The sequence below is a fragment of the Paenibacillus sp. FJAT-27812 genome, assembly GCF_001273905.1.
In the GTDB taxonomy this organism is placed as follows: Bacteria; Bacillota; Bacilli; order Paenibacillales; family Paenibacillaceae; genus Pristimantibacillus.
In genome coordinates this window covers 5502047-5732732 of record NZ_LIGH01000001.1, presented here as the reverse complement: position 1 = coordinate 5732732, position 230686 = coordinate 5502047, and the positions used below count along the sequence as shown (strand labels likewise).

Below are 230686 nucleotides of genomic sequence, written 5' to 3'. Positions count from 1 at the left end.
TCCTGTCAGCTGTAAGCTATTCCTTGTTCATTTTATTCAGCGGCAAAGCCGTTCCTGCCGTACATCCGGCTTATCGCAGCGTATGGATGATCACAGGCGGCATGGTACTTGTGTTTATATTATTCCCGCCGGCGTTTTTGTTTAATGGCCTCATCTTTGGAGATTTGATGCTCTACGGTTTCCTGCTCGGCATGTTCGGCGCTTTTATTCCGCCTGTACTATTCGCAGTAGGAGTGCCTCATATTGGCGAGGGAATGGCAGGCATACTTGGCGCTTCGGAGCTTCCGGTAGCGGTGCTGCTTTCCTCGTTCGTCCTTAATGAGCATGTGAGCGCCTTGCAATGGACCGGCGTAATTGTCGTCCTCGTAGGCATTGCGCTTCCGGAGCTGTTGAAACGAAGAAGAAAACTAAGCCTTCAATGAATAAGAAAGCCAGCTTGCTCTTTTCACAAGAGCAGCTGGCTTTTTTTTGATCCTATGGATTGAATAACAAGGGCTAATTCCAACAATAATAAATAATCATTCGATCGTGCATACAAATGCTGGCTTGGCAGGAGGAGCAACCATGCAATATGACTGTATAATTGTAGGCGGTGGGTTTGCGGGCTTGCAAGCGGCTATCCAACTAGGAAGATATCGTCATAACGTAGCTGTCATTGACGCAGCCGAAGGACGATCAACGATGTGCAGAAGCTATCATAACCTGATCGGTTTTCCAATTGGAATTGGAGGTGCCGAGCTTCTCGCGTTAGGGAGACAACAGGCGGAGCAGCTGGGCATTCGTTTCATTAAAGCAGTTGTAGACCGTGCAGAGAATGCGGAAGACGGCCTGCTGCTGCGCACGGCTGATGAGGTAAGTTTTCGCTGTAAAAGGCTGTTGATTGCTACTGGCGTGAAGGACCGAATTCCGAGTTTCCCCGAGCTAATCCCTTGCTTAGGGATCAGCGCCTATATTTGTCCGGATTGTGATGGATATGAGGTAGCAGATCGACAAACGTTAGTGCTGGGAGCAGGAAATGCCGGTGCGCGCATGGCGCTCACGCTTACACATTGGACCTCGGATCTGATCTATATCAATCATGAACGTTCACCGGTCGATCGTGAACTGCTCGATCTACTAGCGGACAAAGGCATTCCATACATAGAACAAGCGATCCAATCGGTGAATGCAGAGCAGGCGCAGTTCAATGGCATTGTGTTGGAAGATGGTTCAGCATTAGCTTGCGAGCGATGTTTTGTCGCATTCGGCGGCAACGAAGTGCGCTCTGGTTTTGCGAAGCAGCTTGGCGTAGAGCTAATGGACAATAAGCATATCATTGTTGATCCGCGAACGAAGCTCACAAGCGTGAGGAATGTATGGGCGGCTGGAGATGTCGCCGCCCACTCCGAGATGGTAACCATAGCGATGGGAGACGGCAGTCAAGCCGCCATTTGGATTCATAAAAGCTTAATCGCTACATCGATGTAATCACCTTGTCGATGATTCCGTATTCGAGCGCTTCCTCCGAAGTCATAAAATAGTCCCGATCCATGTCCTTTTCGATTTTTTCTAAAGGCTGGCCGGTTTTCTCAGCAGAGATCTGATTTAATTTTGCCCGAATGTTCAATATCCGATTGGCACTGATCGCTATGTCGCTGGCTTGGCCTTGAACGCCGCCATGCGGCTGATGGATCATGATTTCACTGTTTGGCAGAGCGGAGCGATGTCCTTTCTCGCCAGCGAGCAAGAGGATAGCCGCGAAGGAAGCGGCAAAGCCGGTACAAATCGTATGCACGGGCGGCTTCACGAATTGCATCGTATCCAGGATAGCGAAGCCGGCCGATGTGGAACCGCCAGGACTGTTGATGTACATCGATATTTCTTTGCCTGGGTCCTCCGCCGTTAGAAACAATAATTGGGCGATGATGCTATTAGCAACGTTATCGTCAATGGCCGAGCCCAAGAACACAATTCGATCTCTTAGCAGCCTGGAATAAATATCGTATGACCTTTCGCCTCGGCTCGATTGCTCTACAACATAAGGAACATAATTACTCATCATTTTAACCTCCTGCTTAGTTTTGGATGCTTACGACTTGTAAACGATTAGCTGCCGCCAAAGGATACGGGTGAAAATATTTTTAATATCGCGTATCCTTTAAGTAGCTTCATTCGTTTACTAATGTAAGGAGAATTCCCTTTACCTAGCGTAAGGCGGGTTAGAGCTGAGGAGGCAGGATGAGATGATTGTTGCGAATACAAATCAAAATACGAAACAACAAAACACCGAAGAGCGCACCCAGAAGCTGCAGGAAAGCGTCCTTCGGTATTGCTTGTCGCTTACAGGATCAAAGTGGGATGCTGAGGATTTAGCCCAGGACACATGGCTCAAAGGAATGCGGGCCGCAATCCATTCCGATACCGCGCATACAAACCCTGAAGCTTTATTGCTGCGAATTGCTAAAAATACTTGGATCGACCAAATACGCCGGCAGAACCACTATGAACGTATCATCAAACAAGATATGCAGGAGGAATCAAAGCCAGATACAAGCACATTGGAGCTAGAGGAAGCTCTTCTTGCGCTCATGCGCCACTTATCGCCACTCCAGCGAACCGTATTTCTGCTGCGGGATGCTTTGGATTATTCAATTGCAGAAACGGCTGAGCTGCTGCATACGACTACTGGAGCGATCAAAGCAGCGCTTCATCGTGCGAGGGAGGCCTTGCACGCGGTTAGGCGCGAGCTGGCATCCGTTTCACAGGATTTCAAAGTGGATGAGGATATGGGTTTTCTGCTGAGAGAGATGGCAATGGCTTATCAGACAGGCGATCTGGAGCTGCTCGTCGAGCTTGCGCAGCGTGATGTTACAGACACCGCTATCATTACGGGAATCGTCCAAAACCGCAGGCTGCAAGCCGTCAGCCGCAAACAACAGACCCTTGTCCAAGCTAGAAGCCATTACAGCGTTCAGATGGCTGCATAAGTTTTGTTCTAATCAAATAAACCGATGCCGATTGGCGTTGGTTTATTTTGTTTTTCCGAATGTGACGCGCCTTCCGCCTATGGGCTATAATAAAAGGAAAGACAATAGGATTGAGGCAAAAAACTTATGACAAAGAAGCTGGTTTTTTTTGATATAGACGGGACATTGGTTGATCATGCGAAAAAAATTCCTGCATCAACGGAGCAAGCGATTGCGGAATTGAGAGAGGCTGGCCATGACATCGTGATTGCGACAGGCAGGGGTCCGTTTATGCTGAAGCCAATAAGCGAAGCGCTTAACATCCATTCTTACGTGAGCTTTAATGGCTCTTACGTCGTCTATAACGATGAAGTGGTATATAGCCATGCGATAGAACCCGCACGCTTAGCCGAGCTTTCCCGCATCTCGATAGCGAACAAGCATCCACTCGTATATATGACGCCAGACGGAATGCGGTCAAGCACGGACCAAACCGCGTATTCGGATGACAGCGATGAAGCCTTAAAGTTAAAGCTTCCGCCATTGGATCCGGATTATTACATTGGAAAAGAGATTTATCAATGCCTGCTTTATTGCAAGGAAGAGGATGAGGGCTACTACAAAGAAAACTTCTCTGAGCTCGGATTTATTCGCTGGCATCTGTACGGAAGTGATTTGCTGCCGCCTGGCGGCTCAAAGGCCAGAGGCATCCAAGCGATTATTGAACGTGCAGGATTCAAAAATGAGGATGTATATGCTTTTGGCGATGGGGTCAACGATCTCGAAATGCTGCAATACGTCCATCATAGCGTTGCGATGGGCAATGCGTCTGACGAAGTGAAGCGAGCGGCTCGTTACGTAACGAAGGATGTTACGGAGGATGGGATTATGCATGGCTTGAAGATGCTGGGCTTGCTGAAGAGCTAGGTCTCAGGCTACTTTGGTAAAGTTTATTTATAAATGTTCTTACACTTTCAGGGGAAGCGGCAGACGGTATATACTGATGAAGTCGGGCCGACAAATGATAAGGAAAGGAGCTGATCGATTTGATTAACAACATGGAGGTGATCTCCGTTTAAACGGAGATCACCCTGATGGAGGAGACCGCAAGGTCTCCTTTTTATAAATATAAATAACGCACATAACTTAAATGGAAATATTGTTAAACATTTCTTGTCATCTGTAAATGCTTACAATATACTTATAGAGTGTCATCGTGAAAGAAGCTTCTATGGGAGTTAAGGCATCCATAGCTTTTTTTGTTTCTGACATGCACAGGGTTTACCAAAAATCGAAGGGAGGCAGGAAAGATGTTGATGAACAAAGGAACGAATAACCTAATCAAGCTGAGCCTGTACGAGGAGGACGTTTATTGTGAACTACAAAAATGGGAGAGATGTGCTTCCCCCTAGTTTATTAATGGAACTGCAAAAATACATCCAAGGGGATTTGATTTACGTTCCAAAAGCTGCTGAGAAACGCGCGCATTGGGGTGAGGTCAGCGGAACACGGAAGCTGCTGGCCGAGCGTAATAAGGAGATCTTTCTTTATTACTCGAATGGCTGGACCGTTGCTGATCTGGAGCGAAAATACCATTTGTCGGGTGAGAGTATACGCAAAATAATTGTTAAAGCACGCTGAAGAGCAGAAAACATAGAAGCAGGCCGCTTGAAGGGCACTGCTTCTATGTTTTTTTATTGCCAATATAGCCTTAAACCTCATTAAAACCGCTAATAATAAAGGATTTTATTGTCGAATGTCGAATAGTTACGATGTAGTTTTATGACATAACATGTCGAAAGAAACATACGAGTACATAGCAGCGGAGGATTAGAAAATGAAATCATTATTAATTGCAGAAGATGAACCTATACTGCGCATGCTGATCATGGATACGCTCGAAGACGAGGGATACTCGCTTGAGGAAGCAGCAGATGGGGAAGAAGCATTGGAGAAAATTAAGGCAACCGATTTTGACTTGATTATTCTCGATTACATGATGCCAAAAATGACGGGAATTGAAGTTATCGAAAAAACGCGGCAGCTTGAAGAACGGTTGCAATCCAAAATATTAATGCTCTCTGCCAAAAGCCAGCAAGCCGAGCAGGAGAAGGTACGCCTAGCTGGCGCCGACGGATTCATGTCCAAACCTTTTAGTCCATTAGAGCTGATCGACAAGGTAGAGGAGATGCTTCGTGGCTAAGCTTCGGCATTATTACAAAAAAAGCATAACGCGACGTTATATGTCGATGATGATTATTGCATTAACGCTCATTTTGGTTGGTGCTATTTTTGTGCTGCTCAGCACCGTTTCGATTTTAAGAGACTATCAAGCCAAAACCTCTCAGATGAGGATGAAGCAGGAGCTTGTCTCGCAAGTTGCGGATCATTCCAATGAAATTATTTTGCGAGCACGCGGCTATTACGTTTATTTATCGGATTTTGAATACAAGCAAATTTTTAGCGAAAAGGCATTGCTGGACAAAGCTTTGGATGAAATCAAGAAGTTCCCGCTTAGCGCATCGGAAAAAGAGGTTATGAAAAATATCGAATCCTTCTTCACGAATTACTTCCAAAACTTATTGCCAAAAGCGATTGAGCTGTCCAAGGCCGAGGATTACGCAGCGCTTCGCGTATTTGTATCGGCGGGAGAAGACAATCCCGTCAATAAGCTTATTAGCTATTCCCGTGATTTTGAGACGCAAGCCCGGCTAATCAGCGAGGAGAAAAGCGATAAGCTCATTCAAAGCCTCTCCTTCCAAGCCGTATTATTTATTGGTTATATCATTCTCATTCTCATTTTATCGTTGTTCATCACAAGGAAGGTCGCTACCGATATCGGAGTGCCGCTAAATAAGCTGACTTTGCATGCTCGCCGCTTTGCAGAAGGAGAACATATTGAGCTCGATGATTTGTCGAGAGAGGATGAGCTTGGCGAGCTTTCGCGCACGTTCCAAAGCATGATGACCCAAATTCAAAGTAAAGAGGAAGAGCTGCTAGCTCAGAATGAGGAGCTGATCGCGCAGCAGGACGAGCTTCAGGCACAGCAGGAGGAGCTGCAGTGCGCGGTTGGTCTAATGGAACAAAACGAGAAGTATTTGGAGAAGCGCAATCAACTTGTGCAATCTCTCTCCAATACGCTTGATCAGCAAGAGCTGCTGCAGAGCATTATTTCAAACATTGTTGCCATTACGGAGTCCGATAAGGGCTTGATTGTCATGATGAACAGGGAGCATCATTATGCTGCTGTCGGTATTTCCGAGGCAGCTGCCTTACAATTTATTGCTAGCATTGATGAGGGCATCGTGGTGCGCGCAGCCCAGACGAAGCAGTCGTACAGCATGGTTCGGGAATGTTCGTTCGCTGAACAAGGCTATCATAAGGAGCAGATGCGGGCAACCGATCTGATCTTGCCTATTTTAAACGCCGGCGAAGAGATGGTGGCCTGCCTGGTTATTACGAAAGTGAACCGGGCGATTGCGAAGCAGGAAGAGGATGAAATCGTTGGCATGATGACGCAGGTCTCGCTCGCCTTCGATAAGCTGCAATTATATGAGCAATCCGAGAAGCAGCGGCTAATGACGAGCGATATGCTGAACACGATTCAGGAAGGCATACAGTATGTAGATTTGGATGGAACGACGCTGCAAATCAATCGTAAAATGTCGGAGATTTTCGGATTTTTCAATCAGGATGAAGAGTCGATTCATTTGCCATTCGGTCAATTTAAATCGCTCATCCAATCCTCGATTGTGGATTCGGAGCCGCTTCTTCAATTTATGGATGCGCTCCTAACACATGGTCATTTAAATGGACAGCACAGCATTAATTACGAGATTACGGAGCCGGAAAGAAGATTTATTCAAATTTATTGCGAGCCTTTGTACCGCAACGGTGAAAAATTTGGTTTATTGCTTGTTCATCGCGATATTACGAAGGAATATGAGGTTGATCGGATGAAGTCCGAATTCGTCAGCACGGTAAGTCATGAGCTGCGGACTCCGCTCGCCAGCGTGCTGGGTTTTGCTGAGCTTCTGCTGCATCGTGAGCTTAAGCCGGAACGCCAAAGAAAATACGTGACGACCATTCATCAGGAAGCAAGACGTTTAACGACATTAATTAATGACTTCCTCGATTTGCAAAGGATGGAGTCCGGTAAGCAAACCTATGAACTCAAACGCATTCATTTAACGCCATTAATTAAAGAAGTTATTGATATGCAGCGAATGGCAACTGACCAGCATCAAGTTACGTGGCAAGATGAAGCACAAGAAGCGATTGTTGTCGCTGACCGCGACAAAATGCAGCAGGTATTTATTAACTTGCTAAGCAATGCAGTCAAATATTCGCCTAACGGCGGTGAAATCAAAATATTTAGCGGCATTAAAGATCAAAATATCGTCATTCGATTAGAAGATCAGGGGCTTGGCATTCCTAAGGATGCGCTGCCGAATCTATTTAATAAGTTTTACCGAGTCGACAACTCGGACCGGAGAGAAATCGGCGGCACGGGACTGGGGCTAGCGATCGTCAAAGAGATTGTCACTAGACATAATGGCAGCATTGAGGTTCATTCTGAGTTTGGCCAAGGAAGCACGTTTGTCGTTACCATACCAATTGCGGAACAGCAAGTACAGCTGCCAAACGAGGAACAGCGGGAGCTTTCGGTCACCGAATCTTCCATTCATGTAATGTTAATCGAGAACGATCATAACTTATCAGCCTTGCTTAGCGATGAATTGCGATCCAGCGGCTATCAAGTCCATCTGTTCACTGAGGGCAAAAAAGCAATAGAAGCGATCGAGCAACTCAATCCGGATATTGTTGTGATCGATCTTATGCTTGAGCCAGGAATAACGGGCTGGGATATTATCGGCAAAATCAAAAAATCAGATGTGCTCCTGAACAAGCCAATCATTATTTCCAGCGCTTTTGAGGAGAAAGAGAAGGCCGCGCAATGGGGAATTAAGGAATTTTTAGTGAAGCCTTATTTACCCGGCAAACTAAGTGCAGCCATTTCGCACATGCTGCGTTAATTAAGGAGCTTTTTTCATGAAAACCGAGAAATATAAACAGCTGATTCATCAACGCATTTTACAAACGATTGAGGATTGGTCTGGCCAAGAGACTGTGGAGGAGCAGGAGATTCACCGTTTTTTCCACAATCTCAAGGGGACCAGCGGGACGATAGGTTTATTGGAGGTTGAGAAGTTTTCCGAAGCGAAGGAACTGTTGTTTTCCGAGAAGAGCAGCAAGGAGCTCCCGCGCGAGGAATGGTCGCAGCATCTGCTGCCTTTAACGGTTTTGTTTCCTCATGTACCAGAGCGGTTAGTGGGGGTGGAAGACACATCTCCTGTATGTTCGACTACATTTGAAGACCAAAGCATCTACCGCGATCGGGTGCTCGTCATTGATGATGACGTTGATTTTGTGACTTACGTCAAAGAGGTTTTGGAGCAGCAAAACTATCCGGTGAGCATCGCTCTTAATGCAGAGCGGGGTTTAAAGCTATTTTACGAATGGAAGCCGAGTCTCATCCTGCTTGATATCGTATTGCCCGACAAAAGCGGCATGTATGTGCTAAACCAAATTGTCGACAAAGCGCGGCAGGAGCATATTCCCATCATTATGATCAGCGGTAATTTCTCGGTCGCAAATCAAATCCATGCTTATCGCTCCGGCGCGATGGATTTTCTTGCAAAGCCCTTCGACATTGAGCTTCTCACTGCCCTGATCGACAATCGTTTCGCCATGAAGAAGGACTGGGAGCGCTCAATTATAATCGACGAATTGACTGGCGCCTACAATCGGAAACATTTTAACCAAATGATGCGGCATCATATAGAGAGCTTTAAGCGAGAGCGGCAGATTTTCACGCTGGTCATGCTCGACCTAGATTATTTCAAGCAGGTAAATGATAATTACGGCCACATCAAAGGGGATGAAGTGCTGCAAGCGTTCGTCGCTACAGCACAAGCTGCTATTCGGCCGCAGGATATTCTTTGTCGATATGGAGGAGAGGAGTTTGCCCTAATTCTTCCTAGCACGGATGCTTTGCAGGGAGCGCTTCTTGTCAAACAGTTGCGAAAGAAATTTAATGCGATTAAATTCGAAACGAACGACGATTGCTTCCAAGTTACGTTCTCTTCCGGCATCACCGAAATATCGAACGCGAACAGCCATACCGAGTCCCTCGTAGAAGAAGCCGATCAAGCGCTCTACTGCGGCAAGCGGGGGGGCAGAAATCAAACCGTCGTCTACTCTGATGAAATGAACGAAGCCAAAATCGATACGTTCTTAAACGTAATCATTGTTGATGATGACGCGCTCATTAGAGAAATTGTGATCAACCGATTCTCCAGCTGGAAGCCGGCAAACCATGCGAAGGTGCAGGCATTTGAGTACGCCGATGGCATGTCCTTCCTAAACTCGGATTGGTATAAAGAGGGCGAGAAGTATATCATTTTGCTCGATGGCTCGATGCCGGATTTGGACGGTTTAGAGGTATTGACCCGGCTTCGTGAAAGCTATCCCGAGCAGCAGCTGTTGATCGTTATGCTCACGGCCCGCAACAATAAAGCGGATATCGTTCAGGCTCTGCAAATCGGCGCGGACGATTACGTGGTTAAGCCGTTCCATATGCAGGAGCTGGTGCTCCGTATAGAACGGCTGGCAAGCCGTATACTAGGTTAATGGAATCTAGTTATCTACCAAACCGCATATCGCAACACAGACTAAACGATCCTTAGAAGCGATTCTAAGGATCGTTTGTCGTATAGCGAGAGTAAGCATTGGTAGATTAGATTTAGCAGGAAAAGCTCCATCTAATTTTCTACTGACAAGGCAAAAACAGCATTTAGATGGAAAATCTCCCGATAATCGGATCATATCCACCGAGATTGGGCGAATAACGAATAATTAACGGGAGAAATTCCTTCAAATTATAATTTTCAGTAGTTTTAGCTTAAATTAACGGGAGTTTTTCCTGTTAACTAGCTTTAAAAGGTTTCAACGCACTTAAATAAAGTTGCAAAGACACCAAAAAGGCACTGAAAACTCCACTTTTCAGTGCCCTCTCAGTCAGAGCGCGGTTTTTTATGTGATAAATCTTCTTTCAAGTAAAGAATCCTGATTAGCGCGTCGTCACGACGGGCAGTTCTACTACGGTTTGCGGGTATTTGTAATCGTTCCGGTAGCAATTTGTCTCTGAATCGTACGTAGATTGCGAGAGCTTATGGGAGATAGCAAAAATAGACAGATTCGGATTGACATGAAGGGAAGACTCGAAAAATGAGCATCTCTCGAAATTGAATTCCAGCGTTGTAATAATAATGACACAGTTCGTAAACGTACAGCCGATAAAGCTAAATCCGTCAAACACAATCGTTTCGTTCGTAAAATGTTCATTCGCTATTGTATTCATAATCAGCGCTCCTATTCTGTGGTGGGACAACCTAACAAAAATACTAACAGATACTAGACGTGATGTTTGTCGGTTGATGCAGCCCAAATGAAATAATTAACGACATAAATAGCGATCATCCGATTCCGCAAAAAATGTCTATTGCCGAGGTGTTCATTCTTCTAGCTGACCGTTATAATATTTGGGAGGAGGAATCGTAGAATGAGAGCGGATATTTTAAAGCCAGGCGACGAAATTCGGATTATATCACCTTCACAAAGCCTTTCCTTAATAGCGCCAGAACATATAGAGCTTGCTAAGCTGCAGCTTGAGCAGCTTGGTTTTGTCGTTACCTTCTCCAAAAATAGCTCAGAATCCGATGCCTTTATTTCTTCTTCCATTCCATCGAGGATTGAAGATTTGCATGAAGCGTTCCTTGATCCAAGCGCGAAGGGGATACTCACAACGATAGGCGGATACAACTGCAACCAGCTGTTGGATTACATTGACTATTCAATCATTGCTGCTAACCCTAAGCGGCTTTGCGGTTATTCGGATATTACAGCTTTAAGCAACGCCATCTATGCCAAAACAGGTTTAATTTCATATTCGGGTCCACATTTCTCGACATTTGCCATGAAGCATGGCAACGCGTATACAATTGAATATTTTCAGAGGATTATGAACGGCTCGCAGGCGATCGCTGTCCAACCGACTGAGCTGTGGAGCGATGACGCCTGGTATTTGGATCAGGAGCAGCGAATCTTTGATCGCAACGATGGTCCCTATGTCATAAATAGCGGGCAAGCAGAAGGTAAGATCATTGGCGGAAATCTCGGCACGTTTAATCTGCTGCAAGGCACTTCCTATATGCCGAGCCTTGAAGGCTCGATATTATTTTTAGAGGACGACTATGAATCGGTGCCGGTTGCGTTTGATCGTTACTTGCAATCCCTCATTCATCAACCAGGCTTTGATCAAGTGAAGGGAATTGTTATAGGCAGATTCCAGAAGGCGTCCAATATGACGAGAGAATTGATGACCTTAATTATCGCTTCCAAAAAAGAGCTGGCACATATTCCTGTTATTGCTGATGCCGATTTTGGACATACTTCGCCAATGATTACGTTCCCAATTGGTGGACTAGCGATTATAAACGCAGAGGAATCCGGCATTTCCATTACGATATCCGATCAGTAGTGAATGCTAGAAATAGAAGGAGGAATAACGATGGATATCACGGTTTTCCAAGCATCGCTTGAACACGTAGAAGAAGCGGCAGTCTTATTTGATCAATACAGGTTATTCTATAAGCAGCAATCCGACCTTGCGGGGGCAAAAGCTTTTATGGCTGCCCGTTTGGAAAAGAATGAATCCGTCTTATTTATAGCAAAGGATCGGACAGCGAATCAGGCCATCGGCTTCACGCAGCTTTATCCGTCGTTTTCATCGATATCGATGCGGGCATCCTACATCTTAAATGATTTATATGTGCTCGATCAGTATCGCGGCCAAGGCGTTGCTCAGCTTCTCCTAGGCAGCGCCCAGCAATATGCCATTGCCGCGGATGCAAAAGGACTAGAGCTTGCAACAGCAATCGATAACGTAACGGCGCAGCGATTGTACGAACGAAATGGTTACGAGAAGGATGAAGCGTATTTTCATTATTATTTAACGCTATAAAATAGGCTCATTAAACGAAATGGCAGAGGTGCACAGATGGAATCAAAAAGAATAGCTGCTGAAAAAGCGGCAGAGTTTGTTAAGGATGGCATGATCGTTGGACTCGGAACAGGCTCAACCGCCTATTTCGCTATCCAAAAGCTCGGGCAGAGAGTAAAGGAAGGGCTATCGATCAAAGCGATCGCAACGTCCAAGCAGTCTGAGGAATTAGCGAAAGAGGTTGGAATAAGCTTGCTTCCGTTTGCGGAAATCGAAACGATCGATCTTACGATTGACGGTGCTGACGAGGTAGATGAGGAGTGGAATCTCATCAAAGGTGGCGGAGGCGCGCTGCTTCGCGAGAAAATCGTTGCATCCGCAAGCAAGCAGCTGATCATCATCGTTGACGAAAGCAAGCTGGCTCGACAGCTTGGCGCATTCCCATTACCGGTGGAGATCGTGCAGTTTGGACATGAATTGACAATTAAAAAGCTGCGCAAGCTCGGTGCTGATCCCGTTCTTAGGCAAGCTGGGAATGAACCGTATCTGACGGATAACGGGAATTACATCGCGGATTGCCATTTCGGCACGATTGCACAAGCGAAGGAGCTTCATCAAACGCTCAACCTCATCCCAGGAGTCGTAGACAACGGTTTATTTGTTGGGATGGCAACGCATGTTATCGTAGGTTATCAGGACGGGACCGTTCAAGAGATTCTAAAATCATAACGTCTTTCTGGGAAAAACCTTGATTGACCACGTTAGTGGCCGTTCAAGGTTTTTTTGCATTTTAGCTGCGGAACGACTGTCTGGATGATTAAACCGGCTGCGAGATGTTAAAGCTTAAGATTGAGTAATATTGTAAAAAAATAGGATCAAAAATCATCTTATGTCGATTGGTCGGTGGAGAAATGGCGTTTAGAGGGATTAAAAAGCTGAAAGCGAAGCCGATTCTGTCGGGTCCAAGTCAAACATTGGACAAGCATAAGGGTGAGAAAATTAGTGTCCGCATCGAGGATACGATTACGTTTATCAAAAGTATTTTGGGATCAAATGAGGATTTGACGATCCGAAATTTTCATGTATTTGGGCAGCATCCGGCAGCCATTATCTATTACTCAAATATGATCAATCAAAACACGGTGAATTCCGATATCGTTAAGCCTCTCATGTATATTCCTCCGCATCTGATCGGTCGATCGATCGAAATAACTGAACTCAAGGACGTCTTGCTTAACGATGCGCTCTATCATAGCGAAAGCAAACTGGAAGGCGCGCTCACCACTCTCATCGAGAGCATTTTGAAAGGCGAGACCGTCATAATCGTTGAGGGATTAGAAGAAGCTTTATTGATCGGCACACGAAACATCGATAAGCGCGCTATTGATCAGCCAGCGACTGAGCAGGTCATCAGAGGGCCGCGCGAAGGATTCATCGAACCCCTCGGCACGAATATATCGCTTATTCGTTACCGGCTCCAGTCGCCTGATCTGCGCATCCAGACGATGGAAATCGGGCGCAGAACCAAGTCGAAGGTCGCTATCTGTTACATGGATGGCATTACGAACCCTGAGCTTGTTAAGGAGGTTAATACGCGACTGTCCAAAATCGATATCGACGGGGTGCTGGACTCAGGTTATCTTGAGCAGTTTATTGAGGATAATCATTATTCACCATTTCCTCAAGTCCAATATACGGAGCGTCCGGATAAAGTCGTAGCGAATTTACTCGAGGGCAGAGTTTCGATCCTAGTTGACGGTTCTCCGCTGGCACTGGTAGTCCCAACCGTCTTCAGCCAGTTCTATCAAACGGTAGAGGATTACACCGAACGGTTCGTTTTGATGAGCTCGATTCGGTTTGCCAGGCTGATTGCTTTAATGTTCTCCTTGATCTTCCCGTCCATCTATGTCTCGATTATCTCTTTTAACCCAGAGCTTATTCCGACGGAGTTTGCGGTTGCCGTAGCTGGAGGAAGAGCAGGGGTACCATTTCCGGCTGTAATTGAAGTCATGATCATCGAAATTTCAATGGAGGTACTGCGGGAAGCAACGATTCGACTGCCGCAGCAGGTAGGGGGCGCGCTATCCATCGTTGGCGTGCTGGTCATCGGGCAAGCAGCCGTAGCAGCTGGATTTTCGAGTCCCATTACGATCGTTATTATCGCCTTAACGACAATTGGCTCATTCGCTACTCCTGCTTATAATGCGGCGCTCGCACTTCGGCTGCTGCGGTTTCCGCTTATTATTATGGCGGGGACCTTTGGCCTTTACGGCGTAATGATTGGTCTAATCCTGATAGCCAACCATCTGCTTTCGATGAAATCTTTTGGCGTGCCTTATCTAAGCCCGCTGATCCCAGCAGAAATTCAAGGCTTCAAGGATCTGCTCGTTAGAGGACCGTTATGGGCGATGAGCAAGCGGCCTTCTTTCCTTCAGCCCGTAGATCCAACCCGAATGGATAAGAGTACGAACGAGGAGCTAAAAAACTCGAACACCAATGTGCTTGATACAAAGAACGATAAAGATCAACAGGAGGGGTAGCTTATATGGAATCTCGCCAGATTACCGTCATTCAAGCCGCTGCCATTCTCGTCAGCACCATTATCGGCGTAGGCGTGCTTGCGCTGCCGCTGTTTGCCGTAAAAGCGGCAGATTCAGCTGCTCCGCTTGTAACGCTGCTCGGGATGCTGCTTGCTTTTTTTGGTTTAGTGCTCATTACGATATTAGGGATGCGGTTCCCAGATAAATCGGTGACGCAATACAGCGAAGAAATTATCGGTAAAGGACTCGCTTGGATCGGAAGCATACTAATTATCGCGTTCTTTGCGGTGCTAACCTCATTGACGGCGCGGGAATTTGGCGAGGTGGTCGTGACTTCGGTTCTGCGCTCAACGCCAGTTGAAGTGACGGTTATCGTCATGCTTCTGCTCGCAGCTATTTCTACTCGAAATGGAATAATAACGTTTGCTTATATTCATACGTTTTATTTTCCGCTGCTTATTGTTCCGGCCCTGATAATCGTTGCGCTTTCGCTGAAAAATGCTGACTTGATCAACTTGCTGCCCGTATTGGGGAACCAGCCAACTGGGATGGTGACGGGTACGCTAACTATTGCCGCATTGTTTCAAGGGTCATTCGTATTAACGGCTGTTATTCCAGCGATGAAAAAACCTGAGAATGCGATGAAGGCAAGCGTGTGGGGCATGGTTATTGCCGGAGGCTTGTATTTTGTCATCGTGATCGCAGCGGTAAGCGTCTTTGGAGCAGAAGAGATCAAGCAGCTGCTTTGGCCAACGCTCGAGCTCGCAAAGGCGACTTCATTGCCTGCAAACATTTTGGAACGGCTGGATGCGGCATTTTTGGCTGTTTGGGTTACGGCTGTTTTTACAACGTTGTTTTCGAGTTATTTTTTGACCATTCACTCGATGAGCAAGCTATTCCGACTGCGTGAGCATAAATTGTTCTCGTATTTCCTGCTGCCTATCGTATTCGTCATGGCAATGCTTCCACAGAGCATCGTAGAAATGTATGAAATCATTGAAAATGTCGGCCGAATCGGGCTATACATTACGATCATCTATCCAGGCCTATTACTGCTTATATCGATCCTTCGCAAGAAGAGAGGTAATCGTGTTGAGGACAAAAAAGTGGATCAAAACGGGTAAACTGTTTTGCTGTGTGGTTATGATAGTCCCCTTCATAACAGGCTGCTGGGATCGATTGGAAATTGAAGAGCGAGCCGTTGTGCTTGGGGTATCGATTGATACCGCAAACACCGAGGAAGCAAGCCAAGAGGAGGACGAGGTTGCGCATGTGAGCGGATCGATACCGGCACCCGCAGTAGGGATGGTGCGCGTTGCTGTGCAAATCGCCCTTCCGGGCAGAATTCCGCTGGGTCCAGGTGAAAGCGGAGGAAGCAGCGGCTCCGCCGAGCAGACCGTCTGGGTCATTGATGTCGTTGGCCACAGCATTGATGACGCGTTCATGAATTTGCAGCAGCAGGTTTCAAGCAGACTCTTTTTTGGCCATCTACGGGTTATCGTGGTTTCGGAAGCCGTAGCCAAAAAAGGATTGGAAAACGTAAATGATTATTTTCGGCGCAATCCCGAGGTCCGAAGAATGGCTTGGATGATGATCTCCAAAGGAAGAGCGATTAAATTTATGAAGGCTGCTCCTAAGCTTGAGCGAGTGCCAACGCTTTATTTGATGTCTACCCTTGATGAAGGGATGAGAATGGGGAAGTTCCCGAAAGATTATATCGGAATTTTTTGGAGCAATGTTTCGAAGAAGGGGCAAGAAGGATTTTTGCCATATGTTGAAATGAAAAAAGAGCAAAACGTGGAGATAAAAGGACTTGCTTATTTTGTTGGCGAACATTTGGTTGGGGTAACGAAGCCGCTTGAAATCGCCGGATACTTAGGAATAAAAGGGGTGAATCCTGCCGGTTATCGCGTGTTCATTCAGCTTGATAATTCATCGGATACCATTATGACCAACACGACGTATCGAAAATCAAAAATTAAGGTTCACATTAAAGATAATATTCCTCATTTCACGATTAAAGTAGCGGTCGAGCTGAATATAGAGGAGAAGCTAAGCGAGAAAAGCAAACTAAATAATCCAGCTATCTTGAAATTGTATGAGAAAAAGCAAGAAGAGGTATCCGTGAAGTTTTATTCGGATATCATTAAAAAAACGCAGCAGAAAGGTTCCGATATATTCGGATTTGGTGAATACATTAGGGCCATGCAGCCGCAATATTGGAATAAACATATCAAAACGAACGAGAAATGGCGAAGCGTATACAAGGAATGCGAGTTTGACATTCACGTGTCGATGAAGCTGCGCCGGATTGGGATGAAAGCTCAATAGCGGCTTTGACGGAAAAATAATGGAGGCTGCCAACGTATGATTGCCAATGGGTATACGATCAGTTATCTCAACTACGCTATTTTCCTATGGATCATCAGCGGGATCCTTATCCTTCTATATGACGTAAAAGGGTTCAAACTAGCGGGATTAATCAAGGAACGCAAAGTTTCTAGTTTTATCGGCTGGTTTAATCTGGTGACGGGCTGCGTTTTGTTGTTAGGCGAAATGGTGCTGCAATAAAAACGAGTTCATGTCATAATGAAACGAAAAAGGAGGAATTCAGAGTGAACGATACGATCAAAATGCTGTTGAACCATCGCTCCATTCGTTCTTATAAGGACGAGTCCCTTACGGATGAGCAAATTCATCACATCGTACAAAGCGCGCAATCAGCAGCCACGTCGAGCTATGTGCAAGCATATACGATAATTGGCGTAAAAGATGCTTCCAAGAAAGAGAAGCTCGCTGAGCTTGCCGGAAACCAAGCTTATGTCGCCAAAAACGGGCACTTTTTTGTATTCTGCTTGGATCTGCACCGACTGGAATTAGCCGCTGAGCTGGAAGGGGCTGCAGCCGAGCAAATCGAGCAAGCATTAAATTCCACGGAAATGTTTATGATCGGCGTTATCGATACGGCGCTTGCCGCTCAAAATGCCGTGATAGCCGCGGAATCGATGGGTCTTGGCATTTGCTACATAGGCGGATTAAGAAATCAGCTGGATGAAGTATCAAAGCTGCTGCAAACGCCGAACCGGGTTGTTCCGCTCTTCGGGTTAAGCGTCGGCTATCCCGCCAATCTGTCGGATACGAAGCCGAGATTGCCGCTTGCGAACGTCTATCATGAGGACGGCTATAATCAGGATCAAAGCGAGCTTGTTGATCAATTGCAAGCTTACGATCAAGTCATTTCCAGCTACTATTCCGAGCGGACGGGCGGTGCCCGCAAGGATCGCTGGTCGGAGGCGATGGCAAAGCTGCTTCAAAATCCAAAACGGCTTTATATGAAACGTTTCTTAAACGACAAGAACATACCCTTAGAATAAGCGTTGCAGCCTATTCTAAGGGTATTTGGCTTTGGATCTTCTAGCGGTATAAATCCCTATTCGTATTGTGGATGGAGAATGGGTAGAGGTTACCTCGCGCAGCGGCAGCTTCAACGTGCGAAGCCGCATCACAGATAAAATCAGGGAGGATACCTTATTTGTTCCCATGCACTGGGGCGGCGTACAGAACGTTAACAAGGCGACGAGTCCCGAGCTTGATCCCCACTGCAAGATGCCTGGCTTCAAAACCTCGGCCGTTGCGATAAGTTCGCTCCGCATTCAGAAGTAGAGAAAGGACCATTAGGTGCAGCCATTATAGGCGCCTAGCGGTCCTTTCTTGCGGTCAGGCTTGACACATGGGTCGCGCGTGGTTTACAACCATATACAGAGGTGATAGGCATGAGCGTGATTCGACTCGAAAACGTAACGAAAAAATATGAGGATACTCTTATTTTTCGCGATATTTATTTTCGTATAAGCAAAGGGGAACGGATCGGACTCATCGGTCGGAACGGAGCAGGAAAATCGACTGTTTTTAAGCTTATTCTGGGCAGGGAAGAACCTACGGCGGGAAAAGTGGAAGTAGATCCTCAGGTCAAAGTGAGCTATTTCTCCCAATTCTCAGAGCTAAGCGGCAATCGATCTGTCCAGCAGGAGGTAGAGCAGTGCTATGAGCATATTTGGAGCATTGAACGTGAGCTGGCTGAGATCGGAGAGAAACTTGGCGCCGTAGAAGACGATGGTGAAATGACACGTCTGCTTGATCGCCAAGCGGAGCTGTTTGAGCAAATGGAGCATCATGATGGGTGGAACGCTGCGATCGAGATCGATACGGTGCTGACTAAGCTTGGATTCGACGAGCATTCGCGGAAGCAGCCAGTTGACCAGCTATCCGGGGGCTGGCGCAACCGAGCCGCATTAGCCAAAATGCTGATTGAGCTGCCGGATGTCGTTTTGCTCGATGAGCCAACAAACTTTTTGGACATTGAAGGGCTGACGTGGCTGGAGCAATGGCTGCATCGCTTTAACGGCACGATGGTGCTTATTTCTCATGATCGGCAGTTTATCGACCGGGTGGTTACCCGCACCATTGAAATCGAAAACTATCGTTTCCAAGAGTATGAAGGAAATTATACCGATTATATTCGCAAGAAAAAGCTGCGCAAGAAAGAGCTTGACCGGCAGTTTGAATGGGAGGAAGAGCTTCTGCTCATGGAAGCGGAGGAGATCGACAACAAGTCGCAGAGGAAATCGTCCAAGGATCGTCTCTCGCGCAAGCTGGCTGATATGAAGAAGCGAGTGGAGCCCCATCCGGTAAATGTTCTCATTACCGATATTTATGAAAATTTGCGTTTCCCTGACCAGCTATGCCAAGTGGAAGCGATCAGCAAGAGCTATGGAGATCGCGGGATATTTCAAAATGTCAGCTTTGATATTCAGAAGGAGGACCGCATCGCCATTATCGGCTCCAACGGCAGCGGGAAATCCACTTTAATCAAGGTGTTCACGGGTCAAGAGCCTGCGGATTCAGGCGCGGTACGCTTTAGCAAGGGCGTCAATTTTGCTTTTTTCAACCGGATGTGGGACGAGCTGGATCAGAAGGATACCGTCAGCCATGCCGTTAACGTCTATGGCCTTGGCCTTGACGCTCCGCGAAAAAAAGTAAATAAATTTTTGTCGATGCTCCAGTTCTCGGAGGCTGATCTTCATAAAGTCATCGGAAATCTGTCGGGCGGTCAGCAAGCGCGGGTCGCATTAGCGAAATGCCTGCTCTCGGGAGCTGAGATTATCGTGCTGGACGAGCCGACTAACCATCTCGATCTGACTAGCATTCAAGTTATGGAGCAGGCTTTGATTCATTTTCCGGGGGCCGTGGTCACCGTAAGCCACGATCGCTTCTTTATCGATAAAATAGCGACCAAGCTCCTTACCTTTGAGCAAGGCGGCACGATCTCGCAGCAAAATGTATAACTAGGTTGAAGCATGAGCAATGGAGATGAGGATGCTTGACGACTTTTTATCAATTAAATACGATCTTTATCAGCATGGTGATGGAAGCTATTCCTTTCGTCTTAGTCGGCGTCCTTATTTCCGGATTTATTCAAACGTTCTTGAAAGAGCAATGGATTGCTCGTATCATGCCGCGTAATCGATATCTGGCTACAATATTGGGCTGTGGGATCGGCATTTTCTTCCCTTCCTGCGAGTGCGGGATCGTGCCCATTACCAAACGATTAATCAATAAGGGGATGCCCTTGCATGCCGGCATTGCCTTTATGCTGACCGGACCGATCATCAACCCAATCGTGTTGTTCTCTACCTACATTGCCTACGGGAATGATTGGCAGATGGTCGGCATTCGCGCAGGCTTATCGATCGTCGTAGCCTTCACCGTTTCGATCGTTCTCTCCTTTATGTTCAAGCAGCTTCCATTTCGCGTGCAGGACGGCCAAGCTGCAGCAGCTATCGAGCAGGGGACGGAAATGGCGCTCGGCGCTCGCATGCCGCTAGGCAAGAGGCTTTATGAGGTTGTCGTTCATGCCATCGAAGAGTTTTTCTCCGTCGGAAAATATTTGGTGCTCGGAGCTTTCATCGCCGCATGCATGCAGACATTCGTGCCAACTTCCTATTTGCTTCATCTAGGCAGCAATCCGGTTACTTCATCGCTGGTCATGATTGCCCTTGCCTTTATCATTTCGCTTTGCTCGGAGGCGGATGCTTTTATTGCGGCTTCCTTCAGAAGCACATTTACGGTAGGGTCACTATCTGCATTTCTCGTATTTGGGCCAATGATCGATATTAAAAATACGCTGATGCTTCTCGGGACATACCGCACTAAGTTTGTTGTAGTGTTAATCGCGCTCGTAGCGCTCTTTACGCTCGCCGGCTCGTTAATCGTAGGGAGGTTATTCGGATGATTCGATTTTTTATATTGTTCGGATTTTCTTTCATGTTTTTCATGCTGCATTATACCGGAGATATCAATAAGTATATCAATATGAAATATGCCTACCTATCGATTAGCGCCGTTGTCATTATGGGACTGTTAAGCATTTTTGAATTTGTGCGCGTCTCACGCCAGCAAATTGCCGAAGAGAAGAAGCAGGCAGCCGCACCTGAGAAGGAATGCCGTCACGATGAGCATATGGAGCATGACTCGCATGCGGATGAACTCGCTCACCATGATCACAATCATCAGCATGGGCACGCTCATGATCATGGCCACTCGCATGGCAATGATACGAGGCTCAAACGGTTTTTCAGCTATCTCATCTTATTCGTGCCGATCTTTACGGGCCTTTTCCTTCCGGCAGCTGCGCTAGATTCAAGCTTCGTAAAAGCAAAGGGCTTTTCCTTCCCGAGCTTTGAGGAAAACATAGAGAAAAACGTTGGCGCCCATCAATTTCTAAAGCCCGACTCAAGCGTCTTTTATCGCAAGGACGATTATATCAACGTAAAAAATAAGGAGCTGGCACAATTTATCGACCGTCCTTCCGTCATTCTGTCCGATTCGGATTATTTGAAAGGGATGGAGGTCATCTACAATGCACCGGAGGACTTTATGGACAAAACGATCGGATTTGATGGATTTGCTTATAAAGGACAGCAGGTAGACGGGAATCATTATTTTATTTTTCGGTTCGGCTTCATTCATTGCGTTGCGGATTCAGGCGTATTCGGGATGCTGGTTGAGTTTCCAAAAAATACGCAAATCAAGGACGATGATTGGGTGCATGTAACAGGCAAGCTAACCTGGGAGCTTTACCAGCCTTTTAAACAAACGATACCGGTATTAAAGGTAACCGATTGGAAGTCCATTGAGGAACCAAAGGACCCTTACGTTTATCGCACAACTTAAATAGGAAAAGACATGAATAAGCCAGCCTGCATAGGCTGGTTTTTTTTTGTGCCTATATGGTTTTATTTTACATATTAAGCTTATTTAAACCTTGTTTGGAAAGTCATTTTTAAGACAGTCGCCTTCATATACTACGGTAACCGCGTATACCGTCGAACTTTGTCCACCATGCTTGACCTGCCAAGAGAAGGGGAGGGAGGGTGATGCAATTTTGTATATCCGAGGAGCTGGAGCTGACAAGATCGGTCATCAGGGAATTTGCAGAAAGCGAGGTAACAAGGCGAGCAGGCGAACGGGATGAGCTAGAACAATTTGAAAGGAAGCTGTTTAATCGGGTAGCGGAACTCGGATTAACAGCTATTCCAATCGATGAAAGCAGCGGCGGCGCCGGGAGCGATTGGTTGACGTATGCCGTTGTACTAGAAGAGCTTTCCCGGGTGTGCGCATCGACTTCCGCTTCATTAGCTGCACATACCGTTTATGCGGCGTGGCCCCTATATAAATTCGGCAGCAAGGAAACCCATTCGTTATTTCTTAAAGAGCTTGCGAGCGGTTCTAGGCTTGGAGCATGCGCGCCTCTGAGTAAGCAAGGAAACAACAGCATAAGAGCTCACAAAACCGGGCGGGACTGGGAGCTGAACGGCGGACATTCCTTAGTTCTGCAAGCGGAGGCTGCAGATCACTGCGTGGTCTATGCCCAAACCGGATCGGGAAAAAGGAAAAACGATTATAGTGTGTTTCTAGTCGAGAGCGGCACGTCCGGCTTCATTGTAGGCAATAAAGTGAGCAAGCTTGGCTTGCGCTCTTTTATGACCGCGGAAGTTACATTTGAGCATTGTATCGTTACGGCAAACCATCGAATAGGACACCTTGGGCAAGGACAAGAAATAGCAACATCCTTAATCGATATAAGCCATATTAGCGCGGCTGCGCAAGCTGTAGGGATCGCTCAAGGGGCGCTAGAGGCTGCTGCTGCTTATGCCAAGGAGCGCAAGCAATTCGGATTGTTGATCGGAAATCAGCAGGGCATTTCATTCAAGCTGGCGGATATGTCCGCCAAAACCGAAGCTGCACGGCTGCTCACCTATCAGGCAGCATGGCGCATGGACGAGGGCTTAAGCTGCCGAAGGGAAGCGGCGCTTGCCCGTAGATTTGCGGCAGACACGGCAGTCGCAGCAGCAATTGAGGCGATTCAAATTTTTGGCGGTTACGGCTATATGCAGGAATACCGGATGGAGCGTTACTTAAGGGATGCCAAATGTTTGGAAACGGAAGTCGGAACCGGCGGGATGGAGACCGATTTGTTTTACCGCATGCTGACGGAATAAGGAGGCGGTTCCACCATGCGTCAAACGTTCATTGTCGGCGGGAGAAGAACGGCATTTGGCAAGTTCGGCGGCATGTTCAAGGACGTGAAAGCCGTCCAGCTGGGAGCAGCTTCAATAAAGGGAGCTATCGAAAATAGCGGAATCACAGCTGATCAGGTCGATGGCGTCATCATGGGGATGGTTCTCCAAGCAGGCTGCGGGCAAAACCCGGCGCGACAAGCCGCAAGGCTGGCGGGCCTCGATTGGAGCGTACCCTCGGAAACGATCAACAAAGTATGCGCCTCTGGACTTCGTGCCATCACCTTGGCGGATCAAATGATACGTGCGGGAGAGGCCGATACGATTGTGGCTGGCGGAATGGAGAGCATGAGCCATGCTCCATTCGCGATCCAGAAAGCGAGATGGGGAAGCAGGCTTGGACATACCGAGCTGACCGACCTTTTGATCTTTGATGGCTTGCTCTGTCCGTTTGACGATGTACAAATGGCGGTTCATGCAAACCGGGTTGCAGCAGAATTTGGCATAAGCCGGTCGGAGCAGGACGAATGGGCTTTGAGAAGCCATATGCGCGCGTGCTCAGCGATTTCAAATCATTTGTTCGAGGAGGAAATCATTCCTTATTCAACTGCTGCAAGCGCTATTATCAGCTTGGATGAAAGCCCGCGCGCCGATACAAGTAGCAACAAGCTGGCTCAGCTTAAGCCTCTGCACGGTCCAACGGGTACGATCACCGCAGGCAACGCGCCCGGCTTAAATGATGGAGCTGCTGCATTCGTATTGATGTCTGACGAGGTGGCGCTGCAAGGCGGGTATCAACGGCTTGCCAAAATCATCGCTCATGCCGCGATTGCAACCGAGGCTCCGTACTTAGCGACCGCCCCCGCGATTGCTATACAGAAGCTTTTGCGGAAAACGGGTCTTTCGCTGCCGGACATCGATTTATTTGAGGTAAATGAAGCTTTTGCCTCCGTCATACTGACTTGCGGCAAAATACTCGGCTGGGATGAGGAGAAGGTCAATGTAAATGGCGGGGCAGTTGCACTCGGCCATCCGATTGGGGCAAGCGGCGCCAGAATTGTGCTTACGCTCATTCACGAATTGAAGCGCCGGGGCGGCGGACTCGGCATTGCCGCCATTTGCAGCGGCGGCGCGCAGGGAGATGCAGTACTGATTCAGGTGGACGGCTGAAGATGAGGTGATACGATGACTTTTCGCAAGGTTACTGTAATTGGAGCTGGGCAAATGGGAAGCGGCATCGCTCAGACGCTTGCCCGAAGCGGCCATCTGGTGACGCTTTACGACATCGAGACGGATGCCGTTGCGCGAGGTATAGCTTCCATCAACTCGGCAGTGTCCCGCTTAGTCGCAAAAGGGAAAATGAACGATGAGGAGCGATTGAAGCTGCTTGGCAATTTGGAATGCTCAGTGGATCTTGCTGGCGCTTCGAATGCGGAGCTTGTCATTGAAGCAGCACCGGAGCGAATGGAGACGAAGAAGGTTTTGTTTAAGCAGCTGGACCAGATCTGCGGTCCGGATACGATTTTGGCGACGAATACCTCATCCTTATCCATCACCGATATTGCAGCCTCAACGAAGCGGCCGCAGCTCGTTATCGGCATGCATTTCATGAACCCCGTTCCCGTGATGCCGCTTGTTGAGATTATTCGAGGGCTTGCGACATCGGACGAAACGTTCGAGAAAATTAAAGCTTTGACGCATATACTGGGCAAAACGCCGGTTGAGGTGCATGACTTTCCAGGCTTCGTCTCCAACCGCATCTTAATGCCGATGATTAATGAAGCGATTTACACCGTGTATGAGGGAGTGGCAGAGCCGGAAGCGGTGGACCAAGTCATGCGTCTTGGCATGAACCATCCGATGGGGCCGCTTACGCTGGCTGATTTTATTGGACTCGATACTTGCTTAGCTATTATGGAGACGCTGCATCAGGGGTTTGGCGATTCAAAGTATAGGCCGTGTCCTTTGCTGCGCAAATATGTGCAGGCCGGATGGCTGGGATGCAAGACGAAACGTGGATTTTACAATTACGATTGAAGGCGGGGAACGGTTTTACCGAGAGGGGGCAAGGAAGTGGAGGTCCGGTATACACAGGAACAAGCAGAGCTTCGGAGAGCGGTCCAACAATTTGCTGAGACAGAAATTGCCCCAGCCGTACCGATCATGGAACAAAGCGATAAATTTCCCGGCTCATTGATTCGCAAGATGGCTGCCGCAGGATTAATGGGCATTCCGATTCCGAAGCAGTGGAGCGGCGCTGGCGCTGACTTTGTATCCTACATCATTGCGATTAATGAAATAGCTAAGGTGAGCGCGGCGGTTGGCGTCATTTTGTCCGTGCATACTTCAGTCGGCACCTTTCCGATTTATCAATATGGCACACAGGAGCAGGTTGAAAAATATGTGCGCAGCCTTGCGGCTGGCAATAGCTTAGGGGCATTTGCATTAACCGAGCCTCATGCTGGCTCAGATGCCTCATCCATCCGAACATCGGCCGTGCGAGACGGTGATCATTATATTTTGAACGGGACGAAGCTGTTTATTACAAATGCGGGAGCAGCAGACGTCTATGTCACCTTCGCGGTTACCGACTCTTCCAAGGGAGCTCGCGGCATTACCGCATTTATTATAGAGAGCGACGCCCCTGGACTTACGGTCGGCAAAAAAGAAAAGAAGATGGGGCTGCATGGCTCTAACACCTGCGAATTGATATTTGATCAGTTGAAAGTGCCGGTCTCGCAGCGCCTTGGCGAGGAAGGAAACGGGTTTGCGATTGCCAAAGGCTCGCTTGATGGCGGCAGAATCGGTATCGGGGCGCAAGCGCTCGGGATTGCGCAAGCCGCGCTCGAGGTGCTGAATCGCCGATTTAATCCATATGTTACGGGCGAGGCTAAACCATTTGATAAGCTTCAGAATCGGCATGCTAGACTAGCCGATTTGACCGCACAGGTGGAAGCGGCTCGTTTACTCGTCTATCATGCCGCTTATTTGCGTCAGGAAGGGCTGCCTTGCACGAAGAATGCTTCTATCGCCAAAATGTTCGCCTCCGACACAGCCGTTGCGGTCACTAGCGCGGCGGTGCAAATGCTGGGAGCAGAGGGCTGCATGAAAGAGCAATCCGTGGAACGTTTTTTTCGCGATGCGAAGGTTACTCAAATTTACGAAGGAACGAATGAGATTCATAGAATCGTAATCAGCAGCCAATTGCTTAAATAGACGACTTCTTATCGAAAAGGCGGTGGCGAAATGGATCTATCTCCCGGGCAGCGTCTTCGCGAGGCGCTTAACGTCGAAAAACCTCTGCAAGTCGCGGGTACGATACATGCCTATTCAGCTCTATTGGCGGAACGGGCCGGATTTCGAGCCTTATATTTATCTGGCGCAGGCGTCGCTAACGCCTCATTTGGGCTGCCTGATCTCGGCATTACGTCGCTGCAGGATGGTTTGGAGGAAGTAAGAAGAATTACGGGCGCGACCGAGCTGCCGTTGCTCGTTGATGCGGACACAGGCTTTGGCGGAGCGTTCCAAATCGCCCGCACGATTAAGGAAATGAATCGCGCAGGCGCCGCAGGCGTTCATATCGAGGATCAAATTTCGGCTAAACGATGCGGGCACAGGCCTAATAAATCCATCGTTAGCAAAGCGGAAATGGTTGATCGCATTAAAGCAGCGGCAGACGCAAGAGCGGATGAACAGTTTATCATTATGGCGCGTACGGATGCGCTTGCCAATGAAGGCTTACAGTCGGCGATAGATCGGGCGTGCGCTTGCGTCGAAGCCGGGGCGGATATGATTTTCCCGGAAGCTGTCACTAAGCTTGAAGACTATCAGGCGTTCGCCGATGCGGTTAAGGTGCCAATACTGGCCAACATTACCGAATTTGGCCAAACGCCGCTGTTCACAGTCGATGAGCTGGCTAAGTCCGGCGTAAGTCTGGCTCTTTACCCATTATCAGCCTTTCGTGCAATGAGTGCCGCGGCTAAGCTCGTATATGAGACGATCCGGCAGGAAGGCACGCAAAAAAATGTCATTAGCCATATGCAGACGCGTGCAGAGCTTTATGATTACCTAGACTATTTCAGCTTCGAGAAAAAGCTTGATCAGCTGTATGGCAGACGGGAGGAGGAGAAAAGCGATGGCGACTAAAAAACCGGGCGGCCTCGCCGAGGTCATTGCTGGACAAACCGCGATTTCAACCGTCGGCAAGGAGGGAAAGGGGCTTACTTATCGCGGGTATTCGATCGGTGATCTCGCAGGAAAAGGTTCCTTTGAGGAAACCGCCTATTTGCTCCTATACGCCAAACTCCCGAATGAGACGGAATTGAGGCAGTATAAGCACAAGCTGCTTCATCTGCGCAAGCTGCCCCAAAGCTTGCTCACGATCTTGGAGCAGCTGCCTGGGAGCACGCATCCGATGGATGTTCTTCGTACCGGTATTTCCGCGCTTGCCGCCTTTGAACCGGAGTCCGATTCTAATAATCAATTCGATATCGCCGACAGACTAATCGCAAGCTGCGCTTCCATCCTGCTGTACTGGCATCATTACAGCAGAGATGGCAGCCGGATCGATACGGCTACGGATAATGACAGCATTGCCGGGCATTTTCTCCAGCTGCTGCATGGTAACAAGCCAAGCGAGCTTCATGAGAAGGCTTTGGATGTTTCTCTCATCTTGTATGCGGAGCATGAGTTTAACGCATCCACATTCGCAGCGCGCGTGACGACCTCTACTTTGTCCGATATATACTCTGCCGTAACGACCGGAATCGGGACGCTGCGCGGAAATCTGCACGGCGGCGCAAATGAAGCGGCAATGGCATTAATCGAGCAATATACGAGCCCGGGTGATGCGGAAAACGGCGTTAAGCAATTGCTGAAGGACAAAAAATTGATTATGGGCTTTGGCCACCGCGTATATTCGGTCTCTGATCCAAGATCGGATTTGATTAAGGCATGGTCGAGAAAGCTTTCTGAGAACGATGGCGATATGACGCTTTATCATGTCTCTGAGCGAATTGAACAGATCATGTGGAAGGAGAAAAAGCTCTTTCCGAACCTTGATTTCTATAGCGCATCCGCATACCGGCTAATGGGCATTCCAACAGCGCTCTTCACCCCAATCTTTGTTATTTCTCGGCTGAGCGGCTGGTCTGCGCATATTACCGAGCAGCGTGCCAACAACCGGCTCATTCGTCCAAATGCGGATTATATCGGACCCGAGCCTGCGCCTTGGCTTCCATTCGAGCAACGATCCTAAGAAAAACGGGGAGGAGGAGCTTCATATGACCACGCCAACCAGCAATAACAGACCCGAGCCCGATCAAGTGCTAGTTGAAATCGCTATGTATGCTGCTAATCATACAATCAATAGCGAAGAGGCGTACCAAACGGCGCGGCATTGCCTTATGGACACGCTCGGCTGCGGACTGCTCGCGCTTCGTTATCCGGAATGCACGAAGCTGCTAGGGCCTACCGTTAAAGGAACGTATGTGCCAAACGGGGCACGCGTACCCGGCACCGCCTATCAGCTCGATCCAATTACTGCCGCCTTTAATATCGGCTGCATGATTCGGTGGCTTGACTATAACGATACTTGGCTGGCAGCCGAATGGGGGCACCCTTCCGATAATTTAGGCGGCATCCTTGCTGTTGCAGATTATATAAGCAGAAATAACATCGCGGAAGGAAAAGCGCCTTTAACGATGCGCGACGTACTGACTGCCATGATCAAAGCCCATGAAATCCAAGGCGTCCTCGCCCTTGAAAACAGCTTTAACCGGGTAGGGCTCGATCATGTCATTCTCGTAAAAGTCGCCTCGACGGCAGTCGTGACGGCTTTGCTCGGAGGAACGCAGGAAGAGATTATCGCAGCCGTATCGCAGGCATGGCTAGACGGCCATTCGCTGCGCACCTACCGGCATTCCCCAAATACGGGGAGTCGCAAATCATGGGCAGCAGGCGACGCGACAAGCCGCGCCGTTCGGCTTGCGCTTATGGCGGTGCAGGGCGAAATGGGTTATCCTTCCGCGCTGAGTGCGCCGGGGTGGGGGTTCTATGATGTGCTCTATAAAGGAAACTCCTTTGCGATCAATCGCGGCTTTGATTCATACGTAATGGAGAATGTATTGTTCAAAATCGCATATCCTGCAGAATTTCATGGGCAAACAGCCGTCGAATGTGCCATGCAGCTGCACCCGTTCGTCAAAGATAGACTGCATGAAATAGATAAAATCATCCTCACAACGCATGAATCCGCCTTGCGCATTATTGATAAGACGGGGACGCTCCACAATCCGGCGGATCGCGACCATTGTCTGCAGTACATGGTGGCCATCGGCCTGCTGTTCGGAAATTTGACAGCAGATCATTATGAAGATGAGGCTGCGCAAGACCCGCGTATCGATGAGCTTCGCCTGAAAATGGTTACCGCCGAGGAGCCGGCCTATTCGCAGGATTATCTAGATCCTAACAAACGCTCGATCGCAAACGCGATCCAGGTTTATTTTACGGATGGAACGACGTCAGAGAAGAAAGAAGTCGAGTACCCGATCGGCCATCGGCGCAGGCGCACGGAAGCGATCCCGCTTCTTCAGCGTAAATTCGAATCCAATCTGAGAACCCGTTTTCCCGCCAAGCAAATCCAGCGAATCATCGAGCAATGCGGTGACCAGCAGACGTTGGAATCGACTCCCGTGCATCAGTTTGTGGACCTTTTTGTCATATAAGCGAATGCCTGCGTGAAGCGCAGGTTTTTCTTTTTATATTTAAAAATTTTTGTAGCTTTTCTGTAACTTATTGCCCCCCGCAAACGTTATAATCTATAAGTAAGCCGAATAAAAATATACACCATATAGAAGGAGCGTCTGCGCTATGAAAAAATATACATTAATCGCTGTTGCTGCGATAGCTTGTCTCACGGCCTTTAGCTTTGCGCCGACGGGAGGCCGTGAATATACACCGGTAGAGCAAACGCCGAACATGCAAACGGGCTACATCGAAAGCGTCCATAAGCAAAATAATCATTACGTGTTGTCCATTGATCAAATCGATTGGTTTGAGGGTCAGCAAGCGATTGATAAATTTTTGGAGCTTGAAGGGGATTCAGGCCTTGATGGCCCGCCGGATGGCTATTATATCGTCAATGATGATGAAACCCTTCATGACTTGCCAATCGCTGACGATGCCAAAGTACTTATGCAAATTTATAACCGTACAGGCAATGTGAATGAAGCGGATATCGTCTGGAATGAACCGATTACCGTTGAAAAATTCGCTCAGCTATTAGATACGGAAGATGATCTTAACATGAAGAGCTTTCCGTATCATCTGACCGTTAAGGACGGGGAAATCGTTCAGATCGTACAGCAGTACGTCCCATAAACACAAGCAAAGTCGCGGAAACGCGGCTTTTTTTTATTTTATAAATTCTACATGCAAATATCAATTGACATCCGAGTTCATTGAAACTAATATAGTTACATTGAGAGGTGAGGATATGGGATCAAACAGCCATTTTACGATAGCGCTGCATATTTTATCGCGAATTGAAATGGAGCATGATAAGAGCCAGCCCTATATTTCTTCGGAGCTGATCGCGCGGAGCGTGAACACGCACGCCGTGTTTATTCGCCGTATATTGAGCGCTTTGAATAAAGCTGGTTTAGTAGAGGTGCGTCGCGGTGGTGTCAATGGCGGCTGGATACTCGCAAAATCGGCAGAGGATATTACGCTGCTCGATGTATATGATGCAGTAGAGGAGAAGCCCTTAAACGAACTGCATCATAGCGAGCCTAATCGCGCATGTCCGATCGGCAGAGGCATACAACCCGCCTTGTATAAATATTATGAATCTGCAGAAGCGGCGTTTCGTCATGATCTCGCGAAAACAACGTTAGCTACGCTTGTAGCCGAGACGCTTGAACACGCTGCAAAAGAGTAAGATTTTTTGTGGGTTCAAATACAACCAAGTCAGTTACACTTGAAGAGAAGAGAGGTGACATCATGATAAAAGAACGTCCTGCTTCAACCTTTTATTACGGCTGGATCGTCGTTGCGATTGCGTTTCTAACCTTGCTTGTATCCGCCGCTATCAGCTCTGTACCGAGCGTATTGATGCTGTCGCTTGAGAAGGAGTTCGGCTGGGACCGCAGCGCGATCTCAGGCGCGGTATCGATTCGAATTCTGCTGTACGGATTGATGGGACCATTCTCCGCCGCATTAATGGCCCGTTACGGCATTCGAAAAATTATGGTTATTGCGATGGTGCTGTTAATGGCGAGCATGTCGCTAACGCCGCTCATTACGCAAATTTGGCAATTTGTACTCCTTTGGGGAGTGTTTGTTGGACTTGGAACAGGCGCGCTTGCCAACGTTCTTGGCGTGACCATTGCGAACCGCTGGTTCGTGAAGCATAAAGGGCTTGTCATAGGTTTGCTTACGGCAAGCGCAGCAACGGGACAACTATTATTCCTTCCGGTAATCGCGAAAATAACCAGTGATATCGGATGGCGATATTCCGTCTATTCCGTTGTTGCCGTGCTGCTGCTGCTTATTCCCGTCGTCGCGATTTGGATGCGGAACCATCCTTACGATGTAGGAAAAGCGCCGCTTGGTGAAACAGCGGTCGTTAAGCCAGCGCCATTTGTAGGCAACCTCTTTTTATCGCCCATTCTTGTCCTCATATCGGCAAGCAAGAGCGGAACGTTCTGGCTGCTGGCGGGAACCTTTTTCTTATGCGGTTTCTCCACGAATGGGCTGATCGGCACTCATCTTATTCCGGCATGCGGCGACTTTCAAATTCCGATCGTCATAGCTGCCGGCTTGTTATCGCTTATGGGCTTGTTTGATTTAGTTGGCACCACCATGTCAGGCTGGCTAACGGATCGATTTGACAGCAGATGGCTGCTGCTATGGTATTACGGCCTTCGCGGACTCTCGCTTATTTTTCTGCCCTATGCGCTTGGTGCGGGATATACGCAGCTATTGATTTTCTCCGTTTTCTACGGGCTCGATTGGATCGCAACCGTGCCGCCTACTGCTAAGCTGACCTCCGACACATTCGGCAAGGAGAAGGCCGGCATGATATTCGGCTGGATCGTCGTTGCCCATCAGGCAGGCGCATCAATTGCTGCCTACGGAGCAGGCATGATGCGGGATTTGCTTGGCAATTATACCGTTCCTTTCGTGCTGGCTGGCTTCTTATGCTTATTTGCAGCCGTGATGTCGCTTCGCATTCGCGGTGCAAGGAAGACGGCTTCGCTGACTTAATCATTTACGCGCAAAAAAAGGGTAAGACGCCAATTCCGGCAGCTTACCCTTTTTTCCGTGCTCTTACTGTTAACCGTCAATCTCTTCCGGCTTCATATATTTTTTGCGCAAGCATGGCGGGATCCATCTTGGTTGCCGACATATGATCGCTGCTTCCTTGAATATAACGGAAGAGACCAAGCCGACCGGACATATGGGGGTGCCAGCCATATTCGCTGCTGTATTGAGGCAGCACATTATCTTGAGTAAAGAAAACATAGCTTCTTGGCGTGGCGAGGCTGTAAAACTTTTTGAGATCCAGCTTTTCGAATAGCGGTTTTGCCGGTTCTGGCGTAATTTTATTGTATATAAGCTGTGCTACATCGAGGGGCGCTACATTGACAAAGGTATCGCGGAAAAAAGCGAAGGGGAGCATGATTGTATCATCCTTCGAGCTGTCCCTTAGCTGCTGAAAAAAGCCCAAAGCGGCTGGCGGAATTTCGTCCGATGCCGATTCTCCGTCATTCAGTACGAAAGCATCCCAAAATACAAGTCGTTTGATGCGGTTTGAAACTTGCTCAGCTACCTTTTGAACGACAGTTCCGCCAAAGCTGTGACCTACCAAAATTATCTGCTGAAGATTATGGGCGAGAATAAAATCAACGACGGATTTGGTTATCATTCCATGAGTGACGTTTTTGTCGGTCAGCACGCCGTGTCCCGCATATTCCGGCGTATACACGATATGGCCCATTTGCCGCAATACCGCAGCCGTCTCGTCCCAGAAGCTTGCATCCGCCCATGAGCCATGAACAAGCACGAAGGTAAGAGCAGGCGGGTAGTTAGCCATATGACGTTCATAAATTGGATAGGTGTTTACGTATGGATAATTCCAGTTCATCCCATATTGTTCGTAGGCATACATCTTTCATTTCCCCTCAAGATCAGATAGTTCAGCATATGCCTATTTTTCTGCGAGGTTCTTTATTAACCAATCATTTAAAATATTGCGTAACCGTACCTTTGCCATTTTCCACTCCCACATCAGCGTAAGCACCATTGATGAACGTCATTTGCGGCGGAACATGTCCACAATCGATGTTGTAAACAATCGGGATATTCAACTCCTCAGAGAGATCGTTATACACATCCTCAACCGAATAATCCTCAAACGTCTGATTTGCAGGACTTCGCCCAAACAGAATACCCGAACAGTTGTTAAACCAGCCGGCGAGCTTCATCTGAACGAGTGATCTTCGCAAATCCGCTGTATTCAGCTCGCAATTTTCAAGAAACCATATAATAGGCTCATTATCGATCATTTGTTTTTGAAAATGATGCAGGTCGCCATATGGCGTGCCGATTAAATGCCTGATAACGTCTATGCAGCCGCCCAACAATCGTCCGCTTATGTTTGCATTCGCATTGGAGTGAGTTTCCCAGCAGGTCGGTTCGGTTAGCTGGAAGACGCAAGGTGAAGGGGAGGCAAAATTCCAATCCTTCTGATATTTTGGCGAAGAATGCTGAATATTCGATTCACCCGCCCTGGTTGATAAAACCGATTGCCAGCTTGCGGTCGTGGCATCTGAATATTCTCCTCGTAGATCAACGAAATTCGTTCCATGAGCAGTCGCTATGCCAGTTTTTAATGTAATAGCTAGCAATAATACACTTATATCCGAATATCCAAGTATCCATTTGTTGGGAAAATGCTCATAATCGAGATGTTCAACGATTTCGATTAACAATTCGCCGCCCCAAGGCGGAATAATGAGCTGGATTTGGTCATCCTGCATCATTTCATTCAGCTCTTTCGCACGAATCTGAGCGGAGGCGGATTTGGCTTTATGCTGCGTCCAAACCGTTTCACCGCAAATGACTTGATACCCTTTAGCTTGCATGCTGCTTGTCGCTAATTGTACTAAATTATGCATTTCTGCTTTCACCCCTGATGAAGGAGCGGTTACACCAATCGTTGCTTTTTCCTCTAAAAAAGGATATTTAATCATATCGTCCTCCAAATCGATTTTCCTCTTCAGATCTGTTCGTTGGCCTTTGACGCTTCAAGCTGGTCTAAAATGTCCAACAATTGCTTGCGGCTGTCGCCGGGCAAAGTGGCAAGCACCTTCTCGGCGGCTTCACCCATGGCGGCGCGCGCTTTCTGGATCAGCGGAGGAGCGGAGTCGCTTAGCTGAATAAAGGTGGCGCGGCGATCCTCTGGATCGGGCACGCGGACGATCAGCTTTTCATGCTCCAAGGCATCGACGAACTGGGTGACGGTACGCGCTTTGATGCCTATTTTGGCAGCCAAATCACTCATTCGGATAGGAGCGGATTCCGATACGGCAATTAAAAAACGCAGTCTCGGTCCAGTCAGGTAAGCTGGGATATGTAGCGCAATAAGCTCGGCTTCAAACTGTTGGTGGAGTTGATGCGTCGTTTTGAACAGGCTTTGCAATACATCGCCTGCTGTAACCATTACTTCTGATGAAGACCGCTTAGATGGGGTCATAATAATCCTCCTTGACGAATCCCTAATTGCTGAGTATACTCACCTTATTAACGATATAGTGAGTATACACAATATATTTATACTCTGTATTTTTCAATTGTAGCCCACGATAAATTGTTTTGCAAAATAAAGTTCGTTCCACGGAGGAGAGACAAATGACAGCCAAAATGATGCAAGCGATTCAATATCATCAATTCGGAGGACCGGAAGTGCTGCAGCTTGAACAGATCCCCCGTCCCGTGCCTGCAGCTGGAGAAGTGCTCATTCGAGTACATGCAGCAGGCGTGCTTCCGGTCGATTGGAAAATTCGGACGGGAAAATTTCCGATGCCGATTAAGTTTCCTTGTATCCCGGGGACAGCTCTGTCAGGCGTTGTTGAAGAGATAGGTCCTGGCGTAACCGCGCTGCAAAAGGGGCAAGCGGTGTTTGGGCGAAGCACGGCAGGAGCCTATGCGGAATATGCGACGGCTAAGGCAGAAGCGCTTGCACGCAAGCCAGACTCGCTCAGCTTCGATGAGGCTGCGACGATATCTGGCGGCGCAACGACCGCCTGGCAAGCTCTTATTCATGAAGGCGGCTTGAAGGCAGGGGATCGGGTGCTTATTCATGGCGCTGCAGGAGGCGTAGGTTTGTTTGCCGTCCAGTTCGCAAAGTGGAAGGGTGCCCACATTATCGCTACCTGTGGGACGGATAATGTTGGTTTTGTCCGTTCATTAGGGGCAAACGAGGTGATCGATTATACGGAGAGCCGATTCGAAGAGCATGCAAGCCAAGTTGATCTCCTGCTGGATACGGTGGGAGGGGATACGCTTGCACGTTCCTGGTCCGTTGTCCGAAAGGGAGGAACGCTTGTTTCTATTGCCGGAAAGCCGGCACCGGATCGCGCGGAGCAATTAGGAGTTAGGATATTAAGGCCAAGCTTGCCAGGCAAGGCACAGCTAGAGGAGATCGCAGCATTAATGGATAAAGGCTGCGTCCAAACCTTTATCCAGCAAGCCTTACCATTAACAGACGCACAGCTAGCCCATGAGAGAAGCCAGATCGGCCACGGCCGAGGAAGAATCGTGCTGCATATTACTGATTAAATCCCTTTAAGAATGAATCGTTTTACGATTATTCGGACGCATTCGAAAGCTATGGCGCGCTGATTTCAAGTGAGGAATTTTAGATTTCGCCGAGGCTAGAGTAGCGTTAATTTCGCCTCCAAGCATGATGATGATTGAGCTGATGTATAGCCAGATCAACAAAATGATCATTCCTCCAAGGCTGCCATAGGTTTTCGAATAGTTGCCAAAGTTGTTCATATAAAATTGGAATAAAAGGGATGTAACGATCCAGCCGAAGGTTGTAAAGACGGCTCCCGGCAGCACCTCTCTGAAGCCGAGCCGTCTGCTCGGCACGATCCAATAAAGCAGAGTAAAGGCTCCGATCATCGCCGCAATGGGAATCACATATTTTAAAACGCCCCAAGTCCACTCAAATCCATCCGGATAATTCAACCACTCAAACAGATATTGTCCAATCGCTTTTCCGAAGATCAGCATCACCATGACGATCATAATAACGACCACAAGAAAAATCGTCGAGACTATCGAGATGCCCCGCACTTTCCAGAATGGACGCTCCTCTTCAAGATCATAGGCTTTATTCAAGCCTTTAATAATGGCATTAATGCCGTTTGATGCCGACCAGATCGTAGCGACCATGCCGAAGGAGAGCAGCGTGCCGCTGCTGTTGTTCATCACTTCCGTCAATATGCCGCTAATCGTATCGCTCGCATCGGAAGGAAGCATGCGAATGAGCTCACTGATAACGCTATCCCCTGACAGCTCAATAAAGCTAAGCAAGCTGACCATAAAAATAAGAAACGGAAAAAACGACAAGATCAAATAATAAGTAAGCTGAGCGCCAAGCGCTTGTACATCATCCTCGCGAAAACGGGCGTATAAGCATTTCAAAAACTGAACCGTCTGCGTCATTCGCGTCATATGCGGTCACCATCCTTTATTTAAAATTAAACAAAAAGCTAAGAATACTAAACAAGTTGATTCAAAATGTAGGAAAAAACTCCGACCTGTCGAATAAGAGTATAGTCAAACATATTTGAAACTAGGGAGTGGACCGATTGTTTTTACATTTTCTGCAATCCAAGGAACATAAACAAGCATTTCTAGAACTCGCGCATCTCGTAGCGAATGCCGATGGATTTGTCCACAAAAAGGAACGCGGCTTTTTACAATCGTTTATGGAAGAGATGGACATCGTGCAAACCGACTTTAGCTTCTCACAAGAAAAGCAGCTTTCGGATATCATCGGCGGCCTGGAAGACGAGCATGTGAAAAAAATCTTTTTTGCAGAAATTTTGCTGCTCATATTCGCTGATGGGGACTACAATGACGATGAGAAAAAAATTACGCACGATATGCAGAAGCTGTTCCGCTTTTCTGACGAGACCTATGAAAATTTAAAAGACTGGGTCATTCGAATGGATCAGCTGAAAATCGAAGGCTTAAAGCTTATTTTGAACCCTTAACCGATGAAGCTCGAACGATTAATTTCGATGATCTATATGCTGCTGAACAATGAGGTGCTTTCAGCCTCCGCCTTGGCAGAAAAATACAAGGTGTCCCAGCGCACGATCTATCGCGACATTGATGCGATATGCGCGGCAGGAATTCCGGTCGTATCGTTTCAAGGCGTTAACGGCGGGTACGGCATCATGGACTCGTATAAAATGGACAAAAGCCTGCTTGGCTCCTACGATATAAGCTCGCTCATCACGATTCTTCACAGCATGTCTACCGTATTTGATGATGAACGGGCACTAGAGACGATCCATAAGCTGCAGACGCTGCAGCACGGCGAAGCATCGCCAAGCTTGACGATGGACATAGGAGGAAGCGGAGCCTACAACGATTCTCTTCGCATCCTCCGCGTAGCGATCACGGAATGCCGCGTTGTCCGCTTCGAATATGTCAATGCCAAGAGCGAGCGGAAGGAACGGTGCGTCGAGCCGATCAGCCTGCTTTATAAATATGACTCGTGGTATTTATACGGATTTTGCAGGGAACGCAAAGACTTCAGAGAGTTTAAGCTGCCGCGGATGGCTAATTTGCTTGCCTCTACGGAATATTATCAGAAGCATAGTCGATTGCCCGAAAGAGGCAACCGGTATGATGATGCGCAAATAGTGAGTAAAGTAAAAGTTATGCTCCATTTTTCAATTGAATACTTGGCACGTGCGATGGATTTTTACTATAGCGCGGAAAAAACCTTCAATGAAGATGGCACGCTAACGATGACGCTGGAAGTGGATACTTGGTCGGTGGAGCGATGGCTCATTCCGAGCTTGTTAAGCTTCGGGGACGGCGTGATCGTCGTTGAGCCTGCCGAGGTTCGAGACAGGGTTAAAGCGTCCATTGAAAAAATGTTGAAACGATATTCCGAAGTATGACACTCAGCTGTCATACTTTTTTTATTACACTGATAACAAGAAATACGAGATCAGAAGGAGTGTTTATCAGTGAAGCAACGTCAATCAAGCAGCCTTTCCATCGTCATTGCAGGCTTGCTGCTCGGAATTTTAATGGCATCCATGGACAATACGATCGTAGCCACGGCTATGGGCAATATCGTAGGCGAACTCGGAGGCATGGACAAATTCATTTGGGTAACATCCGCTTATATGGTAGCGGAGATGGCCGGCATGCCGATATTCGGAAAGCTGTCCGATATGTATGGGCGCAAAAAGTTTTTTATTTTCGGAATCATCGTGTTTATGGCTGGCTCCGCACTTTGCGGAACGGCTGGATCCATTACGGAGCTCGCTATCTATCGGGCTATACAAGGCATCGGCGGTGGCGCGCTCGTACCGATTACGTTCACGATTATGTTCGACGCCGTTCCGCTTGAGAATCGCGGCAAATTGGGCGGACTGTTCGGTGCTGTTTTTGGCTTATCCAGCATCTTCGGACCATTGCTTGGAGCATTCATTACCGACCATATCGCTTGGCAATGGATTTTTTATATCAACCTCCCGCTAGGGTTGATTTCCTTTATCATGGTCACGTTTTTCTACAAGGAATCGCATGAGCATTCCAAGCAGCCAATCGATTGGTTAGGCGCGTTTACGCTTATTGGCGCCATCATTTGCCTCATGTTCGCTCTTGAGCTTGGCGGCAAACAATTCGCATGGCAATCGCCAATGATTATGAGCTTGTTCGGAGGTTTTGCCGTTTTGTTGATCGCCTTTCTTATGGCTGAGAGGCGAGCGGAGGAGCCGATCATCTCTTTTGGACTGTTTAAAAACAAGCTGTACGCATCCAGTATTCTGGTAGCGCTGTTCAGCGGAGCCGCATTTATCGCAGCGTCGGTATACATCCCGATCTTCATTCAAGGGGTGCTCGGCGGGTCTGCAACAAATTCAGGCCTTGTCCTGCTGCCGATGATGGTCGGATCGGTCATTACCGCGACACTCGGGGGAAGTCTCATGAACAAGATTTCGTACCGCAACATCATGTTACCCACGCTTGCTTTATTAGCAATAGGAATCGCGCTTGTGGCCAGCCTTACTCCCGAATCGTCTCGACTGACGATCACCATCTATATGGTACTTATCGGTCTTGGGATCGGCGCGTCATTCTCCGTACTTAGCAATGCTGCTATCCATGGCCTGTCGTACCGCCAGAGGGGAACAGCTGGAGCAACGTTGAACTTTATACGTTCATTAGGCATGACGATAGGCATTACAACGTTTGGCCTTATTCAAAGCCACTATTTTACGACCAAAATGTCGACGCTGTTCGGTACTAATGAGCAGGAGGGAATGCCTGAAGGGCTTGATCTCAAAGACCCTCACGCGCTGCTCTCGCCAGATACGCGGGCATTAATTCCATCCGATATGCTCGATAGCTTCTCTACCGCACTCTCAGCCTCAATCGTTCATACTTTCGCTTGGGCGGTCATCCCCGTCGGCTTCGCATTGCTGTCCGCCTTCTTCATGGGCCGCAAGAAGCTTGATGCTACGGCGGAATCAACGGAATATTCTTCGGCGCACTAGAGCGTGCTGCAATAAAAAACAGTTCATAAACCTCCGCTTTCCAAATGGATGCGCGGGGGTTTATTTTGTTTTCTGCACCTTTGCATTGACGAGATATTAAAATTCGCAAATTAATTTACCTACCGGATGTTAAAAAAATAAAGGGGCGCCACTTATGAAAAAACGGGAGCTTACTAATGAAGAACATTACGCGATCATGCGCCTGCTCAATGAATTCATGTTAACGATCGGTCGGAATGACACTTACGCAGCGCGGCTGATCCACATGCAGCAGCAATTTTTGGATGGCTTTCGGGATTTGTTGCAAAAGGGAGCCGAGCTAGGCGTCGTTTCAACGAGCCATACGGATTCCAAAGCCCATATGCTCGCATGATTGATCGATAATATATCCAATTTTATGATGATGCAAATGAAACTGAACTATAAGCAAATATGAAAAGACGCGGTGAACAGCGTTCTGATGAAAGGGTGGGAATGAATTGAACACGGATAAAAATCAGGCTACCGTACTTGAATTATCCTCATCCGAAAAACTGCTCGTTTGGGTTGTGCCAAGCTTGCTCGGCCTAGTGTTAGGTTGGTTTATCCCAGCGATCGCACAGTGGGCGGCAGCACTGCCATGGGTTCCATTTGAAGGCATAATCAAGCTCATCGCTTCGCTTCATGGACCATGGGTTATTATCGCAACCACCTGCCTTGGGCTAATTGCCGGTCTATGCTTAACGCACGTCGCATTCAAGAAAAGCCTCGTTGCTCGCTTAACTGATCAAAGCGTTCATTTTAAAATAAATAACGAGAAAACGATCCTAAGCAAAGAAAATATTTCCGCTGCCTTTCTAGATGGGAAACTGCTCGTCATAAACGGGTTAAAGGGACAGGAGCTATTTCGCGAAAAACCTGAATCCAAAAAGCGAATATAAACGTTGGGTCCCCGATACGCCCGAACTTTCGGCAAGCGCAAATGCAGTGCTCAAAGCGCGTGAAAAGTCGCTGCAAAAAGGGGAGAAGGATGATCGTAAGGATTTGAAGGCCGAGCTCAGCAAAAGAGGCATTTGTGTGCGTGATGAGGATAAACGCCAATATTGGCGCAAGTTTAATTTGTAAAATATTTCTTTTTTATAGTCGTAAATCATGCTATTATTGGACATATAAAAAAATTCATGCTGGGGAGAAAAAGAAGATGATTAATAGTCAGTCAAGCGGGTATAGAAAGCCCATGCAAAAATTAATGCTAACGTTTTTCTTTGCTTTACTTGTATCCGTGTTCGGGATGCTGATCGGCACGATGCTGCCAAGCGCTGCAAGAATTCCACTTTTCATTGTAGAAATCGGTCTTATTATCGCTATTGTGTTTCTCCGTAAATCCAAAGCGATCGGCTATTCGCTGATGTATGCGTTTATGGTCGTATCGGGTGCAACGCTTCAATTTGCTTTAAGCTATTATATTGCGTCCATGGGTTCAGGCATTGTCATCCAGACCGTAGCAGTTGCTGTTATCGTCTACGCCGGCCTTGCCATTTATGCCACTTTCACGAAAGAGGATTTCCGGTTTCTAGGCGGCTTTCTATTCGCATCCTTGATCGGTCTCGTCGTTATCGGGCTTTTGCAATTTATTTTTCCTTTTGACGGGATGATGGAGACGTTGTTTTCAGGTTTTGGCTTACTTATCTTCATCGGCTATACGTTATATGATTTCAACCGGATGTCCAAAGAAGGCTTTGATGACAGTGATATCCCATTGATGGTCGTAAACATTTACCTTGATTTGGTGAACATCATTCTCTACGCGCTTCGTTTCGTTAAATCATTGCTTGATGATTAATAAACCAAAAGGTTAATCTTCTTCCAAGGAGATTAACCTTTTTTAATGGTCAAGGTTCCTTTAGTCGCGTGCTTCATCTATTTTTCCATCGTTTCGGCATGGCTGCAGTTTGGCGAATTTTGATTTTCAGATAGACGGCTTACTTTAACCTTGCGGCTTGAAAACCATTTTTTGAAAAAGGATGCTTTCGGCAAACCGTATTCGATAAATTCCCCTCGGCGCACTCGGCGCTCCCATTCCTGCTCTTGATCTTTCCATAATTGCTCAGCGATATAATGGTTAAGACTCATACTCCATTTCCTCCTTAGAACGATAAACGTCCTTTTTTGTATAATGTTGGTCTCTTTATTATGCGGTCGCTAAAAGGGGATAAAAAGAGTATAATCATTTTCATATATTTCCCCTTTTATTTTAAACCGTCCGAATTGTCGTAAAGGAGGATGCTTTTTTGCTGACGAATGAACGTTATTTGTTGTTATATACGAAGTTTGCAAGTGCGGACGGAGCAGGCAAAGCAGTTGAGGTATCATTAGAGCAGCTGGCGGATGCTCTTTACTGTTCCTCCCGCAATGTGAAGCTCATCCTTCGGAAGCTTGAAGATGAGGGTTACATCGAGTGGATGGCAGGGCGAGGGCGCGGCAACCGCTCGCAAATTACCTTTTTGCATGCCAAAGAGAAGAAACTGCTTGAGCTTGCGGAGCAGCTTGCCATGAAAGGCGAGTATAAGCATGCGTTTGAGCTTATAGATTGCTACGGGGAAGAGACGGCGGCAAGAAGCGTATTCGCAGAATGGCTCAACGGTCATTTCGGATATCGGACGATGCAGCTTAACGACAAGGAATCCGACATACTTCGGCTTCCCGTTCACAGGCCTATTTTGACACTTGACCCAAAGGATCTTTATTATGCGTTCAGCGCACATATGATTAAGCAGCTGTTCGACTGCCTCGTTCAATACGATCGTGCGGCAGGCAAAATCGTTCCGGCATTAGCTCATGCATGGGAGCATGACGGAACGGGCAGGGAATGGACCTTTCATCTCCGCAAGGGAGTTTTGTTCCATCACGGCAGGGAGCTGATGGCCGAGGATGTCGTCTATACGCTCAATCGTTTAGACGGCAGCAGCGCGTCGGGCTGGTTCGTACGCTCCATCGTAAAGGTTGAAGCGATTGGACAACGAACGGTCAGAATAAAGCTAGCTAATCCGAACTGGCTATTCCCAAGATTTCTATGCTCGCCGGGTTTATCGATCGTGCCTCATGACCTGGTGGAGCAGGATGAATTATTTTGGACGCATCCGGTTGGCACAGGGCCATTCCGGTTCGTGGATTGGACAGCAGACCGGTTCACGATGCAGGCGAACGCTGGTTATTTTCAAGGCAGAGCTCATTTGGACGGCGTCGTCATTGTCATCATGCCAGAGGATACGGTCGTCTATACGAAGAGCTGGGAACAGCTGCTCGTTGATCACGACCTAAGAGATATACAGCCGGAGCAAGGCTGGAAAAAAATCGAATCGATCTGCAACGGATGCAGCTTGCTCACATGGAATTTGGGCAAAGAGGGACCGCAGCGATCTGCTGCATTCCGCAAAGCCATTGATCTTCTCGTTGATCGGTCCCGTATGATAACGGAGCTTGGAGAGGATCGCATGTATCCTGCTCGGGGGTTCTATCCAAATGCCTCTTCCAACGAATGGACGGACCGATGCGAATTTGAGGAAGCGGCAGAGCTGCTCAAGCAATCGGGTTATGATGGAGAGGCGATTCGGATAAGCACCTACGGCATTCATGAACAGGATGCTATTTGGCTGCAGCGCCATTTGTCCGCATTCGGGATTGAAGTGATCGTCCAAATTGAGACTTGGATGAGCATACGAGACGCGAATGTACTTGATAACGCCGATTGTTTGCTTTATTGCGTCGTATTTGCTGAGGATGAGGTATGCTTAATCGAGCTATATGAACAGACCGGCAGCTTTCTGCGTGAACATCTAGACCCGCTCCTGCTAGGCTGGGTGAAAGAACAAATCGACCTTGCGCTCGCCTGCGAGCGGGCAGAGGATCGATGGGGTCAGCTGTTTGAAATCGAGAAAAAGCTGAAGGATGAAACGCATGTCCTCTTTTTGCTTCATAAGAAGCTGAATACGTTTTACAACCCCAACATTAAAGGGGTAGGCGTCAACTCCTTAGGCTGGATTGATTTTAAAGATATATGGTTAGAGCATACAGACACCAAAGAGGAACAATCGTTGAAATAGAAACATACGTTCGGTATAATAGTCATGTTACAGTATAAGGAGGAGTACCGATGAGCAGAATGCTGCGTTTTGAAATTCAAGTTGCTGATCCCGAGCAAGCAATCGCGTTTTATACGAATACGTTCCAATGGGAGTTTATGAAATTTCCAGGTCCACAGGATTATTGGTTTATTAAAACAGGCAATAGCGATGAACCGGGCATTGACGGCGGATTGATGAAATCCCCTGACGGCTCAACGAGAACGGTGAATTCGATTGAGGTTTCCTCCATTGATGACTATTTAACGGCTGTAACTTCAAATGGCGGAACCGTAGTCGTTCCCAAAATGAGTATGCCCGGAATGGGTTATCTTGCTTATTTTACTGATCCTGCCGGCGTGCTCGTAGGCATCTCTCAAGCCGATCCTCATGTATAATCGCATCTAATCATGACAGTTAACCTCGCTTTGTTAAAAGCGAGGTTTTTTGCTGTTTATAGCGATGGAAATAAAAAAATGTCCATGAAAGTCATTTTTGTCAGCTATCCGACATTTTAGCGCCTGAAAATATGGTACTCTTCATATAACGCATCCGAATAGTCGGATTAATTGCAGCAGGAATGATCGAACTAGAGGTGGTTGAGGCAATGGATGAATTACAGGAGCAGACCGATTTGCAAGAAATGGATCGTCATAACGAGGTCATCCTTGGCGTTTTTCGCAAATATGGGGTCACGAAGAAATGTAGAAAAAATGAATTTGTTTTTCAGGAGAATGAGTCTCCTCTTGCAGCGCATTATGTGGAATCAGGGCTCATTAAAATTTCCCAATCCTCCCAAGAGGGTCAAGGGATCACTTTATTTCTGCGCTACCCGGGCGAAGTGTTCGGCAATGCAGAGATTCTTGCCAATCTTCAGCGCAGACGTTACGCCAAATGCTTGACGGATAGCCAATTAATTGTGCTTGAATCAAGGCAGTATCTTGAATTAGCCAAGGACGATGCAAGGTTTGCTTATTCATTGGCTGTAATAACAGCACGCAGGCTGCTGCAGACGCAGGATATGGTTGAAACGTTGATCAGCCGTCCGGTTGCGTGGCGGCTAGCGTGGTTTCTCGTCCAGATGGGCAAGCAAAAGGATGGCGTGCTTGAAGTGCAGCTTCAGCTAAGCCACGAGGAAATCTCGTATGTGATTGGCTGCAGCAGGCAAACCGTCACGGAATTGTTGAACAAGTGGCGCGAGAAAGAGCTAATTGCGTATACAAAGAAAAAAATAATTATGATTAATCCGAGCCGCTTCTTGTCAAGCATCTAAGAGGAAGCAGCCGAGTAGGGAGAGACCAAGCATGATCGATGTTGTAGATGTGAGTAAAGTGTTCGCACAGAAAAAAGGAACAACCTATACCGTGCTAGACGGTGCATCGTTCCATGTCAAACAGGGTGAATTTGTTTCGATCGTCGGTCCTTCGGGCTGCGGCAAATCTACACTCTTAAATCTCATAGCCGGATTTGAGTCATCGTATGAAGGATCTATTACCGTAAATGGAGAGCCAATAAAAGAACCGGGCTCCGACCGCGTCGTCGTGTTTCAAGAGCATGGTTTATTTCCTTGGTTAAGCGTTATCGACAATGTCGCTTTTGGGTTAAAGCAGCAGGGCGTATCAAAAAAGGAACGTTATGAGCGCTCCTTCGAGCAAATCAAATCGGTTCATTTAAGCAAATTTATTGATCGTTACCCCCATGAGCTCTCAGGCGGAATGAAGCAGCGCGTGGCGATTGCCAGAGCACTCGTCATGGAACCTGATATTTTATTGATGGATGAGCCGTTTGCTGCCTTAGACGAACAAACCAGATATATTTTGCAGAAGGATCTGGAACATATTTGGCTTAAAACTCGCAAAACGATTCTATTCATCACCCATAACATTCGTGAAGCGGTCATTTTGTCCGATCGCGTGCTCGTGATGTCGACGCAGCCTGGCAGAGTGAAGCAGCAATTTGCGATAAAGGCGGCAAGGCCGCATGATCATGCAGATCCATTAATTCATCATTATGAGAACAAAATAATGGAGGCGCTCACGGACGAGCTCGATAAGGTCGTAAGAGAGGAGCTCGGCAATGAATACCGCATTAAGAAGAACACTGTTTCTAGTTCTCCTGATCGTAATTTGGGAATTGGGATATAGAATCTTTGATTGGGGCTGGAAATTCCCTTCCCCGATCCAGACGCTGCAAGCCTTTTTTTATGGGTTCACGGAAGGCCACATGCTTGAAGCCATCATTGCAAGCCTGCGCCGGCTATTGATTTCCTTTGCGATATCTATCGTTATTGGAACGACACTCGGGTTTTTATTTGCTCGCTATCGATTTTTTGATGAGACCTTTGGTTTCTTAGTCGTAGCGCTTCAGACCGTTCCGAGCATTGCATGGCTGCCATTTGCCATCATATGGTTCGGTCTTAATGATACCTCTGTCATTTTCATTACGACGATTGGTGCTACCTGGACGATGTCCATGGCGAGCCGGACGGGGATTAAACAAATTTCAACCATTCATTTGCGTGCGGCAAAAATGATGGGAGCAGGCAGCGGGTTTCGGCTCTTTTTTCAAGTTATGCTTCCGGCTGCCTTCCCGCAATTAATAACGGGCGTACGAGTTGCGTGGGCTTTCGCATGGCGGGCGCTTACTGCAGGCGAGCTCATTGCCAAGGGTGCCGGACTTGGTCAGACGCTTCAAGATAGCCGGGATATCGGCGATACGGCGACCATCCTCTGCGTAGTCATTATTATCGCGGTCATCGGAACGCTTTCCGACCATCTCTGCTTTAAACGGCTCGAAGATCAAATTTTAGTGCGCTTCGGCTTGCATGCAGCGAAGAAGTAGATCCGCAACCATTTTAATTTCTATTGGAGGCAAAACGATGAAAAGAATGATCGCAATAGTAAGTTTGCTGCTTGTTCTCACAGGTGTTCTTTCCGCATGCGGCTCGGACAGCAAGTCTGCTCAGGCAGAGGAGAAGGTAACAGTTAAGATCGGCTTATTAAAAAATGTCACTCACGCTCCAGGCTTCATCGCCTTTAAGAAAGGTTATTTGCAGGATGGCTTCGGGCCAAACGTTACGATTGAAGTGACAGCCTTCGACAACGGCTCGGACTTCTCAACGGCGCTTGCGACAAACCAGATCGATTTAGGTTACGTCGGACCAGGACCGGCTATCAATCAATATTTGAAGAGCAAGAACATTCGGGTCATATCCGGTTCCAACAACGGCGGCGCCGTCTTAATTGCAGGCAAAGAGGCCGGAATCCATTCGGTTAGCGATCTAAAAGGCAAAACGGTATCCATTCCAACCAAAGGAAGCACCAATGAGATTTCTCTCCGCTTGCTGCTGCAGCAAGCAGGCTTGCAGGTCACGACTAACACTTCCGGCGTTCAACTCATTACACGGAATCCGGCAGATACACTCGTTGCGATGCGGCAAAAGGAAATTGATGCAACGTTAATTCCTGAGCCATGGGGAACCCAAATGGTTGAAGAGGGCAGTGGCGTTGTGCTCGTTGATTGGGACAAAATTCCACCCAATGACGGTAATTATCCGCTTACGATACTGATGGCGAGCGATAAGTTCCTTAAGGAGCATCGCGAACTGGCTAAAAAAGCGATAAACGCCAATCTGGAAGGGATCAACTTCATTCAAGATCATCCCACCGAAGCGTACTCGTTAATTAGCGATGAACTGAAAGAGCTTAGCGGCAAAGGGATGGACACAGAGCTGATCAAAGCGGCGTTGGACCATTTGAATTTAACGCAAGCGGTTGATCTTGCTGTTATTAAAACGATGGCAAAAGTTTCTTTCGATGCTGGATATATAAAAGGGATCAAGGAAGATGGGCTTGATTTAAGTGAGTTTATCGATTTATCGCTGCTGGATGAAGTAAATAAAGAAAATAAATAGTTTGGAGGACATCTGTGTGCTAATACAAACGCAAGATAAGCTAGTTTCGGATTTTCATGAGCATTTAAAGGTTATTTTATTAGGAACAGGCACGCCGCGTGCGTTTAGCGGAAGGGCCAAATCAGGAATCGTCGTCCTTGTTGGCAGCAAAGCATTTCTGATAGATTGCGGCGGTGCTACGGTAGATCAGCTCATAAAAGCAGGTGTCATGCCGCAGCGGATATCGGATGTGTTGTTCACGCACCATCATAGCGATCACAATTCAGGTTTTTTTGACGTATTTATTTCAAGCTGGCGGACACATGTCATTCCGGATCGCGTCTTTGAAGGACGTTCAGTGCCGATGAACGTCTATGGCCCAACGACGACAAAGGAAATTATCGGGAAAATGAGAGATTCGTTTGATTTTGATGCCAATCTTAGGGTGAATTATAACTTATCCGCAAATGAAGGCGCGAAGATTAATTATTTCGAGAACAATGAAGGAGTCGTGTATGAATCCGATGGCATTAAGATTACAGCCTTCGAGGTTGATCATAGACCTGTTTATCCAGCCCTTGCTTACAAGGTCGAGTATAATGGCAAATCGGTCGTTATCTCCGGGGATACGGTGCCCGTAGCCAACATGATCAAATACAGCCAAGGCGCTGATCTGCTTATCCATGAATCATATAATAAGAAATGGCTGGATGAGCTGATCGCTAGATTTCCAGAGCAAGCGCAGTCATTATCCAATCCCGCCAAATATCATTCGACTACGCTGCAGGTCGCAGAAATAGCAAGACGCGCGGGCGTACCCCATCTCGTCTTAACGCATCATATTCCAGCGCCTGCCGCTACGGAAGAAGCGGAAGCGGCATATACAGCGGGGATGAGCGATATTTATCCGAACAAAATTACGATGGGCAGAGACTTAATGGAGTTCGTGCTTTAGGGGCAAATAAGACCATAAAAACAGCCAAAGAAGGAGGTGCATGGCGCATCTCCTTCTTTGGCTGTTTTAGCTTTATCTACGGGAATCTGGCGGGCAGGTTGACTGCCGAATAATGAGCTCCGGCTGCAGCTTCAGAGGCTCCTGAGAGACGGGAGCATGAATGTTTTCCATTCGTTTAAGCAGCAGTTCAATCGCATGGCTTCCAATAAGCTCGACTGGTTGTCGAACGGTCGTGAGCGCCGGACGGAACTGGTCAGCGAAGAGCTGATCATCAAACCCGATGACGGAAAGATCCTGAGGAATACGGAAACCCTTATTCTTAAGGGCATCCATTACCCCGAATGCGATTAAGTCATCTGCAACGAACACAGCAGTAGGCAGAGAGGTTGTTTTGATCCAGCGTTCGGCTATCTCGTAGCCGGAATTAATATCAAAATTGCCTTGCTCAATGCGGGAAGCAAGTCCAGCTTCTTCCATTGCCGTTAAGTAGCCGCGAATGCGCTCCTTACTGCTCAGAAAGTGTGGGGGGCCGCTTATGTGTACGATATCTGTATGCCCCAGATCGATTAGATGTTTAGTTGCCTCATAGCCGCCTCGGAAATTATCAACTTGAACGGAAGGGACGGTCGAATTTTCCTGTTGATTATCAATCATGACAAACGGAATGTTTTTTCTCGTGAGTTCCTCAACATACCGTTCCTCATGAATAGGCGAGAGAATAAACATGCCATCAACCCGATCCTCTTGAAAAATAGCGCTATGAAGATCCGTTTCGTCTTCTTTGGATATAAACAAGGCTAGTAGATAATGGTGAGCCTCTAACTTATCGTTGATTTCTTTCACTACCGCATCAAGAAAGGAGTCATTCAGCGTGATGATGATAATGCCGATAACACCGGTTTTCCCTCTAGCAAGACTTCTGGCGGCAGCATTTGGATGATAGTCCAGCTCTTTCATCGCTTGCAGCACCTTGTTACGATTTTTTTCACGTACCGTATCCGCGTTATTGATCACTCTTGAGACGGTAACGACTGATAATCCAGATTTTCGTGCTACGTCAAAAATACTAACTTTCATCATCGCTTCGCTCCTTGGAACATAACTGCATATTCTTCTACCATACCACATTTTGTGGCAAGTTGGCAGTATGCAGTACTTAGGAAGCAGCAATAGAATTACTTAACCGATAAACTACGCAAAATCGTGACGGCTTCCGCTCTCGTTAAACTTGCATTAGGCTGGAAGGGTGCATCCTGTACTTTAAACCAATTAACGCCTGCGGTACCTAATGCTTTGATAGATGGCTTCGCCGAATCTGGGATAGAAGCATCGTCGGAGAAGCCGGTGCTCGTTGCTTGTTCTTCAAGCGGCAGCTTCAAAGCTGCTGCTAGCAATACTGCTGCTTCAGAACGCGTAACTTCAGCAGAAGGGAGGAAGTCTTCTTTCACCCAGCCTTTTAAGAGATCAGCTTGGACGAGCCTGCCAACCGATTGCTTGGCCCATGGAACGATGGCTTCATTGTCATTAAAAGGGAGTGGAGCACCCTCGCCGGATAGCTTCAGCGCGCTTGCAGTCATGACAGCAAGCTCAGCACGTTTCACGGCTGAATCAGGTTTAAAAGCACCATTCGGAAATCCGCTTACAATGCCTTCGGATAAAGAGGTAATAATGTCATTCTCAGCCCAGTGACCGGAAATATCTGTAGCGGCGATGCCTGTTGGCGACCACCAATTACCGGAAACCACGATCATGCTGAGCAGGCGGATGGAGTTGCCATAATAATATCTCCATTCAACTGCGGTCGGATTGACCGCATCGGTGTGATAATCCCACAGATCATTCAGCCATTCCTGATTCGCGGAATCGATCATCGCACTGACCATCAATGGTGCAGTGAAGTCCAATCCGCCGTCCCATTCGCTTAGCTTAGTCTTGCCATCGAGCGAGTAGCCCGACCATATTTGGTCTGGTGAATCATGCTTGTCCTGCACGAATTTGTTCAGAACGGATAATTGGTCATACGCTCTTTTGTCGCCGGTAAGGAGGTAGTCCGTCGTAATCCGCCAAGGCGTGCGGCAAGAGTTATAGTTGTAGGCGCCGTCAAATTCCGATTCCAAAAAATGACCGCTTTCCGTCTTCCATTTGAATTCATTGACGGGCTTGTATTTGCCGTCGGCAGCATCCTTGTAGAGGAAATCGGGAAGAAGTCCTGTGCCGGGGCTATAGTTCGCATGCACGTCTTTCATAATGCCGTAAGTAGTATTGAGCACTTTATCCCAGCGGGCATCTCCGGTTGCTTTGCCATATTCCTTCATATGCTGAAGCATGAAATCCGATGGGCGAGTGGAGGGCTTGAAGCTAGGCTCGCTATCCGAGTTTTTAACCCAATCTCCCAATTGGAGGTGATAATCTTCTGGGTGAACCTCGTTGTCCATAATGGCGTTTATCACTTTAATCCCCTCGGCACGATAGTTAATCGCGCCTGCGCTGCCCCATTGTTTATCGGCGAGCAGCAGAGAGTAGGCGATATCCATATCGCCATCAATCGCCGAATCAGCTCCATTAACGTCGATGATCGCACCGTCACGATCAGCTTGCTGCCAAGCCATTAGATCGGGATTCAATTGACTTGGATGAGCGCGGAAATAGCGATACATGCCATCGAACAGTTTTTTGGCATCCGGATCAACACCTGCCATAATGGCTGTAATCAGCATGCCATAGCCATGGGCTTCCGATACGGTTACCGCGTCGTCATTCCAGCCACCATCGTTATACCAGACATAATATTGGCCAGCGTCATACGGATTAGCTTTTACATATTTTTTCTTCCATTCCTTATAGAGCAGTACAACCTCCTTATTCATTTGGTTCTGGGTTACATGGTTAGGTTTTATTGTGCCTTTTGTGTAAGCCATTTGCTGCGGAAACGGCTTTTGCGGCGTCTGCGCAGCAGTTGAGCCTTCTTCAGCAAATCCGGTAGGTATTAAAGCGAGCATCAAAACAAGGGACAGCGCAATCGACATAGCAGACCTGAGATTAAAAAATGAATGCGATTTCATAAGATTGCCTTTTTTCATCTTCCAACACGACCTTTCTTCGATAATAGAAGCTTTTTGTTTACATCTTGTAAAGAGAATGACCGTCACTTCTGTATTGTAGGATGACAAAAGATGGATGTCAACAAAAATTAAAGCGCTTAAACTTTTGTCAGTCATGATGTTCGGTTAACCGTTTCCTTTCGATGATCGGACCAGAAGAGTTAAGGGCTTGATTATCCATTAGAGTCGCCATATGCTTATCTTATATCTGACTCTGGAGGGAACCATTATGGAAATAGCAGTCATGTCTTTTAATTTACGCATTCATGTCGCAGAGGACGGGGAAAATGCTTGGCCAAATCGGATAGAAGCGGCAGCCAAAGCCATTTTATCATCAGAAGCAGCCGTCATATGTACACAAGAAGGAAGCTTGCCTATGCTTCAGAGCCTCGCACCGCTGCTTCCAGATTATGAATGGACAGGCGAAGGCAGGGAAGGTGGCGAGCAAGGTGAATTCTGTGCGATTTTTTATAAAAAAAGCATGCTTAAACCAGTTGAGAGCGGTACCTTTGGTCTCTCTGAGCGTCCAGAGCAGCTTGGTTTCAAGAGCTGGAATACGGGCTGTCCGCGAATATGCACATGGGTGAAGTTTCAGCATACGGATGGGGAAGAGTGTCTAATTTTCAACACCCATCTTGATCACATTAGCGAGGAAGCAAGGAATCGGGGGGCCATGCTCATCAGGGACAGAATGGATGCAGTTACGGGGACAGCTGCGATCCTAACCGGAGATTTCAACTGCGAGCCGGAAAGCAGGACGGTTGAAATTCTCAATCAGGCTGGGCTGCATCATACATACTCTTCGCATAAGGAGACGAAGCCCGGGTGTACCTATCACGGATTTGAAGGTGGCGATGAAGGAGAACCGATCGATTACATCTTTGCAGCGCCGCAAATCCAGATCTTGTCTGCCCATGTGGACAAGAGCAAATACGAAGGAAGATACCCATCGGATCATTATCCGGTTATCGCAACTCTTCAAATCTAATTCCAACGACTTGATATTTTGTTTCGTTTGAATGCGAGTTAAGTTATCGTAATAAATGTAGTCTCGAACGGTCTGTTCAGCGATTGCCGTCGTTGTATAAGTTAGACCTTCGAGGTAGAACGTTTCAGACTTTAGTGTGGAATGAAACGATTCGATAGGGCATTATCAGCGAGCTTTCCCTTGCGGACACGCTCATGGTAATGCCTTTTCCTTTTACTGCTTCTTGGTACACCTGATTCGTCTCACGTTATGGGGTCAGTCCCCATGCAACCTTGGTTTTTATTGTGTTTGCTCAAAATCAAATGATCTGCACTTAAGATTTGGCGTAGTTGGCAAGTGAGTTGTCACTTTCTGCTAGTTACAAATTGACATTTGGGAGATACGATTAAAGTTGTTCCGCCAACCAGGCAGGACACCCAACCACAACCATAACTAAAACCAAAACGAATAAATAAGAAGCTAAAGGAGGCCCGTAGCTATGAAGTCTCAAACAACCGACCGTATTAAATTCCCTCCAGGATTTTGGGAAGGACTACGCCAATTAGGGATTGCCGCGCACGACGTAGCTCGCAAATCACGACTTCCGCTCACCATAATTACTGAGCCAGTAGTCACCATAGCCCAATATTTGGCGATCTGGCAGGCTTATTCCGATCTCATTGGTGACACTGCCAAAGGAATCGTTGAGCTTGCGACCGTCTTTGAAACCGCGAAATACCCGCCGACCGTCTTAGCGACTTACCACGCTCGTGACTACCGCGACGCTTTAAACCGAATGGCTCGGTACAAACAATTGTGTCCGCCCGAAAGCTTACGTATCGCCGAGGAAGGCGAGCACTGTACGATCGAGTTGGATTGGTTGGATACCGAGCAGCCCTGTCCGCCATTGCTGGTTGGTATCACGCTGGCTTTTCTTCTGGAGCTTGGGCGCCGCGGTACAGGTCAGCATTTGACGGCGCGGTTGGTCGAATTTTCGCACGATATGGGAGATGTACAAGCCCTTGAAGCTTACTTTAGCTGTCCTGTACGGATTGGAGCAAAATATAACCGGTTGACACTGCAGCGAAGTGATCTGGGCCGCCCCTTTGTATCATACAACGAAGAGCTGCTTGAGATTCTGACCCCCATATTGGATCGATCTTTTGACGAACAGCAGCGAAGCCGCTCCATTACTGAAATGGTTAAATGGATCATGAAACGCAGCCTTACTGGAGGGCGACCTGACATTCAGGCTGTTGCAAAGGAGCTTGGTATGAGTGATCGCACCCTGCAGCGCCGGCTTACTGACGAGAAGACGAGCTTCAAGCAACTGCTTTCGCAAGCTAGACATGAACAGGCACGAGAGTACTTGGCAGATCCCTCACTTGATATTAAGGAAGTTGCGTTCTTGATAGGATATGAAGACCAGAACTCGTTCTACCGAGCCTTCCGCCTATGGGAAGGCGATACTCCTTCAAATTGGCGTACCGAACATGTAGGTACAAACTCGATATCAGATGGACGCATAGAAATACCGACTATTCATTAATAGAATTATGAGCCTAACCAATGATATAGAGAACTGGTCTTAACTGTGTGTTTTATCATTTGGCGTGTTAAGAAAGAACGTTGGCGCAATGGGCTAGTTACCGAACAAACCAAACGAGGTATTATAAACACTACCCGAGGCAAAAAAAGATTTTAGAAGGAGAAATAATTGATGGATATGGGATTAAACAATAAAACAGCTTTAGTTACAGGATCAACGAAAGGGATAGGCAAAGCAATTGCCATTGAACTTGCTAAAGAAGGTGTCAATGTACTGATTAATGGACGGAATGATGAAGAGGTAGAACGAATTGTAAATGAAATCAAGCTAGATTTCCCGGCTACTTCTCCTCAAAATGCTACAGCCGATCTTGTGAATATTGGGCAAAGAGAAGCATTGTTCGAGAAATACCCCGAAGTTGATATTTTAGTTAACAACATGGGTATTTATGAAATTATGAAATATGAGGACGTTGACGATGAGATATGGGAAAAATACTTCCGTACAAATGTTCTCGCTGCTAATGGATTATCTAAATTTTATTTACCCAACATGTTGAAAAATGATTATGGCCGCATTATCTTTATTGCAAGCGAAGAAGCCATCATGCCTTCAGGGCAAATGCCTCAATATGGTATGACAAAATCTATGCTATTATCATTGTCAAAAAGCTTGTCTAAATTAACAATTGGAAGGGAAGTTACAATCAATACGATCATGCCTGGGCCAACACTCTCTGAAAAAGTGCAACAAATAATTGAGGGGATATATCCTAATGAAGATATGACTTTTTCAGAAAAAGAGAAAGATTTTATGACTACAAACCTGCCACAATCGGAAATACAGCGATTTATCAAACCTATTGAAATAGGTAGACTAGCTGCATTTGTATGCAGTCCTTATTCATCCGCTTTTAAAGGTTCTCCAATCCGTATGGATGGGGGAATGGTGCCGACTATTTTTTAATTTCGAAAATGGAAATTTGAATTTTTTTTAAATCACAACGGCTAAATCGGATGAACTGCAGCATATTGGATAGCAATGATTATTTGGAAGATCGGTAAAAACTCCAAAGCGTTAATAAATCATCGTTTTTCAAAAATATCCCATTTGTTAGCATGAACCATGTAAATGAATGATTTCTGTATGATTAGTCGATAATGCTTAATATGGTTAACAATTTAAATAAAGTACAGAGTTAAAGCAAAAATCATCGTCAAATAAAATTGACGCTGGTTTTTGTTTTTATAGATACGAACTGTAAACACCTGAAATTATAAGAAAAAATGGTTCGAGGAATATCAACTGCAAATACGTTATTTATTTGAAACAAAATACAATCTAGAAATTAAAGATGTATCAGATTAATGCTAACGAAATGCGAGAAGCAGCAAATGAAACAGATTGATGAGATGAAGTTAGCAATTGTTAAATTAGTGATTATAAAATAAGATGACGTTAACCTTTTACGATGAATCGCTACACTTCTTCACAAAACTCGTATTTTATACATATGTCTGTAAGTCTCAAATATCTCTCTTGTAATCTGTTTTTCTTTATACGTTGTCAATGTATGATTATTTCTAAATCAAAGATAAAAATAACTACACTCTTCCGATCATCGAATTAGTCTTAACGGTAATATCAGCATTCATATCATTGATACTCTGTCATCATATTGCGTATTAACTATTTGTTCACTTCAGTGGATATGAACCTTTTTAAAATGCCTTTAAGCTAGAGCAGCGAAAATCATTAGATGCCCTAAATTCAAAAAAAGGAACATTGACTAAGATTCTGATCCTTCGCTTCCACAATGGAGTATCAAGGAATATGATTGTATCTGCCATTTGATTCAAACATTGATAGGAATCTCTATCTGTACCTTCGAATATCCATGCTCCTTTATTGTCGATCTCCTTTATTACAGGTAATCCTCTCCAAAAATTACATTGAAGGGACCCAATGGCGGCTAACCGAGAGGGTCCCTTCTCTGTTACTATCGATAGAATATAATTTTAACGCACAACATTTTATGAATCACAGTCATTCTAAGACCAAACGGTAAACCTCTACTTAATACAGACCATATTGATCCTATATCTGAGATTCTTCAGCTTGAACAAAATGTGGGAGTCTCAACCAATTTATTATTAAATACGATGTGGTGAAATACCAAAATTCGAATATTTTTATAAACTGTTTTTCAGTAGGCAATAAGCTATTTTTCATCCAGTCGTCAATTGCCCCTTTAATAGAAATCTCTCCTACAGTAGTATTTAGACCACTAATACTTTTAATTTCATAACTACCGTGACGAGAATATGTACCGAATAAATCTGAAGCATTGAATATACCAAAAAAGTACTTTCTCCATTTTTTTGAATCAATTTCATCTATCATCGAATAAACTAGTTGGTTTGTTTTTGGCAAACTGGTCTTTCTGTCATATTCAACTCTATTTCTTCCAACATCTTTCATTATTATTTCTAAGATATTGCTTATCCTTTTTATAAAATCAGATTGATGAAAACTACTTATATTAGCCCACTCATATAATACTGAGCTGATTTCTTTTTTTACTATGGCACCTTTAAATAAATAACTCGAATTAAGCAAGTCCACTTTTCCACCTAAATGAACCTTTTCAAAGGATGATATATTATAAACATTGAGAAATTCGTTCATTTGTATTGACCATAAATATTCTTGAAACGGATTTTTTTCCATATATTTTATTTCTCCATTATTACATATATAGTTTGCATATCTTAAAGCTATAGAATCATATATCTCGATCCCACTTGTTTTCAGCGCTTCTTCTATGTCATTTAGTATTAATTTTTCTTGTTTCATTGTTATTTCTCTAGGGATCTGATGCAACCAAAATTGATTTAATTTACCTAATGATTCGTAGTAACTTAAAAAAACTCTATGCAATGAAAAAAAATGACTTTCCCCCATATTTCCAATGAATTTGTTTAATTCTTTGTGATTAATCCAAAACAATCGATTAAATTTAGTATCATAACCACCTTCAACATTTTCTGTTTCATTATCTTCATAATGCATATAAAAACTTTCTAGTGCTGGTAAAGTACGTAATTTTGTAGCAACAATAAGTCCATAATTATTCATACCATATTCTCCCCTAATTTATAATTCACCCTATCCATGCAGATACTTTAGTCTTCAATATTTCGCAGCTTAACTATTTCCATCTTCGCCACGTTTATTACCCATTGTTCACTTGGCTCGAGAGAGGCACCAACCGAGCTATTCATCGTGTGCTTATACTGAAAATGATTGAATTCCTCATGTAGAAAGAAAATAAAGTATTAGATTGGATATGTTGGTCCTATGCGACTTTCCGAATTATAAAACCGTCAGATCTCGTAAAAAAGTATTAGACTGGTCCCACCTATAAAAACAGTGTCAGCCGTGGACGAGAAAATAAAGTAAAATCCTAGATTGACGCTGTTTTATTGACCTAACGTTTCCGTTAACTTAGCGAGTTTCTTGAAAGTTTTCATACAAAAAGAGCACATTCATTCATTATATATTCAAGGTCTGATACTTCCGTACACTTCTTAACAAGCAATGGTTCCGTCCAATCCATGTTCTTAATCACCTTGATGGCATAGTTTGTTCTATACCAACCCAAGTCGATTACCAGCCTATCGGGCAAGTTCTCATAACGAACTTGAAATATGTCTTCCTCCTTTAAACAAGTATCATCATTTGTTACATCATAAAATATTACACCTGGTGAAAAGTCGATATTTTCAAACAAATAATTACCTCCTATAAGTCTGTCTCTGTTAGTGTCAAGCCAATATTAAATCCGACCAGTTGTATATTAATTCCGTATGACCATTTCACTATCCTGCCAATTAGGATTCCTCTAGAGCGTTAATTTCCAGCTATGCAAAAAAAAAAGCGCCTCGGTACGATGGAAGTACGCAACGGGTCATAGCCCTAAAAATTCCATCATCCAGGAGGACGCTCTACTATGAAGTTTAAATCGCAAGCGAGATAAAATCAACTCATTGAAAAAATTACCGCCCAGCATCTGGTCGTATGAATCGACATCGCCCAGCAAACGCATGTCGCACGTGCGGTTAACTTTCGAAGAATTGTGGTCGGTAACCCCCTTTCCTTCTCGAACGATGAAGAAGGTTTTCAAATCCTTCTAAAGTGGATCCAATCGATACAATCCTTTTACGCTTTAACATCAGCTATTGTTGGCTTGGAGCCTACCGGGCACTACTGGTTTAACTTATCCAACTGGCTCTCGGATCACCAGTTTGAAGTCGTCCTTGTTAATCATCTCAAAAAAAAAATAAAGAGAACCGCGACAATATGCCATCCAAGAATGACAAAAAAGATGCCTTAGTCATCGCTGACATGGTTAAAAACGGCATTACTCGTTCATTCGCAACACACCGGAAGCCTTTGAAGAACTACGTGTCTTTCTCTCAAACCGTGACTGTCGTCAGGAGACTCGTTAGTGCGAAGAACCAAATCCATCGCGGGGTAGACGATGTTTTCCCTGAGCTGCGTTTCGTATTCGAAAATATCATGTGTACCGGCTCATTGGCCACACTTCGTCTTTTCCCTACGCCCGAAGTATTGTATAAATTAAAGCCTCGAGACGTTATTCAAGGCTGGAAATCACTTATGAAACGGCATTCTGGTAAACCAATAGCTCGTGCTCTTATTCTCTAGCTAACCGTTCTGTAGGTTCTAAGCAAGCATCGCAAGTCTACCAACTTCACTTGAAACAACTTCTCGAAGAGTACGATCTTGCTTGCCTGCAGCTAAAATCAGTAGAGACAGAGATTATTGCCGTTTTAGAGCGTATTCCATTTGCGGAATCCATGCTTGCTGTCAAAGGGATTAGTGCCATTTCACTAGCAGGCATTCTAGTTTAGTGTTCTTAATTAGTTTAATTATCAATCTCCACATACGGATTACAGGATTGAATACTCGTCCTCATCACTTTAAGATTTTGTATAGATTGTATAAAGGAAATCAAATATACTTGAGAAGATAAAATAATAACAATAAAAAAGGTGAATAACTTTATGTCTATGTTTAAGAATGTCTTCCCTAATCTCAGTGTTTTAGCATCATATCATCCAATAAGCCAAGTTATGGTTTTTGAAAATATGTCTCGAAAAGATTTTAATGCTGCCATTGATAATCCATTTGACCTGAATAATCTAGATAATGCAGCGCTAATAGCTCATGAAACTTCGCATTTTATAGATCACATCGCAACTCTATATGGTCAGAAAATGTTGCTTGAAATATACAATGCATTTGATGCAATAATATCTGGAAATGAATTCCTATACTGGCATGCAATAAAACTCAAAGATACTCTTCATAGAAATAAGTACGAATTATATTATAAAGAATACAATAAAGATTACATAGAAACTGATTCAAAAAGTTATAACTGGTCATTTTCGAACTCAATCGGATTAAGATTCGATTCGAATGGTAGAATAGACCCTGATAGGCCAATAATTTTTAACCTCTTCAAATTCAAAAACCAATTCTTAGCCAGAATACCACTTTCACTTGAGGCACTTTGGGAAGCAAATGCTGTGGCATCCGAAATTCAGATAAATACTGCTGCAATTCGCTTAATTCAAAACAATGATGAGAGACTAGTAAGTTCTAGGTTGATGGAAAAGAAGTATAATGATTGGATTTATACACCTGAATTATTGACTTATTCTACAGCAACACATATTGTTTCTTCCAGGTTAAATTTAGGGGATATATTCAGTGCTTCTGTTGCAACAAAAGCACTCTCAAGTATAAGTCTTAACATGCCTGATAAATTCTATTCCCATATAAAAATTCCGAAATCGATTAGTTTGCCGCCGAATAGAATCAATGGCATGATGAAGTCTAATGATCCCTCTACTTTGTTTTACTTAATGGTTGTAAATGTCCAGGAATCAGGCGAAGGTATTTTTTTGGATAACAAGATTGAGGTCGATACAGAAAAAATATTACGAATAAACAATTTACCTAGTTCGAAGGTTATGAAGGATCAGGTATTAATTGAAATGATGGCTTTAGAATCTCAGACTCTATCTGGCCCATTTTGTGATATTTTTGAACATATGAGAAGAAATGGACAACTTATTTTTGATGCGATAGGCATTGATAGCTCAAATTCAAGCTACGGTTATACACAAATTGCTAGAGATTCGTTAAACCTTTGTGGGTTAGAAGAGTTATTGGATGAAGATAATAAAATTGTAAAAAAACTAAAGGATATTGATGAGCTTGAAAAAAAAATTAGTTTATTTGTTCATGCTTGTGGGTATTAGTTATGATTCCACTTGGGATGCCACCTAATCCTACAGAATCCGTTTAATTATTAAGAACCTCCAATCCCTTCATATGACTGTGATTGGAGGTTTTTTTGTCCATCGGATATTATCGAGTAACCTATAGAAACCTACAGAAATTACCGGTGGACAGCTCATTATGAACTCTTTTCAGAAATGTTCATGGAACAGATCACAGACATTTGCTTAGCTAACGAGTACCAGAAGAGAGAAAATTGTTCAGACTACTTATGACTATCTAAGGAAGGTTAAGTTGTATTTATTATTTGATGATGATAAAAACAATAAGAAGTCAACCCCCATCACACGAGGGCTGGACGTAAGAAAAAGTTAATTTGTTGAAGTCCATTCTGATAGTTCTTCATAGTCCATAAGATTCCCTATTCGTTGTATGTAATCATGTCCTCCATCAATGCTCACATTTCCGAATTGGGTCCTACAATTTATTTAAACGCATTAAATTGATTTTTTAACCAGGTTTGATTTTGTTCAGCAATGAATTGTTCAGCATTAAGCAGTAACGTAACAAGCTCAATCTTTGATAGTTGTAGGTATCTTCTTTTAACTCGTTCAATATCTCTATCTAATTTTAAATGGTTAAAGTCTTTTTCAATTATTTTTATTTTTTGTGTTTTTACTTTCTTCCCCCTACTATTACATTTTTCTAAATAGTATCTGTATAAATCTTCATTTGTTTTAACCGTATTTGGGTGAAATCCCCTCTTTTCTTCATCAATTGCAGTTGCTCGTTCAGCAATTTTTCGGAAGGTTGGTTTTATTTTCTCTTTTAATAAAGAATCGATTGCTGCAGAACCCAATTTAAAGGTCCGTTCCTTCTTTGCAGCATAGTTTTTTTTTAGACCTTTAACCTCGATTTGTAAAGCGGATATTTGGTTTGTAAATTTCATCTCTTTGATACCTTTCCACAAGTTCGATTTCCTTAAGCTCATTCTTAGCACGATTTTTTGATATTTTCATCTTCTTAGCTTCCAAAAGAAGTCCTTTTTCTGTAAATATTACTTCGCTTTCTTCTGCCCATTTCAAATATGCTGTTATTTCATCTTTAAATTCTGGTCTAGGAACTTTAGCAGCGCATCCTACACATGCTAAGCGTGTAGGGCATACAGCGTCAGTTGTACAAATTCCTCCAACAACTTTTGCTTGAGTTCCTACTTTTTCAGAATAGTCCTCATAAATTTCACGAAGTTCTTCAGGTCCTCGAATCAATCCCTTTTGTATATCGATGTAAGAAGCCCAATTATCATGTAACGAGCCAATTGATTCAGTAATTTGTTGCTGTGTTGGCGCTGCATAATATGATGTTATCTCAATATCTTTTTGATGTAGGAGTGTTTTTACAATATCAATAGGCAATTTTTCTGTTTGAACAGCATGTGTTGCAAACGCGTGTCTTAATAAATGGCTCTTTACTACGACTTGAATACCTTCATTGGTTTGAATTACGATACCATGTAATAAAAAACGTAGAATCGCATTAATAGTAAATTCATTTATATGCCTACCTTGATACTGAAAAATGTACTTTTTCTTCGTCATCAAATGTTTTCTTGATTGTGACTGATACTCAACTTCTTGAATTCCTTTTTCTCCGTTTGAATACTTTAGAAGTCCTATAATCTCATTAATAAATCGAAAATTCTCCTCCGGCATATAAAAATTTTCAACATCAACTCTACCTTTTGGAATTAATCTAAAGATATAATTTTTCTTAGCAGGGGTTATTTTTTTATCCTCGGTTACAACACAACAGTCTTTATCATAACTAATTTGTAGTAACTCGTTCATTCTAGCACCTGATGATGTAAAGATATCTAATGCAAAGCGAGCAAATGTACATGCAGCGTAGATCGGCTCCAAGTTTATCAATATTTTATTAAGATTTCTTGAGTTCCTTGTAATAAAGACGCCTTGAGTAAGCAAGCCTGGATTACGATGTTTGAAAGGGCCTTGACCATCTTCAGCTCCCTCATATCCCCATTGTTTCAGGTAATTCACGATCATTTCTTTTTCCGATTTTTCTATATTTAATAATTCATTAGACCAGTCTCCAATTAGTCTATATTTTAGAATATCTAAAAACCAGGGTCCATCTCCCTTTCCACTTCCATCAAGCTTTTCGGCTTTAACAAATTCTAAGAAAAAGTCATCATATTTGCTTCCAACATTATATTCATCGCCGAAGGATTGCGTATCCCAAATTATAAAATACCATCTTTCCTTAGTGAATTCTGACTCATCATAATTAAACTCAATTGGTAATGATTTATTAAGGGTACTAGCTTCTTCTAATAACGTGTGAAAGACCGTTCTTAGTCTTTTGAGTTGATTCCACCTGAAATGTCCTTCAGCTCTTATTTCGGGTAATAGAGGGGTTATAGCGGATGTCTCATCTTTTCGAATTTGTTTTGCGTTATCTATGGCTGTCGTTCTAACTGAAAAATCACGATTATCAAAAGGCAACTTTGGAAAAACATAAGGTAATAGTTTTTCTTGTAATTGAGTCGTAAACTTTGTTGTGATCCACTTCGATATATTAAAAACAAAACTATTATAAGCTGATAAAAACATAGCTCGCTGACGTTCGCTGTGATTTTTAATAAGTTTGCCAGAGAGATATTTCTCTACAATACCGTAGTTAAATTGGGACATTACATCAATTTGTGACTCCGAGAACAGCTCTACCAAACGGGCGTTTATAGTAGATGCTAAATTATAAATCGAACTTGGTGAAAGTTGACGATCGTATACACAAATCAAAGAAAGAGCTAAATGATTATCCCATGGATTACCAACAACTTTATTCATGAAATACTTCAATACTCTTTCGTCAACTTGATCCCAATAATACTCATCTTCATAATTTGCTAAACAGAGAATTTGCTCATCAATTCTACCATATAGAAGCTTATACCATTTCTTTTCATGTAAATTCACTTTAGTCATCCATCCCATCGAAAAGATTAAGCAACCATTGATTGTCTTTATCAGTCTCGATTATTGAATTTTTCGAACTAATTTCTTTTTTATTACTTTGAACTTTTTTATTGTTTAGATAAACGGTTTCTCTTTTTGTGTAATTTTCTATCAAGTTGCTGTGAATATCTCGGAATTTTTCTTCATCGAAATAGTGCTCGTATACATTAATGGTTTCAGAATCTCTCCACTTCATATAATCAATGAGTTGCTTCTTCTTTTCTTCAATTTCAGCAACTGTAGTTGATGTTTCATAAATTCCCCTAAGCATTGAAGTAACAAACCAGTGTCTTGCCTTATGAGGATTAAGTTTTATATTGGCTGCTGAAATAATGCGGGTCCACACCCGCATAAAAGCATTGTACGTATAATCTGTTCCTCTTTGTGAAATAAAGATACATTGCTCGTCGGAGGCATTATCAAATTTTTGTGGTTCTTTTGAGTATTTAATGCGTTCTGTATTAATGTAACGTATTAGGAGTTTTAAAGTTTCTGGCGAAATTTTCAGGAATTTAATTCTTCGTTTATGACTGCCTTTATTAAAAGCAGAAAGCTCATGTTTATCAGTTCGTTTACGATAGTCACCAAATGTTAGACCAAGAATCTCTGATATTCTTGCTCCGGTTTCAAACATAAAGCGAATAATCACTTCATCACGGCAACTCCATTTTATTCTTTCACCTGCAATATAGATTTGATAGGGTAAATCTTGATCACCAATTATTTCTGGCACCCATTCATCATTTATTACTTTGAAATAAGAGTCGGTGATGCGTCTATGAACGGTCTGTAATGGTTCTTCAGTCCCTGCAAGCTTAGGCATTCGTGGTCGGTTTTCACGTTCGCCTTTCACTTGTGGCATTGAATCTTCCCAATCTAGATTAATTAATGGATTCTGATGCATATATATTTTGGATTTAACCGCAAATTTATAGAATCCTTTAATTGAAGCTAAAAACAAGTTGACTGTTTTTATACTTTTGTTAGTTAAGATGACTTTTTCAAATTTATTTTGATCTCTAACTTTACATCCCATCTCTTTTTGCAAATACTGTCTTATTACTGTTTGAATTGCAATTGGTTCGCAATCCCAGGAAACTCGGTTTCCAACATATAGACTTTTATATTTGAGCCACAAAAAATATGGTTCCAATACATTAATATAAGCAAGTGAAGTGCTATCGCTTACTCGATTAATCAAGTAGTGATAGTATTCTGTTAATGGCATGAATGGCTCTTTACAGTCATCAAAAACTATTAAGGAATATTTACTTTCTATATCTGATGGGCAAAAATAATGCGTGAATCTCCGGACCACTCTTATCCACTTCCTTCAAAAAAACACATTACTATTATAATATTTATTTACCGAGAATTAGATATGTAAATATAGCCAAAAAAGAGGACATACCTATTCGTCCTCTTTATGTTCTTTTAAGTTAATTTAATTAATCATTAATTCGACTATTTCTTCTCCCAATGTTCTTGAACCAGGAAGTCCTTTAATAAATCTCAAGGGTCCATGTGTCGACCACTCTATTTGTTTCAATTTTTTTACCTTCTTTAATAAAGCTTGATAGTCAACTTTTCGTTTATTCTCAATTAAAATACGATTCACTATCTTACCAGCAGCCATTGACAGAGCATCAAGACAAACAATGTGTGTTAATCTTTGCCCAGAATAGTCCAACCATTCAGCAGGTAAACTTTCCTTAACAGCTGAGTAATATAACAATGCTATGTTCAATTTTTCTTCCTTAGATAAGACAGTAAGTTCCGCATCTCGAAAGAAAAAAGTAAGCGTTCTGTAAATGTTTTGAAGAGTGATATGTCTACCTTTAACTCGCTTTCCAATAATGCTGCCAATATTATAGAATGGGCTCTCTCGTCTCATTAGTAATTCAGTTGCTACCCAACTTAAATCATCGGAATCTCTTCTTAAATATTTACTAAGGGACGGTCCGATACCTTTTGCTTTTGTATTAATCGTATCGAACAACTTAATTTCTTCATCATCATCCAAACAGTGGAAAGCAAGGAACGGGATACTTATTTCTGAATTTGTCTCCTGAGTATAACGTTTTATACCTCCCAAACGGTGTTGACCATCCATTAATGAGGCTTTACCTTTACATAAAAGCCTGCCAAAATTAGGACGTTGTTTGTCGTAACATGAGAACTCCCAGTTTCCACATGCATTTAATAACACCGGTGTAAACAGAGCATCTTCTCCCTTAGATAGGTATACCGCAAATTCGTGACATCTCTTAGGATCTACTGGTCTCTGATATCCTTTCCCGGATGGATCATCAAAGGGTTTAACGAATGTTAGATCTAGTGCTGTTGTAGATGCGATATGACTTTGGTAGGCGACCTTCCCCCTCATTTTATATTGCAATACATTTTCAATTACGTATTGACGAGGCAACGAATTCATAATCTCAACTCCATGAAGTTTTATTTAACTCAATATAATACTTATAAGTTTCTTTTACAATGGAATTTATAGTTAGATAGTCTGTTAGACTCCCCACCACTTTCCTAAGCTAATTAGTAGGTGGTGGTATTGTGGTAAGTTTGACAAAATTAATTGGTCAAAGAATTCGGCAACTCAGAAAAGCTAAAAATCTGACACAAGAAGAATTAGGAGAGAAAGCAGACCTTCAGAGTCAATATATCGGCGGAGTTGAACGAGGAGAACGAAATATATCATTGGAGACTTTGGAAAAGATAATTGTGGGCTTAAAAATGACACCAGCGAAATTTTTCGCTTTTTCTGAGTTAGTGCCCACCTCAACTTCGACCAAAGATGAGATTATTGAAATTTTCACTGCTGATCTAAAGAGTAAAAACTTAAAGGAAGTACAGCGTGTTTTTGAAATATATAAATTAATCTATAATAAATGAATTCACTAAAAAGGAGCGTCTACAGCACGTACTCGCTCCTTTTTTGGTGTATACTTTGACTAAGCACAAACATTGAAAATGCTTGTACTTTCAGCACTCAAATGATCAATACATATGGTGTGGTGTCCAAAGAAAATAAAGTATTAGACTTTATTTTCTTCGAACACTTTCTGAAGAGCTTTATCTTTCGCTTGTTTCATATTTTGACTATTACTCCGAAATATATAGTTGAGTAATATATTAATCATTAGCGAGAACAATTTTTGTTTGATTCATTTTTCAAATTGCAATAATGTTATCTTACAAACTATGATCAAGTAAAATAGATATGACGGAGAAGATCCGCTACCGTATAGCTAACACTTTATAAGATCATCGCACGAAAGGAACATTGCTCATGAAAATTCGGAAAGCAAACGAAGAAGATAAGCGAAACTTGATTAATTACTTCCCCAAGGACAGGAACAAGCAACTCCGAATTCTAGATTGCATCGAGGGTCTAACAGAAGAGGACATCAAGTCACTGCTAGGAAATGCGGAGTTTCTCCCACATTTCGCCTTGAAGGATTACGCTGAATCTGTATACTACGTTGGTGATGACGCTGAGGCGTTTATACATGAAGCAATAAGACGCTTCTTAGCTAAAAGAAAATTGCCTGAAGACATAAGTCGAGTCGATATTTCAAGTCTCCTTTCATTTCTCTTTTCAAAAGACCATAACACATCGTTCACTGAATATAGGGATATCATCCTTCAGTTTAGTTACAAAACGTTCAGTAAGTCTCTACAAGTACGTAAAGAATACTTAAATAAGCTCCTAGAAGAATACAATTACGTATACAAACAGAACAGTGATTTGGTTCAGAAAGAAAAACATTACTATCAGCAATTATATATTTGTAGCAATATGAAGAACCTTAAAAAGTGGAAAACAAAAGTGAAAGAATCATTAGATGAGAATAAGCTTAGATCCCATGTCTCTTGGAAGTTGTCACGCTATAACTCCCACCAATTTGATTTATTTAACAACGATCCCATTTTCGCCCCCTCAGGAATGTACTCACCAAAAATTATAGAGCAACGGTTTCGCTGGATGCAGCACATACCCGCTGGCGACTATAGGGAATTTACGCAAACGAATGATAAATCTATTTTGGCCAGAAGCATACCTAATTTCATGAGTGGATTGAAAGAATACCTAAACAGTTATGAACCCATACTAGACATTGAAATCCATACTGAAGCTATACTCGAAGCAATTAATTCTTATGAAGCTGGTTTCAAACGGGCTGCCATAACGTTACTGCTTCGTGAGAACGAAGGTCTCGTTTGGGACTTGGCTCGACAGATCTCGGATAAGCACAACATATCATTCAATAAGATAAACAAACAATTAAAGATGGAGCATTATACAAAAACAAAGGAAATAACATCACTTCCAATGCTACTAGCCATTCGTGACTGGCCACCAATTTTTAAAGGTCAACATGGGAAATTGACGTTGGGTGAAAGGTTAGGCTACCTATCAATTGATTATTCACATGAACGAAATCTCATCGTACATGGCACTAGTACTGAGTTCGATACTGATTGGAAATGGTTCGAACTTATTTCGGCCTGTCTTGACATTTTAGAGACATTTGAAGAACTTCAGGGAAGGAACCAGGAAGAGGAATTTGAAGACTTTTTTTAGACAGAGGGTAGCCTGGAGATTTCATTCTAGGCTACCTTTTTTAGTTGTGCCCTTCTCCATGTTGTAGACCAGCTGTTGCATTAAGATCTTAAATCAAGAACCTCAGTCTCAAACTTTATTTTCACTGGACTACAGTTTGTTAAATGTCTTAACTTACAAGTATATGTTGCTAGATTATAGTGTCCGAAGAAAATAAAGTTATAGACTGTCACGTCGGCGGCCAGATGCATGGCGAAGCTGTGGTTCGTGCTCATGGTTGTTCTTCCCTGAAGCGCTGGTTCAGCGATATCGGTTAGCCGGCGGCGGTGCCAGTTGACCAGCGAAGTTGCATTTGGCTTGCAAGTCTAATACTTTATTTTCTTTGGACAGTTAAGCACGATGCAGGACATGCGTTATTAGTCTAAAACTTATTTATGATAGGCTGTCGAATCTAGTATTTGAAAACCGCGTAGAAGCAACAACGTCAGTCTAGAACTTTATTTTTCTTGTACATATGGAACATTAAACTATGAGTCTGTCATTAAAAATTGCATTCTTGCAATAATTTCACTTGATAATTATTAATCCAGTACATCAGCGATTGAACATATATTTTCGTTCCCAAACCAATCTGACAATACAGATATTGCAGTATTTGAAAGTTGTTGTGTAAAGAGTAATGACAGTCTACTTTTAGGTCTTGAAACAGCTACATAGAATAAGTTTCTATTCCTCTCATAAAATTCCAATTTATTTTTTGGTATTTTATTTTCATCTGACCAGTATTGTAAAAACTGATCAAAGTTATATTGATTCCATCCTCGACCCATAACTACAAGGACATTCTCAAACTCAGCTCCTTTGACGCCATGTTTTGTCGAGAATGGTGTCCTGTCCTCAATATAATTTGTTAATGCTACGACTTCTTGATAGGACAAATTCTTTAATTGCCTAATACGTTCAAGTGACTCATTTAGCTCCAAAGAAGATTCCATAATGCATTCGGAATATTCCTTTTCTTTCTTTTCCAAATTAGCAGATAATCTTGGTCTTTCAGATAACTTGAGATGATCAATAATTTGACCTATCGTCCCGTTTGATCGAAGATTTATAAGTGTTTGCATATCTTTATTCCAACTTACCTTATCAGCTAAAGATTGAATCGAAGGTGTACGTCTGTCTAACAATTGAAACATATTTCCATATTGTTTTTTTTCATATGTATAACAAAGTGGTTCAAGCGTGTTTACGAAAAAATTAATATAATGATTCTCTTTCCTAATATAATCATCATTTCTCTGTTGAAATACTTTTGCAATTCCACTGTAACCTTGCTCACTTGCAAGTATGTTGTTTGTCAACATCAGAATTTTAGTCTTTGAAGGATCAAAATCCCATCCTTCTTTAATTAGCATCTCTCTTGTTTTAACAAGACTGTTGTGAGCTATGTCAGAGGGCAAATCTCCATTCCAATGTGCTCCAGTCAATCTTTCTCCGTTCCAATCATTGGTGTGAAAGACTCTTACAAATCCATTAGAGTTTGGATCACTAGCAGCTTGTTTTAATTCTGGTCTTAAACGATTCAAAACGTTTACTATAGCGCTATCAGAACGAAAGTTTGCTTGTTTGTTTATGAATTTTAATTTTTCATTATTGACGGTTCCAAGTCCCTCATTATAGATTTTCTGCCACCCATCACCAAAAAATCCGATAATACAGTCGCTTTTGGAATCAACAAAATATTTTAATAATGACTCTGCCAGATATTTATTCGTATCTTGGTATTCATCAATAAATATAACTGGATACTGAGATACTAGAAGTCTCCTGAATTTTGTATTCTTCATTAGTAAAATAGTTAGAGTTATTACATCGTTATGTCCAAGTGAAACTTTATCATTATCTACTCGAGGATAACCAAGTTCGTATTCAATCTTTCTATACTCGTATGCACTGGCTTCCTTTAATCGTTCATCCCACTTAGGCAATTGTGTAAGTTCATTCCAAAGCTGCTTTTGGTAATTTTTTATAATTGACCAGCAGAAACCATGAATTGTAGATGATAATACGGAAGTGTGTCCATCCACGCCTTTATTAATTTCTTCACAAGCAACATTAGTATAGGTAATACAAGCAATCTTTTGATACTTTCGAAGGAATGTTTCACCACGTCGTTTGATCAAATATTTTATGGCTTCGATTAAGGAATACGTTTTCCCTGCCCCAGCCCCAGCCTCAAGTAAAAATGATCTATTTTGTTCCAAACATTTAAATAGTGATGCAAGTGCCTTTTCTGCAGCTAATTCTGCCGGGTTGTTTGGGCTAGATTTAGTCATTCGTTTCCTCCCTGCTTACAGCTACTTCTGCAAAATTAATATTATTAGGTACAGGAGGTATTGGTACGATGGATTTTGAAACATCATTCGCCTCCAACCAAGCTAGACCATCTTTAATATATCGCGGTATATTCCATTCTGATTTATTAATTGCGTAGGTCAAAGCGAACTCAACTTTTTTAACATTTTGAACCAACGCCCAAACAAATTCTTCCTGTTCAGCAGATGATAAATCAGCATTGATTTCGAATAATTCAGGATTTGCTAACATAAAAGAATCTTCAAAACTACGACCACATGCACTATTGTCTTTTTCAGGTACTTGATACGCTATACAAAGATATCCTCGTATTTTTTCAACATTCGATTTTAAAATCAGCTCCTTAGGTTTGATATTTTCTGTTTCATTAAACCATTTCTTTTTACAAGCATTACTTGTCCTATCACCTTGTGAAACCATACATGCTCTTCTGGAATTTGAGGTATCTATTGAATCTATGTCGGTGATAATTAACGTCCTCAATTCAAGAAAATTTATCAGGTTAAAAAAATTATGTGCGTAGGCTCCACCTACTTCAATTATGGATAGATACTGACTTCCTAAATTAACTTTTCCGTTTGGAGTTTTCAACTTATCTATGATTTTAGGAAGAAGAATTCGTTCAGTAGTTCCCTCAATTAATATTGCTTTATCTGCAAAGAATAAATCACATTTAGTCAAAGTCATGTATTGTTGCAGAAAAGCAATGTCTAGTTTTAAAGGTCCAACAGCACCTTTATTTAAATCTTTTATTTTAGTTGAATAGAAATTACTCGAAGTTTGTCTTGATAGAAAATAACGAATTGCTTTAAAGTCTGCTTTATTTGCGATATGTGAAGAGTGGCTGGTTACAATAAACTGAACTGGCCAAGGTTCACCATTATTAAATTCTTTAGTGAAAACAGCTGCCAGCTGATTTAATTGTGAGATAAATACTTCTTGCATCTGAGGATGTAAATGTGCCTCTGGTTCTTCAATGTATATTAAGTGGCAAATACTGTTCGGAGTACTTGCAATAAAATCCTTATAAAACTGCAACAGTTTTAATAAAATAAATATTAAGTTTCGTGCGCCTAGACCATTGTATGACTCAGGTAAGTGAACACCGTTAATACCTAAATAACGCACTTTAGTGTGATCTTTCAAAAGTGATTCAACATTTAAAAGTGTTTCGGTTAGTAAATTCGGATCAGGCAATCCTGGATATCCAAAGAGAGAAAAAGCCGGAAGTAGTTTTGTAAGTTGTGCATTAAAATCAACATCTATTGAGTCCTGAATTGCCTCAACCGATTGTTTTAACTTATGAGTTATACTTTGATCTTTATTATTCTGATAAGTAGAATCCTTTTTAGCTGTATTAAATAGTCCTTCAAGTATTTTTCCAAGAACATCCCTTTCTTTAATTGTCATATCTCCTAGTTCCCTTTGTGCATTAATAAAACTTCCTTGAATAAGCAGTTGGAACTTTTTCCAATCAATTTTTTTTTGATTTGATGAATCGTTCGGATCAATTGCATAAAGAGAAATCTTATATAGCTTTGGTAACCGATCTTTAATGAATCTAAAAAGAAGTATCTTCTGCTCGGCTTCCGATTTATTATAATCAATGCTAATACCATCAAATAGAGTTTTTAATTTACCGTCCTCTAGTTGGTAATTAATTATGATGTGTGCTTCATTACAATCTAGATTTAAATCAATTATAAAATCAGAGAGTAACCCAGTATCTTTAGCATTTTTATAATTAATTCGAATCTTAATTTCAATTTTTGGAATGGTTTCATGAATTTCTTTCTCTGCATCTTTGTTAGTTTGAAAGACCCTAAAAGCATGCCAAAGCTGATCATGTGTAGTCAACGATAAGTCTTCTAACATGAAAGTCGGAGAAGACTCAGTAAATAATCTTCGGAAAAGCTCAGCGAGAGAGGTTTTGCCACTATTGTTTCGACCAACAATTACGGTAGTTTTATCATCAAGGGAAATATCAACATCATGTAGAAGCCGGAAATTTTTAATTTGAATACTGCTTATATGCATCAATAAGTTCACATCCTTAATTAATCTATTTTAACTTAGCTAAGTGAAGCTTCGATTCATTTATTTAGATACTATTTTATTTGTGTAGATTCCTTTGGTATTGAAAATTCAAATCATGACCAGAAATATCTCATAACTGAGTTATTTCGACAAAGCATTGGATTTTCCTTCCATGTAATTTAAAAGGCAAGCGTACTAGTTAAATAATGAAGATTTTTATATCGACACTCCATGCTCAACTTGCTTGTTTTTTCACAAGCATTCTTACTGTCATTACAATATAATTTACACTAAATTTATTAAGTTGTACGTTAAAGCGATATATCGCGAACGATGAACATTAATAAGGTATTTCTTGAAATGAAAAAACATAGAGGGAAAAGATGTAAGGTTCATATTAACAACAAAAAAGAGCCGAAAAATTGGCTCTTTCTTCATTCTAATCTATTCATAAAATATTATTGTCTGGTGCTCGTCGGTTACGGAAGGATCACTCACCATTTGATCGTAACAGTACCCTTGCCTACATGTCCAGGTACAGAGTCTCCGAAAGTCAGATTGAACGAGCCGACTATGGTCCTCTCGAACGGATGATCCATATCGATCATCAAATTTTCTGGTTCAGGCAGTAAAAGCTGTAGGCGTGGTTTTAGAACTATGTCATTAACAGAGTCTGCCCGATAGTTGATCAGGCTGTCCAATAAGCCGGAAGCCTTGTGTCTTTTTAATATCGTTCACTGTAAGTTTATCGTTAAGCGACTGGATAAAGTAAAGACATTTAAGTTGACAACTCATATTGAAATGCAAGATATAATAGGATTTTTTAGAGTTTCATTGAAATTTTGATTACATTGTATTTTGTACATATGTATATAAGCTGGACTTCAAGGACTTGCTCTGACTGGTTGTATTCTAGTATATCTTAATCCGTTGATTTTGTGCGCCTGATTGCTTAAACTTCATAGTAAAAACGCCTCCTTGATGTGTTGTTGCTCAAACTCTGCTAAATAATCGATCATTTTTTGTAATATATTCGCCTCTCTTCATGATGACTTCACCCGCAAGGGACATGTATAAGCGGGTCCCTGCGGGTGCATTTTAGACTCAGTTAGCTCACGGTCTGCAGCCGCCTCACAGGTCCTTCAATTTGTAGATGTGGTGAGAGAATTTTCGCAAACCAATATTAGCGAGTCATTGCAAAAGTTTCGCATAATAAAAAGCCGCGTTAAGCGGCTTTTAGAGGGAACTGCCTTTATCAGAGTTATAATTTTCTTCCCCTTATTATTGTAACCACTTATCGTAATCGGAGGACTTTCAGGCCCATCTAATAGCGAATAGAACAATGTTTTATTATTAACTTCAATAATTTCAGCATCATATATATTTTCTCTATATTGTATAGTCACTCTCTCCGATTCAAAATCCTCAGTCGATAATAATTTAGGGCGTTCGTTATTTGTTCGTATGCGCGGTTTCTTCTCGATAAGTAGTTAACAAAAAAATCAGTGTTGTCATAAGCGTATGACCCTTTGTATTCCAAACGAATACCTCCTGACTTTTACAAACCGTTAATCAGACTAGCTTCTTCCAATATCGACGGCTTCGGGCATCCATCTGCTCCGGATCGGACAGTTCGAAGCGGCGTCCTTCATTGTCCGTTACCATCCAGCGGCTTTCCGTTACGGATTGGATATTTTCATGGAGGTTATCCATGACCAATGCTGCCGGGCCAAAATTCGTATCGACCTGCAAATGCCACTCGCTGCCTCTTTTTCTAACGGTCAGGATTTGTGTAATGACAGGAATCATATAATTTCGGTCAAGCTCTTCTCGTACCGCCTGAAAGCTATCTTCTGCGAGAAGCTTCAAATCCTGTATCATTGCAAATTCCCGCCCTTCCGCCGAGCGAACCGAGATGAACCTGTCGGGCATTGTATACGGAAAACTGCGTATAAGCGTTACGCGGGCAAAACTCTTACCTTCCTGCTCCAAATGCAAAATACCGTCAGAAGTTCGGAACAAACGGATTTGACTCAGTTCAGAGCGGTTTACAAAGAATAAAGGGTTCATCTTATCCGACCTCCGATGGTATTTTCGCCGTTTGTTTTTGCGATTCGACCAAACGATAATAATGCGTTTGTTTTGCGTAAAGCTCTTCATGCGTCCCCATTTCAACAATGCGGCCTTGGTCGAGGACTACAAGCCTGTCTGCATGACGTAGAGTGGATAGGCGATGGGCAATCGCGATGGTGGTTCTTCCCCGGATTAAGCGGTTTAGCGCTTCTTGAATTAGCCGCTCCGTCTCCGTATCAACAGATGCCGTCGCTTCGTCTAAGATCAAAATCTCCGGATCAAGCAGCAGCGCTCTCGCAATTGCGATACGCTGTTTCTCCCCACCCGATAAGCGGTGTCCGCGTTCCCCGACGCGCGTGTCGTAGCCTTCCGGCAGACGACAAATAAAATCGTGGGCATTCGCGGCATGGGCAGCTGAGATAATGGTCTCCGGCGGGCTATCCGGACGGCCGTAGGCTATGTTCTCGGCAATCGTACCATCGAACAAAAACGTCTCCTGAAGCACGACGCCAATATGCTGCCGTAGGCTCTCTTGCCGGATATCTCTCAAGTCGTGCCCGTCAAGCGCAACGCTTCCGGCATTCGGATCATAAAACCGGCAAATCATGTTTATGAGAGTCGTTTTCCCTGCACCGGAGCGGCCAACCAGCCCGATCATTTCACCTGAACGTATGGTGAGGTTAATATCTTTTAGCACCGGTCGTTCCACTTCATACCCGTATCGTACACCATGAAAGCGTATCTCGCCAGAAACGGAAGAAAGCTCTACCGCGTCCCGTTTATCAGGGACATCAACCTTGGCATCGATGATTTCGAGAATCCGTTCGGCCGAGCCTAGCGAACGGTTAAGCCAGCTTAATAGCTGCCCGGAGGCTTGAACAGGCCCGAAGAACATGAGCAAATAGGTCGTAAAGGCGGTCAATGTTCCAATAGACATGGTGCCGGACATGACCGATCGTCCTCCCAAATACCAAACAGCAATGCCGAAAACAGCCGTCAGTACCGTAAAAATCGGAGATACGCCAAGCCAAAGATTACCGAAGGAAATCGTGCGATTGATCCAATGATTATTTACCTTGTCAAAACGGTTTTTCTCGGCATTTTCCTGCGCAAATGCTTTAATGACTCGAATGCCTTGTAGCGCTTCGCCAATCACATTGTTGACATGTAAAGCGGATTGCCATTGCGAATACCAAAGCAAGCTAAGCCTCTTCCACAGCCAATAGAATCCGGCAAACAAGAATGGGGTCGGGATCAGAATCATCGCAGCCAGCTGCCAATTCAGATGGAATAGCATTAACAGGATGCCTACGACGAGCAGTATCTGAGTGACTAGATACACCATGCCGTTCGTCAAAAATTCTTTTAATTCATCGGTATCATCTTGGATGCGGCCGATAAATTGAGAGACCTGGCGGTGATCGAAGAAGCGCATCGAAAGCTTCATCAAAGCGCCGAACATATCCCGGCGGATCGCCCCTACCAGTTTCCCGCCTATTCGAACGCCAAGGTAGCTTCGAATGACTTGCATCGCAGCAGATAACACCTGTACAAAGGCCAAACTGCTTGCCAAGGCAAAAAGCACCTTCAAGCTTCCAGACGGTTTGGCCACTTCATCCACAATCATTTTGATCAAATAGGGTGGGATCACTTCAATAAATACGGATAAAACAAGCAGCAGCGCGCTTACCAGCATGGGGCTTCGGTGCGGGGTACAGTAAGCCGCTAACCTGCGCAGCATGGACCATTTGCTCCTGCAGTTTAAACACTTGCTTGTACCGGGAGAGGCAGTTTTGTCGCATTTAGAGCATCTATACGTTTCCGTACTTTCTTCTAGAGCTGGGAGGGTAAGACCTCCAGTTTCGTCCCCTTCCGCCAGCCAGTTCCTTATCGCGGGAACAGCCTGTCGGAAAGGCTCAATGTACGGAAGCGAGAATCTCGCAGCTTCTATCTCGCCATCACCGGTTATAATAAAAAACGATGCCCCGCCGAAAGCCTCGCGAACGGATACATCGATCATGTTATTCTTATGGAAGGTCATGATGGTTTTCCCTTGCCCGTCCACCATTTCCATGGTCAAAGTCTTGAAAACAACCTCGTAATGCCGAAATCGTTGTAGGGTGAAATCCATATCCGACCTTAAACGGAGCCATGGATTCTCCGCATCCTGTTGTTCGACTGCGACGCCGTTAACAGGTTTACCAGCTTCCCGCTTCGCATTCTCCGTTTTCAATTTAAAATACTCCTTTGTCAAAGTCACTCTCCGGCAGTTACGTATAACGCTCGTTTCTTTCTGCGCACCAGCGAATCACTTTATGCCATTTAGGTAAGCGCAAAGCCAGTACAGCAAGCAGCCTGGATCTCCAATGATTCGCAGCTAGAAAGCGGCTGTTACGGCGAACGCCGGACCATCGTCCCAGAATACTTGTGAACGGTAAGGGATCATCCGGCTCAAAGCATGTATCTCCCTTGAAGATAAATAATTCCTTTGAGCCGTACTGCTTTATGGCGTACAGCCGGTGTCCGATCAACGCACCTTGGTCCGTAACAAATAAACATATATCGCCAAGTTTCAATTCTTCCCGTTGCACGGGCAGGAAAGTGTTTACGTTTCCTTCCTTGATCAAGGGATACATGCTGATACCCGCAGAGGGCAGCTCGATCTTTCCGGTACGCTGGATTACTGCTGACATGACTTGCGTCAAATCATGCATTTATTAGCAGTCCAGTCTCGATCAGCATCTCAACAAACGCCTGAACGTCATCGAAGACAACTTCCATCTCAACGTCGTATTCGGTACGAACTTTTTCGGCAAGCTCTGCGACAGTTGGATATTCGGGAAGAATCGACCAAATATAGCCTCCAAGCTCGTTCACTTTCGTGATTGCGTGGGTGTCGATGTTCAGCAGCAGCCATTCGCCATCCAGCTCAGCCGTCTCGATATTTTCCCGTCTCAGCAGTGTTTGGTCTGCCAGTATCGTCATGATATCACTCCCCAAAAGGTATCGTTTTTCTGAAAAAATAGCTTATAAGCCGGTACGCCTTCTACCGCCTGCTTGCAAAGCGCAATCATCTTTGCCGTTTCCAGCTTGTTATGCTCCCAATAAAAAACCTTATCCAGCAATGAAATCAGCGCGTCGCCTTTGCGGATACCTACCCGCCTTACATCCTGCGATTGGATCAGAAAATGAATGCCTGCCAAGGGACTGCTTGGAAGCTCGCATGCTTCTTCCATTTCGCTCCGAAATGGGGAATCATGGATTGTAATCGAACCATCCGGCTCAAACAATAGGAGCGTAGCCTCATCGGAAAGAATAGGACGGGGAACGGAAAGTTCAGCTACCGTCGACTTGCCTGCGCCCGAAGGCCCGGCGAACATCCAAGCACGGTCATCCTCCACCACGCATGATGAATGGATGAGCAGCCCTGCGCGCCGATGGATCAGCCAGGCGCTGTAGAGATTGATTAAGGCGTGCTTGAGTGCAAGGTCATCGTGAACATAAATTTTTGCCTGGCTGTAATCGGGTGTTGTCACCAGCTTATAGTCCGCACGGATATAGACATATTCGCCGCCGTTCTCTTGAATCTCGACAGGACCGTCGTCGAAAGGTTTCCCGTAAAAGTCGTAGACCTCCACCTGAATTTCAGGCGCATCAAGATTTCCGCTTGCTTCAAAGGAACGAAAACGCGCGGTAAATTCATCATATAAAAAGGTAGTTTGAATTTGAAAAACGATCGAACTCCTGCCGACCTGTGTATGCAATGTATACGTCATTATGCACCGCCCGTTCTTCAGAAGTTATTCCTGAGAAGAAAAAGGAGCAAACTCGATTGTTAGCTCCGCTTCTCAGATAAAATCTTTCATTGCTTTCTAGTTAACCTCCGATATAATGCCTGCAAAACATAGGTTTAAAATTACGTTTTTGGCACCATTCGTAGCCACCGACTTTATCGCTTGGTCTTGCTGTTCCAAATTCGACAGTATGTTGCGTAAGTACTTTAGGAGCTTCATATTTTTTCATTTCATTCACCTCCTTTCAAGCAATTTATGTCATATTATAGTTATAGTCAATGATATTTATAAAATTTAGTAAAATAATACTACGTTAAAATGTATTAATACCTGCTTTTTATAAATCTAATACAAGAATATTCGAATTAATTCTTCTTTTGTTTGGCACGAATGGTTCGAATCCAAAATTGGAGTCTTCTCTTATAGATTTTGGCATAGATTTTGCTCATCGGCTCATTCGAATCCGGGACGTCTGATCTATTGGCATACTTTAATAGGTCCAAGGCATAATCTCTTGGCGGCAGCAGTAAATATCGCAGATGCGCCCACTGTTGTTTAACCGAATCATAGGCGACGAAGGCAGAAAACAGATGGAAGCCATAAAATCTCCAGTTTCTAATCCCGAATTGGGCATTTCGCATCAGTTCGATATTCCAAAGCGGCCAGCGTCTCCGTACGTTTAGCTGCTTGGTTTCATGCAGCTCGGGAAACAAATCATAGACAATTGTCAGCGCAATTAGTACCTTGGCATAGTTCCCATCGCTCTTTGCCTGTGCAAAGAGCTGGCCGTAGTCTATTTCTGCGCTGCAGCATCTCAGGACGTGCATAATATCGATAACGTACTTCAGTGATAACATATTATGGTTATAGCCATGAAGGCATAAGTAGTAAAAGGTGTCCTTGGCCGAAAGCTCCTTCACCAATTGATAGGCAGAAATCGGTTCGGCATCCATCCAAAAGCTGCTCATATCCGTATCCGAGACATGTTCGCGCAAAATATTCCAATGCAGCTCCACCCCAAGCAGCGGGAAATCCTCATTTGCATAAAATTTATTCAACAGCATATGGAAATGATCCGCATCGTCTTCTATATACCGGATAAACTCATGGCGCTCCAATAGGGAAACCGCCTTTTCCAAATCTTCTGGACGTACAAGCAGATCAATATCGGATGTTCCCCTGCCCGAAAAATGTCCAAAAAAACGTTCAGACAACCGAATGCCTTTCAGCACGATCACTTGAATTCCTGAACGCTCAAACGCATCAAGAAGCTTGTACATCTCGGAGCGGATCAGCATGTTTTGAAACAAAACAGCATCCACACCCGATTTAAGCCTGCTTTGATGCTCGGAAGGCACGGCTTCCAATAAGCCGCTGCTCTTCAATAAATAATAAACTTGGGGAGCGACTTGAAAAATATCGATATCGTCAATTGCTGCTTTAGCCGACTCCTCGGAATCAAATAACGGTTGTTGGTTTTGGTAGATCCGGCTTATAAGCGTTACCGCTTTCGAGTGTTTCATGAGCCGCTCCCTTCACTTTCGTTAATAAACTAGTTTCGGATTTATAATGTCGTTTGAGGGGGTAAGCGAACGAAGACAATTGTGAAAATTTTCTAATCTCCAAGATAAATCGGCTAACCGGTTCAAAGATAAAGCGCCTGTCTTCACCGCGCAGTAATGGCATTTCACCACCTATAAAACGAAATGACCCTCCAAAAAAAGGCAATCAGCCTTTCTAGAAAGTCTTCTTTTCTCTCTATCTGCTACCTCGTAAAACTAGGATTTAACTGCCCCGTAGACTCCTGATAAGTGCTAGGTTCTGCCCGAAAGTTAAACAGACTTCCCAATAACCAACACCCTATGTCTTTGTAGTTTCGTTCTTCGTTGAGTAATCGTTAAGTGACTGATTAAATAAAATCATATAGGTTGACAACTCATATTCTAATGCATGATGTGATAGTATTTTTTAGTGCTTCATTGAAATTATGATTGCAATGTATTTTGTACATATGTCTGTGAATCACAAATACCTCTCTTATGATCTGATTATCAATATAAATATATTGTTACACATTATATGCCGCTGTTTTCCTCAGTAAAAATAATAAGTTGTCAGAAATGAAAACCACCCGCTTTATAGTACGCAAGGTGGTTAGGCTTTATCAATTATTCATCTGATTTGATATTCTTTCGTAAGTCGGACTATCATATTAAGTATTCCAAAAATACAATACAGATTGCATGATTGAGCTGATTATTTGCTACGTATTAGCATGTTATAGCATTTCTCTCAATGTATAATGCGATTTAAAAACTAGTATCCCTTCAATTCAATATCGACATATTCGTCTCTACGATGTGTTCTAACTTTTCCTTGTCCGTGATCGATTTCACCATTACGCGAAGTCCAATTAAGGCATTATTCAAAAAAAAGGACAGCGACTCTGGCTGGAGATGCTTGGCTAGCTCTCCCGATCGCTGACCCTCCTCGATCAGGTTGCATATCAATCGTTCCGTGAAGTTCCAACTCAGTTGAACACATTCTTTGGCTTCAGCATCGTGCTGGGCCAATTCAACCGCGGTATTCGTGATGAAACAGCCGTCGGGCAACTCTTCCCGCTGTTGAATAACCATTTCGAACAGCAGTCTTATTGCTTCCTTAGCCGTATGGGTTTCCGCTAGCCTTCGCTTTACCGATTGCTCCAACATATCGGAATATCGCTTTAAGGTTTTGATATATAGTGATCTTTTATCACCAAAGGTATCATACAGACTTCCTCTATGAATCCCCATATGGGAGATAAGTTCCTGCATGGATGTCTTCTCATAGCCTTGATCCCAGAATAGATGCATCGCTTTGAGCAGTACGGCATCTTCATCGAACTCCTTGGGCCTGACCATCTTGCTCACTCCTTTCAAAATTATAATTATAATTATAATTGAAGAACGATCGTTCGAAAATGTTTTCGATCGATCATTCTTCAATCTAATGTCATTCAAGTCCCGATAGTTCTGCTAACATGGCAGGTTCTGAGATCCATGCTTAGAGATTAATCCAGCACCTTCGTGATGACTTCGATATTACCGCGGGTTGCACGTGAATATGGGCAAATATCATGTGCTTCCTCGACGACTTGTTTTGCGACACTAGATTCTACACCCTTAATCGAAATGTCCATGTTTACAGACAAGACAAAACCATCGTTTACATCCTTGCCAATCGTAACATGCGACGATATTTTAATGCCTTCCGATTTAATCCTCTTTTTTCTCAGAACAATGCCCATCGCACCTTCGAAGCATGCGGCAAATCCGGCTGCGAATAGCTGCTCAGGATTGGTTCCATATCCGCCAGGTCCTCCCAATTCCACAGGAACTTTTAAATCTATTTCTAGAACACCGTCACTGGAAACCGCTTTACCTGCCCTTCCGCCTTCTACTAATACGGTAGCCGTATACAATTCCTTTTCCATTTTATCCATCTTGGCTGCTCTCCTTTACAATGTAGAACTCTTAGATGCTTCACTCTTGCTATCTTACCCATTAAATATAACAGTTTATGAATGATCGTTCCAAAATAATTACTGAACGAATCGTTCTCGTTTTTAAATGATAGATCTTTCTCTTTGCCGTTATGTTGTCGATGTTGCCATAACCTTCCTATGAACGCTGCTTCCACCTGTTATTACAAATACTTTTCCCTGCGCGGACTGATTGTTCTAACAACCGTGTCTATGAATACGTCGATACTCAACCGTTTATTATTTGACCACGAATGGCTTTACCGTTTTAATATGCTGAACGTAATCAAGACTGCTTTTCACTAGTCGTTCTTCTGTAACATCGGTAGTGTCGTTTAGTGAAAAGTGTGGAAGATACGAAGCGCTAATAAAATGAGCCAGTGCTTCGATCGGCCGCAAAATTTCTTGCAGAGTAAAGCGATTGAATCCGTTTGCTTGGTACGATTCAGCAGTACCGAAAGTTGAAATAGCGACACCGATTTCTTTACCTGCTGTTTTAGTGCCTTCTGGACCAAACGCCCAACCATACTGCAATACGGAGTCAAACCACTTTTTTAGCAATGATGGCGTGCTGTACCAATAAAGCGGAAATTGGAAAATAATGCGGTCGTGTGACTCGATAAGCTGCTGCTCTTTAGAAACATCAATGTTTTCATCCGGATATGATTTGTATAATTCATGAATTGTAATATCATCATGCTTTTGCAATTCCTTTACCCATGATTTATTCCAGCTAGATCCTTCAATGTTAGGATGAGCAACGATGACTAACGTTTTCATTTTCTTAGCTCCATTCTTGATTGTAATAAAATTCAGTAGCAGATGAGAAATTGAAGAAGCTTAGTGCAGGTATATAAAAAGCGAATAAAGAAGATCGCCCTTCACTAGGCCTAACCAGATGAGGACGATGGCTGTATGATGGATCTAAACTTAATCCGTCTGCAAATAATCCTGATAAGCATGTTTATCAAGTGCGGTTTGTGAACTATGGGATGCAATTACCCTCGCGCCGCACGTGCTATGCTTTCCGCAAAAAGTGGCGTTTCGCGTCCGTTGTGATCCTCTACGACTCTTTGCCGATCCTTCGCGACCTGTTCAAACGTTAGTCCCTGACTCTCGATGATTTTCAAAAAATTGTCGGTAGGATGTGATCGAACAGAATTAGTGAATTCTGTCTGATTATCGTTGACAGGTTTTACACTAAGCTCCCATATGACTTGCATTTGAGTTCTTCCGTTTGTAAGAAAGATGTCAGATGTAGAGACCATCCGGCAAAAATCTTTATTGACGACTTCTCCCACATAATGCTGTACTGCGAGACTCGTGCCGATTGTCTCTACGTTGATAGACATTGGACGACCGTCTTCCGTTTTGGTAGTTCCTACAGCAATATGATCAGGGGGACAGCATCGTTGATATTCAGCATCGGAAAGTGAAAAAATCCACTTCCCAATATCGACTTTCTCCATGGCGTATCACGGACATTGAAAAGCCTCCCTCTCTAACTTTTAAGTCTTCGTTATTATGAGGTTACTTAGGCAGGTTTATTCAAGAAAAAATGACAAGTAGCGACCGCATTTCTCAACGTTTTATCATAGATATGCACAAATACAGAAGCTGAGCGCGAAGCAAAAAGCATCGCACTCGTTATTCCATACCAATCGTTATTGGAGTGTGCTATTATTCCAGATTTGCTATGTGTTGCCCTAAGTGAAGCTCGAAATCACCTGATTTGCCAAGACCACGCGCAAAAGCAGTCGACACCTTTTTCTGCGTGTTTGCTGACATCGCTCCTGTAATAAAAACTGTTCGAGATTCCAGTATTTCTTCAGCTTCAGGAACTCCGGTCCGATTAAGAAGTTTCTTCGCATCATTTAGCGTCTGTTTATCAAATGACGATATTCTGCGAGCTAGGTTTTCCACAAAACCGTCTAATTCTGCATCGGGTATAGCTCTGTTAATCCATCCATAACGTTCTGCTGTTGCGGCATCGAAATCATCGGCGCCAAGTACAATTTCAAGTGCCCGAGCACGCCCTACCAAAAGAGCCAAAGCCTCGTTGGCACCTCCCCCGGGTACAACGCCGATACCAACTTCAGGTTGTCCAAAGATTGCCTTTTCCTTGCTTGCAAACCTCATATCGCAGGCCAACGCAAACTCACTACCAACCCCCCGCGCTCGACCTCGAATTTCTGCAATGGTAACAACCGAGGTTCTATACAGTCGCGCGACGAAATCAATCCAGGCCGGAAGCTCGATTTCCTTTGGTGTTTGTTGTTTTTCACCGGCTCTCGCCATATCGTAGTGCGCAATGAAATATTCAGGATCGGCGCTATCGAAAACAATGACTTTCAAATCATTGTCTGTCTCGATTTGATCCATGAGTGTTAATAGTTCGAAAATGGTATCAGGATTGAGAAGATTGATAGGCGGATTATGAAAAGTAATTCGCCAATAAGCAGGTGTTTTTCGATTGACAGTAAATTGTTTGTACGTGTTTTGCATATTCACTTCTCCATCTATTAATAATTTTGTATTCAAGCTCTCTTTCTCGATTTACGTGCTTCTTGCCTCATTGTCTGGCAAGGAATTCGATTGGTGATTCGACAGCAAGTACCGAAACAGTACAAGTAACGAGCAAACACCTACTGCTATCAAGACGGCATATACAAATTCATATGCATGGACAAGTGAAGATTTTTTTTGATAGTCGAGCAGCATGCCGCAAAATGCAACGGAAAACGAACCGCCGAAGAACTGAGTAAGTTGCATAAATCCCATACCGGAACCAATCAAGTTGGATGGCAAAATGCGAGATGTTTCATTGTTTAATGATGATAAGGATGCAGAAGCTGCAGGCGAAAAGAATAGGTACCCGAACAAGAGTACGGCCGGCGATGCGTCGAGAATCGACCAAAATACAATCAAAACCAAGGTTAAAATAACATGTCCTATAATGAGAACCCGAATATTACCGTATCTATCTATCAAGCGCCCGACATAGCGCGTTAAAAAGGCGGATAAAACAGCACCAGGCGCAATCATAAGGCCGATCATCAGCGGCGAATCTCTGAATAGATTCGCAAGTACCAGCGGCATGATAAACAAGTTCCCGAGATTAATCATCAAGATACTGAAGCCGACGAAAAGGAGTTTCCGATACATCGGTTCTGCAAAGAGTTTCGGGTTGATAAAAGATTCATTTTTTCGGCGTAGGTGCCAGATATGAACAGCGATCGATATGATTCCGACTGCCAGCCAGAAAAATGATCGCTGCGTGACGGCAGTCAGAATGGCTACAGAGTTGACAACGGTCAGTACGGCACCCAGCATATCAAACCGGAATGGCTTTGGCTGCTCTTTGGGGAGCAGCCGCAGTAAAACAGGAAGAAGTAAAAGCACAAGGCTCGTGAAGCCGAATAGCCCGTTCCAGCCGATAAATTCGGTAATCAGACCTCCGACGATCGGACCTAGACCGAATGCCATGGCAGCACCCGCCGAAATCATAGATATCGCTCGGCCTCGTCTCTCATAAGGTATATACCGGCTGGCGATAACAAGACCGAGTCCCGCCGTCACGCCTGCGCCGGCAGACTGTGCAATTCGAGCGAACAATAGCGCTTGAAAACTCGTAGCAAAGATGCCAAAGACAGATGCGAGACCCAATATTACTAGTCCAAGCATCAACAGTCTTCGGATCGGCAGTACGTCGGAAAGCCTACTGTAAATCATGGTCGATAAGGCGTACCCAATCGAGTAACTTGAAATAATCCATGAACCAAGTGACGCCGAAACGTCAATATCCCGAATAATGCTCGGAATTGAGACATTAAACATCGTCGTGTTCATTAGTACAATGAACAGTCCGAAGGTCCATACCGGCATTACAACTTTGTCATTCATGTCGAAACACTTCCTTATCTATTCCTACACATTGGTTTGTGAATAAAAGCCAGTTTTTATAGTTTGGCAAGAAGTTCTTCTGTTGTGAGTATTGCATGGGCAAATGTAGGGCCGTTAATTTCATGTGCCGCATGCAACGCCTCTTTTGTAAAAGCCGATGTCGCGTCTTTGACGAGCGTAACATTGTAGCCGAGCTCCATGCCGAATCTCGCGGTCGCTTCGATGCACGTATTGGCTAACATGCCGACAACGATAATTTTTTGCAGGCCATGCATCTTCAACTGATGATCCAGATCCGTATTCGCGAATCCACTGCTGCCCCAATGTTCTTTAATAATCACATCGCCTTGTTGAGGCTGGAAGTCAGGATGGAATTCCCCGCCCCATGAATCTTTGGCAAAGACCTGACCTTGTTTTGCTTTAAGTTGATAAGGCGTCGGATGCAGCCAAGAATCAAAATCATTTGGCTCAGATCTGTGATGAGGCACATAAAAAACACGAATACCAGCTTTACGAGCAGCTTCAACGGTCTCTTTTAAATGTTTGATCATGTTTACGGATTCCGATACTTCTTTCGTACGAGGATAAAGCTTGCCTTCCTCTGACAAAAAATCATTATACGGATCAACTAATAGAAGTCCTGTCGTTGTTTTATCGTACACTTTTGTCATGAGTATACCCTCCTTATATAGTTAACAATAGTATTTAATTCTTAATGTTTTTCTGAAATTATTTGCTCTGATGCCTTACTTCACATTTCAATAGTGACCTATTCCTTTCATCTACACATGCCCAATCAGCAGTACGCGATCTTCGGCCAATTCACATCATGTTATTTTCCCATGCTCCCCGGATTTCCACATCGGTAGACTTCGCGGCTTGCTCCAGTTCTTCGATTTCCTTAGTTGTCAACTTGACGTTAATGGCAGAAACAGCGCTGGCGATATGCGATGGTTTCGTCACGCCAATAATCGGAACCGTTCCTTTGGCCATAGCCCAGGCAATTGCGATTTCAGCAGGGTTGACATGATACCGTAAGCCGATGTTTCTCATCAGTTCTATCAGATCTTCAAGTTTGACAAGCACATCTTTATGGAAGGCGTCTCCTCTTCGGGTTCCCGCTTTAAAAGGATTCTGAGCATGATACTTACCAGTTAAAGCACCTTGCTCCAATACCATATAGGAGAAAAAAATCAAATCATTGGCGTTGCAATTTTCAATTATGCCTGCTTCCTCGGAGGAACGGTAAAGCAGACTGTAATGATTTTGAACGGCTGAGAGACGGAGTCCTTCTTGAGCCAAAATGTTAGCCGCGAGCTTAATCTCCTCCAAATTATGATTGGATACGCCTGCGTATTTGACTTTTCCGCTTTTCATCAACGGGATCAATTTGGAAGTCCAGCGCTGAACGTCTTTCGGATTGTGAATCCAATATATATCGACGTGATCCGTTTCAAGCCGCTTCAAGCTTCCGGCGAGGACATCTTCAACAGCATCGTCTGACTGATCGCTTTGGGGCGTGAATTTTGTTGAGATCAGGACCTCATCTCTCTCATGAATGAACTTTCCTAGGATTGCTTCCGAAGCGCCCATTCCATAAACCGCGGCTGTGTCCCAAAGATTCAATCCTGCATTCAATGCCGCATCAAATATGGGTTTGAGGTCCTCAGACAACAGGTCATTCCCAAAAACTGCGTCCCCACCATTAGCACCGGTTCCCCAAGACCAAGTACCAAGGGCAACAGCCGGAATATGGATGTCTTTTAGCTGAACGGTTTTCATTTCATATCTCTCCTTTTAAGATAAGATCAAAATGTGCACGGACGACGATCATCCGCCACATTAAGGCGCGAACAACAGTTTTCTCTAGCTTCTTATAACATTGCAAGAAGTTCTTCTGTTGTTAGAAGAGCATGAGCAAAAGTAGGGCCATTAATTTCATGCGCCGCATGCATAGCTTCTTTGCTAAAAGCAGCTGTTGCATCTTTAACAAGGGTAACGTGATAACCAAGTTCCATTCCGAAGCGTGCTGTCGCTTCAATGCATGTATTGGCTAACATGCCGATAACAATTATCTTTTGTACGCCATGCATTTTAAGCTGATGGTCCAAATCAGTGTTAGCGAACCCGCTGCTAGACCAGTGCTCTTTAATAACCACATCTTCCTTCTGAGGTTGAAAATCTGGATGGAATTCCCCGCCCCATGAACCTTTAGCAAACACCTGCCTTTGTTTAGTAAGAAGTTGATACGGAGTTGGGTGCAACCAATTTTCGAAATCATCCGGTTCAGATCTGTGATGAGGAACAAAAAAGACTTGAATACCGGCTTTCCGTACAGCGCCAACAATTTCTTTTAAATGTTCGAGCAAATTCACGGAATCAGCTACTTCTTTAGCACGAGAGAAACTCTTGCCTTCCGGTGATAAGAAGTCATTATAAGGGTCAACCAAAAGAAGCCCTGTTGTTGTTTGATTGTATACTTTTGACACGGGTATGCACTCCCTTCAAATCTCCCAATTTAATTTGATTAATTGATAATAACCTAAGTGTTTTTGCTTATATTGTGTGCAAATTGACCAGTAACATTCATTTTTAATTAACTACTCGTTTCAAACATCGTTAAAATACCCTCAATTTATTACAGACATATTCACTTCAATAATTTGAAGTAATTTCTCCCTGTCCCTTATCGTTTTAACCATAACGCGTAGTCCAATCAAAGCATTGTTTAAGTATTGAGAAAGCCATTCTGCGTTGAGTACTTTGGAAATTTCGCCCGATTGTTGCCCTTCTATAATAAGGTCACGCATTAACTGTTCCGTATAGTGCCAGAACTGATGGACGCAATCTCTTGCCTCTGAATCATGTTTTGCCAACTCAATCGCGGTATTCACAATGAAGCATCCCAAAGGAGACTCCTCTCCTGGATATATAGCCCTTTCAAACAACATTCGGATTGCTTCTTTGGCAGAAAGGCCAACCATACGAAGCTTATACGATTGTTCTAAACTTGCACTGTAGTGTTTTAATGCTTTGATATATAAAGATCTCTTATCGCCAAAGGTATCATACATGCTCCCTTTATGAATCCCCATATGTGACACTAGCTCCTGCATAGATGTCTTCTCATATCCTTGGTCCCAGAATAAACGCATGCCTTTAAGCAAAACGGCATTTTCATCAAACTCCTTTGTTCTGACCACTCGTATCCCTCCTTTCAAAGAGCACATTTCATTTCTAGAATGATCGGCCGCAACCATTTTTGAACGATCATTCTTAAACTTGTATAGCAAATTTATCACATTAAGAACGGTCGGTCAAGAATAAATTTGAACGATCGTTCTTAAATGAATGTTCCAATGTAATTGGGACACCTCATTTAACGCCTAGCATGCTTATATAACCTCTGCTCGCCATAGTTTCTCACCCAAATTAATTCTCTGAACGATCTGCCCCATATAATTTGTTCATATGCTCGCTATGGTTCTCTCCCCAATCGTTCATTGCCTGTAGCACAGTGCTTAAGCCTCTGCCGTAGTCTGAAATGGAGTATTCCACTTTCGGTGGAATTTGGCTATATACCTTGCGATAAACGATGTCGTTATACTCAAGTTCTCTTAATTGTTGAGTGAGCATCTTTTTATTTATGTCCGGTATTGCTCTTTGTAGCTCACTGAATCTCATTATGCCATTCGAAATAAGTTGAAGCAGAATGACAGGCTTCCATTTCCCAACCAATATATCCAATGTCGATTCAAACTTACAATACGATTTCATTGAACCCTCCCATTTCCCTTTGCTTTGTTTAGGTAACTTTTTGTTAACTAGGTTTAATTAAAGTGCCTACTTCATTAAACCTATTACTAAGGTCTATTATACCTATATCAAGTAGCAAATAAGTAGTCAGGAGGTGGCATCATTAATGAATATCGCGTTATGGATCGTTCAAGGTCTCGTAGCACTGGGGTTAGTTTACTCAGGATGGTTGAAGGCATTTCAGCATGAAAAAGCCAAAGCATCTTGGGGATGGGTAAAGGACGTTTCAAAAGAGTTCGTGATCTTTATTGGATTAGTAGAATTGTTGGGGGCACTTGGAATCATTCTGCCTCAAGCGACAAATGTCTTGCCTGTTTTGACCCCAATTGCCGCAATAGGACTTGCCTCAGTCGTTCTCTTCGGCGCCCTCTTTCATGTTAAGCGTAAGGAGTATCGAAAAATCAGCGTGAACTTCGTCTTCTTCGCGTTCGCTGTATTTGTTGCGATCAGTCGTTTTTAGGCCCACGTTGTACAAATTTTTATCGCTTGGTTAGCAAATAAAAGGCTGCACTTTGCTGGTTCAGGAGAATGTGTGTCCCAAGGTTCACCGAGAAACGCAAAAACCCGTAGGAGAGCCACTCGTCAAGGCGTGCAATTCTACGGGTCCACGTTCTCTTTCTCCAAAACTCTCCTATATCGTTTTTTGTGCGCTCTGTGTGCCGGCATGGCTGCTAAGCGTCCGGAACGATAGCCGCAATAAGAAGAAACCGACAAACCCGCAAAGCGTGATGCCAAAACAAATCCGGTACAATACGGACGCTCCGAGATTCTCGAACATCCAACCGCCGAGTACCCCTGCGACGATCCCGGATATGCCTCCCCACGTCAGCCCATAGATGGCTTGCCCGCTAGAGCGGTATTCGCCGGGTACAAGGTGCGAAGTAAGCTGCGTCCCAATATAGTAATAGCCACCGAATGTAATGGAATGCAGCAATTGGATGAATATAACTTGGATAGCCGAGCTCGCGACGGACATCAATAACCAGCGAACCGAGAAGAGTAGACAGATCACAGTCAGCCAGCCCAGCATTGTGCGAGAATTTTTTTTCAAATACCGATCCAGCAATAAAAATACGGGAACTTCCAGAATTGCCGTAGCAAAGGCAGACCAACCGACAACCGTATTCGATCCTCCCAAACCCTTAATGTAAATACCGAGAAAGGTCATATTAATCGAGTTCGGGATCGATATGAGCACGCCCAAACAGACGAAGATCAGAAAATATTTATTTTGAAACACCTTTAAGTAGCCTTTGTTCGTAAACTTCTCTTTCTGCGCCCTTTCGTTGCCGCTTGGCATCAGGATAGTAAAGAAAATGGCGAATAATAGCATCAAATCGAATATGATCCAGAGCTTGCTGATTCCTAGCCAGCCAATGATTGGACCCGCTATGACCGCAATAAGCGCCCATCCCAGCGAACCCCACGCGCGGAACTCCCCGAACTTACGGTTGGTCCCCTCAATCACGTTAAGGATCAAGCTGTTGCTTTGCGTGAACAGCGGGCTTTGAAACGCGAAATAACACAGCATAAGACTATAAATCAACGTATAGGACTTCGTCATAAACACAAATTGCATGCAAGTGAAATTGCCGATCAGGCAAATAATTAGAATGCGCTTGTTGTTGCGAAGTCGATCTGCCCAGTACGCCCAGAATGGATTAGCCACCAGCCCTATGAGCGGACCCCCGGCTACCAGTAGCCCGATCTGCACATTGGAAAACCCGATATCCTTCAGATATAGCGCGAAGAACGTGCTATAAATAGCAAGGGCCCCATAGAGCACAAAGTTGAAAACCTTCAGCATTCCAAGCATATTCCGGCTAATCTTATGATCCGACATGATCCCTTCATCCCTTACAATTCGACATTGGTTGACGCTGAATACGCAATGATCTCTTCGACTGTCACTTCATGTCCCAGTTGGTCGGATAGGTACACGCCTTCACTGATCAGCATGGTCTGCAAAGCAATCTCCGCAGTCGGCAAGAGAGGCACTCTTCCCTGCAGGGCCGCAATCCAATGTTGCTGCGAGGAGTTGTAGGCATCATAGTCCGCCTTGAGCCTGCCCCAACGAAGCTCCATGTCGTCCAGGTTCACAGAGCTGTCCAGATCCATGTCCGCCACGGTGGTATGGAAGCTGAGGGCGCTCGTCTGGGAGATGGAAGAATACGAAGGGAGCCGAATCCCGCCTTTGCTGCCCATAAGACTGGAGCCTTCGAAGCCTCCCATATGGACCGACCATGCCTCTATGAGATCAAGCGTCACTCCGCCGTCGAATCGGACAAACCCAAGCCCTAGCTCTTCGACGTCGAACTGTGATTCCATCCTTCTCGCTTCATCCATATCCATCTCTTGATAGACTTTGCCGGATACGCTCTTCACCTTCGGGAGATCCAGAAGATATAACATCTGGGCAATGTGGTAAACGCCCATATCGAGCAAGGCGCCCCCTGCGGCGGTTTCCTTCCGGTTGAAGAACTTGGTACCGTAGCCATCCACGAACGGACGTCCCCTGCGGCGGAAACCCGTCGATCTGGCATGATACAGCTTTCCTAAGCTTCCTTCGTCGATTAACGCTTTAGCCGCTTTCGTCTCTTTCTTATACAGCGTATTCAGTTGGACATGAAGCATCATATTGCAAGCCTTGGCCGTCTCCAGCATAGTATTCCCATCATAATAAGTCCCTGCGATCGGCTTCTCGCAATATACATGCTTGCCTGCTTGGAGGGCTTCATTGGTGACCGGGGCATGGAAGTTGTTATGCAGGCAGACATCGATCGCATCAATGTCGTCCCGTTTAAGCATCTCCCGAAAGTCCGTGTATACCTCCTTGATTTGAAATTGATCGGCTGCTTTTCGAGCCGCCTGCTCATTAATATCACATAACGCGATAACCTCTGCATCCTCGATCGCAGCATAGTTTTTCAAATGCGTAATACCGATCAATCCTACACCGACAATACCAATTCGAATTTTACTCATATGGATTCGCTCCTTCGACTAGCAGATATTTTTGACGAATTATTTTCTCCCGTTAGTTACCTTCGACAATATTTTTTTCATTGAGCCAACCGCCCACTCGACCTCTACATATTGATTGCTTGGCGCATTATGCTCAATTGCCCAATAGTCATTAAATCCGCTGTCATGCAGCATTTTTGCAATTTGGATAGCATGATCTTCTTCAGCCAGCGTCTTGCCTCCAAAATGGACGTGGCATGCCCATGGCGCAATAATCGAATCTCCAAGCTCAGGATCGACCTTCCAGCGATCTACGTGCAGCAGAATGCCGAAGTTAGGATGGTCAACTGCCTCAGCGATCTGTTTCAGAAAATGAGGATTAAGCGATGGTCCCATATGGTTCTCTGGACCAACCTTGCTGCCGAAGTCAGCCGCAATCCGGCTATATTCTTGATATCTTTGTGCAATATGCTCAAATTGCTCTTGACTCATCTTGAAGAAATCGCCGTTCGGATCGTTCGAATACGAGCCGCCTGTATCGATTCGCACCGTTTGGGCACCTAGTATTTCTGCTGCGCGCAAATGCTTTAACGCATTTTGGTATTGCAGCTCACGCATATCTTTGTCCAGGTCCCATAATGAAGCGGTATCAATTGCAAAGTTAATGACTGTCATTTCTTTCTCATCCAAGGCTTCGCGAATTTTGCGAAGATAATCATCATCTGCCAGTTCCCACACCGGCTTGCTTTTGTCCACAAAGAAACCGTTATATAGATCAACCGTATTCAGCCCGTAACGATATTTTACCGATTCCAAATAGCCGAAAATGTCCATTTTCCCTTCTACGAATGTGTTTTGAAACGAATAGCCTCCAATAGATATCTTCATTCTTTTCATCTCCTTATTTATTGTTTTTTTCTGCCCATTCATTCAATTGCTTTTGCTTCTCTGCAATAACCTTATCAATGCCTGCTGCACGAAGCGCGGCGTTGAACTTAGGTAGATTGACTTCCGGATCAAGAGCTCCATTCTCTAGGCCGCTTTGGAATTGGCGAACAACGTTTGTGATCGCTGCCAATTCAGTTTTTACCGGCGATGGGTTGTAGGAGAAGCCCAAGGCTGCAGACTTTGTGGACTCTCGATTATATTGATCCATTTCTTCCCATAGATTAGGATTATCGGTTACCCAAGTATGAGATAAGAGCTGGTTACCATACATCCATCCTTGCCGCATGTTGAACCCGCTGTTTGTCGCGTCGACGCCAGGTGGGAAATCAATTGATTTCTCGCCAACCTTCACATAGTGCTTGCCCTCAATCCCCCAGTCAAGCAGGTTGATTAAATCTCGATCCGAATTCAGCAGGTTCAAAAACATCATGGCCCGCTCTGGATTTTTGGAATTGGTAGGAATTCCGAGCATAATAGCTGTAATATTTGTTGTACTTGTCATCTGCTTGCCTAGATTGATCAGCTCAAGCTTCGTATTTACACGTTGCTCCGTCTGCGCAAGCGCACCCGGCTTGCCTTTTTGAATGACTCCAAAACCAATATTCGCCTTTATTAAATCGACTGCTGTTTCTTTGCTCGTCGCCGCATCCTTGCTAATGTAACCTGCCTCATACCAGCGTCTAACGGTTTTTATCAGCTTTTCGTACTCTGGCGTCTCAAATAAATTGACAACCTTAAGACCGTCTATTTTTTCCAACACGCCAATGTAGTCCCCAAGTACGTCCCAGTTCGTTTCCAGCACACGATTAATAATAGGAGCGGCGGCGCCTGGCTTGCCAAGCGGTGTAATCGTAGGTTCATTCTTTTTAATGGTTTCAAGAAACGGATCCAAATCGTCCAGCGTCTTTATCGTGCTTGCATCAAGATTATATTTATCCAGCAGATCCTTGCGCATCATAACGTTGGCATTGGCTGCAAAGTCTCTAATGCTTGGAATGGCAAAGATTTGGCCGTCAACCTTTGTCGCTTCCAATATTTCTGGCTGCAAGACTTTAAGGATGTCTTGACCATGGGACTTAAGCAGCTCGTCAAGCGGCAGCAATTGTTTTTGCGCTACCTGTCTTGAAAATGCCGTGTTTCCCGTCACGATTAAATCGACTTGTTCATTTCCCGTGAGCATAAGAATGGTTTGCTGATCCCATGCTGCCGGTTCAATTCTTTCCAGCTTTACTGTCGCATTGATTTTTTCGAGCGTAATTTTGCTCATCTCTTGCTCTACTAATTCCAAATCCTTCTGAGCCGGTCCATAGAATACTAGCTTGACCTCATAAGGCGCCAGCTTCCCTTCACCGCTGTCAGTCGCTTCCTCTTCTCCGACGACTGGAGCGGCTGGGTTCGATTCTTTGCCGCAGCCTGCCAGCAGTGTGGTCAACATTGTCATGATCAATAACAGGATGCTTACTCTATTACGCATACAAGACCCTCCCATTTTAAAAATATGCTAGCAGTTTTAGAACTGAGGATAGCTTTACCCTTTGACTGCACCAACGGTAAGTCCTTTTGCAAAATACTTTTGAAAGAATGGGTAGGTCACTAGGATCGGGATAACGCCGATTGCGGCTATCGCCATATTCAAGCCATTGTTGGGAATGCCTTCTGCTGGCCCCAAATCATCAACAAAATGAATGTTGCTGGCCAAGTATTGCGCATTCAATAGAATCGTATTGAGCAATACTTGTATGCTATAGAGCTTGCTGTCCGTAATGTAAATGAGACCGTTAAACCAGTCATTCCAGTAATGTATTAATTGGAATAAACCGACAGCACCCAATACCGGGGTAGACAACGGCAGAACGATTCGAGCGAAGATTTTCATTTCGCTTGCACCATCCATATAAGCTGACTCGATAACCTCGCTCGGAATATTCATTGTAAAGAAAGTGCGAATCAAAATCACAAAGAATGCGCTTACAAGCAATCCGGGAATAAGCAGTGCAAATAGCGAATTTTTAATCTGGAATATATTCGTATACATGAGGTAGGTAGGAACAAGTCCTCCATTAAACAGCATGGTAAAAAAGATAAAGAAAGAAATCGTGTTCCGCAGCGGCATATCCCTTCTAGAGATCGGATAAGCGAGTAACGTCATTATGATCAAGCTTACAACCGTCCCAATGACGGTAACGACAATCGATATGCCATATGCCCGAATCAGCATAGTCGGTTCCTTGAACAAATACTTGTAGCTCTCCAGACTGAATTCTGCCGGGAACAACGAGTAGCCGTTCTGGATAATCGAATTCTCGCTCGACATAGATGATGCAACAAGCAGAATGAAAGGGATAAGGCAAAGAGAAGAGATTACGATAAAGACACTGTTAATCATCCACTGTTCCGTTTTACTTGTCATCCTTTCATCTCACTCCTTTTTTAGAACAGTGAATTGTTCGGGTTAATCTTCTTAACTACATAGTTAGAAATGAGAATGATGATAAATCCAACAATGGATTGATATAGCCCTGCCGCTGATGACATGCCGATGTCTCCGTTTTTGAGCAGTGCCCGGTAGACATAGGTGTCGATAACATTGGTTGTTGGCATTAGGACACCTGAATCAAGCGGAACCTGATAGAACAGACCAAAGTCAGAATAAAAAATACGTCCAATTTGAAGTAATGTCATAATTATGATAACTGGAGTAATAAGCGGGATTGTAATTTTTAAAATTTGCTGCAGCTTATTGGCGCCATCGAGCGTCGCTGCCTCATAGTACTCCTGGTCAATACCGACTACAGCCGCGAAGTAAACGATGCTCAAGTATCCTGCTGTACTCCATATTTTGACGAAGGTTAAAATGTAGGGCCAATACTTTGGATCGTTGTACCACATAATTCCGTCCTGTCCCAACAGCGGAAGGAACGTATTGTTAATGAGTCCCGTTTCCATACTGAGAAACGAATATACGAGATAACCAATAATAACCGATGACATTAAATACGGAAGCAAGATGACACTTTGATAAAACCGGGGTAAGAAACGATTTTTCAATTCATTCAATAAAACTGCCAATGCTACAGCAACAACAAGATTAAGGACAATAAACACCATGTTGTACAAAATTGTGTTTCTCGTAATAATGTAAGCGTCTTCTGTTTTGAACAAATACTCAAAGTTTTTGAGCCCAACCCAATCGCTTTCCATAATGCCCTTAGCGAAGTTAACATCCTTGAAGGCGATAATTACTCCGAGCATTGGGGCGTAATTATTAATAAGCAAATAGACGACACCCGGGATCAGCATAAGATAAAGCATTTTGTATTTCTTCATTTTCTTCGTGTTCATGCCGCTTAACCATGATGTCATTGTAGCCCTCCTTCCCGCAATGTAATGGTGGTTCCTTGATTACATTGTAGCTTGGAGCGCTTCTGTCGAACCACTACTAAACTGACCTGTTATTGATACAATTCTGACCTTTTGATTTGCGATACTGATTCGGATTCATATGTACCCCAAGCTTAAACACCTTTGAGAAGTAAGAAAAATTCGAATAGCCTACACATAATGCGATATCGCTTACGGACATATCGGTTGTAACAAGCAGCTCCTTGGCCATCGCAATCTTCTCTTCAACTATATATTCCACAATAGATTTGCCTGTCTCTTTTTTGAACCGTCTGGACAAATAGTCTGGATGCAAATTGACATGTCTGGCAATATCCTCTCTTGAAATAGCCTGATCAAGATGCTGCTTGATAAAGGTTCTAATTCTATCCATTACCGTGCGAGTATCCTCAGATAGATAACAGTAATTGATCGTCTGCTCCAGCGCATGCTTCACCCAGGCCTGCAGATCAGTCACAGAACGTACAGCCTGCGACAGTTGCTCCGTAGCCATCGCTTCTCCCAGTACCTGATAGGCTTGCCATTCTTTGAATTGCATAAAGTAATAAAGCATCTGCAGGAAATTCTGTAAAAATTGCTGCAGAACCTCCGCTTTCAATCCCCCGACTTCCTTAAACGAATTCAAATAGCGTTCTGATTCGGAGAGAATAGCGTCATACGCGCCCTGCTCCAGCATCTTTAACCAGACGTTCATTTGGATGACATCGATCGATTCCGAGCTCTTCATATCCTCGCTCAAGAAAAAAACGTGATTACTCCGATTCAGGTTACTGTCCTTCAAGCGAATAAGACTGTCATATCGGGTCGCCATCTCATGTACCAATCCTTGATCGCCCACATAACACGAAATATCGCAGCGGAAATACCGGTTGCACGACTCAATGTAGACTTTGCAAATCTGTCTCATATCCTCAATGTGACGATCTCTCCCGGCGACTGCGGGTAGGATCGCCACAAACACGTCGCTGCTTATGCGTACCAACTGACTATGTTCATCGCCGTGCAGGATCAAATGGTCCGCTGCATTTCGAAGTGCATACTCCATAAGCTTCTTGTCCCGGGAATTCAACTTCTCCGCCCAGCGCTGAACAAAGATCATGATCGGCAAGAAAGATTCCGTTTCCTTGATCGGAAGGTTCCTGCTCTGCAGAACATCCCGTATCCGTTCCGGATTCGATGACACTCGCTGGTCCATCACATCCTGCCAGAACCGCTCCATTAAGATGGGCCGGTTCGTATGCCATAACATGGCGTAATATTGGCTCGCTTCCTTGCTTATGTGCTCTGCCCTTTTTACATTAATCTTCTCTACCCCTCTTTGGACGACAGATCGCAGCTCATGGAACTTAACGGGCTTGAGCATATAATCAAGGCTTCCCAGTTGGAGAGCTTCCTTCGCATAGGTAAAGTTGGAATGGCAGGTCAAAAATATAGATTCCGTTAACGAATGCCGCTCCCTTACCCATGACAACAATTCAATCCCGCTTCCCTGGGGCATCTCAATATCGCAAATCATGATGTCGATCGGATGCTCGCCAAATATCCCCATCGCTTGCTTAATATTATGGGCCACATGGATATGGGAGATCGACAGCTCCGCCCAATCCACACCAGCTTGAACGGCTCTCACCGCATGGATTTCGTCGTCAACGATCAGTAATTGATACATGATATTCCTCCTCAGGCGTTATCTTCAAGCATGAACGGCAGCTGAATTTCTACCCTCGCTCCCCCGTCTGGATGATTGGATATGATCAATCGAGCTCGTCCTTGGTAGATCAACCGTAATCGTCGCCTCGTATTCCATATGCCAATATGCCCTTTGTCTTCATGGGCAGTGTCGATCTCCGATTGCCATTCGCTTAACGCTTCTTTTGAGAATCCTCTCCCCGTGTCCCGGATCACGATGCATAGATGTGGCTCCCGATCCACGCAAAGCTCTATATCCACGGTCAACCGGATAGATTCATCCATCGTAATGGCATGTTTAATCGTGTTCTCTACGAATGTTTGGATGACCAATGGAGGAATTAATGCTTTTGAATGCGATTCGTCACCGTTAATCTGATAAGTAAACCCTTCTTGGAACCTCATCGACTGGATCTGCAAATAATTGCGGGTATGAGCGATTTCGTCTTCCAGAGTAACGAACTTCAAGTTGTTCTGGAACATGAATCTCATATAATTGATTAAGTACTCCGACATTTCCTGGATCATTTGATAGTTTCGGAATTGAGCAAAGTTGTAGATCGTATTCAGCGCATTCAAAAAAAAGTGCGGATTGATTTGCAGCTGCAAATGTTTAAGCTCCGCTTTCTGGATAAGCAGCTGCTCTTCATAGACGGCGATTTTTAAGGCTTTGATCTGCGACACCATGCTGTTGAACACCTCATTCATCAGTTCAAACTCAAAGGATACGGGATGCCGTTCGACCCGATGATCCAGATTGCCGTCGCGAACTCGCCTCATAACTGTCACGATACGGTTGATCGGAAGCAAGATGATATGCCGCAAGAAAATATAAAAAATCGGTAAAATGATTAGGGCTCCCAAAATCACCAGGTACCAAATGCGCTGAAGAAACGGGAGATGCTCCAAGATGGCGCTGTATGGGATCAAGATCAACAGGGAGAAATGACCTTGCTCGGATTGCGTACTGACTTTTAAATAGTCATCGTCGTTATCCACGAAAGCATTGTCGTTCATCGGTTCGAGGTTTTCCGTGACAAGCAGCGATTTCCCTTCCGGTCCCATATCCAGCAAGCTGAGCGGTTTCATCAGCTTCGATGCCTTCMCCCATCCGCCGATATACACCTTCCCGATTTTTTGTATTTTAACGATGTAATAGTCTTCATTCATTTTGTAGGGAAACCATTTTTCGAAATCCTGCTTTTGGAAACCTTCCCTCTCGCGAAGCATCTGAATCATCCCTGCCCGGATCGTTTTCAGTTGATCTATCGTCTCTTCGGACGGCTGATTCGTGATGAGCTCTTCATTGACAGATGAATAGACGAATAGATAATCGATCTCTTTGTAATTATTAATATCCCGTTCCAAACTATTGAATAGATTGATCTTCGCCAAAAAATATTCATCGCTGTTCACTTCTTCCGGTGTATCCAGCTTAATTAAATCGCTTTCAAAAGCGACCATTTTTCGTAAATACTTATCGACCTCCTCCATATTCCGGTCCATTTGATCCATGTATAAGGCTGCCAAATGCCGATTGGAGTTGGCCACTTGCTCGCGAACGACTTTCATCGCGTAATAGTTATCAAAAATAAGCAGAAGCTGTAAAGGAATGACGAATACGAGAAAGCCTACAATCAGTTTGAACCGAATCGACTTGTTCGATAGTCTATGCATGAATGTCATTTCCCATTGACCTCCTTAAGGTGATGTGCCTAAATCCCAGAATTCGGGTGCTGGGCCTTCCTTAACATCGGATATCTCTTGTTGAGCCAACACGCGAGGTGCATTTTTGCTTCCGCTCGTGGAAATAATGAAGAAAAATCCATATAAATAGCTACTTATCAATACTGTTATATTTTAACATGAGGTCGTTATACTATAATACGTTCATGAACAAAAATCCCGCTACCAAACCTCAAGGGATTTTGCATCGTTCAACCTAAATTTCAAGAAAAAAGAGCCGAATGGATATTTCTCATCCATTCAGCTCTTAGGGTTATATTACAATAATTTGTATAACATCACTTACCGTTGTTCCACTTCCATTCATAAACTCGCCGCGATATTGATAAATGCCAGGAGCTTTCCCCGAAATTTGTGTAATAGCCGATTGAGCACGTGGTGTTTGTGAAGATAAAGGCCGCGTTTCAATAAGTTCGCCATTTTCATATAATCGATACTGCGCTGCGTTCGTGCCCCACCACATATTAGCGGTAATGGTATAGTTCCCATCTTGATCCCAGTTGTCGCTGGTCAACACAGGTTTGCCGGGATTTGCATCAGACACGGTGACGGTGTGTGGGTCACATGAAGTCGTTCCATACAAATTCGATAACTCACATGTATACACAAAGGTTCCATTCGGCTTACCTTGAATAGAATTAATGGAAGTCTGGGATGCTGGCGAAACATCGGTCAGTGACTTCGTTTGGATCAATTGGCCATTCTCATACAGCTTATACAAGGAGCCATTGTTTCCCCACCACATATTCATCGTAACCTCATAATTGCCGTCATGTAAGCCTGTCGCAACACCGCTATTATTCGAAAGCGTCGGTTTACCTGGCGCCCCATTTGCAAGCAGCGCCGGACTAACGGAATGCCGCTCGAACTTGACTGCATCAGCCCTCGTATAAATCATATCGGCAGGAAGGGTTGGCGGATCTACAGTTGTTGGTGTCTCCCTGGTTAAACGAACATACTCGCTGCCGTCTCCTGCAAAGTCGAACGTTCCAAGATTCACCCAACCCGATGTGCCGGCTGTCGCATCGATGTATGTGCTCTCGGTAACCGACTGATGCTTCACTTCTACTTTGACATGATTATCGTTTGCCGTTGTATGGACGAGCTTGTAGATGGAGACCGTATATCTTCCCTCCGGAAACTTCGCCTTCCACGTCGCCGAAGAGCCTTGAACGGTTGAGTAACGGGACTTAACACCAATTTTGTACCCGGCTAAATTGCTTTGGCTCCAAGACCCTTCCGTCGTGTATAACCCGGTCGTATTCGTGCTGTCGACGATTACCGTCAGGTCCCTGATCGTTATTGTCAAATGCGGTGTCGTTAAGGTCACCCCGTCTATCGTCACAGTGGCCCATACCGCAATGCGATCCGTTTCCCCATCGAGACTTAGAAGGGTCAACAATCCGCTGCTGTCCACTTCAGCCAGGTCGGTTCGATCAACGAAATAGTGTACATTTGCCTGTGTGAGATCGCCAATCAGACCGTTATCCAAATAGCCGGTTACGCTCAGTTGTGCGGTTTGGGTCATCTGCAGTTCGGCCCGATCCGACAGGATCACCGCAGACTCCAATTGCGGCATCTTGTTCGGGTCCATCCACATCATCGCATCGGCAACGACTCGTGACTTATTGGCCTTATTGGTTAATTCCACGTACCCGCTATCGCCTGCTGCAAAAGGATAATTACCCAAATGCACCCAAGTCCCATTGGCCGTAGTCTCATCAACGGTAACCGTCTCGGAGCCCCCGCTGTAATAAACGGTAAATGAGGCATTCGTTGCCCAATTTTCACTGGTAGCTGTTATTTGCGGAAGCTTGTAATACACACTGTAAGTAACACTTTCCGGCAGCTCAGGCCGCCATACCATTCTGCTTGTCGCTGTGCCGGCAGTCGATTTGGCATACACATAGTTATCATAGTAGTAGTCGTTAGCCGTTGTATCCCTTATCCAGACGCCTTCTGTCTCCGTCTCCGTGTTATCCACAATGATAGATGAACCATGCTGCCAATCCGGTTGGACTGGCGTTGCCGTTACATGAGCAGGCAGATAGAGTGTCCGCTTGCGAGTCTGTTTCCCGTCCGATTCCACATAATAAGTGAAGGTTTGGGATAAATCGTTTACCCGTATCGACCATTCCATCGGATATATCGTATCCGGAATGGTCGTATACGTAGCCCCGCCATCCAAGGAATAATGGATCGTCGCTGGTTTCGTCGTTTTTGCCTGCACATAAGCATCGTAGGCCGTTTCATCAGGCTTGACGATCAGCATGCCTTTAACCGCATCTATTGGACTGTGGATATCGAAGAAATAGCTTGCATCCGAAGTATCAGCAGTTCTGACCTGGTGCAGCGGCACATCAATGTTGAGTCCTTCTACAATGATAGCGGTTATTCCCTTGCTTGAAACCGTGGCTTGAATGACTCCGCCCCTTATAACCGCTTGTTCGGGTGTGCCATTGTCGTTGATGATGGTTACGGTATAATCTTGTGCCGGGTTGAACCCAATGATTTGTTCATTCAATTCGATCGCAGTCTGAACTTCAGCTGACGATTCGTTGCTTAACCCGATGTAGAATTTATTCCCGCTCTCTCCCGTTATCCAGTTCAATTGAGGATGGTTGGTCTGAATAATCCCCTTGGGCATCCAGAGCCAAACGTCGGAATTACCGTAAAAATTTCCTGGTTTATTCCCATAGAGATGATATTTGAACCATAAAAAATTAGTTTCAAATACGGAAGGAAATGTAATACTCCCATTCGATTTCAACGATTGTTCGCTGATCAGATAATCCATCGTTTGCCCGAGCTGCGCCGGTATATGGTGATAATAGATAGATGTAGCCCCGCTTGGACCTTCCAGAGGAAAATCCGGCTCAAGCTGACTAACGGCGAAGCCCTTATAGTAATAACCAGGATAGCTGGAATATCGTCCGATGACCGCATTATGTGCGATATCCTGCAGCAGTTTATCACCTGTATAGAGCGACAACCTCAGCATGAAAGGAGCCTCCTGAGCATTCATCCGATAATAGCCGGTTGTACTTCCCGCCTCAAACGTCAATCCGCTCTGTGAAATAAGCCAACTGTCCGCTTGTACGCCTCCGGCTACATCTTCTGGGAGCTTGCTCCTAGGATATTCGTATTTACCGCTTTCCGGCCAGTGGAACGACTCCGCGTAATTATATGTCTCAGGCTGCGGAATCGTAACGGTGCCTTCAGGAACAGGACGAGCAATGAACATAGTGGCGTACTGTTTGGCTTCCTTGTACGCGGCATTTAAGTATTTGGGATCCTTCGTTTCCTCGTAAAGCTCCAAGATCTCCATCCACAGCTTGCTATAATAATAAATAAACTCATTCTTGCTCACATTCACGGTTGCAGGCGTATCGATATGTTGAATGATATAGCTGTCGGCTGCAGCCTTGGCAGCTTGTAAATACTGCGCGTCACCCGTCATACGATACATCATAAGGGGCTGAATGACAGGCCCCCGATCTTTCTGGTCAGGATCACGCACAAGGTACTCTTCCTGCGCCAGCGCCTCAATTCCTGCCGAAGTACCCATCATTTGATTGACAGCGGATACGCTTGAAACATCGAACGGCAGGGTTGCCATTTTCCATAGCGAAGGCACGCCGTAAACTTTCTTCTGCGTCGGCGACCAACCGATACCATTTCGAGATACACCATACTGGATGGACGGCAGCGCTCTCGTATCGTAAAGCTGCTCATCCCCGGTCAAATAGTAAGCCCCCAGAAGAACCGCATTCGATGTTGTCCGAACGCTATCCTCGTTCTCGATATCAATAAAGCCCTTGGCGCGGCTCCACCACCCGCTAGGTGACGGGACATAATCAACAGAGTCGTCACCTTGCGGCTCTATCTTAAGGAGATCAATCATATTGAACATCGCGTCAGTAAGCGACTGATCGGCGACATTTTTTCGGTATGCCGAATAACCGTATTCGCTGCGAAGAATATCCTCGTAGACCTCATATAGACTGCTGTTATCCGCGATTAGCCCCATATGAAATTGATAGGTGCTTTCTGCGGTCATTTGCGAGTAAGTTCCTAGCTGAGGAGCATAAAGGATCGGCTGCACGCTGCCTTCGTTGTTGACAAGACTCATCCCAAGACGTTGTTTCGTAACGCCTCCTGTCGGTTCAAATTCAACCGGAAGCTCTTCTGACGGAACAAATATGCCATACGACAATGTGTTTCCCGCGCCGTCATTCTTCTCAACCAGACTCATCGGAGCGCTCAGCTCTCTCAAGCTTGTTGATTCCACTGTGCCTACCATTTTTGCGTGCGACCTGAAACCATTTAACACTTCATTAACGCCAGAGATTAGCTCTGTTGTGAAAGACTGATATCCAATCACATAATTGCCATCCCGGCGAGGTGTAAAGGCGAAGGAAACATCTGGTTTGTCCCCTGCCATGGACCAGTTCACTTGTAAATCGTAGTCGCTTCCATGCAAAGAATCGGTTAATACCGCCGTGTGGCTGTCGGGAAAATGGATCTCGTCAAATGTAATCCAGCGTTTGTTCATCGTATCATAATAATTGGTTCGACTCCCCGCATTCCCATCCAATAAGACCCATTGCTCCTCAAGTCTTTCCGCCGCATTATTTATTGGCACCCAGTTCCCCGTCTCCGTGTCCTTGTAGAACAAATCACGAACGATGGATTTGCCTCCATCCCATGCTGCTTCATAGAAGGTCGCCTTATAGTTAGCGTTTTCGATGCTGCCTTTTTCCGTGTAGCTGAGATTCGTCAATGTGCGGCTGCGCAGCGGAGGCAACGGTGGCGCTTGCTGCCGGATATTTCCTTCGAACTTGACCGCATCGGCCCGAGTAATGATGGTGCCGGTCGTAGGTTGCGTTCGAGTCAGCCTGACAAATTCGGTATCAGCGCCACTGAAATAATACTCCCCCAAATCCACCCATCCGACAGATGGTCCTGACGATGGCCTCAGATCCATAAACATGACATCCGTAATGCCGTTGTGAACAATCTCAATCTTTACATTACTATCTGCTTTATCCGCCCAATCAAGCTTATAGAACGATATTCTCGCCGTTCCTGCTTCCAAGCGTGGATTCCATGTGATGCTTCTTCCTACAGCATCCGTATATGCGGAACTGGAATTATTGTATCCCTTCACTCCCGCGCTTGTGGTCCAATAAGGAGCGGAGTACCCGTTATTCGCGTTACCTGTATCAACGGTGACGAGACTATCAACCGTGATGCTTCCATCATCAATGATGATCGTCTTATGCGGCTCCTTCTGCTGAATGTTCCCTTCAAACTTGACCGCATCAGCACGCGTAAGTATCGCGCTCGTGGTGCTGGTAGACCGAGTCAATTTAACGAACTCTTCACCAACCCCGGAAAAATAGTACTCTCCCAAATCAACCCATCCCGCAGGAGCGCCAAAAGAAGGTCTAAAATCCATAAAGAGAACATCCGTCGTGCCATTGTGAACAATTTCTATTTTTACATTGCTATCCGCCTTATCCTCCCAGTTCAGCTTGTATAACGATATTCTCGCCGTTCCCGCTTCCAATCGTGGATTCCATGATATCGTTCTGCCTGCTGTACTCGTATATTTGGAGCTGGAGTTATCATATCCCTTTACCCCTGTACTTGTGGTCCAATTCGGAGCCGAATAACCGTTGTTCTCGTTACCTGCATCAGGTGTCACAACATCATTGATCGTGATGCTCCCGTCATCGATGATAATCGTCTTATACGGCAAGGTCTCCGCATTTGCGGTCCTTATTCCGACTAGGCTGAAAGGAACTAATATCGTCAGAATGAAAACGATTAAGAAAAACAGCTTCCTTTTTATCATACAACTCACAGCCTCCCTTAGATTGATAACGCTTTCAAAACAATGATGCCCTCCTTTGTTCGAAGATCGTAAAGAAGCAATTAGCCTTATCCTTCTGGCAAAATCCCGCTCTGTGATTTTTATGATAGCATGTCACATAACCGTGAAATTTCTTTAATTTCAACAATTTCTTATAAGATCTTAAGTAAAAAAAACCTACAGCCTAACTGACCGCTCAACCGCAGTCAGATAGGATGTAGGTCTTCCAAGTGGACAAAGCTAAATGATCAATTAAAGTGGCGGCTGCACCAATAACAGCTTCCCAAGCTGGATCACCGTTTGATCGTACCAGTCCGGATTCTGCCGAACATGCTCTCTGCTTCGTTCATTGCCGCATGCCTCAAAAAATGCCGCTTTGTCTGTCTTCTCGGTATCGATTTCGAAGCGAACCGTATGTTTCCCATTCGGAAGCTCCGGCAAGAATACATACTGATTTCGATTATGATCGTTGTGTGGTGTGAACCGATCGACTAGAAATGGTTCCCCGCCATCCACCGACACCTTCAATCTGCCAGAATCAGGCCCCCCGATATCGAATAACCCGATATGGGTACCCTCGAACTGCACCGTGATAGCCTCTCCAGGCTCGATTGCTCGCCATAGGCCGGGGAACAACCAATTGTACTCGCGCGCTAAAGCAAAATCATCGGGAGTCAAGTAAGACCATCCTGCCGAAAAATGAGTAAGACTATCCAGCGACAGCATGGTCGCATACTCCCAAGGATTGGACGGGACCAAAGGGTCCTGAGGCAAGTTATGTTCGACCCTTCCCACGCGACCTCGAAGTTCGCTAATTCTCTCAAATGACCGGATGATCGTATCCGTGTAAATCTGGTGTCCTTCGGGAATAGTCGGATGGATCGAATCATGTGTAAAAATAACGGCACCGGGAATGGACATATCTTCCCTTGAGGTGAAAATAAGCTTTTCCTCGGACACCAATTGACTGACGGCTACGCCCAGATGAATCGAAGGAATGCCGTAATAATCGGCAACTTCCTCTTGCATGAGAGCTCCCTTCTGGTATTCCCCAGACTGAAATAGGACCACATCCCGCTCCTTCAGCGTATAAACGAACAGGATATCGGTAAACCGGCTCCGCTTGCGGATCTGACGGACAATTCCTTCGATCCGTGCCTTTGATTCGGGAACTCCGCCATCGTTACCAACAAATTCAACAAAAACTAGATCAGGCTGATGACGCAGTACATCTGTCTCCAAACGGGCGCAGCCGAGGTCCGATCCTGTCCCGGAAATGCCTGCATTCACAGAGCGGATATCCGCATTCGGATAATGCCCTCTAAGCCAATCCGCCGTCATGACCCTGTATCCTTCTGAACGCGTATTACTGCCGCCGAAATAGACGATTGTTACTGTTTCCCCATTTTCCAACTTCTGAATGACATTTGGGAGCCCTCTTCGAGGGAAAAATTCCTGCATCGCGACTTCACCTGACCTCACTTAGCGTTTTAGGAGCAAACCATTTTACAGCAAAAACTTCATAATAAGGAGAACCATAAGTTGCGCAGAAATTAAACCTGATTCGGGTTACACCTTTTGCATCCACCTTATGTTTATTCAACGTAAGATAATTCCCACGGATTTTAAATTCACTCTCGGTTCCGTCTTCAAAGGTCAAGGTCACATCATAATCTTGGATAAGCGGCTCGATAGGATCGTCGAAATGCTCCAAATTCAGCTGCGAATTGAAAACTAGATGGATTTCGTCTACATTTTTGGGGCTAGCAAAACAGAATTCCAACCATTCCTGTCCTTCCGTACGTTCAGAAATCCAGCCGTTCGGCAGACCATAAGGTCTGGAGAAGCCGTTGACGACATTCTCGGGATTATACATATTCTGGGATGGCAACAGATCCTTGAAGCAAATGCTCTTATTGAATTTCTTCAGCCTGGACGGCTCTTCCGGCTTATACTGGAAGCTGACCGCTCCTGTCATTTTCTCTTCATTGACGTATACGGCAAGGCCCGCCGTACCTTCCAATACGATGTAGATTTTGTCGTCAGCCGGCTTCTTGCAGCTGAGCTCTAGCGTAATCCAGTCATCATGACCGGCTGCAATAACCAACCGATAGTCTTTCAGCTCGCTGGTGGGAATGTAGTTTTCCTTCCGTTCCCCGCCAAACAGCTTCACATGCAGCGTTTCCGAATGCTCGGACCTATTTTTAATTTTGATCCGTACGCTTTCAGCCACGGATGTCTGAATCGGCAAGGCCAAACATAACCCTTTCTCCAAGGAAATCTCTTCGGTTGGATGAAGATTGTCATAGCTGCGCTGAGACGAAGCACGAATAGTTAATCCGTCAGCGAAGTAAGGATCCAATTCCTCTTGAAGCCCTACGATCGTTTGCCCGTCCCGAAGCAGCAGCGCCTGCAGCTCCCCCATATGAGCTTCGACTATGGCCGCGGGGTCTACCTCATATTTCAAGCATAACGAAGCAGCCGTTCCAACCGCCTGCCCCATACAACCGCAGGTTGCCATTACCCTTGTAGATCCGAAAGCCACATGGGTAGCGCTTATATTGCGACCGGCGAACATGAGATTAGGGATATTTCGTGAATATAAACTGCGGAACGGGATATTGTACAATCCAGGCACGAAATTCCATGCTGTAGCCGGCCCCTCATCGTAGATGCCCTTATTTGCATGTAAATCCATATACCATCCTCCGACGGATACAGCATCTTCGAAATGCGGCTTTGCTGTAAGATCGTTCTGAGACAGCATATGTTCCCCTATAAACCGCCTTGACTCACGCTTTCCCGGAATCGGGCATACATAATCCAAGATGAGATTGTCCACATCATCAAATTCGCCGCTATTTTTGATATAATCCCAGATCCCGTACACCAATTTCCGCAGTTCCAATGCGATGTCTTCATTATTTTTGATAATATCCATATGACCGCCGTATTCCAGCCACCACAATCCGCCAAGCCCGTTGATTTTTCTTGGAAAAGCCCGATGGTTCAAACCTTTTTTGATACTTTCGAAAAAGGCCAACTTCGTAATATCATACGCAAAGCCAGGCCTTTTGTATGGAACGGAATATTCTACGTCACGGGCCTGAAACAGGATCGTATCCCCCATGGTGTAATGGTCCGCCACTTCAGGAGCCAATTCTTCCTCATATTCATGCTTCGCTTCTCTCCCCCATCTGAAGAGAGCACCTGCTTGATATCCAACAATTCCATCTCCGGAGCAATCGATGTAGGTTCGGCTTTCAAAACGAAATTTTCTTTCGGAAGCGAGTTGAAGGCCCTCCACCCATTTAATTCTGCCGTTCTCCATGCCCGTTTCATGCACGCATGTATTCAGAAATAGAGAAATGTTAGGCTCATCATAGACCATATCCAACAAGACCGTATCCGAAAGCGAAAGCATAAGCTTCTTGTTGTATAACGGATTGTAGTGAAAAATCTTCAACTTGAGTTCTTCCACCAACCCGCCCTCGCGTGCATAATAGGACGGACTGTTTCCGAGATATGCCGACCCGTTGATATGAACCCTGACCTCGCTGCTCGCATTTCCCCCAAGAACCGGCCGATCATTAATAAGTGATACTTGCAGCCCTTGGCGTGCGGCAGCAATGGCAGCGCATATCCCAGCAATACCTCCGCCTACGACGGTTACATCTGCTTTAATAAGCTCCATTTTGATTACCTCCATGATTAGATCCTTCTATCATGGTAATCCTTTTGATCCCTTTTTTTTTACATGATTTCGCGAAAAAATCATACATTTTTTGCAACCTTATTTGGATTCATACCGTGTCATTTTTATCCGATATTGCTTAGGTGTATCACCCGTATGTTCTTTAAATAATTTGCAAAAATAACCTTCATTCACAATTCCTACTTCCTCGCACAATTCCAATAAAGAATAATCCCGAACATTTAACAGCTCGAGAGCTAATTGAATTTTTTTACGGTTAATGTAGCTGATAACGCCTTCGTTCATCGTTTTTTTGAATAAGCTGCTAAAATACGATGGAGCTAAATTCACTTCCTCGGCAATAGCCTCCAACGTTAATCGCTGTTTCAGGTTTTTCTCTATAAACCGCATAGCACCCATGATTTCTGCACGATATAAAAGTTGGCCAGCGTGTACATATTCGAATGTAAAGTCGCCAATATAGGCAAGCTGCTCCCGAAAAGCCATAAATTCTATGGGAAACTCTGATACTTCCGAGGTCAGCTTGTTCCCCGATTTAAACTTCACAGTAATGTCTCTGTACAAGTCTCGAAGCATGGGTGCCATGATGGACTTATGGATTTTATGGTCCGTAACAAATTGGTTCAAATCTGCAAGCTCTTTCTCCAGCTCTTCCTTGGAAACCTTTCTTTTCACCCAAGCAAGAAAATCAGCTAGTTTCAGCTGAAAGTCCTCTTTTCTGTCATTATGGTAATGGAACCGATGGACAGGTGTTTTTACAACTTTCTCTGTATGATAATAGAAATCCTCGCTCACATTTTTAGCTTCCGTATACGCTTGTTTGATGGATTCCCAGCCTCGGTGCGGACCTCCAAAAGCGACGGATACCCTTTGATTCAAATATTGATGCAAATGGGAGACGATCTGCCCCCCCAATGTCTGGCAAGCATATTCCGTTTCCATGTCACTGCGATTATTTTCCCAGGAAAGAAAGCCAATAAAACGATTATCGGATAGATCCGCAGCTACACCTCTGCCGCCATTCATCACCGTTTCCTCGATGATATTCGTAATCGCATATTTCAAGATGTTTTGGTCAGCCGCTGAGTATTCGTTCCGGAAGCTTTCATATTGATTCATTTCAACAATGAAGCAGCAATAGTTGGCTTGAAAGAAATGGAACTGCATGCGATTGGCAAAATCCGATGCCCGATGAGAAGGAATTTCGCCTCTGATCAGCTCGTTAAAAAATTGCTTGCGGACTCTATATTTATTTTCAAGCACGGATACGTTTAATGATTGAAATTCCTCTTCTTTTTTCTTAACCTCATTTAATATCCCCGCTGCCTTATCTAAAGCTCGATCCAAATCCGCTTCCCTGAGCGGAACCTTAACGATGTACTCCAATACGTTGGCTTGAATGGCTCTCTGGGCATATTCAAAGGATGAATAGGCGGTCAAAAGAATGTATTGGGTATGGGGAAGCTCTGGCTTTAGCTGCTCAATCATGGAAATTCCATCCATTCGCGGCATAACGATATCGGATATCACGATATCCGGCTTAAGCGTTACGATCTCCTCTATCCCCTTCAGCCCATTATTCGCTTTTCCAACTAAACGAAATCGCTTATCCCTATGGGAGAGCTCGTTAAAAAACAATTCCAATCTCTGAATGATTAGATCTTCATCGTCAACAATGAAGCAGGTGTAGTCTCTCACCATCATGCATCTCCTTTTAACAAGCCTGCTGGGAAAAATGCGCGAACACGGGTTATTTCCTTAGGTATGCTTATGATTTGGAGCCCGAACTGTTCTCCGTAGTGAAGTCTTATACGGCCATGAATATTATTTAATCCGATTCTTTTCCTTTTCACTTCCACATTACTCGGTTCTGAAAATAAGATATGCTTTATTTTATCAGCTGGAATTCCCTCGCCTTGATCAACTACTTCTATGATGACGATGCCGCCCTCCCTGTACGCGTGAATAGTAATCGGGCCTTCGATCCCCCCTCCGTTATAACCATGGAAGATACTATTCTCCACAAGGGGCTGCAGCAGCATTCGAAAGACGGGAAAATCTATTAATCCTGCTTCGATATTTTCAATCAATTGGAAGTTCCTGTTATAGCGGATGTTCTGGATCTCGATATAGTCCGATACATTTCGCAATTCCTGATGTAGCGAAACCTTCTCCGAAGCGTCATCTATCCCGTATTCCAATAATGAAATGAGAGACCCGATCACTACGTCTACTTTCTCTATTTGTCCGAGGCGTATAACATTGCTGATAGAACCAAGCGTGTTATACAGAAAATGAGGATTTATTTGAGACTGCAGCACTTGGATTTCCAGCTTCCTCTCAAGTTCATTATGAAGCTCCGCTCGCCGAATCAGTTCCACAATTTGCTGCAGCATACGATCGAAGGCTCGGGAAAGATCTCCAAACTCATCGTTCCGGTTAATCGTTATTGTAGTTGTGAGGAAGCCTTGCTCCACACGCTTCATTTTTGTTTTGAGCGCATAGAGCGGATTTCTAATATATTTGGCAATAAAAAAAGAAATGAACAAACTTAAGAGAAGTCCTGCGGCTAGAAGCTCGATATAATAGGTTTCCAATCTGGACAAAGCAGCTTTCAAGCGTGACTCATCGTTGATCGAGATGATCGTCCAGTTGAATTTCTCGGTCGGTTTTTTCAGAAGGGAGACAGGAATGCCATCCTTGGTATGCAGTTGAAGGCTTGTTTCTGTAGTATTCAGAATTTGCTCCGCTGACGTTTCCCCGATTGAAAAAGTATGATCTTGAATATTCAGTGGTCCTTTATTTTCAGAAAATCCGGCAATGATTTTACCCGATGCGGTGATCAGAGCCAAATTCATTTGTTCTTTTTTATTTATCTTGAACAAGGTTTCTTCAATGGCGTTTAGATCCAAATCTACCGCAATGGCCATTGGATACGGCGCGCCGTTCAGATATCGAACCATCGTAACTGTCCAGCCGGAATACTTGGATTTGTAAGGATCACTGACAAATGTAGTCCTTCGGTTCTTGTCAGCCGCATCAAACAAAGGTTCTCTTTCAGATAAAGGTTCATCGAATATTCGGGTAGGCGTGCTGCCGCCTAGAATGGATAAATCGCTTTTGATCAAATAAATATTACTGACGTAATTGCTGTTGAGTTCATACAGCTCTCTTAATTGCTTTTTAATCACTTCCGTATTGTCAATGTTGGCTTTCACCGATGTTTCGACCGAGAACAGGATCGTCTGGAAGGAGGAAAAATTAACTGTGAAATATTGATCTACCTTGTCAAGTATTTGATTGGTATAATAAATGTCAGTGGTTCTTATTTCCTTTTGGACATAGCGATAAGACAATTGGCTTATCAAAATGATGCAGCTTAATACAAATGCAAACACGATAAAAAATAATTTTAAAGGCAAGCTGATTCTTCTTCGCATCGAGCATCTTCCTTTTAATTCCGTATTAAACTAAGAATAGCATAAGACAATAAAGAGAGGGGCTACTAATAGCCACTCTCTTCGTTTATTTTACTTGATTATGCCGGCTTCTTTAAACTGCTTGATTGCTGTTTCCTTATATTTCTGCATGTCAAACTTATTATCCAACGTTTGGAGGAAATTGTCCCAGTTGGAAAGAGGGTCTTTGCCCGTCATAAATTTAACTAAGCTTTCATTAATGAAACGTGAGCGGTCAGCTGCCAAGTTATCGCTAGGGTCTGCAGTCAATAAATTTCCGGGCAGCGTTGGCCCCACGTATTTCTGATTATTCATGAATGCTTCTGCCGTCTTAGGATTCTGGAAGCTGAAGTACTCAGCATCATCACCACGTCGCGGCATTCTATAATGATCGACCCATAGATACTTTTCTTTCATTTCCTTCGATAATTCGGAGGTTTTATTTTTGATCTTGCCGTCCACTAGATCCCAATGAATCCCTTTAATTCCGTATGCAAAATTCGGATATGCTTCTTTGTCCGTAAAGAGATAATTCAGCATGGACAAGATCCGAATGATTTTGTCCTTATCCGCTTTCTTGGATATGGCCCATGAATTGCCTTGGAACGATTTTCTCTCTACAATTTGATCACCGTAAGGACCAATCATTGGAGGAATGACGATCCATTCCGGCACCTCTCCACTGATTTCTTTCATTTTCTGCTGATAATCAGGTTCCAGCCTACGGGCATCTCTTATCATGAAGCCAACTTTACCCTTAAATAACTTTTGATCCAACAACTCAGGCGAATTCATCGTCACCCAGTCTGGGTCTACCACTTTTGCCTCCATCATTTTATTAATGTAAGCAAGCGCCTCTTTCATTTTGGGATCGATAAATAGGAATATCGGTTTATTATCTTTCACTTCAATGGCCGAGGGAGGATTGACGCCAAACATCCACATCAAGCTATCGAAGCCGTAGGTTTGCAGACTGCCTTCTTTATTCATACCGCCTATGAATCCGTACGTATCGTTTTTGCCATTACCGTCCGGGTCTTTCTCTGTAAAGGCTTTCATAACTTCAAACAGCTCGTCAGGTGTTGTTGGCACTTCCATATTCAGCTTTTTCAGCCAATCATTTCGGATGAAGAAGCTTCGGCTGATACCGTTTACATTATCATAGCCCGGCACTCCAATGGTTTTTCCTTGATAGGACATCGCCTCCCAGGAGTCGTTGCTGAAACGCTTCTGCAATTCAGGAAATTGATCCAGATACGGTGTCAAATCCGCAAGGACGCCTTGGTCATAATATTGCGCGAGATCAGCCCGGCTCTTCAAAAAGATCAAATCTGGAATATCTCCGCCAGCAATGAGCGTATTTAATTTAGTCGTTGCTTGCCCTGATTGAGGAATCATCATTTCCAAGTCGATATTCATTTCTTTTTCCAACATTTGGCGTTGAATATCTTCTTCACGGGGAGGAAGCGGAGCAGCAGCGTTGAAAGTGCCTTGGTTAAACATCGAGATTTTCATTTTGGCAGCAAACTGGCTAGGCTCTCCTTGCGAATTACTCGAAGCTGTCGGAATAGCTTCTCCTTGTTCCCCACAACCTGACAATACCGTTCCCACACCTACTATTGCCGTCAAAATAGCAAATGAAATCTTTTTACGCTGCATGTTGACCTCTCCTTTTGCTTATATATTATCACGGTTTCCCCGTAATAACTTAGTTTGGAACGCCTTTAACCTTTAACTGATCCCAAGAGCACACCTTTGGTAAAATGCTTTTGCATAAATGGGTATACGATCAAAATCGGAACCGTAGTCACGACAACTGCAGCCATTTGCACAGCGAACGTACTAACAGCTCCGGAATTGGCGAGCGAATCAGCGCTCTGTGTTGCGACGTTAAGCAGGATGTTGCGCAAGATAACTTGAAGCGGCATGAAGTTGGAATCATTGATATAAACAATAGCATCGAAATAACTGTTCCAATGGCCGACTGCGTAAAATAAGGAAATGGTGGAAAGGACGGGCATGGACAGCGGTAAAACGATCCGCCATAACGACTGAAGCTCACTTGCACCGTCAACCCTTGCTGATTCCTCGATTTCAGCTGGCAATTGCTCGAAAAAGCCTTTAATGATCACCAGATTAAATGCACTAATGAGATGTGGGATAATCAATACCCACGGACTGTCTAGCAATCCCAGAGAGCGGATGAGTAAATAAGTCGGAATTAATCCTCCCCCAAACATCATGGTGAAGACAATGAAAAGTAAAAATGAGCTTCGCCCCGGCAAATATTTTTTGGATAACGGATAAGCCGCTATTACCGTAAAAAACACATTAAGCACAGTGCCTACAATCGTTCGAAACAATGTGATTTTATACGCCTGCCCGATACCATGAGAAATGAATACTTCTTTATAGGCTAGAAAGGTAAAGGATTCTGGAATAATAACAATTCCTCTTCTTAACACTTCCGATTCTGGCGTCACTGAAACAGCAACCACATATAGAAAGGGTAGTAAGCAAAGTAGGGATAGAAAAATAAGAATAAAATAAACGACTGCTTGCCAGACTTTTTCCCCGATTGTCAAATTGATCATTTTGAAAACCACCTCACCAAATTTGCCCATCGAATTTTTTCGCGAGTTTATTCGCAGCCAAAACTAAAACAAATCCGATGACAGCTTTAAACAATCCCACAGCAGTAGCCAAGCCAATCTTAAGACGCTCCAACCCTTCACGGTATACCCATGTGTCGATAATGTCGATCTTCTCCTGGTTAAAGCTGTTGGCAAACATGAATATTTGGTCAAAGCCTGCATCCAGAATATGGCTTAATTTAAGGATCAGCATCAGAATAATGACTCCTCGAATGCCGGGAAATGTTACATGCCATACCTGTCTCCACTTGGAAGCGCCATCAATCCGAGCGGCTTCATATAAGCTTGGATCGATTCCTGCTAATGCTGCTAGGTACAATATCGCTCCCCATCCAATATCCTTCCATATTTCAGATAAGATGATCAGCAGTCTGCCCCAGGCAGGTTCCGTTAGAAAGGAGATGGGTTCAACACCAATTTCCTTCAGAATCATGTTAAAAAGACCATCCCCTGGGGCTAATAATGCCACCATCAGCCCGTAAACAATGACCCATGACAGAAAATGGGGCAAATAAGTGATCGTTTGTACGATTTTCTTAAACCATTGGGTATAAACTTCATTGAGCAGCAAAGCAAGTACGATGGGAGCGGAAAAACCGAACAATAGCTTATACAGCGATATGATAATCGTATTTCTCATGATGTCCCAGAAATAAACGCCGTTCATAAAATCCGTGAAATTTCTAAATCCCACCCATGGGCTATCCCATAGTCCCAAAGCTAGGTTATAGTTTTTAAAAGCGATAATGATTCCCGCCATAGGAATGTATTTGAATACGGCAAAGTAAACTAATGCCGGGAATAAGAGAGCATACATCACTTTATACTTTTGTATCGTTCTTATCCATGACTTCCGCTTTTTGGGGAGGGGAATGGCGTCCGCTGCCAATTTAGCTTGCATATCATCACCTCGTCTTTATTTATATTTGTATAATAGCACCCCCCTATCGGATAAATTTCTGAAATTTCAAGAATTTCTTATAAGATATTAAGTAAGTGGGCCTTGGATAGTGCAAATTAAAGGTTTCTTCTGAGATCTGCACCATAATGTAATCCCCTACTTTGCTTTACAACGAAGGTGAAGGCACCGATTTAACCGCCTAAAAATAAAAACGCCGCCTTATAGGCGGCAAAACTACACCGTTTTGATTTCGCATTCTGCCCGTTAGTTGAGAAAAGGCTGCCCTGCGGCAGCCTTGACGTTATTGCACTATCGTTACCTGTTAGCTTAATTCCGAAATTTTGTGGGCAGACCGAGGGGGGCAATAGCCCCAATGCTTGAAAATGTTGTTATCTGATGGATTTGCCAACTATGGAACACTAATCTCTCTTTTACTTAATTTCTTAAATGCAGAGTAACCCTGATCGGACTTAATAAAACTTAATATTTTATCGGCACATTCGGTTGGACTCAACTTTTCCGTATGTACTTCAAGATCATATTCATTATAGGAATATACTCTGTCGAACTGGGAATGTGCTAGTCCAATTAATCGATCTCCCCTACTCTGCTCTCTTCTTGTGAGTTCTTCTTTCGAGCATCGTACGCCTACAAACAATATAGGATGATCAACAAGTAAATCATAAAAATCATTAAAATACTTGTCTTTTGCGATTATGGTATCTACTATTACATTAAAACCTAGTTCTGATAACAATTTAATTGTCGAATGGTACACTGATAATATGGAATCATCAACTATTTGTGAGACAACTTGATGATCTATTCCTCTTGGAGGTTCATCTGGAAATTTCTGATTAACAAAATCATTGTAATTATTAAAAAAATCATCAATTGATAAATGATAAAAAGGAATCTCTTTCTGATTTATCAGCTCAGTCGATATCGAGGTCTTTCCAGAACTTGACGTTCCGTTCAAAAACACAATGAGTCCTTGCTTCACATGAATCACCCTTATCTATAAGATTTGCGTTTCATTCAGACAACCTTATTTCAACAAATTTCATTAGATTATCCAACTGACCAATAGCCCCTACCATTTTACTAAAGACATCTTCCCAATCTAGATTTACATTTTCAATAGTATAGGTTGGGAACGCAAGCGCATCAAGCAAGCCCAATTCAATCCGCTTGCGGTTTTCCATAAAGCTAATATTTTTTTCCGTGGCGAAACGGGGTTTTGAACGGATAGAGGAAATCCAAACCTGCTGCTCCCGTACACTTGGGTGAGTTAAATAAATCAATACTGGATGCATGTCAGCAATCTGATCGGCGATTCCATGAATGTGCTGCTCGATTTGGCGATCTTCAGCTTGATAATGGCCTAGTAAATCATGAATCTGATGCTGAAAGAACACCGCTTCGAGTACATATATCTTCTCTGAAGTGCTAGCAAGCTCAGCGAAACGTGCCCATTGCCGTTGGATCAAATATGTAAACTCCGAGAACGTGGCTATGGGCGAATCCGTCCAGCATAGTTCGCGAGACTTTAACTCGGCATGGAGCGCATTCAACTCGCTGAATGCCTTGACCTCACGATAAGGAAGCAGGTAACTGCCACCATCCTTTATAGCACGTGAGCGAATTTCGTTTGCTGTGTTCGGATAGCGCTCCAGAAGTTCCCTATATTCCTCTTCTCGGAAGAACGCGTGCCAATTCAAGCTCGCCGGATGCCCCTTGGCACCTTCGTCATAATAACTGGATGAGATGCCTTGCTGTACGAGGTAGCGATGCAATCGTTCCGCTAACGTCGATTTGCCCGTGCCACACAATCCTTCAACCAAAATCAACTTGCATTCCCTTCGCATACGATCTACTCCTAACCCTTAAGAAACTTTTACAACAATATGCGGAGCAACATTTCCTACTATTCGATCATACATTAACTTACGCTATCGTGCCCGTTAGTTTAATGAAATGAGCAGGCAACCGTAGTGCCTGCTCATCAATGTGTATCATTCACCAAGACTCTAACATCGAAAGCCGAAAGAGACTTTAGACCAATTTTATTTAGATATGATAGACGCAATTCCAGATTATTAATCAATTCGCAATAATTATCTAATACTTGCTTGTCGAGACAATTACGTAATTTCTGGACAACTAATAGTGATTCTGAGATCGGCATTCTCAACACATCTGAAAGGGAATTCCCTTAACCAAGCGTTCCTGTTCCAACAAGCTTGCGGTACAATTTGGACACATTTCATGTCGGGAGAATAATTTTATCGCCCATAGGTTTCCTTTACTAGTTGTTCCTGCATCACGCATATATTTCAAATCGTAAACGCACCCACGATAATCGTTTTTATGTTCCCTTTTCTTGTAAACGTATGTTACAGGCTCCTTATCATATCCATAAAGTAAAATATCGGTAAATTGCTTATCTTGCTCAACAAGCGGCCTTTCAAAATCAATCCCGATCATTTTAGCAAGTTCTCTAATCTTTACAACAGGTCCGCAGTTAGTACCCGCCCATAAAAGGACAGCTCCTTTTTTAAGCGAGAGTTCAGTTGCGACCATGCGACTTGAATCAATATCACCAAGGACAGTACCTGTGCCGTTACATGTAGGGCATGTTGGAGTGTTTTCTCGTAAAGACCAAATGCCATTTTTCTCCCTGTCCTCTCCAATATTCGCATACAATGACGAAAGATGTTCTAATACTCCGGTAATTGTACTAACAAGAGACCCTCGTCTTTTGGCGTTAAACTTTTTATGGGAAAGTCCAAATTCCAATTAATAACACCCCTTTGGCTGTTTGCTCAATACCCCTAATTATACCAATGACTACCCAACAGCATCTTTATCAGTTTCAGCTTTCATTTTTACTATGTTTTTGGCATGCACATTTTCATGTATCTTCCTTCTCCCAATACCTTTACCGCGATAATCTGGCTTAATAGCGATATGTTTTAGTTCGACTTCGCCTATTGACCCATGTATTACGCCAATTAAGACTATTAACTCATCGTTTAAGAACCTTCCATAAAGTCCCCTAGAATCGTCTTATTCAGGAAACTTCTCTTTTAAGTAGATATATATATCATGTGGCCTCATGTGCAATTTCAGTTATCGACTCCCGTTAATTGAATAACACAACGAAATCCAGAAATGAGTTACTTCTTTATCGCTTGCATAGTGACTAAAAAAAGGTCCTTCTAACGAACAGTATTATATATAAACAGAATGGCAACAGCTCTTTATAAAACTATCCCGCTACTAGGAGGGAAAAATCTATGACTATCCAACTCGCTGAAAGTATTAATCACTCAACTCAAAATAATCACAATATAATTTCTATAATGTCCGAAATGATCGCAACAATGGAGAATGACGCCAAACTCAAAAAAGAAATTCTTTTTAAAGTTGATGAAATCAGTATGGAGATTTCCAAAAAAGACAAACTCTGTTATGACGTAGTGAATGCTACTCATAACGGTGACTATTACAAAGCTAAGATGGTATGGAAACAATTTAGAAATAGAGTAGAGCATGCCCTTGGAGAGCTGAATAAGCGAATTCAATGGACAAGATACCCTGACGAATGGAGCGAAACCTATGAACTCCTAAAGCGTCGAGCAGCTTTACATGATGATGAGGTGGAAAGATTAGGAAAGAGTTATTGAGCGTATCACAGCTCAACGAGGCTGCCGTTTTATGCCGGCAGCCTCGTTCTGGAGATTGTTAAGCTATCGTGTCTCTTTAGTTGAATCCCTTTGAGGTTTAGCATTGATTTCCGTTAAAGTTCATGCATCACAAAGTCCCACCGAGTTAAGGCAACTTGCTGCCGGCCGCGATGCGGTTAGTCGGTGCGGATGTGTCCCGGCAAGTACTTCCACGTCCCTTGTTTCCGGGACCGAGGGTCGCCCAGACCCGGAGCGTGAATGCGGTGTTTATTTGATGCACCCTACTCTAGTAATGTATATTTCAGTTAAGTCTTCTTTTAAACGTCACTTATTTATTACCGAGTTGTTCCGCCAAACCGATTAGAAGTCCTTCATTTCCACGAATGTAGCAGAGCCGATACGAGTCCTCGTACTGAACCACTTCGCCAACGAGCTGAGCACCATACTTAGTGAGTCTGGATACCATTTCGTCAATGTCTTCAACGGTGAACATGACGCGTAGATAACCGAGGGCATTTACAGGAGCAGTTCGGTGATCTGATATAGTAGGTGGGGTGAGAAATCGCGAAAGTTCAAGTCGGCTGTGGCCATCTGGGGTAACCATCATAGCAATCTCTACACACTGTGAACCCAGCCCGGTTACGCGACCAGCCCATTCACCTTCGACAGTAGCTCGCCCTTCGAGCTTCAAGCCAATCTCCTCGAAGAAAGAGATTGCGTCATCAAGCGATTCTACAACGATGCCAACATTGTCCATTCTTAGTAATTTGTTTTTTGCCATAGTTTTATCTCCTTTTGTGTACAAATTTATTACCTGATCATCTTCATATTTATTCTATCAAGAATTACTAATTCCTTCCAAGCGATTAACATCTTGTCACAGTTCATGATAACAAAAATAAGTCACAGTATAGTATTGGTTTTCGGATATGTCATATTAACTTTTATTCTACGAAATTCATTACGTAATTACCGTAATAAGATCGTTTTACGCAATAAAATTACTTAGATACCCCTTTTCTAAACTCCAAATATTATTATAACCCAAGCAGCGCTATCTCCCTGAATGTCTGACATGAGATTTTCAGATGGGTTACATCTTCCTCCATTAAAAACTTAGGAATTCGCTTATCCATTTTAGACTCAGCAGCTTCCGGATTCAAAAAATCCAGAGGCGCTCAAGCTTTATTTGCAATGGTCATCTATGCTTCCGATTACTTGTCGCGTTATGGGATAGGTATCGCAAAACTTTTGGTCTTAGATAGATAGAGCTAGTTGTAGCGATAGCATATCAAAATCGGTAGCCTGTTCCATAATTTATAATAGCGAGGTTACGAACTTCACCTCCGGAAAGCGGCTATCCGGTCCTTTCATTAAGATTCCGCCTTGATTTTTTAGATACAAATCGAAGAAATCCAGCATATAGGCATTGATAACGGAGTTCTCTCTATGGGGCGCAATCTTTCCTGTAACACCCAGCATTTTGAAAATCGGAGAAATGAACTGTACGTCGGTAAAATTCAAATGCTCCGTATTTTCGATATAGAGGAATTGTCCCCCTGCGGCAACCGTTTCGCGCATCCGTTCAAGCTCTACCTTTTTGTCTTCCGTTACTTGATTCATCCACTCTCTTGTGTTGCCCATACGGTTAAGCTCTGCATCCGTGTACACACGGTTATCCTTCACCATTTTTAATCTTTCGAATTCGCTTTCCGAGTTCATGAACAAAAACGGCTTACGCAGACCCTCTCTCTCACGCAGTCGATAGAGCCCTCCATCTAAGTCTATTCCAACCGCGATCCGCGGATCGTAAGAAGCGTCATAGGCCGTCGCTCCGCCGATAGAATGACCGAACACCCCGACATGGCCGAGATCAATCCTCCCTTTTAGATGACTTGGAGTCTGCCCCGATTGGATGAGCTCGAATTGATCCAGCGTAAACGCCACATCGGCGGTTAAAACTTTTCCCAACTTGTCGCGATTTCCGCTTTCCGTCCGGTAATCATGGTCGGGCGAGAATAAGTCGTTGGTTGTGCTGGTCGTGATTCGACCGTCCGGAAACTCGGTTGCAAATGTATTGTAGGTGTGGTCGATCACTGCCACGATATATCCGTGACTCGCGAGATTTTCGGCTTGCGACGTATGGAGGAACCTGGAAGAGCCGAACCCGGGATTCGCTAGTATCAGCGGGTATGAAGTCTGTGCCGAAGAAACTTCGGCCCCCAAATAAGCATGACTGGACACGTATTTCAGGTGTTGAAAAGTAAACCCCGGAAGGCCATAGTTCGCGGCCATATAGCGTAAAATCTGGGTATCGGGAATAAAGGGGACATACTTGCCGGTGCCACCTTGTGCCGGATACCACACCTGAACCATCAGTTCTCTCTTACCATCTCTGGCCTCGTCGAAAATCTCTTCCCTCTTTGTATCCACGAAATGAAAAGTTTGCGTTCCTACCTTAAATTCGCCTGTCGGTTCAGGTAGTTTATATACAGGAAAAGCATATATGAGACCCGCTGTTACGACCAACATTATCGCTAAAGCGGTATTAGCTGAACCCCAAATGAATCGCGGGATTTTTTTGGGGCCGTTTTTTTTAAAATAGCTATAACCTGAAATGGCTAAAAAAATGACTGTTATGAAATATGGGAAAAACAGCTGTACTCTGTATCCTTCCACCGTCCAATGAATGACCAGTAAAAGTGTGGCGATCCAGCTTGCAACGAATACTGGAATTCTACGCCGTCCTTTTTTTAATAGGACCGTTAATGCAAACAAGCCGATGTTTGACAAAAAAAGCAACAGTTCAAACAGTCTCATCTCGATTCTCCTTTTAAAAATTTCTGTTTTTGTTTGTTCCAATATTATCCTGCCAGACTGGCCTAAGCTATCGATTTACCTTACATCTACCTTACATTTTTGTAAGATGCTTACCTAGCACGTAACCATGAAGTGGTAACCATTCCTGAGACTGATCTTCCGGCCCCCTTTTCTTATCCACCTCGGTAAACTGCCCGTTCGTATTATGTGATCAACCAGTTCTTTCTGGTTGATCCTTTTTTCATTTACACAGAGGATAAAGGTAGCCTGGTCGAACGTAACTGCCCGTGGAACTTGATCCCGAGTGCTATAGTGTTCACCCCTACTTGTCATGACCATGATTGAGGCGGTCGGGACACCAGATCCCTTATAATAACCGATGCTATGGAGCGACAAGCAGAATTCGTAGGGGCTGCCGGTGAATCTACACAAATAAGGAGTATGTGCTCGAGCATTTTCCTTCGTTTTCTAAGTGAATATCCAACTTCATATCCGGTTCTGCAAACGGACGAAGAAACCCTTCACGCCAAAATGAAAGAATTGCTTTCAACGAGACGAGGCCGATCTAAAGACTGGATTAGCGAGCGGGTAAAACGGATGTAGCGGCAACACATTGCATTTCTCCGTCCCATGCGTTACACTCTTTATATTGACAAATTTGCAGGTCTATAAAAGGAGGTTCACGCGCCCATGTGCCCCCGTACCAAAGAACAAAATGAGCTTATACGCATACAGCGCAGAGAACAGATCCTGATCTGCGCAGCGCGCGCCTACTTCCGCACGGGCGGCAGCTTCGATATTCGCGACGTCGCCCGCGAGGCCGAGCTCGGTTACGGCACGGTTTACCATTATTACCCCAACCGGCATTTACTAATAGAAGATGTGCTGGGCAGCGGCTTCGAGCGATGCGAGCAAGTCCTGGCAGAATGGGCGAACATCAGCCGCGGTACCCCGGATAACAGGCAGCTATTGACGTATTGCAAGGTGCTGCTCCGGCTGTGGCAGTCGGATGCCCGCGCATATCTCGTCTACAAAATGGCGGCGGAACATTATGCAGGCTTGCCTGAGAAGGATCGGTCCCCCGTCAAGAGACGATTCATGGAACGGCTGTACGTTCCGCTTCAATCGATCGCCCAACGCGAAGACGACAGCGTCGACTATATGCTTGCCGTACTGGTCGGCTGTTGCGGGCAACACTACTATGCGAGCACTTCCGAGTTGGACGTAGATCGAATCGCCCAGCTCGCGATGCAAGCTATTACGAAGGAGTCCTGATACAAACATGGTCATTTTAAAAAGTAGGCATGAAATCGAAGCCATCCGAAAGGCATGCCAAGTGGTGGCCGAATGCCATCGCACGATCGCCCCGCTCATCAAGCCGGGCATCACGACGAACGAGATTGAGCGCATATTCGAGGACATTATTTTGAAGCACGGCGCCAAGCCATACACGAAGGGCTACAAGGGCTATCAATATGCGACCTGTGCCTCCGTCAACGACGTGATCGCACATGGCTTTCCTACAGACAAGCCACTTGAGGAAGGCGATATCGTGACGATCGACACGGTCGCGGAGCTCGACGGTTGGCTCGGCGATTCAGCCTGGAGCTATGCGGTCGGGAAGATCTCGCCGACGGCCGAGAAGCTGATGCGTATCACAAAGGAATGCCTTGACCTCGGCATCGCGCAGGCGCAGCCCGGCAATCGGCTCGGCGACGTGACGAGCGCGATCCAGCGGCATGCCGAATCGAATGGCTTCGGCGTCGTGCGCGACCTTCTCGCCCATGGCATCGGTCGGGACCTGCACGAGGCACCGAACTATATACATATCGGCAAGCCCGGCAATGGCCTCCGCATCAAGGAAGGCATGGTGTTCACGATCGAGCCTATGATCACCGAAGGCACCTACTACATGACAATCGATCCGGACGGCTGGACCGCCCGGACGCTGGACCGCAAGCTCGCAGCCCAATACGAGCATACGATCGCCATCACCGCTGAAGGTCCACAAATCCTGACCGCGCAATAGAATAATTAGAGGCCGACCAACGAAATGGTCGACCTCTTTTTTCGTATTCGGTGTAGCATCTTTCTTCATCCGATACATGCGTTCATCCGCTCTCTTATAGAGCCCAAGGAGTTGAAGCGGGTTTGCGGACAGCGTATCCTCAAGGGTCATGATGAGGCGCTCGACTGGACGCGATAACAAGCCGGTACGACGAATTCATCTCCTGTCAACCACGACAAAATCGGAATTGCCGGCTGACTCGGACGATAAGCGGGCCAGATGATGCAATACTAGGTCTCCCGCATGATGGCCATGAGTGTCGTTAATCGAGCAATTCTGTCCTTTATTTCGACTGCGGTCCATTGCGTTATCTGCCCGTTAACCTTACTGTGACTGGACAAGTTAGTTCAGTTTCTTGCTTTATGACTTATTACTTTGGTGATGACATCCAGTATAAAAAAACCTAGTATTGCCCCGAGAGTGTTTAACAATATATCATCAACATCAAAGCTGCCTATTCGAGAAAACAATTGAATGAGTTCAAGAAATAAGCTAAATAAGAAAGAAAAAATAATAACTTGAACAAAGTTTAGATTCCTCCCTGCAATCACTGGCAACAGAAATCCAAAGGGAATAAAAAGGAAAATATTACCTAAAACATTCCTGATAACAATATTATGGTTTGACGTATGAAAAACATAACTTGATATCGTTTTAAAAGGCACAAAGTTACTACTTAAAGTTAGGGTGCGTTTGAAATCCTTCAAATTAAAATTAACGAGATAATCCATCATGGTAAATGGAGATGCAACTTTAAACCATATGACTTTTAATAATAAAAGTAAATAAACTAGAAAAGTGATTAAAAAAACTACTCTTAATATCGTAAATTGTTTATCAATTATATTCATTAATGACCCAGTACTCACTTTCCATTTTTAAACCTAACTTAGTTCGATTTGAGAAAATCCCCATTTCCTATAAATGGAGAGTCTGAAATTAAGACGCTTTAAATGTAATTAAAGTTGCACTAAACTCCCTCTATGGAGAATCATTTTTCTCTTAAATACGTTTGTTTTCTTAGATTATGAACATTTTCCTTTCGCACAAGACAACTATTAGATGGGATAAGGTTGTAGAAGATGATAAATATGGGGCAAAAAAAGCGCAAAAACACATCCACCCAGACCACTCGTTTTAAAAAATGGACATTCTGGAGATATATGTACGAACTCTTGGATCTCCACTTTGACTCATGGCGGTCAACCATCCCATGTCTCACAGAGTCTACGCTCCCAAATTTCTTCATTCAACCTGTCCATGAGGTGGAGGTCGGATATTGCTGCCCGGCAGGATCTTCGTCCGTATGTTAGTGTTGTTCCGACTCATTCGTGCTTCACTTGTCTGTAACGGTGTTATTACGTTCGGCTTCTATGAAAATACGTGAACCCTAAGCGGCTAAAGACATGACCGTAAACCGGGGTATATCCCGCAACATTTTTTCTTCACGAAACGGATGTCCCTTCTTCAGGACACCAAAGAGAATTCGTATCAACTTACCGCAAAGCGCAATGAGCGACTGCATCTTTTTCAATGGGTTGTTTGGCCGCTTTGTGTAATATTGATGCAGGGCTTTAAATGCACGATTCTTTGCCATACGTTCTATGCCGAGTCCTCGCTTGGCCACCTCTCTGAGATGCTTCAGCAGAGATTCCTCTGACTGAGAAACCAGCTCATACGGCATCAAACAAAGACCGAGCATCTGGCGTGCGGACTTGCATTCCCAATCCTTAAACACCGTGAGAAACTCTGGAAAATACCGATCTAACCAATTATGGACGCGGCCTTGCACCACGCGCAGGTCAGTCGACAGATGATCGCGAATTTTCATTGCTTCCCTTAGTTCAGGCATAGATGCCATATGGAAGATTAGGTACGGCGTATCTTCCGTCTTTGACGATCTGTGCGATCTCTCTGGCGTCTTTGATGTCATTCTTGGTCGGCGAATTGTCGTCTAATTCTTTGCTTTTCTTCACGTGCAGCGGATTAACTACTCCGCATAAGACTTGTTGTTCCTTCAGATTATACGCGAGGTTCAACCAGTAGTGGCCAGTGGGTTCCATACCGACTATGACGTCCTTGAACCCTTGCTCCGTCGCAATCTTTCGGAACCTACTAACAAATCGTTCAAAGCCTTCTCGGTTATTTTCAAAGGTATTGGACTTTCCGAACTCGACTCCGCGGTAGTCTTGCGCTCGTGCCACATGTTTGAACTTTGCTATGTCTACACCGACAATTAGGGTAGAAGAAGTGATTTGATTAATGCGATCATTTTGAGTAGAATTCATTTTGTAGTCTCCTTGGTTTGTATTTGGATTCGGTCGCTGGCCAGCATCTGGGACCCACATACATCATACCAAGGAGTCTTTTTGTTTCTCAAACCTCGTATTTCTTCATAATAGGAATGCTGCCCTTTAGCTTAACGCCAGGATTTGTAGGTCCTCTTTTCCCATTAACCCATTTGATGGTAACTTTCGCCTAGTTTTTTAGCAAAATTATGCAATGTAATACATCCGATAATTGCCATGAACACAATAATACCAACAAACAGTAAAATTCGTTTTTTCATTCTATTATTAGCTCACCTCGTTTATGAATCCTGAATATGTAATAATTTAGACGAAATCTGCGATAAAAGGTTACGCTAAAGTGTAAGCAATGTGAGACTAGATGGAATATGTGAAAGGCTGTTCGATCATAATTAAACGACAGCCAATTTGTCAGTCGTCATTTTTCGTAATTGTTGATCCGTCGTCTACCAATTATGCAATAAAGGCTACCATATGGCAGCCCTTTCGATGTTCAACTATCGTTCCCCGTTAACTCAATAAGAATTTCAAGTAATTTGTCTACTAGATAAAGTAAAATTGACAATGGAAAGTTCCATTGTTGTTTCATACCCCAAGCCTTCATATACGCGAACAGCAGGCAAGTTATTTGCCAATACGCCAAGATAGACATCTGGTGAACGTTTTTTACCGAGGCGTGTCAATTCACTTGTTAGGAGCTTAGCTATACCTCTTCCTCTGTAATCTAACCTGGTAATGATGTTCCCAAGCTCTACAAGCTGAGAGTCATAAAAATGGTAGCCGCCCACAGCTATGAAATCTTCCCCTTCCTTAATTCCAAGAAAAGGACAATTCTCTAACTCACTCCTCGTAAAAAACCTCATTTCACCACTATGTAAAAAATCAATCACCTTAGAATATTCATTTTCACTTATTTTTTTTGCAATTTGAGATTCAAGGAGTTTCGATTCATTCTGATGCTTCATAGTTAAAAAACGCTGAGGTAGCCCTTTGATGAGACCGAAGGATTGAAAAAGTTCAAGGTCCCGTTGACAGAGTATCGTGCCGCAAACAGCATCTTCGTCAAGTTTGATCGTTTCTCTTGTAAAAGCAATTAGTTCTGGAAAATAGATGTCCAGCTCTTCAACTCGGAAGAAAGAAAAGGCAGGAAAGGAAAGTTCGCTAAGATAAGCTAATATAGCAGTAAGCTTGCTATTAATAAATTGGCAAATATATTGAGCCTTCTCCTTGCGTTGAGTTAAATAACTATAAAAAAGCAAATTCTGTTCTGCGTTAATGTGCGGTATTAATTCAAAAATGGTATCGTAAGTAAGCAAGCGATGGGAAATCATTTGAGACACCTCTCAATCTATATATCTCTATTTTAATAAATAAAATGAATAGACTTAAAGGGTAATTTTGAACGATATTTTACATTTTCTTTTTGCGTCAGCTTAAAGCCTATCAGCTTCATCTGTCCCCCTCTCTGATGTAAAAGGAGCTGCCGCGGCAGCTCCTTTTACATCAGAGAGGGCTTCATTTTACTAACATCTCACATTAGGTAAACCTGTCCCACGAAATTACGCATTGCTTCACGTACAGCCATTAGAAAAGCTTGTGACGGCTCTAAGTTAATTTGTATTTTCAGTACCTCTCTTTCATTTTTTTAATTGCATTGGCGGCTGGGGCAAACTGAGGCTTGTTTATTTCGCATGGCACGGAAAGTTCTAGAAATAGGTACTTACGTTGCGGCTGCTTCGGTGCGTACGTTCTCGATGATGTCGTCATATAAATTTGACAATCTTCATAAGCTTTAGTAAATTTATTTTAGTTAAACACTTAACTATATTGAATCTGTGAGGTGACACTATGAAGGACCTTCAGGATTACGTACTTGATTTACCACTGCATAACCTTGTTTTCTTCGCACTGGTAGGAACAACGGCCAAGCTAGTCGACGTCTCGGAAAAATACTGGAAAACCAAAGGACTAAATGGAGCAAGAATACGAATTTTAGTAGAAATAATGAAGGAAGGCGGCACGATATCTCCCTCGACGCTCGCAAAAAAAATCGGAGTAACAAAATCGAATATTAGTCTGTTGCTCAGCCCATTGGAAAATGAAGGATTCATTTATCGAGCCTCTCACCCCACAGATGGAAGAAAGTGGGTTGTTTCTGTTACAAGTGAAGGCCAAAGTTTCTTGTTGCAGCATTTACCCGGAAACCGGCAAGAAATTACGGAAAAAATGCAAGTGCTGGAAGAGCAGGAATTGAATCAACTCCTTTTCTTATTAAATAAGTTAAAAATGGCATAACGCATCTATTTGTTCATTTAGTTAAGTCCTTAACTAAAACCACTTACTGGAAGGATGTTATTCAATGTCGATTGTTATTACAGGGGCCAATGGCAAGTTAGGCAATCTAATCATCAAACAACTCCTTCAAAAAGTTCCGCCGAATCAAATCATTGCTTGCGTTCGCCGTCTCGAATCTGGAAAACCCTTTGAGGAGCAAGGGATTTCAGTCCGTCTTTGCGATTACGACCAACCCGAGTCACTTGAACATGCATTCGTAGGAGCCTCCCAGCTGGTATTGATTTCAAGCTCGCATCACGATGATACCATACGCTTACGCCAACATGCCCATGTAATGGAAGCGGCGAAAAAATCGAAAGCGGAACATATACTTTACACCAGTTTTGCATTTCCTGAGAATGGATCGAGTTCGCCCGTTCATTTGCACCTGGCAACAGAACATGCGATTCGTGCCGCGGGAATTCCCTTTACTTTTTTACGGAATGCTTTGTACACTGATTTTGTGGAAGTTCTCGATTTAAATGCGGCTATTAAGAAGGGTAAGCTTAGCATATTCCCTGGAGATTGGAAGTTTAATTCGGTGACGCGTCTTGATATCGCTGCCGCCTGCGCAGCCGTCCTATCCGAACCCGGCCATAGAAACAAAACTTACGAGTTCACAACATCCAGACCATGGACCTTTGGAGATTTGGCCGCCGCTTTATCTGATCTTTCAGGTAAGACCATCACTTTGGAACAAGACCCGCAGATCCAAAATTGGATTTACGGTTTTTTAAGCAAGATCGATACTTCATCGATCTCAAATGATCTGGAACGGATACTTGGACGCCCGGTCATAACACTCAAAGAAAGCATAAAAACATTCATTTCTATGAAAAACTTGAACGATTAGACAGGACGATCCTATCGGTAGATTTCAATGGCGTGCTAGTCCGTCACCTTCTCCATCCGTACGGAACGCCTCAGTTTTGTTCAATCTCGGCCAAGCCACCAAATTTAAATCGATAACGTGCTTGGTAGTAATTTTATTGAAGAGTTCATAGAAGATCACCCGTTCACGTTATTCCCGCAAGTCCAGAACACCGAACATCCAGATATTGTTGCGCTACCCTCATCCGCTGGTTATGAATGCTATTGGTTATAATTTCACTGTCCTTGCCTTCTATTTATGTTGCAATCACGACGTTTCATCCACAACTGTTACCTAAATTTTTTTGCTCAGCATTACATCTGCTCGTGAAGGGGGTTCCCTTTCCGGCGGTCATTGAAGCATTTTTGAAGAAATTTTTATTTGAAGGCTTACGCGAGGCTGGAATAAGAATGCCAAGGCCGGTTGGGTTCAGCAGTCAGTATCGTTGGGGCACTAATCGGATTATATGGAGTTACTATGGCATCTTTATTCCTCACCTTACGAATCCGGAGTCATTTGGAGTCCCCTATTTACGAGCCTAGGGGCCAAGGCCGGTGGTCGACTCATCTAGGAAAATGATCTATCTTTATATAACTGTAACTTTTGACAAATCGGCATCCATGCCTTTAAGGGCGGCATAGGTCAACTTATCCATCATCGCGCCATCAAAGCAGATGGTTTTGATAGCACGGTAATATTTTTTAGTCAAAGTAAAGCCAGAAATGAACGAAACATTTTTGAGTATCGCGCCTTTAAACGAAACTTCGTTGAGCGCCGACTTGTCAAACTTCACCCCGATAAAGGTCTGCCCGTCAAATCGCTGCCCTCGCAGATCCGAATATTTGAAGTCCACTCCGTTAAAGACACATCTATCAAAGATTGTTTTTCTAAGGTCGGTCATGGTTAACTTGACGTCTGTTAGCATTACATCCATGAATTTTGCTCCGTCTAGGCCCGACTTGCTGATGTTGGTACGTACAAGAATAGACTTATGGAAGCTCGAATCCGTAAGGTCATTGGCAGAAATATTGCAGTCGGTGAGGTTTGAGCAGTCGAAATTAGCTTCTCGTACATCGCTGCTCGCAAACGTGCTTCCAGTCAAGTCTGCGCCCGAAAAGTTGGATCGTCTAAGGGCGCTCCCTGAAAACTTTCCTTTATGCGCAATAACACCAGCAAAGTCACTCTTAGCTAGATTGCTTGCGCTAAAGTTTGTTACCACCTGCCGCTCCAGCGAGCGGGAGAGGTTAGCAACCTCTTGTACCGTTTGCTCGATGTCACCAATGCTATCGATGGTCATCTCGAACGCTGTCTCATCGTCCTTTCCCTCTTCTTTGAGTTCACGGAACCGCTCCTGCAGATCGTAGAGCAGATCCGTTTTTAATTCCTCGACGCTTTTCACCCCTTCGTACGGTGCGAACACACCTTTCAGATAGTTGGTCAATTTTTCATTCATAAAATGCACTCTCCTTATAATAAATTTTCAAGCACACGTTTTGCGTACTCCCAATTGTTTTTGTTTCGGGCGTAACTATCTCTGCCCTTTTCGGTTATTCTAAAGTATTTGCGCCGGCCGCCTTGCGATTCGTCACCCCAATACCACTCGATATCACCGTCCGCCTCAAGTCGCCGAACACTGGAATACATGGTAGCTTCTTTTAATTCATAATCACCGCCTGAGCGCTCTGCAATCAACTTGACAATTTCGTACCCATAGCGATCTGCTTCAGATAAGAGTCGCAATATCATCGTATCGGTATGTCCGCGCAGCAGGTCAGATGTAATTTTGTTCTCGCTCATTTAATCACCCCGCAACTGTATAATACGATATACTACTGTGACTGTCAAGGTACTTATCGAACCAAAACTCTTTTTCTGTAAAATTCGTGATCTCTCTCAAAAATAACCATCACTCGGACGTCGAATAATCATCTTCAGCCATTCAATCAAAGCTTCGGACATCCCAAAATGGAAAGATGAGCTTGTGAGAGTCAAATCCCTCCGCGCGGATGTATTGAAGTGAAAAGGCTTCAAAGGAATACTTCTTACGGAGGAGTACGGCGTGTGAATCTACCGCTAAAGCCGCGCCGTTGCCTAACCATGCTTGTTTATAAAAGAATCTGACACCAGCTCGTTCGCATGCTTTTCCGAATGTTGAATACATATTTAAGTATTATATAAACAGGAGGAAAACAGCCATGGTGCAACACGGGCAAACGTTCATGAGAGGAACGCTAGTCTTGTCTGTCGCAGCTTTCATCAACCGCATTCTCGGCTTTATCAGCGGTATGTATATTGCGCGTGTACTGGGCGCGGAGGGAATCGGCCTGTTGATGATGGCGCATCCGCTCGTCCCTCTCGTCATTACGATTACGGAGCTTGGATTGCCAGTGGCCATTTCAAAGCTGGTCGCGGAGGCAAACGCTCGAGGCGAACGATTGAAAGTGAGGCGTATCCTGCATGTGTCGCTAGCCGTCACCGGCATTTTGAGCATAGCGCTTACGTTCATTTCACTACTAGGATCCGAATGGATCGCATCCATCCTGCTGAGCGATCAACGCGCCTATTATGCGATGCTCGCGATTACGCCGATCGCTCCGATTGTCGCTGTCTCTGCGGTGTTAAAAGGATACTTCCGCGGCATGCAGCAGATGAAGACCATCGCCACCTCAGATGTGCTCGAGCATACGGTGCAAATCGCCTGTGTCCTTGCATTGGTACACCTATTGCTGCCTTACGGCATCGCGTATGCGGCTGCGGGTGCCATGGCTGCATCTGTCGTCAGCGAAGCGATCAGCCTCTTATTTCTCGTGGCAAGCTACAAACTGTACGGCGAATCAAAGATGCCGGGCGAGACATGGGCAAGCCACATGAAGCAAGGAAGAAGCACACTCGGAGAGCTGCTGCAGATCGGTTTGCCGACTACCGGGCACGGCGTTATTCATTCGTTATACAGCACCTTCCAACCGCTACTCATTACATCCAGCCTGGCACTGGCCGGCATCGGCACAGTGTTAGCCACGAAGCAATTCGGCCTGCTGGCCGGCTATGTGTTTCCGCTGCTGTTCATGCCAAGCTTTATTACGCAGTCCTTGTCCACCGCTCTTATTCCTGCGATTGGAGAGGCAGCGGCGAACAAGAACAGTCTTCTTATACATGAGAGGATGAATCAGGCGTTAAGCTTGGGACTTCTGATCGGCGCGCCGGCGACCGTCATTTTATTCGAGTGGGCAACACCACTTACGACGCTTGTATACAACGCGCCAGAAGCAGGATTGCTGCTCAAAATATTGGCGCCGGTGTTCTTTTTGCATTATTTCGACGCACCGCTGCACGCGATCCTGCTCGGTCTCGGCCGAGCGAAAGCGACACTGTGGAACTACGTGGCAGCAACGGTTTTCAAAGCTGTCTCGATCTTCGTGTTCGGCAGCCAATTCGGCATTATCGGCATTGCGTACGGCATCGGCGTCGGAATCGTCATGCAAACACTGTTAAACTTCTTTTCGATCTCAGGCTCGATCGGATTTTACTGGAGCATTCGTCCTTATATCAAGGTTGGGATCTGTATGATGCTGATGGCGATTTGCGGGCACTGGACCTTTGACTATCTAACCGTCCAAGGCTTACCGCTGTTATGGAGCGTAATCGTTTCAATTGTCTGGTCCTCGCTCATTTATTTCATTACACTCGTATTAACGGGTACGTTGAATTGGAAAAGCACGCTCCAGAGGTTCTCGATTCCGTGGTAACAATTGTTGTTTGCTTTCTACATTAATTTGAAGAATTAATTCTTATTTTGTAATTAACCATTATCAACCCCCAATCAAAATAGATTGACTTCGGGGTTGGTTGACGTATTCAGCCATTACAATATTTCGACATACCCTTCTGTTCCATGCACGCGAATTCGCTGCCCATCTTTTATCCGTTTGGTAGCATTCTCCACTCCGACAACTGCTGGCAACCCATATTCACGTGCGATAACTGCTCCATGGGTCATCAGTCCGCCAACTTCTGTGACTAGTCCTTTTATGGATACAAATAATGGTGTCCAGCCAGGGTCTGTAAAGGAGGTGACTAATATATCTCCATCATCTAGATCGGCTTTTTCCATATTTAAAATGACACGCGCTCTGCCTTCTATCACTCCAGAAGAAACAGGTAGACCTGCAATCGCATTTGCTGGCAAATTTTCTCGTTTGTACTCGCCCGCAATGATTTCACCATCAGACGTGATGACACGCGGGGGAGTTAGTTTTCCATAAAACTTGTAATCCCCTATCCGTTTCTTGATGATCTGATCATCAAGTTTGTTTGTGCGTACGACTTCGTGAAGTTCTTCAAAAGTGAGATAGTATATTTCTTCTTTGTCATGGATAACGCCAGCTTGAACGAGTTGTTCGGCTTCTTTCAGTAAAGCCTGCTTATAAACGAAGTATCGACTAACCATGCCGTATTTTGGATATTCCCTGTAGCCGATGAAATTCCGGATGATGTCGATCATTCGTTTTGCTTCTTTGGCTTTTTGTTCACCATCCGGCAATTGCTTCAATCGATCTATTAACTCTTGTTCTTTTTCCAAAGCTTCCTGGCGTCCTTGCTCAAATTTTCGATTGCCGGCATCAGGCTCAAAGTTCTTGATGTTGCCAAGAATGATGGGGACAAGTGTGATTGGTTTTTCACTCCAACGAGTTTTCGTAATATCGATTTCTCCGGTACATCGCATTCCGTATTTGCTGAGATAATCATAGATTGCGTCTTGGGTTTCCCTTCCTCCATCAAACTTAACCAGTTCATCAAGAAAGTTATCTTCTTTCGCATGCTGCAAATAAGCAATCACTTCTGGATAAGGGCGAATCACATCCGCGACATCCAATAACGCTAGACCCATTTCCGAAGTAATATTGTTGGGTACAGATTGAGAAAGTGTAAATGCTGCGTTTTTTTCGCCTAACCACTCGTTCATGTTTTCATTGATCCATGATGTAGCATTCATAGCAGCCATAAACACAGCCGAGCTTTGTGGGTCAAATAAGATTTTCTTTAATTGCTGGATATCTTCCAAAATAAAATCAAACAAATCCGTTCCCGATTTCGCTTGGATGTTTTGTTTTAACTCTTCTATCGATGCTTGACTACGCTTAATTAAATCAGAAACGATTGTCGGATCATTCCCGAATTGTGCCAGCATATCTGTAATACTTCTGGTCGGAATCGGTGCTGTTTGATCATTTGGTAACAATTTTATAAAATCCCGCTCTATTATGGTCATGAGTGCGCCTTTTATAAGCGGATCGGATCCCAGGGCATTTATTAAAGCTTCACGGCCGACAGGTGTAGCCAGCCTAGGTGCAACATCAACAAACAACCTTCCACCGGCTTTACGCATGGGTGCAGGAGTGATTAACAGGTAAAAAGACAAACCCAATGGTTTTATGGGATCGGTCATCATTTGTTGATGGCCGACAGATACATAAACGTGATTTTCTTGATCATTCGCTTCAGGGATCGGGTATAAAGTAGTGATTGGCCGACTCTGGACGATATAAAATGTATCATCTGCCAAACACCATTCGATGTCCTGAGGGTGGCCGAAATAACCTTCGATCTGTCTTCCGATGCGTGCCAGTTGTAAAATTTGTTGATCAGTAAGCGTTTGAGTCTTTTGCTGATCAGGATCGATCTGCGTGGTCACTGTTCCGCCTTCTTTTAGTCCATAGATAGCCAATTTTTTGGCTGCTATCCTCTTATTGACGATTTCCCCTTCCTGTACTTGATAACAATCGGCAGATACCAAGCCAGAGACCAGCGCTTCCCCAAGTCCAAAACTGGCATCGATTGATAGCAGCTTTCGGTTGGAAGTCATCGGATCAGCTGTAAATACAATCCCTGAAGCCTGTGGGAAAACCATCCTTTGAACGATAACGGATAAATAAACTTGACTGTGGTCAAATCCATTTTGCATACGGTAGATTACGGCGCGATCCGTAAATAGGGAAGCCCAGCATTTGCTGATATGCTGCATGATTGCTTCCTTGCCAATGATATTCAAATAGGTGTCTTGCTGACCAGCGAAAGAGGCATGTGGTAAATCTTCAGCAGTCGCGCTAGAACGCACTGCATAAGCATGCTCATCACCAAACTGGGAGAGATAGTGAGTAACTGCCTTCGCAACATCGGAAGGCATTTCTGCTTCCATAATGATTTGTCGAATCTTCCTGCTGATTTCACCAATTTGATCTCGATTTTCTGCTTTTAGCATTGTGAGACGATCCAATAAAGCATGATACGTTTCGTTTTGTTCGATGACTTTTTGGAATCCCACTGTTGTAACACAAAATCCTTCTGGAACTTGTATTCCTTCCATTTTTGATAATTCCCCTAAATTTAACCCTTTACCGCCAACGAGCAAAAGCTGCGTTTTTTCCATTTCCTGAAAACCGAGAACCAATGAACGCATTCCATATCTCTCCTAACCATTAAATTGAGAAAAACATTTGACAGGAGCTTACGGGGATGTTACAATAAAAATGTAAGATGCATCATTTATGTTTTTTTGAACTGACTAAGTCGCAATCAGATTATATCATCGTGTCTTTTCATATGCAATATACAAGAACCTGATCGAACTACTCAGGTTCTTTTTTATTTTTCCGCTATCATTAGTCATATCAAAAACCATGGTTCAAGCCGAGCTCCGTCACTTCATTAGCCTTTTATAACCGGCGGATGAAAGTGAAAGATGATTTTGAGCAGCTGGGATTACTCCCTGCAGCATGAAAATGAAGATCGCAAAAAATAGAGCTAAAAACGTGCTCAACGAGATCCAGGTTAATGTTTTTAAAATCAAGCTCTCCTACCGGCTTCCCGTGATAAGCGATTCGGATTCCGGCATCGCCGCAGCATTCGCAGGAAAAAACGGCACTTCCCACCGCCATACCTTACTCACTTGTTATCCGTTAGTTGAAGATTGCTTCAACTGTTTTGGTCAAGAAACCTATATCCCTAAAACAAAAAAACCGCGATTTACGCGGTTCATAATATATATGTTCTTGTCCTCTGATACGCGCATCGCCCTACAGCAGCTCGAACCGCAGTTGGATCTCAGAAGCCTCAGATTTCCCTTCAGAGTGAGCCTCGCTGTACCCCAATTCCAATACCGCAGCGATACGCTCGTTGCTCAGTACCCCAAAAGTTTCTGCACGGCTTCGGTCATACATCCAGTCATGCAGGGTGCAGTGCATACCGAGGCCCTGCTCGTAGGCTAGCAAACGGAAATTTTGGATCAGGCAGTTGACGGCTGCAAAGTCCTCGTCCTGCTTATAGCCGTCTGCCTCTTCCCTCATCACTACTAGCAAATAGGCTGGAGCGGGTTCTTGCAACCCTTGCAAGTTTCCCCCATGCAGGTTGTCAGCAAAAATAAACCGCCATGGCTCACGGAGCCCATCGTTCGGCGCCCATACGGCATGATTAAGGAGCTCCAGTATCAGCTGCTGCGGCACCGGGCGATCTAAAAAATGTATCGGTTTGTTCATTTCTTCGCACAAGTCGGATAATTTCATTTTTACAGCCTCCCCTTTATGTGGCATATCCCTGAAATACGGTCCACTTCTGCTCGGCCGGCGTTCTTTTGCGGCTCTTAGGTGCTTTGTCGTAGTACCCTAAATGGAGAATGCCGACGAATCTTTCATCCTCACGCAAACCAATTCCTTTGAAGAAACCCTCATGCTGAATCATGGACTCCGTATCCCATAGCATGCCTAAGCCGCGTTCCCAGCCCAGCAACTGAAAGCTTTGCATCATCGCGCAGACGGCCGAATAATTACGGTCGTCGCTCAGACGGTCCGGACCAACAGTGGACATGACAATTACATGGCCGGGAATATCGGTGAATCTCTTTTTAAATACATCCGCTAGTTTTCCCGGAATCAGCTTTCCGAGCTTGCTCTGGGATATCTGTGCAAACATATAATCGACTAGCCGTTTGTTTGCTTCGGGAGTGCCGGAATAGACTACGCGCCAAGATCCAGCGTCTATGGACGGTTGCAGCCGGGCTGCGCTGCTGAGTAATTCAACTACCAGCTCTTGTTCCACCGGTTTGGAATTACATTTTCGGATACTTCTGCGTTCCCTGATCAACTGAGTCAAATTCAACCCCTTCACCTCCTTTGGTTCATCTGGATTCGATGTCAATACTAGCATCCTGAAGAAATTTATGGATGACCTTCAATTCCACTTCCGAATATTTGTCCAAAAAACGGTAGAAGCGTTCAGCTTCAAGCTCATGAAGGCGTTCATGCAGATCGAAGATTTTTTTTCCTTGCTGCGACAACCGGAAATAACTTTCCTTCTTGTTGTCATTCATTTGCGTCCGTTTGACGAACCCTTCCTCCAATAGCTTGTTGCCGATCTTGGTAATACTCGCCTTAGACAAATTCATTGCCTCAGCAATCCCCGAATTGTTAATCGGCTCATGCCGACCGATGCAATCAATCATATGAACCGCGGTCAAATTCAGGGGGAAATTCTCGAAGGCTTCCCTTTGGGCGATACTGAGAAAATGTTCGATTTCCTTGTCCTTATGATCCTCATAGACATGAAAAAACCGGATATACTGCTCATATAGCAGCTGTTTGGTTCGTTCTTCTGTGCTCATCCTTCAACCGCCCTTTGTTTACATGTAAATAATAAAAATCGCTTAAAATAATAGAACATAATCGGGAAATTAAAATCATATTGTTAACTTGTTAACAATATATCACAGATGATACTGATTATCAACTTTGTCCGTGCACCGTGGAGTCTTGACGAATCTTTTCTCGGCGGCATTGTTCCTTTATTGAGTCAAATGGGCACTTTGAATTAAAAAATAGCAGTCCAATAGGATTGGACTGCTACTAATAAAAACGTTCAATTAATGTGGTTGAACAATTTTTTGCGCCTGATCGATCGTTTCCTGAATGATAGACTCCGCGCTTTGGCCAGATGTTAGCATCCGCAGGCCTTGTCCTGCCCACAAAGACATAAATTCGGGATTATTTTGTTTAGCTGAAGCATTTCTAATATCTCGTGTCGCTGTATTTTGAGTAGGAAACGGAAGAGGCTCTAACCCGCTTTTGTCCCAGCGTTTGATAAATTCGTTTGTTACCCCTCTGGCGGGACGACCCGAAAACACATGGGTAATAACCGTACTTTCCTCCGTACTAGCGAGCAGTTTTTGCTGATATGCGGCATGGGCTCCAGATTCTTTCGCTGTTAGGAAGCGTGTCCCCATCTGAACCCCCTGTGCGCCAAGTGCAAGTGCAGCGACCAGACCGCGCCCATCCATAATCCCGCCAGCCGCGATTACGGGAATACGAACTCGATCTACAATTTGCGGCACTAAGGCCATCGTGCCGATATTAGCGCCCATTGGACGATCGGATATATCAAATGTCCCGCGGTGCCCTCCAGCTTCGCTGCCCTGAGCCACAATGGCGTCACATCCGGCCTGTTCGGCAATAATCGCTTCATCAACTGTAGTCACCATAGTGACAACTTGCATACCTGCAGCTTTGGATTGCTCCATCATAGGTTTGGGAAGAACACCAAATGCGGTGCTGATAACCGGTACATTTTCTTCCAGTACAACGGAGAATTGCTGCTCGAATAAATCCGGTGTCCGTAAGGCTTCTCCCTTTGTGTGTGGCAATCCCAATATGTCTCTCATAGCGTTGAGTTCTCGTTGAGCTTCTTCGATTCTCGTATTGTCGTCAGGAGTGCGTGTAGCAAATAGATTCACGCCGAAGGGTGCACTCGTTAACTCGCGAATTTCCCGAATCGAGTTTCGAAGCGTTTCTGGATCCATGTAGGCAGCTCCCAGCGTCCCAAGCCCGCCGGCATTGGATACGGACGCAGCTAACGCTGCTGTTCCGGGTCCACCCGCCATGCCCGCCAAGAAAATCGGGTAACGAATGTTAAATATTTGGCAAAGATCAGTCGAAAGCTTCATCGTCATTGTTCACCTCTTTTTACTCATTCATATAGATAACTGCGATTTTTTCAATCTGCAATGTATGCGTAGCTGAATCCGTTATAGCCAAATTGCTGATCAATCGCTTGAGCCGTATGTAAGATCAGCTCAGAAATATTTCTTGGTATGGTCATGTTGTCATTCTACCTTTTAGTAGATAGCATGTCAAACCTGCTGTATCGTTAGCTTTTTCTGAACCAGCGAATACAGAAGCTCTATGAACGTGTGAAAGAATCGGCAATTGGCTACTGACAAGAGTCTTTACCGATAAAAAGAAAGCCCGCATTAACTGCGGGTAAATTACAAAACATGCTCTCGTTATCCGATATTTGTTATTTAATCTGATTAGATGGTCTGTTCGGACATCGCTCCAAAATATTCTACTACGACCTCTCGGAATTCCAGTGCAGCCCGCGATATGTACCGACTTCTATGCCATAACAAAGCTATCTCCCGTACCAATTCGTGATTCTCTACTTGGAGATATTTGATCTGTTCCCGTGAATTTCTTGCCGTGCTTGGTATGAAGGCTATGCCAATTTCGGCTTCCACAAGAGCGCTGAGCCTTGCAGGCTCATCCCCCTCATACACATAATTAGGTACAAATCCAACCGATTTGCATACAGAATCAATTAAATCGCGAGTACCATAGCCGCTCTTCACACCGACAAACCATTCATCCTTTAGCTCTGCCAAGGATACGCTGCTTCGCTCTGCCAGCCGATGCCCCTTTGGAACGGCTACAAGGATGGGGTCGATAAACACGATTTCACATTCAATGTCATCCCCTGCTATAGGAGGTGAGGACAAGCAAAAATCAACCTCTCCTCGATCAAGAAGCGTAACCATTTCCTGCAAAGTCAGCATTTGCACATGAAAATGGATATAAGGACGCTTTTTCCGAAACACTCGAAGAATGTTAGGTAGTGTGCTTGCGGTAGTCACCGCTAATTCGAGTGTGCCATGCTCGGGACTGGACAAATCGCTTAGCTCCTGTTTCCCCTGTTCCAATTCAAACAAAGCCCTCTCTGCACGGCGAAGGAATCTGCTTCCAAACTCATTCAACCGCAGCTTCCTCCCTATTCGATCGAATAAAGGGACCCCTAGATCCTCCTCCAAGCGTTGTATCGTTTTGCTTAGTGACGATTGTGTAACATGCAGATTTCGTGCAGCTACGGTCACATGCTCCAAACGAGCTACCGCGAGAAAATATTGCAGTTGAAGAAGTTCCATTTCACTGCCTCCATTCATTCCTTCAAGTCAATGAAATCATAACATAAAATGCGTTGGAATAAATAAAGGGATTCAAGTACGATGACATTAATACGTTTTGGGGGGACAAAAAAATGAGTGCTCGCAGCTGGTGGTTAATGATTTCAGTAGGTCTTGGGATACTATTGAACCCATTAAATTCTTCGATGGTTTCCGTTGCTATTCCAAGACTGCAAAATGGGTTCCAACTTGACTTTACGGGTGTTTCTTGGATTATTTTTTCATTCTACATTGCAAGCAGCATCGCTCAGCCTGTCATGGGAAAAGCAAGCGATTTATTCGGTCGTAGGAAAATATTTCTTACGGGGCTTGTTGTAGCCTTCATTGCGTCTTTATTAGCTCCATTATCACCAAACTTCGGGTGGCTCATCGTGTTCCGTATCGTGCAATCCATCGGCACGAGCATGATGGTCGGAGTTGGAATGGCTATCGTTCGCATTCATATTACGGAGAAACAAGCGACTGCGCTGTCTGTTTTGTCCATTTTTCTATCGGGAGCGGCAGCAATTGGTCCCTTTATAGGCGGGGTTTTGATTCATTGGTGGAATTGGCCTGCTATCTTTTTCGTCAATATTCCGTTCGTAGTGGCTAGCTTTCTCTTATGTTGGAGGACGATACCTAAGGACGAACCGCCGACATCCGGTGTGCGCAACATGTCCTTTCGCATGTGGTTTAATTTGATTGATGCAACAGGGATCCTTCTCTTCGCAGTGGGTCTGGTTGCCTTGTTCGTTGGAGTGCTCTCCGCAAAATCAGCTGGGCATATCTCCTTAGTAAATATCATTGTCGGGCTGATAGGCGTTGCTTCCCTGGGGGCATTCGTACGACACGAGTTAAAAACGGCGTCACCCTTTATTCCTTTACGCACTTTAGCCAAATATCCCGCCATGATTTGGGTTAATGTGGAATTCATGCTCGTTAACGTCCTTTATTACTCGCTCTTTTTCGGGCTTCCGTCCTACTTGCAGACGGTACGTCATGTCAGCGAATTCCAAACCGGGATTCTCATGCTAAACTTAGGCTTGTGCTCGCTAATTGCTTCTCCAATAGCCGGACGATGGATCGATAAATCAGGACCCCGACCAGCATTGCTGGTATCTGCAATTCTGATGACATTTGGTTCAGTTTGGCTCGTGACATTTAATCAAACTTCACCGGTTATTAGCGTGTGTTTGGCTTTGGCTGCATTCGGTATAAGCAACGGATTGAACAATGTAGGCATGCAAGCAACCTTGTTCCAAAGTTCCCCAAAAGCAATCATCGGTGTTGCATCAGGATTATTTAATACATCGAGATATCTGGGAACCATACTCTCTTCCTTGCTGATCGGTATCGTAATGGGAGGTAAGTTCAGCTTCGAGGGATTTCAAGTGCTAGGGATTATCCTCACGGTTATTGCATTGTCTTTGGTATTCATGAGTCGGCGGCACCGGGATTCAGGGCAATTGCAGAAGTCGTAAGTTCGCCAAGATCAAATCTACAATCTCTTTTCATTCATTTAAAAAAACCTGATTGCTCAAGCTCCATTGACAGATTTCTTGAACAAAATAGGACAGGCAAAATGGGACTCATTCGCCTGCCCTACTCATACTATTGCTCATGTTTATTCTTGCTTGTGCATTTTACCTAGGCATGAAGCGACTCGAGCAGCATATAGATCATCTTTGCCGCTTCGGCTCTCGTCACATAACCTCCTTGGCGGAACGACCCATCGGGGTAGCCGCTTACGATATTTGCACGGGATACAGCAATCACGGCAGGCTGAGCCCATTTTGGAATGTCTTTTTGATCCGTAAATGCCACTTCTCCTTTAGTAGCATGGACTGCATTTCGATCCAGCACTCTGGCGAGAATGACTGCGAGCTCAGCCCGCGTCAGCGGCTGGTTTGGCTTGAACCATGATTTCCCTTTCTCTTGGTAGCCTTGAATCAAACCCTCTTCGACCGCTCGCGCAACGGCATCCTTAGCCCAGTTCTGCAAAAGATCGCTGTCGGCGAAATAGATTGGCGTTCCTGAGGCTTTCAATGCCAGCGCATCGGCAATCATTTTGACCAACTGCGCCCGGGTTACTGACTGATCCGGCCGGAATGTATGGTCCTCGAAGCCGTGGACGACATTTCTGCCAGCTAGACGATCCACATATTGTGCTGACCAATGGCCGTTCATATCGTTGAAAACGTGATGCTCCGCAGGGAACACCGCGAATATACCCCAATTATTCACTTCAACAGTCACTGTGCCATTGCCGGAGACAACGCCTCCTACATATAACCATTTGCCTATCGTCCGATTGTATTCATAGACGGCAGGTTTTAATTCGGGGGCTATTGACGAGCTATTATACTGCAAGCTAATCTGGATCGGTTTGTTTAATACCGATCCGGTACTGCTCGTGAAAGCTACAAACCGGCTACTATTCGCTCCTTCCGTTTGATTAGGAGATGGATTTGCTTGAACGGCGATCTTAACTTTACCGTCAACCGGCAGCGTCTCCGGCGGAATCATAACCGACCCGACACTCGGAAGCGTAACCGTCCCCCCTAGCAAAGCGATGATCTCCTTCTCCACGCTTAACGGATCTTCCGCTTCACCGGTTGTTCCAATGGAAGAAGACGGGGGCGTTGTAGGTCCGCTATTGATCGGATTAACCGTAACATTTACCGTGTCGCTATGAGCGTTATTTGTCACCGTAATAACTGCAATACCTGCCTGTTTAGCCTCGATTAATCCAGCGGCTGTGACTGAAGCCACTGTGCTGTCGCTGCTCCGATACGTCGTCCCATCGACTGCACCCGTTACATCTTTAACGCTATTGTTTGACTGCTGTGCTGTGACTGTCAGCTGTTGGCTGACTTTGTCGCCCAGCTGTAGCTGTACCGACCTCGGTGCTGTCGTGATGGCTGTGATCTCGGTCGCTGGCGGCGCCACGTCCGCTTTCTCTACAGTCACGCTCACCGTGTCGCTATATATGCCGCTTGTAACCGTGATGCTGGAAGTGCCTGATTGCTTTGCCTCAATTAATCCGTCGGCTGTAACGGTAGCCACCGTGCTGTCGCTGCTCATGTACGCCGTCCTGTACACAGCATCCGTCACATCCAACACGCTGTTGTCAGGCTGCTGCGCCATTACTTTAAGCTGTTGGCTGACTTTGCCGCCGAGCTTGAGCTGTACGGTCTGAGGAGCTGCGCTGATTCCGGTGATCTTTTTGTACTGAACCGACACCGATGCCGAGCTGGAGCTTGCGTATTTCGGATATACGCTGAACGCGTACGTTCCCTCCTCCGGATTCATCCAGCCGGCATTGCCGCTGACTGCAATAACCGTCTTCCCGAGCAGCGGGATATCTTGAGGTACGGTTACCCTTAAGATGGACATGCCAAAATTGTTTGTGTAGATCGCTTCCTTTGCTGGAACCCCGTTCACTAGAACCAGATTCGGATCGACCGTCCCCGAATGTGTAATTGGATCCAAAATGACAGGTACCTTTAACTGCGTCGGGAGGTTCAGCGTGATGAAATCGTCATCGGCAGCAACCAAGGGCTCGTTAGGCTGCAGGCTGAATGTATAGGGCACATTCGTCTCACCAGCCCACGGGTTATCAGGTAATATTGTAAATTGCTGTACCGTGTCCGGCGTAATCATAAGCGGCACCGTATTGGGCTTGACGGTCTGCGAAGTCGTCACCTGTATATCGTATGCTCCATATTGAACGAAGCGGTTTGGCATGAAGAACACGAGTGAGTAATCCGGGATCAAATAATATTCCGGTGGAAGTACGAATTGCAGCTGATTATCCGCCAAGCGGGTAACAGAAGCCGGCGAATAACCACCCATTTCCAGGCCCATGCCCGATTCGATATGAATATCAGTGGCAGCGATGGCCGTATCACTTAGTACGGTGCCAGCCGGACTGGTCACCGTAACGGTGTCGCCTCCCTTCAGAATCGTCGGGCTGGTGAACCGGAATCGCAAATTGCCGTCGTAATTGATCTCAACATATCCCTTATCCGAATACGGGTTATCGGCTAATGATGCCCCTCCCGTCGGAATGATTCCGAAACGTCCCGATGCTGCCTGCTGATCGACGCTGGTGGATATTTCAAACGCATAGTAGCCGGGAAATGCCGGATTGGCAACCAACGCAGAATCGTCGATTGTGATGAGCGCATCCGAATAGCTGGTCAGCGGCTGGCTAGGCTGCAGCTGCAGCTTGTCGCTGGCGACATTCGCCGTAGCAACAGGTACTCCGCCGATCTTTACCTTGGAGGCGTCCATTGAAGCAGGTAAGGCAATGCCCGCGGGAAATTTCAGGGTGATCCAATCCGTAGGCATAATCTGCTGCATGACCGTAAACTTGAATTGGTAAGACGCATTCGCTCCAGCCGCATACGTGCTCATATCCGGACGAAAGTTCACTACACTGCGAAAGTAAATATTGCTGAGCGCTGTCCGTAGAACCGAATTCGAGCTGGTGCTGGCCGCAAATTGCGAGGCTGTAGCGGGTACATGATGATAATCCGGCGTGATCAAGAAATTCGCCAGCTTTATGTCGACAGTCCCCCCGGCAGGTACAGGCTGGCTCAAATGAAAGGCTATCACCGGCTGCCAACTGTTCGATCTTTGCGTTTTAACGGAATCGAATAGAGAAAGCGTTGAACCGTTAACGTTGACCTCAACGCTGTTTGAAGGCACACTGAAGTCAGTTATCCATATCCCAAAGGCGTTCGGATTTCCAACGAAATTGAAACCATACGGCAGCAGGATTTCTATAGTATCTCCCGCTTGTAAGGCTTCCGCTGTAGTCATCTTAAAATGATACGTCGGCGTTTCCTTCGTATAGGTTCCACCTGAGGAATAACCGCTGAACAGTGCGGTTGTTTCAGGCACCACGCTGAAATCCGTGAATGCTGAACCTGCGCCAAGCACCTGTATGGGTGCGCCCCAGGACATAGCGAGCAGCGCGGACAAAAGCACATAAATGATAGCGATGCGACGATAGCGCATCCTGTTGTCATTCACACAAGCTGAAAACATAACTATTTTCCCTCATCTCTTTCTAAGTTTTCTATCAATCTATCAGCGGAAGTTTAAAACTGGTTAAAAAAACATGCATAAAAATACATTTTTCGACGAAAACGACAAAAACCGATTTCCTTTTAGCAAGGAACCGGTTATTTTGGTCTAAGCCTTATCCAACGATCTCTTCATAGGGCAGTTTAAGTTGTATGGGCATCTACAATTGATTTCCCAGCACTTATTTCTCCTGTTATAATAACCGCTTCAGAATCCAGTAACCGGGCTGGGATACGTAACCAAGCTTGCGGTTTATGGCCAGCATAGGCGTGTTGGTAGAGTGATTATTAGTTCGCAGCTGCTTCACCCCGTGCTCGTGAGCGAATCGAATGGACAGAAGCTTTAGTGCGTACGCGATTCCTTTACCTCGATATTCCTTGACAACTCCCGTAAATAGCGTGTACATCTCGTTGCCTTGTGGAACAAGACAAGTCATTCCTGTCATTTCTTCCCCAGACATCGCGATAAATATACATCGCGGGTCCATCCGGCTGACCATGGCGGCAAACGTCTCGTACGGAAAATCAAGCGCACCTTGATAGTCTGGCGTGTCACCGGAGAGCTGCTTCACCACCCGATACAAGCGCTCCATATCGTCCTCAGGCGAAAATTGCTCAAACGTACAGAAAGTAATGCCATATCCTTCGGATACCCGTACACCTGCGTCGATCGTTGACGTAGGGAACGATGTTAGATCCAGCACGGACTCGAACTGGTGCGATTTGAATGTAAAACCACGGTGCTCCGCCCAAGCGCGGGCCTCGGGATGGTTGTCCCGAACGGCAGTCTGCAATCCAATAGGGCATTCTTCATGAACATATTGCGCGAGAGCCTCTTCCAGCAACTGCCCGTAACCCTGTTCACGATGTAAGGCGTCAACAATGATAGTTTGGCTTAAGAAGCCTTGCGGAGTCATTCCTGTAGCGTGCAAGAGCTGCGCCATTCCTACGACTTCGTTATTTACAGTCAAAATGATCCTTCTAAAAAACGGATATGTCCGCACCCTCGCCTCCTGCATCTCAAACATGTCATCGCCAATTGGCGCGTTGCTCGTTTGATTGAGCAGATTACATACTCCAGCCTTATCGGATTGTTCATATGGACGAATTGTAGTTATCATATGCGATCGCACTCCTATTTGATCTTTCAATGCTGGCAGTAAGCAAAAATTGAGCAAGGTAATAGGAAATCATGACCCCGTATCCCGACCATGAAAGCGACATGACAAACATGTTCCAAGCAAGCAGCGAATCGGACATGAAGAACAATATTGCGCCCGCTGCGGCAATCCAGCTTCTACTAATTACAGCGCTCCAAATCATGATAGAAATGACGACGACATAAACTAACACAGGCAACCATAATTCTGTATTTCCTCCTGCAAGAATGCCTGTGCGAAGCCTGCTTAAGAGCAAAAAGGAGTAGGCCGAAATCGGAATAAGAGCAATCAAATGAAAGGGAGAAAACCGCCAACGAGTCACAAAAGCAGCGACATATGCGAGATGGGCAAATAAGAATGCGACCAACCCATACGTAAACCATTGCTTTCCTGTTAGCAATAAGAAACAATCGCCTATGGCCGAGAGGAATAATCCTGTAATGATTAAATATTTATAGGGCTTGGCAATGTTTCGTATAGTTGCTGCCAGCACGATCATCAGAACGATCGTTCCCGGCTTAAAAATCCAACGCAGCGTCATATTTTCGCCCGCTAAGGCAAAAAGATAGGCTACGCCTGAAAAAATAACAGCGCCTAATAATAATTTTCGGTACATGTCAGAACCCCCTGTTAAGTGTCGATACCCAACGATTATTAGGTAATCCGTTTAACCCCCAACGCATCGGCAATGCCTTTAGCGCCCTTTTTCATCACTTGATCGTGATTCCAAACGAACGCGGGCCTCAAGATCGGAGCTAACAAGTTCATCCATTTCTTATTCGCATTTACCTGCCACACATATTGGACATGAGTCAGGCTGCCTTCTTGCGATAAGGTCCAAACCCCTCTGCCTTCCAATTCTCCTGTCGCCCTGATTTCTAGATACTTGGGATCTTCTTTCCTTACGATTTCGGCTACGAAAGCTAGCTGGTAGGGGAGCTTCGTTCTGAAAACATAATGATACGTATTGCCAATCCCATCTTGCCTAGGTCCTTGATAAAGGGGCTCGGAACTAACTCCACTCCACCAATCGCCATACTTAAAACCGCCGATCAGTCCCCAAACTTGATTGATATCAGACTCGAATTTCCAATTTGTTTCAAAACTATACGTATACAAAGACATTCCGCTCCTCCTCGAAAATCATTCTTATCGCAAAACAATAAAGCCCCTAGATACGTGAAATGATAACAACTCAAGTTTAAAAACGGTTAAAAAAAAGCGATATTCCATATAAGGAATATCGCTTTTTCTAAAATTGAAATTTATGTAACCCGGCTAAATTTATACCCGAAGCCCCTAACCGTCTGAATGTACTTGGTCGCTGATTGATCGGATTCTATTTTTTTGCGTAAATTGCTAATATGGACCATTACTGTTCGCTCATCGCTAAAGCTGTCCCAGCCCCACACCTGCCTGTGCAATTGTTCCGCGCTAAACACTTGGTTCGGATTTTTCAGCAGAAAAAGCAAAAGCTGCCGCTCTTTGGCGAACAAATCGATTACCTCTCCCTTCACCAGAACTTCCAAGCTATGCAAATTTACCTGCAATTCGCCGCATGTGATCAACATGCTTTCCTTGCCGCGTTTTTGAATGGCTGACGCTCGTCTGAGATTCGCTTTCACTCGAGAGACGAGCACCATCGGATCGAACGGCTTGGTCATGTAATCATCCCCGCCGGTATCGAGCCCCCCGATGATATCGTCCGCTTCCTTTTTGCAGCTCAGAAAAACGATCGGTATATCCGAGTCCTCACGAATCTGCCTGCACAACTCTACGCCATCCATATCGGGTAGCACAATATCGAGAACTACCAGATCGGGCTTCTCCTGCTTCAAAAGCCCCAACGTCTGGCTCCCGTCGTTCGCCATGACTACCTGCAGCCCGTGATTCCGCAAGTAGAGGGCAATCAGTTCCCGAATTTCCTTTTCGTCATCGACGATTAATATTTTTGCGCCCGCCGTCATACGTCTGCTTCACCCTCCATATCGACCATCGCTGGGAGCGTAATGGTAAACGTACTTCCTATGCCAGCTTTACTTTCCACATCAATCGTCCCCCCATGATGCTCAATAATTTCTTTGCAAATTGCCAAACCGAGGCCTGTTCCAGCTGAACGGCTCTTGTGCGACTCTCTTCCCCGGTAAAAACGGTCAAATACAAACGGTAAATCATCATCGTCAATGCCATTTCCCGTATCCGAGACTTTAACCCTTAAACCTAAGTTGCCCTTCTCAAGAGAACCGTAATTTTCGATGATGAGATGAATGGAGCCGCTAACTGACGTGAATTTTTGAGCGTTGAACAACAGGTTCATCACAACTTGCTCGATTCGCACAACGTCGATCCATACGATTAGCTGTTTATCCGCAAGGGAATCGGCCTTATCGATATAAGCAAAGCTATGGCCTTCTTGCTTGATCGGCAGCTCCAATTTATCAAATAGGGAGCGAAAAAACGCCACGGCATCAACCGCTTGGCAATCAAACCGAATTTTGCCCGATTCGAACTTCGACAACTCGAACAAGTCGCTGATTATACGATCTAAAATCACTGTTTTTTCATAAGTCAGCCGCAAATAGCGATCATGGTTATCCTCATCTATTCGGTCCAAAACAGCCTTCACATAACCTTGGATGAGCGTAAGCGGTGTCCCCAGTTCATGCGAAATGTTTGATAACAGATGACGACGCGACTGCTCCATTTTCACCAATTCCTGATTGATCGCCTGAATGCTTGTATTGGATTGTTCCAGTGCCTCTGTTCTTTCTTCTACCTTTACTTCTAGCAATTCGTTCCACTCTAGCAATTGGGCCGACATGCTCTCAACACGAGCAAACGATTTTGAAAATTGATGCGATAAATTAACGGACTCCATGAACACATAAAACACCATGCCAAGCTGCATCAAATCTCCTGTTGCCACAATATGATTGTAAAAAAGAATATCATTGAGCACTAATACCAATAGGACGAGCACTGCCGCCATGTTGAGCGAAGCCCCTTCTCTTTTGCGCAGGTAAGCCCGAATAGAAACATAGATGACATAACAAATGGCGAGCACAGAGACAACTTGAAAAGCTAACATACTATATGTGTATATCGACGCTGGCGTCAAGAGGACAAATAAACTATAAGCTGCAAGGGCTAGGACAAACCAATCTCTCACTTTGCGATGCATTTCGCCGGGATATCGCGAGTAGGAGAACATGATCAGCATCAAGAGGGCAACAACCACCGACAAATATTCCAAATGAACCTGAAACTCCCAAGCGATATGCGGGAATAGGTACGTGATTAACGTAGGTCCAGTGACCATCGCTCGAAATCCCATCCCCAAAGCGAAGCAACCGAAAAATAGCGGCGATTTATCCTTTCTGCGTGCCAGAAAGAGGCCGATATGGTATAACCCCATCGTAAACAAACTGCCTATCATAAGTAGTTGAAATGCAATCTCTTTTTCGCGGCTGACCATCACATCTTTGGAAACGCCCATGCGGAAGGATTCCCACAAGCCGCCTTTGCGCTGCACGAAATTAGACACTTGAATGACTATTTCGGTCTCGCTGCCCTGCAAATGAAAAAAGACAGGTTTAGGGAAATTAGCCGGATCCATCGTTTCTTTGCTCGTTCCAACCTTGCCGTTCGCTGCCGCCAGCTCCCCGTTAATCCATAATTGATACGCTGTCGCGACACTTGGAACATAGAGCGCCATGCTGGTGCCGTTGTCAGCAGCCGCTGTATGAATCCGCAGCCGGTAGGTCGCATAGCCTTGATTCGACAAAGCTTGCCCGCCCGACTCTTGCCCCTCCCACACCTTCGGCACTAAGGCATAAGCGGGAGCATAAGGAGCTGCGCTATCCAGACTGCCCGTAAAATCAGCGGGAGTCAACAAATGGTTCCAATAAAACTCCCATTCGCCATCCAGATTTTTCAGCCCGTCATGCTCCCCGTTCCACGCTGATAAATCCAGAATACCTTTCACGGCCTCAGGCTGAATGCCTTTTCCTAACGCAGATGAGCCGGGAAATAACAGAAATAATACGCAGGATAAACACAGAACATATAATCTGTACGTTGATTTCCTCATGTTTGATTGCATCGCATAGTCCTAATCTTCGACATTTGTTCTTATTCGATATTTTTATGATAGGAGGATTATATCATTTTTGGCTCAACCTCAATATCAGTAATTGACTTTTTCACTACAAAGTCATATAAGCAGGAACGGAGGACGATTGGAAAAAACAACTGCAAATGGATGAGCCCGTTGTCGTATTGGAGCGTTCTAGAACTGCGAGATCTGGTCCTAAATAGCAACAAATCGTTGGACCAGAATGCAATTGATGTGCTTGGCAATGAAATTATTTTATTATGGCGACTTTCTCAAATCCTGTACTCCCCCGTGTTCCCTTGACTGAAAAACGACAACGATCTCAGTCAAGGGTGTTCTTCATCTCATAATCTCCTTAGGCCATGTTCCCAAATGCTGTTAGAAAGCAAATCAGAGTCGCATTAAGGTAATTAGCTCTTCTTCAATGATTTCACCGTTGTCACGGAAGCCGAAGCTTTCATAAAGCTTTTTGGCTGCGAGGTTATCAGCCTTATAAGAAATCCAGCAGTAAAGTGCAGGCCCTGCCGGAGAGGTGCGGATAAATTCCAAGATTTTTTTCATGGCTTCCCGACCATAGCCCCTGTTCTGATATTGCTTGTCAATCATCAGTCGCAGGATGCAATAGCTATCGTCTGCGATTGCAGGGAGTTCGTACCCGGTGATTCTGTAAGTAATCATAACAAATCCTACAGGCTGTTCATCCGCGTAAATGGCAAACGGAAATGGATGTCCCCCATTGGTGGCAAGGACATAACACGAAGCCACGCTTGACAGATTGGACGCAACGAAGCGTCGTTGATCTTCTGTAACTTCCAGGTTAAATATGGCACGTCGGTTTTCCAGCGTGATTTTTCTGAGCGTAATCATAGAGATCTGCTCCCTTCATTAGCTTTGGTAAATGAATAGTTGGCTCCATGTTTAATTCTCTTTAACATCTTTGCGCCGCGGTCGCTTAATTAACATACAATTTATCGAAAAAAAGTAATAGACTTATGTTGAATTTTTTTATACACTATTATGTATCCATGACTTTTTTAGGGATCATCCTTCTTGGCATTATTGGTTAACCGGCACATAAAAGTGGCGGTTTTTTTGTTGAAATGCTACAGCTATAACCATACTCAGACATTGTTTAACTTTTTCTAATAAATAAAAAAAGCCCGCTATTTGCACGGACTTCATTCGTCTATGTTCTCTTCTCTAACATAGCGATTAGCAACCTTTATTCAACAATGTTAGCCATGCCCCAGTCACTTCCACATGCGTCACGCGGCGAAATATGTTTTAATATACCAAAGGAGTGTGATTTAATGGACATCAAATCGTTTCTATATCCGAAGAATGAGGTCTCTTACCTCAAGACATCCTCTAATATGAAAGAAGCCATGGATAAATTGGAGGCAAGCCACTATACGGCCATTCCGATTTTGGACGACAATGGCTTATATTTCGGTACGTTATCCGAGGGAGATTTGTTATGGAAGCTGAAAGCCACGCCCGGCCTTGGCTTCGATACGATTCACGAAATACCAGTCGTCTCCATCAAAAAAAGGATGAAAGTCGAATGCGTCGAGATAAATGCTGATTTGGACGATATGCTGGCGCTGGCGGCCGATCAAAACTTCGTTCCAGTCGTAGACGCCGATCGCGTCTTCCTTGGTATTATTCGGCGAAAAGATATAATCGAATATTATACCCGGAATATTTCTGATTAGTCGGAAAGCGTTGATCCTGCGGAATCATGAAGGCTGCCGTTTGCTGGCAGCCTTTTCTCTTCATGCAGAGGGTGGATCTGCTCCACTATTTGATTAGGTGTCTATGAATAGTTCTCCATAATATAGTTTTTCAAAAAGGCGTTGCTGAATTTGCCTTGGGGGTCGCATTGAAGGAGCAGTTGCTGAAAATCTGGCAATTTCTCGTATAGGGATTGTAGATGGACGGGCGGCATGGCAAACAGCTTTGCCCAGTGCGGACGGGCATGGAAAGGCGCAATCTGTTCCTCGATTATCGGTAATAGTTGCCGGACAGCTTCCCAATCCGCTTTCCATGTAAAGTGAATGGCCACCGAATCCTGCTTGTAACAAGGACTCATCCACAGATGGTCTTCCGCAATCGTGCGAATCTCCGACACATACAGGTGTGGCGATATGCAATCCCGTATCCGGTCAATCGCACATAGCGCATGATAGGCATCTTGACGCGGCACAAAATATTCGCTTTGTAGTTCCTCGCCGGCGCTAGGCGTGAAATCCATGCGGAAATGCGGCAGCCGTTCATGCCATGGCCCGGGAATGCCAAGCTGCTCGCTGCAATTTTCCGCAGAGTAACCTGGTACTGGATGCCGAGGCGCACTAGCGGGCTTCGCGCCAAAAAAATCGGATTCCACAAAGGTAGAGTCATGGTCTGATATTTTCCGCTTTAGCCAGACTTGATTGAAATTGGATGTCTTCCAATCCGTGAAGAGACTAACACTGTAAGCACTAGAGAAAATATCGTCAAAATGATCCTTAAGCTGCGCTAATGGCAAATTGTCGAATACGTATTGACTCATCTGGAATGCGGGTACCACATCAAGAGTAATTTGCGTGATAACGCCTAGTCCCCCTAGTCCCACAACCGCTCCGGCGATGAGCCCTTCTTGTTGATCACGGGAGAAAACGACCCTCTCTCCATCCGCTTTGACAACCTCCATGGAATGGACCGCTGAAGCGAGATTACCGCTGCGGTCACCGGAACCATGTGTTGCCGTTGCGCATGCACCTGCAATGGTAATGTGCGGCAACGACGCCAAATTGTGCAAAGCATAGCCGCATCCGTACAGCTCATGGGACAGATCCCCATATCTAATACCGCCTTCTACCGTAACCTTATTGCGTTTATGGTCTATTTCTATTACTCGGTTAAGCTTGTGAAGAGAGATGAGGATCTCGGTACAATCTGCGATTCCATTAAACGAATGACGAGTGCCAAGCGCTTTGATTCGACTGCTGCGTGCTACCCATTCTTGTACTTGTTCAACCGTTTCCGGAACATGGAGTTCCGCAGCGCTATATTTATAGTTGCCTGCCCAGTTTCGGTTATTTTCCATCTACATACACCCCCGCTAAATTGGATGAAAGATTCGCGCAAAAATATTGATAGGTAATAAGAAAACATTCCATATGTTATCGAAGTATCCTGCCTGTAGGCTTAATAAAAAAAGCAGGCCACCGAAGTGCCTGCTCATACTCTTGTTATTCGACTATTGTTTTTGCCATAGTTGATTAATTTGTAATTCGTGTCATCCGTGCTTTCGAGTCGTTTTTATTAAGTAAGGTTATGTTAATAATTCCCTTTGATAAAAGTCATATAATTGATGAATAGAAGAACTTGATAAGAGATGACTGGCTCGTTCAATTTTCTCGCGTTCCCAATCGAACCAACGCATTTCCATCAACATTTCGATTTCTTTATCTGTAAAACGTTTTTTTATCTCTTTGCAAGGGTTGCCGCCAACAATCGTATAGGGCGGGACATCTTTTACAACAACCGATCCTGCTGCAACAATGGCGCCTTCACCTATCTTCACATCTGGCATTATCATTGCATTCATGCCAATCCAAGCATCACTTTCGATGATGGTATCCCCTTTTCGCTCATAAGAGGTTTCAATATGCTCCGCAAACGGAAGGTCTTCGATAGGGTTAAACAGCTTTCTTGATTTTTCATCTCCCCAAAGGTATCTTACGCACCCATCTTCAAAATCATGATTATCGTAATAGCCGGAATAGTAAGCTTATTCTCCTACTTCAATCATGGGATTGGTGACAATATTCTTCAGATACTTAATTTCAGACCAGTGATTAAACCGATGTTTTTTCATTCTAGTTCCTCGCTTCTAATCCACTACTTAAAAAAGCAGCTAATCCGGACAACTATCTTCCTTCTAATCGATATCCTAACTACATTTCCGGGATTTCAGAAGGAACCTTAAGGTTTATGACATCGATCCCTTTTTCGTCGCGTGCTTTTAAGTCTCGCAGAAACTCAAGGAAGCCATACCGAGGTTTCCAACCAATTGTGTTTTCAGCCTCAGAGAGGTCATGTTGCTCCACTTGCTCAGGCAATTCGATTCCGTATTTCTTTAACAAATGGATAGCACCAGGAACATGTGTCTCACACCAATCCGGCCCTTGTTTTTTGAAGTTTTGGATGGTTTCTATCGGCATGCCGTGATTCGTATGAACAATCGTGCGAAAAAGACCTACTCTCTTCTCCAAAACTGCTTCGACTGCGGCAACTGTAGCTGCAGCAACGTCCCTTCTATCGACACCATTGCGAAGCAACCGTTCTCCGAACTCTAAGTACGGGCGTGGTATAAACTCATGGTAACGAAGCATGGCTATCGATGCACCGGTCATTTCATGATAAGATCTACAAAGATCTTCCCCAATAACTTTACTAACCCCATAGATCGATGACCATCCATATGCCATTGAAGAAGCATATACAATAGATTGAATCCCCAATTGCCTGCATGCTTCCAGAACATGGAATGTGCCATCTACATTTACAGCAAAAATCGTTTCATCGCTAACAGGCGGATTGTGTGCACAGTGCCATGCTGCCAGATGAACAACCGCATCCATACCTGTTACAGCTTGACGCACATCTCCGGGGCTCCTTGTGTCGCACCTAACAAACTCGATTTCTCTCAAATCGTCCGCATTTGGAGGCATAACATCTGCCATCCTAACCGAATAACCTGCTTGAATTAATGCTCTGCAGACAGCTTGACCGCCATTGCCGGCAGCACCGGTTACAAGAACTTTCATGAGCTCACACCACCAAACTTATTATTTAAGTAATTTATTCGTCATCCTAAAGAAACACCCTTTTTTTCTTCCAGCATTTTTTGGATATGGGATTGTATCTCTTTCATTGCCTTAGCAAAAAACCGCATCCCTATGTGAATGCGGTTTGTCTGTTAATGGTTCACTTAAAAATTGTTGTAAATAACGTCCGCGGTGACTTTCCCGCTCGTGATGTCTCCCGAGGTGAAGCCGGATACCGTATGGCCGACTTTAAATTCTTTGCTCACTAATTGCTCTGATGGATCAGGTGCTGTCGGACCCGTTATGCCATAAGTCGTTTTTTCCGTTACCGTCACCCATAACTCGCCGATTCGGAAGCTTTGTCCGTCGGCGCTTACTTCATCAATGACACCTTCAATGTTGACTCGCTGCTTAGCCGAAGTACCAGATCCCGGACCGTTATTTCCATTAACGCCGTTTGGATCAATAGCAGTCCCATTTCCACTTCCGTTCTGGTTAACCGCATACAGGCTCAAAGCTAATACAGCGCAAGCGGCAATGCTCGCCGCCCAGATAACTGCCTTGTTTTTATTTGCTGCCGGATTGGCTGTTCTCATAGGCATTTTTCCATCTCGTTTATCGTTAACGATTAGTTTATGCCTGTCTAGGCTTAAGCGCTCAAGCGTACGTTCTTGAAAGTCTTCGCTCGTTTTCAATTTGGACATGGCCGATTTATAGCTCGATTTTTTCATCTTCAGAGATCACCGCCTATAACTTCTTTAAGTTGCTTGCGCCCGCGAGCAAGCCAAGTGCCTACCGTCGCGGGTTTGGCATGAAGAATGTCCGCTATTTCTTCCAAGGAGTAGCCTTCGTAATAATGGAGATGGATCGGTATCCGATATTTTTTATCCAATGATAAAACAGCCTGCATGACCGTGTATTCGTCCTTTGGAAGGTATGACAGGTTGTCCGGTATGGGGCTCCGACTTTTAAACCAGCCCGTCTTGAGCAGGTTCTTGCATTTATTGATCGTTGTTCGGATTAACCAGGCTTTCTCATGATCAACGCTGTCGAAGACGGGGGATTTCTGGAGATAGGCCAGGAATACTTCCTGAGCAACTTCCTCCGAATCGGCAACGTTTTTGAGATAGGCGAACGCTATCTTGACCAGACTGTCGGAATAGCTCGCCACGGCTTTGCGGACGGATTCATTGAGCTCGTATGCATCGATCACCTGAAGTCCCCCTTTCACTAGTGATACAATCGAGTGGCCCGTTATTTTCATGCTGCAAATACCAGTATGTCCATCTGCCCAATATGGCAACAGTCTCCGTGCCAGAAGCAAACCAAAAGCCCCGCTGGGCATTAAGGTTTTGTGATCATGTTAATCTGTTGTTTAGAATTTATTAACATCTGGTTTCTTTGGTGTTTAACTCTCTCTGCTATGATAGATGTATACTAGTGCTATTAAATTAACTTATTTTTCAGGAAAGGATGGGTATGCTGTGCTGAGAATAGCCATCATCATTATCGTGCTTATCATTTCTGGCTGCCAGAAAAGTGATGATCAAGTGCTGAACAACGAGAAGCAGCAAGCAGCCCAAACGGTGAATAACGAAATGGACAATCTGAACAAAGCATTGCTAACTGCGGCGGAGCAAGGTGATATCGCTTCGATAACCAAGCTGTTAGCCGAAGGTGCCGACATTAATGCAGTTGACCGTCAAGGAAGAACCTCTGCGATGATAGCCGTACATGCAAACAAGCTGGACGTTTTTAACCATTTGGCGGGTCTGGGCGCCAACATAAATATACAGGATGATCGTTTGGATAATCCGCTTCTTTATGCAGGCGCGGAAGGCAAGCTGGAATTTGTCCAAGCTGCGATTGCTGCCGGCGCAGATACGACCATCACAAACCGTTTTGGCGGCACGGCGCTTATTCCTGCAGCGGATCGCGGCCATGTTGCGATCGTGAAAGAGCTGTTAACCACATCCGATGTCAATATTAATCATGTGAATCATTTAGGCTGGACTGCACTTCTTGAGGCGGTCATTCTTGGGGATGGCGGGGCCGATCATCAAGCAATCGTAAAGTTGTTGATTGATCACGGCGCTGATGTAGAACTTGCTGATTCAGACGGGGTTACTCCCCTGCATCATGCCAAAAACCGAGGGTATAAGGAAATGTCCGAGGCTCTCCAGCTTGCAGGTGCAAAAAAATAGGAGCAACAATTTAAATGGCCGGCAGCTTTATTCTGCCGGCCATTTCCTTTATCATTTCAGTTCAATGGTCTTGGTTGCAACATTGCTGCAAAATTCCTTGTCATGCTCCACAAAAAGAATAGTAGGCGAGTATTCAAGCAGCAACTCTTCAATTTGCATCCGTGAAATAATATCAATAAAATTAAGCGGTTCATCCCATATATGCAAATGAACCTCCTCGCTCAAACTTTTTGCAATGAGCACTTTCTTCTTCTGCCCTCCGCTAAAATCGGAAATATCCTTTTCAAACTGAATTCTGGAAAAATCAAGCTTTCTTAAAATGGATTTAAATAAGCTTTCATCAATCCCGTTATTTGCGGCAAAGTCAGACAAGTTGCCTTGCAGATGGGAAGTGTCCTGTGACACATAGGATATTTTCAGCTGAGTATCCTTCCTGAAGCTGCCTGTATAGCTTATATCCTCACCGCAAATCAATTTGATGATGCTCGATTTCCCCGAGCCGTTTTTACCCGAAAGCGCAATTCGGTCACCTTGCTCAATCGTAAAGCTTACGTCTGCGCAAACCGTCTTATCGCCGTAAAAAATCGAAACATCATCCATTTCAACAAGCTGGCTTTTATGAAAAGCAAGCTGCGAAATTTCTAAGCTGTCGGCGTTTTCGATATTTTTCAAGAGCTTAGACTTTTCATCAATCGCAGATTGCTGCCTTTGCTCAATGGACTTGGATCTTTTCATCATTTTAGCGGCTTTGTGGCCAACATATCCTTTATCTAGCTTGGAGCCTGAGTTTCGGGTTCCGTTTTTTGTTTTTTCGACTTCATGCGACCAGTTGCCCGTTCTTCTAGATGAATCCGATAAGCGCTTAATGTCTTTTCTAAGTTTTTCGTTCTCCGCAAGCTCAAAGTTATCTTGCCTCTTCTTATTTTCCCACCAACCGGAGAAATTGCCTTTTTGAATTTCGATGTTGGTTTTGTTGATGGAAAGGATATGGTCTACGCAGTTATCAAGAAAGGATCTGTCGTGAGACACCAATATAAATCCGCTTTTGGATTTAAGATAATCACTGACAAGTTTGCGTGCATGCATGTCAAGATGGTTGGTGGGCTCATCGATCAGCAGAAAACTATTTTCTTTAATGAATAACGTAGCCAGCAGCACTTTGGTCTGCTCCCCGTTCGACAAAGAATCAAAGGGCCGGTACAAAACATCTTCAGAAACCTTTAGCAGCGTAAGCTCGCGCATTAATTTCCAGTGAACATAGTCCGGGAATATGTCTTCGATTACATCGATGGTATTGTTTTCCTTATGTTCGACATGAAAAGGGAAATATTCGAAACGGACATGAGCGGAAATATTACCGCTATATTCATATTTGCCTAGCAGCAAACCCATAAAGGTTGTTTTCCCCCTGCCGTTTCTTCCCGTAAATCCTAATTTCCAATCGCTATCAATTTGAAAATTGACATTTTCAAATATGTTATCGTAGCTGCCTTCATAGGCAAACGTCAGGTTTGTAACATTAATTAATGACATAAAATCATCCCCTGTATGAAAAATAAAAAAGCTACAAGAAAGTTACCTTCTTGTAGCTCAAATAAATACAGTTAATCAAACCCCACTATGGGATTAGATACGGGTATATTGTTTGAGTGAAAAGATAAAGTAACTTTCTTGCATATAAAGAATAAAACACGCGAAATAAACTGCGTTTTTTGTTTTATTGTTTTATATAGATAGCAAGAAATATTACATTATCCGTTTCAACTCCAATCCATGAATTAGCTGTATCTTAACATACTCGCTTTTTAGTTTCAACAACTATAGGGATAAGTATGCATTTAAAATTCTTTTCCCTCCTTTTTATATATTCATGACAAGAGCTGTCACTATTAAGCTTTACAATTAGAATCAATCCCAGCTAAGCACAGCTTACTCGGAGCTAACTTTTGAAAAAAAAGGAGAGCACAAAATGACGCATTCTTATCATCCACTGGGCATTAGAAAATTTTTCAGATCGGGTGATCTAACCCTTTCCTATCTTGATTTTGAAGGCGACAGCCATAAGATACTTCTGCTGCTGCACGGTCACATGGGTAATGCTAGAGAATTTGCTAAGCTCGCACACAAATTCGCCGATTGGCGGGTGATCGCTTTAGATCAGCGCGGCCATGGTTGGAGCGAGCATCCTCCTGAGAAAGACTATTCGAGAGCGAGCTATATTGCGGACATTTTCTCTTTTATTGATCAAGAACTTGGAGGAACCCCTGTAACGATACTGGGTCATTCGCTCGGTGGGGTTAATGCCTATCAATTTGCGGCCAGATATCCTGAGCTTGTCGACGCAGTCATTGTAGAGGACATTGGCGTAGAATTAAATCACGATATCTCATACGTTGTTAACCTCCCGGAACGCTCTGCATCCTTGCAGCATCTAAGAGAAGCGCTTGCCGATGCAGGGTTTAGAGCCATTGACTACTTTTCTGAGAGCGCGTTTGAGGATGAGAAAGGTTGGGGCTTTCGATTTGATATCACAGGGATGGCAATCTCAACCCAAGGCATAAACGGAAATCACTGGGGCGACTGGCTTGCCTCATCCTGCCCTATTCTGCTAGTCCACGGGCAAAAAAGCTGGGCACTCCAATTAGATGAGGCAAAGAGAATGGTATCACAAAGACCTCTTACAAAGCTTGCCGTTTTTGAACAATGCGGACACGGTGTCCATTCCGACGACGTAAACGGCTTTTATCAGGAAGTAAATGTTTTTTTGGAAGGGCTAATCGATCATCGTTCAGTAAAATGAAACACATCAAAATGCATGTGATGTTACTGGGGATATTGACGGCTTCAGGGGTGTTTAAGGTTGGTCTTCGCCAATGAAGATCAACCTTTATCTATAAGTCCAGTTATGACAAGAATAGCACCTTAGTGTTGCGGAGTTAGGACGACGTTTCCTCTTTTGTGTCCTTTTTCTACATATTTGTGAGCCTCCGCTGCCTCTTCCATCCGATAGCGTCTATCGATGACAGCCTTTATTTTCCCCGTCTCAAAAAGCTCTTTAAGGAAAACGAGATTTTCTTTGCTCTGCTTTAAGCCTGCAGCCGTGAACATGGCTTTTTTGCTTCCGAACTTTGAAGTTCTTAGCATTTGAAGCATTGTTCCAAGCGCCGGTACCGTCGAGAGATAGATCCCTCTTTGGCTAAGCGTGCCCTTGCATTTTGAAAATGAAAGCTTGCCTACCGCGTCGAAAATAACATCATACGTCTGGCCGCTTTTAGTAAAGTCCTCTTTGGTATAATCAATGACCTTATCGGCTCCGATTGACTTCACCCATTCTAAGTTTTTGGTGCTGCATACACCGGTCACTTCTGCTCCGAAAAACCTGGCAAGCTGAACGGCATAAGCGCCTACTGCGCCAGATGCGCCATTGACCAATACCTTTTGCCCGCGCTGAATTTTTGCCGTATCTCTGAGGAAAACCAATGCAGTCAAGGCGCCGTCACAGACGGCAGCGGCTTCTTCATAGGTCGCATTGGCTGGTTTTGTGATCAGCGGTTTATCTTCGGCCAAACACATGTACTCGGCATAAGCCCCAAAGCTGTTTGGACTTACACCAAAAACCTGATCGCCTTTTTTGAATAACGTTACCTCTTTGCCTACCGAATCCACTTCCCCAGCGAGCTCAACGCCCAATATCGAATATTTGGGCTTTCTGAGGCCATAAATAAGTCGGATCATAAAAGGGTCTGCCTTGCGAAAAGCACAGTCCGAGGGTGTTACTGCCGCTGCATATATTTTTATTCTTACCTCATTATTGTTGGGTGTGGGCTTCTCTACTTCTTTCAGCTGTAAAACTTCCGAAGCTCCATATTGGGTGCAAACAATCGCTTTTATAAAAACTCCTCCTTATTTTCGATAAAAAATACTTCTTCGAGCGGCAAGCTGAAGACAAAAGCGATACGAAAAGCCAGTTCCAGAGAAGGCGAATATTTTCCTTGCTCAAGCGCTACGATCGTTTGCCGGGTCACGCCAGCTTTTTCGGCTAGCTGCTGCTGGGTCATTTCATTATGGTTAAAACGTAATTTACGAACGTTATTGCTAATAAGCAATTTGCCCATCTTAGACTCCTCTCCGATAAAAATAAATCTGAGTAATAACGCCGACCACCTCTGACATTAGGCCTGAGAAAATAAGGATGATGAACATCATATAGGGCGGCATGCTCATGACCAGCGATCCCATCGCAAGAAGAAAACCAATGACAAACGCATAATGAGAGTTTCTTGTTGCTTTCAACGCAATGATTTTGTCTAGTTCATCTGCAAATGAGGGTTCTTTTTCATTCGTTGCTATCCGGTAAATGATATTGAATACGATTGAAATAATGATTTTGGCAACTACCGACACCGGGATTAAGATTAAGATGACGGAAGCCCAAAAGCCGAAGGTAGCCGTTGAATTTTGGGTTGCTTGTGGATACCGGTCGAACACATATAAACAATAGAATACAAATACCAGTAAGCTGCCCATTAGAGACACGATATTCTTCTTTTCCTGATAGGACATATTTTCTCCTCCTGTTTGCTAATCTTTACTTCAAGTAAAGTATTATGTACATAATGTAATCTATTTCATACATGGTGTCAATTATGAATTACACATAAATGCGAAAAAAAGGCATAATGCCGCATGAGCATATGCCAATAACTTCGAAATAGATAATTGAAAAATTCGGTTTAAACAATTGCACGCACTTGATCGATTTGATAAACATCCATACCGACCATTTGCATATATTGAGGACTTTCTTTAATAAACTGTACCTTTACCGTAAAATCCTGCTCATTCAGCCGGCCGTTTATGTAGCCAGTATCATATAAGCCCTTGAAAGGGACGCTTACCTGCACCTTTTGTCCGATGTTCCATGATCTTGCCCGTAACACTTGGGAGATTGTCTCTCTATCCTGCAAATCACTCAGCAATACGTCCTGATCCTTTTTATCCTCCTTCTCCTGCTCCTTCCTATCGAGCTCCGTAACCATATCGACTTCAACGGGCGCATCAAGCTGATTCAGAATGTATTCATCAAAATTAGCAGCTTTATAGGCTTTTGGATATGCAGCCTTCAAGGTATGGAGCAGCGTGTTCAAGCCATAGAGCCATTTTTTCGCTTCCAGATTGTCAATGTCCCCGCCTTTCTTATCGGAGTCAGGTGAAAAACGGTCGATTGCATTCGGATCAAATAACCCGTAAAGCGCCTCCTGAAGCTGCTTCTTCAGTTTAGTTGAGACAATGGGCTGGTTATCCTCAAAAGACAGCAGCAGCTTGCGATGCCGGCCTTCGTTTCGGCCGCCAGGGACGCCTCCGGTGACCACCGTGCTAAGCGGCGTTACGTTCACGAAATCTAAGTAAGCATAGATAAGCTGCTGAAGATGCGCAATAACTGATTGCAAATTGCTGAAATCGATTTCTTGATCAAGAAGCTTACGCAGCCATCCTTCCGCTTCACCCAGCATATGAGCCTGTTTGCCGTCTACCTGATCCTTCAGTACCGTATAGGCTGATGAAGCAAATGCTTCAAGTGCTAAGCTTTCCAAAGCTCTTGCAGCTGCTTTGGGCGTCTTGCCCGTCATCGTGGTACGGACGGCATCGATATGGGCGGTCCATGCGGTTGAATGGGCCCCCATCCCTTCGGTGCTGGAAAATGGGCTTTTCGTACGGCCTTTAATAAGTACATCGCCAATTTTTCCACTCTCATCAAGGAAAACGGTACTCATGAGCGTTCCGCTGTTTTCGCTAATAAAATCGGATGGACCGATGGCTACTGCCACAGGTTCTGCTTGTTTGGCCAGCACATCCTCGATCGGCACATTATTGGTCCCGCCAAGATTTTGGAAGGCGCGTTTGCCGCGCAGCAAATCGTATATGATTTGATAGGCCTCATCATTGCTGCCGGATAGCTTAAAGTTCTGTTCAACCTCTTCGGCGTCATTTTGCCGGATAAGCAGCAGCCGAAGCTCTTCGGTCAGTTGTTTCTCTTGATTCCATTCAGCAAACTCATAGGAGTATGGATAAGCAACTCTGATTGTATCAAGAAAATGCTGCAAGCCGAGCGCCCATACTTCACAGATCAATACCGGATTCTGACTGTTAACGCGGGACTGCGCGAATACGCCCGGCGTCTCGGCGGCAAACAGCTTGCGAAGCTGATTCTGCACCTTCGTTTTGAGCTGAGGCTTCTTCTTAAGGTCTACCGCCTTGTTATCCTTCTTGATGTCGGCGAGCACCTTTTCGTAATATTGAATGGTCCGCTCGTGTTCTTGTATGCTCTCCTCTGCCAGTTCCGCATTATCCTCGGTTTCCATCATACTTTCTGCGTTCTTTTTTTCTTCTTCCGCACCTTCGATAAACTCGTTCGCCGAAGACGCGGATTCGTACAAATTTAACAATTCCCTCGCCGAGCCCTCGCCGTTCCCTCCCGGATTTCCGCCAGCTACCGTTGCCATGGGCAGGTAATTAACGAAAGTCAAGAGCGCGCTTATAAGCTTCTGCAGCTGCACGATAACGGAAAAAGAATCGATGATATTCTTTTCATCACAGAAAGGCTCGACGTTTGAAACCGCCGTATTTAGACCTATATTCGCATCATCGAGCTTTTTCTTATGGGCTTCCTCCAAGTGGGCCGATAGCCGAAGCAGCGGCGATGCTTGCTGTGCTTTGGCAAAATTAATGATATATTTACATGCTTCATCAAGGAGATAACCGATCAACTGCCGGCGAACCGCATCAAGATGAGCTACCCAAGCCGTAGAGTGGGCGCCCATTGTTGCGGTGAAAGGAGAAGGCGTGCGTCCTGCGATCAATACGTCAGAGATGGCAATGTTATTGGGATTCTCATCTGATTTAAAGTCTTCATTTGGCCGAATTTCCGATAACACGCGCTGCACGACACCGCGCGAGCTGCCAGTTGAAAGCGTTGATCGGGGCAAGGATGATTTTTCGGCGCGATCCCTTGTCACGACTTGCGGTGACGGCATTCGCTGCATCAATTGCTGTGTCTGGCTGTTTCCAAGCGTCTGCTGCCAGCTTAGGAGCTGGGCTTGCGAAAGGTTCGAGGCTGCCATCGCTTGTATCATAGGTAAACCACTTGCAGGCTGCATGCTGGAGGTTTCATTTGTTTGCTTTACCTGAGGCCGTTTCTCCGGGGCATTCCGATTGCCTGCTTGTTCCTTCATTCGTACACCTCCTAGAATGAAATACTTCCATTATCCTCCATCCGATAGATGCCCGCAACGACTTTTTTTGAGCCAAATATGTCGTTCAGCTAACGTTACTTCTCCATGCGAAGCAAACACTGCTGCACATATCCGATGAATTATCTAGCAGCACGTGAGTGGAACGACAAACGCAACAGATTGATCGATTCCGTTCTTATGACGCATAAAAAAAAAGAAACCGCGCATTTACGCGATTCCTTTTTTTAAGCTTCAATAGGCAGATAAATGTCAATTGCGCTCTCTTCTTGCTCAAGGGTGTCAATAGAACCCCAATATTCGAAATCAAAAGGCCGTGCTCCGTCGATCCCTTGATCTCGGATGGAATCATAAGTTTTTCCGATTTTGGATTCCGGTCCAATATGCGTAACCTTCACATAGCTGCCGGCAGGTATCGTGTGCGTAACAAATCCCTCGGGTATGTGGGTGAAATCACTTACTTCTACCGCGACTACGCTTACGAACGGCACATCTGGCGTCCATTCGCAATCCTGATAAACTTAAATCCCATTGGTTGCGGGACGATTGCTCGAAGGCTACAGACGGAGCATAAAGCAGCAAAAGATCGACTCCCCACGCCGCTGACGTAGAGCTGATTCCCCCTTCATGCATCCGCCCTAAAATATATTCCGTAATATTAAAAAGGAGGAGTTTCGAAAAACTCCCCCCACTGCCCATTTTTATTGAATGATCAAACCAAAACCGTTTTGGATGTAATTCACGTTAGGATTAGCGATATTGCTGGTCGTTAGATTGTTGAACGTAGCAGAGCCATTGCCGGTATAGGTGTAGATGGCCGCTCCCTTATGTGGCGATGTGAACCTAGAGGTTAATATTCCATCGAGACCAGTCCCGTTGATGTTGATGTTGTTGAATACGATATTTTCAAATCCGCCGCCGTATCCGAACTGAATCGCACTGCGCTGCGTGTTAACAATATCGATGTTGGTAAAGGTTACATTTTTGATGGAATCGTTTGAAGCCTCTAGATCGATCGCGCCGCGCTCCCCGTTGTAAAGGTCTTTACTCGTACCGCTGTTCATAATAGTCGTATCCGAAAAAAGAATGCCGGTATTGTTCTGGAAGTGGTAACCCGGGAACACGGTGTTCATTCTAATGCCAGAACCGCCTACTGTATCGATGATGATATTGTTTGTTGCCTTGTGTCCTCCTCCTCCAAAAAACGCAATGCCTGCTGCGCGCCAGTTGTTTTCAATCGTGTTAAAGGAGAACGTATTATTTACGCCCGCAGGCGCGCCATTGACGTTACTCGTCCATACGGCAAGGCCGTCGTCTCCGTTGTTTCTGACGCTGCTGTTGCGAACGGTCGAATTGCTTGTTCCTTGAGCGAAGTTGACGCCGTCGGCAAGGTTGTTTCTAATTCGGCTGTTCTCAATAATTAGGCCATCAGCAAAGATTGCCGGCGTATGAGCGTAATCCCCTACCCAGAACCCGCATTCAAAATGCTCAACCCATACATTGTGCACTTTTGAATTTTTACCGAAATTGTCCATAAAGCCTTTATAGATTGCATTCTCGTGGTAACGCGATCGCAATTTTGAATTCATATAAATATGGCTGAAATCAAGCTTGCCTTTGACACGGAACGAAATGCCGCCGGAAGCCGAATTCGGGTTCGTAAACTGAATATTCGTATGCCAGATGCCGGCGCCTGCAATCGTGATATCATCGATCATATTGCTGACCGACCCAATCTTCCACATGTTCCCTAGATGGAAGGTTCCTTCTGGAATGTATAACGTTTTTCCTGATGTAACCGCAGCTGTTACTGTCGCTTCAAACGCTGCAAGATCATCTAATCCATCATTGGCTATCGCGCCAAAATCCGTTACGGATACGGAGTTTGCCGGACGGGCAATTGCAGCGGGAACCGGCTCGATTTCGAGGAAGTCAACGCCATATTCCAGGCTATCGGCGTTGCTCTTTTGGATTCGAATCGTGTCGCCAGCTTGAAGCGGGGTATCTAGCTTCCAGTGTACCTCATCAAAACGGAAAAGCGGGCGTCCTCCAGCAGGTGTATCTGCGGGTTGATCGCTAGAGAAATATTGCCAGTTGTAATAGGATGTCAACGGCACGGTCTTGGCTTTAACTCCGTTTACGTAAACGTCAAGTGAACCGCTCAGTCCCATTCCATCTGCTGAGTCAGGCATCGTAAATCGCATCGTTACCCCAGCGCCTGTATCGCCTTGACGAACCGTCCATTGCAAGTAGGAGCCATTCGTAGGCAATGCAACATAACGCTGGCCTGAAGCTTCTGAAGCAATTAGCGCTTGATCAAATGTTGGCGCGGACTGCAGCGTGGCGCCTCCGCCTCTCGTTGCGTCATCCGTGTCATATCGGCTATATGGCATGCTTGCGCCACGAGCGGAGTAGACGACTAGAGGTGTTGAGCTTACGTTGTTAGCCTGTTTAATTAACAATTCATTAGCATCAGCTGCTACCGATGTTGTTATCGTGTAGTTGCCGGTTGCCGCTGTCCATGATCCAGGGATGGCAACATTCGCGGATGCCCCCGCAGCCAAGGCTCCGTTATAAGATCCGTTATAGGTTTGAATCGTTGCTCCGGCAGCATTTTTTAACACGATGGTGATCCCGTGAGCACCGCTAGCCGAAGGCAGGTTTCCTTGGTTTTTAAGACTGACGTTAAAAGTGACCGCATTATTGGCAACCGGATTGCTAGGCGTCCAAGAAACCGTTCCGACTAAGTCAGAGCTGGCAACGGGAGCAACGATGAGCGAAGCTGGGTTTGCAAAGCTGTTGTTCGCGTTGTTTTGCTCAATAATGGCGTTGCTCTCATCAACGATGGCGCTGACCGAGTACGCAGCAGCGGCTTTCGTCCCTGCATTCAGTGATACGGTAGCCGAGGCGCCTGCTGCCAGTACGCCAACTGGCGCAGATCCCGCAAGCGTGTTGTTCAGGTAAAAATTGACCGTAGTTGAAGCAGAGCTGGCATTGCCAGTGTTCTTAACGGTCGCGTTCAGCGTAATGGCGCTGGTTTCTACCGGTGAAGCTGGTGCCCATGACATTTCTGTAATGGTCAAATCCGGGTTTGGCGCTGGCGTGCCGTAAACTTGGAACTCGGCGATTTGCCCGCCGGGAGCGCCGGAATTCGACGTAATGTTAAGCTGCAGACGTTTTACAGTCGCCGTCACCGGAATGGTCACCGTGTTATCGGTGGCGGGATTGAACGTATACGATTGTTCTGAAACGAGATTGCTAAAGGTCGTTGTATTCTGATTATGTCCCAGCACTTGAATCGACTGGGTGCGCGTGCTCCATGCGGTGGACGGGTTCAATTTAAGCACGATGGATGTAACATTATGGTTTGCTCCAAGATCGAGCGTCAGTACGCTTGAGCTGCCGCCTTCCCAGTAGGTTGCGGCGTTGTTATCGTTTGCGTTTGCAGCTACGAATGTTTGTGTGCTGGAGGATGCGCTAATCGATTTGCCAATCGCAATGTTGCCGCCAGGTGGAGCTGTCGGCGTTGATGTTGGTGTAGGTGTAGTCGTTGGAGTTGGAACTGGAGTTGATGTAGGCGTCGGTGTTGGAGCCGTTGTCGGCGCCGGTGTAGCCGATGGCGTTAATGTAGGCGTTGGCGTGGTGCTCGTGGTCGCGGCAACCAAGATTTGGTCTAGGTTAACGTTCCCTGAATCGCCTGCATCGTATTTGTATGCGATCGTATTGCTGCCCGCATTCAGGCTAAGCGATTCAATGCTGGTGCCCCATGTATCCCAGTTTGCTAGACTAGGCAGCGAGGATTGACGAATTTTTGCACCGTTGACGTAAATGGTAATCGTCTTTGCGCTTCCGCTCGCATTGGCGTATTTCAGCGTCACGTTACGGCTGCCTGCTTCTGCTACGTTGACCGTAAACGTTGTTGCAGCGCCCTGTGCCCAGTACCCGTCAACAAAGCCTGTTCCGGAGTAACCGGTGTGGTCCGTGTTTACTTTTGCCCCGCCGGACAATGCAGCGGACTCCGCTTGGTAAGTGCCCGATGGCGCGGGTGTTGGCGTTGGTGTCGGCGCCGGTCCGCTCTCGCCATAAATTTCGATTTCGGATAGCTGGGCTGCCGGCCAGCCTGTATTGCCTGTTACTTCTAACCGAACATAACGTGTGCTTGCTGCTCCAAAGCTGATTGTAACCGAATTGTTGTCAATCGAAGGGTTAAACGCATAAGCCGATGGACTAACAATATTCGTAAACGTCGTGCTGTTTGTACTCCCTTGAATGGCGATGGTTTGTGTCCGCGCCTCCCAGCCTGCCGGAATCTTCAAAACGATCTGGTCTATGCTCGTATTTGCGCCAAGATCGACTTGAATCCATTGCGGGAAGGCGCTGTTCGTGCTTTCCCAGTAAGTTGCCTGATTACTGTCTTTCACGTTGCTCGGGCTGTATGTTTGGGATTGACCGCTGGCGGTTATGTTTTTCCCTAACGTAAGATTAGGTCCGCCTGCAGCAGAAACGGGAGCGAAAGGCCCCGCAGACAGGTATAAGCTTGAGATCAGCATGGCAATGACAAGCGACCACGCGACATACTTGTTGCGCATTATATTCCTCCTCAATAAGTTGTCGGTGCGAGAAACGGAGTGCAATTCCATTCATAAAATGATAGCGGTTACATATCAGAGCATCTCGCTTATAAGCGTTCACCTTCGTTCCGGTTCTCCCTCCCCGCTTGACGATTTTGGCATGGCAGAGGATACTCTTTTCCCTGTCATACACTCTCATTATAGAGACTGAGCGGCCCAAGCTATAAGATGCAATATTACGGAATATGTATGCATTTCCACGATCATACGGTAACCGTGCCAGCTGTTCTGCTAAAAAAAATAGAATCCGCTGTTTATGCGGATTCCGTGCGCAGCTTGATTGAATATTGCTTATGCCGTTACTGATTGTTAGGCAAGCGCACGCAGGACGTCATCGATTTTTTTGCCATGCGAGAGGACGCCGTAATTCATCCAGCTGAGAAAATCGACCTCGAACACGCGGTTACTGCGTACAGCGGATAGGGATTGCCAGTCGGATGACGCAAAAAGCTTCTTCTTCTCATGGTCTGAAATCTCGAACGTGACGAACAAGTTATCGGCATCAAGCTGTGCAAGCTGTTCGACTGTAAGCTCGGCAAACCTTGCGTTATTCGTTAGTTGACGTACAAGCGGATGAGGCGTCAATTCCAAATCCTTGTATAGAACGGGACCTGTATAGCTTTTATCGGGACCGCCATACATTAAGATCCCTTGCGCATTGACTCGAAGAAAAACAGTCGTTTGATGCCGGATGGAGCGAAGCTTTTTCCGGGCGGCATCTGCTTTATGTTCATAGTCGGATATAATATCAACAACCTTGGCGCTCTTGCCCCTGCCGATCAAATCGGCCATCGTTCGTAAAGTCTCCTGCCAGTCTTCTCCTTGATTGGACATTTTATAAAGCGGGACCTTCTCCTCGAATAAATTTTGATCCCATTTTTCCTGAAACCCAACGTCAACTATAATAAAATCCGGCTTCAGCGGAAGCTGGACCGTTTGTGTAACGAATAAATCAACAGCTGGAATATGCTCGAGTCCCAAATAGGACTGTTTTCCCCAATTCGAGATGGAGCATTGGAGGATCGGCGTCACGCCAAGCGTCACTAGAAAATCCTCAAGAAAAGGAGCGAAGACGCGAATATCCTCCCGGTAATGCCGCCGATATTGACCTGGCGAAAGGCCAACCGATTGCTTGAAACGGCGGTTAAAATAAAATTCATTGCCGAATCCGGCGTTCTGTGCGATGTCAAATAAACGGTCATCGGTCTCTTGCAGCAGATGCTTGGCTTGGTCAATTCGGATGCCGGACAAATACTGCAGCGGAACCTGACCCGTCATCTCTTTGAACAGTCGTGTATACTGCCAACGACCAACATCAGCCATCTCTGCGAGCTGACTTACCGACCACTCGCTGCGATAATCACGGCGAAGCTGATCAATGGTGGCCTCAACGGCATCGCGGCTGCTCTGGGCGTGTGATGCGGTGAGATTTTGCCTGAGAATCATGCGAAGCAGCTCTTGAAAACAGATGTTTTGATCGATCATGGACAGCTCATCGTTAGCTTCTGATAAGGAATGTTTATATAGCGTCTCAATCAGTTCCAAGCAATGGGAGAACGGTTCGCATTCAACTTCACCTACACATGGGAACGTTTGGTACGACCCTTTTTCCAAGCTGGCTTGCTCTCCTTGTCCAATATATTGCACCTCGAAGGCCAGTTCATAATAGGAAAGTCCTTGTTTGTAGGCTTCGCATGCGACTGTCATACCTGGCTCAGAGATGAAGCATTTGCCACGCTCGATAAGATAGCCAAGTCCATCTAGAACCAAGCGCCCTCCGCCGTCCATAAAAATATGTAATAGAAAGTCTTCTTTTTTATACACTTTCAGTTGTTCATGTGGTCCAAATTCCTTATAAACGACTCTGATTAAGCGATAGAGCTTGTTAACAGAAGCTTTCCTGTCGGGGTTAGTCTCTCGCATAGATTTACCCGTCCCTTCCCTCATGTGAGAACGATTATCATTTAAATACTATAAACGATAAAGAAGAGCACTTCAACTGTAGGTTGAAATGCTCTTCGGACAAATGATGCCAAGTGATTGCCGCTTTTCTGTTATTTCAGCAATAATCTTTTTAAATCCTCGATCTTGAGCAGATTAGCTTTAAATGCACCCGTTTGCCAGTATGTCCGTTCAACTTGATAAATGTTACCTTTCTTGACCGCAGGAACGCTTTGCCAGATTGGACTATTCATTAATCCATCGATAGATTCTTTATTCTCAGGCGACGTCCATTTTCCGTTTGAAGTCAAAATAATGATATGATCCGCATTCAGATCAGGGATCTTCTCCATGGAGATGTTCTCAATGAAGTTCTCCATTTCTGCGACCATCTTTGGCGGCGTTAATCCTAACTCTTTGTACAGGATAGAGCCGACGAATTTGTTTTTAATGCCGAGCAAATTGAGGTCTGTCTCCCCGATATTAAGTCGCATGACAGCAACGGATTCGTTCCCGATGGCCGCTTGCAGCTTCTCTTTTGTATCTGCGATGGTTTGCTCGTAATCCTTCAACAGACCTGCCGCCTTATCTTTTTCGCCTATGAGATCAGCAATGGTTAAGAGAATTTCAGACGATTTGCCCATTAAAATCTCATCAGGCATCCGGTATGTTGGAGCGATTTTAGAATATTTCTCATAGCTTGCTTGATCCGCGTAGCCATCGGTAATGATGAGATCAGGCTCTGCATCCAGCAGCGCTTCAATATTACCCGTTATATCGAATTCAGGGGCGTTTAGATTTAAATATTCCTGTTTGCCCCAAGAAGGATGGTACCACTGTACGACTGGCTCCACGCCAAGGGCAACTAAATAATCCTCCAAATAGATGGCCGCAATACGCTTTGGTTTAACCGGAATTTCAACCTCTCCGAAAAAATCCTTTACGATCCGTGTTCCGCTGTCACTTGCCTGTACGATCTCGTCGTTCTTTGCTGCTGTGTCTGTTTGTGCATTTCCATTGTTCGTTGTTTCTTCAGAAACGTTCTTCTCTCGCGAAGTGCTGCAGCCTGCGAGCACCGTAATGATAATTAGAAGCGCAAGGAGACCTCTTCGTATGTTGTTGCGCGAACCTGCATGCAGAAACATGTTTAACCCACTCCTGTGTATGTATGGTAGTAACGAAATGTCATTAATGATTATCATTCTCATCTCGCTCATGAGCAATTATAACATCATGGATAGTGAATACAATGCTCATTCTATTGTGATTATTTTATACAAACGCGTGATAGGAATGATTAACGGTATGGATTCTGACTAAGAAAAAAGATAAACCCCTATCCCAAAAACAACCGGCTAGCAGTAAATCGCTTAGCCATAAGCCGGTTGCGGAAAGGTTTAGGATGAAGGCTCGAAAATGTTTTAGATTAACCTTAAAGTTATCTACAAGGATGATTATTTACGAATATTCGCTGTTGACAACCCTATAATCGTTTTCATATACTGGTTTTGAGTCGATTTCCTTGAAATACATCTTTTATAATTAACTTTAAAATTAACAAGATTACGAGGAGGATTATTGTGACAGCAGCTAAACAACCTATTCCAAGACCAGAATATCCGCGTCCGCAGATGGTTCGCTCCGAATGGCGCAACCTGAACGGCGAGTGGGAATTTGAGATCGATTATGGCAAAAGCGGAAAGCAGCGCAATCTGTTTGAAGCTTCTTCACTAAAAGATAAAATTATCGTCCCTTTCTGCCCGGAGAGCAAACTTTCAGGCATTGAGAGTAAAGATTTTATGCCAGCCGTCTGGTATCGCAAGGAAATCGAAATACCTGCTGAATGGAAAGGCAGCCGTACACTCATACATTTTGGCGCGGTCGATTACGAAACGGAAGTGTGGGTGAACGGAAAATCCGCAGGCACGCATCGTGGCGGTTATTCTTCCTTTGCCCTTGATATCACCCACCTGCTCCAAGCCGGCACAAATGTGTTAACGGTATGTGCGGAAGACGATCTCCGTTCAGGTTTGCAGCCTCGCGGCAAGCAATCGGGCATGTATCATTCCCATGGATGCGACTATACGAGAACAACTGGCGTTTGGCAGACCGTATGGCTGGAGTCCGTACCCGAACAATATATGCAAACCTTCAAGCTGACTCCGGATGCTGAGAATCAATCCCTTCATGTCGAGGGTGAGTTTCTGGGGGCAGATGGTTTAACTTTTGTTGTAGAAGCAAAATTCGGCGGCAAAACGGTAGGCTTACAATCCGCTGTAGTAAATGGCAATCAAGGTCGTTTGACGGTTAAGCTATCCGAAAGCCATTTGTGGGAGATAGGTTCGCCTAATCTTTATGACCTGACTTTATCTCTTCAACATAACGATAAAATCATCGATACGGTTGAAAGCTATTTTGGCCTTCGCTCTGTAAAATGGGATAGCAATGCAATCCTCATTAACGGCAAACCTGTATTCCAACGTTTGGTGCTGGATCAAGGCTTCTATCCTGAAGGCATTTATACGGCTCCAACGGATGAAGATCTTAAAAGAGACATTGAATTGTCAATGAGCCTTGGTTTTAATGGCGCACGCTTGCATGAGAAGGTGTTTGAGGCGCGTTTCTTGTACTGGGCAGATCAATTGGGCTACATCGTTTGGGGCGAGCATGCGAACTGGGGTCTCGATATTACGACGGCAATTGGCCTTCAACAATTTTTGCCTGAGTGGATGGAGATCGTCAAACGCGACTATAATAGCCCTGCTTTAGTGGGCTGGTGCCCGTTCAATGAAACGTGGGACGGTCCGCAAGGCGCCCGACAAAATGATGAGGTGCTGCGCATTACCTACCAAGTGACCAAGTCATTGGATGCTACTCGCCCAGTCATTGACACGAGCGGCAATTTCCATGTCATCACAGATATTTTTGATGTCCATGATTATGAACAGAATCCGGAAAAATTTGCTCAACATTATGAGGCAATGCGCAGCGGCGGAGATCGTTTCGTCACCTTCGACAATCGTCAAAAATACGAAGGCCAGCCTTACTTCGTCAGTGAATATGGCGGCATTTGGTGGAATCCAGGCCAAGTCGATCAGAAGAGCTGGGGTTATGGCGATCGTCCGCGTTCGGAGGAAGAATTCATCTCCCGGTATGAAGGATTAACGTTAACGCTGCTGGAGAACCCGTACGTTTGCGCATTTTGCTACACGCAGCTCTACGATGTCGAACAGGAAGTAAACGGTCTCCTCACATATGAGCGGAATCATAAATTCGATCCTGAGGTCATCCGGCGCATTAATGCAACTGTTGCTGCAATTGAGAAACAAGCAGTGAATTCTGTAAAATAAGCTGACTTGCTCAAAACAAACAAGCGATCCCATACGGGATCGCTTGTTTGTTTTATTGACCTAATAAGCTGCTAATGAATTTATCTAATGCGGCGGTATCCGTGATGTTCTTATTGCAAACATCGCTGTTCACGCACATATAATTGCCAATCGCTTTGTAGTAATCGGGAGAAGCATTGGCTGGCTTCTTCGCAATCGCCGTAATCAAGGCGATCTCCTCATGCCGATTACACAAAAAACAGGTGCTTTTCTTATTTGTAGGCGTTAACTTCCCTTCAATTCCGACAAGCTGCCCGTTAAGACGATACACGAGAAACAATTTGTTCGACGCAATATCGCGCCAGCCCATGTAAGTAACATAACGGTAATCAAAAGCATCTAAATCGGGGACCTTAAGCTTCTTCACTTTGTGAAAGAGCTTTTTGATTTGGGCTGCAGTCACTTCTGCAAAAGGCATCATCAAAGGTTCTAACGATTCCAAATAGTGCTGGAAATCTTCCGTCTTATTTAGCGTCGAAATCTTCTCCAGATGCTGCTTTTGAAGCTCTGTCGCTTCCGGGAACGCCTCTATTGATTTGATTTGCGCGCTGGACCTTACCGCCTCCACTACTTTCGGATCAGATACGGTGTTGCACGCAGTTTGCAGCAGGTTTACCTGTTTTTTTATTAAGTTATATTGATGGTTTCTAATAAATGGATTACTCATTGCTTTTCAGCCCCTTATTTTTATTGAAAATATAAGTGGCAAAGCCATCATTAGAAACGATATAAGCTGAATTGGGCGAAAATATTTCATTCCGGCCCCATGCAAAGTATCGCCCTAATACTAGGCTTTGCATGAGCAGATTCTTCTTCCGGCAATTTGATTTGCCATACCTATCGCCTCCCTTGCCCCTACATTATAAATGAGATATCGCTTTGACTGCAACTTGTATGCAGCGCTGGAATTGAAACTAAGACGTGTAGTTCCTGCCGAGTCCAAGCTCGGTAAGAAGCTGGCGGTAAGCAATGGATGTGCGGTCGGCAGGAATATGAGCTTCTGCCGCCAGATCAAGCGGAAGATCTTCTGGCGTTTGAGCTTCGACCATTTCCCGATCTTCTTGAAACACTTGCAAATTAAAGTTTACCGTATCTTCGACTGGCGCTTGTTTATCGAAATTCCGTGATATCGGACAAAATAAACGCGTAAAACGTGCCGAGACCGGAGATGCGCAATTTAGAATCATCAGCTTTGCCTCATCCGGAAAATGAACCGTAAGCGACGCGGCAAATGGAGCAAATACCCGAAAAGCGCGTAGCCACATAGAACCTTCAGGCGCAGGGTTTTCCTGCCCCTTGCCATAGTTGCTGACCGTGCTCCAATAATCGGCAAGCAGCTGATCCCCTTCCCTTTTTACCTTGTATTGCGGCACTTCGGTGTTGTTGCGATCTCCAAAGGTTTCGGTATGCACGTATGCAAAATGGGATACATCCAAGAAACCTTCCATCTGGCGTCCTGCCGAACCGGCGATATCAAAGCTAGGCGGTAAAATATTAATGAAATCCGGATCATCCCAGCCTGCGAATTCCGGAATTTGTTCATTGGTAGAAGCAAGTGAAGTCCAGATTAGACCATATCTCTCGATGGCAGGATACATAATCAATTTTAGCTTGGGTGAAATTTTGGAGCTTGGATGTGCCGGAACTGCGATGCAGGCACCTTCGCAATTGTAGCGAAAACCGTGATACGGGCATACGATTTCGTCATTCTCCACCCAGCCCTTACTAAGAGGGGCGCCGCGGTGAAAGCATAGATCTCGGGCGATAACGACTTTGCCGTGGCTTCGATAGCAAACGAGCTTAACATCTAACAGCTTGACGGCGACTGGTTTATCCGCAATCTCGCTTGCAACGGCTACGGGGTACCAGTAATTGGAGAGAACATGCCAATCATTCGGAGTAAATGTACAGTCGCGGGGAAGTTCCGTTTTATTAAGCTCGGCTTGTGATTTCGATTTCATATTCATTTTTTCTCACCTCATTATTTATTTGGGCTTGCTGTTTGCAACAACTTACTTCCCATCCTGCCATTGAAACGCAAAAAACCCAGGCTTAAGAGGCGCATTGTGAAATTATCCTTCAGCCTTCGAAACCGTAGCGGCAGCGAAAACAAGGATACTTCGACTCATGCGGCCTCTTGTAGCCTGGGGCAATTACGGTTGCCTGGTCGAGACGCTCAAACCGATTAATGAGCTTATACAAGAGTTAATGTTATGTTTCATAACACGAATATGACTTTATAATAATGGCGCAATCCATTTCTGTCAATCGTTAATTGGCCCCATTTCGTTCTGGAAGCTGCACATCAGATCCAAAAACCCCTTACACAACAGGGATTGTAAATATAATCGAGCAATTCACTTTCATGATCACAGTTAAATCAGATATCTTTATTGCTTGAATTTTGGCTGAATGTCCATATTCATATGTCAGAAATAGTGACGTAAAAATCAGCTGATCAACGCTAAATAAACTTGTACTTTTGCAGTAAACTAATTTAATCTAGTTATATCTATTTATATCAAAACAAGATTGAATTCATTTAAAGAGAAAGGAATGTCATATGATTTTTGTATTCGATTTAGAAGGTACGATTTGTTTTAAAGGACAGCCTGTCTCGGAGACGATTCTAAGCTGCTTAGAAGATCTGGCACATGCTGGGCATGAAGTTATTTTTGCTTCTGCTCGTCCTATCCGGGATATGCTTCCGGTGCTTCATGAACGTTTTCACCGCTTCTCCCTGATTGGGGGCAATGGTTCACTCGTTTCTAAAGAAGGCAGTATTACGCACATAGAAACATTTAGCGAGGATCTAAAAAATGTGCTTCTAAAGCATATAGAAGAACATCAAGCGACTTATCTGATTGATAGTCATTGGGACTATGCGTATACCGGCGCATTAGATCATCCTATTCTAAAAAATGTCGACACCTCAAACCTTGCCAACCGTGTGGATGCCGAGTCCCTCTTGTCCATTGTTAAGATACTCATCCTTACGGCGAACGATTCGGAAGTGTTGGAGCAAGAGCTCTCGAGTCTTGGCGTAGTTGTTCACAGACATCGCAATGAAAATGTGATAGACATTAGTCCGCAGAACATTCATAAGTGGAGCGCTCTGCAAAAGCTAGGCGTAGAAGAAAAGCAGTTTATCGCTTTTGGCAACGATACAAACGATATAACGATGTTCAAGAATGCCCAGCAAGCGATTATGATTGGGCATCATGATGAGCTTGCGCAGTATGCTACGGAAGCGATTCCGCTAGTTGGAGATTACGAAGCAAAAATCGTAAAAAAGCTGCAGGAACTAGCTAGTTCAATTACACAACATGCTATAATAAATGAATTCCATGAAATGAGGTAATAAAATGATACAAAAAGCAACGTTTGCCGGTGGCTGTTTTTGGTGCATGGTAAGCCCTTTTGAGGAACAGCCAGGCATTCACGGCATTTTGTACGGTTATATGGGCGGAACGCTGGAGAATCCAACTTACGAGCAAGTATTAACGGGGGAAACGGGACATTTGGAAGTGGTGCAAATTACGTTTGACTCCACCATCTTCCCTTACGAAAAGCTGTTAGAGCTTTATTGGCCGCAGATCGATCCTACGGATGCTGTTGGGCAAGGCAATGATCGCAAGAGCCAGTACCGTGCGGCAATTTTTTATCATAATGAGGAACAACTCCAGCTTGCTCAAAAGTCTAAAGAGGAGCTCGGCAAGAGCGGCCGGTTTGACAAGCCTATTGCGACTGAGATTGAGGAAGCACAGGTGTTTTACCCGGCTGAAGAGTACCACCAGAACTATCACCGCAAAAACCCGGAATTTTATAAAGAATCAAGAGTTTATTCAGGACGCGATGCAATTATTGAGAAATATTGGAAATCATAACGAGCTCAACTAGCGGGAGCTTTTCCAGCTGAGTGGTCTATTAAACTTCTCACGAGTGAAATTAGCTGGAGCTTTTCCTGTTAATTGTACGCAGACGGTAAGGTTTGAGGATACTTCTTCCTATGGACAAACCAAAATACGCCAAACGAGCCTTAGAAGTGATTCTAACCGCTCGTTTGGCGTTTTATTATGCTAGTTGAAAGCTCAAGAGCGCCATTTCTTCCGTATTTCCTCAACCGTTGCCAAGGAAACCGTATCCTGCAAAATATCACCCGGCTGATTGCCTCTGCCTAATATATAGCCAGCAAAGCTTGTGCCCGTATAATCAAAAATATATTGGAATTGCTGAACGAGCGGAATTCCTTTCAAATGAGGTTCATCATCGCCAATGCCAATGACGTAGGCTGTTTTTGTCGCGAAATTCGCTAGAAAATCTGCCTTATTCTCTCGCAAGGATTGTGACCAACGATCAATGAACGTCTTGGTCAGCCCGGATGCGCCATACCAATAGATCGGTGTTGCAAACACGAGAACATCCTGCGCGAGCACGCGTTCTATCACTTGATGATAGTCATCCTCTGGATAGGGTCCCTTCTCGGAATGACGATAGTCTGTGATAGGGTCAATGCGATAGTCAGACAAATGAATTTTATCTGTCTCAAACCCATCCACCAAAAGATTAGCTAACTGCTCCGCATTACCATTTTTGCGCGAGCTTCCATAAATGACTGCGATCCCCATCCGTCTGTCCCTCTCCTTTTGCTAGCTTCTAACTTCCCTTGCCTTATACAACATACCCGCTTCCCTGCTGACACATTACAAATTCGTATATACTAAGCTTTCGCTAACCCAACCTCCTGCGCTTGATAGGTCACCTTCAAGCTCCCTGCTAGCGACAGAGCAAGCTCTTTCGCCTCTTGAGGGGTATCGCCAACGGTAATGATATAGCCTAAACGATCATCCGAGCTTTTTGCTACCGAAACGGCGTCTCCGGCAGATGCCGCAAAGTGTGTACGAACTACATTCGCATGCTGCTCCAAACCATCTAAACCTTCTATTCCATCGAAAATTCCGTCTCGATCCGCGGTGATATAAGCAATCGAGGCTGCTCGATGCCGCTTTTTCTGAATATGAATCGGATTGTCCAAGTAGTAGTTCACAGTCGCTTCAAAAATATCGATCCCAAATGCCTGCACCAATAAATCCGAGGAAATATTATCGCCGCCAGGCCGTCCGTTCACCTCAATAATGCGTGGTCCCGTGCTTGATAGCTTAACCTCCACATGACTGGGGCCATCCGTTATTCCAATCGCTTTTAACGCAGCAACGGCCGTCTGAACGATTTCATCCTGACGGTCCGTATGCACCGAAGTAGGCAGTGTATGAGCAATCTCTACAAAATAAGGAAGCGGTGACGTAATCTTCTCCGTGACGGCTGAAAAAATCGGCTCGCCCTCTTTTACGAACAGCTCGACACTAAACTCCGGCCCATCCAAATATTCCTCGATTAAATACTCTTCGCGGACTTTAAAATCCATATACGTCACTTTGAACGCCACGATAATATCCATCGCGTATTGCAGCTCCGCTTCATCGTTGATGAAGTATACATTTTGACTGCTTGCGCAATTGGTTGGTTTTAGCACTACGGGATACCCGATTTCTTCCGCAGCAGCTGCCGCTTCTTCGTAGGTTCGTATTTTTTTGAATTTTGCGCTTGGCACATGATGCTCTGCATAGGCAACCCGTGCCAAATCTTTATTTCTCGATCTCAGGGCAGCCTCGTAAGGCACCCCTCGAAGCCCAAGCCGCTCCGCTACCTTGGCCGTTAGATGGGACGCATAATCCGTTGCCGGAATTAGCGCATCCAGTTGATCCGCATACCCGGAATGAACGATCGCCTCATAAAGCGACTCTTCATCTCGAATGTCAGCAACAATCAGTTCATGGTAGATGCCTTCATAGCCATATTTCTGCGGGTTTTCCGTGGAAGAGACGATGGAAATGACTTTATGTCCTTGCTCATAAGCGACTCTAGCGAAACTAACGCCATAGAAGCTGGGTTCCACAAAAGCGACCGTTTTGATTGTAGTCATATCTTTTTCCTCCTTAATGATTGGCATGGATTCATACTTGTGCTTCCAGCGCTTTTTTCTCGGATAATCGATTATTTAGCACGTAATAGACGACCAATCCAGCCGCCATCAAACCGCTCATGCAGATAAAGCCCACACCCGGCGAATAACGGTCAATGAAAACGCCAAGCCCTGTGGCGGATACGGTTTGCAAGAGCAGCGAAATCGCCATCCACACCGAAGTCGCGCGTCCCATGTAGGATTTCGAGACTGATTCCATCAACGTTGTTGTCATTAAAATTCGCAGCGAAGAGTTCGTTAAGCCGATCAATACGCTGCCGAAATACAACAATAGAATGGTGGAATTAAAAGCAACTGCCAGCAGGTTCAATACGGATACTAGGAAAAACAATAGAATCGTTCCGTTTTGTGAGATTTTCCTCGCCAAGGGTGCCGCAATAAAGCCGGACAACAGCCCTCCAATCCCGTAAAACATATCCGATAATCCAAAAACGACGGAGTCTCCTTTTACAGCAGTGCTTACATAGCCTGGGAGAACCACGTTGTAGACCATCGTGCAAACGAGCGGGATAATCGATACTACGCCCAATAAGAAAATGGAAGGCCGTTCCGCCAAATAGCGAATGCCATTTTTAAACGTGCCGTAGAAGGTCTCCTCCTCGTTCTCGACGGGGATTGGCGTATATTCGATCCGGCGAAGGAAGAGACTGCTTGCGATAAAGGCGAGCGCGTTCAGCAGCAAAATAATCTCAAATCCAACGTATTTGTACAACATGCCCGAGAGCGCTCCAGCCATAAACATGCCGACCTGCAAGCTGATCTCGATTACGGAGTTGCCATGAATGAGGTCCTCCTCCGGAATAATCTCTTGAACAAGGCTCCGAGAAGCGGACATATACAAGGTCCATCCCATACCGTTAATAACGGCAAACGCATAAAGATACTCGATGCGAAAACCCGTCCATAAAAAAGCGCCCGTAATAAGCAGCAGCGCTGCCGCCCGTATCGCATTCGCCCATAAAATAATCGACTTCCGGTTCCACTTATCAATTAAGGTGCCGACAAAAGCGGAGATAAGGAAGCCTGCAATTACGTTTAAGGAAAGCATAAACCCAATCGAGGTAATCGAATTTGTCTGATCCATTAGGTACCAGTTGGCGCCAATCGTGCTCATACCAACGCCAAAACCGGAGACGATATCGGCAATAAAATAATGGCGGAAGTTTTTAGGTTTTAGAACTCGAAAAAACATCGCTACCTCCTGCGATCGTCAGAATTTGTTGTTTTAACGGTTCTATTCCAAACCCTAAATAGTCCAGTACCTCAGCATGCGTTCCGCCATAGATCGGCCATTCTTCACCGCAATGATGCGCATATACCTGATGCGTTGGCAATAAAAGCGCTAGATAGGACGCTGTGCTTCCGGTAGCGCGATGCTCCTCCACAACAAGCAAACGATCGGACAAAACGCGCAATTGCCCGGCATACGATTGCAAGCTTTGGATATCGACATAACATAAATGCGCATGAACAATAGAATCGTCTTCTTGGATGATCTGCTTGCATAACTCGGTCGCTTGCTCGCCAACCGAAATTAAGCATAACTTTGATCCGCCAGCCGGCTTCGTGCCATGCACAAGCATGTCTCGGCAGCTTGCGTCTTCATCGCGGTACAGACTCTCAAAAGCATCATTCCTAGAGAGCCGAATATAATACGGCTCCTCGGATGCGGCGGCCTCTTGAATGACCTTCCTTGTTTCCTGCTCGCCATGAGGACAAGCGATTCGAATGTTTTGAAACGATTGGATAACCGCGATATCCTCAAGCGCATGATGTGTCGTGCCAAACCATCCGCCGGAAACACCTCCGTATGCAGCCACGACCTTCACGTTTTTGCCCATATACCCCATCGTCAGCTTGACGCTCTCGGAAGCACGCAAGGCTGCGAAGGCAGCAAAGGTCGAGAAGAACGGGACATAACCGGCTTCAGCAAGTCCTGCTGCCATATCAATGCCGGCTAGCTCAGCAATGCCTAAGTTGAAAAAACGATCAGGATGCTGCTGCCCAAACGGGTGATTTTTGCCGCCTAAATCAGCTTCAATACAAACAATTTGGCTATTGCTTGCAGCGAGCTTAGCGAGCTCGTCTTTATATGCGTCTCTCCCTGACTTTGTCATGCTAGGCTCACCTTCCATTTGTGGGCAAGCTTTGCGGGTATTTTCGCATAATGGGCATCTGGATTTCCTTCAATCGCGGGGACACCCTTTCCTTTGATCGTGCTTGCTAGAATGACAACCGGCCTGTCATGATCAGGTTCAATGGCAGCAACAATTTCTTCGAATCGATGTCCGTCAATCTCTCTTACGGTGAATCCAAACGCTTCAAACCGTTGACGGAGATTGCGGATGGGCGAAATATCCTCAATGTATCCATCGTTTTGCCCACCGTTGCAATCAACGATATAGACAAAATTGGTGATGGACTGCGCCTGCACAATCTGTGCGGTTTCCCAGCATAAGCCTTCCTGCAGCTCCCCATCCCCGCCAACTACGATGCCTAAGCCATTCGTACGCTTCATTTTCTGAGCTAATGCCCAGCCGGCTGCGTAAGGAATGCCATGTCCCAAGCTCCCTGTTGCGAACGGGATACCCGGGAGCTTGTGGTTGGGATGGCCCGTAAACAAAGAACCGCTCTGTCCATAGCTCTCCGCTGGGTTATCCGATATGATTCCGTACACATGCAATGCGGCGTACAGAGCAGCTGCCGCATGTCCCTTGCTAAGAATGATGGCTGTATTCGGATCTTGGCCATACTTGGCATATGCGCCGATCAATAGATCGATAGCTGATAGGCTTCCTCCGATATGGCAGCCTGTAGAGGTAGCCGCCATGTCGATAATTAGTTTTCTCGCTTCATTGGCTCTTTCGATAAGGGATGAAATCTCATCGTCATGCTCTCTTTGGATAGGTATCGTCTGCTCCATCTACTCCTCCGTTCGTAGCCGAAACCACTCTGTTATCGCTTCCTTCAAAATCGTTCTCGTTGACTCCACCTCATCATTGTGCAGATACTCTTCATTGGTATGGTCCAGGCTGGAGTCTCCGGGGCCGTAGGCAACCATCGGGACGGAATGCCATGTTGTGGCGAGCGTGTTCATGTCGCTCGTTCCGCGTTTTTTGATATAGCGAATCGATTTCCCCTGCTTAGCGAAGCTTCGAACAAAGGCTTTAACTAAGGTGTCTGAGCGTGAATTGGCAAAGCCCGGTGTCGCACGCAATACTTCGACAGTCACGCCTTCGCCAAATGCAAGGTCGATTTTGCCCGTATAATCATTGCCTGCCGCTGGGGATATTCTGAAATTAAGCGTGCCTTTTACCGTTAAAAATCCTTGCTCATTCCGATGCTGGATATCGATCAGAGAGGATAAGGATTGCGGATCTACATCCCGTACAAGGTGACGGATGTCCGCCACCACGTTATACAGCTCGTCGATCACACTGATCGTATCTTTGGCTGCCGTATGCTCCTGTGCGCGGTAAATCGTAATTTGCAGCTTGAACAGGCCATAGTATCCGAGCGTTAAGCTCTCTTCTCCGCTTGGTTCCCCAATAATGACGGCATCCGCTTCATAATGGTCCCGAATATAGTGTGCGCCTTTAGAAGATGAGATTTCTTCCTCAACCGCTCCGATGACAAGCAGAGTGGCATGCTCAGGCACATCAACCTCTTGCAGCATGTGGATAAAATTAACGAAGCAGCCTTTGGCATCCACGATGCCTCTGCCAGTGATACCGTTAGAATCCGTCCGAACCGGCCATACATGAGGAACCGTATCGATATGTCCGAGAAGCAGCAGCTTATTTGGCCCGTTTCCTTTTTGGAATGCGATATTGCCTGCCTCGTCAATTTTTCCGGCGACCGATGGATATTTAATTGTTTCTAATAAGTAATGCGCAAGCTCATGCTCATCTTGTGAAACCGAAGGAATACGGGCGACCTTATTCAGCAAATCGAGCTCGCCCAGCTCCCGGTCGACGTTCCAGAACCAAGTCTTGCTTGCCTCTTCCAGCGTATGCGGGCCGGATATGAACACATCGCAGACGCCTTCGCGGATCGCTAGTTTTGCGGCTCTCACCTTTTGCTTCATACGTCCTTGGACAGAGCTTAATTCATCATCGTTATAGACATTTGGAATCGTTGAAAACGGATCGCGGATATCTTCCAGCAAACCAGCAGTTCCGGTAACGAACCGCAAATGATGCGCTTCTAAATCAACGGCTAAGTGAGCTGCAAGTACATCCGCATCGATGTTGATATACGCGTCAAGCTCTGGATCGAATATCGGCGGCGTCAGGCATACGACATCGAACGCAGCCAAAGCGGATTTCAAAAACGCCTTGTGACTGCCTATGAAATGCCCAAACAAGGAATCACGTACGATGACCGTTTTCTGGTCTATGATGGCCTTAAGCGGCTTCGCTTTCTGTCCATAGACAAGCCCTTGGTCGCCGCCAAGCTGTGCGTATACGGAAAGGCCATGTTTTTTTAATTGCGTATGGATCGTCGTTAAGATGAACTCATGATAAGCTGCACGAATAAATGGCATCTCCTCGGGCGAACAGTAGCGTACCTCATCGCCTGATGGCAAAGTCAGAAAAGGCATTTCCCGCTGTATCGAATCATATTTCTGCTTGATCGCTTCTGCCCCGCCTGCCACAAGCAGCACCTGGTTTCCGCGTTTTGCGATGCGATTGATCTCTGCGAAAATTGAGGGGTGATTTACAATCGTGCTGCTCCCGAGCTTGACGACATAGAGGCTGCTTTTACTCATCAAGGCCACGCCCCTTCAAATTCGAATTGCAATCCTGCCTCCTCGGGGAAGCCGAAATAGAGATTGGCTGCTTGGATCGCCTGCCCTGCCGCCCCTTTTATCAAATTATCGATGGTTGCAATGGATACGCAGTTTCGTCCCTCTACATAAGCGCCAATTTCGGCATAATTGGTTCCGACCACCGTTTTGATCATGGGCGAACCGCTGCCTGAATTGAAGTAATGGAGAAACGGCTTGGATGCATAGGCGCTGTAAAATGCTTTTTTCACGTCTACGTCCGTAACATGCTCCTTTAGCAATGAATATGAAGTTGCCATGATTCCTCTTGGAAGATCAAGACTGAAGACTGAAAACTGCAGATTCACCGAGCGATCCAAGTGGTACGTCAACGCATGCTCCACCTCCGGCTTATGCCGATGCCCGTGAACCTTGTAGGCTCTAAAGTTATGGGAGCGTTCCGCATGATGCTCCGTCGTCGATTTGCCGCCGCCGCTTGAGCCTGTTTTGGCATCGGTGACGACTCGTCCTTCGATTAAGTCATGCGCCACGAGCGGATAGAGCGTATACAGCGTCGCAACTGCCATACAGCCCGGAAGATTGACTACTTTAACCGCGGAATTGATCTCACTAAACTCCGGGATATAGTAGTGCCAGCCTCCTTCAAAATCATGCTTTAACGTCTCGGGATAATGCCGATTCAATAGATCGGTGTCGGCTATGCGATAATCTCCGCTTACGTTGAAAATATAATCGGTATGCTCCGCCGCATGCTGGATGATCTTAGGCAAGGAGCCTGTAGGCAAGCATGAGAAAATCGCATCGTAATGACCATCAAGCTCGGCAGCCTTGTTAAACTTTAACGAGCCGGGCTTTTTCTTATGAATCGACCCGATATAGAACTTATCTACGGGAAAACCGGCTTTCGACTCGGAGGAAACAAAATCAACTTCAAAATGAGGGTGCTTGCGAAGCAGCCGGTATAATTCAGCGCCAGTGAACCCGCTGCCGCCTAATATGGCTACTCGTTTCCTCCCATTCTCCGTTATACTCATCCTAATCTAGCGTCCCTTTCATACAGCACCTTCAGATCGCCGCCCTGCTCTACGAGCTCACGGATAATATGCGGGTTCGCATCGATTTTTTTGAAGGCCAGCGCATAGGCTTGAATTCGCTCATACTCAACCGGCGTTCTTAGCTCTCTGCATATCGTCAAGCTATTGCGAAGCATCTTCAGCGTCTCAGGGAAATGGCTCAGATCATATCCAAAATCCAGCCGATCAGACAGCGTGAATGGATAACCATTGCCAAAGCCCTTCCGGTTTTTGAACGGAAGATGGCCTGGAATCGGCACGTTTTGCCACTCGCGCGCATAAACCCCTTCATGGTTAATGAGCTGCTGAACGGCATCCTTCACCCGGTAATCCTCCAAATCGCCAAGACCAAGCTTCTCTGGCGAGAGCTTAACGCGATACATGTTATAGCTGTGCTTATAGCCTTCTGGTACGAATGGTCCACTGAACAGCTTCGTGCCTGACAACGCGTTTGTTAAATACGCCGCATTCCGTGCTCGAATGGCATCGTAATAAGGAAGGCGATCCAACTGACTGAGTCCAAAAGCCGCAGCGATCCACGACATTCGGTAATCGATACCCGAGGATGCAAGAAAAGCCAGCGCGCGCTCATAATCCTCCTTCTCTTTGAAAAAAGCGATGCCGCCTTCTCCGCCTACCGGAAAGTTTTTGTCCGCCATCAAGCTTTGTCCCGCACTATCTCCGATCGATCCTGCCAATTGTTGATGGATAGAGGCGGAATGGGCATGCGAGGCATCCTCCACGAGCCGCAGCGAATACTTATCGGCTAGCTGTCTTAATACCGGCAAATCAGCCGGCAAACCGTGCACATGTACAGGCATAATCGCTTTTGTCTTGCTCGTAATCGCTTGCTCCGCTTTTATTGGATCGAGGCAATACGTTACCGGATCGATATCTACAAAAATCGGGATTGCTTTCGCGGCAACGACCGCCTGTGCGGTTGCAATAAACGTAAATGCAGGCACGATAACCTCATCGCCGGGCTGCACTCCCACGCCTACAAGCGCGAGATGCAGGCTCGATGTGCCGCTAGCGGTAGCAATTGCGTAATTGGCACCTACATAGTTGCGATACGCCTCCTTGAACTCATCAACGACCTGATCGCCATCCTGCTGGATCGAGACGAGCAGTTGGACGACGTCTTCCTTCGTAATAATCGGGAAATTCGTTTTCCTGACGTCCTCTGGGATGATGGCAGGCCCGCCAACGAAGGCTAACGGATCTTGGACCCAATCATCTGATGGCAGCCCAAGCGGCTTGCGGATAAAATCGGTTTTCATTATGGATTCCTCCTGAGCAAGGCAACTTTCACGCATGCCGCAACGAGCGGACTGAGCCTGTAGTTGAATTGAGCGGCCGGCTGCAAATCCGGCTCACTCTCTTCCTGCGTCCACATCGTTTGCAAATCAAAGGCGCCAAATATTTTCAAACGCTCAGCCTTTTTCCAAATATTTTCGTTATTTGCTGCAATGGCAGCTGCAGGTCCAAAGCCAAGCCCCGTGAAATCCAGGACGACAACGGGGGCACGGCCACTTATCCCAAGCATAATTTGATTCAAGCGATTGAGGTTTTCCCAGGTTACGGCAATAGTCTCATACGCTAACGTCACGTTTGGATCGGCCGATAGCGAGACACCAAGCCAGTGGACGAATTTTGTTTCTTGTTCACTTTGATGATTCAGCCTTGCAGCTGAATCATATCCAAGATCCTGTCCCCATAGCGCACCATGAATCGCTCCTGTATAGCTATTAAATAAGGAGACGTATTTGGTTTTCGTGAGCTTGGCGATGCTCTTCTCCAGCCCCTTTAGCTCATGATCATTTTTTTCGATACTCATAATGACGCCGGAGTTCAAAACTCTCGCTAATACAAAGGAAAGCTGAAAATAGTTTTCTTTCTGCAAGGCAACCTCGGGCTTCGTCAAAGTTTCTCCCATTCCTATATATCCTCCCTATTTACTAAGAAATAACCGTGTATTTGGCCGTGTATTTGGCCGTGTTTTTAAGCTCTACCACTTCTCTCACATATTTTGCGATATGATAGGCCACATCGACGCCATGGATTTTCCACGACTTAGCGAATTCCGGATTTTGGTTCACTTCACAAACGAGATACCGCTGCTCTTTATAGTCATAAAATAGATCTGCGCCATAAACGCCTTCACCTAACACTTCCGTCAGCCGTCTGCAAATAGACGCAATCTCTTCGTTTATTGGAATGGGATCGATTTCCGCGCCTAAGTGCGTATTCGTCTTCCAGTTATCAGCAGATACCCGCCGGAACGCTACGATGGGCGTACGGCCGACGATGACAACACGTATATCATAGTCCCCCTTCTCTACAAATTGTTGCACCAATACCGGAAAGGATTGATGCCCAGGATCAACTGATTCTCGCGCTGCAATCCAGCCGTCCAAACATTCTTTGCCGGTAATTCTGGCAATTCCCCTGCCCCAAGACGAAGTCGCCGGTTTGATGACGCACAGCTCGTCAAAATTACGCATGGCGTCGTACAGCTTCTCAGGCGTAAAAGCAATTTTAAACCTAGGTTGAGGAATGCCATGCTTTTGAAACACGATCGCTTGGTGAATTTTATTCGTGCAAATCGTAATCGCCTTAACCGAATTCAGCGTCTCATGCCCGGCTAACTCCAGCAGTTGGGCGCGATTCAGCGCGTTTTTCTGAGATAGGCAACGGATGAGAGCGAGGCCGAAAGGCTCAACCTCACCACCGCCTAAAGGCAACTCCATCGAATCAAGATTTACCTGCACGCGAATACCAAACACCTTGAGATGATCGATAATCCGTTGTTCTTCCTCTCGCAGCTTCGTTACACATAATAAAATAGCGCTATTTTGCTCCATATTCGTAGCCTATTCCCCCCAAGTTTCTTCAATTTCTGGAGCTAAAGCAATCGAAACGAGATTGGCTTCTACCTGCACTTCATGCTCTTGGCCGCAAGAGCCGCATTCCACAATTTCACCCGTAGTTGCGCGTTCCTCCACATCGATATCCGACTTGCAAACCAAGCAATTTAAATCTGCCATTTACCATACACCTCCTATAATTTTTGAGAGAGCTTTATATTATAAAGGAATAAATTCCCTATAACCGGTTGCTAACAGCACGATTGCTGCTTTAATCAACTATTTTGCCGCCAAATCCCACTGATTTACATTATTGAACGTACCCAGATTGAGTGGTTTGCCAACAAGTACGTTCTTGGATACGACCTGCAAACGCTTCTCGGAATAAACGGCTAACGTCGGCACATCTTCATGCAGTACCTCTTGCAATTGGTTATAGATTTCGTGGCGCTTCGCTTCTATAATTTCTTGCTCCCCTTTTTGGATGAGTTCATCCACCAACGGATTGTTATAGCGAATAACGCTTTCGGGATCATTGCTTTTATAGGTTGTAAAATATAGACTCGGCTCGATATAGTAATCTCTTGTGAAAATCGTAATATCATGCTCGCCTTTCTCCACTTTATCGATCAACGTCGGGAAATCAAACTTTTGGACGTCTACCTTAATGCCTACTGCTTCTAAGTTTTGAACGAGAATATCCGCTGCCTGCTCGCGAACCTTATTCCCCACCGGGATGAAAAACGCAAGCTTGCGCTTGGAGTCCCAGCCAGCTTCTTTTAGCAGCTGCTTCGCTTTTTCCGGATCATAATCATAGTTTTTAATGTTTTTATTAAAATAGGGATGCGACCTTGGTACGCCGCCATCTATAATTTCTGCCTGCCCCTTTAACAGCTGCTCTACGATGAGTGGGCGGTTCAAGGCGTGCGCGATCGCTTGGCGAATTTTTTTGTCAGAGAGCTTCTCGGTATTGAAGAAGATTTCAGCCGGCTCAGAAGCGGTAGCAGACGTTACCGTTACATTTTCAAACCCCTTCACCTTGTCGTAATCCGTAATCGGGACAAGGCCGACCGGCAAGGAGTTCATCTGAATTTCCCCCGTTTGCAGCTGTGCCACAAGGTTAGCGGCCGGTAGAACCTTGATAAAGATACTGTCAATTTTAGGTACGTCGAGATAGTAATTTTCGTTTTTCGTTACTTCGACATATTGGCCCTTTTCATAATTTGCATATTTATAGGGACCAATCGTTACCGTCGGTTTTTGAAAATATGGATTCGTAGACAGCTGCTCCGGATCAGCGTCCTTCAAAATGTGCTCCGGCAAAAAATTAACCTTCACGCCAAAACGTTCATTGAACACTAATGGGTCTATAGGCGTTTTGGTTTTGATTTCAAAGGTGGTGGGATCGATAATTTTCAGGCCGGAAATATCCGTTGTTCCTTCTTCCAGCTTCCCTGCATCGTTTAATCCTTCTATGAAATTAAGCTTGAATGACGTATCGACTTTGGAGTGAAGCGCAAGCTTTAGCGTGAATGCCACATCAGCTGTCGTAAAAGGAGCTCCGTCATTCCATTTGGCATTTGGCTTGAGCTTGACCTGAAAAGTCTGGTTATCCTTTGTCTCGATGGATTCCGCCAGCTTAGGCAAAAACTGCGCCGAATCCGTAACATCGAGCAATGAATCATTAAGCAAATTAATCGGGGCGAGCGACGCCGAATTATCTTGCGTATTGATCTGGTTTAAAGTGACGGGAGCGTTCACGATTCCGATGTATAACGTCTTTTTGGCTGTGACATCAATTGCTGTCTCCTTGACGTTCGCCGCCTCGGTTGTCGGCTCGGCTGTTGCACTAACTTCCTCTTTGGTTGCACTGCTGCATGCGGATACGAAAATCATTAATAACATTAACCATATAAGTTCTTGTAATCGAATTATTCTGTTCATTGATTTCTCTCCCTAATGTCGATTTTCTTATTTATTCATTCACAAATCATATCGATGGAGCGTTTGCTAGGATCTCGCATCCATAGCGTCACGCAGGCCGTCGCCTACAAAATTAATGGCCAGAACCGTAATGAGGATAACGAAGCCGGCAGGCACCCACAACCAAAGCTGTTCCGTTAATACCGTTAAGGACTGCGCATCGTACAGCATATTTCCTAGGCTCGCCTGCGGAGATTTGACTCCCATGCCAAGAAAGCTAAGGCCGGCTTCGCTAAGAATGGTGCTGGCGACGCCAAACGTTGCATTTACAATGATGGGTGCTAGCGTGTTCGGAAGAATATGCCTCAGCAAAATCCGCGGTGTACTGAATCCGAGTGCAAGGCCTGCCCGGACAAAATCCATCTGTTTCAATGACAGCACATTACCGCGGACTAGCATGGCGATCGTTGGCCATTTGAATAAGGCGAGGACAATGATGATGGTTGATACGTTAGCGCCAAGCACGCTTATAATGACCAAAACAACCATCATATAGGGAAAGCTCAAAAAGATATCGGTCATTCGCATAAGCGCCATATCCAGCCAATTTCCATAATAACCAGCCATCATTCCGATTAAAGCACCAAAAGTCACATACAGAGCAACCGTGGAAAATCCAATCATCAACGATACCCTTGTTCCGTAAATCAACCGGCTTAACACGTCCCTGCCAACTTGGTCGGTACCCAGCCAATGGGCAAATGAGGGATGGGCGGAGAACACCTCGGTAATCTCATCGGGATTATGCGGCGCAAGCCAAGGTGCCAAGAGCACGATAATTAGAAGCAGCAAGGTTGTCACTAGACCCCATACGGCGAGCTTATGCTTAAAAAACTTGCGCCTCACCTGCCAGGCAAAACTCTCGATTTCGCTGGCCGGCTGTTCGTTCTCATTCCCCACACCGGAGGCGAAAACGTCATTTCTCCAAGGAATCTCCGGTATGGACATCGTCTCGCCCTCCTATCAGCTATATTTAATGCGTGGATCAACAAAGGAATAAATGATGTCCGTAAATAAGTTGGTTGAAAGCACAACGCAAGCGGCTACGATATTTAACCCCATTAACGTTGGGTAATCTCGCGATAGAATCGACTCCATCGTTAATTGCCCAATGCCTGGCCACTGGAATACCTGCTCTATTATGATGCTGCCGCCGAGCAGCAACGGAATTTCCGCACCGACAACGGTAATTATCGGAATTAACGCATTGCGAAGCGCATGCTTATTCGTCACGATAAATTCGCTAAGCCCTTTTGCTCGAGCCGTTCGCAAGTAATCCTGATGGAGCACATCAAGCATGCTGGCGCGAACATATCGAACCTTCTTGCCTGCGATGGTAACGCCTAAGACTAGAACCGGAAGAATCATATGTACGAGGATATCGCTAACCGTACCTGTTCCCCCAAGCGTCGACATCCCGCCTGTGGGCAGCCATTTGAGCTGGATACCGACCAAATAGATTAAGCCTAACCCTAGAAAAAACGGAGGAATCGACGTGCCAAGAAAGGATAAACCGGTCATTATATAATCCAGCTTCGAATTTTGTTTAACGGCGCTGACCACCCCAACGGGAATTGCGATCAAGATCGCGACCAGCATCGATGAGGCTGCCAGCAGCAAGGTTGGACCGATGCGCTCACCGATCAGCTCGGATACAGGCGCGAAGCTGCTAAACGAATAGCCTAGCTCCCCTTTTACGAAGCCGCCGAGCCATTTCACGTACTGAATATAAAGAGGATCATTAAGCCCTAGCAGCTCTTTCTTCAGCTCCAGCATTTCTTTCGGGATGTTCGGATTGATTAACATATCCACGGGGTTGCCTGGAGCCATGTTCATGATTAGAAAATTCAATATCGTAATGCCTAAAAAAACGGGAATGGCGATCAGCAGCCTTCGAACGATGTAATGAACCATCATAGCCCTCACCTTTGCCCTTCTTCGTAATCTGCAAGAGGATAATGACATGCTACGGCATGTTCGTCATCTGTAAGCGGTGGCTCCGCCTTCATGCATAACTCCTGCGCAAAAGGACATCGGGTATGAAAACGGCAGCCGGCCGGTGGATGAGCGGGACTTGGCACATCGCCGCGAATGATCACACTTTTTTGCTTTCGCAGCGTCGGGTCCGGCTGAGGATACGCGCTTAGCAGCAATTGTGTATACGGGTGCTTCGGCTTGCAGAATAAATCGTTGGTCGGAGCTAGCTCCACAATTTTTCCCAAGTACATGACAGCGATACGAGTGCTAATATGCTTCACTTCACCGATGCCATGAGCGATAAACAAATAGGTTAGCTTCAGCTCTTCCTGTAAATCCTGCAGCAATCCTAGAATCTGCGCTTTGATCGAAACGTCAAGCGCTGAGACTGGCTCATCGCATACAATCAGCTTTGGCCGGAAGGAAATAGCTCTAGCAATACCGATACGCTGACGCTGCCCTCCGGAAAATTCATGCGGATAACGATTGCTGGCAGAACGGGGCAGCCCTACCAATTGAAGCAGGTTGTCTACCTCGCGCTGCACCTCGCTCCGCCCCACTAGCTTATGAGCGATCAAAGGCTCGGCTAGCGTATCGAATACTCGAATCTTCGGATTTAACGAGGCATAGGGGTCCTGAAAGATCATTTGCATTCGGGTGCGAACGGTCTTTAGCTGTCGCTGCGAGTAATGCGTAATATCTTCGTTGTCAAATAAAATGCGCCCTGACTGTGGGTTTTCCAAGCGGACGATGGTGCGTCCAATCGTTGATTTACCGCAGCCTGATTCACCGACCAGACCAACGGTTTCCCCTTCATACATGGAGAGGCTGACATCATCTACTGCCTTGACATAACCCGGCTTATTCAAGAATAATCCGCCGCGAATGGGGTAATACGTCTTCAAGCGATCGACTTGCAATAACGTTTGCTTGTTTTCGTTCTTATTTACCGGCTCGATAGCTGTCATAGGGTAACCTCTTCTGCTTGGTCAACGAATGTTAATTTTGCATCGCCCATAAGCCAACAGCGTACATGATGTCCTGCTCCTGCGTTGGTTAGATCTGGCTGTTCTTCTCGACAGCGGCCTGTTGCATAGGAACAGCGCGGATGAAAGCGGCAGCCTGCGGGCATCTGCTGTAGCGAAGGAACAGAACCCGGAATAACATGTAATCGCTTCTTGTTGTCTTGATCAAGACGGGGGATCGCCTTCATTAAACCTTTCGTGTACGGGTGCTGGGGTTCACGAAATAGCGTAAACACATCCGCCGATTCAACTACTTGCCCTGCGTACATGACCATAACTCTGTCCGCCATCTCCGCCACCACGCCTAAATCATGTGTGACAAGTAAGATAGCTGCTCCGCTTTCTGCTTGCAGCTGCTTCATAAGTTCAAGGATCTGCGCCTGAATCGTCACATCAAGCGCTGTCGTCGGCTCATCCGCAATAAGCAGTTTGGGCTGGCATACGAGCGCCATTGCAATCATGACCCGCTGTCGCATTCCGCCTGATAAGGCATGCGGGTATTCCTTCATGATCGCTTCTGGACGAGGGATGCCCACTTTTCTTAACATATCCACCGCTTTGGCCTTAGCCTCCTTACGCGGAAGGTCCAAATGAAGCCGGATCGACTCTTCAATCTGTTCGCCGACCGAGAAGACGGGATTAAGCGACGTCATTGGCTCCTGAAAAATCATCGCTATTTCGCTGCCCCGCAGCTTGCGAAGCTGTGCTTCAGTGCATGAGGTTAATCGAGAACCATCGAAGCGGATCTCACCTTTCCTAATAGAGCTATTTGCGCCAAGCAAGCCCATGATGGAAAGGGAGGTCACGCTTTTCCCGCAGCCCGATTCACCTACAATTGCGATCGTTTCTCCATGCTCCAGTTCAAAACTCACCTCGTCAACGGCAACCATTTCTCCTCGTTCGGTCCGAAATGCTACCTGTAATCGATCGACTTCGAGCAGCAGCCCCAATCGCGCTCACCTGCTTTCACCTGAGGGAATATGTAGCTTCACATTTAATTCATATAATTCCAATGCGTTTTGTAAACTTTAAGTACACCCAGCATACCAAAATGTAAATAGTTTGAATAATAGATCAATTCTATAATCAAATAGAAAATTGTACCAATAGATACATAAGTATCAATAGATGATTGACAGATAACATAATTATGGGGGATGTGGAAAAACGTACGTTGATCAAGCTGGAGGGAATTTACTTGTGAATATAGCAAAAGCAGCTCTCCCTCGGCCGAGGCAAGAACTGCTTTGTAGAAGTGATGCATTTAACGGATAGGGTTTGCGTCAAGAAATGCAAGTATAGAATCGTTTACCAGAACCGGATTTTCTCTTATCATATGTGGTCTGTGGCTGCCGCCTGCAACGACGAGATAACTTGATTCTTTTACAATGGATACGAGCAGTTTGAGCTTTTCTTCCCCCACGAACGGATCATGCTCCCCCGTAATAAACAGCGCCGGACAACGAATAAGCCCAAGCTGCTCTCTCGTTAGCTGAGGAAATAACGTCCAGTCTAACGCGCTTTGCCGCAAATATTGCTGCCAATTTCCTTTATGTGCTTCCTCATGCCTTTCAATCATTTGATTAATAAAATCCATTTGCTCCGTTTGCAGGAGCCATTCGGGTTCAAATTGTTCAGCGCCGGTTGGATCGCAAAAACCGCTTGTGCCTATCGTCGTTATGGTAGCGACTTTGTCGGGATTATTAATCGCGACGTATAATGCTACATTTGCTCCCAAGCTGTAACCGACCAGATGAGCTTTTGTAATATTCAACCGATCCATAAATTGCAAAATATCTTCGGCGATTTGCGGAGTGCTCCACTCTAAGCTCTCGCATCTCGTTCGTCCATGCCCTCTTAAATCCAGTAAGTAACAGGTATACTTTCGTTGAAAATCTAATAATTGGCTTGCAAAAGCCAATATTCCGCGCGAATATCCACTATGTAAAAAGATAACAGCCTCTCCCATGCCCATTTTTTCGTAAAACATATCCAAATCATGAATTGTGATTCGCGGCACAACTATCACTCCTTCGCCGATATAATATCCCTTTATTTTACACTCGAATGACTTGTTTGGCTCTCTTCGTTTCGATAACGAAAATAAGCCTGAGGCATTTGCCCCAGGCTTTTCCTACTGATCTTATTTGCCCTGCTGTTCTAGGAACCGTATGTCCCCCCGCCTTCTCCGCTCCAAGTCATCTCGACGAATGTGGACGGACTAGCTGATGCTGCTGTTTGTGAGCCGGATTGATAAAGCCCGCCAGCAACGCCGGACATTGTATAATCGGTAAATAGTTTATTTGAGGTATAGTTCGTATAAATCATGGCACCTGATAGGTTGGATGCGGTTACGTTTTTAAGCTCTAAATGGTTCCCGTACGATACGCCATCTGAAGCTGTCATTTTGCTCGTTCGGTATGCCTGGCCAGTCGCTTTGTTGTTTTTCACAGTCGTGTCGATGATTTGAACATAGTTGGCGCGCATGAATATGCCATTGTTGCCTACGGTGGATTCGGGTACCGTATTTTGAAAATCCACTACGCTGCTCACCACTTTAATGTGATGCGTGCCTTCTTTGAAATCAAAGCCGTCATTTTTGGTTTTTATGGCGCTGCAGTTTAGAAAGGTGATATAACCGCTTTTGTCCGGATTCGGTTTTGTCGTCCAGTTCTGATCCGCATCTCCTACGTAGAACCCTTCTCCGAACTTGCCGCTTTGTCCCGCATTTTGCGCAGAGCTATTCGAGATGAGCCAATACTGGCTGTTTTTTCTAATCTTAAAAGCTTCTGACAACGAATTTTTGACTGTCACTCCGGTCACGTAACCATGGGAGGCCTCAATTAAAAGCCCTTTGTTTGATTTGGAGTTGGCATTAATCGTCACGTTCTCCAGCTTGTAATAAGGATGCTTGATATGAATAACCGAATTGCCTCCGGATGCGGTAAAATTAAACGTTGCGCCGCTTCCAGTTCCCCGGATCGTGATGTATTTGCCTGATGCTCCGCTGATTGATGTGGCAATTGTGCCATCTGACACGTTGAAGGTTCCTGATACTTGAATAATGTCGCCAGGCTGAGCACTCGCCAAATAGCTGCGCAGGGTTGCGACATTACCGGCTGGAACTGTTTTTGTCGCCGCATGAACTGTGTGGCTTGGGTAAAACGCGAATACTAGCACGAAGCAAAGCAGCGATAAAAGGTTTAGCTTTAATGATTGATTAGTCATAGTTAATCCTCCTTATATGTTTTATGTTGATCCGATTGGTGCCTCCTCCTGCCTCTCATTGTTCACCGCGAATATCTAAAGCAACGATCACCTCTTTCATTCTCAGTGAGATTAAATGTTTAAGCGCTTTCATTATAAGGCGAAACCAATAACAGATTGCTGCTCGAAAATATCACTATTCCATCGACATCCGATACCTGAGCGGGGTTACCCCATACTTTTTTTTGAACATAGCGATAAAATAGGACGGATAATTGAAGCCCGTCTTCCTACTGATCTCCTCAATCGTTAGAAACTCTAAAGCAAGAAGTGTTCTCGCTTCCTCCAAACGTTTCTCATTCGTATATTCGACGATGGTTACGCCCATCTGGTCCTTGAACACTTTAGATAAATAGCTGGCGGAAAAATGAAGCTCAGACGCGATGTCGTTAATGGTGAATGACAATTTGTAATACCTGTCAATCCATGTCACAATAGCACCGATAGGCTCAGTCGATCGGGCTGCCGCAGCATGATTACGCTTATTATTGTTTTCCAGCGAATAGATATGGCTATTAAAATACGTGAAAAATTGAAATAAAAACAACGTAACGACTTCCTTCTGAAGCTTAGACGCAGTGACTGCAAGCAATTCATGCAATTGCAAAAATTGGTTTTCAAAATAACAGGCTTCATTAGGAGACAAATGGAATACTTGATTAGGCAATGGATGAGCCATCAGCTCGTTGAATGCAGATGCAAGCTGTGGCAGCGAGGTGAGGAAACGCTCTATGACTGAAGCTTTGATTTTCAGCAAGCTGCGAATGTAAGTCGGAGGAACAATGACTTTTAGCTTATGTACTTGAAAAGGCTTAATAAGAACTAACGTGCCTGGCTGCAGCGTATATTTTTGATTTTCGATGAAGTAGCTGCCTGCCCCCTCGTGAATGTACAAGATCTCCAATCCGTCATGGGCATGGAAATATTCCAAGGACTCCTCGCTAACACTTCGGTAATTAAAGAGATATAGATTGTCCCTCCAATTAATCGAATTATGAATTTTCATATCGCACCTCCTATATGAATAATCCGTTTTACAGATGCAGGCAGCTATTTTATTAACATCCGATGCACGGTTATTCCTCTAATCGTTTCGCATAACAATGCCTGAGTTTTCCGCCATACATAGGCCGAGTAAATTGGAGGATAAACCCTTCAGCTTCTAAGTTTTTTAAGCTCACATGATTTTCAGGATGTACGGTTGAAAAAAGGTAGCGGAAACCGAGCGCCCTGGCTCGTCGTTCGCGCAATTGATGAAAAAACCGCTGCAAGCCTAAGCCACGAACAGCTTCGTGGACTATCGTTGCCTCAAGAGTTGCTACATCACCTAATTGTTGTTCGGGTACTCCAAACTCCCTTCCGAGGTTGCTCTCACTCTGTCCAGGGAAGGCTAGAGCCGTATATGCAACGAGCTCCCCGTTAAGATACGCGCCGTATATTTCGCCTTGGTCATCGACTAAGTGGTTCAAATAATCCTCATCGTCCATTGCAAATAGATCCTGTGAAGGCAGACGGGAGATTACATCATCCATAAGTGCCTTTGCAGCCGGCACATCCTTTTTTTCTAATCGTCGGATCTCCAAATTTGTTCCTTCTTTACTTCGCATGAATGGATTTTCCCTCTCTAAAGCCATGATGGGTCTCGCCTCTTCCTCAACTGTAGTCTTCAATCAATGAAAGCTTGCCTTCTTTAATTCCAAATATGGACTTCCCTTTTAACTCCAGCCGATCTCCAATCTTTAATCCGTTTGGCAAATCAACAGCCATTATTCCCTCATAATCAATTTGCACCTCAATTTTGTCATCCACTGCGCTATAGTTGGTTATCGTTTGACGGCGGCTAGACAACATTTTTGACGATTGCTCTGCCAGTTCCCTAAACGCTTCAATTCCTCTGGTCTCCGTGTTTACTTCCCCATTGGAGAAATTTCTGAATAATATGTCCTTATGCAAAAGTTTAATCATTCCCTCAACCTGAAATGAATTATAGGCCTCTACATAATTTTCAATCATTTGTTTGCTCTCTTCGGTAATCATACTCCTGCTCCTCTCATCGATATTAAAACGTTAATACCAATATTCTTTAAACACAGAGCTTTTCCTTTTTTTGTATCATAGGTATGCTGCTCATCTGATCGGCATTATCCATCTGTCATGGTCAAAATTGATGAAACTGACCATTTATAGATGGTCAGATTTGATTTATATTCACAGTACACCTAATCTAACGAAGGGTTGCGTGACCAAATGGAAAAACGCTTAAACTTAAAACATAAAATAGGCCAAAGCATATCCCCCAAGCAGTTCTTGGATGGCATGCAGATTCGGGTAATGGCGTTAAGCGGGATTCCAAATACCAAAGAGCAATGTATCGCCAATTACGAAAAATTCAAATGGTTAAATGAAGAGGAGAAGCTGTTTTTTTCATCCTATAGTGACCGGTTCGATCTCTATTGTTTGATTCTTTGTACGGATTGGTGCCCGGATGTTATCTGGAATGTTCCTGTATTGTTTCGAGTGATGGAGCAAAGCAGGATTTCGACTGAAGTATTGCTAATGGAAGAACATTTGGATACGATGGATCACTTTCTGACAGATGGAGGCCGAGCGCAGCCCATCGCGATTTTAATGAAAATGAATGGCGATGTTGTGGATAGCTGGGGGGCGCGGCCTGCTTACATACAAGCCGTCATGGATCAGTTCAAGAAAAATCACCCCGATAAGCAGCACCCAGATTATCAGGACAATATAAATCAAGTTTACCGTAAGATCGGCGAGCTCTATCGGGACGGAAACGAATATCAGGCCGTTATGCTTCAAGAATTAAAAGAACGGTTTGCGTCCTTCGATTCGTCTTTGTGAGCATGGTTTTAGTCCATGGACCACACCCTTTTTAACAAAGGGATTCCAGTGAAGACCTGCATTCTGACCCGTGATCTCGACATGATCACCCAATTGGTCTTGGATCAAAGCGACTAAATGTTGATGCCTCTTGCGATATAAGCTCCGAGCTTTCCGTATATGCCGATACCAATGCCCTCGCTCAAAAAAGGATTGCATCACCCACTGCTCTACGCGCGAAGGAGCAAACAATACTTCATGCCTCCAACTCGTTAAGTGAAAGCCCCTTTTCACTTAGCGGGATTGGGATAATGTCGTACCCAATAATTAGATTCCGATGCTGTATGCTATCCCCGACCCGATAACGATTTGCTCTGGCCTGGCATTAACGCCTCTTACATGCAGCAAATATTCGGACAAGGCAGCTCGCAGACCATGTTCACCCTGAGGATCACCATATTTTCCTACCAAGCTATGATCAGCTTCAAGAGCTTCCTTCAGCATTGTTGATAGCAGTGGCAATGTCGGAGCTCCGGTAGACCTCCCCTTGCCAATTGGAACGTTAGCCTGTGCGGTTATAGGCGCATGAGGATTAATCACGTATGTCCAGAACGCGGCTTGCTTATCAAATAACCTTCAGCTGTCAACATTTGATAGGCTGTTTCTATCGGCGTTTTGCTGATATTGAGCTGTAACCGCAAAGTACGAACAGACGGTAGCTTTGTCCCATCGGGAAGGCTCCCAAATCTGATTTGATTCCGAATTATCAAGTAAAGCTGTTGATATATGGGTAGTTCATTTTGCTCCGGTAGAAGGATGTCGAACATGCTGCTCTCACCAGCTGTCTTTCTGCCTTCCATGTCGATGTACACGTCGTGGGATGCTTTTTGTCCCACTTTTGTTCCGATTGAAACGCCCTGTACATAATCCCAACGGATGTCAGCGGCTTTAGTTATGCCCATTCTCCCCCGATTCGAAGAAGAACACGATCCGATAATCCTGTGTAGTTAACGAAATCATTTGCATTCATTGGACCGATTGGATCAAGCGGATCATCGCTGGGAGGACGGTATCATCATATGCGACTGGTTACAATAAAACAGCAGCAAGCTGGAATATTATTTTCAAATCCCAAACTGCCGCTGTTTATAAATAAATAGATCAATTAAGCGCTCTTCCGACCTGTAAGCAATAGCAATAAAAAAGAGATCAAAATGATCGCGCATGTCCATGCCCAAGCCATTGCGGTATTTCCAGAATCGACGGCTACGTAGATAGCTGTGGGAATCGTCTGCGTCCTGCCTGGTATATTCCCCGCAATCATCAGCGTAGCGCCAAACTCGCCAAGACCTCGCGCAAATCCAAGTATGTAGGCGGAGATGAGCGAGCGGAAAGCTAACGGAAGCGTAATATACCTAAATACGCCCCACTCATTTGCCCCCATCGATCGGCCTGCATCCTCTAAATTCCGATCAACGGAAGCGAAGCCTACCTTCATCGTTTGATAGACAAGCGGAAAGGATACCACGATGGAGGCCACTACTGCCGCCCACCAAGTGAAAACAATAGGCGCTGCAAACAACCATTCAATCCATTTTCCAATAAAGCTTCTCCGCCCTAGTAGCACTAACAGCAAAAAACCGACTACCGTAGGCGGAAGCACCAGCGGCAGCATAAATAACGTTTCAAGTACAACTTTCCCTTTGAATCTGCGGCGGGACATCCACCACGAGACTGCAACACCGAGCAGAATAACCACTATGCTTGATAGCAAGGCGATCTGTAAGGAAAGCCGGATTGGCAGCCAAAAATCATCCCAGTTCATGAATGCCACTATTAATTAGGAACGGAAAAGCCATATTTGATAAATACGTCAAGCGCTTCCTGCGTTTGCAAATACGTATAAAAATCTTTGGCTTCTTTGGTGTGTTTCGAAGCCTTTACGATTCCAATCGGGTATTGAATCGTTTTATAGGTTGAAGCATCAACGGCAAAAGCGATCTTAACTTTATCGGATGTTAGAGCGTCTGTTTTGTATAAAAAGCCTGCATCGGCATTTCCGGTTTCAACATATTGCAAAACCTGTCTTACATCCTTCGCTTGCACCGATTTGGCCTGCAGCGTGTCCCACAGCTTTGCTTTGGTCAGCGCTTCCTTGGCATAGTTGCCGGCGGGCACGCTTTCCGGAATGCCGATCGCAACTGTTTTTACTTCTGCTTTCGTTAGATCGTTTACATTTTCAATCGCCGTCTTGCCGTCAGCTGGAATAACAACGACAAGCTCATTCTTCAGTAAATTCACTTGTTCGTTTGTATCAATGAGCTGTTTGTCTACAAGTGCTGTCATGTTCTTAACGGCTGCCGACAGGAACAAATCAGCAGGCGCTCCTTGCTCAATTTGCTGCTGCAATGCGCCGGATGCGCCAAAGTTAAAGCTTAGCTGTATGTTCGGATTGTTAGCCTGATAAGCCGTTTGGATTTCCGTTAACGCGTCAGTCAAGCTCGCCGCTGCAGAGATCGTCAGCTCTACCGTTTCTAACGGCTCCGTGCTAGGCTCAGTTGTGCCCTGTGCCGGGGCGTCTGTACTCGCGTTTGTATTTGTACTTGGTTTCGTATTTTCTGCGGCTCCGCAGCCTGCGAACACCAAAGCCATTGCAACTACGATGAACAAAAACATATAACTTTTAATCATTTTAAACATGATCGATCCTCCTGAGTTATGTTTAGATATAAATAGATATATCTGAATTAAATTATATATACAGTTCAATTCTTTTGTAAATCTATTTAACAGAACGTACACATCCTATTATGATACAATAAAAAAATAACATAACGGCTTGTACTTATATGAAGGAGGAGCATCATGTCCAGCGATGTCTCATATACGACCGAAGAAATTGCCAAGCTGCTGAAAATATCCAAACTGACCGTCTATGATCTCATAAAAAAAGGCGAGCTGCCCTCTTACCGCGTAGGCAAACAAATGCGAGTAGACCCAGCAGATCTGGAAGCTTACAAGCAGCGGAACAAGGGCATTCAATTAAACGAACGCCCAACACTAACCGATTCTCCGGCGCTCACCCATGGACAAGCATCGTTCTCCGGGCTTCGCCCCCTCGTCATTACAGGTCAAGATCTCAGCCTTGATATACTGGCAAAATATATGGAGAAAAAGACGGACGGGATTAGGCCGCTGCGCGCATATGTCGGCAGCCTTGACAGCTTGATCTCCATGTACCGAGGAGAATCCGACATCGTCAGCACGCATTTGCTTGACGGTGACACGGGTGAATACAATCTCCCTTATATCAAAAAGCTGCTTATAGGCTCTTCCTACATTGTCGTCAATTTGCTAGCCAGAAATGCAGGCTTTTACGTTAAGCAAGGCAATCCTTTGAAGCTGCATGGTTGGTCTGATTTGGGCACCGAAGGCTTGCGGATCTCCAATCGGGAGAAAGGCTCCGGCGCTCGTGTCCTGCTGGACGAACAGCTCCGCTTGCATGGCTTGAAGCCGGATCAGCTTGAGGGCTACGAACAGGAGCAAAGCAACCATCTTGGCGTTGCATCCAAAGTGGCAGCAGGCGAAGCAGATGTTGGCATTGGCATTGAGAAAGCAGCTTCGATCGTAGGAAATATTGATTTTATTCCATTGATTAAGGAACGTTATGACCTGGTTATGCTGAAGACCGCGAGCAATCAAGCTTGGATTCAATCGTTGCTCCAAATTCTTAGATCCGATGATTTCAAGAAGGAGCTTCAAGCCATTTCAGGCTATGATTTAACGCGAACCGGTGAAATAATGCTGGAAACCTAGAACTATCCAGAAATAAGGAGACACAAACGAGCCTTAGAATCGCTTCTAGGGCTCGTATGTGCTGCATCTTTCGAACATTTAACAGGAAATGCTCCATCTAATTTTCCGCAAGGAAGGCTCGTAGACCATCTAGCAGGAAAATCTCCCGTTAATCGGAGCTCATTCAGCGAAATAGAGCCAAATTCAAAAAATTAACAGGAGTTTTTCCAGTTAACCCCGATTTCCCTCCCTATTTTCGTAAATTAACGGTAGTTTTTCCTGTTAATTATCCTTGTAATGAGAGGTATCACCGTGCAGCTCAATAATCGTTTGATCACCCTTGATTATGACTTTGCAAAGCGCTGTGGAATCAACAATCGGCGGTGTCCAAACTTCCGATAGCGGCTTTCCGCTAAAATGAGTCATGATGAGCTTCAATGTGGCAGCGTGTGTAACAATTAATATGTTTTTCCCTTCATTGCTTTCAATAATCTCCCTAAGCTTAGGAAGCACCCGGTTTTGCAAATCATAAAAGGATTCGCCGCCGTTATTTGGCTTAAATAAATGTGGTGTTTGCCAAAAAGCTGAATAATCTTCAGGGAATGCCGCCTCCACGTTGTCTTTCACTTCGCCCTCCCAGCAGCCCATATTAATTTCTCTCAAATCTTGCTCTGGAAGTATAGCTATATCTCTCTTATTTCTTAAAATTTCTGCTGTCTGCAGCGTTCTCTCACTCGAACTGCTATAAATGATATCCAATTGAATGCTGCTCATGGATTCCGCTAACCATGCGGCATGCAGCAACCCAAGCGGAGTCAATGGCGAGTTCTTATGCCCCTGTAATCGATGTGCTACATTCCACTCCGTTTGGCCATGTCTTGTTAAGTAAAGGGTCGTTTTTTTCAAGTGATAACCTCTCCTAACCTCTATTTATAAATCTATCGAATTTTTAAATATTCTGTTTCAAACGTATATTACCTGCACGAAATATTATTTGAAAGCGTTTTTTTGAAAAACGGTTTTTTTCGAAACCTTTCCTTCGCATTTGCGTCTAGTAGTTGTTGCCAAATTTGGGAAAGTAGGTGTTTATGATTCGATTTAAGTTTCGAAGATCAACAATAGCCGGAATGACCGTAGCACTTGCCGCAACTTTGCTGAATTCGATTCCGGTATCAGCAGAGGACCAAACGACCCGGAAAAACCTGACCCCTCTTGCTGCCAACCAAGCGCTTCAAGATACATCAGCAAATGTAGTCTTTCTGAATCTGCCGATCTCGTTTCCCCTGCCGCCGCGTTTTATCAAGGGAACGATTATGGTACCAGGCAAAGCGCTGCTTGAAGGGTTAGGTTATAAAACGAAATGGCAGGCTGATGAACGAAAGCTCGTAGCAGAACAAGAGAATAAACCGACGCTCGTCTTCTGGGCTGGCCTTGCTCAAGCAGAGATTAACGGCAAGAAGATAACAGGACCGCCTGTTGCCTCTTTCATTGACCAACAAGTATTATGGATTCCGCTTCGCTTAGCGGCAGAAGCCAGCGGACTTCGCGTCACATGGGATGCAGCGAATCGATACGCAATCGTTACCGATCCTCTGGCTCTGCCAAGATTCAGCGTAATGACCAAGATAGATAATGGTTTAGCGGAATCCCCTTTGAAAATGCTGGAGTATATGAAGCAAACCTTTAAACTGGACGTTGATTTTGTTCAAGTAGGGCCGGAGTATTACCGCCAGAAGACGATGGTCATGATTGCAGCCGGAGATCCTACTGCGCTGATGCTGCTTGAGGATCCTTACGTTTTTCAAGATGAGCTGATGTCAAGCTTCTCCATAGATTTAACTAAAGATTTGGAAGACTACCCAAGGCTGAAGGAGCTGGCGCTTACCGCTCCGGGAAGCAGGGTAATCGACGGAAAAATTTACGGCGTGCCCCGGCCGGGCGATCCCCATAACGCTTCCTTCCCTGCAATCCGCAAGGATTGGCTGGATAAGCTGGGGCTAATACAACCGCAAACGATGGAAGAATTATATGAGGTGCTAAAGCGGTTTACCTCACAGGATCCTGATGGCAATGGTAAGCATGATACAATCGGTCTGACTGGTTACACGAACGAATTTGGACTTGGAACTTTATCGTGGGTAGAGCATGCTTTTACAGGCAACCCTGCTCGCTTTACTATAAAGGATGGCAAGGTCATTGATTATGCTGTAAGTACGGAAGAGACGCAAGCGCTTCAATGGTTAGCTCGTGCTTTCAAGGATGGTCTGCTGGACAAGGAGTTTGCGGCAGTGTCAATGCAACAAGTAAGCGACAGGCTGCGCAGCAATAAAGCAGGACTTGCAGCGTTAAACATAAACGAAGCTGCTGCTCTAACAGGTGATGATTCCGTTTGGCTGCCGCTGACGACGGTTAAAGCTTCTTCAACAAGCGTGCCAATCGCACCTTGGAATACCCAAGGCAATGGAACTTATATCGTTTCCAAAAACTCGAAGCTGGGTGCGAAGCAAATATTGGCTTGGCTCGATCACGGGATTGAAAAGACGGAATCCGGCGGTTGGGATACGCTTAAAGACTGGCAGCTGCCTGATCAACAAGCAGTAAACAGTTTATTTGGTCAAAGCGATATGCTAAAGCGCAATAGCAGCTTGGATTCGCTCCCTGCAGCAATTCGGAGTGAGTACGAAGCTGCCATTAAGTCGTGGAAGAAGATTTCTTATTCAACTACTTCCCTGCCTGAAGCCAGCAGCCTATTGCAAACGGGACAGTATGTCGAGTTTAATCGCGAGCTGGAGCAGCTTAAGCTTAAAGTAATTATGGGCGAGTCCACTATTGAAGATTGGACGAACTTCATAAGTAAATATACGGCATCAGCGGATTATAAAGCGATGCTCGTGGAAATGAATCAACGGGTTTCAACGCGAGTGAAATAGAAGCGTCAAAAGAAGAAAAAGGATGATAAGTACACGGTTCGAGCGGGACTGACCCCATAACGAGAGACGAATCAAAACATCTTCAAGTGAATGCAACCCTGTCGTAAGATATGGAGATAACCTTGGAGGTGTTTTTGCGTTGGCAACAAGAGTGAGCAACATCGTTCCATTCCACACTAAAGCCTGAAACGTTCTACCTCGAAGGTCTCACGTGTACAACGACTTCAATCGTTGAACAGACCGTTCGAGACTGCATGAATTACTATAACTTAACTCGCATTCAAACGAAACGAAATAACCAGTCGCCGGTTGATTTCCGACGACTGGCGGCTTAACTTGTTCATTTAATTGATTTATAAAACTCTGCAAATACGTCAGCGAAAGCCTCTGCTGTTTGGAGATTCTCTTCCAGCGTATTGTTCACTCCCCCGAATTCCAGAAGCAGGCTTCCGTTAGAAACAGACTGGTTGTATTCGGCATTTCCTTGATGGGCGCTTTTCATCAGAACTCCCCTTGATATGCCCGGATACTTCTTGTTTAATAAAGCGTCTAACGATTCCGCGAACTTTTTGTTTTCTTTGTGGGCGGGGTTCGCGTCTCCTATGACAAACATAATGCGCGCATAAGTTTTACCGTTAATGACAACTGTTGTTTTATTGCGCGGAACATCTGCATCTCGATGAATATCGAAGAAATAAGTCAGGGAAGCATTAGACTTCATCGCCTTGTCTACTGCTTTACGCGATTCACTGTAGGCTTTCGTGTAGCTTAGTTTCTGTTCGTTCAGCCTCTCAGCAATATCGGTTTCTTCAACAATGGAAGATATTCCTTTTTTCTGCAGGTTCTCTGCGAGCTTCTTGCCTACAAGTGTAATGTTCACTTTCGGATCATCGACGGAGGTCCCTTTTGTACTGCCAGATACATTCTTCCAAGACTCCCTATTATGCGTATGATAGATGTACACTTTGCTGCCGCTTTGTTTGGAAACCCCTGTGTTCACGACCCAATTGGCAACGTAAGCGGTTCCTCCGCTTGGCAACGTGACTTGATACCAATCTCCATCTATTCCGACTACAAGAAACGATTCACCTGCCCGCGCCTTGGAAACAATTTCATAATCCGTCCCCGGCCCTTTGCGCAAATTAGTCGTGTCCACGATGTTTACTATGGCTGCCTTATCTTGATCAGTGCTCGGCTGATTCACATTTTCCGGCTTTTGTCCATTATTGGCAGATTGGCTGCTGTTGCTCTCTATGGTTTCCACTACCCAATTCGCAACATAAGCCGTGCCGCCGCTAGAAAGAGATACTTTGTACCATTCTCCCTTCGAGCCAACAATCGGATAGGTTGCGCCAGCCTTCGCCTTGGCTACAACCTCATATTCAAGGCCCGGCCCTTTACGCAGATTGGTAATATCCACGATTTTAGCGATTGTTTCCTTATTTTGAGCTGAATGATTCTGTGCATACGTTTGAGCTCCCGTTTTTCCTGTCGACAGGTTCTGAATTGACGCGTATGCAGAAACGGAACCCCCGGATAATAAAGAAAGAATGATAGTTCCGCCCAATATTTGATTTCGTAATTTCAAAGCTAGCTTTCCTCCATTTCAAAGACTTGTTCTACGAATTTCGACAGCAACAGAGGAAAATCCTTCTAATCTACATTGTTCAGCACAAAAATGAGAGTAAATCCCTAGTCGCGTAAGTAAAATGACATGGCAGTATAGCTTAAGACAGTCCAATCTATCAAACTGTACCCGCCACTCCGATAGCCGTCAGGGTTAGCTTCAGACCGTGGTGCGTGGTGAGCGTAGTCCCATTATTCGTCGCGTAGACGGCGAACTCGATGACGAATGCGGAGATGATCGTGGTCGTCGCCGACTTCCGGAGCATCCCCAGTACTCGTACGAATGGCCGAACATGCCGATTCTCGCTAGATCGAGTTTTCCTGCGAAGCTGCCGTTTTCTCCGCCACGGTTCAGCTCTTCCAATTCGTCGAGCACTAACGCGGCATCGTTAACCCATAAAGACATCCTTTGTCGTACTCCGCATTGGTGTTTGGCTCGTCTTCGGTCCAATACTCCACCGTTCTTCCATCCGGAAATATCGTCGCGCCTGCATTATAGGTATAATCGATGCCGACCACAATGTAGCCCAGACTTGCGAGCTCTTCAGCTTGGAACATATTCTGGTTCCGATTGCCGTCTTCACCTCCGGCGAATTTCACATATAATGGCCTTGTTTCTTGCCGCTGCCGTCTACCGCGGGATAACAAATTTGAACCATCAACTCACGTTTCGCTTGCGGCTCCTTTGCAAAATTTTCTGCGCGTTTCTCGTCTGTCCAATGATACGCTACCGTTCCTACCTGATAAGTTCCCGTTGGCTTCGCTAACGAGAACATCGGCATGGCGACTGGCGGAATGACTGCGAGAACCAGATAAACCGTCAGCATCACAGCTTAAAAAGTAACCGTGTACCACTTTCTCGGCTTCATTTTTCCCTGGCGACATAGACATACGCCGTTAACAGAATCACCGTCCTTATTTTAGGTATAAATGTTGTCGTTTCTCATTCTTAATTCTTATTTATTTCTTGCATAACGCCCGGCATGAAAAAATCACCCTTACAGGTGACTCTGCTTGTTACCCCGTCATTAAGCCAGCGGTTGATTGTTTGATCATTCCAACTAAATAAAAATAAGCAGGCCACGGTAGGCCTGCTCATCCTCTAGTTATTCAATTGATATCTTTTTACTTGCTAGCCAAAAACTCATCCAACTGACGCTGGATCTCAGCGACGTATTCATCGATCCCAGCCGCTTTAAGCTTCTTAATAGCCTTCGGATATCCCGTTTCAAAATCCACAAAACCTGAGCGTATAGCAGCTAGGTCCTTGCCTGCGACTTCTTTAAGGGCAGTTTCTATCAATTTTACTTTCTCATTATTAAATCGGAAGCCCAATGAAGCGGATAAGATCGCCTTATCATCCCAGCTTTTATAATTATCGATAGACTCTTGTGCTACATCCGGCCCAAACATTTGATAATTCTGGTTTCTAAACATCCATTCATAGAAAAACTCATTAGAGGTCAGCTTTTTGATTCTTCCATCTACGATCTCGTAATCCTTGCCTTCGACACCATAGAGTGCTAATTGATAATTTTCTTTGGATTTATAAATCCAGTTGACAAATTTTATAGCACCTTCTGGATTGGGGGCAGTTACAGGTACGCCTAGAACTTCTCCGCCTGTTGCTGTAATATAACGAGGTTTTTCGTCTGCCAAAAGGTAGGTTTTAACTCTAGCATCCGGTGCATTGGCTTTTATCGCATCAATAATTTCCATTTCCTTGCCTAGGGAGCCTTCAACCCATAAGTATAAGCCTGTCTGCATGCGGGAGTCTCTTTCATTGTATTTAATGGTCAGATCCTCCGAATACAGCCCTGCATCATACATGCCGCGGTTAAACTTCGCCACTTTCTGGAAAGCGTCCGATTCATAGTAACTGTACGCTTTTTTGCTGTCTTCCCCAAATACAACCAAATCTTCTACTGCAATGAAGTTATATTGCTCTTCGGTAAAATACCTGGTTAGAGGCTTGAAGACAATATCGGCAGGCCCCTTCATTTCCGGAAACTTTTTTGCCGCCCTTGTTGCAAACTCTTTTAAATCATCAGCTGTTTTCACTTCGCTCATACCAACTGCCTCTAGTATATCCTGACGCACGGCTACCAGTTGGTACATGGCAGAGGATGGAGCATACGCAGAGGGAATGCCATGAATTTTTCCATCGATTACTGCCCCTTGAAACTGTTCCATCGGCAAAACTTTAAGCATATCCTGGCCATATTCCTTAATTAAATCATCTAACGGCATGCTTTGCTTCTTATTAACAATAGTAGAAAGGTCAGGAAGGCCATCCCAATACAGATCAATAGGTTCATTTGCAGCCAGCATGATATCTTTTTGCTCCCAATACTGCGACCATGGTACAAATATTACTTTTACCTTTAAGCCAAGATCGGCTGCCATTTTCTCTGAAAATTCATTTTGAAGAAATTCAGTCATGCGATCACTTTCGTCCCCAGGGTATAAAATGGTAAGTGTTTCGAGCTTCCCCTCAACCTCTTTTTTGTCGCTACAGGCTGCCAGTATAGAAATGGACACTAGCATTAAAACCAAAAAGATAAGCATTTTCCTTGTTTTCATGGATAACCCTCCCAATAAAATGGTTAATATATGTAAAGCCTTGATAGGCTGCAAACCATATATCGCTTATTCCTTGACTGCGCCTGCCATAATACCATGAACGAAATACTTTTGAATGAACGGGAATAGAAAAATAATAGGTCCGATTGTGATAACGGTTATAGCCATCTTCACTGTTTCTGCGGGGAGCGTTATGTTGCCTGAAGCACCTGATGGAATACGGCCGGAGCTGATCGCATTTACGTTAGATAAGATATTGTAGAGATAATATTGCAACGGAAATAAATCTTTATCGTTAATGAAGATAAGTGCATTCCACCAATCGTTCCAATAACTAAGCGCATACATTAAACCTACCGTTAGCAGCGCGGTTTTGCTTAAAGGAAGGGCTATTTTGATATAGATCGTAAAATAATTTGCTCCATCCATCTCCGCTGCTTCATACAAAGACGGCGAAATGCTTGCAAAATACGTACGCATCAAAAACATATTCCAAACGCTAAAAACGGAAGGTATGATTAATGCCAAAATACTGTTTTTCAATCCGTAATAATTGACGCTAACCATGTACCATGGAATCAAGCCTGCTGAAAAAATAATCGTAAAATTACTAATAAATGCGATTACGTTACGGTACCTCAGCTTTTTGACGGATATCGAGAATGCAATCATGCTCGTAATAAGCAATGCGCTTACCGTGCCAACTACGGTTACAAAGATGGTTACGCCATACGATTTCAGTATCTTCATTCCACTGTTAACAAATATATATTTATACGTATCCAAGCTTGGAGTCAGAGGGATGATTGAATAGCCATTTCTAACAATCTCCTGTTCGGATGAGAAGGAAACGCTAAGGGTTAATACAAGAGGGTATAGACAAACGAGCGCAAATAGGCCAATAAAACAGTACGACAAGCTTTTTACAAGTCTATCTCCAAGCCATCTATTAGTTTCCATTGTTAAAATAGACCCTCTCCATCATTTATTTTCTTAGCCGATTTATTTGCTGCAGTAATTAGAATTAATCCCATAAGCGACTGAAATAATCCGATTGCGGTCGAATAAGAAAAGCCCAAAGTACGCATAGACTGGTAGACATAAGTATCGATTACCGTCACCTCGTCAATTAATACCGGGTTATTGCCGACAATCCCATAAATCATTCCAAAGTCTCCGTAAAAGATCCGTCCAACACTCAGTAAAGTCAAGACAATGATAGTAGGCTTTAACATAGGAATCATTAAGAAAACAATACGCTGCAGCTTATTTGCGCCATCTACCTTAGCTGCTTCATACAGGCTTCCATCAAAGTTAGCCATTGCAGCCATGTAAAGGATAGAGCTATATCCGCTCCACTTCCATACGCTTGAAAGAATAATGATCCATTTCCAATACTTTGGTTCTGAATACCACCTGATCGGATCTGCCCCGAAAAACGCCAAAATATGATTGGCAACACCTACATCCGTCGAGAAGATCCCGTAGAGTATGGCGCCAACTACAACCCATGATATGAAATACGGAAAAAACATCATGCTTTGAGCTACTCGTTTGAATGCCTTATGCCTTATCTCGTTTAAGAAAACAGCGATGCTGACAGGAACAATAATGCCTAATATAAGGCCAAAAAAGTTAATGTATAAGGTGTTATAAGTAACCTTCCAGCCCATGCTGTTTTTAGAAAAAAAGTAGGTGAAATTGTCCAGACCAACAAATTTGCTGCCAAATATTCCATCAACTACATTAAAATCGGTAAACGCCATCCATATCCCTGCAAAAGGGATATAGCAGAACATAATTAGCACAATAAGAGCAGGCACACACATGAGATACAATATTCTGTTTTTCTTTATCTCATATAGAAATCCTTTCACTATTAAACTCATTACATCACTACCTTTGCATCGTTATCTAGCGATTAACCTCTAATGTTCCTTGCAGCTCTTTCTTCAAGTGGTCGATATCAATCACGGCACCAGTAACTCTTGCTTTCTCAGCTGCATATGCCATAATGTGACTTTCCACGGACCTATCGATGGAAGACCTGCTGTTGCTGTTTTGGTTTTCTAAATTATCCAAGAAGTCAATCATCAGTCCTGTATCGCCGCCGTTATGTCCACCGCTCATGGACGTCGGCAGGATGACGGTTTGCTCGTATCGTTCAGCCATATTAGAAGTAAATCTAGTCACTTCTATCCTGTTTAAGCTGTCATCTCCTCTAATTTCTCCATGCTCACACATAATTTTTATCGTTCGATACATCTTATTTGTAAATCCGCTCAAATTAAACGTTACGGTAACGCCATTTTTAAACTCAATCACGGTCGCTTGATGATCGCAAACATTATTATCCGATCGATAAACACAGCGTCCGTATGGACTTGTTTCAAGAGCCTTCAACAATCCTTCCTCTGTCTGATCCACTGAGATCGTAGTAGCCGGCCATTGTCCTCTTATGGGGAGGTAGGCTTTTCTTGCATCGAATCGGCAATCGGCAGCTACGGCGCAGTCTAAGCATCGATCAGCGCTATTTGCTGGTGCATTCTCTTCTTTAAAATAAGTCAGGTCGCCGTAAGAGGAAATCCGCTTCGCATCACTGTCTACTAACCATGATAAAATATCCATGTCATGACAGGACTTCTGCATAATGATAGGACTCGCTAGGTCGCTTCTTCTCCAATTGCCCCTGACGAATGAATGCGCCATATGATAATTTCCGACGTTCTCATTATGTTGAATGGTTATTACCTTACCAAGCTCATTGCTATCTATGATTTTTTTTATTTCCGCAAAAAAATTCGTATATCGGAGCACATGGCAAACGATAACTTTGCGCCCTTTTTCATTCGCTTTTTGTTGAATTCTTAAACATTCCTCAGGACTCGGCGAAATAGGCTTTTCCAATAGAATGTCATAACCAAGCTCAAGCGCCTCCATCGTCTGCGTATAATGATCTCTGTCCATAGAAGAAATAATAAGGGCATCGCAAATTTTTCCTAAGCTATAAAATTCATCTACCGATTTAAATTGTTTCTCCTGCGGAATGCCGAACTCTTCTGCCGCAGCCTTTCTTCTGATGTCATTTGGGTCAACTACCGCAACAATTTCCGCACGTTTGCTCGCGTACTCTGAGTAAATCATGCCTCTTTGCCCTGCTCCGATTAATGCCAGCTTCAAATCAACTACCTCCAGCGTATGTTTTATGGTCCGTGACGCTCTCTATTTCTATTCCGGTACCTTAGGGTCTTCCAGCGGATAATAACCTTCCGGATAATAGCTATCCCATATATTCAAAAGCGGATCCTCACTTGTAACTTTGACTTCTATAGTACCTGCCTCATAGTACCCATCCTGTTCGTTGCTTTGTATATCTAGTTTGATATAGGATCGGTCTTTGAAAAATAAGGCTATGCTTAGCTTGTAATTTCCCGGCTCCATATTCGGCAATTGTATAATTTCGTTATGGACAAGATCTCCTGTCAACCAAAATTGCGTCGCGGCACGCATTGGGAGTTCATAAGATACATCCCCTTGCTCCAATTTCACCCAGAGACCGAATTCACGGTAAACCCTAGCGCTCCCCGTGTTCACAAACCAGAAACGAAGCGGTAAGCTGCCCTCACTGGAAACGGTCTCTGGATAAGTCAGCCTTCGCAAGGCAAGAGAATATCCGAGCTCTGCATTTAGATTGGAGAGGCTTGCATGCCACCGGTATGACTCGCGCCTAATATGAGGTCCGCATACGTTATCGGTTATATGAAGGACAACCGGGTAACTCTTCCAAACATGCTGCAGCTTTTGTTTGGCAAAGGCTTCGCAGCATGCAATCCAATTATGTTCACTGCACTTTACCAGCAAGCCAAACCCACGGCTATGCTCCCTTAAATAATGAATCAGTCTTTCATTGTGGAGATCGGCAAGAAGATTCAGCTCTTCAAACGAATCTATATAGGCACTCCATTCTTCGTTGCTTTCAGCCAGTGTCGAGATCACAACGCCCGCAAGACGACTGACTGAGTCTATGTAGCTTCCGACTTTTCTTATTAAGGCTGCAAAACAATCATTGTCATGTTCCTTTACCCACAAAGGTAAATCCGGTTTGAGCACCAGGATAGGATTTGTTGCTGTGCTTATGGCTTCTTTCACCTTTTCGAGTCTATATTCTCCTCTAGTTGGCTCCAGTTCTACCCATGAAAATGAAACATATGTAAACGGTCCATTTTTCAAAAGATTTTCATTCCTTGGTAATGGATTAGGCCGGATTTTTATGGTTTTATACTTCTCGTAGCTTTCAAGCGAATATTTCCCCATCCAATCACCTCCCTTATAAATGGCTGTCTACTGTTTGAATAAATTTTTCGTTATCGGCAGCTGATATATAGGGCATGCTGCCAATCTTTTCGATTTCTTCCTTCAAAACAATCATGCTTAATGTATTAAACCTAGCTCCGGTCCTCATATACGCTGCTGCTGCTTTTTGCAACGAAGTTGTGAATTGGATCGGGCTGTGGACAGGATCTGCCTCACGGTCTCCAAAGAGCTCATAACGCAGCATGCCGTCCCCTTCAAATGTTGGATAATTATAAAACTGGTTTTGGACAAGCACGATATTGCTTTTTTCATTGTCTAATAGGAGTGATAATCTAGTATCATAAAGCCAGCTTGCACTCCAAAAACCTTTTATACATAACTCCGGAAAATATTTGGCGTACAATTCGGTAGCCATTTGCATCGAATTTTTCAGCCTGTCGGGTGTATAACCGGGTCCAGATGGAATATGAAGCGCTAAAAGGGTGTCCCCTTTCTGAAGGACCGGTTCCCATTCCTTCTTTGCAATTGAAGTTGGTTCTCTTTCAACGAATCCCATTGGATTAATCCGATTGGCTATGATGCAATCAGCATTTTCGTCCCATTGCGAAGTGAAATGCCCTCGTTGATCAAAAACATCATTGATGCCATTCCGTTGACCATCGCTGCGAAACTCTTCTCCCGCATGCCGTAGTGCAATAACTTTCTGTGTATTTACATGGCGAAACATCGTGAAGCGATCTTCAAATCGGTATGGGATAAAGAGAAATCGATCTAATCGAAATATGGAACAAGTATAAAAATTCATATCCCACGGGAAGTCATGGACTTTGGAATCACCATGTGCCACTAATTTTTCGAATTGAGCCTTCAGGGGCTGATGAGGTATTTTTTCGTAATACTCGATCGGTATTCCGCGCTTTTCCAGCATTTCCATAGAAGGGACTACGCAGGCAAGCAGCAAAAGAAAAGAATATAATTCACCATATTGCTTCATGCATCCCGGAGTCATATTCGTATAGAAGTCTTCATCACAGCGATTACGCGCGGAGCAAAGATCTCCCACTAAAAATGATGTGAAAAGAAACAGCACTCTATCATTTTCTATTGCTTCGATTCCATCAATCAGCAATTGCCGTGTACGCTCAGGGATTTGATATTGCTCAAAAATATCAAATAAAAAATTGCGTGGAATTAGGAGTGTATGGTTATCCGGTTGATAGCGATTATATTTGTCTTCCAAACCTTCAGGTAAATAATCAAAATTGCAGTATGCAATAGATTCTTTAAAATCCAATCTGATCTCCATTTCCTACTCATCCCCTCTTGATTAATAGTTTTCCCATTTGGTAATAGCCGTCCGTGTTTCCTTCGATCGCAAGCTTTATATTTCCGATCTCTTTCACGCCGGTTTCGATGCCAATTTCTAAAACGTACTCTCCTTCTGGAACATCGCTAGGTATTGAGAAGCTTTCCTCCCAAGCAATATCCTCATCCGGCAACCATTCTCTTATATCTTCTCTGCTATACAGCGTATATGTCTGATCATGGCTTCTAAGCTTCAGAACAAGCGGATAGTGATTATAGATAGGAGCGACACCTACATTAGCCCACAAAGCAGCAATGTCCAGATTCCCGCCCGCCCTTACTTCAGAGTCATAAGAGAACTTTCTTAATTCAAAGCGGTAACCCATCTTTTTTAACCACTGCTTTACATTTTCCTTCCAAGGCTCCGGTACGATCGTTCCTTTGCTATTGAAGGAGGAAATATGCCATTTGAGCGTTTCCTGAATGATGTAATCAATATCCCAGCCCTGAAGATACCAGTCATTCATATGCCAGCATGCTTCAAACAAAACCGGAGCTTTCTCCCAAGCATTTTCCATCTTGAAGTTCTGTATATTCTGAGGGTAGAAATCGGTCATATGCGACCATTCTTCTCCATGAAAACCGCCCATATCACCTAAACAATCTACACGGAAGCCCACTTTTTCCTTTCGATCCGTAATTATTCCCATAGACATCGGGTCATGCAAAAGCGCTTGGAGAGGCGTTATTTTAAATCCATCCAAATAGGCATCTGTAATACACGAAATGGCATTCGGCTTTAAAAACTCAGTTCCTCCGCCTTCCCCCCATGCTCCTACAATCGTTAGATCTATAGAGCTTATTACAGGGTGCCCATCGTACTTTATTGCAAAAGCTTTAATAAAATCAGCCCAATAGTCAACATATCGTGTTGTCTGAGGATCTACTCTCCAGAAAGGAAATTCGGGCTCCTCCGGGTTTTCCGCTCGGAACCAATCCGGTATATCATCTTCTTCGTTTAATGCGTACGGCGAGCAGCGTACCACCGCCGTACAGCCAATGGATTTCGCATAGTCCAATTTTTCCTCCAGCACTTCCCATCTGTACACGTCTTTCTCGATTTCTACATCCTTCCAACGCACGCTGCAGAAATAAACTTTGCTATCCGGATGATTGTAAGTGCTGCTGTCTTCCGTAAATTTATATTTCTCTTTCTTCTCCCCTCTATTGTCATATACATCACCGATGTCGCCCATTAACCCTGGAGCTGCAATAAAGCCAATGCCGGGATTGCTTATTAAGCTATCGATTACTGCCGGGTACACCGTTACTGCTTTGTTCATGTCTCATCATCTCCCAAACACGTTTTCTTTAAAGTTAACAGCATTTGCAATCTTGTTACGTTATGTGTTACGTTATATGTATGGCTTGTTTAGTAATCTTATTGTGCAATTATAACATTTTCAACCAAACCTGCAAGTGAAATTTACGTCGATTTAATATTAAATTTAAGCTGACATAACCTATCATCTGTATGTTACTATATAGTTTAACAGGTCATACATAGTAACAAGCCTGCATGAACGTAATTTTTACGCAACATTACATAAAAAAAGCTAATGACGGTTCACAACGTAACGTTGCGATCATTAGCAATAAAGGAGACAATGCATTTTTATGAGTACGATTAGGGATGTTGCTAAATTAGCAAGTGTATCCACGGCCACCGTGTCTAGAGTTTTAAATAATGATACGAAATATAAAATCACAGATGAAACCCGTGAAAGAGTCTGGCAGGCTGTAACCCAGCTTAACTATAAAATCAATGTAAGCCCGAAGCGTCAAGCAGCAGCGAAGGATACGACAATAAACAAGGCGCACATCAAGATAGGCTGCGTATTAAGCGTTACAAAAAATAAGTATAACGATCCTTATTTCATGTCTATTTTGTCCGGTGTAGAAAAGCGATTGCTTCACGCAGGGTATAATATTGCCTTTATTCGGACTGGACCTGAACTAGACGATAAGAAAATCTTGTTTAATACGTTTAGTGAATCCATTACCGGTCTTATCCTAATGGAATCCTTAAACAGCGAAACTTACGAGTATGTCCGCAAGCAGGTTCCGCATATCGTTGGCATCGATACAGAGCGCTGGGATATCGATAATGTAGGTTATGATCATTACAATGTCGCTTCTCTGGCAGTAAGCCATCTCATTGAAAAAGGCCATACGAATATTGGATATATAGGCGGAAGCGGATTAAAGAGCAACTTAAAGGAAAGCAGGCGCTATCAAGGCTACTACTCCACCATGCATGCTGCCGGATTGTCCGTAAATCCCGATTGGGTGATTGATTGCATGTGGGATGAAGTTGTCTGTATAGATAAAATCAATCATTTATGCCAAACCAAACATTTGCCTACAGCTTTTTTTGCTGCCAGTGATTTGATGGCTATGGCAGCCCTTAACAGCCTATATAACAATGGCATCTCTGTGCCTGACGAAGTGGCCGTTATAGGCTTATCCAATATTGAAGTATCTAAATACTCCAATCCGCCTCTATCTACCATTGATGTGCCCACCGAGGAAATTGGCATGGTCGCAGTCGACCTATTATTGGATCGATTAAATGGAAATATGCTGCTGCCGAAGAAGGTTATTTTACCTACACACTTGGTCGTACGCAGTTCAACTTAAATAAAACCAACGTATTCATGCGCCATGCAAAACGAAAGGTTAGACTAATAGAGCAAAAGCAGCCCCTCCTCTGATGAGGAAGGGCTGCTTTATTTTATGAGAGTTTTCCCATGTACAGTTTTTGTTAAGAAAGATATTGTAATATAAACATCATTAGAGGATATTTCCAATTCTAACGCTGTGTTTATACCAAAACCATGCAAAATGTTGATTTTGAGTGCAACACAGAAAATGCTAGCGTATGCGAGTAACATAGGTAGCATTTTGATTCCGGCTGAAATGGCTGTTTAGTCCCATTCCACAGGTTTCGACAAGTCGATAGAATAGAAATAAGTTGAATTAAGGGAGAAGATTACGCATTGGATAACAAAACGACAAGAAGCAACAAACGTTCAAAGGGCAGCTTGACATCATTTAAGAAAGTAACATTTTCAATTTATCTGGCCGTCGTCATCATTCTCGTATCCATTTGCGGAGTACTGTACAGCAAATATACGAATCTGGTCGATACCAATCAACAAACAGCGGCTGCTGAGAATCCTAAATCCAATAATAAGTCTGGGAATAACGATCCCTCTAACTCTGATTCGTCAAACGTAGGGCAAGTCGGAAACGAGCCCATTGCGGATGAGCCAGTTCCTGCCGGCACCGTTGACGTGGAAGAAACGCAACAGCCTACTGAAGATATTGGAGAAAACACGAAGCTTCCCGAGCCTACGGCAACCGAAACACCGGTGAAAGAAAAGGACGAAGCGGTAACAACCGTGCCTAAGCAGACGGACAAGCCAAGTCAAGACCAGAAGGAAAGCAGCAACAACAAGCCTAAAGACGAAAGCCAGACCATAAAGCTGCCAACAACTTATGTAGTCCAAAAAGGCGATACCTTGAGCACGATATCCGAAAAATTTTATCAAACCAAGGAGCATTACGCGCTGCTTGCCGAACATAATCAAATTTTCTTTATTAATGATATGAAGGTCGGCGATACGCTTACCATTCCTGCGCTTTCCTCAGGGACCGGTTCATCAGGCGGCAAGCCGCAGGGCACCAAAGATTATTCCAAGATTAATCTGCCGGCAACCTATCTAATTCAAGCTGGTGACACGCTATCCGGTATTTCTAGAATGTTCTATAAATCAGCAGAATATGTGAACTACATTGCGAGTGAAAATAAACTGGACAAAAACGAAGGGCTAAAGGCAGGCACCAACCTTGTCATTCCTTCTCTCAAGAATTACAAGCCAGATGAAACGATCGGCTCTGGTGACAACGCTGATGAATTTGAAGCAACGGAGCATATCGTGCAGAAGGGCGAGACGCTCTACAGCATCTCCAAAACCTATTACGGCACGACCAAACATGCCATGTTTATTGCAGACTACAATCATATCGTCGATATTGACCAAGTAAAAGCAGGTACAGTACTGAAGATTCCTAAGTCATAATCAATCGTCCATCGGGATAAACAAAGTGATGCCTTTGCAGCCGGATTTTTACCTTAAGAAGTTTATGAAATCAAAAAAACCGGCTGCAATCGCTAACCTAAATCAATTCTCGAAGACTCTTCGGAAGACTTTTGACAACCAAATCATAAGAGTGATCAATCATTGCAAAAATATCCGAATCGGGCAAGGAACCATCGATCGTAACCGTATTCCAGTGCTTTTTGTTCATATGGTATCCTGGACGGACGGCCTCATGCTGCTCTCTCAAATTCTCCGCAATGATCGGGTCACATTTTAGGTTTATGTACACAAAGCCCTCATTCTCCTCAAAAATAAGCGCGAACATTTTTCCTGCAATTTTGATCACCAATGGCGTGAAGCCGAAGGGATAATCCTTAGTCGCCCCTTTTTTCTTTAAACAGTATTCGATGATTTTATTATCCAAATCAGTACCTCCCTTTTCCCCTAATACGAAATTTCCGTCCATAAAATAAAAAACCACGCTGTGCGCGGATCTGTAAGGCTTTAAAAAATAGAACCTTCAATCTATAGATAGATCAAAGATTCTATGTTTTAAAAGTTAACTATAAGCTAGCTCTTTTTTGACTAGACCAAGCGTCTCTGCTGTTGAAGCATGAACTTCTTGCAGAAGCTCTGGATTTTCCATAAGCGACACGCCATAAGAAGGAATCATTTCTTTAATTTTTGGTTCCCACTCTTTCATATGTTGCGGGAAGCATTTTTTAAACACCTCAAGCATAACGTGGACAGCAGTAGAAGCGCCTGGAGAAGCACCTAGCAATGCTGCAATCGATCCATCAGCGGCACTAATAACCTCCGTACCAAATTGAAGTGTGCCTTTGCCTCCATCTGCTGTATCTTTGATAACTTGCACACGTTGGCCTGCTACTACTAAATCCCAATCCTCGCTTTTGGCGCTCGGGATAAATTCCCGCAGCTCTTCCATGCGCTTTTCTTTCGATAACATAACTTGCTCGATCAGGTATTTTGTCAAAGACATGTTTTTTGCACCTGCCGACAACATCGTTACCAGATTATCCGGTTTTACTGATGTTACCAAATCAAACATAGAACCGGTTTTCAAAAACTTTGGCGAGAAGCCGGCAAACGGTCCAAATAGCAACGATTTTTTATTGTCGATAAATCTTGTGTCAAGATGCGGAACAGACATTGGAGGTGCTCCAACCTTAGCTTTGCCGTATACTTTGGCATGATGCTGCTCTGTAACATCCGGATTATTACACACCATAAATATCCCGCTCACCGGGAATCCGCCAATATGTTTTCCTTCGGGAATGCCGGATTTTTGCAATAGATGCAAGCTTCCGCCTCCGCCTCCGATAAAGACGAACTTTGCAGTGTGGCGCTCGACGTTGCCGTTGCCGTTTCTTACCTTCAATTCCCACGAGCCGTCGCTCGTACGTTTCAGATTATCAACGCTATGCTTGTATTTGATTTCGACGTTTTTACTTTTTAAGTGGTCAAACAGAATGCGTGTCAAAGCGCCAAAGTTGACATCCGTTCCAGAGTCGATTTTTGTTGCCGCTATTGGTTCATTCGATGGACGGTTTTTTATAATAAGTGGAATCCATTCCATCAGTTTTGCAGTGTCTTCGGAAAAATCCATCCCTTGAAACAGAGGATTATTATTCATCGCTTCAAAACGATTCTTCAAAAATTTCACATCTTGTTCCCCTTGTACCATACTCATATGAGGCAATGGCATGATAAAGTCCTGCGGATTTCGTATCAGCTTGTTGTTAACAAGATAAGACCAAAACTGCATCGAAAGCTGGAACTGTTCATTAATTTGGATAGCTTTGCTAATATCTACCGATCCGTCTGGTTTTTCGACCGTGTAGTTCAGCTCGCACAATGCCGCATGCCCTGTGCCTGCATTATTCCATTCGTTAGAGCTTTCCTCACCAGCATTTTCAAGCTTTTCGAACACTTTAATTTCCCATTCCGGTACTAATTCTTTCAAAAGTGTCCCTAAGGTCGCACTCATGATTCCGGCACCAATTAAGATGACGTCTGTCTTCGTTTCTCTGCTGCTCATTATTACCATCCTTACACCCAAAATTTGCAGAAAGGATCTAGGCGCACCTGCTTTGACGACACACCAAGACTAGGCGCGACTTAGTCACACACCTTTTCTGTTTCGTGTTACATTTATTTATAAATTAAAATACCTACTATTATCTGATTATTATAAGCTATTTGAAAGCAATAATAAAGTGAGAAGTCCGCCCACATGTCAATAGGAGCTTGCAAGAACCATGGGCTTAATCCAGCTTCTTCCATATGAAATGATTTGAGCTGCCGCAACCATGGCATGGTTCCCCGCGCTGACTGTGACGTCAAGCCTTTGCAAAAATGTCTCAATGGATAGAAAAAATGGCCGCCAGATAGATGGCAGCCATTTTATTTAGATCTTAAGCTCTGAACTCAGGACTATTCAGTCATCCCGGCTAGCACGATTCCCAATCGGTCGAAATTTTGCTCGTTCGCTTCAGCGCAATATGTTTTGATTTTCTCGAACTCCTTTATGTTCTTAAATCGCTGACGAAATGTCAATCTGGTACGTCCTTCCAAATCTTCAAAGGTAGCCGTGACTCGAAATTCCGGATTGGACAAATGGTCGAGCACGATCCGTTCCCTCGGTACGATTTCGGCAAAGACGTTGTGATTGGGAAAGTCGACGCCATTCGGTCCATGCATAACGAATCGCCAATTGCCGCCCGGTCTTAGGTCGAACTCGTGAAACTTATTCGTGAATCCTGTAGGTCCCCACCATTGAGCCAAAAGTTCAGGAGCGGTCCATGCTTTAAATACGAGCTCCTGTGAAGCGTCGAACTCGCGCGTGGATATAATTTCGTTATCGTCCATCATTTCCATCATCGTCATCCCCCTCTGCTAATGCCTTGCCCAGCGCCTTCAGCATCTCATTGGTGCCGTGCTCGCGCACTTCCGGCGTATCGAGGCCGTCGAAGAACGCTCCTTGCTCGGTCAAAACCAACATCGTGCCAGCCTCCACAGGGATCAGCTCAACCGTCGTGATCGAGACGGAGACACGCTTGCCTCCCGTATCGAGGGTGTAGGTATAAACAATGCGTTGTTCCGGTACGATCTCCTGATAGATGACATTGAAGTCGAAGATCGGACCTTCGGGCGGTCCACCGCTGCTATACTCGCGGCCACCGACTTGAAAATCGAAGATCTCCGCCTTCGAGAACCACTTGGCTTTGGTCTCCTGGTTCGCCCATGCGTTATAAACCCGCTCAGGCGATGCTGCGTAAGTCCGCTCGACAACGAAGGTCGCGTGCTTGACGAATCGTTCATTCATGAATTTTCCTCCTTAGATTTGTGCGCTTCGCTCCCGCTGGCAAGAAAGTCGTCCAGCAGATCAAGGCGGTGTTCCCAGCTCTTGCGCCGCTCAATAACGGGCTTCTCGAACTCCATCTTCATCGCCTGCAGGAGATTTGTAAAATCATCAACAGTTAACGAAGACTTCCCCAACATAAGCTTGGACACATGATCAAGCTGCTCCAGAAGCCTCTGCTGCAACTTGATCTGCTCCTTGACCCGGGTCTTTTGCAAGGAGACGATCTCAAGCGGGCTGATCTGATCTCCGTCCAAGGCGAGCTTGATCTCCTCAAGCGACAAGCCCAATTCCTTAAGCGTTAAAATTTGGTGAAGACGCGAAAGATCGGATTTATTGTATAGTCTGTGGCCGGATTCCGTCTGGCCGGATGGCGAGAACAAACCGATCTGATCGTAAAAGCGCATGGTTCGAACAGTGAGCCCCGTCATTTTCGCGAGGTCTCCGACTTTCCAAAGATTTTTCATGCTCAATCCCTTCGTTTTCGCTAGCTTATTACCGGTAACTTTATTATAAAACATTACGTTACGTAAGGTTCAAGCCAAAAAATAAAGAAAGCAAGCAAGCGGTAACAGAAGACTGAATGCGACGACGTTACTTATGATGCGGTTCTCCGTACTTGATGTTAAATTAGCCTGCCCGCCAGCATAGCTGCTTCGTGATCTCTACTGCTTATTATACAAGCATCTTGACGTCATACAAATATTTACACATATATACGACGAAACAGCTGCTGGTTTGAACCAGCAGCTGTTTCGTCGTTCTTGTATCGATCCTTAATTAGGCGAATACCGTTCTCTAGCCATTCGTTGCACGGGCTGTATGCCCAATCTGCTCCGAAGCCCTTCTGAGCGTCTTTTCTTTTTTCACGATAGTTTGTTCATATCTAACAATTTTATCATCCAGCCGCTCCAGCGTTTTCTGCATAGCTTCGATTTTGGTAAACAGTTGTTTACGCTGCTCGATTAAAACCTCTTTTCTTGCTTCAAGGGTTGCATCACCCTGTTGAAAAAGCCATACATACCCAATCAACGCATCAACCGGAAGACCTGCGCCTTGCCGCATACAAATGATAAAATCAACCCATTTGCAGTCTTCTTCCGTATAATTTCTGATACCGCTTTTATTGCGGTTCACACGTGGAATCAGACCGATTCGCTCATAGTAGCGGAGCGTATCCTGCGAAACCTCAAATTTCTCACTTACTTCAGCAATTGTCATTGTCAACGTCATATCGTTCACCTCTTCAACTCGTAAAGATAGGACACTGATGCTGCGCTCTTCGCGGTTTGTTGCAGGTCCTATCTTTCGCAACTATTATAGCAGACATCGCTTTCGGCCATCCCGCGTAAAAAGCAAGATGGGTAATCACCTCTTTAAGTTCTTCTTCTGAAATTCCATTTTCTTTTGCTTTGTTCAAATGAAATCCTAGTTGCTCGGTATTTCCGCTCGTGATTAAGTTTGATACCGTAATTAAACTTCGGTCTCGCGGAGAAAGCTCCTTACGTTCCCAGATATCGCCGAATAAAATATTATCGGTCAATTCTACGATTTTCGGCGAAAAATCTCCAATCATTCTCTGTGCGGCAGTAAGTTCTCTTTCATTAGACATTTGGATTTTCCTCCCTCTCTCTTGAACATGGTTAATAGCATTCCAATAATGGCACTTGATACATTAATGAACTCATGTCTATAATTATAAACAGCCATAGAAATCATGCAATTGTTAGATGAGCGAGATTTGTTAATTAATGAACGAATGTTTAATCATTGTTTATTATCTTCAGAAAGTCTGGTGACCTCCGATGTCTAAAGTGGATCGAAGAATACTCAAAACGCAAGAAGCGTTAAAGAAAGCCATTATTGAACTGATGTCTGAAAAAAACTTTGACGACATTACCATACGGGATCTTTCTGACAGGGCAAACGTTAGCCGAGGAACGATCTATCTTCATTACTTAGATAAGTATGATTTGCTGGATAAGCTTATAGAAACACACATCAACGAGCTCCGAGATAGGTGTGAAGCGGCAGCTGATATGGATTTTATTAACGGCTCACTGATTTGGACCGAATACTTCGAAAGCAATTATTCATTCTTTTCGATGATGTTGGCGAGCAAAGGCGCCCCTTTCTTTCGAAGGCGATTCCTTGACTTTCTTCACGAAGAGTTTATGGATGAGGTGAATATCACCAAAGGAATAAACCAGGGATTAAATAAAACGGTTATCGTTAGGTTTGTTGCATCAGCTTATGTAGGGGTTGTGGAATGGTGGTTCACAAATGATAAGCCTATTCCACATCAGGAATTAGCAGAACAATTGGGGATCTTGTTAGAGCGGAATTGCAACTAGAACGCATGGTTTGCTTGCCTAATAGCCGTGCATCAATAAATAGCTGCTACTAGTGAGAATAGATATCATCTATAATCGTAAACATACCGAATTTCAATAAGCGCGGATGAAGAAAGCAGGTCTCAAGAGATGGAAATACACGATCATATTGTGTTATGGAACCATGCTTACTGCAAAATAATAGATATTCGTCACGTGATTATTCGACCGAATGAATCCTTGTATCCATACCCCGTTCCTGCCAGTATCTTTCTGATGTCTGTACGCGGAAGCGCACAGTTAAAGCTGGATGGCATAGAGCACAACGTAAGGCACTTTAAGATCTTTCATACCGGCAAAGGAGCCGTGCTGGACATTTGTGCCGGCCAAGAGGGATTTGAGTATTATGTCATTTATTATAAAGCCAATATTCCATTGCCTGCCGGGCAGGAAATAATGACGCTCATGGATCGCGTCCGCCCCTTTCACATTCAGTACGGTTTTATGCCAGCATTCCCCGTAGCTTTGTATGGCTATTTAACAGAGATGTATAAGGACTGGGAGAAAACAGACCCGATCAGCCGGCTGCGCGTGAAAGCTCTGCTTCACCAATTTGTCTATGAGCTGATGAATCAGATGCAGCTACAGGGCATACGCTCGGACAAGCGTGATTTGGCTGCCCAGATTATCTCTATTATTAATCATCGTTATGCGGAACCCATCACATTGGAGTCACTATCGGAAAGCTTGAATTACAGCGTCCCCCATTTATCTTCCTATTTCAAAAGCCGTACTGGACTTAGCCCCATCGATTACTTAATCAAGATCAGAATGGACAAGGCAGCAGAGCTGCTGCTCGAAACCGATGCCACTTTGAAGGAAATCGCTGCAGGTGTCGGTTATCAGGACCCTTATTATTTGGGAAGATTGTTCAAAAAACACAATGGCCTTTCACCATCACACTATAGAACAGAACATTCAGCCAAACGCCGGCTAGAAGATAATCCTTCCATAAGCATGAGATCCTCCATTGTTTCCCGGAAACCGCTCCGTTATACTGATGTCGGTGATAATCATTATCAATCTGACGGAGAGGAAGTACCTACC

At 44.7% G+C, this 230686-nt stretch carries 203 protein-coding genes, 9 pseudogenes and 1 riboswitch (2 of these 213 cut by a window edge); of the genes and pseudogenes, 76 read left to right on the top strand and 136 right to left on the bottom strand.

Features of this window, described 5'->3' with window-relative positions:
* Window positions 1-422 carry the 3' end of an EamA family transporter gene (locus tag ADU23_RS24340; protein WP_053376114.1) on the top strand. It extends 520 nt beyond the left edge of the window, so only the last 422 of its 942 coding nucleotides appear in the window; its start codon lies beyond the left edge, outside the window; it ends in the stop codon at window positions 420-422.
* Window positions 423-564: 142 nt separating this feature from the next.
* On the top strand, window positions 565-1467 hold the full coding sequence (locus ADU23_RS24335) for an NAD(P)/FAD-dependent oxidoreductase (protein WP_053376113.1): 903 nt from the start codon (window positions 565-567) through the stop codon (window positions 1465-1467).
* Here ADU23_RS24335 and clpP read toward each other — a convergent pair.
* Entirely contained in the window at window positions 1454-2038 is a 585-nt protein-coding gene (clpP, locus tag ADU23_RS24330) for an ATP-dependent Clp endopeptidase proteolytic subunit ClpP (RefSeq protein ID WP_053376112.1), read from the bottom strand. The genes ADU23_RS24335 and clpP overlap by 14 nt on opposite strands.
* A 184-nt stretch (window positions 2039-2222) precedes the next feature.
* Here clpP and ADU23_RS24325 point away from each other — a divergent pair, with 184 nt between their 5' ends.
* From ADU23_RS24325 to ADU23_RS24300, 6 genes are all read left to right on the top strand, one after another.
* Entirely contained in the window at window positions 2223-2966 is a 744-nt protein-coding gene (locus ADU23_RS24325; RefSeq protein ID WP_053376111.1) for an RNA polymerase sigma factor, read from the top strand.
* Between the two features lie 126 nt (window positions 2967-3092).
* Window positions 3093-3872 carry a Cof-type HAD-IIB family hydrolase gene (locus ADU23_RS24320; protein WP_053376110.1) on the top strand — a complete coding sequence of 260 codons (780 nt, stop codon included), beginning with the start codon at window positions 3093-3095 and terminating at the stop codon, window positions 3870-3872.
* Between the two features lie 447 nt (window positions 3873-4319).
* Window positions 4320-4586 (top strand): CD3324 family protein, encoded by a 267-nt coding sequence (locus ADU23_RS24315; RefSeq protein WP_053376109.1) that lies wholly within the window; start codon window positions 4320-4322, stop codon window positions 4584-4586.
* 196 nt (window positions 4587-4782) lie between these two features.
* On the top strand, window positions 4783-5148 hold the full coding sequence (locus ADU23_RS24310; RefSeq protein ID WP_053376108.1) for a response regulator: 366 nt from the start codon (window positions 4783-4785) through the stop codon (window positions 5146-5148).
* A complete protein-coding gene (locus ADU23_RS24305) occupies window positions 5141-7981 on the top strand; it encodes an ATP-binding protein (RefSeq protein ID WP_053376107.1) in 2841 nt (946 codons plus the stop codon). The genes ADU23_RS24310 and ADU23_RS24305 overlap by 8 nt, the downstream gene beginning before the upstream one ends.
* A 16-nt stretch (window positions 7982-7997) precedes the next feature.
* Window positions 7998-9638, top strand: coding sequence for a GGDEF domain-containing response regulator (locus tag ADU23_RS24300; RefSeq protein WP_053376106.1), 1641 nt, complete (start codon window positions 7998-8000; stop codon window positions 9636-9638).
* A gap of 439 nt (window positions 9639-10077) precedes the next feature.
* On the opposite strand, the gene ADU23_RS24295 is transcribed toward ADU23_RS24300, so the two are convergent.
* Entirely contained in the window at window positions 10078-10368 is a 291-nt protein-coding gene (locus ADU23_RS24295; RefSeq protein ID WP_053376105.1) for a hypothetical protein, read from the bottom strand.
* Window positions 10369-10569: 201 nt separating this feature from the next.
* On the opposite strand from ADU23_RS24295, the gene ADU23_RS24290 reads away from it, so the two are divergent.
* From ADU23_RS24290 to ADU23_RS24185, 22 genes and pseudogenes are all read left to right on the top strand, one after another.
* Window positions 10570-11547: a S66 family peptidase gene (locus ADU23_RS24290; RefSeq protein ID WP_053376104.1), complete on the top strand. Its 978-nt coding sequence runs from the start codon at window positions 10570-10572 to the stop codon at window positions 11545-11547.
* A 30-nt stretch (window positions 11548-11577) separates the two neighbouring features.
* Entirely contained in the window at window positions 11578-12030 is a 453-nt protein-coding gene (locus ADU23_RS24285) for a GNAT family N-acetyltransferase (RefSeq protein ID WP_197286108.1), read from the top strand.
* Window positions 12031-12066: 36 nt separating this feature from the next.
* Entirely contained in the window at window positions 12067-12738 is a 672-nt protein-coding gene (gene rpiA / locus ADU23_RS24280; RefSeq protein ID WP_053376103.1) for a ribose-5-phosphate isomerase RpiA, read from the top strand.
* A gap of 182 nt (window positions 12739-12920) precedes the next feature.
* Window positions 12921-14549, top strand: a complete 1629-nt coding sequence (locus ADU23_RS24275) for a spore germination protein (protein WP_082311191.1) — start codon at window positions 12921-12923, stop codon at window positions 14547-14549.
* A gap of 5 nt (window positions 14550-14554) precedes the next feature.
* Window positions 14555-15673, top strand: a complete 1119-nt coding sequence (locus ADU23_RS24270; protein WP_053376102.1) for a GerAB/ArcD/ProY family transporter — start codon at window positions 14555-14557, stop codon at window positions 15671-15673.
* A complete protein-coding gene (locus ADU23_RS24265; RefSeq protein WP_157265941.1) occupies window positions 15639-16880 on the top strand; it encodes a Ger(x)C family spore germination protein in 1242 nt (413 codons plus the stop codon). Before ADU23_RS24270 ends, ADU23_RS24265 begins: the two co-directional genes overlap by 35 nt.
* Window positions 16881-16916: 36 nt before the next feature.
* Window positions 16917-17120: a CLC_0170 family protein gene (locus ADU23_RS24260; protein ID WP_053376100.1), complete on the top strand. Its 204-nt coding sequence runs from the start codon at window positions 16917-16919 to the stop codon at window positions 17118-17120.
* Between the two features lie 44 nt (window positions 17121-17164).
* Window positions 17165-17923: an oxygen-insensitive NADPH nitroreductase gene (gene nfsA, locus ADU23_RS24255; protein ID WP_053376099.1), complete on the top strand. Its 759-nt coding sequence runs from the start codon at window positions 17165-17167 to the stop codon at window positions 17921-17923.
* Window positions 17924-17987: 64 nt separating this feature from the next.
* Window positions 17988-18212, top strand: a pseudogene (locus tag ADU23_RS24250) (molybdopterin dinucleotide binding domain-containing protein); the annotation flags it as partial.
* 110 nt (window positions 18213-18322) lie between these two features.
* Window positions 18323-19894, top strand: a complete 1572-nt coding sequence (locus ADU23_RS24245; protein ID WP_053376097.1) for an ABC-F family ATP-binding cassette domain-containing protein — start codon at window positions 18323-18325, stop codon at window positions 19892-19894.
* Window positions 19895-19929: 35 nt separating this feature from the next.
* On the top strand, window positions 19930-20841 hold the full coding sequence (locus tag ADU23_RS24240; RefSeq protein WP_053376096.1) for a permease: 912 nt from the start codon (window positions 19930-19932) through the stop codon (window positions 20839-20841).
* Entirely contained in the window at window positions 20838-21782 is a 945-nt protein-coding gene (locus ADU23_RS24235; RefSeq protein ID WP_053376095.1) for a TIGR03943 family putative permease subunit, read from the top strand. Before ADU23_RS24240 ends, ADU23_RS24235 begins: the two co-directional genes overlap by 4 nt.
* Window positions 21783-21985: 203 nt before the next feature.
* A complete protein-coding gene (locus ADU23_RS24230) occupies window positions 21986-23110 on the top strand; it encodes an acyl-CoA dehydrogenase family protein (protein WP_053376094.1) in 1125 nt (374 codons plus the stop codon).
* Window positions 23111-23125: 15 nt separating this feature from the next.
* Window positions 23126-24298, top strand: a complete 1173-nt coding sequence (locus ADU23_RS24225; RefSeq protein ID WP_053376093.1) for an acetyl-CoA C-acetyltransferase — start codon at window positions 23126-23128, stop codon at window positions 24296-24298.
* Between the two features lie 15 nt (window positions 24299-24313).
* A complete protein-coding gene (locus ADU23_RS24220) occupies window positions 24314-25165 on the top strand; it encodes a 3-hydroxybutyryl-CoA dehydrogenase (protein ID WP_053376092.1) in 852 nt (283 codons plus the stop codon).
* Window positions 25166-25201: 36 nt separating this feature from the next.
* Complete coding sequence (locus tag ADU23_RS24215; protein WP_053376091.1) at window positions 25202-26344, top strand: acyl-CoA dehydrogenase family protein; 1143 nt, start codon at window positions 25202-25204, stop codon at window positions 26342-26344.
* A 30-nt stretch (window positions 26345-26374) separates the two neighbouring features.
* Entirely contained in the window at window positions 26375-27274 is a 900-nt protein-coding gene (gene prpB, locus ADU23_RS24210; RefSeq protein ID WP_053376090.1) for a methylisocitrate lyase, read from the top strand.
* On the top strand, window positions 27264-28385 hold the full coding sequence (gene prpC / locus ADU23_RS24205; protein WP_053376089.1) for a bifunctional 2-methylcitrate synthase/citrate synthase: 1122 nt from the start codon (window positions 27264-27266) through the stop codon (window positions 28383-28385). The genes prpB and prpC overlap by 11 nt, the downstream gene beginning before the upstream one ends.
* Window positions 28386-28410: 25 nt before the next feature.
* Window positions 28411-29853 (top strand): bifunctional 2-methylcitrate dehydratase/aconitate hydratase, encoded by a 1443-nt coding sequence (locus ADU23_RS24200; RefSeq protein WP_053376088.1) that lies wholly within the window; start codon window positions 28411-28413, stop codon window positions 29851-29853.
* A gap of 145 nt (window positions 29854-29998) precedes the next feature.
* Complete coding sequence (locus ADU23_RS24195; RefSeq protein WP_053376087.1) at window positions 29999-30508, top strand: hypothetical protein; 510 nt, start codon at window positions 29999-30001, stop codon at window positions 30506-30508.
* Between the two features lie 115 nt (window positions 30509-30623).
* On the top strand, window positions 30624-31067 hold the full coding sequence (locus ADU23_RS24190) for an Rrf2 family transcriptional regulator (protein WP_053376086.1): 444 nt from the start codon (window positions 30624-30626) through the stop codon (window positions 31065-31067).
* Between the two features lie 62 nt (window positions 31068-31129).
* A complete protein-coding gene (locus tag ADU23_RS24185) occupies window positions 31130-32395 on the top strand; it encodes an MFS transporter (RefSeq protein WP_197286107.1) in 1266 nt (421 codons plus the stop codon).
* A 76-nt stretch (window positions 32396-32471) separates the two neighbouring features.
* Here the strand turns inward: ADU23_RS24185 and ADU23_RS24180 are convergent, their stop codons facing one another.
* From ADU23_RS24180 to ADU23_RS24170, 3 genes are all read right to left on the bottom strand, one after another.
* Window positions 32472-33299 (bottom strand): alpha/beta hydrolase, encoded by an 828-nt coding sequence (locus tag ADU23_RS24180; RefSeq protein ID WP_053376085.1) that lies wholly within the window; start codon window positions 33297-33299, stop codon window positions 32472-32474.
* A 70-nt stretch (window positions 33300-33369) separates the two neighbouring features.
* A complete protein-coding gene (locus ADU23_RS24175; RefSeq protein ID WP_053377805.1) occupies window positions 33370-34383 on the bottom strand; it encodes a S66 family peptidase in 1014 nt (337 codons plus the stop codon).
* A gap of 26 nt (window positions 34384-34409) precedes the next feature.
* Window positions 34410-34886, bottom strand: a complete 477-nt coding sequence (locus ADU23_RS24170; protein ID WP_053376084.1) for a MarR family winged helix-turn-helix transcriptional regulator — start codon at window positions 34884-34886, stop codon at window positions 34410-34412.
* Window positions 34887-35041: 155 nt separating this feature from the next.
* Here ADU23_RS24170 and ADU23_RS24165 point away from each other — a divergent pair, with 155 nt between their 5' ends.
* On the top strand, window positions 35042-35971 hold the full coding sequence (locus tag ADU23_RS24165) for an NADP-dependent oxidoreductase (RefSeq protein WP_053376083.1): 930 nt from the start codon (window positions 35042-35044) through the stop codon (window positions 35969-35971).
* A gap of 6 nt (window positions 35972-35977) precedes the next feature.
* Here ADU23_RS24165 and ADU23_RS24160 read toward each other — a convergent pair whose 3' ends face one another.
* Window positions 35978-36874 carry a YihY/virulence factor BrkB family protein gene (locus ADU23_RS24160; protein ID WP_063846097.1) on the bottom strand — a complete coding sequence of 299 codons (897 nt, stop codon included), beginning with the start codon at window positions 36872-36874 and terminating at the stop codon, window positions 35978-35980.
* Window positions 36875-37011: 137 nt separating this feature from the next.
* Between ADU23_RS24160 and ADU23_RS24155 the strand changes: the two genes are divergently transcribed.
* From ADU23_RS24155 to ADU23_RS24130, 7 genes are all read left to right on the top strand, one after another.
* Window positions 37012-37419: a TerB family tellurite resistance protein gene (locus ADU23_RS24155; protein WP_053376082.1), complete on the top strand. Its 408-nt coding sequence runs from the start codon at window positions 37012-37014 to the stop codon at window positions 37417-37419.
* A 3-nt stretch (window positions 37420-37422) separates the two neighbouring features.
* Window positions 37423-38340, top strand: a complete 918-nt coding sequence (locus ADU23_RS24150) for a helix-turn-helix transcriptional regulator (protein ID WP_053376081.1) — start codon at window positions 37423-37425, stop codon at window positions 38338-38340.
* A 69-nt stretch (window positions 38341-38409) separates the two neighbouring features.
* Window positions 38410-39945 carry an MDR family MFS transporter gene (locus ADU23_RS24145; RefSeq protein ID WP_053376080.1) on the top strand — a complete coding sequence of 512 codons (1536 nt, stop codon included), beginning with the start codon at window positions 38410-38412 and terminating at the stop codon, window positions 39943-39945.
* A 154-nt stretch (window positions 39946-40099) separates the two neighbouring features.
* Entirely contained in the window at window positions 40100-40318 is a 219-nt protein-coding gene (locus ADU23_RS24140; RefSeq protein WP_053376079.1) for a hypothetical protein, read from the top strand.
* 106 nt (window positions 40319-40424) lie between these two features.
* Window positions 40425-40865 carry a YqeB family protein gene (locus ADU23_RS24135; protein WP_231637523.1) on the top strand — a complete coding sequence of 147 codons (441 nt, stop codon included), beginning with the start codon at window positions 40425-40427 and terminating at the stop codon, window positions 40863-40865.
* Between the two features lie 46 nt (window positions 40866-40911).
* Complete coding sequence (locus ADU23_RS33720; protein WP_231637522.1) at window positions 40912-41049, top strand: CysS/YqeB C-terminal domain-containing protein; 138 nt, start codon at window positions 40912-40914, stop codon at window positions 41047-41049.
* Between the two features lie 76 nt (window positions 41050-41125).
* The gene (locus ADU23_RS24130; RefSeq protein WP_053376078.1) at window positions 41126-41767 is read left to right on the top strand and encodes a Bax inhibitor-1/YccA family protein; all 642 of its coding nucleotides are present in this window, start codon (window positions 41126-41128) and stop codon (window positions 41765-41767) included.
* Between the two features lie 77 nt (window positions 41768-41844).
* Here the strand turns inward: ADU23_RS24130 and ADU23_RS24125 are convergent, their stop codons facing one another.
* Window positions 41845-42057, bottom strand: coding sequence for a hypothetical protein (locus ADU23_RS24125; RefSeq protein WP_053376077.1), 213 nt, complete (start codon window positions 42055-42057; stop codon window positions 41845-41847).
* Window positions 42058-42215: 158 nt separating this feature from the next.
* On the opposite strand from ADU23_RS24125, the gene ADU23_RS24120 reads away from it, so the two are divergent.
* The 7 genes from ADU23_RS24120 (at window position 42216) to ADU23_RS24090 (ending at window position 48892) form a co-directional block, all read left to right on the top strand.
* On the top strand, window positions 42216-44027 hold the full coding sequence (locus tag ADU23_RS24120; RefSeq protein ID WP_053376076.1) for an SgrR family transcriptional regulator: 1812 nt from the start codon (window positions 42216-42218) through the stop codon (window positions 44025-44027).
* 50 nt (window positions 44028-44077) lie between these two features.
* Window positions 44078-44443, top strand: coding sequence for a VOC family protein (locus tag ADU23_RS24115; RefSeq protein ID WP_053376075.1), 366 nt, complete (start codon window positions 44078-44080; stop codon window positions 44441-44443).
* A 209-nt stretch (window positions 44444-44652) separates the two neighbouring features.
* Window positions 44653-45318: a Crp/Fnr family transcriptional regulator gene (locus ADU23_RS24110; RefSeq protein ID WP_053376074.1), complete on the top strand. Its 666-nt coding sequence runs from the start codon at window positions 44653-44655 to the stop codon at window positions 45316-45318.
* Window positions 45319-45349: 31 nt separating this feature from the next.
* Window positions 45350-46189, top strand: a complete 840-nt coding sequence (locus tag ADU23_RS24105; protein WP_053376073.1) for an ABC transporter ATP-binding protein — start codon at window positions 45350-45352, stop codon at window positions 46187-46189.
* Complete coding sequence (locus ADU23_RS24100; RefSeq protein WP_053376072.1) at window positions 46122-46886, top strand: ABC transporter permease; 765 nt, start codon at window positions 46122-46124, stop codon at window positions 46884-46886. The genes ADU23_RS24105 and ADU23_RS24100 overlap by 68 nt, the downstream gene beginning before the upstream one ends.
* A 37-nt stretch (window positions 46887-46923) precedes the next feature.
* Window positions 46924-47958, top strand: a complete 1035-nt coding sequence (locus ADU23_RS24095; protein ID WP_053376071.1) for an ABC transporter substrate-binding protein — start codon at window positions 46924-46926, stop codon at window positions 47956-47958.
* 16 nt (window positions 47959-47974) lie between these two features.
* Window positions 47975-48892, top strand: a complete 918-nt coding sequence (locus ADU23_RS24090) for an MBL fold metallo-hydrolase (protein ID WP_231637521.1) — start codon at window positions 47975-47977, stop codon at window positions 48890-48892.
* A gap of 72 nt (window positions 48893-48964) precedes the next feature.
* Here the strand turns inward: ADU23_RS24090 and ADU23_RS24085 are convergent, their stop codons facing one another.
* Both ADU23_RS24085 and ADU23_RS24080 read right to left on the bottom strand, forming a co-directional pair.
* A complete protein-coding gene (locus tag ADU23_RS24085; protein ID WP_331459282.1) occupies window positions 48965-49972 on the bottom strand; it encodes a LacI family DNA-binding transcriptional regulator in 1008 nt (335 codons plus the stop codon).
* A gap of 95 nt (window positions 49973-50067) precedes the next feature.
* On the bottom strand, window positions 50068-51954 hold the full coding sequence (locus tag ADU23_RS24080) for a glycosyl hydrolase family 8 (RefSeq protein ID WP_157265935.1): 1887 nt from the start codon (window positions 51952-51954) through the stop codon (window positions 50068-50070).
* A 268-nt stretch (window positions 51955-52222) separates the two neighbouring features.
* On the opposite strand from ADU23_RS24080, the gene ADU23_RS24075 reads away from it, so the two are divergent.
* Window positions 52223-52981: an endonuclease/exonuclease/phosphatase family protein gene (locus ADU23_RS24075; RefSeq protein WP_053376068.1), complete on the top strand. Its 759-nt coding sequence runs from the start codon at window positions 52223-52225 to the stop codon at window positions 52979-52981.
* 6 nt (window positions 52982-52987) lie between these two features.
* Here ADU23_RS24075 and ADU23_RS33715 read toward each other — a convergent pair.
* Window positions 52988-53222, bottom strand: a pseudogene (locus ADU23_RS33715) (IS3 family transposase); the annotation flags it as partial.
* Window positions 53223-53459: 237 nt separating this feature from the next.
* Between ADU23_RS33715 and ADU23_RS24070 the strand changes: the two are divergent.
* The 3 genes and pseudogenes from ADU23_RS24070 to ADU23_RS24065 all read left to right on the top strand — a co-directional run.
* Window positions 53460-54437, top strand: a pseudogene (locus tag ADU23_RS24070) (AraC family transcriptional regulator ligand-binding domain-containing protein); the annotation flags it as partial.
* Window positions 54416-54520 (top strand): hypothetical protein, encoded by a 105-nt coding sequence (locus tag ADU23_RS34340; protein WP_442950622.1) that lies wholly within the window; start codon window positions 54416-54418, stop codon window positions 54518-54520. The pseudogene ADU23_RS24070 and the gene ADU23_RS34340, both read left to right, overlap by 22 nt.
* A gap of 160 nt (window positions 54521-54680) precedes the next feature.
* The gene (locus ADU23_RS24065) at window positions 54681-55475 is read left to right on the top strand and encodes an SDR family NAD(P)-dependent oxidoreductase (protein ID WP_053376066.1); all 795 of its coding nucleotides are present in this window, start codon (window positions 54681-54683) and stop codon (window positions 55473-55475) included.
* 1131 nt (window positions 55476-56606) lie between these two features.
* On the opposite strand, the gene ADU23_RS24060 is transcribed toward ADU23_RS24065, so the two are convergent.
* Entirely contained in the window at window positions 56607-57647 is a 1041-nt protein-coding gene (locus tag ADU23_RS24060) for a hypothetical protein (RefSeq protein ID WP_053376065.1), read from the bottom strand.
* 391 nt (window positions 57648-58038) lie between these two features.
* A complete protein-coding gene (locus ADU23_RS24055) occupies window positions 58039-58302 on the bottom strand; it encodes a hypothetical protein (protein WP_053376064.1) in 264 nt (87 codons plus the stop codon).
* A gap of 255 nt (window positions 58303-58557) precedes the next feature.
* Here ADU23_RS24055 and ADU23_RS24050 point away from each other — a divergent pair.
* Window positions 58558-59437, top strand: a pseudogene (locus ADU23_RS24050) (IS110 family transposase); the annotation flags it as partial.
* Window positions 59438-59596: 159 nt separating this feature from the next.
* Window positions 59597-60862, top strand: a complete 1266-nt coding sequence (locus ADU23_RS24045; protein ID WP_053376063.1) for a hypothetical protein — start codon at window positions 59597-59599, stop codon at window positions 60860-60862.
* A gap of 351 nt (window positions 60863-61213) precedes the next feature.
* Here the strand turns inward: ADU23_RS24045 and ADU23_RS34335 are convergent, their stop codons facing one another.
* The 5 genes from ADU23_RS34335 to ADU23_RS24025 all read right to left on the bottom strand — a co-directional run bounded on the left by ADU23_RS34335 (window position 61214) and on the right by ADU23_RS24025 (window position 66314).
* Window positions 61214-61303, bottom strand: coding sequence for a hypothetical protein (locus ADU23_RS34335; protein WP_442950621.1), 90 nt, complete (start codon window positions 61301-61303; stop codon window positions 61214-61216).
* A gap of 23 nt (window positions 61304-61326) precedes the next feature.
* Window positions 61327-61791: a hypothetical protein gene (locus tag ADU23_RS24040; protein WP_053376062.1), complete on the bottom strand. Its 465-nt coding sequence runs from the start codon at window positions 61789-61791 to the stop codon at window positions 61327-61329.
* Window positions 61748-63838 carry a site-specific integrase gene (locus tag ADU23_RS24035; RefSeq protein WP_053376061.1) on the bottom strand — a complete coding sequence of 697 codons (2091 nt, stop codon included), beginning with the start codon at window positions 63836-63838 and terminating at the stop codon, window positions 61748-61750. Before ADU23_RS24035 ends, ADU23_RS24040 begins: the two co-directional genes overlap by 44 nt.
* Before the next feature lies 1 nt (window position 63839).
* Window positions 63840-65105, bottom strand: a complete 1266-nt coding sequence (locus ADU23_RS24030; protein WP_082311187.1) for a tyrosine-type recombinase/integrase — start codon at window positions 65103-65105, stop codon at window positions 63840-63842.
* A 216-nt stretch (window positions 65106-65321) separates the two neighbouring features.
* Window positions 65322-66314, bottom strand: a complete 993-nt coding sequence (locus ADU23_RS24025) for a DGQHR domain-containing protein (RefSeq protein WP_053376060.1) — start codon at window positions 66312-66314, stop codon at window positions 65322-65324.
* Window positions 66315-66445: 131 nt separating this feature from the next.
* Here ADU23_RS24025 and ADU23_RS24020 point away from each other — a divergent pair, with 131 nt between their 5' ends.
* Together ADU23_RS24020 and ADU23_RS24015 are read left to right on the top strand one after the other, a co-directional pair.
* Complete coding sequence (locus tag ADU23_RS24020; protein ID WP_053376059.1) at window positions 66446-66784, top strand: helix-turn-helix domain-containing protein; 339 nt, start codon at window positions 66446-66448, stop codon at window positions 66782-66784.
* A 397-nt stretch (window positions 66785-67181) separates the two neighbouring features.
* Entirely contained in the window at window positions 67182-68477 is a 1296-nt protein-coding gene (locus ADU23_RS24015; protein WP_053376058.1) for a hypothetical protein, read from the top strand.
* Window positions 68478-69037: 560 nt separating this feature from the next.
* Here the strand turns inward: ADU23_RS24015 and ADU23_RS24010 are convergent.
* The 20 genes from ADU23_RS24010 to ADU23_RS23920 form a co-directional block, all read right to left on the bottom strand.
* On the bottom strand, window positions 69038-70792 hold the full coding sequence (locus ADU23_RS24010; protein ID WP_053376057.1) for an ATP-dependent helicase: 1755 nt from the start codon (window positions 70790-70792) through the stop codon (window positions 69038-69040).
* Window positions 70785-72869, bottom strand: coding sequence for an ATP-dependent nuclease (locus ADU23_RS24005; protein ID WP_063846092.1), 2085 nt, complete (start codon window positions 72867-72869; stop codon window positions 70785-70787). Before ADU23_RS24005 ends, ADU23_RS24010 begins: the two co-directional genes overlap by 8 nt.
* Window positions 72870-74441: 1572 nt before the next feature.
* The gene (locus tag ADU23_RS24000; protein WP_053376056.1) at window positions 74442-74939 is read right to left on the bottom strand and encodes a DUF1854 domain-containing protein; all 498 of its coding nucleotides are present in this window, start codon (window positions 74937-74939) and stop codon (window positions 74442-74444) included.
* Between the two features lies 1 nt (window position 74940).
* Entirely contained in the window at window positions 74941-77175 is a 2235-nt protein-coding gene (locus ADU23_RS23995; protein WP_053376055.1) for an ABC transporter ATP-binding protein, read from the bottom strand.
* A 37-nt stretch (window positions 77176-77212) separates the two neighbouring features.
* Entirely contained in the window at window positions 77213-77656 is a 444-nt protein-coding gene (locus tag ADU23_RS23990; RefSeq protein ID WP_053376054.1) for a hypothetical protein, read from the bottom strand.
* Window positions 77649-77927, bottom strand: coding sequence for a PqqD family protein (locus ADU23_RS23985; RefSeq protein ID WP_053376053.1), 279 nt, complete (start codon window positions 77925-77927; stop codon window positions 77649-77651). Before ADU23_RS23985 ends, ADU23_RS23990 begins: the two co-directional genes overlap by 8 nt.
* Entirely contained in the window at window positions 77924-78718 is a 795-nt protein-coding gene (locus ADU23_RS23980) for a hypothetical protein (RefSeq protein WP_053376052.1), read from the bottom strand. Before ADU23_RS23980 ends, ADU23_RS23985 begins: the two co-directional genes overlap by 4 nt.
* Before the next feature lie 100 nt (window positions 78719-78818).
* Complete coding sequence (locus ADU23_RS32930) at window positions 78819-78965, bottom strand: hypothetical protein (RefSeq protein ID WP_157265932.1); 147 nt, start codon at window positions 78963-78965, stop codon at window positions 78819-78821.
* Between the two features lie 136 nt (window positions 78966-79101).
* Window positions 79102-80259 (bottom strand): nucleotidyltransferase domain-containing protein, encoded by a 1158-nt coding sequence (locus ADU23_RS23975; protein ID WP_053376051.1) that lies wholly within the window; start codon window positions 80257-80259, stop codon window positions 79102-79104.
* 804 nt (window positions 80260-81063) lie between these two features.
* Window positions 81064-81639: a TetR/AcrR family transcriptional regulator gene (locus ADU23_RS23970; RefSeq protein WP_053376050.1), complete on the bottom strand. Its 576-nt coding sequence runs from the start codon at window positions 81637-81639 to the stop codon at window positions 81064-81066.
* Window positions 81640-81788: 149 nt separating this feature from the next.
* Complete coding sequence (locus ADU23_RS23965; protein WP_442950658.1) at window positions 81789-82211, bottom strand: organic hydroperoxide resistance protein; 423 nt, start codon at window positions 82209-82211, stop codon at window positions 81789-81791.
* Between the two features lie 288 nt (window positions 82212-82499).
* Complete coding sequence (locus ADU23_RS23960) at window positions 82500-83039, bottom strand: NAD(P)H-dependent oxidoreductase (RefSeq protein ID WP_053376048.1); 540 nt, start codon at window positions 83037-83039, stop codon at window positions 82500-82502.
* A gap of 218 nt (window positions 83040-83257) precedes the next feature.
* Window positions 83258-83728 (bottom strand): hypothetical protein, encoded by a 471-nt coding sequence (locus tag ADU23_RS23955; RefSeq protein WP_053376047.1) that lies wholly within the window; start codon window positions 83726-83728, stop codon window positions 83258-83260.
* Between the two features lie 211 nt (window positions 83729-83939).
* Window positions 83940-84800, bottom strand: coding sequence for an enoyl-CoA hydratase/isomerase family protein (locus ADU23_RS23950; protein WP_197286106.1), 861 nt, complete (start codon window positions 84798-84800; stop codon window positions 83940-83942).
* A 15-nt stretch (window positions 84801-84815) separates the two neighbouring features.
* Entirely contained in the window at window positions 84816-86162 is a 1347-nt protein-coding gene (locus ADU23_RS23945) for an MFS transporter (protein ID WP_053376045.1), read from the bottom strand.
* 56 nt (window positions 86163-86218) lie between these two features.
* Window positions 86219-86833: an isochorismatase family cysteine hydrolase gene (locus tag ADU23_RS23940; RefSeq protein WP_053376044.1), complete on the bottom strand. Its 615-nt coding sequence runs from the start codon at window positions 86831-86833 to the stop codon at window positions 86219-86221.
* Window positions 86834-86984: 151 nt separating this feature from the next.
* Window positions 86985-87944 carry an aldo/keto reductase gene (locus tag ADU23_RS23935; protein ID WP_053376043.1) on the bottom strand — a complete coding sequence of 320 codons (960 nt, stop codon included), beginning with the start codon at window positions 87942-87944 and terminating at the stop codon, window positions 86985-86987.
* A 92-nt stretch (window positions 87945-88036) separates the two neighbouring features.
* Window positions 88037-88651 (bottom strand): isochorismatase family cysteine hydrolase, encoded by a 615-nt coding sequence (locus tag ADU23_RS23930; RefSeq protein ID WP_141680201.1) that lies wholly within the window; start codon window positions 88649-88651, stop codon window positions 88037-88039.
* A 141-nt stretch (window positions 88652-88792) separates the two neighbouring features.
* On the bottom strand, window positions 88793-89365 hold the full coding sequence (locus ADU23_RS23925; protein WP_053376041.1) for a TetR/AcrR family transcriptional regulator: 573 nt from the start codon (window positions 89363-89365) through the stop codon (window positions 88793-88795).
* Between the two features lie 229 nt (window positions 89366-89594).
* Window positions 89595-89939, bottom strand: a complete 345-nt coding sequence (locus ADU23_RS23920; protein ID WP_053376040.1) for a winged helix-turn-helix transcriptional regulator — start codon at window positions 89937-89939, stop codon at window positions 89595-89597.
* A gap of 145 nt (window positions 89940-90084) precedes the next feature.
* On the opposite strand from ADU23_RS23920, the gene ADU23_RS23915 reads away from it, so the two are divergent.
* A complete protein-coding gene (locus ADU23_RS23915; protein WP_053376039.1) occupies window positions 90085-90438 on the top strand; it encodes a DoxX family protein in 354 nt (117 codons plus the stop codon).
* Between the two features lie 171 nt (window positions 90439-90609).
* On the opposite strand, the gene ADU23_RS23910 is transcribed toward ADU23_RS23915, so the two are convergent.
* From ADU23_RS23910 to ADU23_RS34330, 20 genes and pseudogenes are all read right to left on the bottom strand, one after another.
* A complete protein-coding gene (locus ADU23_RS23910) occupies window positions 90610-91821 on the bottom strand; it encodes an MFS transporter (protein WP_053376038.1) in 1212 nt (403 codons plus the stop codon).
* A gap of 14 nt (window positions 91822-91835) precedes the next feature.
* Window positions 91836-92963: a Gfo/Idh/MocA family protein gene (locus ADU23_RS23905; protein WP_053376037.1), complete on the bottom strand. Its 1128-nt coding sequence runs from the start codon at window positions 92961-92963 to the stop codon at window positions 91836-91838.
* Window positions 92964-93002: 39 nt separating this feature from the next.
* Entirely contained in the window at window positions 93003-93830 is an 828-nt protein-coding gene (locus ADU23_RS23900) for a sugar phosphate isomerase/epimerase family protein (RefSeq protein WP_053376036.1), read from the bottom strand.
* 13 nt (window positions 93831-93843) lie between these two features.
* The gene (locus ADU23_RS23895) at window positions 93844-95364 is read right to left on the bottom strand and encodes an ABC transporter substrate-binding protein (protein ID WP_053376035.1); all 1521 of its coding nucleotides are present in this window, start codon (window positions 95362-95364) and stop codon (window positions 93844-93846) included.
* A gap of 54 nt (window positions 95365-95418) precedes the next feature.
* Complete coding sequence (locus ADU23_RS23890) at window positions 95419-96300, bottom strand: carbohydrate ABC transporter permease (RefSeq protein WP_053376034.1); 882 nt, start codon at window positions 96298-96300, stop codon at window positions 95419-95421.
* Between the two features lie 20 nt (window positions 96301-96320).
* On the bottom strand, window positions 96321-97253 hold the full coding sequence (locus ADU23_RS23885; protein ID WP_053376033.1) for an ABC transporter permease: 933 nt from the start codon (window positions 97251-97253) through the stop codon (window positions 96321-96323).
* A 76-nt stretch (window positions 97254-97329) separates the two neighbouring features.
* Window positions 97330-98961, bottom strand: coding sequence for a response regulator transcription factor (locus tag ADU23_RS23880; RefSeq protein ID WP_053376032.1), 1632 nt, complete (start codon window positions 98959-98961; stop codon window positions 97330-97332).
* 11 nt (window positions 98962-98972) lie between these two features.
* Window positions 98973-100667, bottom strand: coding sequence for a sensor histidine kinase (locus ADU23_RS23875; protein ID WP_053376031.1), 1695 nt, complete (start codon window positions 100665-100667; stop codon window positions 98973-98975).
* 313 nt (window positions 100668-100980) lie between these two features.
* Window positions 100981-106587 (bottom strand): golvesin C-terminal-like domain-containing protein, encoded by a 5607-nt coding sequence (locus tag ADU23_RS23870; protein WP_053376030.1) that lies wholly within the window; start codon window positions 106585-106587, stop codon window positions 100981-100983.
* 270 nt (window positions 106588-106857) lie between these two features.
* Window positions 106858-108066 carry an SGNH/GDSL hydrolase family protein gene (locus ADU23_RS23865; RefSeq protein WP_053376029.1) on the bottom strand — a complete coding sequence of 403 codons (1209 nt, stop codon included), beginning with the start codon at window positions 108064-108066 and terminating at the stop codon, window positions 106858-106860.
* 7 nt (window positions 108067-108073) lie between these two features.
* Entirely contained in the window at window positions 108074-110314 is a 2241-nt protein-coding gene (locus tag ADU23_RS23860) for an FAD-dependent oxidoreductase (protein WP_053376028.1), read from the bottom strand.
* An 84-nt stretch (window positions 110315-110398) separates the two neighbouring features.
* Window positions 110399-112021 (bottom strand): response regulator, encoded by a 1623-nt coding sequence (locus ADU23_RS23855; RefSeq protein ID WP_053376027.1) that lies wholly within the window; start codon window positions 112019-112021, stop codon window positions 110399-110401.
* Window positions 112021-113760 (bottom strand): sensor histidine kinase, encoded by a 1740-nt coding sequence (locus ADU23_RS23850; protein ID WP_053376026.1) that lies wholly within the window; start codon window positions 113758-113760, stop codon window positions 112021-112023. Before ADU23_RS23850 ends, ADU23_RS23855 begins: the two co-directional genes overlap by 1 nt.
* A 90-nt stretch (window positions 113761-113850) precedes the next feature.
* The gene (locus tag ADU23_RS23845; protein ID WP_053376025.1) at window positions 113851-115437 is read right to left on the bottom strand and encodes an extracellular solute-binding protein; all 1587 of its coding nucleotides are present in this window, start codon (window positions 115435-115437) and stop codon (window positions 113851-113853) included.
* Between the two features lie 65 nt (window positions 115438-115502).
* Window positions 115503-116372, bottom strand: coding sequence for a carbohydrate ABC transporter permease (locus ADU23_RS23840; protein WP_053376024.1), 870 nt, complete (start codon window positions 116370-116372; stop codon window positions 115503-115505).
* A 13-nt stretch (window positions 116373-116385) separates the two neighbouring features.
* Window positions 116386-117333: an ABC transporter permease gene (locus tag ADU23_RS23835; protein WP_053376023.1), complete on the bottom strand. Its 948-nt coding sequence runs from the start codon at window positions 117331-117333 to the stop codon at window positions 116386-116388.
* 409 nt (window positions 117334-117742) lie between these two features.
* The gene (locus tag ADU23_RS23830; RefSeq protein WP_053376022.1) at window positions 117743-118336 is read right to left on the bottom strand and encodes a chloramphenicol phosphotransferase CPT family protein; all 594 of its coding nucleotides are present in this window, start codon (window positions 118334-118336) and stop codon (window positions 117743-117745) included.
* A 31-nt stretch (window positions 118337-118367) separates the two neighbouring features.
* Window positions 118368-119183, bottom strand: coding sequence for a hypothetical protein (locus ADU23_RS23825; protein WP_157265929.1), 816 nt, complete (start codon window positions 119181-119183; stop codon window positions 118368-118370).
* Window positions 119184-119523: 340 nt separating this feature from the next.
* Entirely contained in the window at window positions 119524-120132 is a 609-nt protein-coding gene (locus ADU23_RS23820) for a hypothetical protein (RefSeq protein ID WP_053376020.1), read from the bottom strand.
* A 51-nt stretch (window positions 120133-120183) separates the two neighbouring features.
* A pseudogene (locus tag ADU23_RS34330) lies at window positions 120184-120378 on the bottom strand (GNAT family N-acetyltransferase); the annotation flags it as partial.
* Window positions 120379-120632: 254 nt separating this feature from the next.
* Between ADU23_RS34330 and ADU23_RS23815 the strand changes: the two are divergent.
* Window positions 120633-121022, top strand: coding sequence for a hypothetical protein (locus ADU23_RS23815; protein ID WP_053376019.1), 390 nt, complete (start codon window positions 120633-120635; stop codon window positions 121020-121022).
* 328 nt (window positions 121023-121350) lie between these two features.
* Here ADU23_RS23815 and ADU23_RS23810 read toward each other — a convergent pair whose 3' ends face one another.
* Together ADU23_RS23810 and ADU23_RS23805 are read right to left on the bottom strand one after the other, a co-directional pair.
* Window positions 121351-121803, bottom strand: a complete 453-nt coding sequence (locus tag ADU23_RS23810; protein WP_047679368.1) for a VOC family protein — start codon at window positions 121801-121803, stop codon at window positions 121351-121353.
* 536 nt (window positions 121804-122339) lie between these two features.
* Window positions 122340-123842: an alpha/beta hydrolase family protein gene (locus ADU23_RS23805; RefSeq protein WP_053376018.1), complete on the bottom strand. Its 1503-nt coding sequence runs from the start codon at window positions 123840-123842 to the stop codon at window positions 122340-122342.
* 690 nt (window positions 123843-124532) lie between these two features.
* On the opposite strand from ADU23_RS23805, the gene ADU23_RS23800 reads away from it, so the two are divergent.
* Together ADU23_RS23800 and map are read left to right on the top strand one after the other, a co-directional pair.
* Window positions 124533-125117, top strand: coding sequence for a TetR/AcrR family transcriptional regulator (locus ADU23_RS23800; protein WP_053376017.1), 585 nt, complete (start codon window positions 124533-124535; stop codon window positions 125115-125117).
* Window positions 125118-125124: 7 nt separating this feature from the next.
* Window positions 125125-125871 carry a type I methionyl aminopeptidase gene (gene map, locus ADU23_RS23795; protein WP_053376016.1) on the top strand — a complete coding sequence of 249 codons (747 nt, stop codon included), beginning with the start codon at window positions 125125-125127 and terminating at the stop codon, window positions 125869-125871.
* A 386-nt stretch (window positions 125872-126257) separates the two neighbouring features.
* On the opposite strand, the gene ADU23_RS34325 is transcribed toward map, so the two are convergent.
* The 3 genes and pseudogenes from ADU23_RS34325 to ADU23_RS23780 form a co-directional block, all read right to left on the bottom strand.
* Window positions 126258-126761, bottom strand: coding sequence for a VanZ family protein (locus ADU23_RS34325; protein ID WP_053376015.1), 504 nt, complete (start codon window positions 126759-126761; stop codon window positions 126258-126260).
* 539 nt (window positions 126762-127300) lie between these two features.
* Window positions 127301-128198: pseudogene (locus ADU23_RS23785) on the bottom strand (IS110 family transposase).
* A 548-nt stretch (window positions 128199-128746) separates the two neighbouring features.
* Window positions 128747-129550, bottom strand: a complete 804-nt coding sequence (locus ADU23_RS23780; RefSeq protein WP_053376014.1) for a GNAT family N-acetyltransferase — start codon at window positions 129548-129550, stop codon at window positions 128747-128749.
* A gap of 517 nt (window positions 129551-130067) precedes the next feature.
* On the opposite strand from ADU23_RS23780, the gene ADU23_RS23775 reads away from it, so the two are divergent.
* From ADU23_RS23775 to ADU23_RS32335, 3 genes and pseudogenes are all read left to right on the top strand, one after another.
* A complete protein-coding gene (locus ADU23_RS23775; protein WP_053376013.1) occupies window positions 130068-130514 on the top strand; it encodes a MarR family winged helix-turn-helix transcriptional regulator in 447 nt (148 codons plus the stop codon).
* A 64-nt stretch (window positions 130515-130578) separates the two neighbouring features.
* Window positions 130579-131406: an SDR family oxidoreductase gene (locus ADU23_RS23770; protein WP_053376012.1), complete on the top strand. Its 828-nt coding sequence runs from the start codon at window positions 130579-130581 to the stop codon at window positions 131404-131406.
* A gap of 108 nt (window positions 131407-131514) precedes the next feature.
* Window positions 131515-131883: pseudogene (locus ADU23_RS32335) on the top strand (spore germination protein); the annotation flags it as partial.
* A gap of 127 nt (window positions 131884-132010) precedes the next feature.
* Here the strand turns inward: ADU23_RS32335 and ADU23_RS23765 are convergent.
* Complete coding sequence (locus tag ADU23_RS23765; protein ID WP_053376011.1) at window positions 132011-132877, bottom strand: pentapeptide repeat-containing protein; 867 nt, start codon at window positions 132875-132877, stop codon at window positions 132011-132013.
* Between the two features lie 14 nt (window positions 132878-132891).
* A complete protein-coding gene (locus ADU23_RS23760; protein WP_053376010.1) occupies window positions 132892-133221 on the bottom strand; it encodes a PadR family transcriptional regulator in 330 nt (109 codons plus the stop codon).
* Window positions 133222-133619: 398 nt separating this feature from the next.
* On the opposite strand from ADU23_RS23760, the gene spoVB reads away from it, so the two are divergent.
* Window positions 133620-135170, top strand: coding sequence for a stage V sporulation protein B (gene spoVB, locus ADU23_RS23755; RefSeq protein ID WP_053376009.1), 1551 nt, complete (start codon window positions 133620-133622; stop codon window positions 135168-135170).
* Window positions 135171-135286: 116 nt separating this feature from the next.
* On the opposite strand, the gene ppsA is transcribed toward spoVB, so the two are convergent.
* The 6 genes from ppsA to ADU23_RS23725 form a co-directional block, all read right to left on the bottom strand.
* The gene (gene ppsA, locus ADU23_RS23750) at window positions 135287-137881 is read right to left on the bottom strand and encodes a phosphoenolpyruvate synthase (protein ID WP_053376008.1); all 2595 of its coding nucleotides are present in this window, start codon (window positions 137879-137881) and stop codon (window positions 135287-135289) included.
* Between the two features lie 616 nt (window positions 137882-138497).
* Window positions 138498-138983, bottom strand: a complete 486-nt coding sequence (locus tag ADU23_RS32915) for a nitroreductase family protein (protein ID WP_053376007.1) — start codon at window positions 138981-138983, stop codon at window positions 138498-138500.
* A 16-nt stretch (window positions 138984-138999) separates the two neighbouring features.
* On the bottom strand, window positions 139000-139584 hold the full coding sequence (locus ADU23_RS32910; protein WP_231637635.1) for a nitroreductase family protein: 585 nt from the start codon (window positions 139582-139584) through the stop codon (window positions 139000-139002).
* 10 nt (window positions 139585-139594) lie between these two features.
* A complete protein-coding gene (locus ADU23_RS23735) occupies window positions 139595-140077 on the bottom strand; it encodes a MarR family transcriptional regulator (protein WP_053376005.1) in 483 nt (160 codons plus the stop codon).
* A 258-nt stretch (window positions 140078-140335) separates the two neighbouring features.
* Complete coding sequence (locus ADU23_RS23730; protein WP_053376004.1) at window positions 140336-141418, bottom strand: NAD(P)H-dependent flavin oxidoreductase; 1083 nt, start codon at window positions 141416-141418, stop codon at window positions 140336-140338.
* Window positions 141419-141778: 360 nt separating this feature from the next.
* On the bottom strand, window positions 141779-142666 hold the full coding sequence (locus tag ADU23_RS23725) for a LysR family transcriptional regulator (protein ID WP_053376003.1): 888 nt from the start codon (window positions 142664-142666) through the stop codon (window positions 141779-141781).
* A 113-nt stretch (window positions 142667-142779) separates the two neighbouring features.
* Between ADU23_RS23725 and ADU23_RS23720 the strand changes: the two genes are divergently transcribed.
* The gene (locus ADU23_RS23720; RefSeq protein WP_053376002.1) at window positions 142780-144165 is read left to right on the top strand and encodes an MFS transporter; all 1386 of its coding nucleotides are present in this window, start codon (window positions 142780-142782) and stop codon (window positions 144163-144165) included.
* 166 nt (window positions 144166-144331) lie between these two features.
* On the opposite strand, the gene ADU23_RS23715 is transcribed toward ADU23_RS23720, so the two are convergent.
* The 7 genes from ADU23_RS23715 to ADU23_RS23685 all read right to left on the bottom strand — a co-directional run bounded on the left by ADU23_RS23715 (window position 144332) and on the right by ADU23_RS23685 (window position 153918).
* Window positions 144332-147709, bottom strand: a complete 3378-nt coding sequence (locus tag ADU23_RS23715; RefSeq protein ID WP_197286105.1) for an S-layer homology domain-containing protein — start codon at window positions 147707-147709, stop codon at window positions 144332-144334.
* Window positions 147710-147971: 262 nt separating this feature from the next.
* Entirely contained in the window at window positions 147972-148898 is a 927-nt protein-coding gene (locus ADU23_RS23710) for a GNAT family N-acetyltransferase (RefSeq protein ID WP_053376000.1), read from the bottom strand.
* Window positions 148873-149553, bottom strand: a complete 681-nt coding sequence (locus tag ADU23_RS23705; RefSeq protein ID WP_053375999.1) for a lysoplasmalogenase — start codon at window positions 149551-149553, stop codon at window positions 148873-148875. The genes ADU23_RS23710 and ADU23_RS23705 overlap by 26 nt, the downstream gene beginning before the upstream one ends.
* Window positions 149554-149591: 38 nt before the next feature.
* Window positions 149592-150062, bottom strand: coding sequence for a hypothetical protein (locus tag ADU23_RS23700; RefSeq protein WP_053375998.1), 471 nt, complete (start codon window positions 150060-150062; stop codon window positions 149592-149594).
* 140 nt (window positions 150063-150202) lie between these two features.
* Entirely contained in the window at window positions 150203-150904 is a 702-nt protein-coding gene (locus ADU23_RS23695; RefSeq protein ID WP_053375997.1) for a response regulator transcription factor, read from the bottom strand.
* Complete coding sequence (locus tag ADU23_RS23690; protein WP_197286104.1) at window positions 150901-153027, bottom strand: sensor histidine kinase; 2127 nt, start codon at window positions 153025-153027, stop codon at window positions 150901-150903. Before ADU23_RS23690 ends, ADU23_RS23695 begins: the two co-directional genes overlap by 4 nt.
* A 414-nt stretch (window positions 153028-153441) precedes the next feature.
* A complete protein-coding gene (locus tag ADU23_RS23685; protein WP_053375995.1) occupies window positions 153442-153918 on the bottom strand; it encodes a GNAT family N-acetyltransferase in 477 nt (158 codons plus the stop codon).
* A gap of 443 nt (window positions 153919-154361) precedes the next feature.
* Between ADU23_RS23685 and ADU23_RS23680 the strand changes: the two genes are divergently transcribed.
* Entirely contained in the window at window positions 154362-154766 is a 405-nt protein-coding gene (locus ADU23_RS23680) for a CBS domain-containing protein (protein ID WP_053375994.1), read from the top strand.
* A 101-nt stretch (window positions 154767-154867) separates the two neighbouring features.
* Here ADU23_RS23680 and ADU23_RS23675 read toward each other — a convergent pair whose 3' ends face one another.
* From ADU23_RS23675 to ADU23_RS23655, 5 genes and pseudogenes are all read right to left on the bottom strand, one after another.
* Window positions 154868-156139: an FAD-binding protein gene (locus ADU23_RS23675; RefSeq protein WP_053375993.1), complete on the bottom strand. Its 1272-nt coding sequence runs from the start codon at window positions 156137-156139 to the stop codon at window positions 154868-154870.
* A 228-nt stretch (window positions 156140-156367) separates the two neighbouring features.
* Window positions 156368-156913: pseudogene (locus ADU23_RS23670) on the bottom strand (CatB-related O-acetyltransferase).
* Between the two features lie 79 nt (window positions 156914-156992).
* Window positions 156993-157865: an NAD-dependent epimerase/dehydratase family protein gene (locus ADU23_RS23665; RefSeq protein ID WP_053375992.1), complete on the bottom strand. Its 873-nt coding sequence runs from the start codon at window positions 157863-157865 to the stop codon at window positions 156993-156995.
* 164 nt (window positions 157866-158029) lie between these two features.
* A complete protein-coding gene (locus ADU23_RS23660; RefSeq protein WP_053375991.1) occupies window positions 158030-158596 on the bottom strand; it encodes a hypothetical protein in 567 nt (188 codons plus the stop codon).
* Between the two features lie 2 nt (window positions 158597-158598).
* Window positions 158599-159078, bottom strand: a complete 480-nt coding sequence (locus ADU23_RS23655; protein WP_053375990.1) for an RNA polymerase sigma factor — start codon at window positions 159076-159078, stop codon at window positions 158599-158601.
* A gap of 271 nt (window positions 159079-159349) precedes the next feature.
* Here ADU23_RS23655 and ADU23_RS23650 point away from each other — a divergent pair, with 271 nt between their 5' ends.
* The gene (locus ADU23_RS23650) at window positions 159350-160069 is read left to right on the top strand and encodes an ankyrin repeat domain-containing protein (protein WP_231637520.1); all 720 of its coding nucleotides are present in this window, start codon (window positions 159350-159352) and stop codon (window positions 160067-160069) included.
* A 51-nt stretch (window positions 160070-160120) separates the two neighbouring features.
* Here the strand turns inward: ADU23_RS23650 and ADU23_RS23645 are convergent, their stop codons facing one another.
* The gene (locus tag ADU23_RS23645) at window positions 160121-161602 is read right to left on the bottom strand and encodes an Lsa family ABC-F type ribosomal protection protein (RefSeq protein ID WP_053375989.1); all 1482 of its coding nucleotides are present in this window, start codon (window positions 161600-161602) and stop codon (window positions 160121-160123) included.
* 436 nt (window positions 161603-162038) lie between these two features.
* On the opposite strand from ADU23_RS23645, the gene ADU23_RS23640 reads away from it, so the two are divergent.
* Window positions 162039-162869 (top strand): alpha/beta fold hydrolase, encoded by an 831-nt coding sequence (locus ADU23_RS23640; RefSeq protein ID WP_053375988.1) that lies wholly within the window; start codon window positions 162039-162041, stop codon window positions 162867-162869.
* A 122-nt stretch (window positions 162870-162991) separates the two neighbouring features.
* Here the strand turns inward: ADU23_RS23640 and ADU23_RS23635 are convergent, their stop codons facing one another.
* The 8 genes from ADU23_RS23635 to ADU23_RS23600 form a co-directional block, all read right to left on the bottom strand.
* Complete coding sequence (locus ADU23_RS23635) at window positions 162992-163960, bottom strand: NAD(P)-dependent alcohol dehydrogenase (protein ID WP_053375987.1); 969 nt, start codon at window positions 163958-163960, stop codon at window positions 162992-162994.
* Window positions 163957-164184, bottom strand: coding sequence for a helix-turn-helix transcriptional regulator (locus ADU23_RS23630; protein ID WP_053375986.1), 228 nt, complete (start codon window positions 164182-164184; stop codon window positions 163957-163959). The genes ADU23_RS23635 and ADU23_RS23630 overlap by 4 nt, the downstream gene beginning before the upstream one ends.
* A gap of 1 nt (window position 164185) precedes the next feature.
* A complete protein-coding gene (locus ADU23_RS23625; protein WP_053375985.1) occupies window positions 164186-164632 on the bottom strand; it encodes a hypothetical protein in 447 nt (148 codons plus the stop codon).
* Window positions 164633-164802: 170 nt separating this feature from the next.
* Window positions 164803-167301 (bottom strand): hypothetical protein, encoded by a 2499-nt coding sequence (locus ADU23_RS23620; protein ID WP_053375984.1) that lies wholly within the window; start codon window positions 167299-167301, stop codon window positions 164803-164805.
* 245 nt (window positions 167302-167546) lie between these two features.
* Window positions 167547-167810, bottom strand: coding sequence for an effector binding domain-containing protein (locus tag ADU23_RS23615; protein ID WP_053375983.1), 264 nt, complete (start codon window positions 167808-167810; stop codon window positions 167547-167549).
* A gap of 210 nt (window positions 167811-168020) precedes the next feature.
* Window positions 168021-171908 (bottom strand): discoidin domain-containing protein, encoded by a 3888-nt coding sequence (locus tag ADU23_RS23610; protein WP_053375982.1) that lies wholly within the window; start codon window positions 171906-171908, stop codon window positions 168021-168023.
* 351 nt (window positions 171909-172259) lie between these two features.
* Window positions 172260-173873 carry an AraC family transcriptional regulator gene (locus tag ADU23_RS23605; protein ID WP_231637519.1) on the bottom strand — a complete coding sequence of 538 codons (1614 nt, stop codon included), beginning with the start codon at window positions 173871-173873 and terminating at the stop codon, window positions 172260-172262.
* A 131-nt stretch (window positions 173874-174004) separates the two neighbouring features.
* Window positions 174005-175036 carry an ABC transporter substrate-binding protein gene (locus tag ADU23_RS23600; protein ID WP_053375981.1) on the bottom strand — a complete coding sequence of 344 codons (1032 nt, stop codon included), beginning with the start codon at window positions 175034-175036 and terminating at the stop codon, window positions 174005-174007.
* A gap of 435 nt (window positions 175037-175471) precedes the next feature.
* Between ADU23_RS23600 and ADU23_RS23595 the strand changes: the two genes are divergently transcribed.
* Window positions 175472-177241: a glycoside hydrolase family 2 protein gene (locus tag ADU23_RS23595; protein ID WP_269433127.1), complete on the top strand. Its 1770-nt coding sequence runs from the start codon at window positions 175472-175474 to the stop codon at window positions 177239-177241.
* Window positions 177242-177293: 52 nt separating this feature from the next.
* Here the strand turns inward: ADU23_RS23595 and ADU23_RS23590 are convergent, their stop codons facing one another.
* Both ADU23_RS23590 and ADU23_RS23585 read right to left on the bottom strand, forming a co-directional pair.
* Complete coding sequence (locus ADU23_RS23590) at window positions 177294-177947, bottom strand: FusB/FusC family EF-G-binding protein (protein WP_053375980.1); 654 nt, start codon at window positions 177945-177947, stop codon at window positions 177294-177296.
* Window positions 177948-178194: 247 nt separating this feature from the next.
* Window positions 178195-179247, bottom strand: coding sequence for an aromatic ring-hydroxylating oxygenase subunit alpha (locus ADU23_RS23585; RefSeq protein ID WP_269433126.1), 1053 nt, complete (start codon window positions 179245-179247; stop codon window positions 178195-178197).
* A 153-nt stretch (window positions 179248-179400) separates the two neighbouring features.
* A riboswitch (purine riboswitch) is annotated at window positions 179401-179502 on the bottom strand.
* Between the two features lie 341 nt (window positions 179503-179843).
* Here ADU23_RS23585 and ADU23_RS23580 point away from each other — a divergent pair.
* Together ADU23_RS23580 and msrA are read left to right on the top strand one after the other, a co-directional pair.
* Window positions 179844-180641, top strand: coding sequence for an HAD family hydrolase (locus ADU23_RS23580; protein ID WP_053375979.1), 798 nt, complete (start codon window positions 179844-179846; stop codon window positions 180639-180641).
* A gap of 7 nt (window positions 180642-180648) precedes the next feature.
* Window positions 180649-181167, top strand: coding sequence for a peptide-methionine (S)-S-oxide reductase MsrA (gene msrA, locus ADU23_RS23575; RefSeq protein ID WP_053377799.1), 519 nt, complete (start codon window positions 180649-180651; stop codon window positions 181165-181167).
* Window positions 181168-181371: 204 nt separating this feature from the next.
* On the opposite strand, the gene ADU23_RS23570 is transcribed toward msrA, so the two are convergent.
* The 21 genes from ADU23_RS23570 to ADU23_RS23470 form a co-directional block, all read right to left on the bottom strand.
* Window positions 181372-181908, bottom strand: a complete 537-nt coding sequence (locus tag ADU23_RS23570) for a flavodoxin family protein (protein ID WP_053375978.1) — start codon at window positions 181906-181908, stop codon at window positions 181372-181374.
* 92 nt (window positions 181909-182000) lie between these two features.
* On the bottom strand, window positions 182001-183263 hold the full coding sequence (locus ADU23_RS23565) for an ATP-grasp domain-containing protein (protein WP_053375977.1): 1263 nt from the start codon (window positions 183261-183263) through the stop codon (window positions 182001-182003).
* A 31-nt stretch (window positions 183264-183294) separates the two neighbouring features.
* The gene (locus ADU23_RS23560; RefSeq protein ID WP_053375976.1) at window positions 183295-184515 is read right to left on the bottom strand and encodes an MFS transporter; all 1221 of its coding nucleotides are present in this window, start codon (window positions 184513-184515) and stop codon (window positions 183295-183297) included.
* Window positions 184490-185440, bottom strand: coding sequence for a transketolase (locus ADU23_RS23555; RefSeq protein WP_053375975.1), 951 nt, complete (start codon window positions 185438-185440; stop codon window positions 184490-184492). Before ADU23_RS23555 ends, ADU23_RS23560 begins: the two co-directional genes overlap by 26 nt.
* Window positions 185437-186246 carry a 1-deoxy-D-xylulose-5-phosphate synthase N-terminal domain-containing protein gene (locus ADU23_RS23550; RefSeq protein ID WP_053375974.1) on the bottom strand — a complete coding sequence of 270 codons (810 nt, stop codon included), beginning with the start codon at window positions 186244-186246 and terminating at the stop codon, window positions 185437-185439. The genes ADU23_RS23555 and ADU23_RS23550 overlap by 4 nt, the downstream gene beginning before the upstream one ends.
* Window positions 186247-188094, bottom strand: a complete 1848-nt coding sequence (locus ADU23_RS23545; protein ID WP_053375973.1) for a M20/M25/M40 family metallo-hydrolase — start codon at window positions 188092-188094, stop codon at window positions 186247-186249.
* Entirely contained in the window at window positions 188094-189146 is a 1053-nt protein-coding gene (gene argC / locus ADU23_RS23540; RefSeq protein WP_053375972.1) for an N-acetyl-gamma-glutamyl-phosphate reductase, read from the bottom strand. Before argC ends, ADU23_RS23545 begins: the two co-directional genes overlap by 1 nt.
* Entirely contained in the window at window positions 189143-190465 is a 1323-nt protein-coding gene (locus ADU23_RS23535) for a DegT/DnrJ/EryC1/StrS aminotransferase family protein (RefSeq protein ID WP_053375971.1), read from the bottom strand. The genes argC and ADU23_RS23535 overlap by 4 nt, the downstream gene beginning before the upstream one ends.
* A complete protein-coding gene (locus ADU23_RS23530) occupies window positions 190465-191121 on the bottom strand; it encodes a hypothetical protein (protein ID WP_053375970.1) in 657 nt (218 codons plus the stop codon). The genes ADU23_RS23535 and ADU23_RS23530 overlap by 1 nt, the downstream gene beginning before the upstream one ends.
* Window positions 191122-191143: 22 nt before the next feature.
* Complete coding sequence (locus ADU23_RS23525) at window positions 191144-192049, bottom strand: RimK family alpha-L-glutamate ligase (protein WP_053375969.1); 906 nt, start codon at window positions 192047-192049, stop codon at window positions 191144-191146.
* A 9-nt stretch (window positions 192050-192058) separates the two neighbouring features.
* Window positions 192059-192232 carry a lysine biosynthesis protein LysW gene (locus ADU23_RS23520; protein WP_053375968.1) on the bottom strand — a complete coding sequence of 58 codons (174 nt, stop codon included), beginning with the start codon at window positions 192230-192232 and terminating at the stop codon, window positions 192059-192061.
* A gap of 99 nt (window positions 192233-192331) precedes the next feature.
* Window positions 192332-193996 (bottom strand): ABC transporter substrate-binding protein, encoded by a 1665-nt coding sequence (locus tag ADU23_RS23515; RefSeq protein ID WP_053375967.1) that lies wholly within the window; start codon window positions 193994-193996, stop codon window positions 192332-192334.
* 66 nt (window positions 193997-194062) lie between these two features.
* On the bottom strand, window positions 194063-194983 hold the full coding sequence (gene opp4C, locus ADU23_RS23510) for an oligopeptide ABC transporter permease (protein ID WP_053375966.1): 921 nt from the start codon (window positions 194981-194983) through the stop codon (window positions 194063-194065).
* Window positions 194984-194998: 15 nt separating this feature from the next.
* Window positions 194999-195949, bottom strand: a complete 951-nt coding sequence (locus tag ADU23_RS23505; protein WP_053375965.1) for an ABC transporter permease — start codon at window positions 195947-195949, stop codon at window positions 194999-195001.
* Between the two features lie 8 nt (window positions 195950-195957).
* Complete coding sequence (locus tag ADU23_RS23500; protein ID WP_053375964.1) at window positions 195958-196980, bottom strand: ABC transporter ATP-binding protein; 1023 nt, start codon at window positions 196978-196980, stop codon at window positions 195958-195960.
* A complete protein-coding gene (locus tag ADU23_RS23495; protein WP_157265923.1) occupies window positions 196977-197987 on the bottom strand; it encodes an ABC transporter ATP-binding protein in 1011 nt (336 codons plus the stop codon). Before ADU23_RS23495 ends, ADU23_RS23500 begins: the two co-directional genes overlap by 4 nt.
* A 314-nt stretch (window positions 197988-198301) precedes the next feature.
* Window positions 198302-199057, bottom strand: coding sequence for an alpha/beta fold hydrolase (locus tag ADU23_RS32320; RefSeq protein WP_231637518.1), 756 nt, complete (start codon window positions 199055-199057; stop codon window positions 198302-198304).
* Between the two features lie 140 nt (window positions 199058-199197).
* Window positions 199198-200265 carry a hypothetical protein gene (locus ADU23_RS23485; RefSeq protein WP_053375963.1) on the bottom strand — a complete coding sequence of 356 codons (1068 nt, stop codon included), beginning with the start codon at window positions 200263-200265 and terminating at the stop codon, window positions 199198-199200.
* A gap of 175 nt (window positions 200266-200440) precedes the next feature.
* Entirely contained in the window at window positions 200441-201310 is an 870-nt protein-coding gene (locus ADU23_RS23480; RefSeq protein ID WP_053375962.1) for an AraC family transcriptional regulator, read from the bottom strand.
* A gap of 70 nt (window positions 201311-201380) precedes the next feature.
* A complete protein-coding gene (locus ADU23_RS23475) occupies window positions 201381-201938 on the bottom strand; it encodes a GNAT family N-acetyltransferase (protein WP_231637517.1) in 558 nt (185 codons plus the stop codon).
* A gap of 19 nt (window positions 201939-201957) precedes the next feature.
* Window positions 201958-202341, bottom strand: a complete 384-nt coding sequence (locus ADU23_RS23470; protein ID WP_053375961.1) for a nuclear transport factor 2 family protein — start codon at window positions 202339-202341, stop codon at window positions 201958-201960.
* Window positions 202342-202551: 210 nt separating this feature from the next.
* On the opposite strand from ADU23_RS23470, the gene ADU23_RS23465 reads away from it, so the two are divergent.
* Window positions 202552-203166 (top strand): thioredoxin family protein, encoded by a 615-nt coding sequence (locus ADU23_RS23465; RefSeq protein ID WP_063846090.1) that lies wholly within the window; start codon window positions 202552-202554, stop codon window positions 203164-203166.
* A gap of 306 nt (window positions 203167-203472) precedes the next feature.
* Here ADU23_RS23465 and ADU23_RS33710 read toward each other — a convergent pair whose 3' ends face one another.
* The 4 genes from ADU23_RS33710 to modA all read right to left on the bottom strand — a co-directional run bounded on the left by ADU23_RS33710 (window position 203473) and on the right by modA (window position 205845).
* Complete coding sequence (locus tag ADU23_RS33710) at window positions 203473-203667, bottom strand: hypothetical protein (protein WP_053375960.1); 195 nt, start codon at window positions 203665-203667, stop codon at window positions 203473-203475.
* Between the two features lie 74 nt (window positions 203668-203741).
* A complete protein-coding gene (locus tag ADU23_RS33705; protein ID WP_053375959.1) occupies window positions 203742-204107 on the bottom strand; it encodes a GntR family transcriptional regulator in 366 nt (121 codons plus the stop codon).
* 203 nt (window positions 204108-204310) lie between these two features.
* Complete coding sequence (gene modB / locus ADU23_RS23450; RefSeq protein ID WP_053375958.1) at window positions 204311-204970, bottom strand: molybdate ABC transporter permease subunit; 660 nt, start codon at window positions 204968-204970, stop codon at window positions 204311-204313.
* An 11-nt stretch (window positions 204971-204981) separates the two neighbouring features.
* On the bottom strand, window positions 204982-205845 hold the full coding sequence (gene modA / locus ADU23_RS23445) for a molybdate ABC transporter substrate-binding protein (RefSeq protein ID WP_053375957.1): 864 nt from the start codon (window positions 205843-205845) through the stop codon (window positions 204982-204984).
* Window positions 205846-206010: 165 nt separating this feature from the next.
* On the opposite strand from modA, the gene ADU23_RS23440 reads away from it, so the two are divergent.
* Window positions 206011-206961, top strand: a complete 951-nt coding sequence (locus ADU23_RS23440; protein WP_053375956.1) for a helix-turn-helix transcriptional regulator — start codon at window positions 206011-206013, stop codon at window positions 206959-206961.
* Between the two features lie 261 nt (window positions 206962-207222).
* Here ADU23_RS23440 and ADU23_RS23435 read toward each other — a convergent pair whose 3' ends face one another.
* Window positions 207223-207846, bottom strand: coding sequence for a histidine phosphatase family protein (locus tag ADU23_RS23435; protein WP_053375955.1), 624 nt, complete (start codon window positions 207844-207846; stop codon window positions 207223-207225).
* A gap of 182 nt (window positions 207847-208028) precedes the next feature.
* On the opposite strand from ADU23_RS23435, the gene ADU23_RS23430 reads away from it, so the two are divergent.
* Both ADU23_RS23430 and ADU23_RS32315 read left to right on the top strand, forming a co-directional pair.
* A complete protein-coding gene (locus ADU23_RS23430; protein WP_082311184.1) occupies window positions 208029-209870 on the top strand; it encodes a stalk domain-containing protein in 1842 nt (613 codons plus the stop codon).
* 161 nt (window positions 209871-210031) lie between these two features.
* A pseudogene (locus ADU23_RS32315) lies at window positions 210032-210205 on the top strand (IS3 family transposase); the annotation flags it as partial.
* A gap of 5 nt (window positions 210206-210210) precedes the next feature.
* On the opposite strand, the gene spoIIP reads toward ADU23_RS32315, so the two are convergent.
* The 10 genes from spoIIP to ADU23_RS23380 form a co-directional block, all read right to left on the bottom strand.
* The gene (spoIIP, locus tag ADU23_RS23425) at window positions 210211-211458 is read right to left on the bottom strand and encodes a stage II sporulation protein P (RefSeq protein ID WP_053375953.1); all 1248 of its coding nucleotides are present in this window, start codon (window positions 211456-211458) and stop codon (window positions 210211-210213) included.
* Between the two features lie 413 nt (window positions 211459-211871).
* Entirely contained in the window at window positions 211872-212096 is a 225-nt protein-coding gene (locus ADU23_RS23420; protein ID WP_053375952.1) for a hypothetical protein, read from the bottom strand.
* On the bottom strand, window positions 212093-212326 hold the full coding sequence (locus ADU23_RS23415) for a hypothetical protein (RefSeq protein WP_157265917.1): 234 nt from the start codon (window positions 212324-212326) through the stop codon (window positions 212093-212095). The genes ADU23_RS23420 and ADU23_RS23415 overlap by 4 nt, the downstream gene beginning before the upstream one ends.
* Before the next feature lie 295 nt (window positions 212327-212621).
* The gene (locus ADU23_RS23410; protein ID WP_053375950.1) at window positions 212622-214079 is read right to left on the bottom strand and encodes an ABC transporter substrate-binding protein; all 1458 of its coding nucleotides are present in this window, start codon (window positions 214077-214079) and stop codon (window positions 212622-212624) included.
* 66 nt (window positions 214080-214145) lie between these two features.
* Window positions 214146-214829, bottom strand: a complete 684-nt coding sequence (locus ADU23_RS23405; RefSeq protein ID WP_231637516.1) for a carbohydrate ABC transporter permease — start codon at window positions 214827-214829, stop codon at window positions 214146-214148.
* 212 nt (window positions 214830-215041) lie between these two features.
* Window positions 215042-215956 (bottom strand): ABC transporter permease, encoded by a 915-nt coding sequence (locus ADU23_RS23400; protein ID WP_231637515.1) that lies wholly within the window; start codon window positions 215954-215956, stop codon window positions 215042-215044.
* Between the two features lie 37 nt (window positions 215957-215993).
* Window positions 215994-217259 carry a Gfo/Idh/MocA family protein gene (locus ADU23_RS23395; RefSeq protein ID WP_053375947.1) on the bottom strand — a complete coding sequence of 422 codons (1266 nt, stop codon included), beginning with the start codon at window positions 217257-217259 and terminating at the stop codon, window positions 215994-215996.
* Window positions 217260-217307: 48 nt separating this feature from the next.
* Entirely contained in the window at window positions 217308-218393 is a 1086-nt protein-coding gene (locus ADU23_RS23390; protein WP_053375946.1) for a DUF4832 domain-containing protein, read from the bottom strand.
* A 13-nt stretch (window positions 218394-218406) separates the two neighbouring features.
* On the bottom strand, window positions 218407-219699 hold the full coding sequence (locus tag ADU23_RS23385; RefSeq protein ID WP_053375945.1) for an acyltransferase domain-containing protein: 1293 nt from the start codon (window positions 219697-219699) through the stop codon (window positions 218407-218409).
* 7 nt (window positions 219700-219706) lie between these two features.
* Window positions 219707-221041 (bottom strand): DUF4832 domain-containing protein, encoded by a 1335-nt coding sequence (locus tag ADU23_RS23380; protein WP_053375944.1) that lies wholly within the window; start codon window positions 221039-221041, stop codon window positions 219707-219709.
* 334 nt (window positions 221042-221375) lie between these two features.
* Between ADU23_RS23380 and ADU23_RS23375 the strand changes: the two genes are divergently transcribed.
* Both ADU23_RS23375 and ADU23_RS23370 read left to right on the top strand, forming a co-directional pair.
* Window positions 221376-222398, top strand: a complete 1023-nt coding sequence (locus ADU23_RS23375) for a LacI family DNA-binding transcriptional regulator (protein ID WP_053375943.1) — start codon at window positions 221376-221378, stop codon at window positions 222396-222398.
* A 359-nt stretch (window positions 222399-222757) separates the two neighbouring features.
* The gene (locus ADU23_RS23370) at window positions 222758-223843 is read left to right on the top strand and encodes a LysM peptidoglycan-binding domain-containing protein (RefSeq protein WP_053375942.1); all 1086 of its coding nucleotides are present in this window, start codon (window positions 222758-222760) and stop codon (window positions 223841-223843) included.
* Between the two features lie 97 nt (window positions 223844-223940).
* Here ADU23_RS23370 and ADU23_RS23365 read toward each other — a convergent pair whose 3' ends face one another.
* The 7 genes from ADU23_RS23365 to ADU23_RS23335 all read right to left on the bottom strand — a co-directional run bounded on the left by ADU23_RS23365 (window position 223941) and on the right by ADU23_RS23335 (window position 228858).
* On the bottom strand, window positions 223941-224288 hold the full coding sequence (locus tag ADU23_RS23365; protein ID WP_053375941.1) for an MmcQ/YjbR family DNA-binding protein: 348 nt from the start codon (window positions 224286-224288) through the stop codon (window positions 223941-223943).
* 135 nt (window positions 224289-224423) lie between these two features.
* A complete protein-coding gene (locus ADU23_RS23360; protein ID WP_053375940.1) occupies window positions 224424-225923 on the bottom strand; it encodes a malate:quinone oxidoreductase in 1500 nt (499 codons plus the stop codon).
* A 395-nt stretch (window positions 225924-226318) separates the two neighbouring features.
* Window positions 226319-226765, bottom strand: a complete 447-nt coding sequence (locus ADU23_RS23355; RefSeq protein ID WP_082311183.1) for an SRPBCC family protein — start codon at window positions 226763-226765, stop codon at window positions 226319-226321.
* Complete coding sequence (locus ADU23_RS23350; protein ID WP_053375938.1) at window positions 226743-227210, bottom strand: SRPBCC family protein; 468 nt, start codon at window positions 227208-227210, stop codon at window positions 226743-226745. Before ADU23_RS23350 ends, ADU23_RS23355 begins: the two co-directional genes overlap by 23 nt.
* Entirely contained in the window at window positions 227207-227713 is a 507-nt protein-coding gene (locus ADU23_RS23345) for a MerR family transcriptional regulator (protein WP_053375937.1), read from the bottom strand. The genes ADU23_RS23350 and ADU23_RS23345 overlap by 4 nt, the downstream gene beginning before the upstream one ends.
* Before the next feature lie 331 nt (window positions 227714-228044).
* Window positions 228045-228467 (bottom strand): MerR family transcriptional regulator, encoded by a 423-nt coding sequence (locus ADU23_RS23340; protein ID WP_053377794.1) that lies wholly within the window; start codon window positions 228465-228467, stop codon window positions 228045-228047.
* A 25-nt stretch (window positions 228468-228492) separates the two neighbouring features.
* On the bottom strand, window positions 228493-228858 hold the full coding sequence (locus ADU23_RS23335) for a carboxymuconolactone decarboxylase family protein (protein ID WP_053375936.1): 366 nt from the start codon (window positions 228856-228858) through the stop codon (window positions 228493-228495).
* Window positions 228859-229051: 193 nt separating this feature from the next.
* Here ADU23_RS23335 and ADU23_RS23330 point away from each other — a divergent pair, with 193 nt between their 5' ends.
* Both ADU23_RS23330 and ADU23_RS23325 read left to right on the top strand, forming a co-directional pair.
* Window positions 229052-229600, top strand: a complete 549-nt coding sequence (locus tag ADU23_RS23330; protein WP_053375935.1) for a TetR/AcrR family transcriptional regulator — start codon at window positions 229052-229054, stop codon at window positions 229598-229600.
* Between the two features lie 129 nt (window positions 229601-229729).
* Window positions 229730-230686, top strand: partial view of an AraC family transcriptional regulator gene (locus ADU23_RS23325; protein WP_053375934.1) — the beginning only. It continues 966 nt past the right edge of the window; 957 of the gene's 1923 nt are visible here — the first part of the coding sequence; it begins with the start codon at window positions 229730-229732; the stop codon falls past the right edge of the window.

Excerpts from the sequence above, each read along its gene's own strand:
- ADU23_RS23345 (WP_053375937.1), bottom strand. The coding sequence starts at position 227,713 with ATGAAAAATCTTTGGAAAGTCGGAGACCTCGCGAAAATGACGGGGCTC.
- ADU23_RS24085 (WP_331459282.1), bottom strand. The coding sequence starts at position 49,972 with ATGATGAAAGTTAGTATTTTTGACGTAGCACGAAAATCTGGATTATCA.
- ADU23_RS34325 (WP_053376015.1), bottom strand. The coding sequence starts at position 126,761 with ATGAATATAATTGATAAACAATTTACGATATTAAGAGTAGTTTTTTTA.
- ADU23_RS23710 (WP_053376000.1), bottom strand. The coding sequence starts at position 148,898 with ATGATAACTACAATTCGTCCATATGAACAATCCGATAAGGCTGGAGTA.
- ADU23_RS23970 (WP_053376050.1), bottom strand. The coding sequence starts at position 81,639 with ATGGTCAGGCCCAAGGAGTTCGATGAAGATGCCGTACTGCTCAAAGCG.
- ADU23_RS23355 (WP_082311183.1), bottom strand. The coding sequence starts at position 226,765 with ATGATGGAAATGATGGACGATAACGAAATTATATCCACGCGCGAGTTC.
- ADU23_RS24225 (WP_053376093.1), top strand. The coding sequence starts at position 23,126 with ATGCGTCAAACGTTCATTGTCGGCGGGAGAAGAACGGCATTTGGCAAG.
- ADU23_RS23570 (WP_053375978.1), bottom strand. The coding sequence starts at position 181,908 with ATGGGGATCGCAGTCATTTATGGAAGCTCGCGCAAAAATGGTAATGCG.
- ADU23_RS23545 (WP_053375973.1), bottom strand. The coding sequence starts at position 188,094 with ATGAGTAAAAGCAGCCTCTATGTCGTCAAGCTCGGGAGCAGCACGATT.
- ADU23_RS33705 (WP_053375959.1), bottom strand. The coding sequence starts at position 204,107 with ATGGGCATAACTAAAGCCGCTGACATCCGTTGGGATTATGTACAGGGC.
- ADU23_RS23585 (WP_269433126.1), bottom strand. The coding sequence starts at position 179,247 with ATGAATATGAAATCGAAATCACAAGCCGAGCTTAATAAAACGGAACTT.
- ADU23_RS23775 (WP_053376013.1), top strand. The coding sequence starts at position 130,068 with ATGAAGGACCTTCAGGATTACGTACTTGATTTACCACTGCATAACCTT.
- ADU23_RS23600 (WP_053375981.1), bottom strand. The coding sequence starts at position 175,036 with ATGTTTCTGCATGCAGGTTCGCGCAACAACATACGAAGAGGTCTCCTT.
- ADU23_RS24030 (WP_082311187.1), bottom strand. The coding sequence starts at position 65,105 with ATGCCATTAACAGAATACTATCACTACTTGATTAATCGAGTAAGCGAT.
- ADU23_RS23810 (WP_047679368.1), bottom strand. The coding sequence starts at position 121,803 with ATGGCAAAAAACAAATTACTAAGAATGGACAATGTTGGCATCGTTGTA.
- ADU23_RS23565 (WP_053375977.1), bottom strand. The coding sequence starts at position 183,263 with ATGACTACAATCAAAACGGTCGCTTTTGTGGAACCCAGCTTCTATGGC.
- ADU23_RS24310 (WP_053376108.1), top strand. The coding sequence starts at position 4,783 with ATGAAATCATTATTAATTGCAGAAGATGAACCTATACTGCGCATGCTG.
- ADU23_RS24245 (WP_053376097.1), top strand. The coding sequence starts at position 18,323 with ATGAGCGTGATTCGACTCGAAAACGTAACGAAAAAATATGAGGATACT.
- ADU23_RS23765 (WP_053376011.1), bottom strand. The coding sequence starts at position 132,877 with ATGAATGAAAAATTGACCAACTATCTGAAAGGTGTGTTCGCACCGTAC.
- ADU23_RS24325 (WP_053376111.1), top strand. The coding sequence starts at position 2,223 with ATGATTGTTGCGAATACAAATCAAAATACGAAACAACAAAACACCGAA.
- ADU23_RS23335 (WP_053375936.1), bottom strand. The coding sequence starts at position 228,858 with ATGTCTAATGAAAGAGAACTTACTGCCGCACAGAGAATGATTGGAGAT.
- ADU23_RS23500 (WP_053375964.1), bottom strand. The coding sequence starts at position 196,980 with ATGACAGCTATCGAGCCGGTAAATAAGAACGAAAACAAGCAAACGTTA.
- ADU23_RS23920 (WP_053376040.1), bottom strand. The coding sequence starts at position 89,939 with ATGAAATCGTATTGTAAGTTTGAATCGACATTGGATATATTGGTTGGG.
- ADU23_RS23680 (WP_053375994.1), top strand. The coding sequence starts at position 154,362 with ATGGACATCAAATCGTTTCTATATCCGAAGAATGAGGTCTCTTACCTC.
- ADU23_RS23800 (WP_053376017.1), top strand. The coding sequence starts at position 124,533 with ATGTGCCCCCGTACCAAAGAACAAAATGAGCTTATACGCATACAGCGC.
- ADU23_RS23885 (WP_053376033.1), bottom strand. The coding sequence starts at position 97,253 with ATGACATCATGGTTAAGCGGCATGAACACGAAGAAAATGAAGAAATAC.
- ADU23_RS23975 (WP_053376051.1), bottom strand. The coding sequence starts at position 80,259 with ATGAAACACTCGAAAGCGGTAACGCTTATAAGCCGGATCTACCAAAAC.
- rpiA (WP_053376103.1), top strand. The coding sequence starts at position 12,067 with ATGGAATCAAAAAGAATAGCTGCTGAAAAAGCGGCAGAGTTTGTTAAG.
- ADU23_RS23915 (WP_053376039.1), top strand. The coding sequence starts at position 90,085 with ATGAATATCGCGTTATGGATCGTTCAAGGTCTCGTAGCACTGGGGTTA.
- ADU23_RS23720 (WP_053376002.1), top strand. The coding sequence starts at position 142,780 with ATGAGTGCTCGCAGCTGGTGGTTAATGATTTCAGTAGGTCTTGGGATA.
- ADU23_RS23475 (WP_231637517.1), bottom strand. The coding sequence starts at position 201,938 with ATGGCTTTAGAGAGGGAAAATCCATTCATGCGAAGTAAAGAAGGAACA.
- ADU23_RS23410 (WP_053375950.1), bottom strand. The coding sequence starts at position 214,079 with ATGAAAACAAGGAAAATGCTTATCTTTTTGGTTTTAATGCTAGTGTCC.
- ADU23_RS24010 (WP_053376057.1), bottom strand. The coding sequence starts at position 70,792 with ATGACTAAATCTAGCCCAAACAACCCGGCAGAATTAGCTGCAGAAAAG.
- ADU23_RS23665 (WP_053375992.1), bottom strand. The coding sequence starts at position 157,865 with ATGAAAGTTCTTGTAACCGGTGCTGCCGGCAATGGCGGTCAAGCTGTC.
- ADU23_RS24125 (WP_053376077.1), bottom strand. The coding sequence starts at position 42,057 with ATGAGTCTTAACCATTATATCGCTGAGCAATTATGGAAAGATCAAGAG.
- ppsA (WP_053376008.1), bottom strand. The coding sequence starts at position 137,881 with ATGCGTTCATTGGTTCTCGGTTTTCAGGAAATGGAAAAAACGCAGCTT.
- ADU23_RS23725 (WP_053376003.1), bottom strand. The coding sequence starts at position 142,666 with ATGGAACTTCTTCAACTGCAATATTTTCTCGCGGTAGCTCGTTTGGAG.
- ADU23_RS23645 (WP_053375989.1), bottom strand. The coding sequence starts at position 161,602 with ATGTCATTAATTAATGTTACAAACCTGACGTTTGCCTATGAAGGCAGC.
- ADU23_RS23675 (WP_053375993.1), bottom strand. The coding sequence starts at position 156,139 with ATGGAAAATAACCGAAACTGGGCAGGCAACTATAAATATAGCGCTGCG.
- modB (WP_053375958.1), bottom strand. The coding sequence starts at position 204,970 with ATGAACTGGGATGATTTTTGGCTGCCAATCCGGCTTTCCTTACAGATC.
- ADU23_RS24150 (WP_053376081.1), top strand. The coding sequence starts at position 37,423 with ATGAAGCTCGAACGATTAATTTCGATGATCTATATGCTGCTGAACAAT.
- ADU23_RS23350 (WP_053375938.1), bottom strand. The coding sequence starts at position 227,210 with ATGAATGAACGATTCGTCAAGCACGCGACCTTCGTTGTCGAGCGGACT.
- ADU23_RS23870 (WP_053376030.1), bottom strand. The coding sequence starts at position 106,587 with ATGATAAAAAGGAAGCTGTTTTTCTTAATCGTTTTCATTCTGACGATA.
- ADU23_RS23525 (WP_053375969.1), bottom strand. The coding sequence starts at position 192,049 with ATGGAGCAAAATAGCGCTATTTTATTATGTGTAACGAAGCTGCGAGAG.
- ADU23_RS23855 (WP_053376027.1), bottom strand. The coding sequence starts at position 112,021 with ATGGTGAGAGACTACACCTGCTTCATTGTTGACGATGAAGATCTAATC.
- ADU23_RS23610 (WP_053375982.1), bottom strand. The coding sequence starts at position 171,908 with ATGCGCAACAAGTATGTCGCGTGGTCGCTTGTCATTGCCATGCTGATC.
- ADU23_RS23605 (WP_231637519.1), bottom strand. The coding sequence starts at position 173,873 with ATGCGAGAGACTAACCCCGACAGGAAAGCTTCTGTTAACAAGCTCTAT.
- ADU23_RS23360 (WP_053375940.1), bottom strand. The coding sequence starts at position 225,923 with ATGAGCAGCAGAGAAACGAAGACAGACGTCATCTTAATTGGTGCCGGA.
- ADU23_RS23480 (WP_053375962.1), bottom strand. The coding sequence starts at position 201,310 with ATGAAAATTCATAATTCGATTAATTGGAGGGACAATCTATATCTCTTT.
- ADU23_RS23330 (WP_053375935.1), top strand. The coding sequence starts at position 229,052 with ATGTCTAAAGTGGATCGAAGAATACTCAAAACGCAAGAAGCGTTAAAG.
- ADU23_RS23625 (WP_053375985.1), bottom strand. The coding sequence starts at position 164,632 with ATGTCCTATCAGGAAAAGAAGAATATCGTGTCTCTAATGGGCAGCTTA.
- ADU23_RS24015 (WP_053376058.1), top strand. The coding sequence starts at position 67,182 with ATGAAAATTCGGAAAGCAAACGAAGAAGATAAGCGAAACTTGATTAAT.
- ADU23_RS23985 (WP_053376053.1), bottom strand. The coding sequence starts at position 77,927 with ATGACGATACTGGCAGACCAAACACTGCTGAGACGGGAAAATATCGAG.
- ADU23_RS23390 (WP_053375946.1), bottom strand. The coding sequence starts at position 218,393 with ATGGGGAAATATTCGCTTGAAAGCTACGAGAAGTATAAAACCATAAAA.
- ADU23_RS23515 (WP_053375967.1), bottom strand. The coding sequence starts at position 193,996 with ATGAACAGAATAATTCGATTACAAGAACTTATATGGTTAATGTTATTA.
- ADU23_RS23960 (WP_053376048.1), bottom strand. The coding sequence starts at position 83,039 with ATGAAAACGTTAGTCATCGTTGCTCATCCTAACATTGAAGGATCTAGC.
- ADU23_RS23910 (WP_053376038.1), bottom strand. The coding sequence starts at position 91,821 with ATGTCGGATCATAAGATTAGCCGGAATATGCTTGGAATGCTGAAGGTT.
- ADU23_RS24220 (WP_053376092.1), top strand. The coding sequence starts at position 24,314 with ATGACTTTTCGCAAGGTTACTGTAATTGGAGCTGGGCAAATGGGAAGC.
- ADU23_RS24290 (WP_053376104.1), top strand. The coding sequence starts at position 10,570 with ATGAGAGCGGATATTTTAAAGCCAGGCGACGAAATTCGGATTATATCA.
- ADU23_RS23555 (WP_053375975.1), bottom strand. The coding sequence starts at position 185,440 with ATGACAAAGTCAGGGAGAGACGCATATAAAGACGAGCTCGCTAAGCTC.
- argC (WP_053375972.1), bottom strand. The coding sequence starts at position 189,146 with ATGAGTATAACGGAGAATGGGAGGAAACGAGTAGCCATATTAGGCGGC.
- ADU23_RS23835 (WP_053376023.1), bottom strand. The coding sequence starts at position 117,333 with ATGCAAGCTAAATTGGCAGCGGACGCCATTCCCCTCCCCAAAAAGCGG.
- ADU23_RS23990 (WP_053376054.1), bottom strand. The coding sequence starts at position 77,656 with ATGCATGATTTGACGCAAGTCATGTCAGCAGTAATCCAGCGTACCGGA.
- ADU23_RS24140 (WP_053376079.1), top strand. The coding sequence starts at position 40,100 with ATGAAAAAACGGGAGCTTACTAATGAAGAACATTACGCGATCATGCGC.
- ADU23_RS23760 (WP_053376010.1), bottom strand. The coding sequence starts at position 133,221 with ATGAGCGAGAACAAAATTACATCTGACCTGCTGCGCGGACATACCGAT.
- ADU23_RS24165 (WP_053376083.1), top strand. The coding sequence starts at position 35,042 with ATGACAGCCAAAATGATGCAAGCGATTCAATATCATCAATTCGGAGGA.
- ADU23_RS24235 (WP_053376095.1), top strand. The coding sequence starts at position 20,838 with ATGATTCGATTTTTTATATTGTTCGGATTTTCTTTCATGTTTTTCATG.
- ADU23_RS24005 (WP_063846092.1), bottom strand. The coding sequence starts at position 72,869 with ATGCATATAAGCAGTATTCAAATTAAAAATTTCCGGCTTCTACATGAT.
- ADU23_RS23385 (WP_053375945.1), bottom strand. The coding sequence starts at position 219,699 with ATGGAGATCAGATTGGATTTTAAAGAATCTATTGCATACTGCAATTTT.
- ADU23_RS23690 (WP_197286104.1), bottom strand. The coding sequence starts at position 153,027 with ATGAGGAAATCAACGTACAGATTATATGTTCTGTGTTTATCCTGCGTA.
- ADU23_RS23530 (WP_053375970.1), bottom strand. The coding sequence starts at position 191,121 with ATGGGAGAAACTTTGACGAAGCCCGAGGTTGCCTTGCAGAAAGAAAAC.
- ADU23_RS24300 (WP_053376106.1), top strand. The coding sequence starts at position 7,998 with ATGAAAACCGAGAAATATAAACAGCTGATTCATCAACGCATTTTACAA.
- ADU23_RS24190 (WP_053376086.1), top strand. The coding sequence starts at position 30,624 with ATGGGATCAAACAGCCATTTTACGATAGCGCTGCATATTTTATCGCGA.
- ADU23_RS23945 (WP_053376045.1), bottom strand. The coding sequence starts at position 86,162 with ATGAATGACAAAGTTGTAATGCCGGTATGGACCTTCGGACTGTTCATT.
- ADU23_RS23895 (WP_053376035.1), bottom strand. The coding sequence starts at position 95,364 with ATGCGTAATAGAGTAAGCATCCTGTTATTGATCATGACAATGTTGACC.
- ADU23_RS32915 (WP_053376007.1), bottom strand. The coding sequence starts at position 138,983 with ATGAAATTATCCGACTTGTGCGAAGAAATGAACAAACCGATACATTTT.
- ADU23_RS23865 (WP_053376029.1), bottom strand. The coding sequence starts at position 108,066 with ATGCAGGAATTTTTCCCTCGAAGAGGGCTCCCAAATGTCATTCAGAAG.
- ADU23_RS23560 (WP_053375976.1), bottom strand. The coding sequence starts at position 184,515 with ATGTTTTTTCGAGTTCTAAAACCTAAAAACTTCCGCCATTATTTTATT.
- ADU23_RS23815 (WP_053376019.1), top strand. The coding sequence starts at position 120,633 with ATGACTATCCAACTCGCTGAAAGTATTAATCACTCAACTCAAAATAAT.
- ADU23_RS23440 (WP_053375956.1), top strand. The coding sequence starts at position 206,011 with ATGTCCAGCGATGTCTCATATACGACCGAAGAAATTGCCAAGCTGCTG.
- ADU23_RS23935 (WP_053376043.1), bottom strand. The coding sequence starts at position 87,944 with ATGAAAACCGTTCAGCTAAAAGACATCCATATTCCGGCTGTTGCCCTT.
- ADU23_RS23685 (WP_053375995.1), bottom strand. The coding sequence starts at position 153,918 with ATGATTACGCTCAGAAAAATCACGCTGGAAAACCGACGTGCCATATTT.
- ADU23_RS34340 (WP_442950622.1), top strand. The coding sequence starts at position 54,416 with ATGGGAAGGCGATACTCCTTCAAATTGGCGTACCGAACATGTAGGTAC.
- ADU23_RS24260 (WP_053376100.1), top strand. The coding sequence starts at position 16,917 with ATGATTGCCAATGGGTATACGATCAGTTATCTCAACTACGCTATTTTC.
- ADU23_RS23340 (WP_053377794.1), bottom strand. The coding sequence starts at position 228,467 with ATGACAATTGCTGAAGTAAGTGAGAAATTTGAGGTTTCGCAGGATACG.
- ADU23_RS24060 (WP_053376065.1), bottom strand. The coding sequence starts at position 57,647 with ATGAATAATTATGGACTTATTGTTGCTACAAAATTACGTACTTTACCA.
- ADU23_RS24295 (WP_053376105.1), bottom strand. The coding sequence starts at position 10,368 with ATGAATACAATAGCGAATGAACATTTTACGAACGAAACGATTGTGTTT.
- ADU23_RS23700 (WP_053375998.1), bottom strand. The coding sequence starts at position 150,062 with ATGTCTTTGTATACGTATAGTTTTGAAACAAATTGGAAATTCGAGTCT.
- ADU23_RS23735 (WP_053376005.1), bottom strand. The coding sequence starts at position 140,077 with ATGAGCACAGAAGAACGAACCAAACAGCTGCTATATGAGCAGTATATC.
- ADU23_RS24095 (WP_053376071.1), top strand. The coding sequence starts at position 46,924 with ATGAAAAGAATGATCGCAATAGTAAGTTTGCTGCTTGTTCTCACAGGT.
- ADU23_RS24195 (WP_053376087.1), top strand. The coding sequence starts at position 29,999 with ATGAAAAAATATACATTAATCGCTGTTGCTGCGATAGCTTGTCTCACG.
- prpB (WP_053376090.1), top strand. The coding sequence starts at position 26,375 with ATGGATCTATCTCCCGGGCAGCGTCTTCGCGAGGCGCTTAACGTCGAA.
- ADU23_RS23485 (WP_053375963.1), bottom strand. The coding sequence starts at position 200,265 with ATGACTAATCAATCATTAAAGCTAAACCTTTTATCGCTGCTTTGCTTC.
- ADU23_RS23470 (WP_053375961.1), bottom strand. The coding sequence starts at position 202,341 with ATGATTACCGAAGAGAGCAAACAAATGATTGAAAATTATGTAGAGGCC.
- ADU23_RS24285 (WP_197286108.1), top strand. The coding sequence starts at position 11,578 with ATGGATATCACGGTTTTCCAAGCATCGCTTGAACACGTAGAAGAAGCG.
- ADU23_RS23890 (WP_053376034.1), bottom strand. The coding sequence starts at position 96,300 with ATGACAAGTAAAACGGAACAGTGGATGATTAACAGTGTCTTTATCGTA.
- ADU23_RS24080 (WP_157265935.1), bottom strand. The coding sequence starts at position 51,954 with ATGAAATCGCATTCATTTTTTAATCTCAGGTCTGCTATGTCGATTGCG.
- ADU23_RS23780 (WP_053376014.1), bottom strand. The coding sequence starts at position 129,550 with ATGATTTCCCATCGCTTGCTTACTTACGATACCATTTTTGAATTAATA.
- ADU23_RS23805 (WP_053376018.1), bottom strand. The coding sequence starts at position 123,842 with ATGAGACTGTTTGAACTGTTGCTTTTTTTGTCAAACATCGGCTTGTTT.
- clpP (WP_053376112.1), bottom strand. The coding sequence starts at position 2,038 with ATGAGTAATTATGTTCCTTATGTTGTAGAGCAATCGAGCCGAGGCGAA.
- ADU23_RS24130 (WP_053376078.1), top strand. The coding sequence starts at position 41,126 with ATGATTAATAGTCAGTCAAGCGGGTATAGAAAGCCCATGCAAAAATTA.
- ADU23_RS23850 (WP_053376026.1), bottom strand. The coding sequence starts at position 113,760 with ATGCGAAGAAGAATCAGCTTGCCTTTAAAATTATTTTTTATCGTGTTT.
- ADU23_RS24000 (WP_053376056.1), bottom strand. The coding sequence starts at position 74,939 with ATGAACCCTTTATTCTTTGTAAACCGCTCTGAACTGAGTCAAATCCGT.
- ADU23_RS23905 (WP_053376037.1), bottom strand. The coding sequence starts at position 92,963 with ATGAGTAAAATTCGAATTGGTATTGTCGGTGTAGGATTGATCGGTATT.
- ADU23_RS23660 (WP_053375991.1), bottom strand. The coding sequence starts at position 158,596 with ATGAAAAAATCGAGCTATAAATCGGCCATGTCCAAATTGAAAACGAGC.
- ADU23_RS23520 (WP_053375968.1), bottom strand. The coding sequence starts at position 192,232 with ATGGCAGATTTAAATTGCTTGGTTTGCAAGTCGGATATCGATGTGGAG.
- ADU23_RS23730 (WP_053376004.1), bottom strand. The coding sequence starts at position 141,418 with ATGACGATGAAGCTTTCGACTGATCTTTGCCAAATATTTAACATTCGT.
- ADU23_RS23715 (WP_197286105.1), bottom strand. The coding sequence starts at position 147,709 with ATGCGCTATCGTCGCATCGCTATCATTTATGTGCTTTTGTCCGCGCTG.
- ADU23_RS24105 (WP_053376073.1), top strand. The coding sequence starts at position 45,350 with ATGATCGATGTTGTAGATGTGAGTAAAGTGTTCGCACAGAAAAAAGGA.
- ADU23_RS24230 (WP_053376094.1), top strand. The coding sequence starts at position 21,986 with ATGCAATTTTGTATATCCGAGGAGCTGGAGCTGACAAGATCGGTCATC.
- ADU23_RS24160 (WP_063846097.1), bottom strand. The coding sequence starts at position 36,874 with ATGACGCGAATGACGCAGACGGTTCAGTTTTTGAAATGCTTATACGCC.
- ADU23_RS24040 (WP_053376062.1), bottom strand. The coding sequence starts at position 61,791 with ATGAAATTTACAAACCAAATATCCGCTTTACAAATCGAGGTTAAAGGT.
- ADU23_RS23860 (WP_053376028.1), bottom strand. The coding sequence starts at position 110,314 with ATGGAGGTAATCAAAATGGAGCTTATTAAAGCAGATGTAACCGTCGTA.
- ADU23_RS24025 (WP_053376060.1), bottom strand. The coding sequence starts at position 66,314 with ATGAATTCGTTGCCTCGTCAATACGTAATTGAAAATGTATTGCAATAT.
- ADU23_RS23980 (WP_053376052.1), bottom strand. The coding sequence starts at position 78,718 with ATGACGTATACATTGCATACACAGGTCGGCAGGAGTTCGATCGTTTTT.
- ADU23_RS24045 (WP_053376063.1), top strand. The coding sequence starts at position 59,597 with ATGTCTATGTTTAAGAATGTCTTCCCTAATCTCAGTGTTTTAGCATCA.
- ADU23_RS23940 (WP_053376044.1), bottom strand. The coding sequence starts at position 86,833 with ATGACAAAAGTGTACGATAAAACAACGACAGGACTTCTATTAGTTGAT.
- opp4C (WP_053375966.1), bottom strand. The coding sequence starts at position 194,983 with ATGTCCATACCGGAGATTCCTTGGAGAAATGACGTTTTCGCCTCCGGT.
- prpC (WP_053376089.1), top strand. The coding sequence starts at position 27,264 with ATGGCGACTAAAAAACCGGGCGGCCTCGCCGAGGTCATTGCTGGACAA.
- ADU23_RS23880 (WP_053376032.1), bottom strand. The coding sequence starts at position 98,961 with ATGTATCAATTACTGATCGTTGACGACGAAATCCATGCGGTGAGAGCC.
- ADU23_RS24170 (WP_053376084.1), bottom strand. The coding sequence starts at position 34,886 with ATGACCCCATCTAAGCGGTCTTCATCAGAAGTAATGGTTACAGCAGGC.
- ADU23_RS24335 (WP_053376113.1), top strand. The coding sequence starts at position 565 with ATGCAATATGACTGTATAATTGTAGGCGGTGGGTTTGCGGGCTTGCAA.
- ADU23_RS24110 (WP_053376074.1), top strand. The coding sequence starts at position 44,653 with ATGGATGAATTACAGGAGCAGACCGATTTGCAAGAAATGGATCGTCAT.
- ADU23_RS23840 (WP_053376024.1), bottom strand. The coding sequence starts at position 116,372 with ATGATCAATTTGACAATCGGGGAAAAAGTCTGGCAAGCAGTCGTTTAT.
- ADU23_RS23640 (WP_053375988.1), top strand. The coding sequence starts at position 162,039 with ATGACGCATTCTTATCATCCACTGGGCATTAGAAAATTTTTCAGATCG.
- ADU23_RS23505 (WP_053375965.1), bottom strand. The coding sequence starts at position 195,949 with ATGGTTCATTACATCGTTCGAAGGCTGCTGATCGCCATTCCCGTTTTT.
- ADU23_RS23705 (WP_053375999.1), bottom strand. The coding sequence starts at position 149,553 with ATGTACCGAAAATTATTATTAGGCGCTGTTATTTTTTCAGGCGTAGCC.
- ADU23_RS24075 (WP_053376068.1), top strand. The coding sequence starts at position 52,223 with ATGGAAATAGCAGTCATGTCTTTTAATTTACGCATTCATGTCGCAGAG.
- ADU23_RS24115 (WP_053376075.1), top strand. The coding sequence starts at position 44,078 with ATGAGCAGAATGCTGCGTTTTGAAATTCAAGTTGCTGATCCCGAGCAA.
- ADU23_RS24185 (WP_197286107.1), top strand. The coding sequence starts at position 31,130 with ATGATAAAAGAACGTCCTGCTTCAACCTTTTATTACGGCTGGATCGTC.
- ADU23_RS23590 (WP_053375980.1), bottom strand. The coding sequence starts at position 177,947 with ATGAGTAATCCATTTATTAGAAACCATCAATATAACTTAATAAAAAAA.
- ADU23_RS24100 (WP_053376072.1), top strand. The coding sequence starts at position 46,122 with ATGAATACCGCATTAAGAAGAACACTGTTTCTAGTTCTCCTGATCGTA.
- ADU23_RS24175 (WP_053377805.1), bottom strand. The coding sequence starts at position 34,383 with ATGATTAAATATCCTTTTTTAGAGGAAAAAGCAACGATTGGTGTAACC.
- ADU23_RS23845 (WP_053376025.1), bottom strand. The coding sequence starts at position 115,437 with ATGCAGCGTAAAAAGATTTCATTTGCTATTTTGACGGCAATAGTAGGT.
- ADU23_RS23900 (WP_053376036.1), bottom strand. The coding sequence starts at position 93,830 with ATGAAGATATCTATTGGAGGCTATTCGTTTCAAAACACATTCGTAGAA.
- ADU23_RS23550 (WP_053375974.1), bottom strand. The coding sequence starts at position 186,246 with ATGGAGCAGACGATACCTATCCAAAGAGAGCATGACGATGAGATTTCA.
- ADU23_RS23620 (WP_053375984.1), bottom strand. The coding sequence starts at position 167,301 with ATGAAGGAACAAGCAGGCAATCGGAATGCCCCGGAGAAACGGCCTCAG.
- ADU23_RS24200 (WP_053376088.1), top strand. The coding sequence starts at position 28,411 with ATGACCACGCCAACCAGCAATAACAGACCCGAGCCCGATCAAGTGCTA.
- spoVB (WP_053376009.1), top strand. The coding sequence starts at position 133,620 with ATGGTGCAACACGGGCAAACGTTCATGAGAGGAACGCTAGTCTTGTCT.
- ADU23_RS23965 (WP_442950658.1), bottom strand. The coding sequence starts at position 82,211 with ATGGAAAAGGAATTGTATACGGCTACCGTATTAGTAGAAGGCGGAAGG.
- ADU23_RS23375 (WP_053375943.1), top strand. The coding sequence starts at position 221,376 with ATGAGTACGATTAGGGATGTTGCTAAATTAGCAAGTGTATCCACGGCC.
- ADU23_RS23465 (WP_063846090.1), top strand. The coding sequence starts at position 202,552 with ATGGAAAAACGCTTAAACTTAAAACATAAAATAGGCCAAAGCATATCC.
- ADU23_RS24270 (WP_053376102.1), top strand. The coding sequence starts at position 14,555 with ATGGAATCTCGCCAGATTACCGTCATTCAAGCCGCTGCCATTCTCGTC.
- ADU23_RS23770 (WP_053376012.1), top strand. The coding sequence starts at position 130,579 with ATGTCGATTGTTATTACAGGGGCCAATGGCAAGTTAGGCAATCTAATC.
- ADU23_RS23580 (WP_053375979.1), top strand. The coding sequence starts at position 179,844 with ATGATTTTTGTATTCGATTTAGAAGGTACGATTTGTTTTAAAGGACAG.
- ADU23_RS23405 (WP_231637516.1), bottom strand. The coding sequence starts at position 214,829 with ATGAAGATACTGAAATCGTATGGCGTAACCATCTTTGTAACCGTAGTT.
- ADU23_RS23630 (WP_053375986.1), bottom strand. The coding sequence starts at position 164,184 with ATGGGCAAATTGCTTATTAGCAATAACGTTCGTAAATTACGTTTTAAC.
- ADU23_RS23695 (WP_053375997.1), bottom strand. The coding sequence starts at position 150,904 with ATGACGGCGGGCGCAAAAATATTAATCGTCGATGACGAAAAGGAAATT.
- ADU23_RS23430 (WP_082311184.1), top strand. The coding sequence starts at position 208,029 with ATGATTCGATTTAAGTTTCGAAGATCAACAATAGCCGGAATGACCGTA.
- map (WP_053376016.1), top strand. The coding sequence starts at position 125,125 with ATGGTCATTTTAAAAAGTAGGCATGAAATCGAAGCCATCCGAAAGGCA.
- ADU23_RS23535 (WP_053375971.1), bottom strand. The coding sequence starts at position 190,465 with ATGAAAACCGATTTTATCCGCAAGCCGCTTGGGCTGCCATCAGATGAT.
- ADU23_RS23380 (WP_053375944.1), bottom strand. The coding sequence starts at position 221,041 with ATGAACAAAGCAGTAACGGTGTACCCGGCAGTAATCGATAGCTTAATA.
- modA (WP_053375957.1), bottom strand. The coding sequence starts at position 205,845 with ATGTTTAAAATGATTAAAAGTTATATGTTTTTGTTCATCGTAGTTGCA.
- ADU23_RS24065 (WP_053376066.1), top strand. The coding sequence starts at position 54,681 with ATGGATATGGGATTAAACAATAAAACAGCTTTAGTTACAGGATCAACG.
- ADU23_RS24320 (WP_053376110.1), top strand. The coding sequence starts at position 3,093 with ATGACAAAGAAGCTGGTTTTTTTTGATATAGACGGGACATTGGTTGAT.
- ADU23_RS24180 (WP_053376085.1), bottom strand. The coding sequence starts at position 33,299 with ATGTATGCCTACGAACAATATGGGATGAACTGGAATTATCCATACGTA.
- ADU23_RS32930 (WP_157265932.1), bottom strand. The coding sequence starts at position 78,965 with ATGAAAAAATATGAAGCTCCTAAAGTACTTACGCAACATACTGTCGAA.
- ADU23_RS23955 (WP_053376047.1), bottom strand. The coding sequence starts at position 83,728 with ATGGAGAAAGTCGATATTGGGAAGTGGATTTTTTCACTTTCCGATGCT.
- ADU23_RS24275 (WP_082311191.1), top strand. The coding sequence starts at position 12,921 with ATGGCGTTTAGAGGGATTAAAAAGCTGAAAGCGAAGCCGATTCTGTCG.